Below are 230,686 nucleotides of genomic sequence, written 5' to 3' on the forward strand. Positions count from 1 at the left end.
AGTTAATTGTCGCTCCTTTTCCTGATCTTCAACGAGGGTCTGACCAGTTTTTTTTCAACAATTCTCTCAAAGCCTCTTGACAAAAGACTTACAGCTTTAACTTGTCACCAATGGGACAGTCACAACAAGTTTTCTTGTAACTACAAAGAACTAGGCTACTGGCTGACTCTGCTTGAAAGGTTAAAAGCTTTATCTAGTCTTTCTGCTCAAGAATTATTAGTGAATCGTAGCAGTAGCCTGAGATGTCATCCGATCAAATGGGAAGATACTAGCGAAAGTAGATTTGGTTTACCTAACGAAGAACAACTAGTTGATACACCTTATCAATTTTCTCTATCATCAAATGAACATGGTAGGGTACATGGTTTTTTTATTGACGAGGTTTTCTATGTTGTTTGGTTAGATCCAAATCATCTTCTTTACTCTGCAAAAAAGTAATTCTGCTCAAGTATTTTCTGGATTATTCACTGCTAAAAAAGCAACTTTAGCTGCGGCTTGTTCAGCAGCTTTGATGGAACGTCCTCTACCTTCACCGAGTTTTTTGCCATGTAGCCAAACTTCAGCAGCAAATCGCTCTTGATTGCGGTTAGGTTGATTAATTTCCTCGACGCGATATTCTGGTAAAACTTTAAATTGGGCTTGAGTCCATTCTTGCAAAGCCGCTTTATAGTTGAGTCGAGCCGGATCAAGCCGAATTTCTGTTGCTAGTTGTTCAAAATGAGGATCTAACCATGAACGGATGAGGTCTAAATTATTGGTGCTGAGGTAAAGCGCCCCTAACACAGCTTCAAAAGCATCCGCCAGCCGGGATTCTTGACCAACTTTATCACTGGTGGCACTGCCAGCAACTAATAAATATAGTTCTAAACCATATTCTCTGGCTAATTGGGCGAGAATGCGATCGCTCACTAACACCGAACGAATCGCCGCAAAATCTCCAACTTGGCAATCTGGATATTTTTCCCACAAAATCACAGCCGCCGCTAGTCGCACCACTGCGTCACCAACAAATTCTAGTTGTTCATAATTCGCTGAATCAGATACCGTTGGATGAGTTAAAGCCAAATCCAACAGTTGCCATTTAATGGGTGCTTCCAATGGCAAACCTAACTTTCTTACTAAGCTTTCAAGTTGTCTTTGACGGCGGGGATAAACAATTGTCATTAGTCAATAGTCAGTGGTCAATAGTCAATAGTCAATAGTCTTTCGTTTTTACTTTTGACTATGGACTCAAAGAGGAGAGAGTTGGTAGTAAGCCGGGTTCTGTTATCTATGTAAAAAATTTTACAAGATGGCAGTTATCTATCTGGGACGTTTGTTACCAAACGCCTCTAGCGGCTCTTATACGCGGAACTGGTAAAAGACCAACCGTAGTTCCTCTGGCCTTGCTCCCAACCGGGGTTTACCGAGCCAACACCTCTCGATGTTGCTGGTGCGCTCTTACCGCACCTTTGCACCCTTACCAAAAGTGGGGAGTAGTGAGTGGTGAGTGGTGAGTGGGGGTTTTTCCCTATTCCCTACTCCCTATTCCCTATTCCCTAATTATGGCGGTATCTTTCTGTGGCACTATCCTCACGATCGCTCGCACTGGACGTTATCCAGCAAGTTTGGTCTTTCGGGAGCCCGGACTTTCCTCAAAACTATGATTATGTATAGTTCTGCAACTGCCAGCGCCTACTCTCCCCCTACTTACAGTGTAATCCTGGATGGCATAATGTGTTCGATTTGGATTATTTCTTCTTCTTATTCCAAGGTAGAGCGTAAGTCCAAGGTAATTTTTTGATCGTGAACGGACAATTGATCAAATACATTGGCGGAATATTGATACCTGGTGCTATTCCTACGCGAACATCAGATATTCTTAACACTAGCTGTAAAGAAAATTCTAGCTCTTTACCTCGATTCATAAAGTCGTTATATAGTTTCTTCTGAGGCGGGCCACCATTTTTTAAGCCACTAATACTAACTAGTGGTTTTTTGGCAGAGTAAGTTCCGGCTGTAGTATCCAACTCTAGAACATCTTCGGCTGTAATTTTTTCTGAGAGGGTTTTTTTCGGAGTAATTAAGCTGGGGGTTTGTGGGATTGCTAAGTCACGGGTTACAGATGATGAAATCCGAATTACGCGGCGCGATTGTTTGGTGTGTTCAACTACTAAGGTGCTGTTTTCCCAGTCAACATACACTGCCAGATTATCTGACTTATTTTCAATGGTAAGTTGCAATTCTTTGACATCATCTAATCCATAAGCAGGATTGAGTTTAAAAGAAATTCCAATTTGGTCTTTGAGTTCTTGGGCTGTGAGTTGTTCGTTGACTGCATCAGCTTTATACGTATACTTGACTTTATCATCAATAGATTCAATCATCCGATTGAAGGTGTAAGACACACCAATAATATAAAGTGTCAATACAACTAAATTTTGATCGCCGCTACCTCTGATCATTTGGATTTTTATCTCCCTGGATGAATTTGAGTTATTTTACTTTTCGTGATGTTTAATACTGGAAAAATTAGCGAGCCATCCTCTGCGCCAAAATAGTATCAGTAAACTAACTGCGATCGCTACCATTAAAGCCAAGCAAGCCGGATAACCCCAATACCAATTTAGTTCAGGCATATTGTATGGTGATTTATCTGTATTGAAGTTCATCCCATAAATACCTGCAACAAAAGTTAAAGGAATAAAAATCGCCGAAACTACCGTCAGTAGCTTCATAATTTCATTCATCTTATTACTGACTGCTGATAAATATACATCCATTAATCCTGATGCTAATTCTCGATAGGTTTCTACCATATCCATAACTTGTACTGTGTGGTCATAGCAATCTCGCAGATAAATTCTGACATCTTCACTAATTAAATCGCTACTATCTCGAATCAAAGTATTAATAGCATCTCGTTGCGGCCAGATAGACCGACGCAATTGTAAAAGCTCTCGCCTAATTTGATAAATTTGCTGGAGTGTTTGTGGAGTAGGTTTCAGGATGACTTCTTCTTCTAATTCTTCGATGCGTTCACCGTAAAGTTCTAATACTGGAAAAAAACCATCAATAATAGCATCTAACAAAGCATAAGCTAAATAATCAGCACCTTGTTTACGAATAATACCTTTGCCTTTATCAATTCGCATTCTGACACTATCAAAACAATCATGTTCTGGTTCTTCCTGCACAGTCAGCAAGTAATATTTACCTAACACAAAACTTACCTGTTCGCTATAAAACCCACAGGTATTTTCTTTCGGCACGACCATCCGAGAAATTATCAGTAATTGGTCTTCATAATCTTCGATTTTAGGGCGTTCTCCCATATTGACCACATCTTCTAAAACCAGAGGATGTAACTCAAAGACTTTACCCAAACGTTGTAATATATCTTGACTACCTACACCTTGAACATCTACCCAAGAAACTGATTCCGTATCTAAGTAACTCAAACATTCTTCAGGAGTAGCAATTTGTTTACGGATAAAATTTGTTTGGTTGTAATCAAACAAAACAATGATTGGCGCTTCTGCATTTTCATCAATAATCAGAGTTCCTGGTATATTTCCTGGTTGATGATAAAAATCCTGGAAATTGGGCTTACGAACTTTTTTGCTCAGACGACGAACTTTGCTAATCATGTGTTAACTGTCAATTGTCATTGGTCATTGGTGAGGATTGTAATCTAAAATCCAAAATGCTATGACGAATGAGCCAGTGTATAAAAAAACAGCTTGTCTTGGCAAGACAAACTGTTGACAAAAATAAAGATATTTATCAGGGAAATCTGGGCAGGTAGGATTACATCATTCCCATACCGCCCATACCACCCATACCACCCATGCCGCCCATGCCACCCATACCGCCCATGTCAGGGACAGCAGGTTTTTTCTCTGGTTTTTCGACGACGATCGCTTCGGTAGTCAAAACCATCCCCGCAATCGAAGCAGCATTTTGCAAGGCAGAACGCACAACTTTCGCTGGGTCAATGATTCCCGCAGCAATCAAGTCTTCAAATTCTCCGGTAGCAGCGTTGTAACCAACGTTGAATTCGGTTTCTTTGACTTTGGAAACGATGACAGAACCTTCTGCACCAGCATTGTCAGCAATTTGACGTAGAGGTGCTTCTAAAGCGCGTTTGATAATGTCTGCGCCAATTTTTTCTTCATCATTGAGGCTGTTCTTAATCTCGTCAATTTTGGTAGACAAGTGAATTAAGGTTGTACCGCCACCAGGCACAATTCCTTCTTCAACGGCGGCTTTGGTGGCGTTGAGTGCGTCTTCAATGCGGAGTTTGCGGTCTTTGAGTTCGGTTTCTGTGGCTGCACCGACTTTAATCACAGCGACACCACCGGCTAATTTGGCAATGCGTTCTTGGAGTTTTTCTTTGTCGTATTCGGAATCAGTTTCTTCTAACTGCTTGCGAATTTGACCAATCCGTTTTTGAATTTCTGGCTTGGTGGTGCTACCTGCAACAATTGTGGTGTTTTCTTTATCAATTGTGATTTTGCGGGCAGTTCCCAAGTTTTCCAAAGAAGCAGTATCTAAGCTAAGACCAATTTCCTCAGAAATTAACTGACCATCGGTGAGGATGGCGATGTCTTGTAGCATAGCTTTGCGGCGCTCGCCAAAGCCAGGGGCTTTGATGGCAGCTACATTCAGCACACCCCGCGCTTTGTTGACTACTAAAGTTGCCAAAGCATCGCCTTCGACATCTTCGGCAATAATCAACAGTGCTTGACCCAAACGGGCAACTTTTTCTAGTACAGGGACTAATTCTTGAATACTGTTGATTTTTTTGTCAGTAATCAGAATGCGAGCATTTTCAAACTCAACAATCTGCCGTTCGTTGTTGGTGATGAAGTAAGGAGAAATATAACCTCTGTCGATTTGCATCCCTTCGACTACTTCTAATTCAGTGGTCAGGGATTTGGATTCTTCAACGGTAATAACACCATCTTTGGTGACTTTCTCCATTGCTTCTGCCAGCATCGCGCCGACTTCTTCATCGTTACCTGCGGAGACTGTGGCTACTTGAGCGATCGCAGAACCTTCCACTGGCTTGGCGATTCTGGCAATTTCTTCTACCAATGCCTCGATAGTTTTGTCAATGCCCCGCTTTAAGCTGATGGGATTAGTACCAGCCGCAACATTTTTCAAACCTTCTTTAATTAAAGCTTGTGCTAAAACGGTGGCGGTAGTAGTGCCATCCCCAGCAGTATCCTTGGTTCTTGATGCTACTTCTTGGATGAGTCTGGCACCAGTATTTTCTAAGGGGTCTTCTAATTCAATTTCTTTGGCAACGGTGATCCCATCGTTAACAATCTGGGGTGTGCCGAATTTCTTTTCTAACAGGACGTTACGACCTTTGGGGCCTAATGTAATTTTCACTGCATCGGCCAGGGCATTGACACCCCGTTCCAGCGCCCGCCGTGATTCTTCATCAAAGGAAATAATTTTAGCCATGTTTCACTTCTCTTGCGCTTCCTTTAGACAATTTAGCACTCACAGACTCAGAGTGCTAATAACCAAAACTGGTCAGATTATAAATGGAATTTATCAGGATTGGTACTGGTATGAAGTGTGAAGTTCCGCCCTGGGATCTTGAGACTTGAGTAAATACCAGTACCTTTTCTTAAAAAATTGATTAATATACATTTGATGCTCATGTAGGATACAGGCAGTAATGGTTGAATTGGGAGATGAATCTAGACAACTCCCTTAAGTCTCTGGGTATTGCCGACCCAAGCGGCATCGGCTGGTTGGCAGTAGTTTTCACGTTTCTCTTCGCTTGGCTAGTGACATGGCGCTTAATACCGACAGTACGCAAATTTGCCCTGCGAGTTGGTTGGGCTGATCAACCAAATGCGCGACGGCTAAATCGGGAACCTTTACCGAATGCTGGCGGGTTGGCTATCTATGCAGGAGTAATTGCCGCGTTAGTTCTTGCTAGTCTGTTACGACCAATTGAATTACAAAGTGTTTTGGCACAGGTTTTAACTGTGCTACTAGGAGGCTCAATCCTAGTATTAGTTGGCTTCATTGACGATCAGTTCGGTTTACCCCCTTCTGTGCGCTTGTGGACACAGATCATCACAGCCTTGTTGCTGGTTGCTAATGGCATCAGCATCAAAGTTGCCTTCGGCACACCCATAGACTCATTTTTATCAATATTTATTACCGTGTTGTGGGTGGTTGGAATTACCAACGCGATCAATTTGATGGATGGTATGGATGGTTTGGCGGGGGGGATCAGTTTTATTACGGCGATGAGTTTGTTAGCAGTTTCCGCCCAATTTCCCAATAAAGCGGCGGCGACTTTGGTTTTGGCAGCTTTGGGAGGCGGGGCGTTGGGTTTCTTGCGCCACAATTTCCACCCCTCACGCATAATTATGGGTGACGCTGGAGCATACTTTTTTGGTTATGTTTTAGCTGCTACCAGTATTTTGGGTGATTTGCAGATAACTACAGTCTTTTCCTTAGTACCGACGGTTTTATTTTTGCTATTACCAGTGTTAGACACTACCCAAGTGTTTTTACGGCGACTATTAGCAGGAAAAAACCCCCTCAGTACTCCAGGTAAGGATCACTTACACCACCGTTTATTAGCTTGGGGATTCTCCCAAAGTCACGCCGCTTACACCCTTTGGACAATGACCTTAATGGGTAACTTACTGGCGATGACGATTCGTGGGATGCCTTTACCTGTGATAGTCGCCACCTGCACTGGCATTATTATTTTGTTGAGCTTCACCGTTTGGCAAAGAATCTTAAATAATGCGTAATTACATCACCATGCCACCATCTACGTTAAAGACTTGGCCTGTGATGTAATTTGCTGCGGGATCAGCAGCCAGAAAGCGCACCATCCCGGCCACTTCCTCTGGTTGTCCATAGCGACCAAGGGGGATAAATTTCAAAATTTCTTCGGTGTTGCTGAGATTGCTGGTCATATCGGTGGTGATAAAACCAGGGGCGACGGCGTTCACGGTGATCCCACGGGTTGCTAGTTCTTTAGCAACGGTTTTTGTAAAACCAATGACTCCGGCTTTGGCGGCGCTGTAGTTGGCTTGGCCTGGGTTGCCCATTTGTCCCGCCACGGAGGTAATATTAATAATTCGCCCAGAACGCTGTTTCAGCATGAGTTTGCTAACGGCGCGGGTACATAAGAAAACGCCAGTTAAGTTGAGGTCAATTACGGCTTGCCATTCTTCTGGCTTCATCCGCAAAAGTAATGTGTCGCGGGTAATTCCGGCATTGTTAACTAAAATATCAACTCGACCAAATTTTTCTGTCGTGGCGTTGATGAGTGCTTCGACTTGTTCTGCTTGGGAAACATCGGCTTGCAATGCTAAAGCCTGTCCACCCACAGAAGTAATTTCTGCTACTACGTTATCTGCTGCTGTACTAGAACTAGCATAATTCACCACCACACTAGCGCCATATTTCGCCAATTCGAGTGCGATCGCTTTTCCAATTCCCCGCGAACCACCAGTGATAATGGCTACTTTTCCTTTGAGACTTTGCAAATTTTCTGGCAAAACTTCCATGAATTATTCCTTAAGCTTTTGAACTACCGCGCTAATTATCTTATGGTGAAAGGGCAATAAAATTTCACACTTTATACATGAATCCGGTTTGATTGGGGAATTTACTTCACGCGATGTCCGACTTATTTTTGCAACCCCTCTCCAAACCTCTCCTCGAAACGGAGAGAGGCTTTGATTCTTGCTCCCCTTCCCTTGTAGGGAAGGGGTTGGGGGTTAGGTTTGTGATTACTGAATCGATGCACTAGACAAATGACAAATGACTATTGACCCTTGACTATAAAAATAAAATAAGGTTACAGCCATTCCTGAAAGCACGCATTAAGATTAAAAGCAATCCATAAAAATTCGGTGTGTATCGTATGGCCACTAAAAAACATTTCAACAGTTTTGAAGAAATGCTTTCTGGTTCTGATGTACCTGTATTAGTAGATTTTTACGCTGAATGGTGTGGCCCTTGCAAAATGATGGGGCCAATTTTAGAACAAGTTAATGCTCAATTAAATGGCCGTATACGTGTTGTTAAAATTGACACAGAAAAATACACCGAATTGGCTAGTCAATATCGTATTGAAGCCTTGCCAACACTCATGTTATTTAAGCAAGGCCAGCCTGTGGATAAAATTGAAGGAGTATTGCAAGCACCCCAGTTGGTTAAACATCTCCAAAATTTAATTTAGTAATTTAGATATATAGCGGTTCTCGGTTGGATGAGGTACATTTCAACCCCACCCCCAACCCCTCCCCGCAAGCGGGGAGGGGAGCGTTTGCGTCAGCAAATGCGGGGTGGGGTTCCAACTGTATTACAAGCAAGTAAGAACAGCTATAGAAGAAGATATTTTCTTCCATGCGCGACTGACGATTTTCATAGCGTTAGCAACAATTGTCAGCAAAACACAACCCCGACTGTTTAGAACAATCGGGGTTGTAGTTTTAAGTTATGCAGTGAAAATCTGACGGATTAAAATACTCATCACTTCATCAGGGTTTTCTGCGGGTAGTAACGGACTCCAATCACCGACATTTGCATAACCAACAGCCTGCAAGTAATGTATCGTGCTGGTGACAGCTTTGGGAGAACCAATCAACAAATGTTTAATGCGTTCTCTTTTAGGAACAGCCTGGGGGACAGACTCTTGATTGTCGGGGTTTTCTCTTTCTTGTGCCATGATAATAAACGACTCCGTTAGGGGTTGAAAGAAAGGCGATCGCAAGCTCTTGCCGGAGGGGCGATCGCCTTTCTCATATTTACTATAGTAAAGTATAAAATTATACGTGTAAAGTACTAATTTCAAAATATTTACAACAAATTTTTCCCGTTAAAATGGACAATTAAAGAAATTTTCTTAATTTTTGATTTAGTATAATCTGTAACTTGTATTTAATTATTGAAATAGATGTAGGATGTGTTGGCGGCAAGAGTACGGCATCAAACACAAAGCTTTTGCTGCTGCTGGCTTCGAGTTATAAACGTAAAATTTCAGCCTTTTTGCTTGAATGTTCGAGTTCAAAGGGTGAATGTTGAGCCTTTTTGCTCGAATGTTCGAGTTCGGAGGGTGAAAGTTCGAGTTATGAAGGCGGAGTTTCAGGCTTTTTACTTGAACGTTGCTGTTCTGAGGGTGAAGCGTGAAGCTCAGATGCTCATGCTTGGTGCGATCGCCTTCAAAAGAAAGTAAAATACAGTCCGGTAGGGTGTGTTAGGCGACAGCCGTAACGCATCGAGATGTTTGGTAGTGAGTGACGCTGACTATATTGAACATTTGAGCTTGAAATATCAGGAAATTTTCTGCGTTGGGTGTTGCGGGGTGTTAGATTTTCTCACGCAAAGGCGCAAAGACGCAAAGAAGAAGACGGGTGTTTTTGAGTTTTTTCACAACAGCTTTGCGAAAATGGCTGAGTTCGGCATGATTTACTTAACAGTCATCAGTGAACAGTGAACAGTAATCAGCAATATATTTTGAAGTCCCTCACTTCTAAAAAGTGGTAGTCAACAAGAGTCAAATCCCCAACGAAAACCCTGATAACTGTTAACTGATAACTGATAACTGACCTATACAAGCTTGTGAGTTGACTGTGAAAAAGTTATTCAGTGCGATTAATACGGCGGGTATCTGTCTTGCACCTTGGATGGTGGTGGGTGCAATAACAACAGGGTTAGTTTTAAGTATGCCAGTTGAGGGGAGAGCGCAACAACAAACCCCCACATATTCAACCGAAGAACAAGTAGCTTTACAAGAAGCTCAAGAACTAAGTAAACAGGTAGCAAATTTATACCACGAAGGTAAATACAGTACAGCCATCCCCTTAGCAGAACGCGTATTGGTTATAAGAGAGAAGGTACTGGGCAAGGAACATCCCTTTGTTGCCACTAGCTTGAATAATTTGGCTACACTGTATCAAGCACAGGGAAAATATCAACAGGCAGAACCATTGTATCAACGCTCCCTAGCTATCTTTGAGAAAGTGCTGGGGAAAGAACATCCCGATGTTGCCGAAAGCTTGAATAATTTGGCTGGACTGTATCAAGCACAGGGAAAATATCAACAGGCAGAACCATTGTATCAACGCTCCCTGGCTATCTTTGAGAAAGTACTGGGCAAGGAACATCCCGATATCGCCAATGGCTTAAATAATTTGGCTGGACTGTATCAAGCACAGGGAAAATATCAACAGGCAGAACCATTGTATCAACGCTCCCTAGCTATCTTTGAGAAAGTGCTGGGGAAAGAACATCCCGATGTCGCCAGTAGCTTAAATAATTTGGCTCTGCTGTATAAAAAACAGGGAAAATATCAACAAGCAGAACCCTTGTATCAACGCTCCCTGGCTATCTTTGAGAAATTGCTGGGGAAAGAACATCCTCTTGTTGCTACTAGCTTGAATAATTTGGCTCTAGTATATAAAGCACAGGGAAAATATCAACAAGCAGAACCCTTGTATCAACGCTCCCTGACTATTCGAGAGAAATGGCTGGGGAAAGAACATCCCGATGTTGCCAATAGCTTAAATAATTTGGCTGCACTGTACTATGCACAGGGAAAATATCAACAAGCAGAACCCTTGTATTTACGCTCCCTGGCTATATTCGAGAAGGTGCTGGGGAAAGAACACCCTGATGTCGCCCAAAGCTTGAATAATTTGGCTGAACTGTATCGCGCACAGGGGAAATATCAACAGGCAGAACCATTGTATTTCCGCGCTCTGCTTATCCGAGAGAAGGTGCTAGGGAAAGAACACCCTAATATCGCCCAAAGCTTGAATAATTTGGCTGAACTGTATCGCGCACAGGGGAAATATCAACAGGCAGAACTATTGTTTATCCGCGCTCTGGCTATATTCGAGAAGTTGCTGGGTAAAGAACATCCTTATGTCGCCCAAAGCTTGAGTAATTTAGCAGCACTTTATCAAGCAAAGGGTGATATCACTCGTGCTACCGATTTCTTACGCCGTGGGTTAGAAGTTCAAGCACAAAATCTCAATCTAATTTTTGCTACTGGTTCAGAAAAAAGCAAACAAGATTACATTAGAACTTTTTCAGGGACAACCAATGGTATTGTTTCCCTATCCCTACAAGAAGCTCGCAATAATCCAGTCGCCGCATCTCTCGCCCTAACCACTGTACTCCGTCGCAAAGGTTTAGTGTTAGATGCGGTGGCTGACAGTATCCAAATCTTACGCGCTCAACTTGACAAAAATCCTGAAACGCAAAAATTATTTGCTCAATGGCTGCAAGTGCAACAGCAACTTTCAACATTAATCTATTCTCAGCCAGAAAAACAAACTGCGAATTTGAAAACTCAACTAGAACAACTCGAAGCCGAAAAAGAACAAATAGAAGCAGCCATCAGTATTCAAAGCGCCGAATTTCGTCAGCAAACTCAATCAGTCCAATTAGCCGCCATTCAAGCCAAAATACCTAAAGATGCAGCCTTGGTAGAAATTGTTCAATATGAACCATTCAATGCTAAGTCCAAGACGAATGCTCAAAAATGGAGTAAACCGCGTTATGCTGCGGCGGTGTTACGTTCTTCTGGCGAACCAAAGTGGATTGATTTGGGTGAAGCGGCAGAAATTGATAAATTAGCCATTGATTTTCGTGTAGCGTTAGTCAAAGGAATTAGATTCAAGAAACTCGGACGCACTTTAGACGAAAAATTAATTGCACCCATTCGTCCTTTATTGGGTGATGCGCGTCATATTTTAATCTCACCCGATGGGCAATTAACATTAATTCCTTTTGAAGCTCTAAAAGATGAGCAAGATAAATTTCTCATTCAGCGTTACGCTTTTTCTTACCTTACCAGTGGGCGAGATTTATTACGTTTAAACTCAGATGTTAACAATGCTTCCTCGCCTGTGGTGTTGGCAGATGTTGACTACAACAACCAAACATCCACTGTCGCTTCTGCAAAAGTATCTGGTTCGCGCGGTTCGCAAAATCGTCGCTCTGGTGATTTAGCTAATTTGATATTTGACCCATTAGCTGCTACTAAAGATGAAGCGGTTGCTATTAAAAAGGTTTTACCCAATGCGAAATTACTGTTAGGCAAAGACGCAACAGAAACGGCAATTAAACAATTACAAAGTCCGAGTATTTTACATCTAGCTACTCACGGTTTTTTCATCGCTGATGTGGCACAAAATCTCAACGCCTCACCCGATTTAGAATTAACACCACGTCCAAAAGAGATTATTCAAGTTGAAAATCCCTTGTTGCGTTCTGGGTTGGCGTTGGCTGGGTTTAATAAACGCAAACAAGCGACAAATAATAATGATGATGGTGTGTTAACGGCGTTGGAAGTTGCTGGTTTAGATTTACGTTCTAATCAATTAGTTGTACTCTCCGCCTGTGATACTGGTAAGGGTGATATTAAAGTTGGCGATGGTGTTTATGGTTTGCGTCGGGCTTTGGTAATTGCTGGTTCACAAAGTCAGGTTTTAAGTCTGTGGCAAGTTGATGATACAGCGACAAAAGAATTGATGGTGAAGTATTATAATAATTTGAAAGCAGGTAAAGGAAGACATGAAGCTTTACGTTCTGCACAGTTAGATTTGCTCAATAGTCAAGATTATAGCGAACCGCAATTTTGGGCGGCGTTTGTTCCTTCCGGTAATTGGAACCCGTTGAATAATTAACGCAATGTGCAACTATTCTTGAAACCCCGTGCTACGGTGTACACAAAAATTTGGGTTGAGTGCATCTGTCCCGCCTCGGAATAAATTCCGAGTCTCATAGCGCAAGTCCTCTAAAGAGGACTCAAAAGGAAATTCATTCCAGTCCACTTGAGTGGACTTTGGCTATGAGCCTGGAACTTTAGTTCAAGGCGGGATGCGGTTTCATACAGCAAATTTCCGACTTGTGTGTACACGGTAGCCTCTCTGGTAGGGAACTCTGCTGGGGGATTAGGTTTTTGATTACTGAATCGATGCTCTAGAGATATTTTGATCAAACAAAAATAGCTAATAGCTGTTCATGATCAATGATCAGCTATTAGCCATATACAGAAAGTAAAAGTAAGTTACAGCTTTTCTGGTTCTTCTAGAGGAACTGTACTTACTTTAGTAATTGTTGCTTGTAAGATTTGGGTGTGAGCAATGGAATTGTTTGCCAATGTGAACAGTGGGTTTGACAAAATCCCGGATATAGTAGTTGCAATTAAGCTGACCACCAGCCCTACTTGTAAAGGTCTGTATCCTGGTAAATTCCAACGCACTTCAGGGTAGTCTCTCACTACGTCGGACATTTCTTGGGGTTCTTTAACTACCATCATTTTGACTACGCGAATGTAGTAATAGATGGAAACCACACTAGTTACCAAACCTAGCAATACTAATCCATAAAGACCAGCTTGCCAACCAGCCCAGAACAAGTAGATTTTGCCAAAAAATCCAGCCAGTGGTGGAATACCGCCGAGAGACAGTAAGGAAATACTCAAACCCAATGTCAACAGTGGGTCTTTTTGATACAAGCCTGAGTATTCGGCGATTTGGTCGGTTCCTGTTCGGAGGGAGAAGAGAATAACGCAGGTAAAGCCGCACAGGTTCATGAACAAATAAACCAGTAGGTAAAAGACCATACTGGCGTATCCAGCTTCTGTACCAGCAATTAAGCCAATCATCACAAATCCAGCTTGAGCGATGGATGAGTAAGCCAGCATCCGTTTCATGCTAGTTTGTGCCAGAGCCACTACGTTACCCAAAATCATGCTGAGAATAGCGAGGGCGGTAAACACAAATCGCCACTCGTCAGCCACCATTGGGAAGACTGTAGTTAGTAGGCGAATGGCTAAAGCAAAACCGGCTGCTTTGGAACCAACGGATAAAAAGGCAATTACCGGGGTGGGTGCGCCTTCGTAAACGTCTGGTGTCCACTGGTGGAAGGGTGCAGCCGAAATTTTGAAGCCAATACCTGCAATGATGAAAACGAGTGAAATCACCAAACCGAGAGATTGGGTGACGTTGGCTGTGATGATACCATCTGCGATCGCACTTAATTCTGTTTGACCACCCGATAAACCGTACAGCAAGGAAACGCCGTATAAAAATACTGCTGTACTAGCAGCACCAATCAACAGGTATTTCAGCGCCGCTTCGTTAGAACGGGGATCACGCTTGGTATACCCTGTCAATAGGTAAGAGGAAATACTTAAAGATTCTAGTGAGATGAAAATCATCACTAACTCACTAGCACCAGATAAGAACATTCCTCCTAGAGTAGCAGTTAGCAAAATTGCGATGAATTCTGCTAAAGCGGTACCACTCTGCTCAATGTAGCGAATTGACATCAATATCGTCACAACGGCAGACAAAGCGATAATACCGCGAAACACAATACTGAGGTCATCACCAGTGAAGCCGCCAGTAAAGGAGATGGGATTGGCATTATCCCATTGAAAATATAGGGCGACAATTGCGGCTAGTAAACCCGCGATCGCTAGATATCCAATCCAGCGTGAGGATGTACGCCCCAAAATCAAATCAACAATCAAAACCCCTAAGAGGGTAACAATCACAATTCCCTCTGGCAGAATTGTTCCAGCATTCAACTGGGATGCAAGATTAGCAAAATCCATGAGATATATAGGTTTTGGCGATTAGACATTAAGGCTAACTTTGTTCATTTTATCTATTGTTCATTACCAAAGTTGCATTTATCTTTCTGTCTTAAGCATAGACTGACTCTTGCGTACAATTAGCTTAAAAGAAGCGGATCAGCTAACTCCCACCCAAGACTCTATCATTATGATTAGATTAAATTATAGTTGAAATTCAGATTGTGCGTCTTGTCAACACAGATACTGCTCTAGCTATCTGTTAGCAATGGTAACTAAATAAACAATCGGTATTGCTAAATATACTTGTTGGCTAATTATACGATTTCTGAAATTAAATCTTGCAGTTGTTGGGGTAAATCGAAGTAACCATCAACTCCTGATGCAAAATTTATAACTTGAGTTACCGCATCTATATTTAAACTTCCATAAATATGCGGAAATATTTCTCCGGTTTCAGCCGCCTCATAGCGAATTTCTGCTTTTACTTTTTGACTCTCAATTAATAGTATAACTAATTCTTGTTGGTTATAAAAAAATCTGTTAGCGACTGGGATAATCTGTGTTACTTTTGAGCAGTGAATAAAACCTTCTTTAGCGAGAGATTCTGCTATATAAATATCATGATCTTTCGCTTGTTCCCATTGTAGGCGCTGTGTAATATGCAGAAGGAAGGGAATGTTGGATTTTGGGACTTCTGCTGTATCGAGTAGTTTGGTAAAATCACAGTTATCGAAATTTTGCAGTACTGATTTAGCTCCAGCATCTAATAATTTTTCAGGTGCTTGGTGATTGGCTATCCCAATAAAACTAATATTTAAATTACGTGCAGCTTTAATATCCCAAATACCATCACCTACAAAGACTATTTTGGTGAAATCTTCAACTTTGTAGTTATTTTTAGCTTTGAGAATAGCCGCATTAATAATATCTTCTCTAGAAATGCCATCATCAGATGAAGCTAAGGGAATATTGTGTATTGCTAAGTCGGCTGCTTGCAGTTTTAATATAGCAGAATCATACCATCCGCCAGTTGCGATCGCTACACGCCATGTAACAGAGGTTTGTAATTCAGCCAATACCTTTTCTGCACCAGGGATACTACTAAATAGATGTCTCTGTGTGCTAATCTCCTGCTGGAGTTTGGCAACAAAAGCAAGTTTGAATCTTTTGATTTCTAATTCTGAAGGTGGACGTTGTAATTTTTCCTGAAAAATTTGCTGAGTAATGCCAGAGTCTGTAATATTTTTGTATTCCGACCAGTTTGAATTAATATTAACAAACCCAAATTCTGAAGTAAAAGTATTTACAAAGCAGGTTTCATCAATCTGGTTTGTATTGGTGAGTGTACCATCAATATCAAAAATTACTAAGTTCATATAGCAATCCTATCTGAGTTGTGAAAAAATATTCTTTTTAACGAACCGCAAAGGACGCAAAGGACACAAAGAATGAGAGGAAAGAGAAGAAAGGGAATTTCACAAATGATTTAGGACTGCTATAGCAGATTGTCTTGATTCTGAGGAATACATATATCTGGCGCACATAAACCAGAAAACTGCATTGTCGTAACTGCAAAATTATTTAAATCAACACAGCGAATAACGTGATTATTGGTATCACTAATATATAGATGTGACCCCATAACACTTAATCCAGAAGGTTCAAAAAAGCGGCTATTTTTACCTTGTCCATCTTGTAAACCAGCTAAACCATCGCCCAAAATGGTTTGACAATTACCTGTGCTGGGACTAACTAATTTAATTTTGTGGTTGTATGTATCTGCTACCCACAAAAAATTTCCCGCATATTCTACCGCCATACAGTGTTGTAATCGCACATCTGTACTTTGTCCATCCACATCACCAAAACCGAATAACTGTTGACTACCACAAACAGTTGTGACTTGGTATGGTTCAAAAATTTCTATACTCCTAATTGTACTAATTTCACTATCAGCAATATATAGTTGTTGTCCATCTGTATTTATACCACTAGGTTGAGCAAAAGCCGATTCTGTTAGTGAACCATCAACACAACCTTCTCCACCTGTACCAGCATAGGTTTTGATCATGTTAGTGGCTAAGTTCATTTGCCAAATTTGATGGGAACCCGCCATTGCAATAAATAAAATATTTCCAACTTTGACTAAATCCCAAGGAGAATTGAGTGCAGTTTCTAAACCAGCACCACCATGAGGATAAATGTTACGGCTTTGTTCTCCAGTTCCTGCAATTGTCTCAACTATTTGGCGTTTTAAATCCACTCGCCGCAAAGCGTGATTTTCGGTATCAGCGACAAACAGAATTTGATTTTCGCTATCAAATACCATTCCCTGTGGTGCAGAAAATTGTGCTTCGCTAAAACTACCGTCAATTAAACCAGGTTGTCCTGTACCAATAATGTGGAGAACTTCGCCATCAAAGTTACTCAAAACTAAGCGGTGATGTCCAGAGTCAGCGATGAATAAACCTGCTGGCGTGGCTAAGACTTTTCCAGGAAACGCTAAGGGTGAAATTATTGGTTGTTGCTGCTTTTCTAAAATATGGTTGATTTCTTGAAAGTTGATTGTACCTTTTTGCTGATGCTCGGCAATAATTTTGGCAATTAACTTATCTAAAACCTCATGCTTACCTTCGCCAGAAACATAGCCAACTACATAACCTTTAGGGTCGATAATCATGAATGTCGGCCAAGCACGCACAGTATATTCTTGCCATACACGAAAATTTTGATCTATTAAAACTGGGTGTTCAATGTCATAACGCAAAATAGCTTGGCGGATATTTTCTGTTTCTTGTTCGTTGTCAAACTTGGCGGAGTGGACACCAATTACTGTCAGACTATCTTTGTATTTGTTTTCCAAATATTTCAAGTCTGGTAGGATGTGCAGGCAATTAATACAGCAGTATGTCCAAAAGTCTAAGATGACAACTCTACCCCTAAGTTGTTTTAAGGACAAAGGTTTGTCAGTATTCAGCCAAGTGTAATTTTGTGGTAATTCTGGCGCTCTGACGCAGGGAGTCATGAGATATCCTTTAATTTTGGGTGTAGGGGTTTAAGGGTATGAGGGTGTAGGGGAGATAACTTAATTAATAATGAAGTGTGAGATACCTGCATAACCTAGACAAAAAGAAAGTTTTAAGCCTGTTGACTGTTTACTGCTATACCTAACTGAGAATAATTTTGAGGCTGTATCACTTTTGGTCAAACTTGATAAACTTACTACCACTGATTTAGCTACTTGGGTACAACAAGCTAAAATTCAGACTGTACAGGGTAAAGTGTGCGATCGCATCCCACAATTATCTGTTGCTCATCCTAACTGGTTTGCTGTTCACATCTGCTGTTTATCAGGAAAAACTTACAGTTCGGGAGATACAGGTTGTGTGTTTCCTTTAATGAGTGTAGTTAAAGTATTTTCATTTTTGTATCTGCTAGAAATGATGGGAACAGATACAGTTTTTCAATGGGTTGGCGTTGAACCGTCGGATGCGGCGTTTAATTCTTTAGAACAATTAATTACAGATGGCGGACATCCCCGCAACCCGATGATTAATAGTGGTGCAATTACTCTAGCTGATAAGTTACCAGGAAAGACGGCAAGCGATCGCACTTCACATCTTTGTCAATGGTTAAATCAGTTAGCAGGTTCCCGACTATATTTAGATGAAGTCATGCTGGCTTCGGTACGCGCTTCACGTTCCCCAGTCAACCAAGCACTCACCAACTATCTCGCAGAACAAAATCGTCTGGAAAATCCTGAAATAGCTCTTGACACTTATGAGCAAATATGCTGCATTTCAGGCGCAGTGGAAGATTTAGCCTTATTAGGAAAAGCCTTAGCTTGTGGAGATAATTTACAGCATCACCGAATAGTTAACGCTGTGATGTTGATGTGTGGGCTTTACCAAGACTCGGCTAAGTTCGCTCTCAAAATTGGTTTACCAATGAAATCAGGCATTAGCGGTGGCATGTTAGCCATAGTACCAAACGCCGGAGCGATCGCTTGCTACAGTCCCGCATTAAATATAGTCGGAAATTCCGTAGGTGCGATCGCTTTTATTGAAGCTTTAGCCCAAAAATTAGAATTGAGTATTTTCTAAAAAATCACCTCTTTTATCCCTCTCCTTGAGATGTTGGAATTGGACGACGCTGAAAATATTTACCAAATCTCGACTTTAAAGACTCGGTTGCTTGTGTTTCAGGAACTGCTGTGGGTGTTACCTCTGGTTCTGGTATTGGTGACGCAGTAACTTGTGGTGTCGGTATCACTTCCGGTTCTGGTATTGGTGACGCAGTAACTTGTGGTGTCGGTATCACTTCCGGTTCTGGTATTGGCGACGCAGTAGCTTGTGGTGTCGGTGTAACTTCCAGTTCTGGTATTGGTGACGCAGTAACTTGTGGTATCGGTGTAACTTCCGGTTCTGGTATTGGCGACGCAGTAGCTTGTGGTGTCGGTGTAACTTCCAGTTCTGGTATTGGTGACGCAGTAACTTGTGGTGTCGGTGTAACTTCCAGTTCTGGTATTGGTGACGCAGTAACTTGTGGTATCGGTGTAACTTCCGGTTCTGGTATTGGTGACGCAGTAACTTGTGGTGTCGGTATCACTTCCGGTTCTGGTATTGGTGACGCAGTAACTTGCGGTGTCGGTGTAACTTCTGGTTCTGGTATTGGTGACGCAGTAACTTGCGGTATCGGTGTAACTTCCGGTTCTGGCGTTGCTGACTCAGTTGGTTGCGGTTGAACTACCTCTGGAACTTCGGGTGTAGGAATTAGTGGCTGGGGAATGTAACTTTGATTGACTATGCTGCGTACTTCATCCGCCTTGAGTTCGCCTCTAACAATGCGAGACAGTGTATCTTTACCTTTGGGTTGGTAGTTGATTAATCTCACAGTCGTATTAAAGGCATTTTTCACAACGTTACCTTGATTGTCTAAAAATTCCAGCTTCACCCAATTATTTCCAGGTTGGAAGCCTTTGAGGTAAACTGCTTGCCAGCGATCGAACACAAAACTGTCACCATTAATAGTGCAACGGATACGCCAATCACTGAACAAATCATTGGGATTATCTGTAGCACCTAAGTGTAATGGAGCGTTTGTTAAGTAAAAATCTAGTAAAATTGGTTCAGCACCATAACTACCTTGAAGACTGCTGTAAGTCAGTAAGGGAACGCTAGGTTCAGGGTTGTTGTCATCTGTTTTTGTAAAAACATGAAACAATGTCTGAGTATAAGCGCCTTCATTTTTAAAACTTTCACCCCAAGGACGAGAAGCAAATACACGTAAACTATGTGTACCCGGAGATAAATCAGACAAAATCAACGGCTGGCTTAAGTCATACACCGAGATGTCAGGCTGATTATCCAAAATTACCTGGAGATGAGGCCCTAATTCAAATGCTGGATCTTTAAATATAGGTAAATCTTTTACCTGAATTTGAACTTTAACTTTAGTATCTTGAATAATCTCATCAAATGAAGGGGTGACGATAGTTACCTGGGGGCGGTATACTTCTAGCGTTGAGCGCAGTTCTTGAATGACCTCTGGTGGTGCAACTTCCGTAAATTGCTGCGAAGTTGGTTGATATTTTTCCCTAGGACTCACAGCTACATCTTGACTAACAGCTTTCTCTGCACAACTGTTTAAATTCAAGACCAATACTAGTATGACAAGCCACTTGAAAATAGCCAGACTCCTGGGGAGGATCTGTTTTAAAGACTTCATACACCGCAAATTCATACCTAACACCCAGTTATAGTCTGCAAAACTGCAAAATAATTTTGCCTTAAACTGTGCTTTGCACGCCATAGCCTAAAAGGTGAAATTTTGAGCAGTTACTATGTATTTTTTAAAAATCACCGGAAAACAGTATTCTTTTTTACTATTTCTCTAATATATGCTTTTCTCTCGTGCCAAAAATATCTCTAACTAATTTGAGAATACTGAGCCGGCGGACATTATACCCATTAATCATAAGTTTAACGAATTGTTATTCTTTGTAAATTAAATGGAGAAACTATTGACTTTTTGCTCAAAAGTTTACAGTTAAAAGGTAGATCAGACAATTAATTTGGGGATTTTGAATTATTGTTAAAATCTCTCCAACAATGTACAAGTAAAGACTTTATAATTCAACAGAAACAAACTTCCACATAGCGTCTTCATCGCTGCTCCAGCCACTAACCTGGAGAAGGCGACTAAGTATCACTTTGTGGTTTCATGATTCCTCATTCCTTATCACGAGAGGAGGTCGAATGACGATTAGTCCTCCGGAGCGAGAGGAAAAGAAAGCAAGAGTGATAGTCGATAACGACCCGGTACCTACCTCATTTGAAAGATGGGCGCAACCCGGACACTTCGACAGAACTCTAGCTAGAGGCCCCAAAACCACCACTTGGATTTGGAACCTCCACGCTCTCGCCCACGATTTTGATACACATACAAGCGATTTAGAAGATATCTCCCGCAAAATATTTGCGGCTCACTTCGGACACCTGGCCGTTGTGACCATCTGGTTAAGCGGGATGATATTCCACGGCGCGAAGTTCTCTAACTACGAAGCCTGGTTAAGCGACCCATTGAACGTGAAGCCCAGTGCTCAAGTCGTTTGGCCCATTGTGGGACAAGACATTTTGAATGGTGATGTTGGTGGTGGATTCCACGGTATTCAAATCACCTCTGGCTTGTTCCAAGTATGGCGTGGCTGGGGTATCACCAACTCCTTCCAGCTTTACTGCACAGCTATTGGCGGCTTGGTATTAGCAGGCTTGTTCTTATTTGCTGGCTGGTTCCACTATCACAAACGCGCTCCCAAACTGGAATGGTTCCAGAATGTGGAGTCGATGCTGAACCACCACTTGCAAGTACTGTTAGGCTGCGGTTCCTTGGGATGGGCTGGACACTTAATTCACGTTTCCGCTCCCATCAACAAGCTTTTGGATGCAGGGGTAGCTGTTAAAGATGTCCCCTTGCCCCATGAGTTCATCCTCAACAAGAGCTTGTTGATTGATGTATTCCCCGGCTTCGCTGCTGGTTTAACACCTTTCTTCACCTTGAACTGGGGTCAGTACGCTGACTTCTTAACCTTCAAGGGTGGTTTAAACCCTGTAACTGGTGGTCTGTGGTTGACTGATATTTCTCATCACCACTTAGCGATCGCTGTACTCTTCATCATCGCTGGTCATCAATACCGCACAAACTGGGGCATTGGTCACAGCATCAAAGAGATCCTCGAAAACCACAAAGGCCCCTTCACCGGGGAAGGTCACAAGGGTCTTTATGAAAACCTGACCACCTCTTGGCACGCTCAATTGGCAACTAACCTTGCCTTCTTGGGTTCGCTGACCATCATCATCGCGCATCACATGTACGCGATGCCTCCTTATCCATACTTGGCAACTGACTACGCAACTCAGTTGTGTATCTTCACTCACCACATTTGGATCGGTGGATTCTTAATTGTGGGTGGTGCGGCTCACGCTGCCATCTTCATGGTGCGGGATTATGATCCTGTTGTGAATCAAAACAACGTACTGGATCGGGTGATTCGTCACCGGGATGCAATTATTTCCCACCTCAACTGGGTTTGTATTTTCCTCGGCTTCCACAGCTTTGGTTTGTACATCCACAACGACACAATGCGTGCCTTGGGCCGTCCCCAAGACATGTTCTCCGACACAGCAATTCAGTTGCAACCAGTATTTGCTCAGTGGGTGCAGAATCTGCACACCTTGGCTCCTGGTGGCACTGCTCCCAACGCCTTAGAGCCAGTTAGCTATGCCTTTGGCGGCGGTATCTTGGCTATTGGTGGCAAAGTCGCAATGATGCCCATCGCATTGGGTACTGCTGACTTCCTAGTTCACCATATCCATGCTTTCACCATCCACGTAACAGTACTGATTCTGCTGAAGGGCGTACTATTCGCTCGCAGCTCACGCTTGATTCCCGATAAAGCCAACTTAGGTTTCCGCTTCCCTTGCGACGGCCCTGGCCGTGGCGGTACTTGCCAAGTTTCCGGTTGGGATCACGTGTTCCTCGGATTGTTCTGGATGTATAACTCCCTATCTATTGTGATTTTCCACTTCAGTTGGAAAATGCAATCTGATGTTTGGGGAACTGTAGACGCAGCTGGTAATGTGTCTCATATTACTGGTGGTAACTTTGCCCAAAGTGCCATCACAATCAACGGCTGGTTGCGTGATTTCTTGTGGGCGCAAGCTTCTCAAGTAATCAACTCCTACGGCAGTGCTTTGTCTGCTTACGGATTAATGTTCCTGGGCGCTCACTTTGTTTGGGCATTCAGCTTAATGTTCCTGTTCAGTGGTCGCGGCTACTGGCAAGAACTAATTGAGTCCATCGTTTGGGCGCATAATAAACTGAAGGTAGCACCTGCAATCCAACCCCGCGCTTTGAGCATCACTCAAGGCCGTGCAGTTGGTGTAGCACACTACCTCCTCGGAGGAATTGCAACAACCTGGGCATTCTTCCACGCACACATTCTTTCAGTAGGATAGCAATCAGTTATACGGAGTGCTGAGTAGTGAGTGCTGAGTGCTGAGTAATCAAAACTTAGAACTCAAAGCTCAGAACTCCCAAAGCTGAAACCTGATGGCTAAGGGTCAGAGGAAATATCAAAGCTATGGCAACAAAATTTCCAAAATTTAGCCAGGATCTCGCACAGGACCCAACCACGCGGCGCATTTGGTATGCGATCGCAATGGGCAATGACTTTGAGAGCCACGATGGCATGACCGAAGAAAATCTTTACCAAAAGATTTTCGCTACTCACTTCGGACATCTGGCAATCATCTTCCTTTGGGCTTCCAGCCTCCTGTTCCATGTAGCCTGGCAAGGTAACTTTGAACAGTGGATCAAAGATCCTCTACACGTCCGTCCCATCGCTCATGCGATTTGGGACCCCCACTTTGGTAAACCAGCAATTGAAGCTTTTACCCAAGCGGGTGCTAGTAATCCTGTAAATATTGCATACTCTGGTGTTTACCACTGGTGGTACACCATCGGTATGCGGACAAACCAAGAACTGTACATTGGCTCATTAGGTCTACTCCTATTTGCTGCCCTGTTATTGTTCGCTGGTTGGTTGCACTTGCAACCCAAGTTCCGCCCCAGCCTCGCTTGGTTCAAGAATGCTGAATCTCGCCTCAACCACCACCTAGCTGGTTTGTTCGGCGTTAGCTCCTTGGCTTGGGCTGGTCACTTGATTCACGTTGCTATCCCCGAAGCTCGTGGACAGCACGTAGGTTGGGATAACTTCTTAACCACCGCTCCCCACCCAGCAGGCTTACAGCCTTTCTTTACAGGGAACTGGAACGTTTACGCTCAAAATCCAGATACCGCAGGCCACCTCTTTGGTACATCCACTGGTGCTGGTACAGCGATTCTGACCTTCTTGGGTGGTTTCCATCCTCAAACAGAAGCTCTGTGGTTGACTGACATTGCTCACCACCACTTAGCGATCGCAGTATTATTCATCGTCGCTGGTCACATGTACCGTACCAACTTTGGTATTGGTCACAGCATCAAAGAGATGATGAATGCCAAAACTTTCTTTGGCCAAAAAGTTGAAGGCCCCTTCAACATGCCCCACCAAGGCATTTATGATACCTACAACAACTCTCTGCACTTCCAATTAGGTTGGCACTTGGCTTGTTTGGGTGTTGTTACCTCTTGGGTGGCGCAGCACATGTACTCCATGCCTTCCTATGCGTTCATCGCTAAGGATTACACCACACAGGCAGCTTTATACACCCACCACCAATACATTGCGATTTTCTTGATGGTCGGTGCGTTTGCCCACGGTGCAATTTTCTGGGTACGTGACTACGACCCCGAACAAAACAAAGACAACGTATTAGATCGCGTACTGAAGCACAAAGAAGCGATTATCTCTCACTTAAGCTGGGTATCTCTCTTCTTAGGCTTCCATACCCTAGGTTTGTACGTTCACAACGACGTAGTAGTTGCTTTCGGTACTCCTGAAAAGCAAATCCTAATTGAGCCAGTATTTGCTCAGTTTGTTCAAGCTGCTAACGGTAAAGTACTGTACGGATTGGATGTTCTGTTGTCCAACCCCGAAAGTGTTGCGTACACAGCTTACCCCAACTATGCAAACGTATGGTTGCCCGGTTGGTTAGATGCCATTAACGCTGGCACAAACTCCCTGTTCTTAACAATTGGCCCTGGCGATTTCTTGGTACACCATGCGATCGCACTAGGTCTGCACACCACCACCCTCATCCTAGTCAAAGGTGCTTTGGATGCTCGTGGTTCTAAATTAATGCCAGACAAAAAAGACTTCGGTTACGCATTCCCTTGCGATGGCCCTGGTCGTGGCGGTACTTGCGATATCTCCGCTTGGGACTCCTTCTACTTAGCTTTGTTCTGGGCATTGAACACAGTAGGTTGGTTAACCTTCTACTGGCACTGGAAACACCTGGGTATTTGGCAAGGTAACGTTGCTCAGTTCAACGAAAACTCTACCTACCTGATGGGCTGGTTCCGTGATTACCTGTGGGCTAACTCTGCACAGTTGATCAACGGTTACAACCCCTACGGTGTGAACAACCTGTCTGTTTGGGCTTGGATGTTCCTCTTCGGACACCTAGTTTGGGCAACTGGCTTCATGTTCCTCATCTCCTGGAGAGGTTACTGGCAAGAGTTGATCGAAACCTTGGTTTGGGCGCACGAGCGTACTCCTCTAGCTAACCTAGTTCGCTGGAAAGACAAGCCCGTTGCACTCTCCATCGTTCAAGCACGTTTGGTTGGTCTAGCTCACTTCACCGTTGGCTATGTCCTCACCTACGCAGCCTTCCTCATCGCCTCCACTGCTGGTAAGTTCGGTTGATCTGGCTACTAGTTTTATAGGTTAGTAATAAAAATCCCCCGCCTCGCGGCGGGGGATTTTTTGTTGGTATAAGTATTAAATTTTCTCTTTCCTAATGGGAAGGATAAAAGAAGAGGTAAACAAAATGTTGGAATTTCCAATATTCACCCAATAGGAGCAATTATGCAAAGAGGAAAGATTAACTACATAAAGTGGATTACAGAAACAATAAATAAGATGAATATCCACCAACAGGAAGATGCTGAATCTTGGCGTAAGTTTTGGAAAGAAAGCTATGAAGGTACAAGTGAATACGCACGCAAAAAAGGTTGCAGAATGTGTGCTGCATACAGTTTATGGTATTTAGGATACATTGTTGATGCTGAACGAGATTTTCAAGACTGGGAACTTGCAAAAATTAACCATGAGTTAGGAAAAAATGCGGTATACGCAGTTATAGCCATAGAGAAGTTAGATAAACAAGAAGATATAAGTAAAAAGGAATTATGGTCTTATGTTCAAGAACGATATCGGCAGGAAAAATTTCCGAAAAAGAGCAAAACAAAGCAAGCTAAAAGTGAAGCAGAATTTGAAGAGCCAGCTAACGATGATGCAGGAGCAGTTCAAATAGCAAGGGTGTTTTTTACAAAGAATTATATAATTCCATTATCAAAAAGAAAGTAGAAAAATTTTAAATCATAACTACTATGTAAAATAACAAAGGCAAGAGAAAAGCGATCGCGAACAAATAACCTTAACCAAAATCATTGAAACAAATGATCAATTGGCAAGAACAAATTACTATTCATCCTGAAGTATGTCATGGTAAACCACACATTACAGGTACACAGGTGATGGTTTCAGTTATCCTTGATAACCTAGCAGAAGGATTAACATTTGAGGAAATAGTTAAGAATTACCCACTCCTCACATTAGAAAATATCAAAGCGGCTGTTGCTTATGCTGCACAACTAACAAATAAAGAAGAACTGCAAATTTTTGATGAGAATAATTCTAGTTTCTCTCAAAATTATTCTAGTCAAGAGGACATAGAATCAACTTTTATGACACTAGCCCAACAATGGCGGGAAGAAAATCGTGGTGTATCATCAAATAATCAAATGTCGATGCACCCTGCCTATCAACAAATAATAGGAATGGGTGAAACTATCATACCTTTATTGTTAAGAGAACTGGAGAGAAAATCTGGACATTGGTTTTGGGCATTAAAATCTATTTCTAGAGAAGATCCTGTACCTTCGGAGTGTAGAGGCAATACAAAAGAAATGACTAAAGCTTGGCTCGAATGGGGTAAACGAAGAGGATATCAGTGGTAGGTAATAACAATTGGGCTAATTATGTAAAATCTTTTATTGAACGTGATTATCCCAACTTAATTATCCACGGATACAAGTTAACAAGTCCAGATACAACTGAATATAACTGTGTTGCATGGGCAGGAGAAGATGATCAAACTTGGTGGTGGCCAGATGCTCAAAATCAAGAATACTGGCCACCTGGTATTCCCAGAGAAGAAACTCTTGAGGCGTTTCAAGCAGCATTTCAACTAATATCTCTTGCAGGTAGGGCGACTGTGCGAATTGAGATCGCCTGTTTTTTGCCGTTACGATTGATGGTAATTTGCATAACATCACCAACTTTAGTAGTTTCTACCTGTTGCTGCACTTGTCTAATATCTTGAATTGTCACACCGTTAATACTGTCAATAATGTCGCCTGGACGTAAGCCAGCACGGGAAGCGGGAGAGTTTGGGGCGACTGCTAAAATAATCACACCTGTATCTTGATTAACTTTTAAACCTGTATCACTTTGATTAATTTTGGTGCGTAAATCAGGGGTTAACTCTCCCATTTGAATGCCAACATAAGGATGATCTACTTTTCCTTTAGCGATTAATTCATTGGCAATTCTTTGGGCTGTTTTGATGGGAATTGCAAAGCCTAATCCTTGCGCTCCTTGGATGATAGCAGTATTCATCCCAATTACTTCTCCTTGAGCGTTCAGCAAGGGGCCGCCAGAATTACCAGGGTTAATGGCAGCATCAGTTTGAATAAAATCGACTCGTTCTGTGGGTACTCCTAAATCAGCAACAGAACGTTGAGTTGCACTGATAATTCCTTGGGTGACTGTATTATCTAATCCTAATGGATTACCAATGGCGATCGCCCATTGTCCTGCTAACAAATTATCAGAGTTACCTAATTTAACTGTTGGTAATCCTATACCTTTAATTTTGACTACTGCTACATCGGTTACGCGGTCAACTCCTACTACCTTACCTTGAAGGCTGCGACCATCTTTTAACACAACGGCGACGTTATCTGCATCTGCTACCACATGGGCATTAGTCAAAATAATTCCATCACCACTAATAATAAATCCTGAACCAATGCCTCGCTGTACTTCTTCTCGACTCGGTAACTGTTCGCCAAAAAAACGCCCTAAATAAGAGTCTTGGGGAGATACGGCGACAGTGCGAGTGGAATTGATGCGTACTACTGCTGACCCGACTTTCTGCACCACTTGAGTGATGTAATTGGCATCTTGATTAGCATTGACTGGTGCTGTTGCTAGGGGATTTTTCACATCTCTATTAGCAACACATCCAGTCAATAATAAAGCTAGATAAACCCAGAGTTGCAGAGTCAGTCGTTTCATTATGGTTTGACCGGGCTATTGAGTTGTAATAATAACCAAGTGAGATAAGTACCGAAAGGCCCCCACAGTGCATAAGGCAGAAATAGCCATGAGGCTGTTTGCGAAATTGGTTTGACCACAAAAGCCAAAATGTATACCAAAACAGTTGCTAAACCGCCCACAATCATACCGCCAGTCAAACTGCGGAGTTCTACCACCACCGGACTATACAGCGATGTGAGTAAGGCAATAGCAGCATAAACTAATAGCAAACCCCAAGGGCGAGAACCTTTCTTATTGCTTTTTTCCCAGACAATAATTGCAGAAATCGTCAGGCAAACCCAAATGAATGTCCAGATAAGAGGAATGAGAAATTCAAAGGTTAGCCAGCTAGGACGTTGTAGATTTTGAAACCAAGGGTCGCGCAGCGATGTGAACAAACTACCGCCAAAAAACAAAGCTGCTGAAGCTGCTGTAATTATCCATCTAGCTTTCACAACGACTCCTGCCAGAGTAATACATTTGTATTTTAAATGGAATCTGCGATCGCTGCACCTATCCTGAGTCTGGATGTGACTTTACCATTAGCGCGATTGCAACTGTAAAGTAACACTCTTGAACCTTAGATTGAGGAAAAAAGAAAAGTTCTTAATTTAACATAGAGCGATAGCTACACCCCCGCAGGCATCGCCTGATTTTGCTTGATTTATATTTCCTTATATACAATCTTTCAGGAATGAGCTATTCACACAGAACGCCAATTTTCGATTTGCAAGTTAGGTACTCTTTGAAATTCCTGGACATTAGATGTCACCATAATGTGATGTACATCATAAGCACCAATAGGTGAACCTGCTAATTTCAGAAAGCTTCTGATGTGGGCTGCCTGTTCTGCTTCTTTGGAGTCAAAAGGTAAAATTGCAACTGAACTTAGTAAGATTTCAATCATTGGTTGGATTTTAACAGCGCGTTGTGGGTTGATGGCTAATCCATATTTCACCTCCATAACTGTTAGAGATGAAACAAAAATTTCAGTGGGCGAGATTAATTTTATTCGCTTGAGGGTGTTTTTTTCTCCTTTAACAAAATCACTAATTACGCAAGTATCTAGTAGATAACCCATACATAATTACAGTTCTATTGCGTTTGGTGGTATTAGTTCATCCCGGTATGATTCAAAGATAATACTTTCTTTTACACCTGTATGTTGCATAATTATTTCTGGCCATCGGCTGGGTTTAGTTTCTAAGAAAGTGACGAACACTAAACTTTCGATTATACCTTGTGGGGTTTCAGCTAATTCAATTTTGCCGTTTTTATAAATTCCTTGGATTGTTTTTAACATATAGCTTACCTCCTACATTCATTGATTTTAACCATACTGAATTCTGACTCCTGATTTCTGAATTCTTCCTTATAAACTAACGTCGCAAAAATAACTGCGTCATGTAGTATGTATTCCCAACTCGCCAAATTCCCACACCAGTCTCTTGAAACACTGGACGCAGAACATTAGCCCGATGTCCAGGACTATTCATCCAACCTTTAATGGCGGCTGGTACAGGTTGCGGTACATTCGTACAGGTAAATAAGTTTTCTCCTACCATCAAATAAGAGATTCTCCCTGCACTTATTCTGTCTTTTAAGGTGCTACCATCAGCACCAGTGTGACTGAAGAATTTTTGCTGCGCCATTTGGCGGCTGTAGTTGCGAGCTACCTGGGTGAGTTTTTCGTTATTTTGCAGGGGCTGAAGTCCATTTTCTTGCCTGACTTTGTTGATACCTTGGCGGACTGCGGCTTCCATGTCTGCAATTTTGGCAGAGGCTGGCGGAATTACAGGTTGGGGTGGTTGCTGAGATGGTAATTCAATGTCGGGTAATGGCGGCAAATATTTTAGCATTTCTTCGCAGCCACTTACCAAAAGTGCGATCGCGGCTGAAGCTAACCATAAGATATGAGGTAGTTTATTTTGCATCTACTTATCACAACCCAATTACCTCACCTGCATAATTCTTTCTCCAGACAAGAACTATCAATTTAGCTGTCATGATGAAGTTGCTGTGAGTTCTGTTCTTAAGGTAACAAAAATCGCCAAATTCAACTGACCTAGATTTGAGAGTTGCATTGCTGGAGAAAGAACAAGAATGAGTTTCAGAGTATGAGATTGTGAGATTCTCTCACTCCTCTGTTATCGGTGATTTATAGGCGACCAATATTAGTCAGTCCTAAAACAATACCAATGCCAACAATGTGACCAAAAGCCATAGCCGCGATAAAGGTGGTAACACTCACTGGCAATCCTGGTAATTTAGGCCCAACTTGGGGCTGCTCAATGCGGGTAGATAACAACAGAATAACCACGCTGGTAACGCTAATAATGATGCCAACGGTAGGAGTCCACGCAGGGGTAGCGGGGACATTAGCTGCTGCTGCCAGTAAATTTGATAACATCTAGATTTGGTCTCCTAAATGAAAAAATTCATAAAACCTCCCAAATTATAGAATTAGTGAGTCAGCAACCAAAGATTGTTAGCAAAAATTCGCTCTTTAGAACCATGCGGGTTAAAATCTGTGGCATCACTCAGCCAAAACAAGCAACTGCGATCGCATCTTTAGGCGCAACTGCCCTAGGATTTATTTGTGTACCTAGTTCACCTCGTTACGTAACTGCCACCCAAATCCGCGCAGTCGTTACCCAATTACCAGATAACATTGATAAAATCGGCGTTTTTGCTAACGCTGACATTTCGGAGATTAACCACATAGTTCAAGATGGCGGTTTAACTGGTGTACAGTTACACGGAGACGAATCACCAGAATTTTGTTACCAACTCAGGCAAAATCTCCCCCATGTCGAAATTCTCAAAGCAATGAGGATACGCAGCCTTGACCACCTGGAACCAGCCGCTATTTACGCTCAACATGTAGACACTTTATTACTTGATGCTTATCATCCCCAACAGTTAGGGGGTACAGGCAAAACTTTAGATTGGGCAATGCTAGAAAAATTCCACCCCGGCACGCCGTGGTTTTTAGCTGGTGGATTAACCCCAGCAAATATCTTAGAAGCTTTAAGTCTGGTTAACCCTGACGGTATCGATTTATCTAGCGGGGTCGAAATTCAACCAGGAAATAAAGATTTAAATAAAGTAGCTGAGTTATTTCAGAAGTTAGCGAGTAGGGAGTAGTGAATTTTCCCTACTCCCTACTCCCAATTCCCCATTCCCTACTTAAAAGAATGATGGTTGATGGCGAATCAAGTTGAAGAATTCTTCACGGGTTTTTTGTTCATCTTGGAATACGCCTAGCATGGCACTGGTAACAGTCCAAGAACCGGGTTTCTGCACACCGCGCATTACCATACACATGTGAGTGGCTTCCATGACTACTGCTACACCTTGAGGTTCCAAAATCGTTTGAATTGCTTCGGCGATTTGGCGGGTTAACCTTTCTTGGACTTGCAAACGGCGAGAATACATTTCCACAATCCGGGCTAACTTACTTAAGCCCACAACTTTTTGATTAGGAATATAAGCAAGATGCGCTCTGCCCATAAAAGGTAGCATGTGATGTTCACAGAGGCTAAAAAAGTTAATATCTCGCACGAGTACCATTTCGTTATGTCCTTCATCGAAAATGGCACCGTTCAATAGTTCGTCTAAAGATTGGTTATAGCCACTGGTGAGAAACCGCATTGCTTCGGCCACACGTTTGGGAGTTTTCAGCAATCCTTCACGTTCAGGGTCTTCCCCAACACCGACTATGATGTTTCTGACAGCATCCATCATTTGCTCCATCTGTTCCTCAGAAGGCGGGTGCAAATCCGGTTGTCTGCCGTCGTGGGTGTTGCGATCGGGTCTGGTATTGATGGCATCTGCCAAATCAGAAATCAGAGGAGATTGAAAACGATTGGAACCGTTAGAACTAGCAATAGTCATGATGTAATTTTTAGTTAGTTTGTTGGATGTTTGCGATACTCAGCACTCAGCACTTAGCACTCAGCACTCAAAATGTGCCTGCATTGGGCATCAGAACTAATTCATCAATCACTGCTTGTGGTGGCAATAAGACAGTGTGGAGAATTGACTGTGCCACAATTTCTGGAGTTAACATTTTTGAACGGTCAAAGTTGGCGTGAACGGTGTCTGTGTCCCAAATTTCTGTATTCACAGAACCAGGACAAATGACCGTGACACGGATACCGTGGGCGCGTTCTTCTTGAGCCAGGGTTTGAGAAAGGGCTAGAAGTCCGGCTTTGCTAACACAATAGGCTCCCCATCCAGCAAAGGTTTGCTTGGCAGCGATTGAGGCTACGTTGATAATTGTGCCTGTGCTGCGATCGCGCATTCCCGGTAAAATTCCTTTGATGCACTCAAATACACTGGTGAGATTGATGTTAATAACTTTTTGCCAGTCTTCTAAGCTTGTGTCGCTTAAATTCCCTGTATAGCCTATTCCGGCGTTATTGACCAAAATATCTATGTTGCCAAAATCTTGGGCGATCGCGGTAATTTTCGCTGCTACTTGGGGTAAATCGGCTAAATCTAGGGAGTATGCTTGAGCTTCTACTCCGCTTTCCTTGGCTGCTGTTGCTACCGCCTCTAATTTATCTAAAGAACGGCTGACTAAGGCAACATCTATGCCAGCTTTGGCAAATGCCAAGGCTGTTGCTTTGCCAATTCCGCTACTCGCCCCAGTAATCAGGGCGCGTTGTTTCTGCTTACTACCCATGCTTTCCCCCATTTTTTTGGCAGTGACCCCAGCCCTTTGCCACCAAATTATTTAAGTCTTTCGGATGGGCCACATTAAAGTAACCTTAAATTCCGATAATTTTTTTTGACAATTGCTATATTGAATTGTCAGTATGGGAAATTTTACCCAATAAAATACATCCCAAAGATGAAAATTAAGTCTTCATCTGGGAGTTTAGGCTGTCTACTCGCAAAACTAAACGAAATCTCTCGTTTAAGTGAGTCGATTAATCAAAAATACAAATGCCTGTGGTTAAAAAGATTGTTAAAAATCTTTAAGAACCACAGGCAATTATAGCATTGCTCTTGAATTAATGACCTAGCTTGGGTTTGCTAGTGGGGAATTTCTGTAAAGACACCGATTTTGCGGAATTTATCGTAACGCAGTTGCCGTCTTTCTTGGGATGTTAACTGTTTGAGTTCATCTAAGTTATCTAAAAGGGCTTGCTTAAGGGTGGTTGCGGCTTCTAAGGGGTCAGAGTGAGCGCCACCAATAGGTTCTGACAAAATTTGGTCAATAATCCCTAAATTTTTTAAATCATGGGAAGTAATTTTTAAAGCCATAGCAGCTTGGGGTGCTTTGCCGGCATCTTTCCAAAGAATTGCGGCACAACCTTCAGGGCTGATCACAGTGTAAACAGCATGTTCAAACATCAGTAGGCGATCGCAAATCCCAATCCCTAGCGCCCCACCAGAACTTGCTTCACCAATCACTGTGCAGATAATTGGTACATCCAAGCTAAACATTTCCCGGAGGTTATAGGCAATGGCTTCACCTGCGCCTTGATGTTCGGCGGCGACGGTGGCTAAAGCGCCTGGTGTATCCACAAAAGCTAAAATCGGCATTCCAAATTTATTGGCATGTTCCATCAGCCGCATTGCCTTGCGATAACCACCAGGAGCCGCCATCCCGAAGTTCCGCGCAATGTTATCCTTAGTGTCACGCCCTTTTTGTTGACCTAACATCACTACTGGTTGCCCACCTAAACGAGCGACACCAGCAATTAAAGCCGGATCATCAGTCCCACAGCGATCGCCATGCAACTCCATCCATTCATCGGTAATTGCCTGAATATAGTCCAGGGTGCTGGGGCGACGGGGATGACGGGCGACTTGTACCTTTTGAGCCGGAGATAATGTACTGAAAATCTCCTCACGCAGTTTTGTGGCGCGTGCTTCTAGCTTGCGAATTTCGCCAGATACATCAACACCATTTTCTTCTGCTAGTTGCCGAATCTGCTCAATGCGGTTTGAGAGTTCGGCTAACGGCTTTTCAAAATCCAACAGTAGTGGTTTACGCTCGGTAGTGGCCATAATTTAGGGATGAGGAACTAGGGATTGGGGATTAAAGAAGTAAAAAGTAAAAAGGCTAAAGTAAAAACATTCTTTTACCTTTTAACTTTTAACTTTTGACTTTGTTAAAGCAGCAAAGGTCTAAAGCCATGTTTCACCGATGCTTGACCAATCTGCTCCATTTTGTCTACGGTAATCTGATTACGCCCCCAAGAAAAGTTCGTATGTAACTTCTCAAATTCCAGTAGCATCGCTTCGGCGAAACAAGCAAATAGCTGACGTTCTGGCACTTCCATATTGACGATTTTCATGATTTTCCAGTCAATATCCAAAGAATGCTCAACAATGCCACCGTTGAGTACATGAACGTCAGGATGTTGAATTTTTGTCGCTAAATTTTTGGGATAGCCGCCATCAATCAGGACACAAGGTTGTTTTAACATCTTGGGGTCAATTTCTACCCCTTTGGGCATACTTGCCACCCAAACCACAATATCAGCTTCGGGTAAGGCTGCCTCTAAGGCCATAATTTTGCCCCGCCCTAGTTCGTCTTGTAAATTTTGCAGGCGTTCTTGGTTACGGGCGATGAGCAGAATTTCCTTGACATCTGTTTTGGCATCTAGCCAACGTGTGACTGCACTACCAATATCCCCAGTTGCACCACAGATAGCCACTGTTGCTTTCGACAGTTCAATTCCAACTTGTTTGGCAGCTGCCTCTACTTGCCGACAGATAATATAAGCAGTGTGTGTATTACCTGTAGTGAAGCGTTCAAACTCTAATGTGACGTTACGGACTTGGCTGAACTGCTCTAAATTAAAGTTTTCAAAAATAATTGATGAAAAACCGCCTAAAGCTGTGATGTCTATATCATGCTTTTGAGCATGAGCCATTGCATTTAAAATTTTGCGAGTTGCCGCTTTAATTCGTCTATTTGCCAGCATTTCTGGCAAAAAGCATGATTCTACGTACTTGCCTTCGATTGTTTCTCCAGTCAAACTGGTAACTTTAATGTGATCAACAATTTGCGGCGGGGCGCTGCACCAAAAATCTAGACCTTGATCGGCATATTCTGGGTATCCCAATTGTTGAGCTACCGCTTGAGCGTGTTCTAAACTAGTCAGATGTCCAATTAGACCAAACATGTAGTGTGTATTAGGCGTTTGCTGCGTCGAAAGCGTGGAATTGAGTGGGTAAGTGAGAATACCTAACCTTAAAAATACAACAAAGTGTGAAGTATGAAGTATGAAGTATGAAGTGTAAAGTCTGGAATTTTAGCAAAATGGTGAATTTAATTCTGACTTTTGAGTTCTTTTTTAACCTTCATTCCTCATGCTTCATCCTTCATACTTGTTTAAGCAGCTGAGAGTCCGTAGGCTGATAAGCGCATGATATCTCTGGTTGTGAAGCCAATGTTACTTAAAGCTTCACCGTATTGAATCATGAAGTCTTCGACTAAAGCTTCTTTTTCCATTGCTAACACTTCAGCATCGGTCGCTACTTGGTTGAGCATTTTCCAAACAATGGGTAGGTTTTGGCGGTTTGCTTCTTCTAGTTCAGCTTTGGAGGCTTCAAAGTTAGCTTTCAGCCAAACTTCACCAAAGTTTAAATGACTATACTCATCTTTGACTACACCCTCAGTAATTTTGCGGGCAAAAGCATCAGCAACAGGGATGTAGATGTTGTAGGCCGCGATCGCAAAACATTCAATAATCAAAGATTGAATCAGTAAGCAGGTGACAACCTTACCTTGGGCGGCGGCGACTTTAAAGTTATCGTGCAGAGGTGCAAAAAACTCCTTAGCAAATTGCAAATCTGGTGTCACGTTTAAATTGCGGCCGCAAGCTTCAAAGCCTTTTTTATGGCGGCTTTCCATTTTCGACAAGCGAATTAAATCATCACTATGATCAGGCAGCAGTTCAGCTAGTTTAATGTAATTCTCATAAGCTTCTTGTTCCCCTTCAATCACGATCGCATTAATGCGACTATAGGCATCTTTATATGTTTCACTTTGGAAATCTATTTCTAATCCATCTGCTAACTGCTGCATGGTATCGTCACTCCTGTAAAATGAATCATTTGATACTAACGCTTAATTTACCCTGTCATTTTAGGGCAATCTTCACTGTTGTTTAATTTAACTTAACAAGTCACTATGTAATAGATTAGCTTTTGCTGGGGGCGATACTCTAGTACTAAAGAAACAAATGCAGAGAGTCGATTTAATCGTCAAGAGTCAATAATTAAGTTTCTCGCTAGTCCCTAGCCTCTAGCCCCTAAGCTCTGCTATCTCACACTTATGATGAAATCAAGTTGGCATCTCAAATCTGGCGATATTTTTAGTTTAGCGGTACTGCTGTTAGGCGCATTCATTGTCTTGCTACCGCTATTTGTTGTGTTTTTCACTTCTTTTGCACCCCCTGGCGCGACTCCAGATATCACGATGCCGCGAAATTGGTCGTTAGATAATTATCATGATGCGTGGCAGCGCGGGAAGTTCCTTTTAGCTTTTGCTAATTCTACTGTAGTAGCGATCGCAGTCACCGCATTTCAGCTAATCACCTCTGCTTTGGCTGGTTACGCCTTGGCAAGATTGAAATTTCGTGGCAGACAAGCATTGCTGTTAGTTGTTTTAGCAACCCTAGTGATTCCTTTTCAGCTGTTAGTTATACCTATATTTTTGGTGTTGAAGTGGGGACACTTAATTAATACCTATGGGGCGCTGATTTTACCCACGGCTGTCAATGGCTTTGGCATATTTCTTTTACGCCAATATTTTCAGACAATTCCGGTAGAACTAGAAGAAGCAGCCATCATTGACGGCGCAAACAGGTTACAAATCTTATGGCGGGTGTTATTACCTTTAGCCCGTCCGGCTTTGGTGACGTTGTTTTTATTCACCTTTATTGCGGAATGGAATGATTTGTTTAAGCCTTTGGTATTTACCACACGCCCAGAATTAAGAACCGTACAGTTGGCATTAGCCGAGTTTCAAGAACAATTTACCAACAACTGGCCTTTGATGATGGCAGCCGTAACAATTGCAACCGTACCAGTGATGGCACTATTTTTAATTGGTCAGCGTCAATTTATTCGGGGAATTGCTACAACGGGAATCAAGAATTGATGTTGGGAAGTGAGGATGAGGGAAGGGGGACAAGGGAGACAAGGGGGACAAGGGGGACAAGGTAGTAGTAAGTCGGTAATTGCAGCGCACTAGATGAAGCAGCGTAAAATAGGCTGACAACTCGTGATAAATGACCAAATAAAAAACTTTTTTAGATATCAAATACCATCCATTTTCCCCTCCTCTTCCTTGTCTCCCTTGTCTCCCTTGTCCCTCTCCTCTCCCCATCAAATAGGACTGCTAAATCAGCAAAGGGTGTTAGTCTATGTCTTGCCAAAAATCTTTGCCAATACTTTTGGGTTTCAGCTTGGGTGCAATTTTGCTGTTACCAATTTCTCCTTCATTAGCAGAAATAGCTGCCGTTCCCTTACCTTCAGATGCGCCGTTGGAACTAGATTTATTAACTAAACCCAACAGCAATGTAATTACAGCTAACACCATTAACCCACAAGGATTAACAACTCCTAGTTTATGGTTAGCGCAAGCTAATTCTGAAAGTAAATTGTTGGATAATTGGATAGCGTATCCTGCTACTGCAACCACACCAGGAAGAGTAGATGTAATTGTCAATCAACAAGTTTGGAGCATACTAGATTATCTAGAACGCTACAGTTTTATAAATCGCCTCGGCAATGTTGCCAGAAAGGATGTTTATAATTTGCGGGTGTTTAATTATCAGCAGGAACTTTTAGGGAGTTATACCTGTAACTTTCAAACTAATCCAACATCATGCCGCATTCAAATTAATTCTTTAAATAGATTAGTATTACAGCAATCGTCTGAATGAAGGTTATAGGTGATAGGTGATAGGTTACAGGTGAAAATGTTATTAGTATTTTTAGGTTAATTAAACTAAAATTTTCTTGCCTCCCGCCTTCTGCCTGCTTGGTGAGCGAAGTCAAACCACTGCCTTCTGCCTTTTCCCAACTATTTAATTAACTTGTCTTGATTTTAGTAAACAGAGATTCGTACTGTTTTGTTGTTGATGCCGATAATGGCAGCAAAAATTCACTTTTTGGGAATATTTGCTGATTTGTTTGTAATAAACTCTGTATTGGTTCGGCAATATCAGTAATTTTAATATCAGAAATAATTGGTGAATTGGTTTTAGTTTTGGTGGTGATTTGTTTGGCGATTTCCTGTTGCCAACAAAAGTCAATCCACTTAGATGATATGTCGTTTTTGCTGGCTTTAGTGGGGCGTACCCATAAATCTGCCCAAATGGCTGTTCCTGATTTGGGGATGACTACATTAAGTTGGGGATAACGTGACAAAATTGGTAATACATCACTTGACCAACCAACGGCTAACCAAGTATCTCCTGTAATTAAAGCTTCGAGGTAGTTGTTAGAACTGTAGAATTTTACTTGTTGGTTTAAGGTTTGCAGTTCTTTTTCTAGGTTAGGTACGGTGTCGAGGTTTTCGGTGTTGTAAGATTGTCCGAGTTTCTTCAATGCTAGACCGATTACTTCTCTAGGATTATCGAGTAAAGAAATTTGCGATCGCAACCCATCCCGCCATAAATCACTCCAGTCTTGGGGTTGCCAGCCTAATTCCTGAAATTTCTGGCGATCGTATACAATCACTGTACTACCCCAACGATAAGGCGCAGCCCAGACTTTTCCTTGAGGATCTAAGTTTCCTTGTTCATTGCGCGTTACTAATTGTCGCCATCTTTCGTCCAAATTCGACCAAGATTTTAATTGTTGGACTTCTGCTGCTTCTAGCGGTTGAATTAATTTTTGTTCAATGGCACTTTTTAGCCAGTAATCTCCCAAACTTACCAAGTCTACTACATCGGTTGTTTGGGAATTAATAAATGGAATCCAGCGCGTCCAATTTTGTTTATCGTTGGTTTTTGCTTGTTCTTGCCAATGTTGCAATTGTTGATATAAATTTTGAATTTGCTCAACGGGAGAGAATTTTAACTTTGGCTTTGGCTGCAAAAATTGGCTAAATTGATCAACTACTTGAGCAGGAATAGAATTTTTTAATAACTGAACGCTGAGTTTAGTTTGGTTTTTATTCTCGCACCCTACCAGCAGTTGCGACAGTGCCAATCCACTTACACTGAGTAAAAATGAGCGTCGATCCATTGATTTTGGATATGTAAACTTAGATTCTAGACTATTGTCTTACATTGCAGTTAAAAGTGAGGGAATAGAGAGTGGCTCACAAGTGTAGGTTTTTAACAGAGTGATGAGTAGCGACTCTAAAAATCACGATTTAATCAGAGTTCCACCCCCCTCACACCCTTACACCCCTACACCCTAAATCAAGGTTTTTGGGGCATAACGTAAAAAACCTACACCTGTCAGATAGGGAGTGGGGAGTGGGGAGTAGGATGTATGCAGTGATAGGCAAAATTCAAGGTTTGATTGAGGTTTTAGGGATGTAAGGGTTTTGAAAACCTACCCCCTTACACCTTCATACTTCTAAACCCTTCTCTAAAAACCTCATTTTTCGTGTTCTGGTGTAAGTTCTATTCTTTTCCCCACTCCCTACTCCCTACTTTCAAGGCAGTATTATTCCCAAAATAAATGCCTCCCAGTCATGGAGGCAAAGCGTAAAGCATCCTAATATTTCTGGTGAAACAATAACATAGACGGTGTGAGATTGAATGAGGGCAGTCACCCTTCATTAAACCTGGATTTCTCTCTTGTTGAGAAATCCAGGGGTGTGAGAGGGGTGGGAGGAGTCGGAGGATGATGAAATCTTTCCCCCCTCCCCACACTTCCCACACTTCCCACACTTCCCACACTTCCCACACCCCTATGATCTCTAAGGAAATATTTTGGCTAAGAACGTGGTGATTTCTAACCAAGCGGAGGTAGCTGCAACAGCATCGTAGCGATAACCATCATCGCGCATAAATGTATGTTCGGCTTCGTATAAAAATACTTGATGAGGTATATTGGCATCTGTAATTGCTTTAATTAATGTATGGCGATCGCTTTCGGGAATGTGAGGGTCAAGAGTACCAAGTATCAGCAGTAATTCGCCTTTAATTTCACTCACTCTATGAATAGTATCTGCTATGCCTTGACCAAGTTTGCCACTGGGGATACCAGTCGGGTAACAGCAAACCGCAGCTTTGATTTCACTGTGGAAGGCGGCGCGAAAAGATAAATGTCCGCCGATGCAAAAGCCGAGAGTGCCAATTTTATCGGGGTTAACCGCCGCGTCGGTTTTGAGAAAATCAATCACAGCGCGACAATCTGCATCATACTCTGCGATCGCTGTTCTGCGTGCATCATCATTACCCCGCATTCTCCCCAAATCATCCGGTTCAATGACTGTACCAACGGTTTCCAAGCGGTGAAAAATTTCGGGTGTGGCGACAACATAACCAAACCCGGCTAGGTAGTTAACCAGGCGAATCATCGGACTACCTAATTGATAGATATCACTGTAAAACAAAATGGCTGGATAAGTTCCGGCTGGCTTGGGAGAGGCGACATACACCCGCATTAAGCTGTCATCTACCCTTAACTCAACATTGCGCTTAGTGATTTGCACTTGTTTGGCTCCCAGTCATAATTGCTTTCATTAGCTTTTACAGAATGAAGTGATGATATCGGGATAGTAGAGCGAACGGATCACAACAGCAATAAAGATACATTTAAAATTAGGTAAAAAACTCATCTTGTCAAAATATCTAAATACATTGCATAAGAATTCAGAAGTCAGAATTCAGGAGTCAGAACAAGAGCCAGGGGTATTAAAATTGCTTATTCATCCGCCGGCGATGCACTAAGTTTAGCGAAGTGTCGTACATAATTTCTTCTGAATTCTGACTCCTGACTCCTAAATTCTATTTAGGTAACTTTCAGACTTCTAACTGACTTGTGTTATAAGCAGGACTTACGCATCAAAATTTTCTGTGGGGATTGGGTATGAGGGTGAAAGGGTATGGGGTGTAAGGGTTGTGGATACTTACACCCTTACACCCTCATACCCCTGCACCCTGTTATAAAACCTTATTTTTTCGTTTTTTTGCGTAAGTCCTAATAAGTTCAAATTAAACAAACCAGAAAAATTAAAATGTCAGCCAAAACTTTATAATCTCATCAATCTCATGACAGCACTCATATCTAAGTAAAATATTTATTCAGCATCATCAAATAAAAGCAAAAATACTTCAAACTTTGATAAATAAATTAATCAAACGGTGTTAAGCTGACTATAGGAATCAAAAAGCAAGAACGCAAAAGACTTCAAGAAAAATATTGAGTTTACCTCAATAAAGTCCTTTTGCTCTGGTAAATCCACTTCAATATCGTGACGCTTTTTGCTAACGATAGAAATCAGCCAGATAAATAGGATTGTAACCTCAGTACAAACTTGAAGTCAGTGATAACTTGCTTAGATAATTACTAGTAATAATTGGCTATACAAGCTAGTATTATCAGCCAGAAAAAATTACTCTAGGAGCCTGGGAAGAAAGACTCTTAGTACAAGCTGGCAATCTAAAAGAAATTAGCACGGTTACTGAAAATAATGCAAGCCAAATTAACTCTCTCTTTGTCATAAAAGATTGATTTTACTGCATTAGTTACTAGCAAATTGAGTATTTTTCAGCAATATTTGTTAGCAATACCAAAACAGCAACTAACAGCAGAAGTTTTGAGAAATGTTGACACATCCAAAACAGGAAAGTTGTAAATAATAGCCATTCAGAGTGGAGTGCAATTTTGGTTGGTTGGGTTTATCAAAACCTAGGGAAATGTCTATTGCCACTGTCACCATTCTTAAGGCTTGAGCAACCGATGGGGATTTAATTACAGCAACCTGTAATGTGTATGTCTAGCTTTTCGCAACTTTGCTTTTCATGAGATGAAATTTCTGCACACACCCAATAGCAGCCAGACTACAAATACCAATTTCATCTCTTGAGATTTATCTGAATCTGCATTTGGTAATACTTGCAATATTCCTGAAAGACAAATTCTCAAGTATGTAGCCTTTAACCACTATTGACTTTTCAAATTGGCAATCAAAATCATCACAGGAAAACACCAACCATGAGTATTGACAAAAAAATCAGACAAATCGCTTTCTACGGTAAAGGCGGTATTGGTAAATCTACCACTTCTCAAAACACCTTGGCAGCGATGGCAGAAATGGGTCAACGCATCCTGATTGTAGGTTGCGACCCTAAAGCTGACTCCACCCGTTTGATGCTGCACTCTAAAGCACAAACTACAGTATTACACTTGGCTGCTGAACGTGGTGCAGTAGAAGACTTAGAACTCGAAGAAGTCATGCTCACCGGTTTCCGTGGTGTGAAGTGCGTAGAGTCTGGTGGCCCTGAACCCGGTGTAGGTTGCGCGGGTCGTGGTATTATTACCGCCATTAACTTCTTAGAAGAAAATGGTGCTTACCAAGACGTTGACTTCGTATCTTATGACGTATTAGGCGACGTTGTATGTGGTGGTTTCGCAATGCCTATCCGCGAAAACAAAGCACAAGAAATCTACATCGTGACATCAGGTGAAATGATGGCGATGTACGCTGCAAACAACATCGCTCGTGGTATTTTGAAATACGCTCACTCCGGTGGTGTGCGTTTGGGTGGTTTGATTTGTAACAGCCGTAAGACAGACCGGGAACACGAACTCATCGAAACCTTGGCAAAACGGTTGAACACCCAAATGATTCACTTTGTACCCCGTGACAATATTGTTCAACACGCTGAATTGCGCCGGATGACAGTGAACGAGTACGCACCCGACAGCAACCAAGCTAACGAATACCGCACCTTGGCTAACAAAATCATCAACAACGAAAATCTCAAAATTCCTACCCCAATTGAAATGGAAGAATTAGAAGAATTGTTGATTGAGTTCGGTATTCTCGAAAGTGAAGAAAATGCTGCCAAAATGATTGGTACAGCTGCTGAAAGCACCAAGTAATTTTGATGTAGTCATCAAGTCTTTCTAAGCAACCAGAACCTCGTTTTTATCAAAACCGGGGTTCTGGTTTTTTTCATGATTACTTTTTTGCAGCTACTATTGGGCAGCGTTTGTTCCTTCTGCTAATTGGACTCCGTTGAATAATTAGTAAGTCGTGAACTACCACACACTGACCTACGGTACAGTGTGGGCTTCCCAATTCATCGGGAATCGCCGCCAGAACTCCGTAGTTCCTTTGGTCTTACATTCCCTCCAAGGGCAGGAGTCCTGGTTCCCAAGACCCATAACTTTTTCTGGCAACCTGTACCTGTTAGCTTGGTTTTCGCTTGCGGCAGTGAGGCTCAAGATGGTTCAAGTTTACCACAAGAGTTTGCTCATTTCGTCCTTGCAGGTTGACCGATGCCGAATGCAATGCGGCATCGGTCAACCTGCACTCCTCACCTCGCTCGCATTCATCTCATCGCTCCCGCAAAGCTGTGAGCGAGAGGCTTCTGCTGTTTCAGCTAAAATATTGACTTCAACGCGAGAAATGCAGTAATCCACAAAATTAAACTTATGGGTGCGCCGACGAGGATTCCCGCGATCGCCCAACCGCGTTGATGTTCTTTAAAATGTTCAATACTGCGCCATTGTCTACTTCTCCAAGCCCATTCATTGCCTTTTGCCCCCATTGCGATCGCCATAAACCAACCAATCTGCGGTACAAAACAAAATAAGCCACACCATACCTGATTAGTCCATAACCATAACCAAGGTAATAAAAAAGCCCCCCAATTCCATCCCAAAATCTCTTCTGGTACTGGTTCTGTAGAATTAATCCCACAACCAGAATTATTAATTATCTTATTGCTTACAGGTTTGACAACCAAATTAGATTTTAAAGTCTCAATTGCTTGGCGGGCATTGCTAAAGCGGTTTTCCGGCGCAGGTTCAGTCATCTTTTGTAACCAGCGCATAAAACTAGGACTCACGTTAACTCGGTCAGCAAACTGCAACCGCAAATCTTGTTGGGGTAAATCACCAGGGGGAATACCCGTTAATAAATGAATTAACGATGCGCCCAAAGCATACAAATCAGATGCAGGAACAGCCCGACCACCAAATTGTTCCATCGGCGCATAACCATAAGTCCCAACCACCGTAAAAGTCACGCCTTCTTTCGCCGCTTTATCTTGGACTGCACCGAAATCTACCAAATATATCTGATTATCTTCACCCCAAATTAAATTACTGGGCTTGATATCCCGATGCAACACACCAGGATTCAACTCATGCAGATATACCAGAATTTTTAAAACCTCAGTCGCAATTTTTCGGGCGTGCTTTTCTGTGCAGCGTTTACCAACTGTCAGTTTTTCTTTGAGTGAGTCACCAGGAATATATTCTTGGACTAAGCCAAACCACAATGTGCGGTCATCAACACAAAAGTAATCAATGTATTGCGGAATGCGCGGATGTTTGAGTTGTTTGAGAATTTGGGCTTCTCGCTCAAACAACTTCAAATCATCCCACTGCACAGTTCCGCCGAACGCCAAAAGTTTGACCACCACTAATGATTCTTCTCCATCAGCAGCTTGTAAATCTTTGGCCAGCCAAGTTTGGCGAATGCCATTATTACCGAGTTGCCGTTGGATTTGATAACGGTGGTGTATTATCTGTTCTATTTGCAGCATCAAACACCTGCTGGCAATTTACGCTAAGGTGATTCCCCTACTATTCCAGGATAGACATTACACAGAGATTTTGGGGGCAGATATTTACCAAAAACCATGCAAAAGTCCCACTCATCTTGATTTCCGAACTTAAACTTGGCTTTGTGCTTCTGTCCTGCGTATATCATTCACGTTAGTTAAATTATTAATTAACTCAATTTCTCGGCTGCTTGTCTAAGCAGCAAATAGTCGTCAGACCTGTATGGCAACCCCAAAATGACTAACGAAGAACTGCTGCAAATTATTGCACAAGCCGCAAAGGACAGCGCAACAGAATTAGACCTTTCCTACAGTGATTTAACAAAACTGCCACCGGAAATAGGACAACTTGTCAACCTGCGATCGCTCAATCTCTTCAGTAATCAACTGAGCATTCTGCCGCCAGAAATAGGACAACTTGTCAACCTACAATCGCTCAATCTCTTCAGTAATCAACTGAGCATTCTGCCACCGGAAATAGGACAACTTGTCAACCTGCAATCTCTCGACCTCAGTTTTAATCAACTTAGTAGTTTTCCAACGGAAATAGGAGAACTTGTCAACCTGCAATCCCTCAACCTCGTTGGTAATCACATTCGTAGTTTGCCGCCGGAAATCGGAAAACTGATCAATCTGCGATCGCTCGACCTCGCTCATACTCGACTGAGGAATCTGCCACCAGAAATCGGACAACTGATCAATCTGCAATCCCTCGAACTCACTCATGCTCGACTGAGGAACCTGCCACCGGAAATCGGAAAACTGATCAATCTGCAATCTCTCAACCTAGCTCATGCTCGGCTGAGGAATCTACCACCGGAAATAGGAGAATTGGTCAACCTGCAATCCCTCAACCTCTTGAGTAATCGCCTGAGCAGTTTGCCACCGGAATTTGGACAATTAGTCAACCTGCAATCCCTCAACCTCGCTGATGCTCGACTGAGTAGCCTGCCACCGGAATTTGGACAACTAATCAACCTACAATCCCTCGACCTCTGTGATAATCAACTGAGTAGTCTGCCACCAGAATTTGGACAATTGGTCAATCTACAATCCCTCAACCTCTTCGGGAGTAAACTGAGTAGCTTACCGCCAGAATTTGGACAACTAATCAACCTAAAATCCCTCGACCTCTGTGAGAATCAACTGAGTAGCCTACCACCAAAATTTGGACAATTGGTCAATCTACAATCCCTCGACCTCTGTGAGAATCAATTAAGTAGTCTGCCATCGAAATTTGAACAACTGGTCAAACTGCGATCGCTCTCTCTTGGTGGTAATCCACTGAGTAGTCTACCATCGGAGATAATACAACTGGTCAAACTGCGATCGCTCTCTCTTGGTGATAATCAACTAAGTAGTCTGCCACCGGAAATAGGAAAACTGGTTAACCTGCGATCGCTCTTTCTTGGTGATAATCAACTGAGTAGTTTGCCATCGGAAATAGGACAACTGGTCAAACTGCGATCACTCTTTCTTGGTGGTAATCAACTGAGTAGTTTACCATCGGAAATAGGACAATTGGTCAACCTGCGATCTATCGACCTCCGAGAAAATCAACTCAGCAGTCTGCCACCAGAATTTGGACAACTCACAAAACTAGAAATTCTGAATCTTGAAAATAATGACTTGATCAATTTACCTTCAGAAATACAGCAACTAACTAACCTCAGAAAGCTAGATTTAAGAGGCGAAACCAATACTCAGTTGCAAATTCCGCCCGAAATCTTAGGCGAGGAATGGGTCAGTTTAGGCGAACCAGCCACAATTCTTAGCTATTATTTCTCTCTGCAAGCCGGACAAGAAAAATGATATTTGCCAATAGAGCATTTAGCAATGCTCAAGAATATTGGTTGTATTTACGTAGTGAGACGAGAAATCAACAGTTTGGGCGATAGCGAGAGGGTAGAACAAGTCAGAGAATTTTTGACTTGTGAATTTTGACTTCCCCGTAGGGCTGTAGATACTGCAAAACCCATTCTCATCAAACAACTGTTATCTTATATATTTATAATAATGATTATCATTTTAATTTAACTTTAACCTATGTCCGTCAAACCATTAAACCTCCTCCAGCGTCCCCGGCGGTTGCGTCGGACTGAAAAGTTGCGCCAGATGGTGAGGGAAACAACTCTGAGTGTGGATGACTTGATTTATCCGATGTTTGTCATGGAAGGAGAAGGGCAGAAAGTAGAAATTGCTTCTATGCCAGGATGTTATCGATATTCTTTGGATTTATTACTCAAAGAAATTGCTGAAGTATCTAGTTTGGGCATAAATGCGATCGCACTTTTCCCCGTCATCCCCGAACATAAAAAAGACGACACAGGTACAGAAAGCTACAACCCAGAAGGATTAGTACAACAAACAGTCAAAGCCATTAAACAAGTTGTTTCCGATATTGTTGTCATCACTGATGTTGCCCTTGACCCCTTCACTACACATGGTCACGATGGCTTAGTTGATGAACAAGGCACAATTTTAAATGACCCCACGGTAGAAGTGTTAGTGAAAATGGCACTTTCCCAAGCCGCCGCCGGAGCAGATTTTGTTGCTCCTTCTGACATGATGGATGGAAGAATTGGAGCAATTCGTCAGGCTTTAGATGCAGAAGGTTACATCAATGTCGGGATTTTGGCATACTCCGCTAAATACGCCTCAGCCTACTATGGCCCCTTTCGAGATGCGTTAGATTCTGCTCCGAAATTTGGTGATAAAAAGACCTATCAAATGGATGCAGCCAACGCTAGAGAAGCCATCAAAGAAGTAGAACTAGACATTGCCGAAGGTGCAGATATTGTCATGGTTAAACCTGCCCTCGCTTATCTAGATATTATTCAACAAATTCGCATAGCCACCCAATTACCAGTAGCAGCCTACAACGTCAGTGGCGAGTACGCCATGATTAAAGCCGCAGCTCAAATGGGTTGGATAGATGAAAAAAAAGTAATTTTAGAAAGTTTGACGAGTATGAAACGTGCTGGTGCAGATTTAATTTTGACCTACTTCGCCAAAGACGTAGCGTTGATCAAGAAGTATGAAGTGTGAAGTGTCCCATGACTAACAACATTGACTTGGCTATTGTTGGTGCAGGGCCTCATGCTCTCACCTTAACTACTCATCTGTTGCAAAAACGGCAGTCAATTAGGGGTAGATTTTCGGTATTTGACCCTAGTGGGATGTGGTTGAGTGGTTGGAAGCAGCAATTTGCCGCTTTAGAAATTCCCCATTTGCGTTCTCCCGCCGTTCACCATCCCGACCCCAACCCGTTTGCTTTACGCAAGTTTGCTGAATCTCGTCCTCAAGAATTATTTCCCCCCTACGATTTACCAGGGACAAAGTTATTTGAGGATTTTTGCCAAGATGTGATTCGAGTTTGGCAGTTGCAAGAGCAAGTAATTCCTCTGGCCGTCAAGGGTATTACACCTTTAGTTGATAATTTACGTCCCAAATTTCGCCTTGATTTGCAAGATGGACAAGAGGTAATTGCTCGGCGGGTTGTCTTGGCTACTGGTGGTTTTCAAATTCAATTACCAAATTGGGTTAAGGAAATCCCCACAACTTACCCACCAGACAAACTTTGCCACTCACAAAATATTGATTTACGCAAATCACACTTGACTGGTAAGAGAGTTTTGATTGTCGGTGGTGGGTTGACAAGTGGACATTTGGCTATCGGCGCAATTTCTCGCGGTGCAAAGGTGCATTTGCTGATTCGGCGAAATTTAGCAGAGAAGTTGTTTGATGCTGAACCCGGATGGTTGGGGCCGAAATATCTCAAAGATTTTTTTGCTCAATCAAACTGGGAAAAACGCTGGACAATGATTCAGCAAGCCAGAAATGGTGGTTCTATGACACCAGCGATCGCAACTCAACTACGGCGACAAGTGCGGGCTGGTAACATCAGAATTGACGAACAATGCCAAGTTATCAAAGCTGAATGGTTGGGTGAAAATTGGCGCGTCGAATGTAGTGATAGTAGCCGACATGAGTTTGATTACATTTGGCTTTCCACTGGGACTAAATTCGATGTCACAACTGAACCCCTATTAACAGATATCCTCGCAGCTTATCCCACTCCCATCATCAAAGGTTTGCCAGTATTAGATACTAGCCTGCGTTGGCCTGGCTGTGAGTTATTTATTATGGGTGGTCTTGCTGCTTTACAAGTCGGCCCAACAGCCAGAAATTTATCAGGTGCAAGAATGGCTTGCGAAAAAATTGTTCCAGCCATTGTCAAACCAAGTGTTTCCTTTTCTCCCAGCATTAGTACAGCCAAAGCCAGTTGAAGGATAGGGTATGGTATATTTCCACTGGGAACTTCCAAGAGGTTGAAACAACTTTTGCAAAAAACATTTTTGCTGAGTAATTTATTTCTTGGAAGTTCCTGACTGTGGTATTATCTACGCAATAACAACTCGGTTCTGGTGGGGAACAGCCATCAGAGGTAACGGGGAAAGCCCGGTGTGAATCCGGCACTGTCCCGCAGCTGTAATGAAGTTCATGCTTCAAAGTCAGAATGCCCGCCGAAATTACAACTAACTCCCATCTGCGAGGTACAGATGAATAACTTTGCTAATACTCTCTTCATCAAGAAGTGTAACTTTCTCATAGTTGCAGACCGAAGCCATGCAATCGCAATTTCTATGAGATTGTAGAATCTTCCCTACAAATATTAATACTGACACAAGGTTAGAGATACAAGCCTGAAAACCCATTTGTATCCTCACCTTGGCCTTTGCATATTTACATTATCTCTAGCCAGGTTTGCGCCCATACTCCCCGCAAACCTGAAAACTCTAGCGTGCATTTCTTGTCTTCATCAGCAATGTTTCAAAATTAATGAACAACAAACAACATACTTTATTCGTCTGCACAACCTGTGCGAGTGTGTGGCAAGATGGCAAGCGGGTTGGTGAAAGTGGCGGACAGCAGCTATTACAACAACTACAACAACTTGCACAAACTTGGGAATTGCAAAATAAATTTTCCATTCAAGGTGTTGAATGTATGAGTGCTTGCAGTCATGCTTGCGTTGTCGCCTTCCAAGCAGAAGCGAAACTCACCTATCTTTTTGGCAACTTAGCAGTTGATGACAATGCATCCGCCATCCTGCAATGTGCCACTCAATACTACAGTAAGCCAGATGGGTTACTACCTTGGTCAGAACGTCCAGAAGCTTTAAAAAGAGGCATCTTAGCCAAAATCCCACCCCTCAGTAAATGGGCAAAATTACATCACAATTGCTGTTAATTCAACACCAGTAGTTTATCAATTTCGTAGTAAGGACTTTAGTCCTTAAAACTCCTAGCACTAAAGTGCTTACTACAAACTGAGAAACTAGCTTGCAAATTGCACCATAAGCATGATAATAATAATCATTATCAAAATAGCCTCCTGGCTGAGAGTTTTTGCAAAAACCTCAAATCTTTAGTGACAACAAAATTTTTTAGTTATACAGGTGGCTGAAATTACCAATGCGTAATCAATTTATCGCCAGATGGGGAACTCAACTTATCGTCTCCAGCGTAACTATCACCGCAGGGATGCTGTGGGAAAATTCCAGCATCATCGCCACAGAAACTGCACAAGCAGAAGAAAAAGAACCAGATATTGAACTCACAGTTATTGACAAACTCCTCAATGAACCTGTATTTTCCCCTTTTCGCCGCGAGGGAACAGTAAAAGATTCCACCCGTCCGGTGTATGTGATTACTGGCGAAGAAATGGAAGCGCAAGGTGCAAGAACTGTCAAAGAAGCACTGCGATTTCTTCCTGGTATTTTAGGTGACGGTACTGTTGGGACAGAAGTAAACGCTTTAAGTGGTCAATTTATTCGCGGTTCTAATACTGGTCAAGTATTAATATTGCTTGATGGAAGACCAATTAATAATCTAGGTGGCGGTGGTTTTGACCTGTCAGAATTTACCACGAACAATATTGAAAGAGTCGAAGTCTTACCCGGAGGTGGTTCAACTCTTTATGGTTCAGATGCAATAGGTGGGGTAATTAATATTGTTACCCGTCGTCCTACAGAGCAAATTACCACAGAAACTAAAGTTAATCTTGGTTCCTATGGATTGAACCAACAAAGCATTCAAAATAGTGGAAAATCCGGTGATATTTCTTGGGTAGTTGGATATAGCCGGACTCAAGCACAAAATAATTATCGCTTTCGTATTCCTGAAGCTAACTTTGAGGGGACAAGAACGAATAATGACGCACTCTTTAATAACTTTAATGTCAAATTAGAAGCAAATTTAGGAAAACGTAACACCTTAACCCTCTCCACCTTATATTTAGGTAAAGAACAGGGAGTACCTGGAGGCGTACCCATTCCTGTACCTCAATTTGGACAGGGATTTTTTAACTCTCTCACTGATAATAATCGCAAATACACAGACCAAGTTCTCACCGATTTAACCTGGAACTCTAAATTAGGAAGCGGCGATGATTCACTCTTAACAGCGAGAGTTTACGCTGACTTTCTCAACACTCGTTTTGATAATCGTAGCGGTGCAATTACATCTCAAAATCGCTTTGATACCAAACAGGATTCCTATGGTATTCAAGTTACCCATAATTGGAATGTTGCCAATAATCAGACTTTAGTTTATGGCTTTGATTATCGTAATACCAATGTACGCAACACCACATCTAATTATGGGACAAACATCACCAGAGAAAATTATGATGATGCTATAGGTCAAGGGGCAATTTTTGGTAAGTATGAAATTAATTTTTCTCCTAATTTTAGTATGAATTTAGGAGTACGGCAAGATTTTAGTAGTTTGGTGAATGGTTCGTTTACTTCGCCATCTGTAGGAGCAAAGTTAGCGGTATCAGATTCAACTACAATCCGAGCCAACTATATCAGAAACTTCCGCGCTCCAACCATAGCGAATTTATTTAATAATAATCCGACTAATATTGGCAATCCTAACCTCAAGCCAGAAAAAGGGGATAGTTTTGATGTGGGAATTGACCAAAAGTTAGGGAATATTGGCTTGCTGAGGTTGACATTTTTTAGTAACCGTGTTTCTGATACAATTGCCTTTAAAAGACTCACACCGCCTGTCAATGGAAATACAGGAACTTGGGAAAATATCGGTTTGGTACAAACTACAGGAATTGAAGCTTCTTTAAATTTACAGTTGGCGAGGAATGTCTATGCTTTTGTGAATTATACGGCGAATGATCCGCGTATTTTAGAAAGTGCTAATCCGGCGGAGGTTGATAAGGAATTAAGATTTGCAGGTGCAGATAAATTAAATTTGGGTGTGTCTTATGAAAATCCTCAAGGTTGGTATTTGGGGGTGTTGATGAACTCTTTAAATGGGTATCCCACTAATAATATTAATACGGAATTTCTTTCGGGGTATACGACTTTTGATTTGAAGATGCGTGTGCCGATTAGTGATAGTTTGGTTTTAACTGGGAGTTTGGATAATCTGTTTGATCAGCGTTATCAGTTGTTTCCTGGGTTTCCTGATGGGGGGAGGATTTTTCAGATTGGGTTGAGTTCTCGGTTCTAAAGAGTTTTTCACGCAGAGGCGCAGAGGCGCAGAGGAGAGTTAGAAATGAGTGAGTTTAATTGTTGGGTGACACCAGTTAATGAGGTAGTTAAGGAAGATTTAGCTACGGGGGGGTTTGTTGAGTATGAATATTTTGATTGTGGGAGTGATGTTTTAGCATCGTTAGTTTATACTTTGTTTGAACAAAATTGGCAGCAGGTTGGGATTGCTCATATTGTTCAAGGTAGTGTTTTAGAATTGGAATTTAATGCACCACCAAAGCTTTGTATTCTCTATGATGGCTATTTGACGGTAGCGGCTGAGGGTTGGCATTTACATTTATGTATTGATACTAATTTTGGCGGGCCTTTGTGTAAAACTCCTGTGGAGGTGAGGAAGCAACGTTTAGTTTCCCGTGCGGCTTTTTATCGGCGGTTTAATTCAGAAGGAAATCCTAGAAGTTGGGGGATTCAGTTTTGGAATGGTGCGAATGAACAATTGATGACGATTTTATTACCTAATCCTTTGGTAGATGGGGAAAATTTATTACCGGAGGGTAAACCAAATCTAGATAAGTTAGCTCTTTATCAAGATTTAAGAGAGATTTATGTGTTAGGTAAAAAACCCATACCCTTTACTAAAAATCCTCTCAAACATTCCTATATTTCCGTTTGTACCTCTACACGCTGTCTACCTTCCCGCAAATGGCAACCTACATTTGATGCTTTAAAATCAGCAGTAGAAGAAGCAGGTTTAGATATCGAAGTTAGAACATCAGGCTGTTTAGAAGTGTGTCAACTCGGCCCAGTTGTTTTTTATTCCAATGATAGAACTTGGTACACTCGCGTTAACCCGAATGTTGCCGAAAATATAGTCAACGAACACCTCATTAAAGGTAACAAAATTACCGAAAACCTCTACCCACCCGAAACCCCCTAACCTTCCTCTAAATCTTTGCGTCTTTGCGCCTTTGCGTGAGATAAAAATGATAAAACTCCCCCACCAAAAACCAATCATTTTCCTCTGTCAATTATTCCTCATAGCCACCCTCATCATCGCCTGTCATCACACGACAATTCACACATCAACTAACACCTGCACCCCCAACTATAACCCCAGTCAAGATTACTTCCCCAATAAAATCAAAATCACCCACGCCAAAGGTTTGACGGTAGAATATCACAAACATTACAAAGTCGTCACCATCAAAAACCCTTGGCAAAATGCCAAAACTCAGTTTCAATATGTTTTAGTCCAATGTGGAACTCCCACACCCCAAGAATTTAAGCAGGCGCAAGTAATTACAGTTCCCATTAACTCTATAGTCTCTCTATCAACTACACATTTACCCCACTTAGCTAAATTAGGTGTAGTTGATAAATTAATTGGAGTGAGTAATATTAATCAAGTCAATACACCTGAAGTAGTTGAGAGAATTAAAGCCGGAAATATTACCCAAGTCGGCAATAATTCTAATGTAGACATAGAAAGGTTATTAGCATTGAATCCTGACTTAGTCACAACCTTCGGTACAGGAAATTCCCAAACTGATAGTTATAGCAAACTCACAGAAGCTGGTTTAAAGATGGGGATAAATGCTGAGTATATGGAAGATACACCTTTGGGGAGAAGTGAATGGTTAAAATTTACGGCTTTGTTTTTTAACCAAGAAGCCAAAGCAGAAAAGATATTTAATGAAATTGCGAATAGATATACACAAATAGCCGCAAAAGCTCAATCTGTGAAAAACCGTCCGAGTGTATTTGTTGGTTTTAACTTTAAAGGTACTTGGTTTATGCCAGGTGGTAATAGTTATGTTGCTAAATATCTGGCGGATGCTGGAGGAAATTATCTTTGGAGTGATGATAAATCTAATGGTAGTTTACCGCTTTCTTTTGAAGTAGTTTTAGAACGGGCAGCTAATGCTGATTATTGGTTGAATTTTAGCCAAGCTTGGCAAAGTATCAAGGATTTAATCGCAGAGGATAGCCGCTATGCTGATTTTGAAGCCGTCAAGACAGGCAATCTTTATAATAACAATGGGCGTGTGAATAGTAATGGTGGTAATGATTACTGGGAAGGGGGAATTAGTAATCCGGATATTGTACTTGCAGATTTAATTAAAATCCTGCATCCAGAAATATTACCGAATCATCAATTGTTTTACTATCGTAAATTTAGCAAATAATGTTACTTAAATATCTGCCGACTAATTTATTAATATTCTTTAAATCTACTTCTATCAGAACTTTAGCATTTTCAATGTTAATTGTCGGTTTTATTGTTGCATTTTTACTAGATTTGGCTTTAGGTTCTGTGTCTATTCCTATTCAAGAAGTTATTAATATCTTACTGGGACAAGAAGCAGAAAAAGCAACTTGGGCAAATATTATTCTGAAATTTAGACTTCCGAAAGCTGTGACTGCAACTTTAGCGGGTGCGGCTTTGGGTGTGAGTGGGTTGCAAATGCAAACTCTGTTTAAAAACCCCTTGGCGGGGCCTTTTGTGTTAGGAATTAGTTCTGGTGCAAGTTTGGGTGTAGCTTTGGTGGTGTTAACTGCAAGTGTGGCGACACCGACTTTATTAAATGATTTGGGAATTATTACTGATTTTGGGTTAGTGATAGCTGCTAGTCTTGGTGCGGCTTCTGTTCTGGGTTTAATGGTAGTGGTGGCGCGTCGAGTACAAGAGACGATGACGCTGCTAATTTTGGGTTTATTGTTTGGCTACGCTACGAGTGCAATTGTGAGTATTTTGTTGCAATTTAGCTCTAAAGAACGGATTCAAAGTTATATTATGTGGACTTTTGGTAGCTTCGCTGGGGTGACTTGGAAACAGTTAATTGTGTTAATTCCGGTGATAGTTTGCAGTTTATTGGTAGCGGTGTTGCAATCAAAATCTTTAAATGCACTGTTATTAGGGGAAGCTTACGCGCGGAGTGTGGGATTAACGGTGAAGAAAGCTAGGTTTTCGATTATTAGTAGTGCTTCTATTTTAGCGGGTGGAATTACGGCTTTTTGCGGGCCGATCGCATTTTTGGGTGTGGCTATTCCTCATTTGTGTCGCAGTCTATTTATGAGTTCCGATCATCGAATTTTAATCCCTGGGGTGATGATTATGGGGGGAATATTGGCTTTGGTGGCTGATTTATTTTCCCAAATGGCGGTAAGTCAGATGGTTTTACCTTTAAATGCAATTACGGCTTTAATTGGAACTCCTGTTGTCACTTGGGTAATTCTGCGGCGTAATTCCCAAAAATCCTTGCCATCATGAATCATGCGATTTTAACTACTCATAATCTGAATATCGGTTATCAAACATCCCGCAAAAATGTGCGGTGTGTGGCGAGGGATATTTCTGTTTGTCTGGAAGCTGGGGAATTGGTGTGTTTATTGGGGCCCAATGGTGCGGGTAAGTCTACCTTACTGCGATCGCTCGCCGGAATGCAACCACCTCTAGGGGGGGAGGTGCGGCTTTTGGGTGATGATATCTACAAGTTAGCACCGCAGGATTTAGCCAAGCGGTTGAGTTTGGTGTTGACGGAAAGGGTTGATGTGGGAATGTTATCAGCTTATACGCTGGTGAGTTTGGGACGACATCCTTATACGGACTGGTGGGGAAGGTTAACGCCTGAAGATGAAGCGATTATACATTGGGCGATCAAATCTGTGGGTGCGCTACATTTAGCTGCGCGTCAAGTTAGCGAACTCAGTGATGGTGAACGTCAAAAGATTATGATTGCGCGTGCTTTGGCGCAGTCGCCGATAGTGATGTTATTGGATGAACCTACGGCATTTTTAGATTTACCACGACGGGTGGAAATTATGCAATTGTTGCGTCAGTTAGCACGAGAAAATCAGCAAGCAATTTTACTTTCTACCCACGATTTAGATTTAGCTTTGCGTCTTGCTGATCAAGTTTGGTTATTAACATCTGAGGGAATTTTACAGGTTGGCGCACCAGAAGATTTGGTGTTAAGTGGTGCTTTTGCTGATACTTTCAAAAGTGAAGGTGTAGAGTTTGATGCTACTTCTGGTGAGTTTCATTTACATACCCCAGTCAAGGGAGAAGTTCATGTTATTGGTGATGATGTCGCCAGTGTGTGGACTATTCGTGCTTTACAAAGAGTAGGGTTTAGGGTTAAACAATATGAGAATTACTCCTGGAACAGAGATGTAAATCAAACACAAATTTTAGTAGAGGTTATATCAAACTCTCAACAACTGCTGTGGCGAATCACAAAAAATAGTCAAATTCTGTATTCATATTATTCATTATATGAATTAATGAAATTTTTAGATTATTTATAAAAGCATTTTTCAAAAGATACATCATTTATGAGTAAGCAATGATTTGATAGTTCCGTGTAGTAGCTATCTACCGCACGCAACTGCTCTCAATCCCACAAAAAAACTTTGGTTTTGAAGGTGGAAGTCCCTTGGCAATTTGGACAGCTTTTGCGCTAACATGATAACGATTATCATTATAGCTTAATTTGGTCAGTTCTTTAACTGCCCTTCAGTAAGGAAGAGGAAAGTTCCGATGACCTTGTATGAAAGGGCGTTACTCAGCACTTTCATGCTAGAAGCGGGTTTGAATACCCCTCTCATCAGCCTCCTGCCTTTTTTAACTCAGTAGCAACTCGTTTTTAACGCTGACGATTATGACCCAACTAACAGCACCAAATACCAATCCTAGTTTTGATATTCCCAAACAAGGAATGCCCGTAACAATTATTACAGGATTTTTGGGTAGTGGTAAAACTACACTCCTCAATCAAATTCTCAAAAATAAACATGATTTAAAAGTTGCCGTTTTAGTTAATGAATTTGGCGATATTAATATCGATAGCCAACTATTAGTTTCTTTAGACCAAGATATGGTCGAGTTAAGTAATGGTTGTATATGCTGCACTATCAATGATGGTTTAGTTGATGCTGTTTATCGTGTGTTAGAAAGAGAAGACCGCATTGATTATCTGGTAATTGAGACGACTGGTGTGGCTGACCCATTACCAATTATCTTAACTTTTTTGGGAACAGAACTCAGAGATTTAACTAACCTTGATTCCATTGTCACAGTCGTGGATGCCGAGGCTTTTAATCCGCAACACTTTGATAGTGAAGCAGCTTTAAAACAAATTACTTATGGTGATATGATTCTCCTGAATAAAACTGACCTAGCGACTACTGAAAAAATTCGAGAGGTAGAAGAATTTATTCATGATGTCAAAGATGGTGCGAGAATTATACACAGTAAATTTGGTGAAGTTCCACTACCGTTGATTTTAGGTGTTGGTTTAACACCTAAACATGAATATATTGATGATCATGAACATGAACACCATGAACACCACGAACATCATGATCACGACCATGATCATCACCATCATCATCACGGACATCACTCTCATCATCTAGAAAATGATGGATTCGTCTCTATTGCTTTTGAGAGCGATCGCCCTTTTGATGTAAATAAATTTGAAAACTTTCTCACAGAAGAAATGCCAGAAAACGTATTTCGTGCTAAAGGCATTTTGTGGTTTAGCGATAGCGAGTTACGCCATATTTTTCAACTGAGTGGGCCACGTTACAACTTACACGCTGATGAATGGAGAAACACACCCAAAAATCAGCTAGTGTTTATCGGTAGAAAGTTGGATAGCAAACAAATCTATACACAACTTCACAAATGTTTGCTATAGTTAATATTGTTAAGTTATTAAGTAGAAAGACTCAATTAAAATTAACTTGAAATTAACGAGTTTCGACTACACTCAACCCTCTGTTAGTAAGGCTACCGAGCATTGAGCGTTCGCGTAGCGTCTCCCTTGGGGAGAAGTCGAAATGCGTCTTCTAAATAATTGTGTCCACCTACTTATCAAAATTAGTTAATAGTGATATTTGGCTATGAAACTATTAACTAATTGATAAATTTATCCCAATTAAACCAATAACAATGACTCTATCGATTCGTCCCGATACTACTTGTACTACTCAAGTAGTGTCATCTTTACCTACTCAGCAATTGCCAACTGTTACAGAAGCAGAAATGGTGCAGGCTGTACGTACATTGCTAATTGGATTAGGAGAAAACCCCGACCGCGAAGGGTTAATAGATACTCCCAAGCGTGTTGTAAAAGCATTGAAATTTCTCACCAAAGGGTATAATGAATCTCTAGATGAACTGCTAAATGGAGCAGTTTTTACTGAAGATGCCAATGAAATGGTATTAATTCGGGATATTGATATTTTCAGTTCTTGCGAACATCACATTTTACCGATTATCGGTCGAGCGCACGTTGCCTACATTCCCAATGGTAAGGTGATTGGATTATCAAAAATTGCGCGTATTTGTGAAATGTATGCACGCCGTTTACAAGTCCAAGAACGTCTGACTTTACAAATTGCGGATGCGTTACAAGGTTTACTCAAACCGCAAGGGGTGGCGGTTGTAGTCGAAGCCACTCACATGTGTATGGTGATGCGTGGTGTACAAAAACCCGGTTCTTGGACTGTGACAAGTGCAATGCGCGGTGTGTTTGCGGATGATGCACGCACTCGTGAGGAGTTTATGAATTTAGTGCGACACAATGTGAATTTTCACTCCTAATACCAATTCGCAATGACGCTCGCTCCTCGCTAACGCAACTAAGAAATCTAGCTCCAGTAAGACTTTCCTGATTTCTATTGGTCGCATTCTTTTCTTAAATTGGTATAAGTTTCATTTGTAGTAGACGTTTTGTTGTGATGTAGAGACAGAAAATTTTTTGTCTCTACATTTTTTATCAAATCAGCACTCAGCAATTATGCAGGCTTTTTCCCGATAATTGTCCGGTGACGAGGGTCACTAGCAACTTCAATTGTGGGTGAAAAACCTGCTTCCTCTAAGGCTGCTGGAATGTCGAAACCGTAATAATCATCACTCCAAGGTTCCGTACTTTTCATTAAAGTATACAGAGCAGGAGGGAGATTTTGAATTACAGGCGATCGCGGGTTATTATCTACCAAGGCAATATAACCACCCGGTTTGAGTAGTCGTTTAGCCTCCGCAAAAATTTCTTTGCTGGCGTAGCTGGGCAATTCATGACACACAAACTGAAGTGTCACCAAATCAAAGGAATTATCTGGTAAGCCTGTATTCTCGGCCTTAGCATGAACCCATTGGGAAACCTCATTATTGACATCTCTCGCCTTAGCTACAGCCAGCATATAGGGCGACAAATCTAAACCCACAGTCCGAATTGGCTGCTCTTGTTTCTGTTGATAGTAACGGTGCAGCGCCATCGTAGATAAACCTATCGAGCAGCCAATGTCCAAAATTTCCCTCACCTCCAAAGGGCCGTAAGCTGCCAAAACATCATGAAAAGTTCCTCTGAGTCTGGCGTGAGCCGCTTCCCAAGTCAGGTTTTCTTGCGGCCAAACACGCAAAGACATAGCATAGGTAGCTGACTCCGCTTCAAAAGCCGCTTCCCAACAAAGATTACCCTCAGCGTAAGCATGAAATGGTACTTTGTAATATTCTGGATACACAATTCCTGGGTTAGTAACTGCCCCTAACAATTGTTTTGTCATCAGCCCTTGTAAAGCTTCAGAGTTTTTGCGCCAGGGAATCCCATTCTTTTCTGCTGTTGTGATTAATACTTGCCGAGCTTGGTATTTCATCACATTGTAAATAGGTTTGGTCTGGATTAGCAGATTAACGAACTTGGAGAGTATGCTTTCACCAGCCCAATCAGGTTTGACTTTATTTTTCATCACTTTGAGGAAATGAAGCGATAATTGCCTATACCTATTTTAAGTTTGATTGCTGCTTTCAAAAGCATTGTTTTTTCTATTCTTGCTTTTAACTTCCCCAATTTAAGGCGCTTGTGTCATTTAACCTCAGTCGGTAGGGTGCGTTACGGCTAACTATCACTTTCCTAAATTCCGAAATCCTTACATAGCCGTAACACACCCTACTTAATATTTACCTTGAGAATTAGCTAATAACCATTTTTATCTAGGAGCGTTTCAAATTCTGCTTGCAAAGCTCTAATATCTGCAAGTCTGGCTACAACTAAATTATTTTGTCCTGCATCACTTAAACGTGCTTTCCAATATTGAATACTTTCGGAATGATTTACCCAAAACTTAACTACTGTGTCTACTACTTGGTCTAAATCCCAGCCCCATTTTGCGGGTACAGGTTCGACAGTTGCTATAAACGCATCGAGTGTGCAGATGTGTGTGCCTAAGTATTCCACACCTGCATACTGTGGTTTTTCCATACTCTGTTGTTGATGGTTGAAAAACTGCAAAACGGGCGATACACCGACAATATCGAAAGTATATTTCATTGAGTTCATCCCAATAATTTACTACTTACAAGGAGATTTATCTGGTGAAAGTTATGCTTGAAAAGCGTCTAATATCATCTCTAAAAAAAGATAATTTTGAGCTTATGTCTGAGGAAATAAACTTCCTTATTTATTAGCACTCTCCAGCTTAGAGTGCTAATTTTGAGCCTATTTAATTGCTGTATTACTAAAGAGTTTCCGGCATATTTTTCTAAAAGTAATCTAGTTTTAATAATTTTTTAACTTTGGGATTTTAAGGCTGGTATTTTGGTAATCACTTGCTGGTAAGCTGCTGTATCTAGAGCATCAGAAGTAAATAAATGCAAAAACCACAGCTAGATAATTAATCGACTGCGGTATGGTAGTTATGCTGTAGGTATTATTTCTGGGGTTGTGCTTAAATCACCGCATCTTTGACTTGACGTTTTTTAAGAAGCTGGATATCAATGGCCGCTCAAAAAACAAGTAAAACCAATAAGCAATGATGAGTGAGTGCGATCGCTCCACATCCAGCAATAATTACAATACCCTAGATGAGTAAGTGCGATCGCTCCAAATCCAGCAATAATTACAATACCCTAGATGAGTAAGTGCGATCGCCCCAAATCCAGCGATAATTACAATGGCCTAGATAAGCAAGTGCGATCGCTCCAAATCCAGCAATAATTACAATGACCTAGATGAGTAAGTGCGATCGCCCCAAATCCAGCGATAATTACAATGCCTTAGATGAGTGAGTGCGATCGCTCCAAATCCAGCGATAATTACAATGACCTAGATAAGCGAGTGCGATCGCTCCAAATCCAGCGATAATTACAATGCACTCAAAGTAAGCAAATTCCACCCTGGAGTTCTTACTAACACTGGTCACACCCAGATAAATCAATGGTTGTGAGAGCCAGTGTTGTGCATCTCTACTGCGCGTTAATGGCTCAATCTTTTTTAGGAACACTAACTCCAGCCCCCCAGCACAAAATTCAGTATGGATGTTGAAGAGTTTTTGAGTCGTTTTCAACATTTCTGTATTTACAGCAGTTTTCATGCAATTGAACCACAGCAGCCCAGGTAGCGGCACAGCATCCACAAACTTCTGGTATATACAATAATCTTACTGATGCCTTACCCCTACAGCGTGGTCTATTTACCTGAAAATGGCTGTAATAATATTCAATAAATTACTAAATTTGCGATATTAAAATAAATTAATCACTTTTATAAACAATATGCTTGATAAGGAAACAGCAGCAAATATAGTAAAAGAGTATATTACAAGAGAAATACCGGTCTCAGGCGATGAGATGGTTATTATACATGAAAGAACTATTGAGAAACAATGGGGGTGGGTATTTTTTTATCAGGGTAAGCGTTGGGTAGAGACAAATGATAGACGCTATAAAATATTAGGTCTTTATCCTATAGTTATCGAAAAAGAAGATGGAACATTAAATTACTTAACCCTTTTAAAGACTATTGAAGAAAGTATACAGGCTTACGAAGAAAAAAGAAAATTGACTTCTTAGTTGACAGTAAATAACGTAATAATTTTGGAAAGCATATTAATTATTATAAGCAATTTGTTACGGTGAGTAATGAAGCTAATGGCAATAAAAAATTAAGTGAGTGACAGCAATTTTTACAAGCTAATCGGAAACTGATGCTATATCTTAACCGCTTTCCCTTGAATGTCGTCAAACCCATATTAAACGACATCAGGCTTATAAATAATATTTGGTAACTTGTTAAAAACTTTGATTTATACATATTTTGTTGGGAAAACTAAATTTAAGTATTAAAGATAGTTAGAAAGCCATGTCTCGTCAACTAGCAGTAATTCTTGAAGATGAGGGTGCTTGTAGCTTGCCCCCAGATATGGATTTAAAAAATGAAGGACTGATTTTTGGTAATAACTTGCCTGTAGCTGATGTTTTACTTGAAGACATTGCATTAAAACTGGGGATAACTCCTCTTAGTGCATTTATGAAAGATGAGGGGGATGATGAAGATGAGGCTGAAGAATTACAAGGTAATTCTCAGTGGCATAACCCAAAACAGGGGCTTGATACTGTTGAGAAACTCTTCTCATATCTTTTAGCCCATCCTCAAGTTGACAAAAGCCCTGAAGGTGCATGGTGGCTTTTGTGGGACTTGCGTGCTTTGGAGTTGATATTACGTAAAGCTGTGCAAAAACAAACTCGCTTTTATCTTGTTGCGTGGTAGCGATCGCAATTTTCTCCCCCTGCCTCCCCTGCTTCCCCAGCCCCCCAGCTTGCGAGGCTCGACTTCGCAAGGAAGTTAGGCAGCACTGGCTACTATAAAGGCTGGATGTAAAAGATTCACAGACTTTATAAAATCGCGTTCCTTGAATGATTTTCTTACTTAAAAAATTGTCAAAATAAATTAATTAACCACCTGATGTTCGGACATAAATTTCTTGTCCTTGAGAATTGTAGACGACGATTGGTAAATTAGAATTCTCACTAATGACTGTGAGTGCTTCTTGTAAAGCTTGCCAATGACTATTTTCATTGGTGGTTGTGGGATTTTCTGGATTAGCTGGTGACAATTGGCCTTGAATAACTTGTTCATATTCAGGGGTGAGTCTGACAATAATTCCGGTGTAATTTAAGGTAAAGTTACAAATCCGAATTTCTCTAGTACAAGTTTGAGCTAATTCAACGCGGGCTTCTTGCCAAGCATTTAGTTGTTGGACTTTGGTTTGGGCTTGCTTGAGTCCTTCAGAATAAGGTGCGATGAGACTTTGTGCTTGGTTGTAGTACAAGCTATCTTGAGCAATATTTTTAGCTGTTTGTAAAGCTTGTTCCCAGTATGCAGCCGCAGCTTGCCATTGATTGAGTTTTTCGTAGGCTTGGGCTTGTTTGGCAATGTTCAGTGCTTGGAGGTAGCTTTTCGCTGCTAGTTGTTCTAAGGTGGCACGATCGCGCGATCGCGCTAACTGTGGTTTATATTCTATTAGCAGCTTTTGGGCTTGGGGATAAGCCGGACTAGTTGGCGGAATTGCATTCAAAGCGTTAACAGCAACTTGCCAAGTCGACTGTACCTTTTGCCAGTCTTTTAAAGATTTGGCAGAAGTTTGCCACTTCATTGCTACACTTGCTACCCCCTTCGCGGCTGTTAATTTCTTCAACCATTGTTCTTGAGTAACTAACTGCTTATTAACAGTTTGTAAATTAATCCGATACTTCAGTAATTTTGGCTGGATGAAATTATAAAGTTCGCTATTGGGGTTAACTGTTTCTAAAGGAACGATCGCTTGTCGCCAAAGATGTTGTCTGGCTTGTAATTCTTCTAAACTATTGGTGGGGGTTTGGGTTTTTTGTTCAGCCGTCGCACCAGCTTGCAAAGCCGTAACCACCTGATTAATTTTGTCGGACTGTGTAGCCAAGGTAGTTTTGAGTTCCTGAGCTTGTTGATGACGGGGAGACCACTGTGGAATTACATTCAAAGCTTCGCTGGTTGTCTCTAATTGTTGTTTAACTCTGGTTAATTCATTTTCTGACTTTGCACGATTCATCAGTTGGCGAGATTCTGTTTTGAGTTGCATCGCCGCTTCTAACTCTTTGCACTCAGACATCACACAAGGCTGACTTAATAAATAACCACCAATTCCTAAACCCACAATCACCACCAAACCTACACCTAAAAATAGTGGTGAGAAAACTAACAAAGGTTTACGGCGATTAGAAGTTAAATCTGGTGCATCCGCTAAGGGATCATAAGGTGTTTCGAGTTCTGAATCTTCTAAAGTTTCGGCGATAAATGCTGAATCAGTATTTACCGCCTCTGAGAATGAAGCATTGGCGGGAAATCCAGCCGAATCTCCAAAGCCGTTAACATCCTCACTTTCCCAAATTCCTAAATTTTCTTCTCTTTGCTTGATGGTTATTACACGCTTGGCATAGGGAAGCTTTTCACTAGTGACTCTGATAAAACATTGTACCCGTTGCTCCTTGTAGGTTGGTAAGGATTGAAGTGCATCCTCAATAACCTCAAAAACTTGTTCTGTGTCAACCGTGAGACCAACGGGATGTTGAATCAGAATCATTAACTCATCTTTGTTGACTGCACACCTAATTTGGAAGACTTTACCCGATGGAACTTGCGCCAGAAGTTGTTCTTGCAAAGTTCTGGCTAATAGCTGTAAATCTTCCTGCTGGACTGCCACTGTCATAGAGCGTTCCCGCTTATTATCTATAATTGTTTTTTTATCGTTGAAGGAAGTAAATGAATTGCTTGGGTTCTTTGAATCCAGATGCACAATTTAACCAACCATAGCCAAAAATAAAATAGACCAACTTTCTAACATAAATTTTGACTGTTATGACCAAATCTAATATCAGTAATTATTCGTATTTTTAGGATTTTTAATTTTTTTCTGCGCGAATTTACTAACTATGCCGATAGTAAAAGTCCAACAGGCATAATTTAATGATCATAATTAATTAGTGATTGGTTTGCCTCTGTTACTGTTTTGAGTTCACCAAATCTTAATTTAATAATTTACTTTTATAGATATCTCTTCCTGATTATGCCCAAACTTGCTTTAAAGTTTTGCTATTAGACTTGAAGAATAATTTCGGAGTCAAAAGTCAAAATGATTAATATTCTGTATTCTCTATACTTATCCCAAAATTAAACAATATACTGCCCTTATTTATCACAACCTTAACTAATTTGTTAACAGTCTCAAGTATGAAAAAAATGACAGCAGCGATCGCACTAAGGTTACAGTCAGTTACTCAGTCAAGTCTAAATGTTGCATTCGTTACAAAAATATTTCTATTCCAGGAAACTTACTCAGCCACAATTTTTGACACAACAGCTAATTTTGTTATATGCTGTCAATCCCACTGAGAAGATTGATGACAGTATATAAATTTAGTTATCTAGCAGTCTTATTTGATATATCAACAAAGGAGACAAGGAGGACAAGGGAGAGAGATTGTAAATCATTGAGGGCAGATTCGATATTTATGAGTTACAGCAACTGATTGAAAAAAGTAATGAGTAATGACTTAGGAATTTACTTATTACTCACTACTTATTACTCATTACTTAATACTTATGGTGTACCTCACTTACTTCCAAAGTGCTGTATATGGGTTAATGTTAGAAAATCATTTGCGGCATTTGCTGAATCCGATAGAATTGAACCATAAAAAATTAATGTATAAAGATGAACTAGACTTGATTATGCAATTATGGTGCTGTAAAAAAGAAACAACAGCACCATAAAAATACTGTTGGTAGTGGCAAAACAAGGTGCATAACAATGGATTTATTAGAGTATCAAGTTAAAGAATGGTTTGGGAACATCGGTATTCCTGTCTTGCCTTCCCAAAGAATAGATCATCCCACTGACCTCAAACGCTTAAAAATTCGTTATCCAGTTGTCCTCAAATCCCAAGTGTATGCAGGCGAAAGGATTCATGCTGGAGGGGTGAGAATTGTTGAGACAACCATTGATGCGATCGCTGCCGCCCAAACTATTTTTAATTTGCCAATCTGGGGCGAGTTACCAGAGGTGTTATTGGCAGAAACTAAATATGATAGCAAACAAGAATTTTATTTAGCAGTAGTTTTAGACACTGCTGTTTGCCGACCTGTACTTTTAGGTTGCAAAGAAGCAAATATTGATTGGGAATCAGCCGGCGAAAAATTACAGTATGTCGTTGTAGAACAAGAATTTTCGCCTTTTTATGCGCGGCGACTCGCTTTAAAAATGGGGCTGCAAGGTGCGCTGATGCAGTCAGTCAGCAGCGTTGTGGAAAAGATGTATGAGTTATTTATCCAAAAAGATTTAGACTTAGTAGAAATTAATCCCCTAGCTGTTAATGCCGCTAATGAAGTGATGGCACTCAATGGTAAAGTCAGCATTAACGAACGGGCTATTGGTCGTCATCCAGAACTGGCGGAATTAGCAGCCAAAATTAGTCACCGTCACAGCAGTCAGAAAAATCACAGTAAATTAAAAGATTTAAATGGTGGCGACACCCAAGGTAAAATCGGCATTTTGGGAAATGGTGCGGGTTCAATTATGGCTACCTTTGATTTAGTCGCCAGTCTTGGCGGTAAACCAAGTCATCCCCTGAATTTGCGACATGGTTTGTTAACCGACACTTCCCCAACAAGTTTTGGCGATCGCTTAAATAAAGGTCTGAATCTCCTCGCGGCTGACAAAAGTATTCAAGTAATTCTGATTAACCTGCTTGGTAGTATCCCCCAAGCCGAAGCCGCCGCCCAAGTCATTGCCAAATTTATCCAAGATTATCAAAGTCAAAATCGCCGGGAGTCCCATATTCCCCACTTGGTTGTCCGCTTGGCTGGTTCAGAGTTGAATGTAGCGCAAGATTTATTAGCCGGTGTTGAAAATCAAGGTGAACTTGTATTAGTCGAAGATTTAGATGAAGCCGTCGCCCAAGCTGTTCGTCTCGCTAAACCTGTTACTTATCAACGTGTCAAGGTTAAGTAAGGAGATTAGGGAGACAGGGGAGACAAGGTAGATCAGATGTTAAGTATTCAAGTTGTATAGGGCTAATATTTGATTTGGGAAAAAAATCAGTGAACTTAAACAAGGTTTATTTCCTACTCCCCAATCCCTACCTACACAACTAAATTCGGAAATTCAACCGGATTTCTATATATTGCGCCAATTTATCTTTCATACTTCATACTTCTTATGAACTTAACGCCAGATAGTAAAGTTATCATCCAAGGTTTTAGTGAATTTATCTCAGAAACTAATATTGTGCAGATGCAAGCTTATGGTACAAATTTAGTTGCTGGTGTGAATCCTGGTTTTGGTGGACAAAAACAATATAATTTGCCAGTCTTTGATTTAGTTGAAGAAGTTGTGGCACAGTTCGGCACAATTGACACTACAATTATTTGTGTTCATCCTTATCAAGTATTAGATGCAGCTTTAGAAGCGATCGCTTCTAACATTCGTCAAATTATCATTATCTCGGCGGGAATGCCACCATTAGATATGGTGCAATTACTCCGCAAAGCCGAAGCTTGTGAAACTTTGATTGTTGGGCCGAACAGCCCCGGAATCATTGTCCCTGGTAAGATTCTGTTAGGCACACAACCAAGTGAATTTTATACCCCTGGCCCTGTGGGAATTGTCAGCCGCAGCAGTACTTTAACCTACGAAGTTGCTAGGGAATTAACCAAAGCAGGTTTAGGACAATCAATTAGTGTCAGCATTGGCAGTGATGCGATCGTGGGTTCATCATTTTTACAATGGTTGCAAATTCTCGATGAAGATGAAAATACAGAAGCGATCGTTTTAGTTGGTCAACCCGGTGGTGGTAGTGAAGAAGCCGCAGCCCGATATATTACAGAAGCAATTGATAAACCAGTCATTGCCTACATTGCAGGTAGACAAGTATCCCCTGTGAAAAATTGGCAACAAACTGGCACTTTAGCCGCAGTGATTGGCCGTGACCCTAATTTTGGTACAGCCCAAAGTAAATTAATAGCTTTAAAAGAAGCAGAAGTTCCTGTCGCGGATCGTCCTTCTCTGATTCCTGAATTGGTTAGAAATGAGTTGAAAAGTTAAATGTTACCGAATCAGTGAACAGTGAACAGTGACCAGTTACCAGAGAGACTTTTCACTGTTCACTCTTACGGTACAAGCCCCCAAATTCATTTGTGGAAAAAAGAAAAGTTATTCCTTGCTAAAATCCCCTGAATTTATTCATGGGGATTAACTGATCACTGGTAACTGATAACTGGTAACTGTTAACTGCTGCAAGTAATTTTTGCACTCAGTGTTTCTATATTGGTAACAAATGCACAGGCTGTTGTTAATACAAGAACTGAATTTTGCACGACTACTGATAACGCTGTGTGCAATTTGCTCTTAAACCTAACCCCCAACCCCTTCCCTACAGGGGACTACGGTGTACAAACAAATCCTCTGATCCCCCTAAATCCCCCTTAAAAAGGGGGACTTTGACTCTTGTTCCCCCCTTTTTCAAGGGGGGTTAGGGGGGATCAAAACCTTAAATAATTCTGGTAAAGAGTATTTTCTTGAAACTTCGCATTGTGCGAGTCGTAACATTATGCTGATGCCAAGCTTGATAGAAATCGGGGTAAGGCAGATTTTGGGCGCATTCCCAGGCTAAATCGTAGTATTCACCATCTAGTTGCCAATAATTACTTAAAGCTTTGACTGCTTGAAAACGATCTTCGTTATTTTGTAGATATTTTTTTAAGCTTTCTGCTGCCCGTCTAGGAGGGTATTTATTTAAACTAGTTTGCAGCAAATACACCAAAGCCAAGATTGCTTCTTTATTACCTGGATTGATTTTCCATAAGCTATCTGCTACTAACCAACGGGTAGGATCATTATCTCTAGAGTTATTGGCAGGGATGGATTTCAGCACTTTTTCTAAGGTAGAAATCGCTGTTTGATTACCTGTAGCAATTTTCTCTAAGCTATCTTTTGCCCACAAACGGATTTTTTTATCCAGCGTTGTTGATTGCATTAGTTGTACTAAGGCAGAGATCGCAAAATCATTGCCTGTACCAATGTGTTTTAAGCTATATAAAGCCGACCTACGGGTGTTGACATCCACAGTTGTGGATTGCAGCACATCCACCAAATAGGCGATCGCTATTTTATTACCTGGATCGATTTTTCCTAAATCTCGTGCTGTATAAATACGGTTTCTGTCATTTACAGATGTGGATTGTAACCATTGCTCTAAGGTGATGATCGCCACTTTATTCCCTGGATCGATTCCCTCTAAGCTTTCTGCTAACTGCCTACAGGTATTGTCATCCAATATTGTTGATTGTAGTAATTGCTCCAAGGTAGCAATCGCAAATTCATTGCCTGTACCGATTCTGTCTAAACTACATGCTACCTCCCAACGGGTATCCTCATTAAACGTTTTTGATGACATTAGTTGCACTAAGGTTGTGATCGCAAATTCATTACCTGGGTCGATTGTTCCTAAACTATCTGCTGCTCTCCAACGAGTTTCGTCATCCAATGTTGTGGATTGTAGTAGTTGTACTAAGGTAGCGATCGCAAATTCATTACCTGGGTCGATTCTCCCTAAACTATCTGCTGCTCCGTAACGAGTTTCGTCATCCAATGTTGTGGATTGTAGTAGTTGTACTAAGGCGGCGATCGCAAATTCATTACCTGGAGCAATTTCCCTTAAACTATTTGCTGCCGAGTAACGAGTGTGGTCATCAACAGTGGTTGATTGTAGAACTTGTAGTAAGGCGGTAATCACTATTGGATTACCTGGGTCGATACTCTCTAAACTACGTGCTGCCGAATAACGAGTGTGGTCATCAATAGTGGTTGATTGTAGAACTTGTAGTAAGGCGGTAATCACTATTGGATTACCTGGGTCGATACTCTCTAAGTTAATTGCTGCCAAGTAACGAGTGTCGTCATCAACAGTGGTTGATTGTAGAACTTGTAGTAAGGCGGTAATCACTATTGGATTACCTGGATCGATTTCCTTTAAGCTATTTGCTACCTGCCGACAAGCTTTATCATCCAAAGTCCTTGATTGCAGTGCTTCTACTAACAATGCGATCGCCGTCTTGTTCCCTAGACCAATTTTCCTCAAGCTTTCTGCTGCCCACCAACAGGTGTCTTCATCAACAGTTGTGGATTGCAGCAGTTGAACTAAAACGGGTATCAATGTTTCATTAACTGAGTTTAATCCCTCTAAACGATGTGCCAAATAATACTTTTTATTATTCACATCAGGTGATAGCGCCAGTTGTACTAAAGTGGCGATCACAACTTCATTACCTGGGTCGATGTTCGCCAAGCGTTCTGCCGCCCACCAACAGGTGTCTTCATCAACAGTTGTGGATTGCAGTAGTTGTAGTAAAGCAGTGATTACATTTTTATTGCCTGGATCGATTCGCTCTAAGCTATTTGCTGCCTCCAAACGGGTTTCATCATCCAGGATTGTGGATTGCAATAGTTGCACCAAAGCTGCGATCGCAGTTGCATCACCTGGAGCAATTTCCGCCAAGCTTTCTACTGTTTGCCTAAGTGTGGATTCGCTTACATCAGGCGATTGTAGTACTTGCACTAAAGCGGCGATCGCAACTTTATTACCCATACCGATTTTTTCTAAACAACGTCTTACGTTATAACGGGTGTTTTCATCCACTGTTGTGGATTGTAGTAATTGAGCCAAGGCTGCGATCGCAGTTTCATCACCTAGAGCAATTTCCCCCAAGCTTTGTACTGCCCGCCTAAGTATAGATTCGCTTACATCAGACGATTGTAGTACTTGCACCAAAGCTGCGATCGCTGTTGCATTGTCTATGCCAATTTCCCCTAAAATCTTTGCTGCTTCTGAACGAGTATCTTCATCCGCAGTTGTCGATTGTAGTACTTGCACCAAGGCAGCGATCACCGCTTCATTGTCTTTGCCAACTTCCACTAAGCTATGAGCGGCGGGAACACCATTGAGGATGTCGCCTCCTCTTTCTTTATCACGAGTGTGGCAATCCGCAGATGTGGCTTTTAGCATTTGTACTAAGGATGCGATCATTGTTTCATTGCTGGGGTCGATTTCCCCCAACCTATCTGCTGCGTCCAAACGAGTGTCATTATCCAGAATTGTTGATTGTAGCACTTGCTCCAAAGGCGCTATTGCTTTTGTGCGTTCTGTCTCTTGCAATACTGATCTAGCTTCGTACTGAATTGGTTTAAGAAATTTTACCCAATTCTGTTTTTTAGATGAATAACCAAAGTCCCATTTGATAATTTGCGCTACTATTTCATCTGCTTGAGAACAATCTTTAAACTCAACAATTCCCACAGCCGCTAAAAAGTAGGCGCGATATTCATAAAAACCCTTGTCTACATCTTTCCTATTCCACTGACCACATCCATCGTTAAAATTAATTAAAGCATTAATAAAATCTTGCTTTTGCTGTTTTAAATTTTCTTCTGGTCGTCCTAACCACAGCAATATTGTCTGCTTCCACTGCGGTTCAAAGATGCGATAAGTTCCCTTACTCGGATTTTTAGGAACGTGGTTGAGAAAGAAATGCCAGTTATTAATAGCTTTAGCAGCAAAATACTCTTGAAATGACGCATGAAAAAAAGCGTAAACTTTTTTATCATCTACTCCTATACAGTTCAACCAGCCACGATTTAGTGCCAATTTCAGCAGCACTTGATCTTCTTGTTCCTTAAAGACGGAATTAACAAAATCTTGCCGCAAGCGAAAACGGGTTGTTTCTTTGTCTATTGCTGTTTTAGCTAATTCTCCAAGTTTGAGATTGAGTTGTTGCTCTTGGTGAAATGTTGTAGGAAATTTGTCTTGTTTCCACTCATAAAATTTATCAACAAATCGCTGATAAAGTCCAGCTTGCGTATCTGGTAACTTGCCATCTCCAGATTGCCAATTAAAGCACAGCAGCGTCAACCGCAGAGGATTTTTTACTAAATCTTGAATCCGTTCTTTACCTGGTTCTTTCAACGCAGTACATAACTGCTTTCCAGTGTTGGGATTAGGCGCAAACCATTTATGAATAAATTGCTCTACTTGTTCTGGATAAGAAAAATTTAAAGTGCGATAAATATCAAAATCATCAAGTTCATTAATACCGCTATCCCACAAATTAACCCGACAAGTTAATACGATTCGCGCTTGAGGAATAAAACCCACTCCACCAAATTGTGGCGCAATTTTTTCTAGAGGATTAGACGCGGACATTTCATCTAATCCATCTAGCAGCAGCCACACGTTTTTTTGATAAAATAAAGCCATAAAATCTTCTTTTAATTGCTTGGTAGCTTCAGCTTTACCTAATTTCTCAGCAACCTGAGTCAACCAAGTTTCCAACAGATAAGCTTTTAGTTCTTTCCCTCGCAAATCTGCTAAAGATACCCAAATGACAATCGACTGTTGAATCTCACGATATACCCAATCTGCAATCTGCTGTAATAGTGTTGTCTTTCCTGCGCCTGGTTCACCAATAATCGCAATTCGCCTACCTTGACTTTTCGGCGTGTTCTTCTGTTTGAGAACTTCTTCTAAAAAAGCATCATGCTCATAAGTTTTGGTGATTTCTGTCTCCTTGTATTGTTCCGAACCCTGTTGTGGAGAAATATCACCTTGACGCTTCGACTGTTTTTCACGCTCAACTAATCCCAGTGGTACGTAAACATCATCAACTTTTAAGGCGACTCCTTCAGTTGATGTCAAAGGATTTGTTGTCAGCCTTCGCCGTTCTGCAATTATTTCACGACAGATTTCACGCCAGTCATCGGGAGTTAACTTTGTCCCATCCTCCCCTTGAGACGACTTTGGTCAGCCAAAGTTGACTTCCCCATGAAATACAGGGTTAACTAACAGATTTCTAATCTCTCCATTGTTAACAAGACTAACAACTGACGGCTCAGACTTGATTTCATCTGCTAACTTTTTAATTTCCTTAGCAGCCTCAGACTGATCATTTTTAACTGCTGCTTCCACATGCACGACAGCTTGAGCAATTTCGGGGTCTTGTGCGGCTTGTGTCAGTTCCAGCACTGCTTGACCATAATCTAATATTTGTGGTTCACCACTGGTAAGAGATGGTGCTTTATTCTTTTGGCGCAGTAATTCTAGCAACTTACCAGGAGCAGTCCATAAAACATCACCAATATTTTCGCCTGTTTTCTCCACAGCCTTGGTCAAAAGTGTGGTAACAACAGCAGAGATCGCAGTAGCTACAGCAGTCAAGCTCACAGTTATCATAAATCCACTATCAATAAGCCAAATAGCGGCAAAATTTTATGTGTCTATTCTACTCGTAAAACTACTGATGCGCTAAATCTGGAGGCGATCGCTCTTGGCGGCTGTTTAGTTAATTATTGGGTAAGATGAAGTGCGATCGCCATAACTCATCAAAAGTAATCTTACCTATATTTCTCCATAGATTCCACAGCAACATTAAATTGTTAAGCAATCTGTTCTATATTTTTTCTTCTGCTATTACCATCAAGCATTAAACAGTTTGTTCTGTGTTTTCTGTTTTGTCGGTTTCTGTAACTACCTGCTGTCCAATTTTGGGTTCAGTTCCAGCTAAAAGGCGCTCTATATTACTGATTCCTATGCAATTATAGATTTTGTGTACGCATTTGTTATTTCGGCGTACGCATTTGTTATTTTTGTGTACGCAATTGTTATTTCGGCGTACGCATTTGTTATTTTTGTGTATGCAATTGTTATTTCAGCGTACGCAATTGTTATTTTTGTGTATGCAATTATAGATTTTGTGTATGCAATTGTTATTTCGGCGTACGCATTTGTTATTTCTGCGATGATTTTTGCTGTTTATACTTATGCCAAAATTATAAATCGGCATCAAAAATGAGTAAAAACACAGGTTTTATAAACATTTCATGAAACCTTTAAATAAATAAATCCACAAACTTACTCATCTCAGGTAAAAGGTTACTCAATTATTTTGAAAACAGTTATCAGTTATCAGTTATCAGTTATCAATCACTGTTCACTGTTTACTGTTCACTGTTCACTGTTAAAAAAGGATGCCTCATGGCTTTAAAAACTCGTCGTTCTGCTGCTGTTGAAAAAGCCCAACTTCGTCTTGCTTTGCTGAAATCTATTGGTGAAAATTTAGATTTAGGACATGGATTAACAATAGAAGCTTACAATAATCTCATCAATAATACCCGTGCCATTCTAGAATCTCATAATACCCTGGTGTCCAATCTAGAAGAATCGCGCAAGACATTAACTCAAATGGACAAAGCCCTCTCAGAAATGTCTGAAAGAATGCTAAGTGGTGTTGCAACTGTCTACGGCAGAAATAGTATGGAGTATTCTAAAGCTGGTGGTTCTAATCGAAAACGCAGTAGACAATCTACTCCTAAAGTTACTCCAGTTGCGGCGGTTGTTGTTAATCAATCTACTCAAGCTGTGATGGAAAATGCGTCAACTAACGGTAACGGTACAACTCCTGTAAGAAAATGATTTAGATATAGTGATATATATCTTGCACGAGGCGACTGGAAGTCGCGGCTACACAGGCAAAACCCGCCTGCGCGGGTTAAAAAACTTGATTTTCTGTGAGTCCGCGCAGGCGGACTTTGTTTGTATAGCCACGAATTCTATTCGTTGGGGGTGGGTGACTGGAAGCGACTAGAAGTCGCGGCTACACAGGCAAAACCCGCCTGCGCGGGTTAAAAACGTTGATTTTTTTTAGTCCGCGCAGGCGGACTTTGTTTGTATAGCCACGAATTCTATTCGTTGGGGGTGGGTGCTTTCAATTCTCCAGTTGCCAACCAAGGGCTGTGGCGACTTGACTGGCTAATTCTAGGGGGTTGAATGGTTTAGCGATCGCTGTTACTATACCCATCTGAGCATAACGACGGCGATCGCTTGCTTGAATTTTAGCTGTTAATAAAATTACGGGAATTTCTTTTGTAGCAGCATTGGCTTGGAGTTGTTCAAAGGTAGTTATCCCATCCATATCCGGCATCATCACATCAAGTAAAATTGCATCTGGCTGATAAGTCTCGGCTTGGGTAATACCTTCTTTCCCAGAACTCGCTGTCACCACATCCCAACCAGCGACGGTTTCTAAACAAATTTTGGCAACTTCTTGAATATACTGTTCGTTATCTACAACAAGAATCCGTTTTACTGCCATAATTCATACCAATATATAAGTAGATGGGTGGGAAAATTTATCGTTAAGTTAAGGCAGGAGGGAAGAGGGTTTTAGGCTCATTAATTTTTCTTAATATATAGCGTTTCTTACTTGCTTGTAATACAGTCGGAACCCCACCCCGCATTTGCTAACGCAAACGCTCCCCTCCCCGCTTGCGGAGAGAAGTTGCGTGCGGGGGTTCCCCCCGTTGAGCAAACTTCGGGGGAGGGGTTGGGGGTGGGGTTGAAATGTACCTCATCCAACCGAGAACCGCTATAGTTTGGTTGTTTTCCACCGGCTTACTTAAGTCATCATCAAACTGTCTTTGATTCAGCTTGTACACTTCGACTTCGCTCAGTGTACAGCACTCATAACTCAGCACTCAGCACTCAGCGAGAAGTTGCGTGCGCGGGTTCCCCGCGTTGAGCAAACTTCGGTGACTCAAGACTCAGCACTCTCAACTGAATGATGAGTGATGCGCTGAAGTAAGTCCATTACTCTTTGTTCAAATTCTTGGGTGGTTACACGTCCTTTGGTTAAAAATTCGGTGTAGCCTAATTTCAGTCGTTGGCGTTCAGATTCATCTAAATCTTTGGCGGAGTAAACTACTACGGGCATGGTACATAAATGATTGTGTTGTCGTAACCAATCAATTACCATAAAGCCATCGCTTTCTGGCAAAATTAAGTCAAGAATTAATAAGTCAGGATTCAATTCTTGGCTGAGGTGAATGGCTTCTCTGCCTGTTTGCGCCAAGCAAGTTTCGATGTCATGGCGCTCAAATAAAGTAATTAGTAATTGTGCTAATTCGTTGTCATCTTCTACTATTAAAATTCGGGCGCGTTTCGATGGTTTGGCAACAACTTGTTTTAGGGATTGTAATAAATAACTTTCTTGTACTGGTTTACTGAGCCAGTCTGCAAAATCTGTGATTGGTTTGCCATTAGTATCTGATTGATACACACTACAAATGACGATGGGAATATGTTGCGTATCAGGACGTTCTTTTAAAATTGCCATTGTTTGCCAACCGTTCATTTCTGGCATGAGCAAATCGAGTAAAATCACGTCTGGTTGTTGCGATGATGCGGTGGCGATCGCTTCTTGCCCGGTAGCAACTGTTACAACTCGATAACCGCCTTTTTGTAATAAAGTTTGCAGTTCATTAGCAATATCTGGATCATCATCACAAACTAAAACCAAGGGAGAATAAGCAATTGGCAGTGGGCAGTGGTGGTTAGATTGGGTAGTTTCGGGAATTTGCGGAGCTTGGTAAATGGGGAGGGTAAAGTAAAATGTACTACCTTCACCTAAAGTACTTTCCACCCAGATGCGCCCGCCATGTTGCTGTACAATACTTTTACAAATTGCTAAACCCAACCCTGTGCCATCATGGTTACGCGAATCAGATGAATCTACTTGTTGAAATCGCTCAAAAATACTTTCTAATTTATCTTCTGGTATACCACGCCCGGTATCTTTAACTGAGAGCAAAACTTCATTTTGTTGCTGCTGAATTTCTAACCAGACTGTCGCCCCATTCACCGAGAATTTAATGGCATTGCTCAACAAATTTGTTAATGTTTGGACAATGCGATCGGGGTCAGCCCATAACATTACTGATAAGCTGGAAATGGCTAATTTTACTCCTTGTTTATTTGCCAATGTTTGAATAGTATTGACGGCTGATTGAATTAACTCATCAAGGTTGCAAATTTCCCGCGCCATCTTGACTTTGCCAGATTCAATGCGTTCGATGTCTAAAATATCATTAATTAATCGGACTAAGCGATCGCTACTATCTATGGCAATTTGTAACAGCCGTTTTCCCGGCTCGGAATCTGCTTTTAATAAACCACTGGTGAGCATTCCTAAAGAACCATGAATTGAGGTTAAAGGTGTGCGGAGTTCGTGACTGACAACAGATACAAATTCATCTTTCATTCGTTCAACTTGTTTGCGTTCTGTCACATCCCGCAAAATCACTGTATAGTAACTTTCCTCACCCATATTTAACTTAGAAATGGAAGCCTCAGCCGGAAATTCACTACCATCTCGGCGCTTACCAAATAACTCCCGTCTCTCTCCCATTCTTCGCGCTAAATTTGCCGATTTGCCAAAGTCAGATACGTGTTGACGATGAGCTTGGGTAAATCGCAGTGGTAAAAGTATATCTAACTTCTGTCCAATCACTTCTTGAGCCGTATAACCAAATATTTTTTCGGCTCCTTGGTTAAATAAAGTAATACTTTGGTTGCTATCTATAGAAATAATTGCATCATCAGCAATATCTAAAATTCTGGCTAATTTTACTTGAGAAACCCGCAATTCTTCTTCGATGCGTTGGCGTTTATCTAGTTCTGATTGTAATTGACGGTTGACAGTAATTAATTCGGCGGTGCGTTCGGCAACTCGTAATTCTAATTCATTATTGGCTTTTTGTAAGGCGGCTTGAGTTTGTTTTAATGCGGCTTCGGCTAAAGTGCGATCGCGCTGGTTGCGTAATGCGACAATACCATAAGTTAAATCTTCTGCCAGTTTTTTCAGCAACTGCACTTCATCATCATCAAAAGCGTTTGCTTCCGCCGCATAAATATTCAACGCGCCAAAAGTTTGATTCTCTGTTTTTAAAGGTAACGCGATCGCCGCCCCATAACCCCGTTCTTCTGCTTGACAGCGCCAAACTTCATATTTGGGGTCAGTTAAAATATTCTGAATAATGCAAGTTTTACCTGTACGAATGGCTGTACCCGTTGGCCCTTGACCACGCACAGTATTTGACCAAGTAAGCTGGAGAGTTTGTAAATAACCATCATCATAGCCAGCTTGTGCCACTGGTAGAATATTTTTTTCCCGATCATTTTCCGCAAACCCTACCCAAGCCAGCCGATAACCACCAACTTCCACAATAATTTGGCAAATTTTCTGAAGTAACTCTAGTTCGTTTGGCGTGCGGACAATAATTTGATTGCAACTACTTAATGTTTGGAGTGTCCGATTAATGCGGCGAATTTCGGTTTCGACTTGTTTATAGTGGGTAATATCGCGGGTAATTGCCAACTGAACAAATTTGCCATCAGTTTTATTTTGCAGAGGTACAGCATGAGTTTCCATCCAGCGACGCTGACCTTGATAGGTAATCATTTCAAACTGCAAAGCACCTTTATTACCTTGACAAACACTTTCATGCAGTTGGCGAAATGCAGCTTGATATTCTGGAGTAATCAAAGAGTAAACTGATTTACCAATTACCTTGGCTTTGCTTTTAGCTTCAATAACCGCCAGTCCCGCAGCATTAATTTCTAAAATTGTGCCATCAGCCCCTACTACTTTCACACATTCCGGTTCACCTTCAAAGATGGTACGCCAGTCAGCCGCAAAGTTAGATATGGGAGATGAAAGCGCCTCTGTTTCCTGAGATGGTTGTTGCTGAGTTTGTCCCATCCGCTTGAGTAATTGTATCCGTTCCAGGCGGTTGACAATGCGAGTTACCAGTTCTGGCCCGACAATGGGTTTGCTGACAAAATCATCAGCACCAACGCTATACACCTGATTTACAATGTCCGCCTCACTATGAACTGTGAGAAATAAAATCGGTAATTCACTCCAATGGGAGTCATTTCGCACCACTTGACACAACTCAATACCGTTGCTGTGGGGCATTTCTACATCCAGAATCAACATATCTGGTTTGACTGTTTCCAAAGTTTCCCAAAACCGACGCGGATCATCCAATCCAATTACTTGTAAACCCCAAGGTGTGAGTAAAGTTTGTAACAGCGCCAGAATTTTTGGGTCATCATCGACAGCCAGAATTTTGGCTTCACCGTGGGGTAATTGTTGTAGTAATTGAGCGATCTCATCTGCTACCTGTCCTGCCGTCATTGGCTTTTGTAAAAAGGTATGTCCCCCTTGCCTTGCCAACTGCAAGCGATTGGCTAAATCTGTTTGCTCAGTAAAAACTAACACTGGCACAGGTGGTTTTCTTTGTGCCAATTCTCCTAAAAAACTCAAACTATCTTCAGGATGATCAGAAAAATTAGGGTCAAGTAACACCGCGCTGGGATGGTCGCGGTAAAGTATAGTTCTGGCAGACTCTAGATTTGTAGCAACGCTGACTTGAAATTCTGCACCAGCCGTAGTTTGCCTCAGTTGTCCCCCAATAGTCTGGTCTTGATCAACCACCAAAACTAAAGGTAATTTACTATCAACTGCGGTTGAGTTTACCTCCTCACCTTGAGTTTGAATTTCCTGGCGCAAGGATTTCACCCAAGTTTGCAGCTGAGTCATTTCTTCCGGCGTTAACTTCTGACCAGACTTAAGTAACTGTTCAATTTGACGCGCCAGTTTTGAACCAGTCGGAAAACCAAATGTTCCTAACGAACCGGCTAAAGTATGGGCTTCTTTCGTTGCTTGGTTGAGCAATTCACTATTTAAACCTGACTCAGTAAAAACCGCTTGTTCGATAACTTTGATTTGCTCATCGACTCGCCCTTGAAATCTTTGCCAAACTCCGGCTATGGCTTGGAGTGTTTGTTGTTGTGATGATAATTCTGCTTTGGGTTTCTGGTTTTTAGACTTGGCTGATTTTGTAGCGGTTTTCTCTTCTTCCTGGGGTTTGAGCCGATAGCCAATTCCATACACAGTTTCAATTAAATCACCAGGCGCACCCACAGCTTTTAATCTCTGGCGTAACCCTTTAATATGAGTCCGCACAGCTTCTTCCCCTGGTGTATCTTCGTAAGACCACAAATGTTCTAAAATCATCCCGCAACTAAACACGCGGCGACTATTACGTAAAAATAATTCTAAAAGTGCATATTCTTTAGGAGTTAATGATAGTAAATCATTACTATAACTCACTTCACAACTACTAGGGTCAAGACGCAAATTTCCCCATTCTAAAACAGGTTGTGATGATGCACTCCCACGCCGCAATAAAGCCCGCACACGGGCGACTAATTCTTCCTCAGCAAATGGTTTCACGACATAATCATCCGCCCCTGCATCCAAGCCAATTGCTTTTTCATGACTACTATCACATCCCGTCAACAGTAGGATAGGCATTTGCAAATTATTGGCGCGAATTTGCCGACACAAACTAATTCCATCTAGTTTCGGCAAAATTACATCTAATAAAATTAAATCATAATTATAAGTTTGAATTAAATCCCAGGCAGATTCACCATCATTTGCTACTTCCACTGCATAGTTCTGGTTAGTCAGAACAGCCGTTAGTGCATAGGCATTTAACTCGTCATCCTCGACAACTAATATTTTCATATCTTAAGATTTCCTAAATGTTAGTATTAATAGATGATGAGTACAGCAGTCCTAAATCATTTGTAAATTTTCTATATCTTTTTCTTCTTTCTTACCTTTGCGTCCTTTGCGCCCTTTGCGGTTCGTTTCCATATATATGTTTTTCACGACTAATTTAGGATTGCTATAAAAAATTTATGACTTAATGCAAAAACTCTCTCATACTCTTATAACTTCGTCTCCTACCCTGCCGGAAGCCGCTTGCGCGTCTACGTTTTTTCATACTTTTGTGTAAGTACTAAAATTTAAAATTTAAATTGGCAATTTGCGCTTTAAAGCATAGTAAATTATTCATGCTCTAATGTTAAGTTTAATTCACAATTGTCAACATTTATCAATCTTTAGAAATAGTTGTCGAGAGCATTAAGCTCTAAAATTTACAACGTCTCTTCAAGCTTTTCTTGGCACATTGAAATTCTGAAATAACTATTAAGATAGTAGTCTCAACCTTGCCAAATTTGCATAGTACTTAAAAGCTGAAAATCCCCTCCCACAAACATCTTGAGTGCTGAGTCCGCGCGATCGCAACATCTAAACTCAGTCATCTCATGGGGAATCATCCTCACAAGTTCCTCAAATTCTTTCTTTATAAATTAAAGATAGATGTCACATACAGGGTTGCTCGATGATTACAGCTATTAAATAAATTATTTTTGCAATTTTTTGCCAAAAACAGATGCAGACTTCTCAATTATGGTGATTCTGCATTTACACACCAAAAACTTTCAAGTTATTCGCAATCACAGCCAGAGGTCTATATGCTGAAAAAGATTTTGGTTGCATTGGATCGTTCGGAAATGGGAACAGAGGTTTTTGAGCAAGCATTGACCTTAGCCAAAGCTATATCCGCCCAATTATTGCTGCTGCATGTTCTCTCCCCAGAGGAAGAAGGTAGCCCTTATATTCCCATGTTATCTAATGTGGACTACTATCCAGGTTTGAGCGCCCAAAGTTTAGATTTATACCAAAAACAATGGGATAAATTCAAAGATGAAGGCGTAGGGATGTTGCAATCTTTCTCGGCTCAAGCCAACACAGCCAATGTGACAGCAGAATTTAGCCAAATTTTAGGCAACCCTGGCAATACTATTTGTAAACTGGCTGCTCAATGGAATGCAGACTTAATTGTCATGGGACATCGGGGACGTTCGGGAATAACAGAATTTTTCTTGGGTAGTGTAAGTAACTACGTACTGCATCACGCCCAATGTTCAGTCTTTATCGTCAATCACCCCCCTGTCAAGAAAGAGGCTGACAAACCAGCCGTGACGGTGATTAGTCAGGCTTGACTTAGGGACAAGGGAGACAAGGGAGAGGGGGAAGGGTGGGAGGAGTGGGAGGATGGTGAAGAAATCTTTCCCCCCACACTCCCCTCTCTCCCCACACTCCCCACACTCCCCGCCCCTCCTATAACTCACGAATCTCTAGCAGTAACAATGACAACCGCATCAACCGTAGTTTTACCCCATCCTAGTGGTGATAAACGCCTGAAGATGCTAGACGCAACTATGAAGCGTCACCAGTATCAACAAGATGCCTTAATCGAAATTCTCCACAAAGCCCAAGAACTATACGGTTACTTAGAAAGCGACTTATTACTTTATATTGCTCATAAACTCAAACTGCCTCCCAGCCGAGTTTATGGTGTAGCGACTTTTTACCATTTATTTTCTTTAGCGCCCCAAGGAGTTCATAGTTGTGTGCTGTGTACAGGAACAGCTTGTTACGTCAAAGGCGCTCAAGCAATTTTGGCAAGTGTAGAAAAAATGGCTCATATTCGGGCTGGTGAAACTACAACCAACGGTCAATTATCACTACTGACAGCAAGATGTTTAGGGGCTTGCGGAATTGCGCCGGCTGTGGTGTTTGATGGCACAGTCTTAGGCAATCAAACCCCAGAATCAGTTTGCGATCGCATCCAAGGATGGCTGGAAAATGGAACTCAATGAATTATTAGCAATTGCCAAACAAGAACGCTCTCAAGCTAAACCAGTACAAATTCGTTGCTGTACGGCTGCTGGCTGTTTATCTGGTAACGCCGCCAGTGTTAAACATGAACTGGAAGCAGGAATCAAAGCCGAAGGTTTAGAAAAAGATGTACAAGTTTCTGGTGTGGGCTGTATGCGTTTATGTTGCCAAGGGCCACTAGTTCAAGTTGACACCCCAGCAGGCAGTAAACTTTACGAACAAGTCACCACTCAAGACGCATTTGCAATTATTGAAGCCTTGGATGGCGGCAAAACCCATATTTCCGAAATAGATTTATCCCAGCCATTCTTTAGTTATCAAAAACCCATCGTTTTAGAAAATAGCGGCAAAATTGACCCCGAAAAAATTCAAGCTTATATTGCCGCTAAAGGTTATCAAGCTCTTTACCATGTGTTGCGCGAAATGACACCAGGTGAAGTAGTCGAGACAATTAGCCGCAGTGGTTTGCGCGGACGGGGAGGCGCAGGTTATCCCACAGGAATTAAATGGGCGACTGTTGCTAAAGCCAAAAGCGGCCGCAAATTTGTCATCTGTAACGCCGATGAAGGTGATCCCGGTGCATTTATGGATCGGAGTGTCCTAGAGAGTGATCCCCATCGCGTTTTAGAAGGAATGGCGATCGCGGCTTATGCAGTTGGAGCAAATCAAGGTTATATTTATGTCCGGGCAGAATATCCCGTGGCAATTCATCGGCTGCAAACTGCCATCCATCAAGCCCAACGCCTTGGTTTATTGGGTAGCCAAATTTTTGAATCTCCCTTTGACTTCAAAATCGATATCCGCATTGGTGCTGGGGCTTATGTCTGCGGTGAAGAAACTGCCTTAATGGAGAGTATTGAAGGTAAACGTGGCCTACCTCATCCCCGCCCACCCTATCCGGCTGAATCGGGTTTGTGGGGTCATCCCACCTTAATTAACAACGTCGAAACCTTCGCTAACATCGCACCAATTATTCGTAACGGTGCTGACTGGTTTGCGAATATTGGGACGGAAAAAAGCAAAGGGACAAAAGTTTTCGCCCTCGCAGGCAAAATCCGCAACACAGGCTTAATCGAAGTCCCAATGGGAACCTCCTTACGACAAATTGTCGAAGAAATGGGAGGCGGTATTCCCGATGATGGTACAGCTAAAGCAGTACAAACAGGTGGCCCTTCTGGGGGATGTATCCCTGCTTCCGCCTTTGATACACCTGTAGATTATGAATCCCTGACAAACCTCGGCTCAATGATGGGTTCCGGCGGCATGATTGTCATGGACGATAGTACCAACATGGTAGACGTTGCCCGCTTCTTCATGGAATTTTGCATGGATGAATCCTGCGGTAAGTGTATTCCTTGCCGCGTCGGCACTGTGCAGATGCACAAATTATTAACCAAACTCATGCAAGGCAAAGCAACTCAAGCTGATATGACGCTCCTCGAAGAACTGTGCGATATGGTCAAACACACCAGCCTGTGCGGTTTAGGACAATCTGCACCCAACCCCGTCTTGAGTACATTACGTTACTTCCGCGAGGAATACGTTGAGTTGATTGAAGAGTACTTGGAGTTGATTAAGGAGGAGGAAGTAATGGTGTAAGGGTTTAGAGGTGTAAGGGTGTGAGGGTTAGAGATTAGTGACAAATATTACTAGTTTGCGCGATGTGCGACTTATTCTTGACACCCCTCTCCAAACCTCTCACGCCAGTCGCTACAACGGAGGGAACCTCCGCAACGCGCTGGCTCCCCGGAGCGGAGAGAGGCTTTGAATCTTGCTCCCCTTCCCTACGAGGGAAGGGGTTGGGGGTTAGGTTTTAGAGAAAGTTGCACACGGCGTTAGTTTCCTAAATGTTAAACCTGAATTTTTAAACCCTAACCCTCAACCTCTAACCCCTAATCCCTAGTCCCTCACCTGTAACCTATAACCTGTAACCTCTCACCTAATTATGACCGTAAAAACCTTAACAATTAATGGTCAACTGGTCAGCGCCAGCGAAGAAGAAACGTTGCTAGATGCAGCGCAAGCAGCCGGAATTCATATTCCCACACTGTGCCATGTAGAAGGTGTGGGAGATGTCGGTGCTTGTCGGCTGTGTTTAGTTGAGATTGCCGGCAGTAGTAAATTACAACCTGCTTGCGTGACAAAAGTTAACGAAGGAATGGAGGTTTACACCAATAGCGATCGCCTGCAAAAATACCGTCGCACAATTGTTGAAATGCTGTTTGCGGAAGGCAATCACATTTGTTCTGTGTGCGTAGCAAACGGTAATTGCGAATTACAAGACTTAGCGATTGAAATGGGTATGGATCATGTACGTTTAGATTATCACTTCCCCAATCGCAAAGTAGATGTTTCCCACGATCGCTTCGGTATTGACCATAACCGATGTGTGTTGTGTACTCGCTGTGTCCGTGTTTGTGACGAAATCGAAGGCGCTCACACTTGGGATATGGCAGGCAGGGGTACAAACTCCCACGTCATTACTGACTTGAGTCAGCCCTGGGGAACATCTCAAACTTGTACCTCTTGTGGTAAATGTGTCAACGCTTGCCCCACAGGTGCGATTTTCTACCAAGGTTCCAGTGTTGGGGAAATGAAACATCATCGGGACAAACTTGATTTCTTAGTTACCGCAAGAGAAAAACAGCAATGGAATTTTTAGCCGTTGATTTTGAGTCGAAGCCAGGAGATATATATGAAACTCCGTCGCATCCGAAACATATTTTGGTGGTTGCTAGTAGTCAGTATTTTGACAATATCTATATTCCTGGCTTTAGCAAGTCCCACATCACCAACGGCGATCGCATCTGTTACACATTTAGAAGCCGCCCCTGGCGAAATACTTTATCGCTCACAAACAAAATTAGATGATCAATCAGGACACGTCTGGCAAGTGGTTCTATTTAAGCAGATTTATCCTGGTCAAAATACCAGTGTAAATCTGCGGCTTGTGGGTTTTCCCAACTCCGCCGAATTAATTCATCCCCAACCCCTTAAAATCACCACCGCTTCCGGCAAAGTGTTCACAGCCTCTGACGTGTTCCTCGATGAAGCTCCAGCCCCAACTATCGGCCAGTACGACTTCCAAAATATCTTGCCCCAATTACCCAACGAACCCCTACAACTCGCCATTCCTTTACCTGGACAGAAGTCGATCAATATTTCAGTCCCTTACCCTGTCGTCCTGGAATGGCAGGAAGTTATGAGGGATGAGTAGGGAGTGTGGGAGTTTGGGAGGTGTGGGGAGTGTGGGAAGTGTGGGGGGAGTGGGGAGTGTGGGAAGTGTGGGGAGTGTGGGAAGAGAGGGGGGAAAGATTTCTTCACCATCCTTCCAAACCTCCCCCCTCGCCCTTGTCTCCCCCCTTGCCCTTGTCTCCCCCTTGCCCTTGTCTCCCCCTCGCCCTTGTCTCCCCCCTCGCCCTTGTCTCCCCCCTCACCCTTGTCTCCCCCCTCACCCTTGTCTCCCTCAACTCCCCACTCCCCACTCCCCACTCCCCACTCCCCACTCCCCACTCCCCAAAATCAACTATGACTCGCTTACGACTAGCAACAGTATGGTTAGGCGGCTGTTCTGGCTGTCACATGTCCTTTCTAGATTTAGATGAATGGCTGATAGATTTAGCCGGACTGGTGGATATTGTTTACAGCCCATTCGCTGATATTAAAGAATATCCCCAGGATGTAGATGTAGTTTTGGTGGAAGGTGCGATCGCTAATGAAGAACACTTAACCACAATCCGCACCGTTCGAGAACGTTCTAAACTCTTAATTTCCTTTGGTGATTGTGCTGTGACTGGCAATGTTACCGCCTTACGTAATCCATTAGGTAGCGCCGAACCAGTACTCCAGCGATGTTACGTCGAACTAGTGGATCTTCACCCCCAAATACCCCAAGAACCCGGCATAGTACCCCCGCTATTAGATCAAGTCACACCTGTACATTACGTAGTCCCCGTTGATATTTATTTACCCGGTTGTCCACCCTCAGCAACACGCATTCGCGCCGCATTAGAACCGCTTTTAAAAGGTGAAAAACCACAACTCGCAGGACGCGAATTAATCAAATTTGGTTAAAATTCCCCCTCATCCCCCTTGTCCACCTTGTCTCCCTTGTCCTCCTTGTCCCCTTATTCCCCACTCTATAGGAGATTAATTATGCTAAAAGCCGCAGACATTATGACAAAAGATGTAGCCACCATTCGCAGCTCTGCCACAGTTGCAGAAGCAGTACAGTTAATGCGGGCTAGAGATTGGCGGGCGTTAATTGTCGACCGTCGCCACGAACAAGATGCTTACGGCATTATTAGCGAGAGCGATATTGTCTATAAAGTTATTGCTTATGGTAAAGACCCTCATAAAACACGGGTATACGAGGTTATGACCAAGCCCTGCATCGCAATTAATCCCGACTTGGGTTTAGAATATGTCGCGCGGTTGTTTGCTCAACATCGTTTACACAGAGCGCCTGTTATCCAAGGTGAACTGGTAGGGATCATTTCGCTGACTGATATTTTGGCTTTAAGTGACTTTCTGGAACAACCCCGGTCGATTCTTTTAGAACAACAACTACAAGAAGAGATTAAAAAAGCTCGCGCCATCTGCATAGAAAAAGGTATCCACTCAGAAGAATGCGCCGCAGCTTGGGATGCAGTAGATGAAATGCAATCAGAAATCGCACATCAAACAGCCGTCAAAATCGACAGCACAGCTTTTGAAGATTACTCGGAAAGTGTGAAGTATGAAGTGTGAAGTGAGGGGACAAGGAAGACACGGGCGACACGGGAGACACGGGCGACAAGGGAGACAAGGAGGACAAGGGAGACACGGGCGACACACAAGCATCTTTCTACCTTGTCTTCCCCCTCTACCTTGTCTCCCCACACTCCCCACACTCCCCACTCAGCACTCTTAACCAGCAATGACTAAAAAAATCGTTATCGATCCCGTTACCCGCATTGAAGGACATGCCAAGATTAGTATTTTTTTGGATGATACTGGTCAAGTGAGTGATGCTCACTTTCATGTCACAGAATTTCGCGGGTTTGAGAAGTTTTGCGAAGGTCGGCCGTTGTGGGAAATGCCGGCAATTACCGCTAGGGTTTGTGGTATTTGTCCGGTGAGTCACTTGTTAGCTTCGGCTAAAGCAGGCGATCGCATTTTAGCTGTTACTATCCCACCCACAGCTGCTAAACTCAGAAAGTTGATGAATTTAGGGCAAATTCTCCAATCCCATGCACTGAGCTTCTTTCATCTCAGCGCCCCTGATTTTTTATTGGGAATGGATAGTAATCCCCAAACCCGCAATGTCTTTGGTTTAATTGCAGCAGAACCAGAATTTGCCCGTGGTGGAATTCGTTTACGTCAGTTTGGTCAAGAAATTATTGAGTTACTGGGAGGACAAAAGATTCACCCAGCTTGGGCGGTTCCTGGTGGTGTGCGCGAACCACTCACACAAGAAAATCGCAGCCATATCCAAAACCGCATTCCTGAAGCCCTCACCACGATTTTAAATGCGTTGGCGAGATTTAAAAACTTGCTCGACGATTATGCCGCCGAAGCCCAAACCTTTGGTAATTTCCCTAGTTTATTCATGGGGTTAGTCACTCCCAATGGTTTGTGGGAAACTTACGATGGACATCTCCGCTTTGTGGATAGTGCAGGTAACATCCTTGCCGACAAACTTGATCCCACGCGCTATCAAGAATTTATTGGGGAAGCAGTTCAACCAGACTCTTACTTAAAATCTCCCTACTATCGACCCTTGGGTTATCCTAACCAAAATGACCATTGTCGGATAGATAGTGGGATGTATCGGGTAGGGCCACTGGCAAGGTTGAATATTTGTAATCGAATTGGCACACCTTTAGCTGATCAAGAATTACAAGAATTCCGCGATCGCGGTCAAGGTACAGTCAAATCATCTTTCTTTTATCACTATGCCCGCTTAATCGAAATTATCGCTTGTATCGAACACATTGAAATTTTACTTAACGACCCAGACATTTTATCAACACGACTGCGTGCCGAAGCAGGCATTAACCAACTAGAAGGAGTTGGTGTCAGCGAAGCACCACGCGGCACATTATTTCATCATTATCGCGTTGATGAAAATGGGTTACTGCAAAAAGTCAACTTAATCATTGCCACAGGACAAAATAACCTAGCAATGAATCGTACAGTTGCTCAAATTGCCCGACATTTCATTCAAGGTAATGATATTCCTGAAGGAATGCTCAACCGTGTCGAAGCCGGGATTCGTGCCTTTGACCCCTGTTTAAGTTGTTCAACTCACGCCGCCGGACAAATGCCTTTACAAATTCAACTAATAGCAGCCGATGGCAAAATTATTAATCAAGTTTGGCGGCATTAAACTGTTCTAACAATGTCTCCACACTCGCATTATGATCTAAAAAAGAAAACAAATGGCGATAAAGTAATTTGCCATCTTTATCTAACACAAACTGCGCTGGTAAAGGCGCTCCCAAAGCTTGCCCAACTCGATATCTCCGAAATACTTGGCAACTGGGATCACTTAACAAAGGCATTTTTAAGCCCAAATCTTGGACAACTATTTGACTCTGCTTTTCATCAGTACTTGTAATCATTAATACTTCAATACCACGTTTTGTAAATTCCTCATAGTTTTCATTCAAAGCTTTAATATGGGGATAACAAAACGGGCAGTATTGCTTTTCGGTAAAGATACGAGTAAACGCCAGTAATACTGGTTGCTTACCACGATAATCTGATAATTTTACTAAATTACCGTTAGTAATATCCGGTAATTGAAAATCTGGTGTACCTATTTCCAAATTGAAGTAACTAATTGCAGGTATTGGCAAGAAGTTACGGAAAAATCGCTCATTAAATAAGCCTCTAAAATCAGTTGAAGTTAGCATAACAAGCCTCACAATAATAATTTCGTGTTTTTGTTTGAAATATTGATAATGGATATATCCATTTTATCTTCCTATCATTATCCTATCCTGCTTCCCGATGTAGCATACAGATGAGAAAAAATAGATAATAGACACCATTACCTACTCAACTTTTGGTGTTTCCTCAGAATTAGTTGTTTCTTGTTGATTGCTAGAATGTAAAGTATCACGAGTTGTTAAAAACTTTTTACCTAAATCTGTAACACAAAGATATTTAGTCAAATCGATTGGTTGTCTACCATAATCGCTTGCTTTCACCAAATCGCTAATATAACCAGAATTAGTCTGAATTAATTTCAAATCTCGCAAACGTCTTAATTCATCAGCGACCTTTTCTGACACATAAAAGTTATAGTTAGTATTTGCTTGTAAATGCTGATCAAGTTGAGCAATCTTTTCATAATCTTTATCTCCTAATAAAAAATTATACATAAACGCTTGCATTTCTTCTAAGTTTTTTTGTTGCTTTTCTAACTGTTCTAGTTGTTGTGCTTGCAGTTCATCGATTTCTTTTTTCTGTTTATTGACTTCTTGCTTTAGTTCCCTAAACTTAGCTGTAATCCCACCTTCTTTAGAAATACCAAAATCCTCTAATCTATTGAGCAAATTAGAGTTGAAAAATAAAATAATAGCAATAACTAAAATATCAGGAATTTCTATTTTTCTGGGCTGTTGTCCTTCTTTAAAAAAGATGGGACTAATTAAGCTAAATATCAGATATCCTAATGCTAATAGCGAGACAATTTCAATCCACCAATTTCTGCGAGCTTTATTCTGATCGTCCTGTGGTTTCTGCTTTGTTTGGTTTTGATTATTTTCTTGATTCATCAGTGACTACTTTTAATTTAATAAGACAGAAACACGGTATAAGGAAATTGCAACGTATTTTTTATACCAATTCCATGAGAGGCTACATATCAACGTAGGTTGTGCAATTCCCAAAAATTATAAATTAATAAGTCAGCAAATTTTTAGCATTGCCCACCTTACCTTAATAGGATTTACGCAACTCGCATATTTTTTCTGTAGGGTGTGTGACGCGACGAGAAGATTTGAACGGAGTCATCAGATTTATAGCGTCACGCACCAACCACCAATTATGACACTTACGTAAGTCTCGCTTAATCGCAATAAAGTAGCAGATGTAAGTTGATAAGATGTAACCGTATTTTTTTGTAATTTACAAACCCATGACAGTACGATAATGAGCTTCAATCTCCACGACAGTTGGCGAATAACGCTGAATATCCCACTGACTGCGTTGGAATAATTCTTGTCGCAACTCATCAACATTAATCTTAGTTACTTGATGATTATCTACTATTTGTTTGCCATTTACCCACACACTATCAACAGCGTTTGTCGGTCTACCTAAAACTAATAGACCGATGGGATCAGTCCGAGGTAATAATGATAAACTGGTCAAATCATAAAGGACTAAATCAGCTTGTTTACCAACATTTAAAGAACCAATTTTATCTGACATATTCAAACCTTTAGCACCACCCAAAGCTGCCATTTCTGTTGCTTGTCGGGGTGTAATCCAATATTGATAATCTCGTTCTGTGGTGTTGTGCAGAATTGAACCAATTTTAATCGCTTCTAATAAATCTTGGGAATCATTACTCGAAGCACCATCACAACCAAATGTGACATTTACTTGAGCTTGGCGATATTTTAAAATTGGCGCAATTCCACTGCCTAAACGCAAATTACTTAAGGGATTATGCACAACTGTAGATTGAGTTTCGGCGAGAATTTCAATATCCAATTCATTTAACCACACACAATGGGCGAGAGAAGTCCGATCGCCTAAATAACCCAGGCGTTTAAGATGTTCAACAGCACTACAACCGTATTTTTCCTGGGCGAGTTTTTCTTGGGCTTTGGTTTCCAACAAATGGGAGTGACGACATAAATTATAGCGATCGCTCAACTCAATACAACCAGTAAATAAAGCATCACTACACAACTGAATCCCCGTAGGCGCAACTAAAATACTCACCCCTTCATCCGGGCGATGAAATTGTCTAACGGCTTCCTCCACAAGTGCTAAAGTTTCCGCAGTCGAACGAAAATAAGGCTCGTGGTTACGTTCATTTTCCCCAGAAGGAATACCGGCGGTTAAAGATTCATCTTGAATTAACGGTGCAATAAAAGCCCGAATCCCAATTTCTCGGTAAGCGCGAACCGCCGCCGTGATGGTTTCTAACTCTTCCCCAGGAATCAATACCAAATGATCTACAACACTCGTACCCCCAGATAGTAAAGTTTCTACCGCCGTTCCCAAGGCGCTGAGATAGACTTTTTCTGTGTCGAGGGGGGGAAAATCATACAACTGCGCCAACCATAATTCTAAAGGCAAAGGCGGAATAATTCCCCGTTGCCACTTTTCCGAAGAATGGGTGTGGGCGTTAACAAAACCGGGTAGTAGTAGCTTATGTTCGCCGTTAACTGCCGTCCCCACAACATCAAGATGAGGTGCGATCGCTGCAATTTTACCATCTACAACCTGCACATCTGTGGTGGAGTACCCATCATCAGTAGAAATTAAGACATTTTTAATAGTAAAGTTCACGATTTAAACCTTGATTAAGTAATTGAACGCTCTACCTGTTTTCAAGTTACAAAATAGAAATAGGTGTTGGGTGTTGCAAATTTATGAATCAGCCTCTGCGGACTTTGGGAGTTGCGCCAAATGCTTGGATGGTAGATCATGCGATCGCAGATATTACCCGTTCTCCCAAAAACCCACAACCCGTTATCTTAACAACCGAAACTAAAACCCTGCGCCTTGACTTGGCAAAAGCCGCCATTCTTGTTATTGACATGCAAAACGACTTTTGTCATCCCGATGGCTGGTTAGCGCATATTGGCGTGGATGTGACTCCCGCACGTCAACCCATTGAACCGTTAAATAATTTACTGCCCAAACTGCGTCATGTTAACGTGCCGGTAATTTGGGTAAATTGGGGTAATCGTCCCGACTTACTCAATATCAGTGCGGCTTCCCGTCACGTCTATAACCCTAGCGGTGATGGTGTGGGCTTAGGCGACTGCTTACCCAAAAACGGTGCTAGGGTATTAATGGCAGGTAGTTGGGCAGCAGCCGTAGTTGATGAACTACCACAGTTACCCGAAGATATCCGCATCGACAAATACCGTATGAGTGGCTTTTGGGACACACCCTTAGATAGTATTCTGCGGAATTTGGGAATTACTACAATATTTTTTGCTGGTGTGAATGCTGATCAATGTGTATTAACTACACTCTGTGACGCTAATTTTTTAGGATATGACTGCATTTTAGTTAAAGATTGTACCGCGACAACTTCACCCGATTATTGTTGGTTAGCAACCTTATACAACGTTAAACAGTGCTTTGGTTTCGTCACCGATTCCCAAGCAATTTTCACCGCTTTAAGCCACCCCAAATTAACAGGAGAGGATGATTAAGATGCACTCTACTCGTTGCGTAATTCCTGTTATTAAATCTCCCAAAGATTATCAAGCATACCGCATCAGCCCTCATGATAGTAATCGATTAGCAATTATCTTTGATTCCACCAACGCCAATACTTCTTTAACTTGTTGTGTAGAAATATTTGATGTGGGTGGACAAACACCGCCAAATCGCCATCAATGGGCAGTAGAAATGTTTTTTATTCTCAAAGGTGAAGGAGTAGCTATTTGTGATGGTAAAAAAGTCGCTATTAAAGCCGGAGATAGTTTATTAGTACCGCCCACAGGCACACACTTAATTAAAAATACAGGCTCTAGCCGCCTGTATACCTTAACAATTATGGTTCCAAATGAAGACTTTGCTGAATTAATTCGCAGTGGCACACCTGTAGAATTAGATGCAGAAGATATGGCAGTATTTGGCAGGTTAGATACCTTTATGCCTTATTGAATAAAAATTCAGAGAATTTTAGAAAATTGTAGGGTGCGTTGAAGCAAAGCGTAACGCACCTTATTGGCATTACAAGTCTAACTATGTTGCTTTTTACGGGAATTTACGGCAATCTGGATGTAGTCACTGCCTATAGCGTCTATGTTTGATGCCTTCTTAGCTCACAATAGTCAGTTGTAGGTGGCTTTGGGTGGTCGCTTTCTCTTCTCTCGCGCAGAGACTTGTAAAGTGTATCACGCCCTAACGGGAAGTCAAAAATCAAAAGTCAAAAGATTATCTTTCCAGAAGTAGCGACTGTCTTAAAAATCAAGCTCATCATTTTATCTTTTTTCAATAAACCTCATCATGAGTGCCAATATCAACTAGCACGATCTCATCCTCATCAGATGTAAGGTTGGGTGTAGCGATAGCGATAGCGTAACCCAACCTTACTATTTTCTAAAGGAAAAAGACTCATCATCAAATCTGTTTCCTGTCACCTGTCACCTGTTTCCTATAATGTATCCATTGCCACCTGTGCCTGTGGATTTTATGCTTAGACTATATGGTTTGAAAAATTTTGTTACTACTATGTCCATAAAGTTATCAGGTCAGTTTAGTACATTGTCGATAATGCCTTTATTTTTGGGAAGTTCCTTGGCGATGATTTCCCAGATTTATCCAGCCCAAGCACAAATCAACAATCATCATCTTTTGTTGTCACAACAAACAGTCATTGAAACTTTACCACCACCGCCAGATACTTCCGTTACCCCAGATAATCAACAAACTTTGCCCCAAATACAACCAGGGCAAATTGAGCAATATGATTCTACTCCTTTTCCCTACCCATCTACAGATAATCAGTCTCAACAAAATCCTGTATTAATTCAACCGAGTCAGCCAAATCAATATAGCCAAAACTTTGAACGTTACTTTGTCTATGTTGACAGTGATAATTACCAAACACTGCAAAGAGTCCGGCAAATTGAACCAGAGGCTTACATCCGTCCATATCAAGGACGTTCGATTATTCAGTCAGGAGTGTTTAACAGGCGATCTAACGCTGAGGATCGGGTGAGACAACTAGAATTTTCTGGTATTCGTGGTGCAAGAATTGTCAGCTTTTCTAACGGGCAGGAAATACAAAATTTTAGCAGTAGTAATAGTAGCAGCAATTCTCAAAAGAGAAGTAATCGGTATTATGTTGTGATTCCTGGGAGAACTCAAGATTTACCTGTAATTGCTAATACAATCATCCGTAAAAGTGGCTATTCTAGCTTAGTGCAAGAAAGACAAAGACCCTTTGGCCCTCATGTAGCTGTAGGGCCATTTGTGGAACGGGGTGATGCAGATAGATGGAATAGATATGTCCGGGATTTAGGATTTGGCGATGCGAGGGTCTATTACGCTAGGTAAGTGCTGAGTGCCGAGTTCTGAGTTAAAAGTAAAGAGTAAACATCTGGAGATTTTTTGAATAATTCAGAATCTAGAAGCGATTCCCTGCGCTTGTCGAAGGGTCAGAATTGCTCAGAGTTTGTTAATCAGTAATAATCAATTTTTTAGCAGAAGATTGATGAATTAATAATTCTGGCTTCTGACTCCTGACTTCTGAATTCTCTTTCACTAACTTTTAACTCAACTCCTATCAGCAACTAAATCTGGAAATTTATAACAATGCCAAACCCGTCTCTTATTCAGATCAACCACGCGCAAAACAGACAAGAATATACTGCACAAGTTGTAGTCACGGCCGTGCAGATGCGGGACATTGAAGAACGGATTTTTGCCGCAGGGATGCCTGTAGCTGCTTTGATGGAAAAGGTCGCTGGACTGATTGCCCTGCGCGTGCAGCAGTTATTTCCTTTGTCTGATAATTTATGCCGTGTAGGTATTTTAGTTGGCCCTGGTCATAATGGTGGGGATGCTTTGGTTGTAGCCCGTGAATTACACTTTCGTGGGTATGAAGTTTGGATATATTCGCCTTTTTCTAAGTTAAAAGAATTAACTGCACAGCATTTACAATATGCTCAAAGTTTGGGTATTTCTTGTTATCAAAATATTGAACAATTACCGAATTGTGATTTTTTAATTGATGGTTTATTTGGATTTGGGTTAGAAAGACCGCTTACTGATGCGATCGCATCTACAATTAATCAATTCAATGAATGGCAAAAACCAATTATTAGTATTGATATCCCGTCTGGGTTGCATACCGATACTGGGGAAGTTTTAGGGACGGCAATTCGCGCTACTTACACATTATGCTTGGGTTTGTGGAAGTTGGGTTTATTGCAGGATCATGCTTTAGAGTATGTCGGCAAAGCAGAGTTAATTGATTTTGATATTTCCTTGGCAGATATAGAAGCGGTATTGGGAGATACACCAAGAATTAGACGAATTACTAGAAAAACAGCACTTTCTACTTTACCTCTGCCACGTCCAGCAGTAACCCACAAGTATAAAGAAGGACATTTATTATTAATTTGTGGTTCGCGGCGTTATGCTGGTGGGGCAATTTTAACAGCTTTGGGGGCGCGGGCTAGTGGTGTGGGAATGCTCTCTGTAGCGGTTCCTGAATCATTAAAATATCTTCTGGTGTCACATTTACCGGAAGCATTAATTATTGGTTGCCCAGAAACCGAGACGGGGGCAATTTTAGAATTAACATTACCAGAGAATACTAATTTAAATGCTTTTAGTGCGATCGCCTGTGGCCCTGGTTTAACCCGTGAAGCTACTCCCATTGTGCAGCAAGTTATTAAGAGCGATCGCACCTTGCTTCTGGATGCCGATGGTTTAAATATTCTGGCACAGCTAGATACCATCCCCACTTTACAAACACGACAAGCGACAACCGTCCTCACTCCCCACACAGGTGAATTTCACAGGTTATTTCCCAACGTATCAGATGCCAAACACGACAGAATCAAAGCCGTCAGAGAAGCCGCAGCCCAAAGTGGCGCAGTGGTATTGTTAAAAGGCGCGAGGACTGCCATTGCCAATTCTCAAGGTAACGTCTGGATTAATCCTGAAAGTACCCCAGCCTTAGCCCGTGGTGGTAGTGGTGACGTGTTAACTGGCTTACTGGGTGGTTTATTGGCACAAGCAACAAAAAAACAAATTCCTGTAGAAGATATCGTCGCTACTGCTGCTTGGTGGCATTCCCAAGCCGGAATTTTAGCAGCCCAAGAACGCACAGAACTAGGTGTAGATGCCCATACATTGACGCAATATTTAATGCCGAGTGTGAAGTATGAAGTATGAAGTATGAAGTATGAAGTATGAAGTATGAAGTATGAAATTTTACTTCGGGTATTTATGAGGAATTGTTGAGTAAAAAAACTAGCCTCTAGCCCCTCACCCCACATCATTCCTAAACTTTACACTTCAGTCGGGCATCGCTACTCCAGCATGATCGGGGTTCACTGCTTCAGTTTCGGGCGAAATGATAGTATTAATAGAGTTTCAATATCAAACGTAAAATAAAAGCAAATCTTTTAGTAGATTTATTTCATCTACGTTTTTGTGTTTTTGAGTGAATTTTCATTTCCTACCCATCTCCTACTAAAAAAGCTGGGTTAGGTTAAATTCTTATAATCAATACCAAAGCTATATTTCCCATCCCCCTTGATTTAGTTCCATAACCGCCATGTTAAAACTCCTGTTGGGCGATCCCAACGCTCGTAAACTGAAAAAATACCAACCTTACATCACGGAAATTAATCTCTTAGAGGAAGAAATTAAAGCTCTCTCTGATGAGGAATTAAAAGGTAAAACCGGAGAATTCAAACAGCGTCTTGCGAAAGGCGAAACTCTGGATGATATTTTGCCCGAAGCATTTGCCGTGGTTAGAGAAGCAGGACGGCGAGTCTTAGGGTTGCGACACTTTGATGTCCAGATGTTGGGCGGTATCATCCTGCACTCTGGGCAAATTGCGGAAATGAAAACTGGGGAAGGCAAAACCCTGGTAGCAACCTTACCTAGCTATTTAAATGCTCTCACGGGTAAGGGTGTCCACGTCGTGACTGTCAACGACTACCTAGCTCGTCGGGACGCGGAGTGGATGGGACAGGTGCATCGCTTCCTCGGCTTGAGTGTGGGACTCATTCAGGCGACCATGAACCCCAGCGAGCGCCAAAAGAACTACGAATGTGATATTACTTACGTTACCAATAGTGAAGTCGGCTTTGACTACCTGCGCGACAACATGGCCACTTCAATGGCTGATGTGGTGCAACGTCCGTTTAACTATTGTGTCATTGATGAAGTAGACTCAATTTTAATTGATGAAGCTCGCACACCATTGATTATTTCTGGTCAGGTAGAAAGACCGACAGAAAAATATTTACAAGCGGCGGAAATCGCCCTGACACTGAGAAAAGATGACCATTACGAGGTAGATGAAAAAGCTCGTAACGTGTTGCTGACTGATGAAGGCTTTGCGGAAGCAGAAGAGCTTTTAGGTGTCACAGATTTATTTGACCCGGAAGATCCTTGGGCGCACTTTGTATTTAACGCGATTAAAGCCAAAGAATTGTTCTTAAAGGATGTCAATTACATCGTTCGTAATGGTGAGGTCGTCATTGTAGACGAATTTACCGGACGGGTATTACCGGGACGGCGCTGGAGTGATGGTCTACACCAAGCCATTGAAGCCAAAGAACACGTAGAAATTCAGCCGGAAACTCAAACTCTAGCCACAATTACCTATCAAAACTTGTTCTTGCTGTATCCCAAATTAGGCGGGATGACCGGAACAGCCAAGACTGAAGAAGCTGAGTTTGAAAAAATTTACAAACTAGAAGTCAGTATCATTCCGACTAACCGCATCAGAAAACGGCAAGATTTGTCGGATTTGGTGTTTAAGACAGAGGCGGGTAAATGGACAGCGATCGCCAGAGAATGTGCCGAAATGCACGAACTTGGTCGCCCGGTACTCGTAGGAACCACTAGTGTCGAAAAATCAGAATATCTCAGCCAACTCCTCAAACAAGCAGGTATTCCCCACGAATTACTCAACGCCCGCCCCGAAAACGTGGAACGGGAAGCGGAAATTGTCGCCCAGGCAGGACGGAGAGGTGCTGTTACCATTGCGACCAACATGGCGGGTCGAGGTACAGACATCATCCTCGGTGGTAACTCCGAATACATGGCGCGGTTGAAATTGCGGGAATATTTTATGCCACGCATTGTCCAACCAGAAGACGAAGATGTCTTTGGTGTACAGAGGGCGAGTGGTAGTTTACCTGGTGGACATGGTGGCGGCCAAGGTTTTGCCCCAGGGAAAAAAGTCAAAACTTGGAAAGCTTCACCAGAAATCTTCCCCACCCAACTTTCTAAAGAAACCGAAAAACTACTGAAAGAAGCGGTAGATGTTGCAGTCAGGGAATATGGCGATCGCAGTTTACCAGAACTAGAAGCGGAAGATAAGGTGGCAGTGGCAGCCGAAAAAGCACCCACCACAGACCCAGTAATTCAGAAGTTACGCGAAGCATACAACCGCATTAAGCACGAGTACGAACAGTTCACAGACAGCGAACACAATAACGTCGTCGAAATCGGTGGTCTGCACGTAATAGGTACAGAACGCCACGAGTCACGCCGCATTGACAACCAGTTGCGGGGACGCGCCGGACGACAAGGAGACCCTGGTTCCACCAGATTTTTCCTCAGTTTAGAAGATAACTTATTGCGGATCTTTGGTGGCGATCGCGTTGCTGGTTTAATGAACGCCTTCCAAGTCGAAGAAGATATGCCTATTGAGTCGGGAATGCTGACTCGCAGCTTAGAAGGCGCACAGAAAAAAGTCGAAACCTACTACTACGACATCCGTAAACAAGTATTTGAATACGACGAGGTAATGAACAACCAACGTCGCGCCATCTACGCCGAACGCCGTCGGGTATTAGAAGGGCAAGACTTAAAAGAACAAGTCATCAAATACGCCGAAAAAACGATGGACGACATCGTTGACTACTACATCAACCCAGATTTGCCCTCAGAAGAATGGGAATTAGAAAAACTGGTTGAGAAAGTCAAAGAATTCGTCTACTTGCTATCAGATATGCAGGCAAATCAACTAGAGGATATGTCTGTCAGCGAGATTAAAGCATTCCTCCACGAACAGGTGCGAATTGCCTACGACATGAAAGAAGCGCAAATTGACCAAGTGCAACCAGGACTGATGCGTCAAGCCGAACGCTTCTTCATCTTGCAGCGTATTGATACCTTGTGGCGCGAACACCTGCAACAAATGGATGCTTTACGCGAGTCTGTAGGTTTGCGTGGTTACGGTCAAAAAGACCCGCTAATTGAATATAAGAGCGAAGGTTATGAACTATTCCTCGATATGATGGTCAACATCCGCCGAGATGTAGTTTACTCCTTGTTCATGTTCCAACCCCAGCCTCAGCCAGTGGTGCAAACATCATCGGAAATGGTGTAGCAGAGTTATTAAATATCTCACGCAAAGGCGGCAGCGCGTTACGGGGTTTTCTCCCGTTGTAGCGACTGCCGCACAAAGTTTTTTGAATGATAAAAATTAATAATCCTTAATAGCCTGCACTACTAAGGATTCCTTAAAAATAAAAATACTCACAATCCAAACCGTCTCTTAAAAATCATCCAGAAACTGACTGAGACGACTAATCACAGGGTCAACATCTTCAGAAGGTGCAGCAGCGTAGGTAGTGTTAACCATTTCCATTGCGGGGACTGTTGACACTACAGGCGCTGGCGCTGGTGAAGTTGGAGGCTGATGGTGAATAATCTGCGGTCGCTCTGTCACCAAAATTGCGAGATGCGCCATCTGTTGCGTGAGTTGCACAATATGGCGTTCCATCGCCTCCAAACGATTCGATTCTTTAGCGAAAAAACGTTCCTCTAGGTCAGCCACTTGGCGTTGCAGTTCATCGATTTTCTGTTCAACCGACTCTGCGGCTATTGGTTTGGAAGCAGGTTTAACAGCTTCCGGGACACATAAAAATTGCCATAGGGCTTCTTTACAGAGGTCGCTAAAAGTCTTGTCTGGTTGAGGCTCTAAATGGCTTTCTACCAGCGACAACAAGCTTTCATCTGCAACTTCTGGGTTGAACGTCACCGATTTAACTACTTTTTTTGACCATTGGAACATTGACTTTAAGACCTAGCAGCACGAACGGCGGATAATTGCGCCTCTCCATAAATATACTGCCCCAAGGCGTTAGCTTGGCGAGATGGTGCAGCTAGATGGGCGTTGATTTGAGCATCTTTTAACAGACGTTGCACATCTTCCCAGAAGAATTCGCCGCCGCCGCCTGTGATAATCACATCAGTCACACGCTCAGGTAGCCAAGCAAGGACACGGCTGCAAATATCACGGGAAAACATCTCAATCAAGTTGGGGAGAAAATCATCCAGGTTGGCAGGCTTGCTAGAGCCTTTGGGACGATAGAAACGTTCTCCTCTAGGTTTGTTCACCGCAGAAATGAGTGCTAGAGATTGGCTGTCTGCGCCTTCAATTTCTTTCGCTACCATTTCATAGAATTTGCTCATCCCAAAATCTTCACTCTTAGAAGCACCACGAGCGAAGCGGAAATTATCTACCATCAACAAATCGATGGTTTGATGTCCAATATCGACAATAGCGGCTGATACTTTGGTAAAGTCGGGGCTGCCTGCACCTTTTTTGGGTTGAGCTTCACACCAAAGAAGACTACCGTAACCTTCAGGCATTACCCAAACTTTATTGATGTTGAGAGAGACACTTTCGCCTCTAAAATTCATCACGTGAGGGCCAGTCAGCTGACTGATGATCTGGGCTTTTTCTTTTTCAAACTGCTCCAAAGAGAGGAAGGGTAGACCCAGGACGATGGAAATTTCGTCTTTTAGCTTGAAGTAGCCAGCACAAGCTAAAACTTTAGCCAATGCGTCTTCTACCTTAGATTTACCAACTCCAAGGTTTGCGCCAAAATCGGCGGCGAGTTGACCGACTGCATAGCCACTGCCTTGATACTCCAGCCACAAGTCCATTAAAGGATCTGTCGCACGGGCTTCAAAAATACCTCCCCGGACTTCTTCCATTGACATTTGTTTGACATTGGCGGGGATGAAAACCACATTACCGGGTTCGCGGCTGACAGAAGTCTTGGTTGATGTTCTGCCTAAGTCCACACTGAGAATAGCCTTGCCAGAACTGCCATTTGTTTTAACAGGAGTAGCAGTATTAATTGGGGTAGCGGCTGAAACCCGGTTGAGTGGGATAGCAGCAGCATTCATTGGGGTAGCGGCGGAAGGTTGGTCTGTCATGAAAGCTCCTAGTCCTTTCTTAACTGTCAAAATTTAACTTGCTCATCTTACATACAAACATGCGAGATACCAAAAATTCTAGGTTTCGTCAAGTGTAGCTAAAAATACGCCTAATGCTGATTTAGGCGATCGCAAATTCAGCATTATTTGGCATAGTGTAGGCGAATTTTTACCAGATGTAACCCCCCAACTTTAAATAAACTTTAAATCAGGGTGGTGTATTTTAGTGTCTAGTCCGTTTCTGCCTACGCTTGAGTATCCAGACCACAAATGCCAAAACCAAAGTCCCAAGCACAATTTTTGATACTGGGGCAAGGTACTTGTCCACAAGTTCATACTGGCTACCCAAAATATACCCTGAGTATGTTAACAAACCTACCCAGGCAGCACTACCCAAGGTTGTATAAAATAAAAATGGTAGCAGAGGCATATCGCTAATGCCTGCTGGCACGGAAATCAATGTACGGATTCCCGGTACAAGACGACCAATTAACACTGCTTTGCTACCTTGAGAATCAAACCAATGCTTTGCTTTGGTAATATCTTTGCTGGATATGGTTAACCACTTACCGTACTGATCCGCCCATCGTTTTAGGCGCTGTTCGCCCAAAAACTTACCAGGATAGTACCACACAAGTGCGCCAGCTACAGAACCTACAAGTCCAGCAAAAAATACTCCCAGAATATTTAATCGGTCTGGTGTTGCCCTAGCGGTAAATCCTGCCAGTGGCATAATCAATTCTGAAGGAATTGGGGGAAACAGGTTCTCTACAAACATTAACAGTGCAATTCCTACGTATCCCAAGGAATTGATCGTATTAGTAATCCATTCAAGCATTGAGTATATTCCTAAAACTGCGGCACAAGTTTGTTTGCCTAATCTAGCCTTAATCTTCTTAAAACTTTACTGATAATCCGTCATCTCTGGGGTAATGATTAGCCAAATTTTAGGGGCGCAATAATTACGCCCCTAAGTATTTTATGTATTCAATTGAACAAAACTATTAGATTGTGGAAGTTAAGGATTGAACTCTCGATTCTGACTGCCAGTCTAATGGGTTGAACACTCTATCTTCCAAAGCCATTTGCTCAATTAAACTAGCTAGTCTCAGAGCTTTTAGCGCCTGCTCACCACCAACGGAAGGTTGATTACCACCGTGAACACAGTTGACAAAATGTTCTAGTTCTGCACTCAAAGGCTGAATATTGGTGGTAGAGACTTTTTCGATCAAACCATCTTGTTTGTAAAGTAACTGACGATTGTCAGTTAAATTGGTGGTTGTTTGGCGATGAACCAGAATTTCGTTCTTGAGAAAATCTGCTTCCGTAAAGGAGTTTTTGCAATGAGCAACAATACGCCGAATCTTTTTGTGCGTGACTTTACTGGCTGTCAGCGTAGCAACAATACCATTGGCAAATCCCAAGGTGGCTGTGACGTAATCTAAATAACCAGAATCTAAAGCACGAGTACCACTGGCTGTCAGTTTGACAACTGGAGAGGCGGCTAGTTCTAGCATTAAGTCAATGTCGTGGATCATTAAATCCAGCACGACTGAAACATCATTGGCACGATGGGAGTAAGGACTCATCCGGTGAGCTTCCAGCGCCAGCAATTCTTCGGTTTTCAGGACTTTGCTGAGTTCTTGAAATGCAGGATTGAATCGCTCAATATGACCTACTTGTAAAATGCACCCTGATTCTGCGGCTGCATTGACGAGGGATTCTGCTTCCGAAATACTAGCAGCGATCGGCTTTTCAATTAAAACGTGAATTCCCGCTAATAGGCAATTAATCCCCACGGCATAATGCAGGCGAGTCGGTACGGCGATGCACACTGCTTCCACATGGGGTAGCAAGTCGCAATAATCTTCAAAAAAACGCACCTTGTATTTGCTGGCGGTTTCTAAGCCTCGTTCAACATTGATATCTGCCACACCGACTAGTTCAACATCTTTCATTGAACTCAAGACGCGGGTATGATGTTGTCCCATGTTACCCACCCCGACTACACCCACGCGAATCGGTCGTGGCTGATTGCGCTGTGTGTATGAATTTGATTCTGCCACTGACATGCTATTTTGCACTATTGTTCTCTCCTCAACCACCAAATTTAGAGACGCTGCGGCCGTTGGCAATTATACTGAACAGCCAGTTATGATCCGTCTAAAACCATCCAGATGGTAACATAGAGGCTCTGTTTATGAAGAATTTCAAAGTTTGCGATAGTTCCCGCAATCTGGCTGTCTTTTTTCTGTTCAGTTCTAAATCAATCAGGTTTTTGCTCTTAACACAATAGCTAATGTGTTTTTTTATTAACTTTAAACACAAAATCAATTTTTAGTGAAAGTTTCTCAATCTTAGTCAGAGTATTGGATACCAGGAAATTTACCATCTTAATAACGTTGTAAATAAATAATTTTCCTGTCAGTAAAATTACAAAAATAGCTACCATAACACTTCAAGAATAGTCCAGTTTATAAACTGGTACAGTATGGAAAAAAAATCGAGTGGTCAGGCTGGCTGACAGTTTTTTTAATTATGATGTTTTGGCAATGAGAAATCTAAAAATTGGCAGCCAAGATGAAAGCCGTAATTTTGTTGTCTGGGGGATTAGACTCTTCTACTGTACTTTATCAAGCCAAAGCAGATGGTTGTGAGTGCTACGCCATTTCTTTTGATTATCAGCAGCGACATCGCCGAGAGTTAAACTCAGCGATGCTGGTGGCGCAAACTGCTGGTGTAGAAGAACATCAGGTGGTGAATTTTGACTTACGCAAATGGGGTGGTTCAGCACTGACAGATGAAAAAATCGATGTTCCCCAAGCCCGTTCCTTGGAGGAGATGTCAGAAAATATTCCTATAACCTACGTACCTGCACGGAACACGATATTTTTAAGTTTTGCCTTGGGCTATGCGGAAGCGATCGCAGCTGAACGTGTGTACATTGGTGTGAATGCCTTGGATTATTCCGGCTATCCTGATTGTCGTCCTGACTACATCCAGGCAATGCAAGAAGTTTTTCGCCTGGGAACCAAACAAGGACGAGAAGGTGATGCAACTGCGATCGTTGCCCCTTTGATTCATCTCAAAAAAACCGAAATCATCCAACTTGGTAACAAATTAGGCGTTCCTTGGCACTTAACTTGGTCTTGCTATAGCGGTGGTGATATTGCCTGTGGAGTCTGTGATTCTTGCCGCTTGCGACTAGCAGCTTTTGAAGAACTGGGATTACAAGATCCACTGGCTTATGTGGAGGGAGTGGGGAGTGGGGAGTAGGGAGTAGGGAGTAGGGAGTGGGAAAGGGGGTGGACAAGGGTGAGGGGGTAGACAAGGTTGAGAGGTAAGGTATAAATCTTACTTCCTTGTCCCCCTTGTCCCCCTTGTCCTCCTTGTCTCCCTTGCCCCCCTTGTCCCCCTTGTCCCCCTTGTCCCCCTTGTCCTCCTTGTCTCCCTTGCCCCCTTCCCCCCTTCCCCCCTACAACAAGCGTTGCACTTGAATCTGATGCAGCCTTGGCCCGACAATTGAGACTATGGTGAACTGAAGATTTTCGTATAAAAAGATTTCACCTTTAGTCGGCATTTTCTGTAATTGATAAAGCACAAAACCGCCTAAAGTTTGATATTCCCTAGCTAGAGGCAAACTGAGATTTAAGACTTCGTTGAGGTCTTCGAGATTAATTTGTGCTTGTACTAAAAATGTGTCTTGATCGACAATTTCAATTAACAAGTCTTCGTTGTTTTCCCGTTCCCCTGTATTGCCAATAATTTCACCAATCACGTCTTGAATGGTCACTAGCCCTACAGTCCCACCAAACTCATCGACGACAATGACCATAGCTGGTTTTTCTTGCTGCATCATGGGCAAGAGTTCACTCAAGGGTGTGTTTTCTGGGACAAATCGGGCGGGACGCATCCACGGTTGGAGATGGGATGTTAAAGTGAGTTTCTCTATTGCCAAGGGTTGGGCTAAATCTCGAAAGTAAACAATCCCGCGAATGTCATCTAAAGATTCGCCAATAATGGGGTAGCGGGAGTGACCAGTAGTGGTCATTTCCTGGAGTAAATGCTGGAAGGTTGCATCTTTGGGTAAAGCAATAATGCCATTGCGAGGAATCATTACATCTTGGGCGGTAACATCACCAAATTCAAAGACATTATTCAGCAGTTGGCGTTCAGAATGTTCTAAACCTGTAGATTCTCGTTCTGTGGCAATGATCATCTGTAATTCTTCCGATGTTACAGGTGGTCTCCAACTTTGGCCTGTGTATTCAATGCCAAAAATGCGTAACAAACAAAAAGTTGATTGGTTGAGAATCCAGATAAAGGGACTGAAAAAACGAACGATCGCTTTAACTGAAGGGCCTAAAAATCGTGCTAATTGTTCAGAATAGAGTAGAGCTAGTGATTTTGGGCATAATTCCCCCAAGACAATTTGCAGATAAGCTACCAAAAAAAAGGCCAGGGGAATTGATAGCGAATGGGAAATGAACTTAGTGGTCGTTGCTGGTAACGGCCAAGATTGTAGCCATGTGTTTACCAGCACCACAATTGTACTTTCACCAATCCACCCCAGTGCCAAACTCGAAAGGGTAATGCCTAACTGTGTTGTTGATAGCAGCCTATCAATACTGCGTTGTAATGTTTCAACTGCGATCGCTTGTATGTCACCAGCCTTGACTAACTGATGAATCCGCGATCGCCGCACTGTCACCATCGAAAACTCTGCCGTCACAAAAAAGGCATTGATGGCAATCAGTAGTAGTACTGATAATAATCGCAACCCTACATCTGCCCAAGTTAAACCAGGAAAACCAATCACTGCCTAAACTCGTGTAAACTCTCTTAAAGTAAAAAGGTAAAAGGTAAAAGTAAAAAGATTCTTTTGCCTTTTTACTTTTGACTTTTTACTTTCCCGTCTTTACCTTGCTACAGGGATGTCAGCGACATCTAACTTGAGTTTTTGTGCAGGATAATCTGTCAAAGACAAAGAGACTTTGTTCACATCATCCAGTAAAGCTGTAGGAATAATCACTGTACCGGAAAATGTCGGCCCATTTGCGGGTAATTCTGCGGGTAAACCTTCTGTACTAGCACTCAAGGTTCTGCCTTTGTCGTCGGTCACATCTAAGAAACTATACAAAAAGCGCACAGAATCCTTACCTTTGTTCTGCATTTTCACTTTTAGAAGTAAATCGCCTCCAGAGTAACGCGCCGATTGCACCGCAAACGTCACACCTTCACTTTCCGCACTCACCGGAAATCCTGGTTGGGGTTTTTCTTCAACTGCTTCCTGTGGCTTTTCTTGAGGCTTCTGTTTTTTATTGATTTCTTCGTCTTCGTCGTCTAATTTTTCTGATTGGTTAGCTTTCGCCTTACCGTCAATCCGAGATTTAACAATTTTTAATATTTCTTCTTCTTTTAATAAAGTTACGCCTGGCTGTTGGGAGTTATTGGTCTTAGCACTGGCGAATTTGGTTGTCGGGCGACCATCTGGAGTTGATACTCCTTTGAGAGCTAGACTGCCCAAATTGAAACCTAAAAACGCGCTGACAGACCCTGCGCCCAACATCAGGATTAACAAAACCAAAGTCAGTATTACAGTAGAATTTATTTTCATCGCTGACAAGCTGTTGCTGAAGAATGCTGGTCTATATTAAGAGCATTGAAGTTATGTACCTCAATCCTTAAACGAACTTCATCAATCATAGTGTGCATAATTTCATAATTAAATTATGTAGTATAAAAATCTGATAAACTGTGGTAAAAAGGTAGACAATTGGCAAACTTGAGATAAAATTGATATTCGACCAGGGTTGGCCGAGCGGTTGAGGCAGCGAACTCATAATTCGCCCAAGGCAGGTTCAACTCCTGCACCCTGGATTTTTTTAAGTGCTGAGTGCTGAGTTGAAAGTGCTGAGTAATAAGTTCTTTTAAGTGATGACTCTAGCCGTTGTATGCCAAAGTTAATTTAACTCCATAACCCCCTTTAACTACTCAGCACTCAGCACTCAGCACTCAGCACTCAGCACTCAGCACTCTAAAAGCGGAATTCTGTACCGACTTTGAGTTTGTCACTATTTAAGCGAGGAGATGACAGTAAGGAACTATCATAAGGGTTGGGTAAATCTGGTGTGCGTAGATAAGGGTCATTACCGGCTTGCTGAGTCATAACATCTCGATAGAGGGTGTTCATTAACTCAGCATCACGGGCTATTTCATTTTCTGGGAAAGTATTGCGAAAACCGGAACCATTACCGAGAAAATTGTGTAACTGACGTTTGGCTGTGTTATTTTCATAAAAATTGCGATCGTGACGGAAATAAGCTCGCTCAAAAGCTTCATTAGCTGTTTCATAATTAGGTGTATCTGCTTCAGCAGAAGCCACAGCCGGAAAAATTAAACCAGTAGCTAAAAGTACCACAAGACCACCAAAGGATTTAAATTTTATACCCATTCCCTTAACTCCTCAATTTTGAGCGAATCTTAACTTATGCTTAATTGCAGAACTCTGATGAGTTCAACCTTTGGTGTAGCACAACTGATTATCATTTGTAATGACGCATTCTACTGAAACCCTTACTCCGGCTGATATTTGGGCCACCACTGCTGACTTAGCTACTTTGCGCCACAAGCTACTAGACTTGTTTTGCCAACTCGCCTATCAAGAAGGTGATTTTGTGCTGGCTTCAGGACTACGTAGCACCTATTACATTAATAAAACCCAGGTAACACTCCATCCCCAAGGCGCTTTAGCCGTTGGACGTTTACTATTTCCCTTACTACCTGCGGATACTGAAGCTGTGGCAGGTTTAACACTAGGGGCTGATCCTATTGTGACAGCAGTGAGTGTGGTTTCTGTTTATGAAAACCGACCCATACCAGCACTAATTATTCGCAAAGAAGCCAAAGGTTACGGAACGAAAGCTTATATTGAAGGGCCGACTTTGCCTGAAGGTGCAAAAATCGTCGTTTTGGAAGATGTGGTGACAACTGGTCAGTCTGCTTTAAAAGCGGTAAATCGGCTGAAAGATGCAGGATATACTGTTGAGCAAGTAATTGGACTGGTAGACCGCAAGCAAGGAGGCGCAGAACTTTACCAATCTGTTGGTCTAAAGTTTGAAGCGTTGTTTGGAATTGAAGAAGTTCAACAACGCTATCGGGAATTAGCTGGTTAAAGCGTAGGTTGGGTTGCGCGATCGCCGCAATGACATTGTGCAATTAATTTTGTCTACCTACTTATCAACTACGAAACCATCCTCCCTCACTGAGGATGGTTTGGTTTAAAGTATAGATTATTGCCGAAGGCTGGGTTAGCATTTCTTGAAATACAGAGACATGAGATAAAAACTTAGTTAATACTAATTCTCTTAACTATCATAATCAGCACAAATAGCTGCTATCCCTCCCTTGGCAATAACCACAGCCAGCCAACCAAAGAAAATAGGATTTAGAGGAATTACTAAAGTTCCCGCTAACACGGCTCCAACTAGGACGGGTGTAATTGCGTTAGCAATATTTGAAGCTTCATTTGTAATACTTTTTAAAACAGGACAAATTATTTTCTTGACATCTTTTTTCTTTAATGCTTCTTCAATTTCTTGTTTTGATTTTTCATCGCCATTTGTTGCAAATGCCACAGGAATGTCAGGAGGGAGATTTTCTGAATATAAAATCACATCAACTGCTTTTAAAACTTTGTCTTGAAATTCCTGGATATTAAATTCTTCTTGTTCGGACATTTCCCACTCTCCTATTGAATTATAATTCGAGCTTTGCTTTGCGTCCTTGATTGTATTCCTTACTATATTTTTTGAGTAAGGTTTTTACCTTTGTAAGAACTCTATATTTAACTCTTGGACAACTGTTTCAATTGGGTTAGCATAGGTAATACCATTTCCTGTACCAGCAACTAATAGAGCGCATGGATTGCCTTCTTGGTCTATTATAATTGAGCCACTGTCTCCTGTCTTACTAAATGGATTATTTTGATACCCTTGTATGGTAAATCCTTCTATTGCAATCAAATTGTTGAATTTCATGTTTAAAATATCATGATTATGATGATCTCTATATATTACTTCTATATTATCCATCTCAAAGGCATTCATTTTTCCAATGGTTAGATTAGTTGAACGCCCGATTTTTGCAAATAATGGGTTGCTGCTTTCATTCCTGAGCCTATAAAAATTTTGAAATAAATTATTATGATAGAAAGGGCATAAATTTTCTATTTCATTAATATTGTTCACTTTAGCTATAGCTGCATCAACTAAATTATAATTTAGTTGATGTTGATTATCATCATATTTTATTAAAGGAATGAATTCATATAGTTCAGCAATGCAGTCTGTCTCAGGCTTACCCTCATCTTCCACTGCTGGTTGTATTATAGAATCACCAATATTTGCATTATTTATATTTGCCAAAACATGATTACAACTTAAAATAAAAATTTCTTCTTTATGACGCTTTTTTACAAAGCACCCAAGAGTTCCTGTCCCTCTATCATTTGCTGCATCTCTTCGGGATATTGATAGACCAATAGATAAAGGACGCTGGAAATAAGGTCTTGCACCATGTGTTTGTGCGTAAACTTTACCTGTAACCGTAATATTTACTTCTCCCTTTGAAAGATACTTAATTTTTTCTTCAATGATTCCAAGTTGACGCTTATCATTCACATGAATTGCTAGTCTGTAATCATTATTTTTGCATGTTGAATGAATTCCTACACCTGGTAAATCAAACAAATCATGCTTCTTGAAGGATGAATATGAGATAGCTAATTCTCCCATAATTTCCTCAATTTGTTGTTTAACTTTTATCTTTAACTCTCTCACACTGTCTAAGTGCATAACCAAGATTTACCTTTTGCTTCTCTATTTTCTTCGTCAGAAGACCATCAGCACCTGTTTAGAAAAAATTAGATTTTGAATAAATCCTAAATAGCTAACTTAGTAGAAAACAGCAAAATTTTGATTGCTTTAGTTTTACCTAATCTGAATCTACAGTAGCAGGGCTGTGATTTTCTGTGAAACTAAAAAAACTGTAGATAGAAAGTTGTAATAGCTTTCTATCTACAGTTTTCAGTATAAAACAACGTGAGTGCCTTTTATATTTATCTGTTAAAGCGCGTAACCTTCTCCAACGATTTCTGTGTTTACAGGCACTTCTAGAGATTCTCCAACAACTTCTGTGTTTATAGACACAGTTTTAGGAAGGCTAAAATCTTTTGGCAGAGAGCTTGACAAGTGAATTTTGACAGCATAACCAGAAACAGTCGAAGCTAAACCTACTCCAGCATGTAGGTTTGGTTGGTTTTCTAAGATGCTGATTACTTTTTGTTTTGCTTGACGAGCTTGTTCTAGTGTGATGATTTTTTTAGCCATTAAATATATTTATCCTTTTCAAACTGGCCAATTTGCTGGTTGCAAAGGATTTTGTGCAGAATCACATTTAGATAATGTAACTTTGGGGTAGTACCTGGAAGCAAAAGCAGTTGTCTGTTGTCTGTAATGCTTGAATGTGTGGAAGTTTGAGTTTAGGGATGTTAAATTAAGTTTGAGGATTCCCCAAACTTTGTTGCAAATTTGGTCAAGAATAACCTATGGCGCGTGTTAGCTACGGTGATGAAGTCGAAGCGCGGGTAAGGAAACTTTTAGAAAAGTTTTTGGCTTATGCCAATGATGAGTTAGAAGACTGTGAACTTTATAAAATTGCTCTCAATTGGGAAACAAAGCAGCAAGTAATAGTCAGAACACAGCTAAGAGTTCTGGCGGAACTCGGCGGTTTAACTAAAGAAGAAGTCAGGGAAGCATTAAAACGACTTGAGGATTTTCTAGGTATTCTCGAAGACTTGCGCGAACACAAACGAGGCTCCGAGGATTGGTACTTTCGCCTGAACCTTTGGTATGACAAAAGCGACAAAGACGGGAATTTGCAGAAATTTGATGCAGAATGGCAACGCCGACGAGAAGAATTACCAGGCGTGCAGCGTGAGAAAGGTAAAAAAACTCAATCATCGCCTACCCGTTACGAAAATCTTCCCTTCAGTGGCGTGGTGGAATTTGTCGGGCGAGAAAGGGAATTGCAAAACCTCCATCGTTTTTTGCGGGATAATCAACAGGTAGCTATTGCGGCTATTTTGGGGATGGGTGGAGTCGGGAAAACAGAACTTGCTTTACAATATGCCAATTCGCACCGTGTCACTTATCAAGGCGGAATCTGCTGGTTGTCTGCATCGCAGGATGTGGGAGTGCAACTGGTGGATTTTGCTCGTAATAAGCTGCTATTGAACATCCCAGATGATTTAGATTTAGCTGCGCGAGTACAATTCTGTCTTTCAAAATGGCATGAGGGTGAGGTTTTATTGGTAATTGATAACGTCACTAACTATCGAGAAGAAGTTAGATGTTATTTAGATTCTGTTCCGGCGCGGTTTAAGCAGTTAATTACCACGCGGGAGAAATTACAACCGCCAATAGTGCGTTTAGATTTAGATTTGCTGACACCACTCGCGGCAATGCAGTTATTAAAATCCATAATTGGTAGGGAAAGGCTGCGGCGTGAACCGTTAGTTGCGCGAAGACTTTGTAAGTGGTTGGGATATTGGCCTTTGGGTTTAGAATTAGTCGGGCGTTATTTGTTAGGTGATGAGGAGTTATCCCTAGCAGAAATGCTGCAAGACTTGGAAAATGAGCGTTTGAAAAATCCGGCTTTAGATGAAGCTCAACCGGAAATGACTGCTAAGTTGGGTGTTACTGCTGCGTTTGAGTTGAGTTGGCGACGGTTGCGAGAAAATGCCCAACGTTTAGGCTGTGTTTTGAGTTTATTTGCTTTAGCTCCGATTCCTTGGGATTTAGTGGAGGGTGTAATAATAAATAATGAGGTTCAAGATTGGAAACAAGCTAGACGTGAGTTGTTACATTTACATTTACTTCAGTCTAAAGGTGAGGGAATTTATCAACTCCATCCCCTGCTGCGGGAGTTTTTTAAAGATAAGCTGGAAAATTTAGAGCAGAAAGAGGAATTTAAGCGATCATTTTGTGGGGTAATGGTAGCAGTTGCTAAGGATATTCCTGACACCGCCACACTTCAGCAAATTAAGAATATCGCCCCAGTAATACCTCATTTAGCTGAAGTAGCAAACAATCTCATTCAGTTTGTCAGTAATAATGATTTAATTCAGCCATTTATTGGCAATGCTTCGTTTTACAAATGCCAAGGACTATATGATAAAGCAGCACCTTGGTATGAGCAGTGTCTGGAAATAACTAAGAAACGCTTGGGAGAAGAACACCCTAATGTTGCACTTAGCCTCAATAACCTCGCGGAACTCTACCGTTACCAAGGCAGATACAGTGAAGCCGAACCTTTGCTCATCCAAGCTTTGGCAATGAGGCGTAAACTGCTAGGAAAAGAACATCCAGATGTCGCACAAACCCTAAACAACCTAGCAGAACTCTACAGTTCCCAAGGAAAATACAGCAAAGCCGAAGCCCTTCATATTCAAGCTTTGGCACTCAGGCACAAGCTGCTGGGAAATGAACATCCAGATGTCGCACAAACCCTAAATAACCTAGCGGTACTCTATCGTTTCCAAAGCAGATACAGCGAAGCCGAACCCCTTTACATCCAAGCTTTGGCACTCAGGCGCAAGCTGCTGGGAGATGAACATCCAGATGTCGCCACTAGCCTCAACAATCTGGCGTTACTCTACAACTACCAAGGCAGACATAGCGAAGCTGAACTCCTTTACATCCAAGCTTTGGAACTCAGGCGCAAGTTGCTGGGAGATGAACATCCAGATGTCGCCAATAGCCTCCACAACTTAGCGTATCTCTACCGTTTCCAAGGCAGATACAGCGAAGCCGAACCCCTTTGCATTCAAGCTTTGGCACTTACGCGCAAGCTGCTGGGAGATGAACATCCATTTGTTGCACAAATCCTCAACAACTTAGCAGCAGTCTACGACTCCCAAAACAGATACAGCGAAGCTGAACCCCTTTACATCCAAGCTTTAGCACTCACGCGCAAGCTGCTGGGAGATGAACATCGAGATGTCGCACAAAGCCTCAACAACCTAGCGTTACTCTACAATTACCAAGGCAGATACAGCGAAGCCGAACTCCTTTACATCGAAGCTTTGGCACTCACGCGCAAGCTGCTGGGAGATGAACATTCAGAAGTTGCTGCTTGTCTCAACAACCTAGCGTATCTCTACCGTGACCAAGGCAGATACAGCGAAGCTGAACGCCTTAACATTCAAGCTTTGGCACTCAGGCGCAAACTGCTGGGAGATGAACATCGAGATGTCGCACAAAGCCTCAACAACCTGGCGGGAATCTACTGTGACCAAGGCAGATACAGCGAGGCTGAAGCCTTGTACATACAAGCATTAGATATTTTTGAGCGTCGATTAGGCGCAAATCATCCTGATACTGTTGCTGTGCGTCAAAGTTTAGAAGATTTGCGCGACTCTTGAAAACCACAACAGTAATTTTGAGTCTCAGATCATGATTTTATCTCGCGCAAAGGCGCAAAGGAAGGCGCAAGGGCGTTGTTTTAAATGAGAATGTTCTTGTTCTGAACTCGGAGTTTTATGTTCGTAAGTAAAATGATGGTGTTGTGAAGGCGATCGCTCTACCTTTTTACTCAAAGTTTCGTGTTCGTAAGTAAAATGATGGTGTTGTGAAGGCGATCGCTCTACTTATTTACTTGAAGTTTCGTGTTCGCAAGTACAATGATGGTGTTGTAAAGGCGATCGCTCGACCTTTTTACTTGAAGTTTCGTGTTCGCAAGTACAATGATGGTGTTGTAAAGGCGATCGCTCGACCTTTTTACTTGAAGTTTCGTGTTCGCAAGTACAATGATGGTGTTGTAAAGGCGATCGCTCGACCTTTTTACTTGAAGTTTCGTGTTCGCAAGTACAATGATGGTGTTGTAAAGGCGATCGCTCGACCTTTTTACTTGAAGTTTCGTGTTCGCAAGTACAATGATGGTGTTGTAAAGGCGATCGCTCGACCTTTTTACTTGAAGTTTCGTGTTCGCAAGTACAATGATGGTGTTGTAAAGGCGATCGCTCCACTTATTTACTTGAAGTTTCGTGTTCGCAAGTACAATGATGGTGTTGTAAAGGTGATCGCTCCACTTATTTACTCGAAGTTTCGTGTTCGCAGGTGCAATGATGGTGTTATGAGGGCGATGTCTGACGACAAGCCGCCAGCGTCTACGCTCCTGTTCAAAGTATAAAACGAGAGGCGATCGCTTACAAGGGTCATGGTGGAGAGTAAAATTAGCTTACTTCAATGGTGCGATCGCTCTCACTTTTCATCTCATCAATGGCTTTCTTGAGTTCATCTTTGGTCAATCTGTAATTAAATGTCATACAGTAGATTCGATGTTTATAAGGTACAGCAACTGATTGAAAAAAGTAATGAGTAATGAATAATGAGTCAGAAATTTACTTATTACTCATGGTGTACCGCACTTACTTCAAAAGTGCGGTAAATTCTAATGCAATGCAATTATGCTTGAGCTTTACTGTATTGATCCTATGTAGTTAATTGAGGGTTGGACTCTACCAGAAGTTGAAATGAATTAACCTTTTTTCGTTAAGAATGTTCACAATTTTCATTTCAGCTTAATTCTTCTAGTAGAGGATAGAGCTAATGAGAAATGCTTATACTGCAATTACCAAGCAATGAATTAATCAGCCCATAGTTTCACAGCAGCTATGGGCTGTTTCTTCTGTTTTTACCTATCTTTATTTCGGCATACACCAAAAGAAATGGCAACGATGGAACTACCACTTCAGGCTATGAATAATTAATGCTGATGATAGATTGGTTGTACATATTGAACTTGTTAATCTGTAATTGTCAGAAAAAACATTAATACAAACAAAAAACATTATGAACATTCTTGCTTGGATTATCTTAGGCTTAATTGCTGGTGCTATTGCTAAAGCTATCTACCCTGGGCATCAAGGCGGCGGTATTTTGGGAACAATTTTGTTAGGTATTATCGGTGCGTTTATTGGTGGTAGCTTAGGAGTATTTTTCAGTACGGGAAATTTTGCCCTCGCGGCTCCAACTCTTAGTATACCTGGTATTTTAGTGGCAGTTTTGGGTGCAATTATCGCTGTCTTTTTGTGGAATTTGTTAACTCGTCGCAGTGCTGTTTAATTGATGTAATTGACTGTAATTTATATTAAATTTCAGGAAGTTGATTTTACTATTTTTCCTGAATTTATTTGAAAAATAATAGCGTTAGTTTATTTAAAACTAACGCTATTTTAGCTTGTATTATCTTTTTTTGTTACTCAGGATTTTCATCTGTATTTGAGCGATACAATTCCCTAAGAATTACGAGGACGTTCGGGAATTTTCAGACCATATAAAAATAAGTTAAGAATTTCTAAAGGTGACATTGGAGGACTAGGAACCATCAAGTCATCACTACTCGGATGCAAATGAAATCTTATTCCTCTTTCCTGGTTATCATGTCCAGGAAGATTCAGGTCAAAGCGCAGAAATTTAATTGGTTTATTTTCTACAAATCTTATTTCAAAGTCGAATGCAATAATTTCAGCAGGTTTGTAATTTTCGCTAACTGTAATTGCAAAATCAAACCAGGAACCGTCAGTTTTCTCAAAATGAGGGATTTCTTTAATTCTCTTAAAGTTTCGTTCTCCTCCAGTAATTTCAATAATACCTTGGGTTGATGGAGTTATTTTGAGTAGCTTCTAAATTTCATGAAGCTTGGTTTTTAATAGACCATTATTGTATGCTTTAGTTAAACACTGAAAAATCTCACTTCGCAAGACTTTAGCACTTTTTACAGTCATGGGAGCATTTTTCAAGAGTCGTTCTTGCACCTGATCACAAATTTGCTCCCAATCACTTTTACTGCTCAATTAAATCTCCTCTATCAAGAAGTACAAGCCATTCAGCATATTCAGGTTCAGGTGGTAGAGTTTGCGCTTCAGCCATATCAATTACTTGAGAGTCAGTTAAACCTGACCATTCTCGAAGTGCTTCTAGTCTTTCCTGACGTTCTTCTATACTGAGTAATTCTGTATCTTTTAAAAAGGAATATACTCTAGAACCCAACCAGCTAACAATATTCGGAGCATAAGAAAACATAGTTTTTGCTGATTCTGGAGATAAAATCAGAACTACCCCGTATTTTCTCATCAGTTTACTTCTCTGGCAATCTAATTGATACCAGTTATGATTATCCCATTGCTCAAAGTCCCAAAGAATTAAATAATCTTCATTTGTATGGGAAATTCTTTCTACTAGATTACTAGTATTAATATTTGCAGAAAGACAGCCAACTTCACATTCTGCAAAAATGCTAAGTGAGTCTTTTAAATCATCTACTAATTGTTGAGCATCTGAATTAGAAACAATCAGTGCTGACCAAGTATTTGCTTCTGGTTGTGAACCAACTCGCTGTAAAAACTCATCAATGGAAACTGATTTACTCATCTAAATATACATTAAGCGGCAATCTTATCAATTAGTACTTGAATAGCTGGGTGAACAACATGACGTATTTTGGGATATCTATACTCTAGAATTATTCGCCTTACCAACAAGCGTAAATCTTCATCTGTTCTAGGAATAAATTTTGCTGTATCAAGAGTTTGTTTAATAATTTTTACTTCATTGTCTGAAATTCCCAATAACTGATATCTGCCAAAAGAATCAACAGCATGAAAAACATGATTAAAATTTACCTTATCTTCTCCTGATAAATATGTTTCTTCAATAGATGATTGTATCAAACTAATAAAATCTCTTAAAACTCCACCAGAAAACTGAATAAGTAGTTTAATTGCTGATTGTTCTATAAAATCTTCAGATGAGCGAACTTGAATAATTTTAGAAAAGAAATTATATGCTTCTGTATCATTATCTACATCAAAAAACGGCTGGTAGTAGAAGTAATCTAAAGTTTTGTCAACTGTATCACGGGATTGACCGTAAATAGCAGTTAATGGGCCTACTAATACTAAACCAATACCCATAGATGATATGGCTTGTGCGTCTGAAGATACAATTTGCATAAAGGTTTTAGCATCATCTAGCCTATCTAGTCCATCAAATAGAAAAACAATATTTCCATATTTTGCAGATGTGGCTTTGGTTAATTCATAAACGGTTATTACTAGGTGAGAACTTATACCATATCCCTCTGTTTTCTTGGGAATAATACCTTTTATGTAGATCGTATTTGGCTCATAGTTATAGTCATAGTCATAGTTATCATCGTAATATCCATCATAACCATGTGCCAAGTTACGAATTATGCGAATATTAGATAGGATATTTGGATCATCACTATCCTGCATAAGTTTCGCAAGTTCTAATCCAGCGATCGCCGTCAGAACGCCACTAGAAATTTGAGAAATATCGGTGTATAGACTTACATCAACGTAAATTGCATAAATGTCTTCTATCTCATTAATTTTTTCGCAAGCAACCAACAATTGAGTGGTTTTGCCTGAACCAATACCGCCTATCAAAAGATGGGAAGAAGATGGACGTAGAGCTATTCGTCCTGAGATATGATCTACCAGTAACTTAACAGGTGCGTGGACATAATAACCACTTTCAATTGCTTTTGATGGATCTGCTGCGCCTTCAAAAGCAGCCATCCTTTCTCTAAAAAGCTTGAGTCGATTTGACATATAATTTTAGCTCTCGGTTTATCAAGTTTTGCCTAGTAGGAGAAGTGAAGAATTAGTATTTAATTACGATTGTAAATGTAGAACAACTCGTAACGTTTAAAACCTACCATTCCCTTGAATAATATGCTTGACGGTGGTCAAGGTTTCCAAGCTAATAAATCCGCGACGGTGGCCTTTTTGGTTAGACATCCCTAAGAATATTGAGTCACCCCGTGAAGGGTTGCGTGAAAATCTAGGGGAAGTGTTGATGTAGGTGGAGGCGCTATTCACGCCGAGGGCAAACTGTCGGCTTTCTTGATAAGATTCAGTCACAATACAATCAGCATGACCGCTACTGTATTGGTTAATCCAGGCGATCGCAGCTTCTAAGCTATCCACTAGTTTAAAGGCCACAGTCTTCGTTAAGTAGGGACTACCCCATTCGCTGTCTTTGGCTAGTTGCAGTTGGGGAAAGGCTTCGACTAACTCTGCATCACCTTTGATTTCAAAGCCTTTCTCTTTCAAACTATTCCACAGTACCGACAGCGATGATGGCATGGCTTGGCGGTGAATTAAGACTTTTTCGATCGCATTTACCGGGTCTGGTTCGCTTTGATGGCTATCGAGAATCATCCAGCGTACCATCTCTAAGCTGCCATTGAGCGACCAGTACAGGTAACAGTTACCCATTGCGGATTTTAGCACTGGACAAGTGGCTTGTCGCATGACCTGCTGCACTAAGCTGGAGCGTCCGTAGGGGATGACTAAATTGAGGTACTGGTCTTGGGTAACTAAATCCCGCACAGAAGCACCATGTTCTGTGGTGACTAGTTCGACGCAACCAGGTGGTAGCCCCACTTCTTCCACGGCATTTTGCAGTACTTCAGCGATCGCAGCGTTAGAATGACTGGCTTCTGTACTACCTTTAAGGATGATACTATTGCCAGTTTTAATGCACAAACCTGCGGCGATCGCACCTAAATCGGGAAATGCCTCATAAACAAAAGCAATTACTCCCAAAGCCATCAATTGCGAGTAACTTTGAGAGTCTTCTGGTTGATAGTCAGCATTCCTCACCCGCCGCAGAGGATCTGATAGTTCACCCAAGCGCCGCAGTATTTCGACGGTGGTTTCTAGACGTGTGGGGGTGAGTTTTAGCCAATCTAAAATCAACTCTGGGACAGCCATTTCTTTACTAGCTTCTAAATCCAGAGTATTGGCTTCTAAAATATCATCAAAAGACCTTTCTAGCGCCTGCGCCATTGCCAACACAGCCCGACTGCGGTCTACTCCCTTGGTCAAACCCAACTTCAGGGAAGCCTGAAAAGCGCGTTTGGCGCTTTTCATTGGTTCAGGGTAATCTTGTACAACTTCAACGGTCATTGGGTTAACGTCGGTAGGTAAGCCAGACCATGAGTGCTGGCAGAATAGCTAATATCACTGCCACTATTGCCCAAGCAACAATGCTGGAACCTTTGGCTAATTTCAATGCTAATGGTAGCCAAATAATCACTAGCACAAAAATAATGCCGAGGGCGATGGGCAGATAGCTTTCTCCCAAGCGGGGATGAACAACATGCCAAGCATTTCCCGTCCAGCGCCAAGACCGCTTGTAGGGATAAGTGGTCGAAAGTTGTTCGAGGATATGCCCATTATCTTGGACAACAAAGATTTGCTGACAGCGATCGCAGCCAAATGCTTCTGTAAGGGTAATCGGAACTAACCGTCCCCGACGGCGACAGGGACAGGGATATTCCTGGTTAAAGTCAATTTTTTCTGGTTTTTGATGATGCACAAGCGTTCTACTAACTTGAGCGTGTTTTTCATAAGTTGGAGATTTCCTTTCCCGGCTAAATGCCTTGGGAATTGGTTCATCTCACAAGCAACTGTTTATATAAATAGCGAAGTCAGGTAAATACTGCCATCATTAACAACAGCGTTGATTCCCAATTTTAAAAAAATAGGTATATGTATCTGTTGTCTGGTGCTGTAGCTGGCAATCTTGTTGCAAAATTTCCGGCTGTGCATCTGTGGCTTTCAAAGTAATATCGTCCAACTTGTGGGGCATTTATTGTGCTTACATATCTAATACAATTCTAAGCTTACGCCGCAACCACTAGGAAAACCAACTGTTGCCCAAGGCTACGTTGACAACCTAGTAATTTTTCTGGGAACACTTTTTAAATTCTACCGAGCATGAAACAGAAAGCAGGATATTTTTTTCCTGATTTTCGTTCACTTAATCAAAAACATCATCGGCTAAAGCTTATTACCTTCAACCAATTGATAACTTATAATTTAACTTTTTTTAGAGCGGGTAACGCGATTCGAACGCGCGACATCAACCTTGGCAAGGTTGCGCTCTACCACTGAGCTATACCCGCAAACTTCACATTTACTATACTGTCAGATATTTTTTGATTTGTCAACCCCTAAGTTTTAGTCAATGGTTATTTGTCATTTGTCATTTGTGCTTTATTATTAGACGATTGACTGTTGACCATTGACCATTGACCATTGACTACTGACTGTTAACGATGGACTCTTGACCTGGAGCAGCAGGTAAAGGCTGGGGATTTAAAGTGTACGTCTCTGTGAGGTTAGAGCGTAACTTCCGCATCAGGCTGGCCATTTCTAGAGCGTTCATGGCATAATCCCAGCCATGATTCGCTTTAATTCCTGCCCTTTCTAGGGCTTGCTGCATTGTATCTACTGTCAAAATGCCAAAAATTACCGGAACTCCGGTTTGAAAGCTGGCGGCGGCAATGCCTTTGGCTACTTCCGAAGACACATAATCAAAGTGGGGCGTTTGTCCGCGAATAACTGCACCCAAACAAATGATCGCATCATAACGCTGGGAAAGTGCTAGTTGACGGGCAACAATTGGCACTTCAAAACTTCCCGGAACCCAAACATAATCGACTTGATTACCGTGGGGGTTGGGGTCTACACCATGACGTTTTAAGCAATCTTGACATCCTTCCACCAGCTTTGCAGTAACCAGGTCATTAAATCGACCAATCACCACCGCAAAACGCAAGGGTTCAGTTTGAGTAAAAGTTCCCTCAAAAACTGCCATGACTGCCTCTTAATCAACTATACTCTTGTCAATATACATTTCTTCTCTGCCGATGGTTGAGATGAAGCGCACAATTATTAGGAAAGTGCTAAGTTTTGAGTGCTGAGTGCTGAGTTTATTTCTGCGATATCTACCAGAAATGAGAAAAAAGGTAAATAAAACCATTTACCTTTTTCTTTTGCTATTAGCTATATCTTAATTTTCTGAGACTGTTGTCAAGAGCCTAGACTACAAAAAAGTTTAATATACCAACCACCACTACTAGGGCAATCCAAACTCCAGAACCTAGCCACAATAATCTTTTCGATTCCACCCAACTTTGTGGGGTAGCATAGGCAACAGGAACACCAACAACCAGTACAAAAGACATCAAAACAAGAGCTACTAAAGCGAACTGGAATATTATGGTCATTTTTGCTTCTCCCAAGACAGCGTAATACTAAAGATAGAATATCGTGAAGTACCTACACTTCTGCAAGCAGTAAGTGTAGGCTTCCTGTCTCACTTGCCACTGCTCTGTTAGGAACATTGTTAAACAATGTGCGTTACCAAAAACGCTCTGAGTCTTATGTAGCATCTCTGGGGTTCTCCCCTTTATCTGGTCAAATCCAGAACCCAGGCAGCCGCCCGCCTCCCGCAGGCAGTTTAACCATTCGGCTACGTTCAGCTTTAACCCTGAGCGTAGCCGAAGCTTTAATTGTTTTACGTACAACATCACATGGAATTACAGCAATGGCTTACCAGTTGGCAATGTTCCTTCCCCCTTACTCACGCTAGTTACATCCGCAAGCGTCGTACCGCTACTTTGTGTTGTTTACAGCCGTGTGGGTGGGTCAACGACCATTTATATATTACTATAAGTATGTACATAATGCGAACATACTTATGAGTAAAAAAGATTTACATATTCGTATATCTTCTAGAAGGCACGACAAGCTCAAGACTTATGCACAGGACAGAGAAAAAACGGTCACGCAACTTATTGAAGATTGGATTGATAGGTTGCCTAGTCAAAAAACTGGTGACTCCTCCCCGACCCCTCTCTCTGATCAACCTAACGGTTGATAACAGTCGGGGGTCAACTCGTCGTCACCCTGCCATTCACGAGGACACTTGCGTGGGCGGGTTTCCCGACTTGAGCAAAGTGTCCGTGCCACGCTGCCCTATCGGTTCAGGCGTGGGGCTTCTGTCGGCTTCAGCTAAAGGGCGACACTGACAGTTTTTCCTTATTTTTTAACCTAGCAGAAATTGATACACTTTGGTTATTTGTCCTTTGTTCTTTGTTTAGGTACTAATGACTTATGACCAATGACTAAGGATTATGGATTTAATTCTTTGCCACACAACGGCTGATTTTGATGCTTTAGGGGCGGCGGTTGGGCTGACTTGCTTGCTACCGGGAAGTAAGATTGTGTTAACAGGCGGCGCACATCCACCTGTGAGAGATTTTTTGGCGTTACATCGAGATGAGTATCCGTTAATTGAGCGACGTTCAGTGAATCCGCAAAGCATTCGTTCGATTACTGTGGTGGATACACAACACCGCGATCGCCTGGGTAAAGCAGCTGAATGGTTAGATTTACCCAGTGTGAAAGAAATTGTAGTTTATGACCATCACTTAGGGCAAGAGGGCGATATTCCGGCGACGCAATTGCATATTGCCCCGGTGGGTGCTTGTACAACTCTTATGGTGGAGCAATTACAACAACAGCAAATTTCTCTCACCCCATCCCAAGCTACTGTGATGGCTTTGGGTATCCATGTAGATACGGGTTCATTAACTTATGACTTATCAACCGCCAGGGATGCTTTAGCTTTGGCTTGGTTGATGCAGCAAGGCGCAAGTTTACCTGTGATTTCAACTTACCGCGACCCTGGTTTATCACCGCAGTTGCAACAGCTATTAACCACAGCCTTACAGGAATTAGAATATCTTTGCTTACGGGGTTATACGATCGCTTGGGTTACTTTAAAAACTGCTGCTTTTGTGCCTGGGTTATCGAGTTTAGCATCGCAGTTAGTCGAGTTAACCGAAATTGATGCTTTATTGTTAGTCAATGAATATCCATTGGGGGAAGATGAATCAAGATTAACTGTAATTGGGCGATCGCAAATTCCTGGTGTCAATCTTAACTTGTTATTTCAACCCTTGGGCGGGGGTGGACACTCCCAAGCTGCATCACTCAACTTGCGGGGAGTCGATACACAAGCCACCTTAGAACAACTTTTAGAAGGTTTAAAAGCCTCCATTCCCCATCCCCTCACCGCCAGAGATTTGATGTCTTCCCCAGTCCGCACTATTCGCCCAGAAACTACTATTGCCGAAGCACAGCGAATTTTATTACGTTATGGGCATTCTGGTTTATCTGTAGTTGATGCCCAAGGACAGTTAGTCGGCATTATTTCCCGGCGAGATTTGGATATTGCCTTTCACCACGGCTTTAGTCATGCGCCAGTCAAAGGTTACATGACTATCAATCTCAAAACCATCACCCCAGATACCACCCTGCCACAAATCGAGTCGCTGATGGTGACTTATGATATTGGGCGTTTACCAGTGTTAGCAGATGGGCAATTAGTTGGTATCGTCACCCGTACCGATGTCCTACGGGAGTTACATCAAGCTGATGACGAGTTTCAAACTTTCAATCCTCTTCACTCCCCACTCCCCACTCCCCACTCCCTACTCACCACTAACTTACAATCACGTCTTGCACCCCAACTGTGGCAATTACTCACCAAAGCCTCCCAAGCAGCAGAAAAACGCGGTTGGCATCTTTACCTAGTTGGTGGTGCTGTGCGGGACTTGCTGTTAGCCGAAACAGCAGACCAATTAATGATTAAAGATATTGATTTGGTTGTTGATGGCTTTCATAAATCAGCAGATGTTGGTGCTGGAGTGGAATTAGCAAAGGCATTACAAGAACTCTACCCAGCCGCGCGGTTAGAAATTCATGGTGCGTTTCAAACTGCGGCTTTGTTGTGGCATAAAGATGCAGAATTAGATTCCTTGTGGGTGGATATTGCCACCGCTAGAACAGAATTTTATCCTTACCCAGCCGCAAACCCTGAAGTTGAGGCGAGTTCCATTCGTCAAGATTTGTACCGCCGGGATTTTACTATCAATGCACTGGCATTGCGGCTAACTTCTCCCCGTGCGGGTGAATTACTCGATTTTTTTGGTGGTTTATTAGATTTACAAGCCAAGGAAATTCGGGTTCTGCACGCCAATAGCTTTATTGAAGATCCTACCCGGATTTATCGCGGTGTGCGCTTTGCTGTGCGCTTTGGCTTTGATTTTGAACCGCGAACAGAAGAATATATTCGCTATGCAATTAACAGTGGTGTTTACGATCGCACTGCTCAACACAATAGCAGAACTCCCGCTTTGCAAACTCGGCTGAAAACTGAACTTAAACATATCTTGGAAGCGCCGTACTGGAAATCAGCTTTACAATTACTCGATAACTTACAAGCTTTACAGTGTATCCATTCCACCCTCACCTTAGATGCGGAACTTTTACGTCAACTGCGGTTATTAGAACGCTGTCTGCACAGATTTGATCCCCAACTCACCCTTGTTCACTGGCAAATGCGCCTAGAAGCTTTAATTGCCCACCTCAAACCAAAATATCGGGAAAAAGTCGCCAAAAATCTGCAATTACAAGACGATAGCATTCATCGCTTGCAAAATTTAGCCCAAGCCCAAGCAGAAGTTAGGGAGTTGTTACCGCAGTTGCAGCGTCCTAGTCAAATTGTGCAGCTATTGAAAAAGTATGACTTACCAATGCTGATTTTAATCGCCTTACAAAGCCCGCGATCGCTCAGAAAACAAATTTGGCATTACTTAACAGTATTGACTCACATCCAACCCATTCTAAATGGTAACGACCTGAAGCAATTAGGCTACAAGCCAGGCCCTCAATATCGTCAAATTCTTGATGATATTCTTGCCGCTACGTTAGATAGAGTAATTACAAATCAACCTGAAGCCGAACAATTTTTAGCCAATAATTATCCTCAATAAACTCTGTTCTCATCTCAGCGACTCTGCGACTCTGCGTGAAAAATTTATGCAAATTCCAACACCAAAAAAATCCTATACCCCCAAAGAGTATCTCCAACTAGAAGAGACATCGGAATTTAAACATGAATACTACGATGGGGAAATTGTAGCAAAGGCAAGTTGCACTACAAGCCACAATGAAATAGTGGGAAACTTCTGCACTAATTTCAAATTTAAGATGCGGGGTAAAAATTACAAGATTTATATGGTCGATGTAAGATTGTGGATATCTCGTTACCGTATCTATACTTATCCCGACGCTATGGTGATTGAAGGAGAACCAATATATGAAGGAAATAGCACTACTACAGTCACAAATCCTCAAGTCATTATAGAAGTATTATCTAAATCAACACAGAGCCATGATAAAACTGATAAATTTAGATTTTACCGTTCTATACCCACCTTCAAAGAATATATTATCGTTAATCAATATGAATATTTAGTTGAGCATTACGCTAAAAATGCTAATAATCAATGGGTATTAACAGAATATGAGTCACTAGATGCAGTTTTATCACTCCAAACAGTAGATTTTGAAATTCCCTTGAGGGATATTTATGAAGGTGTGAGTTTGCAACCAGCAGGAGAAGAGATTTAATTTTTGTGACACCAACTACATCTTTGTGAATATTCTTCGCTTTCCGTAATGCTTTTGTGCTACACTGTAGTGTATATCAAACCTCATCACATATCATCGAGATAGCTGAAATGAAGTAGTACCAGACAAAAATTGTCAAAACCGAATAAATACGCCAAGTTTGACAGGTTTACTTCAAATAATCATGAGCTAGAGTTTTTGTTTTTATCTTCAATATTGTGAATTTAACCGCATTTATCTGTGGTTGATTCTTGATGCAGATGTGATTGCATCTGAATATTTTATCTGTTCAATTCACCCGTAATCTTTGTGCATATATAAGTTAGAAATTACGCAGTGAGATGAACAACCAAGGGGTTAGATGTATAGGGGTGTACTTATTCAAAACCCTGACACCCCATATCCTTTCACTCTTACACTCATTTTCACAGACACTATTTATGCGTAAGTTATATGGGTGAAAATTGATAATTTGAGGTTTGGTAATAATGCAGAAAAAATCAATATTAATCGCTGAGAACTTAAGTTATGAACTCAGTGATATGCAGCCATTGTTTCAAGGGATTCAAGCTAGTATTACAATAGGCGATCGCATTGCTTTAGTTGGTCGCAATGGTGTTGGAAAATCAACGCTATTAAAGATAATTTCAGGACAGATTCAGGCTAAATCCGGTTCTGTTTTTCGGCATGGTAGCGTTTACTATTTACCCCAAATTAGTACTATTCAAGAATCAATTAATGCAGATACGGTATTGAATTATTTAATTTCCATTGCTGATGAATGGTGGAATATTGAAGAGATTTTACAAACCCAATTCAATACAACCATTGATTTATCATTACCAATGGCTAATTTAAGCGGTGGAGAATTGACAAAATTATTTTTAGCAATTGGTTCAGCACAACAGCCAAACTTATTGTTGCTAGATGAACCAACAAATCATATAGATTTACCTACATTAGAAAACTTGAGACAGTTTCTGATAAATTTTGCTGGTGCTTATGTCATTGTCTCCCACAAACCTTTTTTCTTAGATCAAGTAACTAATGTGACTTGGGAACTTACCCCCAATCAATTAAAAGTATATGGAGGCAATTTTTCTGATTATCGACGACAAAAGCAAATAGAATTAGAAGTGGCAATGCGATCGCACGAAGTAGCTAGAAAGGAACTGAAACGCACCCAAGCTACAGCAATGCAAGAACAGCAACGCGCCGCCCAAGCACAACGTCAAGGTCGAGCCAAGCTTCTGAATGGTAGTATTGATAGAATGGCGGCTGGATTAATTAAAACTAAAGCCGAAGTCGCAGCAGGAACAGCTAAAACAAAACATGAAGCGGCTGTAACCAAAGCAACCCAAAAAGTTGCAGAGACAAAAATTAAAACTACCAAAGTCACCAGCATTAATTTAGAGGAAACAAACTATAAACACAGAAATTTAATTGCTATTCAAGGTGCAAATCTTTGGGTGGCTAATCGGCTACTAATCCAAAATATTCAGTTACATATTTCTTCTGGTGAACGTATTGCTATTATTGGGGCAAATGGTTCAGGTAAATCGACTTTTGCTAAAGCTATTTTGGGAATGGAGAAGGAAACAGTGTTATTAGAATCAGGTGAGATTTTAATTACACCTGTCATGAAAGCTGTTTATCTCGACCAAACTTATCAACTCGTAAATCGTCAGCAGACAATTCTCGAAAATATGCAATCTGCTAATTCCAATTTGAGTTATCAGTTATTGCGTCAACAACTAGGACACTTTTTATTTAAATATGATGATGTGCATAAATCAGCATCTGTGTTAAGTGGTGGCGAGTTGGCTAGACTAGCGATCGCTATGATTAGCATATCCGAAATTGACTTGCTAATTCTCGATGAGCCAACTAATAATCTTGATATTGAAACTGTAGAACAAATGGTCATCGGCATCAATGAATATCAAGGCGCTTTATTAGTCATTTCTCATGATATTGATTTTTTAAGTCGCATCAATATTAACCACAGTTGGCAAGTGAAACAGCAAAGTTTACAAATGACAAACTACTTACCCAATCAGCTTGAGCAATATTATCAAGAAATTGGTCAGTGTTAAAGTTTTAATTCAGCGCGATTGCATGATGGCGAATGTGATCAGAAATAAAACTAGCAATAAAATAGTAACTATGGTCATAGCCGGGTTGGTAACGTAAGTTGAGGGGTTGATTTACAGAAGCACAGGCTTTTTCAAATATTTCTGATTTTAGTTGTTCAGTTAAAAATTTATCTGCCGTGCCTTGGTCAATTAAAATGAGACTATGATAGCCTAATTGTTTGATTAATTCACTGGCATCATAAGCACGCCAACTATCTTGATGATTGCCTAAATAACCATTAAAAGCCTTTTGTCCCCAAGGACAATTCATTGGTGTAGCGATGGGTGCAAAAGCAGATACTGATTTATATTGTTGGGGATTACGTATAGCACAAACTAACGCCCCGTGTCCCCCCATAGAGTGACCAAAAATACCTTGTTTGTCTGCTTGGATGGGGAAGTTAGCTGCAATGATAGCAGGTAATTCTTGGACAATGTAACTATACATTTGATAGTGCGATCGCCACGGTTCTGCGGTAGCATCAACATAAAATCCTGCACCTGTGCCGAAATCCCAAGCATCATTTTCACCTGGAATACCTGTATTGCGGGGGCTAGTATCAGGTGCTACCAACATTAAACCATGCTCGGCGGCGTAGCGTTGCGCCCCAGCTTTGACCATGAAATTTTCTTCTGTACAAGTCAAACCAGAGAGGAAGTAGAGGACTGGGACTGATTTTTGTGCTGCTTGGGGAGGCTGATAAACAGCAAAGCGCATTTCACTGTGACAAGTTGCAGAAGTATGAGAGTAAAAGCCGAGTTTCCCGTCAAAGCATTTATATTCGGAGAGAATTTGCAGATGCGTCATGATTTGTGTAGCGAATTTGTGGCGATCGCTATTATTCCATTAAATCATCGCTTGCAGGTTCACCAGGATAAAAGCTTGGGTTAAAAATGTCAGCGAAGATATAGGAACATTGGTGAGGAAATGTTGAAAGTGGAAGGTTTGTTTCTGCTGATGCTAAATCTCTAGCATTTTCATAAGCTTCCTGAATTGCGATTTCTAAATAAGAGTTTAAACTTGGATTTTCCTCTAGCAATTTGAGAATATTCCGCCGTTGAATGCGAATTGTCGCTAACCAACTGCGGCTGCGTTTTGTCGGTTGATATTCCCATTTTAATAAATGTGCAATTAAAATGCTGAGGCGATTTCGCAGTTCTTGGCGTTCCTTTCTCCCCAATGATTCAATTTCCTCGATTAAATTGGATAAGTCAAGTTGATGCCATTGTTGATGACGTAGTAAATTAGCTTGTTGCTGACTCCAAGCATAAAAATCAGTTTCATAGAGATTTGTTTGTTTACTTTGTGGTGTTTGCATGGCTTAATAAAAGTCAATTTCTATGACATCAAATCATCGCTTGATGGTTCGCCAGGATAAAAGCGATCGCTTAAAATATTTTCTAAGGAATAAGGGCAATTTTGGGGGAAAGTTTTCATCGGGAGGTTAGTTTCTCCAGCAGCTAAAGCAATCGCTTTTATATAAGCTTTATCCACAATTTCTAGTAAATAGGATTGTAAACTAGGATTTTCTGCGACTATTTCCGCAGTATCTAACCGTTGAATGCGAATTGTTGATAACCAACTGCGGCTGCGTTTTGTCGGTTGATATTCCCATTTTAATAAATGTGCAATTAAAATGCTGAGGCGATTTCGCAATTCTTGGCGTTCCTTTCTTTCCAATGATTCAATTTCCTCGATCAAATTGGATAAGTCAAGTTGATGCCATTGTTGATGACGCAGTAAATCAGCTTGTTGCTGACTCCAAGCATAAAAATCAGTTTCATAGAGATTTGTTTGTTTGCTTTGTGGGGTTTGCATAATTAAAACTTATTCAATTTTTATGTCATTAAATAATCACCAATAGCTAAACTATTGCTGAATCTGGTCTTGCAGCATTTTCCGAAAAGCGCGTTTAGTTTGAGTTTCGCCTTGGATTTTGCATTGGGCTAAAAAATCATAAACCATTGTTTTAGTTAATATCGCAAATGTATTACTAGTTTCTGATTCTCTGTATTCGCCTTGTTCTAAAAGGTAAATAGTTAATTTTGTCCCGTTGTAACGCCAAAATTCAGGAACTTTTATATCCTGATACATTTGTTTTTTATTGATATCTGTATGGGTGATATCTACTTCTAAGATTAAATCTGGAGGTGGATCTACGGATAAATTGACTGTTTTACCTCTCACAGCAGGCTCGTTTTGAATGTAGTAACATTTATCCGGTTCTGGACTAGACTTGAGAATTGGAATCTTGAGTGTAGTTGAACCCATACTTTTGAGATTAAAGTTGAGTTCTTCTGCTAGTAGCTCAATCAATTGACCAACTAAACAATTAGCATTTTCATGTTCTTCTAAAGGTGTCATAATTTCCAACATTCCCTGATAATATGTCAGTCGGGCTGCGCGATTATCACCCAAAGCATCAAGAATTTGCTCATAAGCAGACCAACTAATGTTATTCAGTGTGACGCGCTTTTCTGCAAGTTGTGTTTCTTGAGGATTGCTTATCACTTCACTGGTAGTAATCATTGGCATCTCCCAAGTTTGATAGTAGTTAAATTAATTAGTAGATATGGGGCGTGCTTTCCCCACCCTTAACCAAAATTCCTGAATCTAAAAAGTTACAACACATCACGGCTACCTAGGAATTTCTCAATACCAAGTCTTCGATATAGCCTTTCCATGTTTTCGTACCAGCTTACTAAATTCTCTTCACGTTTTCTCTGTTTATCTGGTGAAGGAACGGGTAGTCCTGTTGCTCGACTATATCGATTACAAAATGCAGGGAGTCCTTGGAAGTAACGTGTCCCGTCATTAGGGTAAATACGATTTTGTGTTCTCAGCAATTTTTCAGCATAATATTGCCATAGGTAAACATGATCATGAATCTTTCCTCCGAAACGAAGAAGACGGCGAATCTCTATGATAGACAACTCTCTAGATTCAAATAAAGTTTTTTCAAAATCGGGAGATTGATCTCGCTTAAACAGAAGCATTTCACTTCCAGGCCCCCGAAAGAACTCAACAATAAACAAATCCCCAAAGTCAAAGATACAAACTTCTGTCGGACTACTTTCGTCAATATCGATATCTCGCGTTAGTTCCTGACTTATCCATCTGGTTGATTCTGGTATTAAGATGCGGAGACGTTCAAAGCGATCGCTATAATTTGACCAAAAACCCTTGCGACTTTCAAGCTGACTTTTCTCACGTTCTGGGTAACGATATTGATCTTGTAAAAGCAGGTTAATCAGTTTTTCAAAATCTCCCCAAGTAGCCGCACCAATCCATTGACGGAGTGCTGACTGAGCTTTTTGCGATAATTCATACCATCTTGAATTAATGGTACGCGGCCCATAATTCTGACGCAACCATTCTACTACTGATACAAAACGACTTCCTTGTTCAGCACTTACTGTTATTAGTAAATTATTGACTTGCTGACATTGTTGTTCTTGGGACATTTGTTCAAAGCAACGCAGTAACCATTCTGACTGTTTATTTTTTACAAAGATTCTGACAACATGATTTAAAGCTTGATGAACTGTAGGAATTGTAGAGGGAAGATTGGCGTTATTCAGTAATTCTTGAGGTGTGAGGTTGTGTTTACCTGCAAGTAGAGCTAATTGTTGATAATTTCCTTTGGTGATAGCTTGTATAATTTGTATGATTTGAGAGTTATCTTGTTTGGCTTGACTAACAAAAATGGAAAAAGTTTCTACTAAAGATTTACTAATAATCTGCTGTGATTCGCTAGAATTTATCACTACAAGCCATAACAAAGTTTTTTGAAGCCATAAATTAGTCAGTGCTGCTTGCCAAATCAACGCTGAAGTTTCCCGGCTGATTTCCGGGTTTTCCAAGTCCCATTGAGCTTTATTGTATAGGCAATACACCCATTCTAGGCGTGTAATTTGGTTAGTATTTCCCAATTGGATGGAGTCGATAATTTCATCTAAAGAACGCCAAGCATCTATTTCTATTGTTGGGAGATTGTACAGTTGCGTAAATTGTTGAGTATTCCTGAGATTATTGGCTAATTTAAGTAAATTTGCTGGTTGTTTTGACTCTGGCTGTTCTAAAGATAAAATCCGAAAACTCATCATTTTTATTGCTCTCTTGCAAAAGTCACTTTTTTATATAAATTTGAGACAAATCATCGCCTTTGAACTGTAAACGAAAAGTTACCTTTCTATCCTTTGGCTCATCAATATCTTGACGAGACTCAATTTCTCCTCTCCCAGATGCAGTAGTTATTTGACGTATTTGAGATTGAGTTTTAAACTTCATCTCTGGAGAAAAGATATATTTAGCAACTGAAAAAGACCTCAACAAACTCAGTTGTAGATTTGCGTCATCGGTTCCTTTAGAACTGGTGTGTCCTTCAATCACTACTCCTGTTATTACTTCTTTAAATGAAGATTGTGAGAAGATAATATCACTATAAACAGGGATAAATGAACGAAGAAATTTTTTACCATTATCAGTTAATTCTGCACTATTTTCTGCAAATAGAATGCTTTCCCCTAAGTTAATCTCACCATTTTTAGGATTTACTTCTACATTAATATCATTCTTTTTTAATTCATAAATTACTGCCTCAATTAAACCTTGTCGAGAAGCTTGAGTTTTACTTAACTGTAATAAAACTGTAATGAACAGGATAGCGAATATCATTAACAATCCAGACATCATATCTCCAATGGAGAGTAAGACACTGGAATTATAGTCGTCTGTGTCCGCTTCATATTCCCAGTCGCTAAAATTATCCATAATTATTGACCATTAGATTGATGACGACGATTAGCTTCAGCCGCTACTAAATAATTAGCAGCTTGTAGTAATTGATTAGAAATTTTTGCAGTTGCAACGTCAGCTTGAGTGAAAAATTGCATCTCAGATTCAGATGCTTTTTGTAAATAACTAACTAAATGTTGATTGCTGCTTTCCAATGCTTGATTCAACTGTTGAATCATACCTGCGTATGTCTTTTCAATTCTAGTAGCTTCTTGACCTAGCACTCTGGTAATCTCTTGGATTTGTATTAGCCTTTCTCCTGACATCAACCCTATTTTCTCAGCAAAATTACTAACAATGCGAGTAGTTTCTTCAATTCTTGTGAGGTTTTGTTCCATCTCTGTAGCTAAACTTGAGCGTCTTTGGTATTCTTCTTGAAAGGCACTCTGTAAATCATTGACAACCTGAGCTAGTCCTTGACGTTGTTCACCTAAAGTTTCTTCTAGTAACTGATTTTGGCTAACGAAAAATTCTTGTAGAGCTTCTTGATAACTGAGACGAAATTGCTCTAATTGTTCTTGTACAGTGATGCGAGTATTTTGCAGCATCATATCAATATTTGAAAGCGTTGCTGTCAAGTTTTCTCTAGCTCCATCCATTAACCGAGATGCTTCATTTCCCACTGTAGTAATAGTTTCAGTTTGTGTAGTGATAATTGCTAAGGTTCTGTCTTGAAACTCCTGTAGCATTTGACGTTCTGTTTCTGCTTGCGTGTGTAATGCTGCTTGTAAATCTTCTCGAATTCCTCTAAAAGTATTGGCTGCTTGATTTGCACTACTTTCAAAAGCAGTTCTTTGAGAATCTATAGCGTGAATACTCGCAGCAACAGCTGACTGAATTTCAGTAGAAACACGTTCCATCACTCCTTGAGTATCAGTGCGAAACTCATTAAATATAGACTGTAAATTAACAGCAAATTCTCGAAGCTGAACCAAAGTCTCTTGTTGAAATTGTTGGATAGTAATAATAGATTGGCTGAGACTTTGGGAAATTCCCCCAAGTTGTTCTCTAAGTTCTCTAACGGCTTGAGAAGCTTCTTGAGTTAATTGTGCGCTTTGGCGTAATTCAGCTATGATTGGTTTTATTAATTCTTCTCTTTGTTGTTCAATAAGATTTTTTAGAATTTCCTGACCTTGGTCATTTTTAATCTCTCTCAACACTGATAATTCTTGTCGAATATCCTCAAAGATGGGAGACATGACTGCTCCAACTTCTCTACCAATAGCATCAGGTCTTAATTGACGCTGCACTTCAATTAATTCTGTAAAAGAAGTCCTCATACTGTTAGCAGCATTACTAAGATTTTCTGCTGCTCTTTCAGTAGCATCAGAGTTCAAACGAGATAAAAGTCTTCCAGGGCTTTCTAGAAAAGCAATTTCATCTAGCCGACTACGTAATTTTTGAGAAGGTTGGCGTTTTACTACTTCCATAACTGCCAGAATTATGGTGAATACACTGCTAGAACCTAATCCCATTAATGAGGTAGAAAAAGCAGTTTTCATCCCTTCAAGAAGCTGGACGCTGGCGTTGAGTAAATTGGAAGTGTCTTGATCAATATTGCTGATGTTTATTTTTGATAATCCTTCTTGAATTCCATAGAAAGTTCCTAAAACACCAATGGCAATGAGAATGGTAGGTACAAAACGCAAAGAGCTACTAGGAATAGAACGAGTTAAAATCGCCGGATATTGTACTAATACAAATCTTCCTCCTTCAATTCTTGCTTGAAAACCATCTTCTGTAGATGTTCCAACCATATACTTTTTGAACCAAGATAACCCGCGATTGGGAATTTGGTTTAATTCATATAGTCCTTGATTTTGACTTTCATGTTCTGCAATTCTCTGCTTTTGTCCCTCTAAGTAAGAAATAATTTTTTTATTTAGGTCAATCTGTCTAGCTATAGAATGCTTATATTTAAAGATAGATATAACTTCGAGGATTGCCGCTATAATTAACAAACTCACAGTAGCCCAATGAAAAATAGTATTCTGCCAAAAAATGTTCAGCAAAGCTTGAATCATATTTCTTTTAAACTTCTTACTCGATTGTGAATTGTTCAAGTTCTTGAGGAGACAATAATTCCAGAGCTACACGCACCGGAAGATGTGCTGCGTTCCAATAGTTTCCTATTGGTTCACGCAGAATTAGCCCATAGAGTTCTTCCATTTGTGTGCTGACAGTGCTATCGATTTGCAAATAAACTTTTTCGGGAGCATAGCTACGTAAAAGTTTTACTTGTAAACGGTTTTTTAAATCAGCTAGTGAATATGCTATGGCTGAGACATTGTTATCCATGTCTCCAGCTAATTTCCAGGCCTGATTAACGGCTATAATTTCTTCGACTAATTCTCGAAAAGATGGTGTCAATCTTTCAAGAATTTTTGATTGCTGAATCATGAAAGTTTCTGGACAAAACTTGGATACAGATATACCACGAAAAAAACATAAATTTCAATACTTTAAAGCACATTCACTTTGGTGACATGACTGTTTATGCTTTCTTGAAAAAATATTGATGTTACTGCTTTGGGTGTCCACCCTGCCTCAATACTGATTTAGCCTAAGACCTATAAGGTGTTGCGAACTGCAATCATTTAGCCGAGAAAAATGTTTTCACACTTCTATTAAATGAATTTGAGGAAATGCAAAATATATTAATTGCAAGTGACTTGAAAGTGCTGAGTAAAAATACTAGTCACACTTTCATGCTTGGCTATGAAATAAGTTTCATTGGGACTACCTTCTGCCTTACCCCAACCAAAATCACCAAAATTTGCCAAGCCAAGATCCGCGCTTTTCTGCAAGCGGTGTTTCTTGAGGATTGCTTATCACTTCACTGGTAGTAATCATTGGCATCTCCCAAGTTTGGTAGCAATTAAATTAATTAGGTTGAGGAACGGAACCCAACATTATCAAGACTTTGTTGGGTTACGCGATCGCTACACCCAAATTACTATTCTCTTAACTGAATCTAAAAAGTTACAACACTGCGAATAGATTCACCTTTGTGCATTAATTCTAAAGCATGATTAATTTCTTCGATTGGCATTACATGGGTAATTAAATCATCAATATTAATTTTGCCATCCATATACCAATCAACAATTTTCGGTACATCTGTGCGTCCTCTTGCACCACCGAAAGCTGAACCTTTCCAGACTCTACCTGTAACTAATTGAAACGGACGTGTGCTGATTTCTTGTCCTGCGCCAGCTACCCCAATAATGACACTCACACCCCAACCTTTATGGCAGCATTCTAAAGCTTGACGCATCACGTTAACATTGCCAATACATTCAAAGGTGTAGTCTGCACCGCCTTTAGTTAAATCAACTAAATAACTAACTAAATCACCTTCCACTTCTTTAGGGTTAACAAAGTGCGTCATCCCAAATTTTTCGGCTAAGGCGCGTTTGCTGGGATTAATATCTACTCCCACAATCATATCGGCTCCTACCATCCGCGCTCCTTGGATGACGTTTAAGCCAATACCACCCAAACCGAAGACTACAACTTTTGCACCCGGTTCTACCTTGGCGGTATAAATCACTGCACCTATACCTGTGGTGACACCACAGCCAATGTAACAAACCTTGTCAAAGGGTGCATCTTCTCGAATTTTGGCAACAGCGATTTCTGGCAATACTGTGTAATTAGCAAAGGTGGATGTACCCATATAATGGTGAATCATTTCCCCACCAATGCTAAAACGACTCGTACCGTTGGGCATTACACCGCGTCCTTGGGTAGAGCGAATTGCTTGACAGAGATTGGTTTTGAGGCTGAGACAATATTCACACTGGCGGCATTCTGGGGTGTAGAGTGGGATGACATGATCTCCTGGTTTGACGCTGGTGACACCAGCCCCCACCTCGACGACTACACCCGCGCCTTCATGACCTAAAATTGCCGGAAATAAACCTTCAGGATCAGCACCAGACAGCGTATAAGCATCGGTGTGACAAACTCCCGAAGCTTTAATTTCTACTAAAACTTCCCCTGCTTGTGGCCCTGATAATTGCACAGTTTCAATAGTTAGCGGCTTCCCCGCGCCATAAGCTACTGCGGCTTTTACTTCCACGAGTTAGCCCTCCTAGATATAAGTTGTATTAATAAAATCTTATGGGTTTATCTCGATTGATGTTGAGAAGAATCTTTTTTATCTAAAATTGCATTTTCTTGTGAGATTGGTACATTAGTTACAGGCGGCAAACTTGGAAGATGATATCTATCCGCCGCATGAATTTTATAATTTTGTCAACATCTCAGTTAATTCTAATTCTACAAAGCTTATGAACCCTGCCCTAACGAAAATTGGCGCTCAAATGTCCAACCTCACTGGTGTACGAGCGATTATGAAGGACATTGTAGAAACGTTGCAGGCGAGTCAGGGGCAGGAATTAATTAATTTAAGTGCGGGAAACCCGTTGATTTTGCCAGAGGTGGAACAGTTGTGGCGGGATGCAACGGCAGAACTGTTGGCGAGTTCGGAATATGGGGAAGTGGTTTGTCGCTATGGTGCAAGTCAAGGTTATGCGCCGTTAATTGAAGCGATCGCTAATGACTTCAACAAACGCTATGGTTTAAACTTAACTTCTCGCAATATCTTAATTACTCCCGGTAGCCAAAGCCTTTATTTCTACGCGGCAAATTCCTTTGGTGGTTCCGCCAGCAACGGTGAACTGCGCCAAATTGTTTTACCACTCAGTCCCGACTACACAGGCTATGGCGGCGTGTGTTTGCAACCAGAGGCGTTAATTGCTTACAAACCAACTCTAGATATAGACGCAGCTAACCACAAATTTAAATATCGCCCCGACTTTAGCCAATTGGCGGTGTCAGAACAAACTGGTTGTATTATCTTCTCTCGTCCTTGTAACCCCACAGGTAACGTCCTCACAGCCGATGAAGTGCATAAAATTACTGCCCTCGCTGCAACTCACAATGTACCTGTGTTGATTGATTCTGCTTACGCGCCTCCCTTCCCAGCGTTAAATTTCACAGAGATGGAGCCGATATTTGGGGAAAATATTATTCACTGCATGAGTTTATCTAAAGCCGGTTTACCAGGAGAACGCATTGGTGTAGCAATTGGTGATGAAAAGTTTATTCAAGTACTTGAGTCCTTCCAGACAAACTTGTGTATTCATGCTTCTCGTTATGGACAGGCGATCGCCTCTCGTGCGATCAACTCCGGTAAACTAGTAGACATTGCTGCAACAGTCATTCGGCCTTTTTACCAAAACAAATTTGCAGTTCTAGAAACTACTCTAGATGCTGCTATGCCTAAAGATTTACCTTGGTTCCTCCACCGTGGTGAAGGCGCAATCTTTGCATGGTTATGGTTGAAAGATTTACCCATCACTGATTGGGAATTTTACCAAGAACTCAAAAAAGTCGGGGTAATTGTGGTTCCTGGTAGTACCTTCTTCCCTGGTTTACAAGAAGAATGGTCACACAAACACCAATGTTTACGCATTAGCTTAACAGGCAGTGATGCTGAGATTGTAGCTGCTATGCAACGTCTCGCCAAAGTCGCCGAGCAAGTTTATCAGCAGGCGGCGGTGAGTGCGTGAAAATTAGGGAGTTGGGAGTCGGGAAGAGGGCTACAGTGTATACACAAGGAGCAATTTGTGTATTGAAACCATATCCCGCCTAGAACTAAAGTTCCAGGCTCATAGCAAAAGTCCACGCTTCGTGGACTGGATTTTTCCTTGAGTCCTCTTGAGAGGACTTGCGCTAAGAGACTCGGAATTTATTCCGAGGCGGGATAGGCTTACCACACGAAGATTTTTTTGTACACGGTAGACACTAGGAGAAGAATAATCACCAATGACCAAAAAACCGAAGAATCAAAAAACTGAAAAAAAATCCCAACTCCCAACTCCCAACTCCCCACTCCCCAATTTAGATGATTGGTTGGCAATTGGGAAAATTGTTGCGCCTCAAGGGTTGGCTGGGGAATTACGAGTTTATCCAGAAACGGATTTTCCTGAACGCTTTGAAGAACCGGGAACACGTTGGTTATTGCGTCCTGGCCAAACAGAACCGCAACCAATAGAATTATTGGATGGGCGTTATTTGGAAGGAAAAAACTTGTATGTGATTAGCATAGCTGGTGTAGACAATCGTAACCAAGCTGAGGAATTGCGTGATTGTCGGTTATTTGTGCCGGCAAGCGATCGCCCCGAATTAGGCGAAGATGAATATCATGTTGTGGATTTAATTGGTTTGGAAGTTTTCTTACAAACATCCGGTGAATTGTTGGGGAAAGTGGTAGATGTCATCCCTGCTGGTAATGATTTACTGGAAGTCGAATTACTCAATCATGAAAAAGCCAACAAAAAAGTTTTAATTCCCTTTGTCAAAGAAATCACACCAGTTGTAGATATCCCATCTCGGCGCGTGGAAATTTTACCACCACCGGGTTTACTGGAAATCAATTAAAGATTGGCTTTCTTCTAACTGCTGGGTTGCGCCGCCTGGTTGCGAAAAAACTAACGTTGTTAGTCCGACTGCTAACATTCCCAACCCAGCTAAGGCTAACATCGCTGTACGTTTTTTCAACTTGATTGCAGCCAGTAAAATTTCAATGACAGAAGCCTTACCTGTCACGGGAATTGATTTGAGTGCAGCTAAAGCTGTTGCTGCATTTGAATAACGGTTTTTCCAGTTAGGTTGTACCATCGTCCACAACCAAGACCGAAAACTAGGATGGAGATAATTTGCTAATTTGGGAAATTGTAAACCACCATAACCAATATTCACTGTTTGGGTATTGGTGAGTAAGCAAATCAATGTTGCGCCAACACTATATAAATCTGAAGCTGTTGTCAAAGCATCACCAAACTGTTCTTCTGGGGGAAGAAAACCAGGAGTACCAGCAGATAAGGTAGTGAAAGCGATTTTGGCATTTTGTTGGCGAGCCAAACCAAAATCAACTAAATAAGCATTGAGTTGTTCGTCAACTAAAACATTTTCTGGTTTAATATCCCGATGAATAATTGGGTCAATTTGTTGTTGCAAATAAACCAAAATTTCTAAAAGTGAGATGGCTATCTGCTTAACTTCCGTCGGAGAAAAGTTATATTTTGCCCCCAAAGGTACAGCATTTTTATACTCTAGAATTAGATAAAAATTCTTTGAGGTTGCAAAAGAATTTATGTAGCGGGGAATGCGGGGATGCTGGAGTTTTTGCAGGATAGCAATTTCACGTTCGTAAGCTTTTGAACCTGACCAATCAGTAGTTTCATGGGCAAGATTGAACTCTTTGATGACTACTGGTTGTTGAGATTTACAGTCAGTTGCAAGATAAGTAATACGTTTATCTGCGTGATTACGTCCCAATTCTCGAATCACTCGATAGCCTTGTACAGAAAAATAGGGATGGTGAATTACGGGAATTGTCCCTTTATTACGCACATCAAGCTCCATTACACACCACCTGAGTTTGATTTGGTCAAAGTGCAATCAAAATAAAAGGTACTCACCCGGCAAATAAAGTATGAAGTATGAAGGATGAAGTCTGAAATTAACACTTTAGACTTCACACTTCATACTTCACACTTCAGATTTGTGTTAACCAATTGATCATTTGGGTGTTGACAATATCTGGAACTTCATCGTGGGGACAATGACCGGCGTTAGGAATGGGAACAATTTTGATATCTTTGCCATTCTCACGCGCCTCTTCGTAAATCTTTGCCCCTGTAATGGGTGTCCAAGGGTCATCAGCGCCCCAAATCACTAATAAAGGACGTTCAACTTTGGGTAAAAGTTCCTCTGGGCTAGGGCCTGGCGGCGCTGTCAGGATGGAAGCAAACACTTGTTGCGCTCCTGGGTCGCAAGAAGGTGTATAAAGTAAATCAACTAATTCATCAGTAACAGCAGCCCGGTTGCGGTAAACCTGATATAAAGTGCGGCGAATTTGAGATTTTTGGCGGATGCGATTAAACACAAATTTACCAGTTAAAGGCGATCGCACCACACGATTAAAAGTCGCCATCACAATACGTAGTGGTGGGTTCAATTCGTGGGGACGATGACTCAAACCACCTGCTGAGTTAATTAACACCCCAGCCGCACTAATTTCAGGATGTTCTGTTAATACTATCAAGCTGATCAGTGCGCCAATGGAGTTCCCGATAAATACCGCAGGTTCTTGAATATGCGCCGTCCAAAAATCTTTGAGTAATTCTACCCAGATTTCTACACAGTAATTTAATGGTGGTTTATCAGAACCGCCAAAACCCAACAAATCTACAGCATATACCCGATAACCAGCCTCGGCTAACACCGGGATATTTTTCCGCCAATGTCCAATAGAAGCCCCAAAGCCATGCACTAATACTAAGGGCTTGCCTGTACCCATGACGGTATATTGAATTTTATGCCCCTGCCAAGTCCAAATAAATTTTTCTAAATCGACTGATGGTAGTTGCTGGGTGGTTAAGGTCATTATTAAGATTCCTAAACTATTACTTTATATAGTAAAGTCTAGAGAACTTTGGGCAATGCGATCGCTTGTGCGTTACTTCACTCACTAGGCGATCGCACTAATACGCGAGGAATTGATAGCTAAGGGGCAATGCCAAAAAAAATCAGAGAATTAAAAGCAATGGTGGCAAAAGCTGGGTATAAGTAGTTAAACATAATTAATTACACAAAGTCATTGCGAATGGAGCGAAGCGAAATGAAGCAATCGCAAGGGCTGGGATTGCTTCGCTTCGCTCGCAATGACTGTAATTAATTTTGCGTGTTTACTTATCCTTCAGCCAGGACGAGGCAAAGGAAGTCATACATTTTGGAAACATCCAATGCTACCGGAAGAACCTCTTACTATTCCTGGCAAAGATGGTGATGATGCTCCACTATATTTAGAAAGAGGTATTCAACGAGTACTGAAAAAGTTGGAAGAACTCGAAAAACTTGCAAACGAGGAAGATGAGGAATGATCTATCACTACAGCATGGTGATTCAATGGTCACAAGAAGATCAACTTTTCTTGGTTCACTTGCCTGAGTTTCCCTGGCAACAATTTCATACTCATGGTAGGACTTACGAGGAAGCTGCCAAAAATGGTCAGGAAGTAATTGAAGCTTTTGTAGAAATGCTGATGGAAGATAATATCCCACTGCCAGAACCCCGAATGCTGCCTACAAAACCGTTGCAAGTAGCTTAATTAAGCGATCGCTCGTGTATTACTTCTAGGACTTACGCAAAAACTCTCTCAAACTCTCATTCCTCCGTGTCCTCTGCGTCTCTGTGGTTCTATTTTAAAATCAAGGGTTTGGGAAAGGTGAAGCGGTAAACTGACAAGTTTAGGTTTTTAACAAAGTGATGAGTAATAACTATCAAAATCACTGTTTAATCAAAGTTCCATCACCCCTAAACCCTCACACCCTCACACCCATTCTGAACAGACAACCTTTATGGCTCAGTTCTGAAAGAGCAGGCGATCGCACTATTGTTAAGTAATCCAAATTATTTGTAGAAGTGTTAATTTCATCTGCACAACGGGATTAATAAGTCAAGGGAATTTACATTCTCTTCACTTACTCACCGATTGGTATGGTGTGAGATGAAACACAAAAAAAATCGTTCTTTTGCTCATTTGAGCCAAGTTATCGTTGCTGCTACTTCAGTGGCAATGTTTTCGCCCATCTTTTCAGCTTCTGCAACTCCTCGGTTCTCTACCACCATCGCGCAAACACCTGTTAACTCTACAATGCAACAACTGTTAGCAGATGAGTTAGGTAGTAAAGAGTCAGATTTACCAGAATCAGTCAAAGATGCTGTTTTAGAAGATATTTCCAGTCGCACAGGTTCACAAGCTTCAACTTTACGTGTAATTAAAGCCCAACAGCAAACTTGGTCGAATGGCTGTTTGGGTTTAAAAGCCGAAGATAACTGTTCTCAAGCAGTAGTCCCTGGTTGGCATGTAGTAGTTGCCAACGCCAAGCAAGTTTGGGTATATCGTACTGATGAGTCGGGAAGTGTTGCCAAACTTGATGAAGAGTCTACCCAGAGTTTGACAACTTTAATTGAGCGTCGAGAAACTAGCACTCGTCAAATTAGTCGTACTAGGATTCAACGAAATGTCATAGCTCAACGCAATACCCAAGTGAGTGCGGCGAGTACAGCAGTTAAAGCCAAAAAGACGGGTTTTAATTTGGCTATTTTGCAACCATCTGGGGAATTTTCGGAAATCATTGCCCGTGTTTCCTTGAAATCTAAACGCCACAACAATTTCTTAAAAGAAAGATTTCTCGGTGACTACAAATATAAACTCAAGCACAGAGCAAAATTTGTTAAAGGTATTAAAGCAGGCGATCGCATAGTTGTTCGATTATACGATACTCAAAACCGCTTTATTGGCTACAGCGAATTTGAATGTTTATCAGCATTCAGCACTGTGAACTTAATTTTGGCGGCTAATCCCAGCGAATATCAAGTTGTTCGCACTGTCTACGGAGTTGATGCCGATGAAGACGGCACAATTGATTCTGATAGCGCCACTTACGACTACTTTACCCAAGTTAGCGACCAACGGGTAACTTTTCTCAGCAGTTCCCAAACTGTGAAAGTCAACCAGTTTGAAGCAGAAAATGTCTCCTCCGTTGCAGCAAATAGCATTTATCCGACATCCTTGAGTAGTGGTAAATTTGCCTTAATACGCCAAACAATCAGCACTTTCAGTTACAGCTTGGCAGAAGCTTTAAAAGCTGAACCCGGCCGTTTAGTAGAACTTAACGAAGTTAGTGATGATGATAGTTCTACTTATGACATCGGTCAAATGATGATGAGTTACCGGGAAATTGGTGTAGCTCAAGGTATCCAGTTTAAGTTTAGCGATGTTTCGAGTAACTATTGGGCTAGTGATTTTATTGCCGAGTTAGCAGCTTTGCAAGTTATTCAAGGTTTTCCTGATGGAACTTTCCGCCCCGATGAACAGGTAACTCGCGCCCAATTTGCCGCGATGATTAGCCAAGCCTTTCAAAAAGCTAACATTCGTGAGACTGTGAGCATTAGAGATGTATCGGCCAATTATTGGGCTTACACTGCTATCCGTAAGGCATATTCTACAGGCTTTCTCGAAATTTCGGGGAATAAATTTAACCCTACACAAGCCTTATCTCGTTTAGAAGTCTTGCTATCGTTAGCCAGAGGCTTAAACTACACCTTTAGTGGTTCCACAGAATCAATTTTGGCGGCTTACTCCGACGCTGCAACTATTCGCAGTGATGTGCGAAATGCGATCGCTGCTCTCACAGAACGCGGTATTGTTATTAATTATCCCAATGTTCAAACTTTGAATGCTGACAAGGTAGCCACAAGAGCCGAAGTTGCAGCCTTGATATATAAAGCGTTAGTCAGCACTGGTGAAGCTGTCGAGATTAACTCTCAGTACGCTGTAGAACAAACAGAAATAAAATCATCTGTTGATAATGATGACGACGATGATGATGACGATGATAAAAAACGCCGCCGTCATTGTAACCAAGGAATTGGTAACGGTTCTGAAGGTTGTGACCCAGGAAATTCTCGCCCCCACGGTGGTAGCAATGATGAAGGTGGGAGAACTCCAGGTAGAAGATAATATTCAAGTTTTGTAGAAACGCTATTCATATAGTAGGAGGCAGTGGTTCGGCTTCGCTCACCAACCAGGCAGAAGGCAGGAGAAAACGTCTTGCTATTCCTGGCATTCAAGCTTTTCAATTGTCTTACCATATCTGACTACCGCTATAGTTTCTACCAATGCACAGTAGGATACAACTCAAAGGTAAAAGATGAAAATCATTTTTGATGGTCTATCTTTTACCTTCTTTTTTATCTCTATGACTCAATACGGTTCAGTTAAGAGAATAGTAGGTTGGGTGTAGCGATCGCGTAACCCAACAAAGTCTGCGGTTTTTATGATAAGTCTTTTATCGGACATGATATTACATATACTCTAGTACAGGTCGGCGGAAATAAACAGACCACACTTCGGCTACGCTCAGTGACCATAAGGAATTGCTAAAAGGCTTGTGTTATCGTTATTATTTCTTTTTCCTTTTGCCTTGTTGTACTAGCCCCTAGATTCAATTATTATTCTGAACATAAATCTCTCTAATGGGAAATGGAATTGAAATCCCTAATTCTTGATAACGTTTGTGTAATCTTTTGACAAACAAATGTTTACCCATACGCTGATCAAAATATTCACTGACTCGCATATACAAAGTAAAATCGATACTAAAATCGTTGAATGTATGAAATCTAATATAAGGTTCATTGGCAATTAATTCTGGGGCAATTTCTCGCATGACATCTTTAGCAACTTCAACAGTAACTTTTTCTACTTGTTCTAAATCGCTGTCATAACTAACTCCCACATTCATTGTTAAAGTAATTTCCTTGGCGGGGAGATGGTAATTGGTGAAAATTGCTGAGGCTAATTTTGAGTTAGGGACAATCACCACATTATTGGAAAGCTCTCTAATTGTAGTATTGCGCCAAGTAATATCTGTAACGTAACCTTCATGTCCAGCATCAAGTTTGACATAATCACCAGTTCTTACCTGTTTAGAAATAATTAAGTAAAAACCAGAAAATAAATTTGCTAATGTATCTTGCAGCGCCAAACCAACTGCTATACCACCAATTCCTAAAGTCGTGACTAGCGGTGTAACTGCTACTCCCAATGTTTGTAAGATAATTAATATCCCTAAGATAAAAACTGCCGTTTTCGCCAAATTAGAAATTAGTGAGGCTGAAACTCCTTCTGCTTTCCGTGTCCAGGAATTGACAAAACCAGCAGTCAGCCTTGCTAAAACTAAAGTAAGGGAACAAAGAAAAATAATTGTGATGATTTTTTGGCAGACAATTTTTAATTCTGGGCTGAGGTTGGGAGAAGCAGCGACTAAGGCTGATGAAAAACCAGCTAATAGAAACCAAATAAAAGTTACCCGATGTAAAGCATGAAAAATTATCCGACTGCCAGGAATATGTTTTTGGATAATGATTTTTTTGAACTTATGAAATAAGACTTTCTCGCAAACTATACCAATTAACAAGCTAAATAAAATTAGGGCGGCCGGTAAAATCCACTGGGTCATAATTAATGTGATTTCTCAAATTTAACGACAAAAATTAAAGCAACATTATAAAACAATTATTGCTAAAACTCATCTTGCAAAGACAGGATTATTTTAATCTTCAGGTATATTTAGTATCAGAATATGGTAAAAAATACATAATATGGACTTGCCAATAATTTATCATTCAGACTATGTTGCACCTTTGCCAGAAGGACATCGTTTCCCGATGGCTAAGTTTAGGAAATTGTATGAATTACTACTACATGATGGTGTGGCGCAAATAGAACAGTTTCACACTCCGCAGCGTCCATCACCAGAGTTGATTGAGTTGGTGCATACACCAAATTATGTGCAAGCATATTGTGATGGAACCCTAGATTATAAAGCCCAACGCCGCATCGGGTTGCCTTGGAGTCCGGCTTTAGTCAATCGTACCTGTGTGGCGGTTGGTGGTACGATACTCACGGCTCAGATGGCCTTAAGTCAGGGTTTAGCTTGCAATACGGCTGGGGGAACTCATCACGCCTTCCCCAGTTATGGATCTGGTTTTTGTATTTTCAACGATTTAGCGATCGCATCTCGCGTTTTACAAAAACTCGGACTGGTGCAGAAAATTCTGATAGTCGATTTGGATGTACATCAAGGCGACGGTACGGCTTTTATATTTGAGGATGATGCCAGTGTATTTACTTTTTCAATGCACTGTGAAATTAATTTTCCCGGTACAAAACAAAAAAGTGATTTAGATGTGCCTCTTCCTATAGGAATGGAAGATGATGCTTATTTGCAAACCTTGGCTGAATATTTGCCAGATTTGTTATCAGAGATTCGTCCTGATTTAGTATTTTACGATGCGGGGGTGGATACTCATATAGGCGATCGCTTGGGCAAATTAGCTTTAACTGACACAGGACTATTTCGCCGAGAAATGCAAGTTTTACATACCTGTGTCAGCGCAGGTTATCCCGTCGCCTGTGTAATTGGCGGTGGATACGCCGATGATATGCAATCTCTAGTGTGGCGACATTCTCTCATTCATCGCGCGGCGAGTGAGGTTTATCGTCAGTATGGGCTTTAGAGGTGACAGGTTAGAGGTTAGAGGTGACAGGTTAGAGGGAAGGGAGACAAGGGGGACAAGGGAGATAAGGGAGACAAGGGGGACAAGGGGGACAAGGGAGCAATCTTTCTACCTTGTCTACCCTCTCTACCTTGTCTACCCCCTCTCCCTTGTCTACCCCCTCTCAGCACTCCGCACAGTGGAATCCGATATAATCACCTCAATAACTGTGATACATCGAATATTGTGATTGCTATCTATCCCGGCAGTTTTGATCCCATTACTTTAGGACACCTTGATATTATTCAACGTGGTAGTCGGCTGTTTGACAAGGTAATTGTCGCTGTATTGCGGAATCCTCATAAAGTACCGTTGTTTACTGTGCAGCAACGATTAGAACAAATTCGGATAGCTACACAACACTTACCAAATGTTGAAGCAGATAGTTTTGATGGGTTGACTGTAAATTATGCCCAACAGCGCCAAGCACAAGTGTTGTTACGCGGTTTACGAGCAATTTCTGACTTTGAAGTAGAATTACAGATGGCGCACACGAATAAAACTCTCTCTACTCAAATTGAAACAGTTTTTCTCGCAACATCAAATGAGTATAGTTTTTTAAGTAGTAGTGTGATAAAAGAGATCGCAAGATTTGGTGGTTCTGTCGATCATCTTGTTCCCCCGCACATTGCTTTAGATATACACAAATGTTACAACCACAACTATCCAATAGCGAACCCAACCACAACGGCAGTTATCCCGCCCCTCCAGAGTATCCCAATGGAGTCGGCAACGGGGACAACTCCCGAACAGGAGTAGATATTCAGCAAGAACTCAACCGTTTAGAAGATTTGATTTTGTCGAGTTGGCGAGTTCCCCTAACGGGGCGCACATTAATAGACGAAGACAAACTTTTTGAACAGCTTGATTTTATTCGCGTTTCTTTACCTTCGGTGTTCCAAGAAGCAACGGAAATTTTGCAACACAAGCAAGATGTCATGTTAGAAGCCGAAGAATATGGACAGCAAATTGTCGAAGCTGCCCAAGCCAAAAGAGCGCAAATTTTGGCAGAAAGTGATATTCTCAGGCAGGCGGAACACGAAGCAGAACAGCTACGGCGCAAAACCCAGCAAGAATGCGAGGCGATGATGCAAGAAACCCTTGCGGAAATTGAACGCAGGCGGCAAGTTTGTATGGAAGAATTAGAACAAATGCGTCAAACTGCGATCGCACAAGCCCAAGAAATTGAAGATGGTGCTGATCAATATGCCGATACTGTCCTCGAAAATATCGAGCAAGACCTCAAAGATATGTTAAGAATTATCACCAATGGCAGACAACAATTACGCCAAGAAAATCAATCTCAGAATTATTCTTCAAAAAAGAAATGAGGTTAGAGGTTAGAGGTTAGAGGTTAGAGGTTAGAGGTTAGAGGTTAGAGGTTAGAGGTTAGTATATTTTCTTGACTCAGCACTCAGCACTCAGCACTCAGCACTTAATATTGTAAGATTTTCCTAAACCTATCTTGCTTATAGGTCGAAAATCGCAGGTTATTTCCAGTGCATTGCCATGCCTTACTATCAGGATCAGTTAAGCATTTCCACAGTTGATGAGGCTTTACAACAATTATCTGTTGATCAACTAAAAAAGCTGGCAGCGTTACTAAATACTAATAGCAAACCCACACGCAAAGCGGAAATCATTACAGTGATTCACCGTTATCTTGTGGGGGAAAATCTGCAACAATTGTGGCGAGAACTAGATCATCTGCAACAAAAGGCAGTAGCGGAAACAATTTACAACACAGATGGTTTGTTTAACGCTACAAGTTTCTATGCTAAATATCTGGAAGAACCCAATTGGGGAACTTCTGACGCATTCGGTTACAAGCGTCAACCATCGTTGTTGTGTTTATTTATCTACGGACAGATTATTCCTCAAGATTTACAAACACGCTTGAAAGCATTTGTTTTGCCACCAGCAGAATTTTCGATTACTAGTTTAGATAAATGTCCAGAGGTTTTTCGTTTGCAGTGGCGAGAATGGAACTGGAAAACCCGCGAACGAGAAACCCATGAAAAAGAAATTGTCGTCAAGCAGTGTGAAATGGAAACTGCTGCACAACAAGATTTACTCGCGGTACTGCGATTAATTAATGCCGGAAAACTCAGTGTTAGCGATAAAACCGGATATCCAAATAATAGTGGTATGAGTGCGATCGCCTCTGTACTAACTGGTGGCGATTATTACAACGACGACCCATCTACACCATCATACGAAAAAATCGGTTTTATTAAGCCCTTCGCCTGGGCAATGTTAGTCCAAGCCGCAGGTTTAGCCGAACTTTCTAGCAAACGTCTAGTCTTAACCAAAACTGGACAAAAAGCCCTGACAAACCCACCCGCAACCACCATCCGCAATATTTGGAAAAAATGGCTAAAAAATAAAGTATTAGACGAACTACGCCGCATAGATGCTATTAAAGGGCAAACAGGCAAAGGTAAGCAAGGTTTAACCGCCCCAGACAAACGCCGCGAAGCCATTACCAAAGCCTTAGCCGAGTGTCCTGTGGGGCGTTGGATGGGCGTTAATGAACTGTTTCGCTGCATTCTCGCCAAAGGCTACAATTTTGAAGTTACCCGCAATCCTGGGAATTTGTATATTAGTGACTCCCATTACGGTAGCTTAGGTAATGGTGGCGATGATTGGGAGATTTTGCAAGGCAGATATGCTTTATGTCTGTTATTTGAATATGTTGCCACTTTGGGAATGATTAATATCGGCTATGTTAACCCCGGCGGCGTTCGTCCTGATTATACAGACTTATGGGGAACCGATGACTTACCATTTCTCAGCCGTTACGATGGTTTGATGTGTATGCAGTTAACACCCTTGGGTGCATACTGCTTGGGTTTGCAAAACGACTATACACCGCCACCGTTAGAAGTACGGGCGGTATTTCGCGTATTACCAAACTTAGAAATAGCCGCGACTGGCGAACCACTTACCCCTGCTGATACTCTGGTACTGGATGTCTACGCCCAAAAAATTTCGGATGCGGTGTGGCGGTTAGAGACGGCTAAGTTATTGGGTGCGATAGAAGAAGGACAAAGCATCACCCAATTACGAGAATTTCTGCAAGCCCGGAGTGGTCATGAAATACCAGAGACAGTCAATCAATTTTTAGCAGATATTGAAGCGCGGGGCAATAGTTTGCGCGATCGCGGTCAAGCCCGGTTGATAGAATGCACTGATGCTGCTTTAGCTGTATTAATCGCCAACGATTCCCGCACCAAAAAGCTATGTTTCTTAGCTGGAGAAAAGCATTTAGTTGTGCCTAGCGAATCAGAAACTAAATTCCGTAACGCCGTGAAAAAGTTGGGTTATAGTATTGCGTTGAGTGGTTAAAATTCCTCATGAATGAATTAATTTTAATGCAAGTAAATTTCGGTTTCAATGTAGCCAGTTTGATTGGTTTTGTGCAGATTATTTTTGCTGTAGCTTATATACTGGCTATGATAATTCTGCTGATTCAACGTGCGAGAAGATTAGAAACTTTATCTTTAATTATTTATGTTTTCCAAACTATAATTATCCCTATTTTTCTGCTAACTTCTGGGATGATTCTGATTTTTCAAGGTTGGCGATTAGACCCTATTTTACAATTCATGCAGTTCTTACAAACTGTGTTGATTATTTATTTATGTATTAAAGATATTGTAATTAATGGTGGTTATAGAAATCGGTAATTTAAAGTGAGTCGCACTCAAGCAGATTTCATTACAAATGCAATGATCAAGCTTTAGCAATTTTAATTGCTGGTTGCAAGCAGTTTCATATTTGACTTTGTGAAACAAAATAAAGCAAATGCGAAAAAACCGGATTAAATGTTGTAACTTAATTGCATAGGTATATTTTAACAATTAGTAGTTAGTATATGCAGCGAAGGTTAGTGGCTCAATTATTACCAGGATTAGCAGCAACATCCGTGGCTTCGCTTGTAGTTTTGGGGATTTCTGTAACTGAACCGAGTTACGCTAGTAGGCAAGACAAGTTCTCCTGTAAACAAGAAGGAAATGTACCTGTCACTAAAGTACGCACTCCACGGGGGCCTCAAACGCTGATTCGTTGGGTTGCTAACGACTTTTTTAAAGTCTCCCCTTTACAACGTTGTCGGATAGTTTCTGCCAGATTTCAACGCTACTACGATAACGGCGCACTTTTCATTACCAGCCGAGATAACTTGAACGGCTATCCAGTGTTGTGTATTTCTAACCGCCGAGGCGCACCTTGCACAGCAGACAATGTATTAGTCACCCTCAAACCTGGAACTGACACCAGTAGAGTTTTACAGCAAATGCTGAGTTTGCGCCGGGATGTAGGGGAATCAGTGATTAATTTAAGTGGATGTCAAGCTTTTACTTATGACGATGGTGATGTGTATGTTGATGTTAAGGAATTTCTAGACGGTAAAGAGTGTAGTTCACCGACTCCTTAATATTGCATGAACTGGCGGCTCAAACACAAAATTATTTATCTGGTGTGCTTGCTGATTTGTCTTGGTGGTGTTTCCTTGGCACTCTCAAAACAGCAGGGCATTTCTAGCGAGTCTACCAGAGTAGAGCGACCTAATCGCCTTTCTGTCGAGCAATTGCAAAAGTTAGCTCAGACTATCACCGTCAAAATTACCGCACCAGAGTTACTGGGTTCAGGAACTCTATTACAACGCCAAGGTCAAACTTATACAGTCCTCACCAATGCTCACGTTTTGAGAGCCGCTAAACCACCCTATAAAATTCAAACACCAGATGGGCGTGTATATCAAGCTACTGTATTACAGATTGCCGATTTGCAGCAGGATGATTTAGCTGTGTTGCAATTTCGTAGTCCCGATATAGTTTATCCAGTCGCTAACCTCCCTAATGCGTCTGGTTTGCGAGTCGGGGATGAGGTGTTTGTGGGTGGATTTATCGCCAATTTAGCAACTCAAAAGCAGTCTACCCCAACTAAAACTCAGTTTGTCTTTACCTCTGGGAAAGTCACCCTATTGTTAGACAAAGCATTAGAGCAAGGCTACCAGATTGGCTACACCAATGATGTGCGTAAAGGGATGAGTGGCGCACCATTGCTGAATATACATGGTGAAGTGGTGGGGATTAATAGCTTACATAAAGATCCCCTGTGGGAGACACCGGCAGTTTATCAAGATGGTTCGCAACCCGAAACCCACTTGCAGGAACTAATTACCCGTTCTAGTATGGCTGTACCGATTAAATCAGTGAACAGTGAACAGTGAACAGTGAACAGTTATCAATGTTGATGTATCAGGGGAATCAATCATGAGGGTTACTGGTGGGCTTGCGGCATTATTATTAGGTACAGGAATTGTCATAGTGCAGCCAGTCGCTACAGCTTTGACACCCTCAGAAATTGCTGAAATTGCTCGAAAAATTACAGTCCGCATTGATGGCGCAAATACTGGCTCAGGGGTAATTATTGAGCAACAAGGTAATGTTTATACTGTGGTGACAAATTTCCACGTAGTCCAACCCGAAGGTAACTACACAGTACAGACACCAGATGGTCAAAGATATACATTCAATCACAGCCAAGTAAAACGATTTGACGGTGTTGATTTGGCGGTGTTTCAGTTTACTAGTAATACAAATTACCGTGTGGCGCAAAAGGGTAATTCTGACAAAATAAAATTAAATACAAATATCTCTGTAGCGGGGTATCCTGTGGGAATACCTGGTGTACCAGGACGTAACTTCACTGTTTTACCTACGTCACTTTCTAGTTATGTAGAACAGCCAAAAAATGGTTATGCTTTGGTTTATACAGTAGAGGCTTTTGATGGCATGAGTGGAGGAGCGATATTAGATGAACAAGGGAAATTAGTCGGTATTCACGGACGTGCGGGAACGGCAAGTAGCGGTGGAACTGCTACATTGGGCATTCCGTTGAAGACTTATATAAGTCTTGTACCATCTGTAAAGCCTGTTGCAACTGCGCCAGCACCAAAGCCAGCAAAATCCAGTACAACACCAACAATAGTAACTGTTTTAGCATCCAGAAATACTTCTTTCAGCAATTTTAATAGAGCTTTGCAAGCAGCTGGTTTAATAGCAATATTGGAACGTCCAAGTTCATTTACTATATTTGCGCCAACTGATGCAGCATTTGCCAAAATACCACCAGATGCTGTGAGAGACTTATTAAAGCCGGAGAATAAAGAAGTTTTAGTCAAGATAATGGCTTACCATATAGTGACCGGTAAGCTATTATCTAGGGATTTGAAATCTGGAAACCTCAAAAGTATTGAAGGTGGTTCCATCAGCGTCAAAGTTGATCCTGTCACTGGAGTGAAGATAAATGATGCTTCTATAACTCAGGCGGATATTACAGTATCTAATGGAGTGATTCATGGGATTGATAATATCATCTTACCACCTGACTTATAAGCAATTATTGAATTATCTATATGATCAAAACACCTAGTAAACCTTAAAATCGCTTTTCAAGTTAAGGTACAAGTTAATATTATTATATTTGCACACCTTAACTCTCAGGTAGAATGAGAATATTCCCAGATGAATCAATTAAGTTATGTCAGCAAAGGATAAATTTCACGATATTGTGAGATTAGCTTTGGAAAAAGATGGTTGGAATATTACCAACGACCCTCTGTATATTGATTTTGGTCAAGTTCAGATGCGGATTGATTTGGGAGCAGAGAAGTTACTCGCAGCAGAAAAGGAAGGAGAAAAAATCGCTGTTGAAATCAAAAGTTTTCTAAATCCATCAGCTATTACTGATTTTCATCTTGCTCTCGGACAATTCCTGAATTATCGTACTGCTCTGAAAGCAAAAGAACCAGATCGTCACCTATATTTAGCTGTTGATATAGAGACTTACAATGATTTTTTTGCGCTTCAATTTATACAACTTCAAATTCAAGAATTTCAATTAAAGCTAGTGATTTACGATACTGAAACTGAGGAGATCGTAAGATGGATAAGTTAGCAAAATATAGGGAATACATTCAAAAACTTTTGACAAAATATGGTAGTTATAAACCTTCTTATGGAGATGTAGAAGTAGAACAAATATTTGATACTGTACGTGACCATTATCAAATTGTTCATGTGGGTTGGGAAAATAAACATCGTGTATATGGTTGTTCAATACACATTGATATCAAAAATGAAAAAATTTGGATTCAATGGAATGGAACTGAGATAAATATTGCAGAAGAATTAGTTTCGATGGGTGTTCCCAAACAAGATATTGTCATAGGATTTCATTCACCTTATAAAAGAAAATTTACAGATTTTGCGGTGGGTTAAGAAGTAAATTAGACTGAGTTTTAATTTCAAATGAATTAATCATGGCTTCCACCAATGGTAAATATCGATTATATTCTTTTTGTTCTGCTGTATAAGTAATATAATAAGCATTACCTTCTCTAACTGTGCCAATTTCTAGAACTTGGGATTGACATTGATATTCTTTATGAGAATAAGTTAATTTGTAGGCATTGTATTGAGATAATGTAGTCGTTGGTTGGGTTGCATCGGTAATTTTTGCTTGGGGATAATTCTGCTTAATTTGTTCTAAAATTGTATTTTTATATTCATTAAGAGATAAAACTTGAGTTAATGCGGTTTTATTGACAGTAATTTCTGGAATGCAAGAATTTTCTTGTTGTATATTTTGAGGGAGAAATTGAATTGATTCACCACCAAAATCACCTGTTATTTTGGTTTTCCAGTTGTCTGGATATTTAATTTTGATATCAGATTGAGAATATTCCTTCGTTAAAGGCTGAGGCTGGGGGCGAATAGCTGAAAATCCTAGCCATAGAATAACGGGGGTGATAGTTGCAAATATTCCCACACCCAGCCATTGTTTCTGGGTAATTTTTCTGCTTGGTGGCGGAGACTGTATTATGTCGGGAGGTAAAATAAGTGCATTCACCGCTTGTAATGCTTCTGCTGCTGATGGATAACGCTGGTTGTAGTCACGACGCACCATTTTATCGATGATGTTAGCTAATTCTGGGCTAACTTGAGCGCGATCGCGCCAAATAATTTCCCCATTGTGTGGAGTAAAAATTGCTGAATTAGGGGGAAAAATCCCTGTCAAAGCTTGAATAGCAATTACACCAACTGCATATATATCACTGCTTAATGCTGGACGACCATAACACTGTTCAATAGGTGCATAACCAGCACTACCAATAATAGTGACAGAATTTAGCTGTCCTTGAGGATTAGCTATTTGAGTAGTAATTTCTTTAACTGCACCAAAATCAATCAAGAAAATTTTATTATCAGATGCACGTCTTAAGATATTTGAAGGTTTGATATCCCGATGAATCAAATAACGTTTGTGAACAAAACTTAATACTTCTAAAATATCGCGTAAAAGTTGAATTACATCAGTTTCACTCAGTTGTTTACCATATACTAATTCCTGAGAGAGATCATGACCTTGAATATATTCTTGTACCAAATAAAATTCTTGATTTTCTGTCAAGTAAGCAAGAATGCGAGGAATTTGTTGATGATTTATTAACTCTTGTAGCTTTTGTAACTGTTCTGCTTCCCGTTCAAATAATCGTTTGCCAATTTCCCAATTATTTGGATTTTGAGGTTTAAACTGCTTGACAACACATAAAGGATTACCAGGTAATTGTGTGTCAACGGCTTTGAAAGTAATTCCAAATCCTCCTTGACCAAGTTTTTCAACAATTTGGTAACGTCCACCAATCAGATTTTGCGATGTCATACCAGTTGCTTATTTATCCTGTGTTCTCTTTATACTATTGCTTAACAGCATTACTATTGAGATTATCAAAAATTACTAAATTATATTTCGTAGGATTTAGCTAGATAAAATTATGTCTTACATCCCAGAAAATGCGCTGATTGTGCAGAGCGATCGCACTATTCTTTTAGAAGTACATTCTCCCACAGCAGCTAAAGCTAGAGAAGCGATCGCACCTTTCGCTGAACTAATCAAAAGTCCCGAACATATCCACACTTATCAAATTACACCCCTAAGTATTTGGAATGCACGAGCGGCGGGGTTGCAGGTGGAGGCGATGGTAGCAGCGTTACGGGAATATGCCAAATATCCCATCCCGGAAGCAGTCGCCCAAGAAATCAGCACTTTGGGTAGTCGCTATGGCTTGACGGTAATTGAACGGGATGGGGATAATCTACTGCTGCGGATGAGTGACCAGCCATTAGCGGAGTTGCTGTCACGGGATAAGCAAGTTGCACCATTATTAGGTGCGCGTCTTTCTGAAGTTTGCTTTCAAGTCGCGGCGAGTTTACGCGGTGTACTTAAACAGGCTTTGTTAGCGGCTGGTTATCCGGCGGAAGATATTGCAGGTTATGTCACAGGCGATGCTTTAGCCATACAATTGCGCGAAGAGACACGTACAGGCAAAAAATTTCTGCTGCGGGACTACCAAAGTCAAGCAGCAGAAGCATTTTATCAGTCGGGAAGAGTACAAGGTGGCAGTGGCGTAATTGTGCTACCCTGCGGTGCAGGTAAGACAATTGTCGGTATGACTGCGATCGCTGCCGTGCAAGAGAGTACACTTGTACTAACAACTAGTTTAACATCTGTGCGACAGTGGCGGCGGGAATTGTTGGATAAAACAGATTTACCAGAAGATGCGATCGCAGAATATAGTGGTGAAGTCAAAAATACAGGGCCAATTACCCTATCAACTTATCAAATCCTGACCTATCGCCATCAACGCGACGGTGACTTTCCCCACTTTGATTTATTTAGCGCCCGTTCTTGGGGTTTAATCATTTACGACGAAGTTCATCTCCTCCCCGCGCCAGTTTTCCGCATCACTGCTGAACTGCAAGCCCGTCGCCGCTTGGGACTCACCGCCACCTTGATTCGGGAAGATGGTAGAGAAGGTGATGTTTTCGCCCTGATTGGGCCGAAACGGTATGATGTTCCGTGGCGCGAATTAGAAGGTGAAGGTTTTATCGCCACGGCGAGTTGTACAGAAATTCGTGTATCTCAAGATAAAGAACGCCAAATGGAATATGCTTTAGCACCCAGGCGCAATCAGTTTCGTGTCGCTGCCGAAAATCCGCGCAAGCTGCAAGTTATCAAAGACTTGTTAGCAAAAGAATCAGGACACCGCATTTTAATTATTGGCGAATTTCTGTCGCAATTGGAAGCGATCGCCCAAGTTACCCAACTACCTTTAATTACTGGTAAAACCCCGGAAAAAGAGCGAGAAAAACTATATCAAAGTTTTCGAGAAGGGGAATTAGGCGGACTCGTTTTATCCAGAGTTGGTAACTTTGCCATTGATTTACCAGATGCAGATATTCTCATTCAAGTATCTGGTAAATATGGTTCTCGCCAAGAAGAAGCCCAACGCTTGGGTAGAGTTTTACGCCCTAAATCTGATGGTCGTCCCGCGCAATTTTACACTTTAGTTTCGCTACGTACTTGTGAAGAAGATTTTGCCCGTCATCGTCAGTTATTTTTAACTGAGCAAGGTTATAGTTATCAAATTGAAATTATAGATTAAGTGGAAATTGCTATAGGACTCATATTTGATTTGGGAAAAAAATCAGTACACTCAGATCAGGCTTCTTTCCTACTCCCGACTCCCTATTCCCTATTCCCTACCTACACAAATAAATTCAGAAATCAAACCGGATTCCTATATATGATAGTATCAATTAATGAAAAAAATATTATTTATCTGTAGCCAAAATAGATTACGGAGTCCTACGGCTGAGGTAGTATTTGCAGAATATGAAGGACTAGAAACTGACTCAGCAGGATTAGACCATTACGCTGAAGTTCCAGTTTCAACAGAAGCAATTGAATGGGCTGATATTATTTTTGTGATGGAACAGTCCCATAAACGCAAGTTAACAAAAAACTTTCAACCTTTTCTTAAAAATAAGAAAATCATCTGTTTAGATATTCCAGATGATTTTGAATATATGGAACCAGCTTTAATTGAGATATTAAAGAAAAAGGTACTTCCCCTTTTAGGAACCTATTAAATCAAGAGGTGTAAAGGTGAATGACCGAACAAAGCAAAAGTTAAAAGTTAAAAAGCAAAAGAAGTTAAGGATAATTTTAGCTTAGGTAAGGCGATAGCTAAACCCAACCTACGCCAAATCCGGTTTTTGACGTTACTTCCCAGAACAGTAGCTATTAATTTCAGTTACTATTGCACTTTCATCACTACCACTCTTTTTTAAGGATGCTAGAGAAGTGTTTGCGGCTTTGAGATTTTTTTTATCAAAAGCAGCAGCAGTATCACGGAAACCTTTGCTGGTATCTTGATATAACTTGATAAATCGTCCTTGAAAGCCTTTTAATTTTTCATCTTTAATTTCTAATGCTTTCATTTCATTCGCCAAATTACCAAGTTTATCTGCAATTTCTGTGAATGTTTTAGAACCTGTATCGCGCTGCGAATTTTTGCTAAATTCTTGACTTAAGGTTACTGCTTGATTGGCAACTTTGATAATTTTATTGCATTGAGCTACTTTGCTTTCGCCGCAACCTGTAAATGTAACTGCGATCGCTGCTGTAGTGGAAAGTAAAATAGTTCTTTTCACAATACTTTGCATTTTTTGGGTTCTCCTACACATATCTTAATTTCAGACAAGCGACAAATAAAGCAAATTAGTCACAGCAAAAATATTTCTGAAAACCATGAGTTTTAAATAATAATTTAACTTTTGTGTCTAACTTACTACTCGCACTGCTACGTTATACTGCATGTTTTTGAAGATGCGTATTAAAAGTTATTAATTTAACAAAACTTAAAATTTATCTCTAGGTTGAGGAAAATTCTAGGCGATCGCTTGACTATACAAAGCTTCTAACTAGTCATTTCATCAACACTAATGATTAAATTTTCAGATAGTTTTGGATGTATTTTGACTTAGTTAATCAAAGTTGATGTAAATCTTAATTAATTGAGATGATCTGTTGTCTCAATAAATCTTTGTTATGAGAACACAAACAAGTGTATTAAAGATTATAAATTTTTCGTGTTATTTATATAGATTTTTTGTGAAGACTCAATCTTTTAATCAGGAGAAAAAACACTGAATTTTATAATCCTGGCATTTGCAAACTTCGCATTGCAATTCTTGACTGATATAACTTTTGGTAACTTTTACGCGAGACAACTACCAAAAGATAGATTTATGAACTTGTGATTACAAATTGATATTTCATGAGGAGTAAAGTATATGTTGAAAATCGACAGATTAACAACAAAAATCAAAAATCTAGCGATTGTGAGTGGTAGCGCCGTATTCATGACATTGGGGATTAATACCTCTGCAATGGCAGCAATTTTGTATGACTTAATAGATATTAATCCAGAAGATATTTCTGTTGGTTATCCAGTTTACAATGACATACCTACTGACATTAATGATGCTGGTCAGATAGTAGGGTATATATCTGTTCCTGAAACTAATCGTTATAATCCTGGCTGGCTGTGGAGTCGTGAAAATGGCAGAGTTTGGATTAACGATAGTTCTGGGCAAGTAGATACCATTGCAATTATCCCATCTGGTATCAATAATTTAGGACAGGTATCAGTACATAGAAGGAGTGCTGATTATGGTAGTTGGACTGGTATATGGAGCGAAAACGGTAGCGTTACTCCTTTAGAAAGAAGCTATTACTTTCAGAGTAATGCCGCCTATGGCATTAATAATCTTGGCCAAGTGGTAGGTTCTTCCAATTTTTCTTCTGAGCCTATATACAACGATATAGGAGAATTATTAGACTTTGAGGGCAAAGATCATGCTGTTTTATGGAATAGTAGCACTGAAAGAATTGATATTGGAACTCTTATTGGTAGAGAAAGGAGTTATGCAACTGCCATCAATGATTCGGGGCAAGTAGTAGGATATTCAAACAATAATTTTAGTGATAATCGTGCTTTTTTTTGGAATCCAGAAACGGGTGTACAAGACATTGGCACCTTGCCAGGAAGAGATTACAGTATTGCCTCTGCAATTAACAATCAAGGTCAGGTGTTGGGCTTTTCTGGTAGTAATAATGGAGGGAGTAGCTTCTTGTGGACTCAAGAGGCTGGTATAATCCCACTCCCCATAAGAGCATCGGATATTAATGACTTGGGTCAAGTAGTAGGTTATTGTCCCGGAGTATGGACAGAATTTTGTTTATGGAGTCCTGAAACTGGTGTAACCAAACTCGATATTTCTTTTGATCCCACTGTAGATTGGAAATTAGAAGTATTAGCAGGCATTAATAACAAAGGTGAAATTGTTGGTTATGGGCGCAAGCGCAATTCCATTGAACCTGATGTTATCCGTCCTTTCTTGCTAACTCCTAGAAACGCTGAACCTGTACCAGAACCAATCACAATGGGGGGTACATTGTTAGCAGGAGTTGGTTTAGCTTATTTGCGTCGTCAACGTCGGTTGCGTTCTTCTCAAGTTACAGAATCATAAAGCTAAGAATAGGTTTGGGGTATGAACGAAACTTTTACTCATACCCGAAAATTTTCTATATCTCCCACGCATATCTTCATTTCAGACAAGCAGTAGATAAAACAAACTAGTACAATAAGGCGTAAATAAACAGGCCATAAGAAATTGCTAAAAGGCTTGTGGTATCATTATTCTTTCTTTTTCCTTTTGCCTTTTTCCTTTTGCCTTGTTGTACTAGTCACAGCTTGAGTATTTCTTACTGATTTTTTCATCAAAAAAACATTTTAAGCTGAAAAAATCTCAGTTAAACTACTGTTAGTATATGTATCAGTAGTTATTTCAATGAAATTTAACTGGCTAAAAAAATTATTGAGTGTTTCAACTTTAGGTTTCTCAATTTGGGGAATGTTTTTGATATCAGCTTCATCAGTTCATTCCCAAAACAGCAATGAAGCGGTTTCTTTTAGATCATATAACTTGAGCGATCGCTATATTCGCCACAAAAATTTCGTAGGTTATATAGAGCAAATTGGTGATGAACTTGGAAGAAAAGATGCAACCTTTAAAATAGTTCCAGGATTAGCTAATAACAAATGTAGCTCATTTGAATCTGTTAACTTTCCAGGTCACTTCTTAAGACACGAAAATTTCCAGATCAAGTTGTCCAGGAGAATCAATCAGCAGTTATTTAGAGAAGATGCTACCTTTTGCATTAAGAATAGACTCTTTGGTGATAATCCTCATAGTAGTTCATTTGAATCTCTAAACTTTCCCGCACACTATATCCGTCACAAAAATTTTGAGTTGTGGTTAGAACCCTCAGATGGTAGTGATTTATTCAGACAGGATGCAACTTTTATCATCACCAATCCACTCTATCGGTAAGTTGTTCATAGTATTAAACATCTCCAACAATTAATGCTGATGTTTGACGCATAAAAAAACAAGGATTGGGGAGAAGGTGAAGGGATATAGGATTTACCTAAAACCCTTACACCCAGTCTCTACAGCAATGATATAGCGTAAATTATTTAAGCTGTTTTACTTAAGATTATGTCCAATCAATTAGCTGATTACTTAATAAAATTACCCCAAAATATAAAATTGCTTACCAAAAGCATATTCATTAATATTTTTACTGTTGCTGTTAGTTCGATATTATTAACCAACATTTCTATAAATCAAGGACAAGCATCATGTACAGCCCCTTATGGCAATCTAGACTTTGAGCAACAACCACATCCCTCATCTTATTGGGAAACTGAAGGACGTGCAGGTTTTGATGTTAATAAAGGATATAGTTTTAGTGGTAAAAATAATGCCTGGATGCGGAATGTTTCGGATTGGAATGGCATTCGTCAGCAAGTACGCCTCCAGCCCAATTCTAACTATATATTAGAAGCTTATGTGCGGACATCACCCAATGTCACAGATGGATATTTTGGAATGCGTGATACTGAACAGAAAGTTTGGTCTGAACTCAAGTTTGGCAGTTTACCACAATATACAAAGCTAACGTTACAGTTCCGTACTGGGAATGCTACCACTTATAACATTTTTACTGGTTTCTGGGCTTTAGGACAAGATAGCTGGGTGCAGGTTGATCACTATTCTTTAAAAGGCCCTAGTCCCAACTGTCCTATTGAATAAAAACTTATAGTATCTTGGTGCTTTTCTGTGGGTTTTAATCACTAATTATGTAAAATGCACAAAGTAAAAGATATGGAGAAATAAAAAATGGCATTAACTGGGGTCAGGATTGTGTTGGTAGAACCAGCTGGCCCAATTAATGTGGGTGCGATCGCTCGTGTGATGAAAAATTTTGGTTTGTACAACCTCATATTAGTTAACCCCCAATGTGACCCGCGATCGCCAGAAGCAATGAAAATGGCTGTCCATGCCAAGGATATTTTAGAATCTGCCCTAGAAGTAGCAACTTTACCAGAGGCTTTGCAAGGATGCGTCAGAGCGATCGCCACTACTGCGCGTGTGCGTGATTGGGGAACACCATTAGAAACACCCCGTACCGCCTTACCTTGGTTACTCGCAGAACCAGACAAACCCTCGGCGTTGATTTTTGGCAGAGAAGACCGGGGATTAAGTAATGAAGAATTAAATTATGCCCAGCGATTTATCCGCATTCCCACCAGTGAGGTATATCCCTCATTAAATTTAGCCACGGCTGTCGGAATTTGTTGTTATGAACTGGCGCAACAGGTAGAAATCGCCCAACCGCAGATCAGTCAACCAACAGAATTAGCACCTTTTGAACTGGTAGAAGCCTACTACCAACAATTAGAATCGCTACTGTTAGATATTGGTTATCTCTATCCCCATACAGCCGCGAGTCGGATGGAGAAATTTCGCCAACTATATAATCGCGCCCGACTGACAACTAATGAAGTGGCAATGCTGCGGGGGATTTTTCGGCAAGTAGAGTGGGTGCTAAACAATCGTAATGATGATGAAAACTTATGATGTATCGATTAATATATACGGAATCTCCCTCAAAATAGATAATATGGCTTAAACTAAACACACTACTGAGTAGTCAACGTTGATTTCAGCATCAAGCTGTATGAACAGTCAGTTTTAGGCCGGAAGTCTGCAAGAAAAAATTCGAGTGAGTCACAAGGAGTACCAGTGACAGAATCAAGTGACAAACTAAGAGCTTTCTCGCGGCGACAACCCGTAAATGGCCGCCCGCGATCGCGCAAAGCTCCAAAAGCACAACCAAAAAAAGTGAAAGTTCCCCAGCCACAGCAACGACCTGTGGGTAGAGAACAGATACTGGCATCAGGCGCGATCGCAATGGGCGGAGTTCCCCGGCCAAGACCAGGGCTAGTCATGCCAACGGCTGTCAAACCCATACCCAGAAAACCCGCTTATGTTCCACCCCCGTACCCCAACACTGTTAAGGTAAAAACAGTGCGGGTACAAAAGCCGCCACAGCCCAAAGGAACTAAAAGAGTGTCAAAAAAGACACGGCTCAAGCCAATGGCGAGAACGATGTTATATATCCTGCGATTGTTAATTGTGGGAGTCGGTATGGGTGCGATCGTTGGTACAGTATTATCAGCTCTCGACCCGGCTACTCGCATCAATTCCAACTCGCCCGTGTCATCAAATACTAATAATTCTGGCCAAGTTCAGTCACAAAGCACCCCTAATCCTGTAGCGCCAACTTCCGGTTTATACCTGTCCCAAGAAATTACTCCACTCAAAAATGCTGTGCAGAATTTGGCAGCTACCACCCCAGACCTCACACCGGGTATTTTCTTAGTTGATTTAGATAATGGTGGCTATGTAGATATTAATGCTGCCGTTGGTTTTCCTGCCGCCAGCACCATTAAAGTCCCGATTTTGGTAGCATTTTTCCAAGATGTTGATGCAGGCAAAATCCGCCTAGATGAAATGCTGACCATGCAGCAAGATATGATAGCTGGTGGTTCGGGGAATTTCCAATTTAAGCCTGTTGGCACACAGTATAGTGCCTTGGAAGTTGCCACCAAAATGATTACCATCAGCGACAACACAGCCACAAATATGCTGATTGCGCGACTGGGAGGCATAGACGCATTAAATCAACGTTTTCGTAGTTGGGGATTAACCACAACAGTAATTAAAAATAAATTGCCAGATTTACAAGGCACAAACATCACCAGTCCCAGAGAATTGGGTAACTTGATGGCAATGCTGAATCAAGGTAACTTTGTGAGTCTGCGATCGCGCGATATCATGTTGGATATTATGCGTCGTACCGAAAGAGATAATCTCCTACCTTCTGGTTTAGGTGCAGGTGCCAGAATCTACCACAAAACAGGTGATATTGGCACAATGTTGGCAGATACGGGTTTAGTGGATATTCCCAATGGTAAGCGTTACATCATTTCCTTGATGGTCAAACGCCCAAATAACGACCCCCGTGCCGAAAAACTCATTAGTTCCATTTCTCGGATTACTTACGAAAACCTCAGTCAAAGTAGCCCAGCAAATACAATCAATAACAATATCCCCACAAATACTTATCCATCCCCGTCCATTAGTTCTCCCGTACCGAATACTACTGGGATGATGCCCATAAGTGGTTATCAATCACCTATAATGAATCCTACTGTCCCTAATAACATCCCAATGACTGGCTATCAATCACCAGCCATTAACCCTCAGTATTATCCCCCAAGATAAATTTGTAACTTGGCATTTTTCATGACATCTACCCCACCCACAATTCAGTTTTTTGCAGGCATTTTTGAAGAACTCAGCAATGTGAGTTTGCGACGTGGCAAAGTTTCGGGAAACCGCATTGTCGCTATGACTTTTAATCAACTACAAGCTTTAGAAGGCTTTAATAGTTTTACAAAACCATCTTTAAATTCCTTACTGTTAACTGATGAAGAAGGTGAAATTAGCGTAACTCCTTCTTCAACTAAGTTTATTTTTGGTGGTGATGAGGGTGATGAATTACAACGGGTAGAATGCCAATTTGAAATTGAACAAGATGATCATTGGGAACGCTTTATGCGTTTTATGCACCGTTACGCTGAGGCTAATGGGATGGAGTATGGCAGTTCTAATTGAGGGAAATAAAGTAGATAGGAGGGAGAGATAGATTTTTAAATCATTTAGGATTGATAAATAGAACTTATGCAAGAACTATCTCCCGTTCTTGTCGCTTTTTTGTTATGACAGGGAGAGAAAAATACTAACCCACTGATGAATGCTAAACAAATTAATGAATTGAGCGATCGCCAGCCCACTTTATCATTTAAACACCCTTTTTGAGAAGAAACTTAAAACTAGGAGTTTCGGATTATTCTCTGCCGAAGGTAACAAAAGAGGGATAAATACCTGTATTCTGCTGTATTTTGGGATGACTTAAACTATGCAGGATATCTTTTTTAGATATATCTGCTATCCTCTATATACAATTACGTCAACACCTTGTTAAAAGGCTACATTTATCGATAAACTATCAGCTAGATTTGGTAAGTTTACTGCTATACATCTCCTGCTAACTGATGGAAAACTCACACATAAATTTAGAGTTAACTAATTATCATCACAATGCAAATTTCAGTTTTACATTAAATCCCAATTTTACAGAGATAATTAATTTTAATCAACCTTCTAAAACAGTAAATGAACCTTTTTTTAAAGATATCACTGCTGGTAAAAATTCTTATGTTTATGACGCTCATACATATCATACTAAAGTTCCACCACAAGGAATTAAACCTTTAATTGAACATTATACAAATCCTGGAGATGTCGTCTTAGATCCTTTTTGTGGTTCAGGTATGACTGGAGTAGCAGCAACAGAACTCGGACGCAAAGTTTTATTGTCTGACTTATCTCCAGCAGCAGCTTTTATTGCTTATAACATTAATACTCCTATTGATTCTGGTCGTTATCTCAATGCAGTTAACACTCTTTTAAATCGTGCAGCACAACTCCAAAAACAATTATATACCACTCGCTGTCGAGAATGTGGTTCAGAAACAAATGTTTTATATACTGTTTGGAGTTACGGATTAATTTGTAATCATTGTCAGCGAGAGTTTATTTTTTGGGATGTTGGACGTGATGAAAAACCTTCTGTTAAAGAAAGTAAAATCAAAAAAGAAGTAAACTGTCCTCACTGTAATGCTTTACTTAAAAAACGTAATCTTAAACGAACTCAACGTTACCCTGTAGCTATTGGGTACAAATGTTGCGGACATCGCCTAAAAGAAAGTTGCGTTCCTTTGGACACTTTTGATTATCATCTGATCGATTCAATAGAAAGTTCATTAATTCCCGAAAATCTTTGGTTCCCACAAAATAAGATTCCAGTCGGGGTAAATACCCGCCAGCCTATCTCTGCTGGTATAACTACAATCGACCAATGCTATACCCGTAGAGCTTTATATGCAATGGCATTTCTCTGGAAAGAAGCATCTAATTGGCCAGATAAAGAAATTCGAGAAAAGCTTTTGTTTACATTAACATCTTTATACCAACGTGTAACAGTTTTTAGTGAGTTTAGATTTTGGGGTGGTAGTGGAAATACCGCAAATTTCAATGTACCAACTATCATGAATGAGCAGAATGTATTTCAAACTTTTCAAAGAAAAGCTGCAACAATTAGTTGGTATTTTCGAGAATCTGCTCATATTCCCCGTACTGTTCAAGTCAGTACTCAGTCTGCTTGTAGCCTTAGCCAATTACCGAATAAATCCATTGATTATGTGTTCACAGATCCTCCCTTTGGAGCGAACATTAATTATTCGGAAATGAATCTGATTTGGGAAAGTTGGCTGCAACAATGGACAGATAATACAGAAGAAGCGATCGTCAATTCTGTTCAAGGTAAAAGTTATGCAGATTATCAGAATCTTCTCACTAAAGCTTTTATGGAGATTAAACGAGTCTTAAAAGATAAGAGTTGGTTAACTGTTGCATTTCATAACTCATCGGAAAAAGTATGGATGGTAATTCAAAAAGCTTTAGCAGATGCAGGTTTTGAAATTAAAGGAACTCAAATCTTCGATAAAAAGCATGGCACATTTAAGATGTTTGTGTCAGATAATGCTGTGGGCTACGATTTAATATTGCATTGTCAAAAAATCGACAATGTTCAATTCTATCCACAAAACAATATACAGATAAAGCAAAATAATGACCAGATAGTACAGCAAAATATCATCAAATTTATCAAAAAATATTTGGCTCAAGAAAAAAGTTTTACTAAAAGCTTTCTCCATGTTGCACGTCAACCTGAGTTTGACTATCGACGTTTATATTCTAAGTGGTTAGCTACAGCTATCAAAGACAGTTTAATTTCGATTAGTTTTGAATCTTTTCGAGAACTCGTCGATAAAATTAAGTTAGAGAATACACAGATGCACAGACCTCGAACATTACCAGCCTTTACCCAAAAAGAATATGAAGATGCTCAGACCTATCTTGCTATTAAAGTAGCTTATATGATGGGTCGAAAGTTTGAGGAAGGAGATTGGGCAGATGTTTACTGTCGTGCAAAAGGAATCCCCAAAGCTGGGTGGTCTAATTTAAATATTGATGTGATGTATGATCTTCTAGGCGTAGAGCATAAGATGCTTTGCTATCGATCAAAACCTGATTTAAGAGATGCCTGTGGTACAACTTTAATGCACCCAGCAGCTACCCGCTCAATCCGCATTCCAGTCGATGATCAAGATCCAAATCAAGTTATGCGTAATGTCCTAACACAATATGGTGAACTGATTAATCAAAGGAAAAATAAGGTGAGTCAGCAAGCCCAATCTTCTGGTATTCCTGACATGAGAACTGGATGGTTGCTTTGGCAAGAAAGCTTACGACAATTTTTATATTTTGAAGAAGAAATGCTCATTCCTAATCCAGATGATTACTATGCGGAATGGAGACCTTCAGGTGGTGGTTCCAGGAAACAAAGTCAAAATTTATGGATTTATGAAAGAGAAACTGGCAAGAAAAGATACTCTGTCACAACATCAGCAGGTGCTAAAATTCAACCATACTTTGATATTCCATCTCCAATTGATCCAAATCTTTACATCTTCACTGTAATTGGAGAGGTTTTGAATACAGGCTTAATCAGAGTTTGGCTAACGGAATCAACCAAGAGAGAATTACAGCGACTTGTGGGTTCACTAGATACAACAATTGTTAGCGAAACAATCTTGAGAGTTATAGATCAATTAGGTGAAATCACATCATCGAACACTGATGACTTTGAGATAGGATACCCCATACTTTTGACTCAAGATGCTTATGCTGCATTACAAGACAAGCTACCAGGGGTTAACGATGACCACTGCTTTAGGTTGCTGACTCAATACCTAAGACACAAAAATGACTGAAGCACTGGCGTTAGTGTTTTTTGAAAGATTCTAGTGATTACCTTGTTCTCGTAATTGGACAATTTCACATGGCAATATAAAAGGCTGTTCTGCATAGTAATTTTGAATTTGTTCAAGAGTTAATCCTGGGTCTAAATTAACTTTGTGCCATTCCTCAGAGTTGTATTGCTGCACCCATTTAATAATTTGATTCAAAAGCTCATGTACTCTAGACATAATTGAAAAAGTTTAAGCGCAATTTCTTATGGACTATCTCATACTTCTGCTCTACATATTTTAAAATTGTAGAGTAAATAACTCCAATCACATTTCCTATGAGTATCTTAATCCCTGATGATATTCTCAGAGCCGCAAGAATGACGGAGGATGAGTTAAAGTTAGAAATCGCTATTATGCTTTATAAGCAAGAAAAAATTAGTAGCGGTAAAGCTCGTACTTGGACGGGATTGACAGTAATTGAATTCCAACATGAACTTGCCAAGCGTGGACTTTGTATTAATTATGATGTAAAAGATTTTGAAGCGGATATAAAAACTTTGCAGTCGATGAAGCTATTGTGATTATTGTTAGTGATACATCACCTATTACAAATTTGGCAGCGATCGCGCAGTTAGATTTGCTGCAAAAACTTTACAATCAAATTATTATTCCAGCAGCAGTTTACAACGAAATGGTATTTGTTGATAAACTTGTTCCTGGTGCTATGGAAGTGCAAACCTTTGCCTGGATTCAAACTCAGACAGTTAAAGATTTACAACAAGTAATTATAATTCAGGAAAGTCAAGAAAATATTGACTTGGGTGAAGCTGAAGCGATCGCCTTAGCCTTAGAACTTAAAGCTGATTTACTGTTAATGGATGAACGTCGAGGGCGTATAGTAGCAAAAAGTTATGGTTTGCAAGTGACTGGATTATTGGGAGTGCTTGTACAAGCTAAACGGAATAATTTAATTCCAATTGTTAAACCGCTTATTGACCAATTAATGGAACAAGCGGATTTTCGTGTCAGCGAACAGTTGTATACAACTATTCTGCAAATTGCAGGTGAGTAATTTATGTTATGTCAAATAAACAGGTTTTTATGATCTAGATATTACGTTGTGCTAAATATTGATACATTTGCCAACGTGCATCAACTTCGGCTTGTGCTTGTTCTAACAACTGCTTGGCAATTTCTGGTTTACTCTTGGTGAGCATTTTAAAGCGATTTTCTTGATACATGGATGCTTCTACAGATGTTGTAGGAGGGCGCATATCTAATTGCAAGGGGTTCTTACCTTGTTCTTTTAATAGGGGATTGTGGCGATATAACAACCACCGCCCTGATTCTATCAAGGCTTTTTGGTGATTCATGCCGGTGGTCATGTTGATGCCGTGGGCGATGCAATGGCTGTAGGCAATAATTAGTGAAGGGCCTTCATAAGCTTCGGCTTCTAAGAATGCTTTGAGGGTGTGGTCATCTTTTGCACCTAAAGCTACACTCGCTACGTAGACATTACCGTAGTTCATGGCCATTAAGCCTAAGTCTTTTTTCGGTGCAGGCTTACCACTGGCAGCAAATTTCGCTACGGCTGCTTTGGGGGTGGCTTTGGAAGATTGACCGCCAGTATTAGAATATACTTCTGTATCCATCACCAAAATATTGACGTTGCGACCACTGGCTAACACATGGTCAATACCGCCAAAGTCAATATCATAGGCCCAACCATCACCGCCGATAATCCAGACGCTTTTTTTGACGAGGTAATCTGCAATAGATTTTAAATTGATAATTTTAGATTTTAAATTCGCGTCGATCGCAGCAGTTAAAATGTGATCTAACTTGTCTTTTAATAATGCAACTCTTTCTCGTTGTTCCCAAATATCGGCTTCGTTTTTTTGTTCGGCACTGAGGATAGAATTAACGAGATTATTGTCTAATTTACTGCTGATTTGTTGTAATAATTCGGCGGCAAATTCGGCTTGTTTATCTATGGATAAGCGATAACCAAAACCAAATTCGGCGTTATCTTCAAATAAACTATTTGACCAAGCCGGGCCACGTCCATCGGCGTTGATTGTCCAAGGGGTGGTGGGGAGGTTGCCGCCGTAGATGGAGGAACAGCCGGTGGCGTTGGCAATAACTGAGCGATCGCCAAACAATTGTGTTAATAATTTTAAATAAGGTGTCTCACCACAACCAGCGCAAGCACCAGAAAATTCAAATAAGGGTTCTTGTAATTGTTGTTGACGAATTTGGTTTAATTTTAAATTTCTGCGGTCAGGATTTGGTAAGTTTAAAAAGAAATTCCAATTTTCTCTTTCTTGTTCTCTTAAAGGTAGTTGCTGTGCCATGTTAATGGCTTTTTTGGTAGGTTCAGATTTATTTTTAGCTGGACAAATATCTACACAAATAGCGCAACCTGTACAATCTTCGGGAGCAACTTGAATAGTAAATTTTTGATGATTAAAATCTTTATCTTTGGCATTCACCGACTTAAAGGCGGATGGTGCATTAGCTAATTCACTTTCTTGATATACTTTGCCACGGATGGCGCTGTGCGGACAAACCATCACACATTTACTGCATTGTACGCAGACATCCGGTTCCCAAACGGGGATTTCTTGGGCGACGTTGCGTTTTTCCCATTTGGCTGTGCCTGTGGGGAAGGTTCCGTCTGCTGGTAAGGCACTGACAGGTAAATCATCACCTTGCCAAACCATGATTTTACCGAGGACTTCTTGGATAAATTCAGGCGCACTCACAGGTAAGGAATTGGTCGAGAATAATTCCTCATCTAGCCATTTACCTTGTTCGGCGGTGGGGATATTGACTTGATGCAGATTATCTAAGGTCATATCGACCGCTTGCAAGTTCATGCGGACGATATCTGCACCTTTTTTACCATAAGTCTTTTCGATCGCCTTTTTAATTTTGGCGATCGCATCTGCTTGTGGCAATACCCCCGCTAAGGCAAAAAAGCACACCTGCATAATTGTATTGATGCGTCCTCCCATGCCACTTTCACGGGCGACTTGGTTGGCATTGATGACATACAATTTCAGCTGCTTATCTAAAATTTGCTGTCGGACTTTCACGGGGAGATTTTGCCAAACTGTCTCTTTATCAAAGGGACTGTTTAACAAAATTGTCGCCCCAGTTGCCGCCCCTTGCAGGACATCGACCTTTTCTAGAAATACCCAGTGGTGACAGCCAATAAAGTTGGCTTTGTCTATCAGGTAGGTAGACCGTATCGGTTGCGGCCCGAACCGCAGGTGAGATACGGTCATGGAACCGGATTTTTTCGAGTCGTAGACAAAGTAACCTTGGGCGTAGTTATCGGTTCCCTCACCGATAATTTTGATGGAGTTTTTATTCGCCCCCACCGTCCCATCGGAACCCAAGCCGTAGAACATTGCCCGGACAACGCTATCGGGTTCGATGGAAAAGTTGGGGTCGAAGGAAAGGGAAGTGTGGGTAACATCATCGTGAATACCCACAGTGAAATGATTTTTTGGTCTTGGTTGAGACAAGTTATCGAAAACGGCCTTGACCATTGCAGGAGTAAATTCCTTGGAGGAAAGTCCGTAACGCCCACAGATAATCATCGGTGGGACTTGATCTCGACCACTACCACGGGCAGCGACAATTTCTGAGGGAACCTCATCTCTGCCACTACCACGGGCAGCGACAATTTCCGAGGGAACCTTGTCTCTACCACTACCGCGTTCAGCATAGATTTCGTGGATAGCTGCGACCACATCGAGATATAGTGGTTCGCCGGTGCTACCTGCTTCTTTTGTGCGGTCTAAAACCGCGATCGCTTGTACAGTTTCTGGTAACATTTGCACAAACCTTTGGATATCAAAGGGACGGTAGAGGCGTACTTTCACCACGCCGACTTTTTCCCCACGGGCGTTGAGATAATCAACTGTTTCATGGACGGTTTCACAACCAGAACCCATGATGACAATTACCCGTTCCGCATCTTCAGCACCGTGATATTCAAAAATGCGGTAATATCTACCTGTGCGATCGCCAAATTGATCCATGATGTTCTGGACAATCTCTGGACAGGCGTTGTAGTAAGGGTTTGCGCCTTCCCGCGATTGAAAGTAAACATCAGGGTTTTGGGCAGTACCCCGCAACACAGGGCGGTCTGGGGTTAAAGCACGGGCGCGGTGTTCTAAAATTAATTCGTCAGGAATGAGCGATTTAATATCGTCATCCGCCAATAATTTCACCTTCTGCACTTCATGAGAGGTGCGGAACCCATCAAAAAAGTGCATAAACGAAACTCTTGATTTGAGAGTAGCTGCATGGGCGATGAGGGCTAAGTCGTGACTTTCTTGCACTGAAGCGGAACACAACAAGGCAAAGCCAGTCGCCCGCGCCGCCATCACATCACTATGATCGCCGAAAATGGATAAAGCATGAGTAGCCAATGAGCGTGCAGCCACATGAACAACTGTGCTAGTGAGTTCCCCCGCAATTTTGTAGAGGTTAGGAATCATTAACAATAGCCCTTGAGATGCCGTAAATGTGGTACTCAAAGAACCTGTTTGTAATGCCCCATGAACTGCACCAGCCGCACCACCTTCACTTTGCATCTGCACAACGCTGGGAACCGTACCCCAAAGATTGGGACGACCTTCTGCTGACCAAGCATCCGCCCATTCACCCATCGCGGAAGAGGGAGTAATAGGATAAATAGCAATTACTTCATTTAATTTGTAAGCAACACGGGCAACAGCTTCATTCCCGTCGATGGTTGCAAAGGTTTGACTCATAATTGTAGTCCTAGCCTTTAAACGGCACTATCAGACAGCGTTGTGGTACTAATTAGAAATAGTTAAAGCCTGGAAGTTGGTGGTTGGTGTTAGCTGCATCCAACTGGAAAATCCAATATGTGTAGGTAGGATTATCCCTGGTTAGGATAATATTTGATTGACCACTTGCGGGCTTTGGAGTTGACTCTAAATAGTGATTGTATGCTCTTAGTATCTCATCCGAAATACTTTATTTAATAATATCTATTAACGATGTACTCAAGGGCAGAAACAATCTCTATTCAAGACTTTTGAATAGATGCTTTTGATTTGTGGGGGTAGAGGTGCGGGAACTGATTTGAGTTTTCAAAACAGCTTTATATGCCTGATTAATCTATTCTAAAATTTTAGCGGCTGATATTTAAAAGCACAAAATTAATTTGAAAAATATGCCAATAGTCATAATTTAAATATGTCTATGGTCATAAATAAATCATGAATTATTTTGGGTTAATATTTTTAGTTTGGGGCTGGGGTGATATTGAAGATGGGCGTGGTGTCAGATGATTGCGTAAAAACAATAAAGGAATACTCAGTAAACCTAAAATCATCACCACTGCGGTGAGTATCCACACAGGTAAACGATTGGGTTGATAATCTCCCCGTTCAATTTGCCAGAAAACCTGATTATATCGCCACGCGGCTAGAGCGATCGCACTTACTCCCACAATTACTAAAGCAACTCCTAAATTCTCCGAGTTAAATAACGGATGTACTGTTGGTTCTTGTTGCGTAATTGCCGTATTTAATTGGCGTAAAAATAGACCAAATCGCGCAATGGCAAAACCAAAACCAATTAAACCGATGGAAGTTCTCAACCAAGCGAGAAAAGTTCGTTCATTGGCTTGATGTTCCCGTTGACGGTCTATTTTATTCATGAGTAAACTAATCTACAACTCCTGATACTCTCCGCGCCTCTGCGACTCTGCGTGAGACAATATCATAAAATGATATGACGTAACTGCGATCGCCCCGACCAACGCCACCAGATTGCCAAAGTTGGTTTTGCAGTAAAATCACGATGGATGGCGTAACGCAACCAACAAAATTTTAAACAAACTCCTGGTTCATAAGTTAACAGCCAAATTTTTTCATACCTGACTAAATCACCTATCCAAGCAGGTTCTAAGTTTTCATTTTGCGCCACCTTAATCATAAAGTTAGCAAAAGCGATCGCATCATCCCGATGTTTTTTTATTCCCGTGGGTAAATAAGTTTCCGCATATCGCCAAAACAAGGTATTAAAATTTTTGCCCAACACCTTAGCAGTTCTGGGTAACAGTTCCCGTATTTCCCCTAACCGCTTCCACTTGAGAGAATTGGCAAATATATTGACTTCCTGTGATGAAACTTCGGCTAACTTTTGTACTTCATCATCACTCAAACCCAACTCCACACCCACCGCTTGCGGGTTGGCAAAAAAACGCCCTCGAAATTCAGTATTGGTGTAAAGCTGGGCTAAAACTTGCTGGGTTTGTGCTAACCCCATCTTTGATAACTCCTAAGCTGTTAAGTATTTAATTTGTATCTACGATTTCTTGGCGTTCTACCCTGCGGGAAGCCGCTTGCGCGTCTAATGCGACTTGGCGGTTCGATAAATTAGACTTTTTGACGATTTTTGTGTAAGTCCTGTATGTATGGGAATTACGCAACAACTCTCTCAAACTCTCTTAAGTAACCACGCAAAATTAATTACAGTCATTGCGAGCGAAGCGAAGCAATCCCAGCCCTTGCGATTGCTTCATTTCGCTTCGCTCCATTCGCAATGACTTTGTGTAATTAATTATGTTTAACTACTTACCTTCGTGTCCTTTGCGTCCTTTGCGGTACCCTGCGGGAAGCCGCTTGCGCGTCTACGTTTTTTCTATTCCCCACACCCACCCAAGCAACTTGGTATGAGAATCTTTCGTGCTGTCTGCAATTCTTGGACTATTTCTGTAAACGGAGGTAAATTTTCATCCCGTTCTAACACTATCCCTTTCATCGGAATACGGGCGACAACTTCCGCCATTATTTGCCAAACTTCCGCAGGGGTTGACTGGGAATGACTATCAATTAATACACCATCGTGCCAATGTCCGCCGACGAAATGCAACTGCACAACACGTTCCCACGGTAAATCATTGAGAAAATCTTGGACATCATAACCATAATTCACCGCATTAGTATGTAAATTCGTCACATCCAACAGCAACCCACAGTCAGCACGTTCTACTACTTCTGCCAAAAACTGCGCTTCCGTCATCTCTGCACCAGGAAGTTTTACCATATAGGTAATATTTTCCAGAATTAACGGCACATCAACAAAGCGTCGCACTTCGGCAATATTGCGACAGAGTATATCTACCGCCTCTTTGGTATAAGGTAAAGGTGACAAATGCCCAACATCCACACCGCCAGCTTTGGTAAAACAAATATGTTCACTCCACCAAGGCGGGTTAAGTTGTTTAATTAAGGTTGCAAGTTTGCCTAAATAATCTGTGTCTAAACCTTCCGCACTACCCAGCGACAAATTAATGGCGTGGGGAACTATCGGGAAATGTGCAGCCAGTATTTCTAACTCTTGTTGTTTTTGTACTGGTGCATCAAGATAATGTTCTGCCACAATTTCCAGAAAGTCCACTTGTGGACGGTTGAGAAACAAATCACTTTTGAATGGTTCTCGAAAACCCAACCCGACACCCAAACTAGGAAGTTGAGATAACATCATTTTTTAGTCTCCACCACAACCGCCACAACCACAGAAACGCAGAAAATCAACGTTATTCATGTCTGTGATGATTTTTGCGATCGCCACTACTAAACCTATCGCCACTGAAATAATCAGTAACTTGAGTATTACCGATTTTGTAATTGTGCTTGGTACAGGTTTATCTAACATTCTTTCAGTCTCAATTCTTCAGACAGCCTGTTGTATGACATTCTCTCTAACCGCCACAACCGCCACCACAACCGCCGCAACCACCACCACCACAAGAACTCCCGCTACTGCATGAACTACTACTACAAGAACTACCGCCAGAACCACTACTACAGGAACTACTAGAAGACGAACTACTGCGGCTACTTGTTGTAGAATAAGCTGGCGGCAAGAACGCTTTATAGTAAGCATCGTAGGCAGTTCCAGCCAAAGACTCAACACCAAATAGTGCTAATACCAGTAAGTTGTTGTTGACGATAGAAGTTTCGCGCAGTTGGTTGAAGGTGGTTTGGAGTTGTTGCAGATACCTGTTTCCGAGATGACTTAGGGGCGGATGGGGCTGACTCACAAACCACAGCAGATAGATAATCGATAATACCCCCATGAGTATCAAAAAACCCACGTTATAGCGTCCCTTACCCAAGGCTATCAGCAGCTTATAACAACCGAAGCTGAAAATCAGCATTGCCCCCACTAAGCCAAATTGAACGTTACGTATTTGCCATTTACTTGCATACAGTAATTTCTCATCATCCAACTGTTCTTGATAAGCAATGCAGAATGGTTGTACACACTCGGTAGCTAACCACAAAGATGTTTTAGCCGTAGCAGGTTCAGAAATTTTCTCAAAAACTTGCCGTTCGACTGGTTGTAAATTTGATATGTCAGGATGATCTGATGTTTTACTGATAGTCTGTCCACTAACTTGCAAATAACCCTGCTGAATCAAGTTGAATAAGACTAAATGAGCAATTCCGGTTGCTTGAGAACGCAAGTAAGCGATTTTGTAAGGATCTGGTTCAGCCGGAATTAGCGGTAAAGGCTGATTTTTTGTCGGATCTTGGACTAATCGTCCACACAATAACAAAGTTGCGGCAATAACAATACCATACAATAGCAGAAAGTTCGGCCCATACATATCTGCAACGAAATTGTGCAGTAATGTATCCATTACTTTTACTCCTTGTTAGGAACAATTAATTGTCAAAATTTTGGTAGCGGTTGTTTAATTCATCTCGCTTTTTCAACTCTACTCAGTAGTATATCACACTCAGTTTTAGCCACCACCACAACCACCACAACCACCGCATCCACCACCACCACCACCGCCACCACCGCCACCACAACCACCACCACCGTCACTTCCTCCCTTATCATGGCTAGTGAATAATGGCGCGAAAATTTTTGCAAAATCCGTGTAGGAAGTTCCATGTAAGATTCCTACACCAAAAATGGCTACAGGCAACAACATATTCAAATCTGTGTCATTTCTGTCATCGGATATGGTGCGAATGATTTTGTTTTTAAGTTGTATAAAACTTTGCTGAAGTTGTTTTATATACCTTTCTCCCAGTTGAGTTCGTCTGGATGGACAAGAGAGCAGTATAAAAATAATCCAATAAATTAGACCGATAATAATGAGAAAGAAAACATTGTTATATCCTTTAAGCAATGCTATTGAAAGCTTATAACCACCCAATCCCAAAATAATACAACTTCCCAAAACACTGATTTTCTTTGCTAAGTCTCTGGCGGTTTTGGGTAGTAAGAGTTGCTCATTTAGTAGCGATTCTTCGTAAGTTTCACACCAGTATTTGTGGATAATTGTGTTTGAAATTGTGTAACTGAGTGTTTGACTAGCTAATTTTGGAAACACAAAATAGTCAAATACTTGGCGCTCTATGAGCGATAAATTATCTGGATAAGAATATGTAGTTGATTGCTCTATGGTATCTTGATTAATTTGCAAATAACCATCCTGAAGCAGATTCAATATTACCAAACTTATCACCTCACTTTCTCCACCACGTAAATATGCAATTTTATAAGGATCAGGATTGGTAGGAATCGATGGTAAAGGTAATTGTGCCGTTGCGTCAAACTTTAAATTATAGTAACTTGCCAATAAAGTTACACTAATAATGCCAGCATAAAACACCAAAAAGTGCGGCCCATACATATTTGCAATTGGGTTATTCAAGGGGCTACGAATAGTCACTATCAGCAACATACTTATAATTGTAAGTAATAATTTATCCATAAGTTAAGATTCAACTCTTTTTGCTGTAAGGATTGATTGAGAAAATTATACAATTCCATATACTATTGCTACGGAAAATTAGAGAAATTTAATTTCTACTCCCCACTTTTAATTCTCAATTTTGTCCCACATCTTTTACAAAAAGCTGCATCTAAATCATGAAAAGCTAACCCACAGCCGGAACACACCGTTTCTACCTGATTAGCATTTTTTACCAACCGCTTAATTAAATCTCCGACTTGCCAAGGAATTAAGGTGACACCTGTTAAAATCATCAAGACCGTCAACAATCTTCCTGCTTCGGAAATTGGTGTGACATCCCCAAACCCGACAGTCGTCATCGTGACAACAGAAAAATAAAACGCATCCAAAAATGTAGTGTAAACTTGCGGGTTGACTGGATGTTCAACTTGATAAATTAACCCCGAATAAATAAAAATAATCGCAAATAATGTAAACAATATCCGCACGAAGATTAAACTATCTTCGCTGCTGACACTAGCAAACAAAAATTTCTGATCAATAAACCTAATTAATCTTAAAATCCGAAACCATCTCAACAGGCGAATAAAGCTGATATCTACTGCGCCTAAGAAAAATGGCAATATCGCCATTAAATCTAAAATTGCATAAAAACTAAAAATATACTTTAGCTTGTTTTCAGCACTCCAGAGGCGAATAATATACTCTACTGCAAAAATTACTAGAATAGCAGTATCAATAAAATCAAGCTGTGATCTAACATTATAAGGAATATTATAAGTTTGGGCAACAAAAATTCCTGACGAAATTAGCACTAAAGCTGCAATTGTCAGATTAATCAATTTTCCAGTAGGTGTTTCCAAGTCTGTTAAGTAAAATTCTGTTTTTTCTCTACTTATTAACATATTTTTTCGACCTTTAAAACTTTCACTGAAATTTAATCTCTGTGGAATATGATTGAGCTTGATTTTTAACTAGTAATAACAATAATGAACCAAGAATATTTTATGCGTTTCGCACTGGAAGCTGCCAAAAAAGGTGATTGGCCTTATGGTGCTGTGATTGTCAAGGATGACGAAGTGGTTGAGGTAGCATATAATACTGTGCAACGAAATAATGATCCATCTGCCCATGCAGAAATGAATGTTATTCGCAGTTTAACAAATAAACTAAAAAACCCTTCTTTAGAGGGTTACAGCATATATACGACTTGTGAACCTTGTCCTATGTGTGCAACAGTTTGCATTTGGGCTGGTATATCAGAAATTATTTATGGGGGTTCTATCCAAGATTTAATCTCTATGAATCAGTCACAAATTCATGTTTTTTGTGATGAGATCATCGCCAAGTCTTTTAGAAATATCAAAGTGACAAAAGGTGTGTTAAAAGATGAATGTTTGGCTTTATTTAGGGAAAGTTAGATATTTGAAGACTGTTGGGTATTAAATTTAAACAATAATTGGTTTGGCTGGCTTAACTGGATTAATCAGACTCATTTAAATAAGCTAAAAATGTATTTGCAATAATAGCAGCCTGAGTGCGATCGCGCAAACTCAACCGATTCAAAATATTGGTGACGTGATTTTTCACCGTCCCTTCGGAAATATATAATTCCTGGGCAATTTCGCGGTTACTCGCACCTGTGGCAATTAACTTTAAAACTTCTTTTTCTCTGGGTGTGAGTTCAGTTAAACTTGGCGGTACAGGTTCTGACTGTGTTGGGATACCATGCGGAAACTGATTTAAGAGTTTCTGCACAATTCCTGGCCCCAATTGAGTATAACCTTTGTGAACAGCGCGAATTGCCACAGCTAATTCTTCTGAGGGTGTATCTTTGAGTAAATAACCCATCGCTCCATATTGTAATGCCGCCGCAACATATTCATCATTGTCAAAAGTGGTCAGCACTAAAATTTTGATATTCTCATAATGTTGATGAATTTCTTTGGTAGCTGCTACACCATCCATAATGGGCATTCTAATATCCATCAATACCACATCTGGTTGTAATTTTGCTGCTAATTCTACAGCTATTTTACCATTTTCAGCTTCGCCAACAATTTCTAAATCTGCTTCCAATTTTAATAATTCTTTTAGCCCTTGGCGGATTAAGTTTTGGTCATCTACTAATAAGACTTTAATCATGGCATTAAACTCAATAAAGGAATATCAACGGTAATTTGACAGCCAAAATTAGGACTAGTATGAATATTAAATTCTCCTCCCAATGCTAAAGTGCGATCGCGCATACTTTGTAAGCCAAAACCAGTGGTATTTTGTTCAATATCAAACCCTCTGCCATTATCTTGCACCATCAACCGTAAACTATTTTTATTACTAGTGAGGGCGATGATGACTTCTGTTGCTTGTGCATGTTTAGAAATATTGGTCAATGATTCTTGAATAATCCGATACAAGGCAATATTAATATCTGTTGGTGGAGGATAATCTAAATTAATAAAACAACGTGGACTAATATTATTAGCTCGATAAAAATCTTCTAAAAGTACAGATATTGCCTGTTCTAAAGTTTTTTCTTGCAAGGGATTAGCCCGCATCGTCGAAACGGACTGACGCACATCTTTTAAAGCTTTAGAACCTAATTCTTTAGCTCTAGCTAAAAATGTTTGGGCTTTTTCTGGGTTAGCATTCCATAATTTTAAAGCCGTTTCTAATTGTAAATTTAAAGCAGTTAAAGAATGCCCTAAAGAATCATGAATTTCCCGCGCGATGCGGGTACGTTCTTCTAGGGTGGCTTGATTTTCAATTCGTAAAGCATATTGCCGCAGTTTGTCATTAGCGATCGCTAGTTTTTCTCGACTCTGCCGTTCGGCTAAAACTGTATTCATTAATAATAAAACGAAAACCAAACTTAACCCAAATAATAATGCTGTATTGAAGGTAATAAACCGAAACCGCTCTTGGGCTTGTGGCGGTATAGCCTTGGGTAAGCGAGAATTTAAAGTAATTAAAAATAAGCTAAAAGATAAACCAGTAACAACTAAACGCCCTGGTAATTGAAAAATTAAACAACTACGGGTGACTAAAATTAAATATATAAATGGAAACAACCGCGCCACTCGCCCACCAAACATCCCCGTAATAAATAGTAATAAAATCTCAATCGCCGTATAAATTATCTTATTGATTGGTTTACCTGTAGGGATTCTTAAACCCATCACCCCAAAGATAATTAAACAACCAATCGTCAGTTCAGGAAATTGATTCGCAAATCGCGGTGAATGGTCAGGAAAAGTAGATGATGAAATAGCAAGAGTCAGCAATATCCATTCTAAATATAGTAAAAACCGAAAGGGATGATTGTGAATTTGAATAGGTTCGTTCATAGCAATATGAGCGTTAGAGCTTTAGTAGAAAAGGGCGAGATTATACCTAATCCCGCCTTTTGTTGTCACTTGAAATTACTAGTTATTGTTACTCAAATAGCAGAAAAATAAAGCATGACTAAAGTCATGGGTGTAACCATGACTTTCGCCTCATGTAATGAATAAGAGTAAATTCCTATGATGATGACATCCTCAAACGGAACAGAAAACAAGGTACAAAATGAAACTTAAGTCATTATCATTCATTGCTGGTGCGATCGCTCTAACTCTGACAACAACCTCCTTAGCTGTCAAAGCTCAAGCCTTCTCCCATTCTCCTCTGTTAGTAGCCCAAGCAGAAGGACAAGGGCGCTGGCAAGGTAAAAAAGGCCCTTGGGCAGAATTAGGTTTAAATGACGCGCAAAAGAGCCAAATTGAGCAAATTCAACGCAACACCCGCACTCAAATTGAAAACGTTTTCACCCCAGAACAAAAGGCAAAAATCAAAGCCGCAATGGAAGCACGCCGCGCCGAAAGACAAGCAAACCAAGGTCAACCAGGACAGCGTGTCGGCCGTCGAGGTGGTAAGGATTTTGCTGATTTGAATTTAACCGAAGCGCAAAAAACCCAAATCCGGCAAATACGTGAATCTTCCAAACAACAAATTGAAGCAGTTTTAACTCCCGAACAAAGAACAAAACTTCAGCAATTACGCCAAGAAGGTAAAGAACGCCGTCAACAACGCCGTCAACCCAATAGCTAATTCTGGCAAATCAGCCTTGAAATTGAGAGCCACAACAATAACTACTTACAAGGTTATTTTATGAACCGCTTTACCTATGCTGCTATATGTGCTGTTGCTGTTTTCTTACCTACAGTAGCATCTGCTGGCGAAATCTATGCACGGGAAGTTAATCAGCAGCAGCGCATCTATCACGGTGTTAAAAATGGCTCAATCAATAGAGCAGAATTACGGCAATTAGAACGGCGAGAAGCATCCCTAGAAGCTGCCAGAAGACGGGATATTCGTAGTGACGGACACCTAACTCCTCAAGAAAGAAGACAACTCAACCGCCGTCAAAATCGTCTCTCTCGTACCATCTACCGCGATAAGCACGACTAGTACAAAAAGGCAAAAGGAAAAAGTTAAAAGGAAAAAGAAAGAATATTCATATCACAAGCCTTTTAGCAATTCCTAAGTATGTTTACCTCCACCGCACTGTACTAGTTATTTAGCCAGGGTGGGCATTATTTCCCCACCCCCATTAATACTTTCATCTCAGAATTATGCAAACTGATCTTGCTTCCTCCAAATCAACTCCTCCCATCCAACAATTTTTAGACAAACTCGATCGCATTACCGAAGCACGCGGTAAAAATGTGCCACAAATTGTTTATGTAGAAAAATTGCGATCGCTACCTGTTGGTAGTTTTGCTCAAGCTTGGGTTGATTTTCTTGATGCACACAACCTCAAACCTTTCACTACAGGTATGCGCCGCAAACAACTTCATGATGGCGTTCACGTCCTCACTGGTTACGGTGCAGACCCCATAGGTGAAGCAGAAGTACAAGCATTTTTATTAGGCGCAAAATTCGGCTTATTTAATGTTCTATTAGGCTTAGGGCTATTAAGAGTTATTTATAAAAATCTCGATTCTCGTCAAGCATTTGCTTGGCAAAGATTATGGCAAGCATATCAGCGTGGTCGTCACTCCAACTTTGACCCCGATACTTGGCAACCGGAATTAGTTTGGCACTTACCCCTAACTGAAGTACAAGCAATATTTTCTGTTAGCAAATAAACTTTTAAATTTTGACTTTTGACTTTTTACTTACTCAGGCTTCCTTGCAGAAGATGGCGAGAGGGGAGAAGTTCCATCTCCTTTCGCATTCCCTAATTTCCTTCCCAACTAATAACAAAATTGGCAACCCCTTTAGGATAAAGTTAGGAGTTAATTCAAACTTCTAGCTTTTTTTATATGACCAAAGAATTCGCTGTTGGTAGCAAAGTCAAAGTCGTGGCGCTACCACCCTACGTCAAAACCGCCGACCCGATGCCAATGTTACGTCCCCCAGACGTGATAACTCTTGGTGAAGAAGGTATAGTCCTTGACCGCCGTCCTGGAGGTTATTGGGGTATCCGCTTTAATAGAGGTGCTTTTCTTCTTGATAGCCAATACATCGAAAGCACCGATACCCCTGGTGAATCCGAATCAAGTGATAATAGTGACCAAGAATTGTAAACTTATGTAAAGTTGTAATTCTGGTCTACACCATGATTTCGCGGCGCAATTTTTTGAGTATATTATTTGTCAGCTGCTTTGCCTTCATTAGTTGGTTCAACTTTTCACCTGCGGCTAACGCCCTGGGTGGTAAACTACCAGCAGTAAATCAACCTGCGCCAGAGTTTGCATTGCCAACAAATACAGGCGACGGCAAAATCTCTCTAGCTGACTTGCGTGGTCAGTGGGTAGTACTGTACTTTTATCCCAAAGACTTTACCTCTGGTTGCACTATCGAAGCACGACGCTTTCAGCAAGACTTACCCAAATATTTAGCCAAAAATACGCAAATAATTGGCGTGAGTGCTGATGATGTCGATTCTCATGCTGAATTTTGCGATTCTGAGGGATTAAAATTTCCCTTATTAGCTGATACCACTGGTGCAGTGAGCAAAGCTTATGGTTCTTGGATTGGCTTTGTCTCGATGCGCCACAGTTTTATTATTGACCCAGAAGGAATCTTGCGCGAAACTTTTGTCAAAGTTAACCCATCCGTTCACAGTCAAGAAGTGCTGGCGAGATTAGAACAATTACAATCTTCAGCATCGTAGATTTTGTATATCTGTCTTGATGGCGAAATTGAACCATCAAGACACAAATACGAAACCTGGATTTCTCTCTTGTGAGAAATCCAGAGGTGTGGGAGGGGTGGGAAGTGTGGGAGGATGGTGAAGAAATCTTTCCCCCCACACTCCCCACACTCCCCACACCCGCTACCCATACGTGAGAAATTCAAAGATATTTGCGTGACTCCAACTGATTCGCTAGGCTATTTGTATCCTCTTACTTCTATAGCCTGCTATGGATTTTGAAGGCAAAGCTACCACCACAACTGCTCCAAGCAACACAGAATTTGCTCAATCAGTAACGGCACGTAAACCGCTAGAATTGTTACGAGATACCGAGGCTTTACTACGTCGCCCTGCTGTAGCAAAGTTAGTGCCGATTCTACCCCCAAAGTTGAGTAACAGAATGCAAGAAGTCTCAACTGTTGCGGAAACATCTTTGCAAGAATTGGCAGAAATTGACCTAGAAAAAATTACTGACTGGGAATTACAACCCGTGCGGCTACGTGTGGGTTTATGCTTTGTGGGTTTTGGCGCATTGATGATTTTAGTGTTGCTGCTATACTTAAATACCCTACATCCTGAACTCAGTACAGTAGGACAGATTCACAAATACTGGTATCAATATGTTTGGTTTGTCTGCTTCGGGATAGCGGGAATGTTTATGATTGGTCGAGAAACAATGCGACCAACCATCAAGCTAAAAAAGCCAAGAAATTTTAAATAGGTTGGTATAAATTAAAGCTAAAAATGAAGATGCAATTTATCGGTTGTTGTAGAGATGTTGTGTACAACTTCTCTACATAATTTATAGAATGCAACTTCTATATAGGCGATCGCACCTTCAGACTTTACACTTCATACTTTATTTAACATGAATCATGATGCTTTTATTGTGCCGCCAGGTACTAAGGTTTCTCTGCAAAAAGATTATGACCCTGGGTATACTGCTAATTACCATGACCGCAATGATGCAACACTTAAATTACGCTCAGATATTGAACGATTAGCTAAGTTTCAAGATACTCTGTATGCCCAAAACAGCTATGCCTTGCTAATTATCTTTCAGGCGATGGATGCTGCTGGTAAAGACAGCACAATTAAACACGTCATGTCTGGGATTAATCCCCAAGGTTGTCAGGTTTTTAGTTTTAAATCTCCCAGCAGTGAAGAACTAGACCATGATTACCTATGGCGCTCAATGAAAGCTTTGCCAGAAAGAGGTAGAATAGGCATTTTTAATCGTTCTTATTATGAAGAAGTATTAGTAGTGCGCGTTCATCCAGAAATCTTGCAAAAGCAGCAACTTCCTCACTTGCCAAAAGGTAATAAAATCTGGCAACAGCGTTTTTCCGAAATCAATAATTTTGAAAAATATTTAGTAGATAATGGAATTGTGATTCTCAAATTTTTTCTGAATGTCTCGAAAGCAGAACAGAAAAAAAGATTTTTAGCAAGAATTGATGCTCCTGAAAAAAATTGGAAATTCTCAGTTAATGATGTCCGAGAAAGGGCATTTTGGTCAGATTATATGGCCGCTTATGAAGAGGTTTTCCATCACACCAGTACTACACACGCGCCTTGGTATATTATTCCTGCCGATCGCAAATGGTTTATGCGAATGGTAGTTGCTGATATTATCTGTTCTAAATTAGAGTCACTCAAGTTAAAATACCCTACCGTCAGTGAAGAAGCTCAACAACATCTTCTACAAGCAAAGTTCGCCTTAGAGCAAGAAGAATAGCTCATCATTGTATCAATTTAATCAATCTACGTAAAATTTTCTGAATCTGCTCTACCTAGAGGCTGATCACAAGCTTATGTAAATATGTCATTCTGGGCAAAGTGTGGATATTCAGAATATATTTACCTGTGACTTGATGAAAATCAAAATTAATTATATATGTTTACGAATTTCAACTAATCTCATCAATTACATAGTTTTAGTTAGCTTGATTGATGTATTTCCTCACGATTCTCTCAACTTTTTTTGATACCTTTAAGATAAAGACCAAGTATTGTTTGTCTTGGCATTTAATTCATTGATTATAAACAAAGGAACTAATTATGGATACTGCTGTTAAATACGACATTGAACTGATTAAAGAAGAAGCACGTCAATTAGTTCAAAAGGGACTGATTAGCCGTCAGCGACCAATTTACGCATTATGTAAGTATATCCCTGAACGTGAATGGTGTATGTTTGAACTTGAGCTAGAAAAAAACGAATTTCTGCTCAGAGATAGAATTATTGACTTGTTAGGTAGCGAAAATTGGGAAGAGGATGGTAGTTGATTATTCCCATTATGGATCTTGGGAATGATTTGGTGGAAATAAATAGGCGATCGCAGCCCATCCAGAAACAGTTAGCAAACTCACTAAACAAGAAGCCAGAACAAGAGTAGTCATATCAAAAATGAATTAAAACTTTATTTTGCATACCTTCAAGCTATCAATTGAGTATGACAGTCATGCGACTACCTTGTGTCAATTCTTTGTACAAATAAAGTACTGAGTGCTGTACACTGAGCGGACTTGTACTGAGCGCAGCCGAAGTGTGAGTGCTGAGTATAAAGCGAGTTATTTGAAAGCTTTGTAACAGCCATTAAGCCAAAGGTAGACAAAAACGAAATGTACTGCCAATTCCTAATTCGCTTTCTACCTGAATTTGTCCGCCTTGTAATTCAACTAAATGCCGAGAAATAGTTAAACCAATCCCAGTTCCTCCCGAATGGCGATCGCGTGATTGATCAGCCCGCCAAAAGCGTTCAAACACATGGGGTAAATCTTCAGGGGAAATGCCAATACCTGTATCAATCACAGCAATCCAAAGTTTCGAGGCTTCTGGCCAAGCTTGCAGAGTAATTTTACCTTTGGTAGTGTAGCGGATGGCATTACCGAGTAAGTTGACTAACACCTGTTCAGTGCGATCGACATCCGCCAATACCATTGGGAATTGTGCGGGAAAATCCAAATGCAGCACAGGCCCATCTTCTAACAATTGTTCGCTAAATCTTTCTACTAAAGACTCCAACAATGGGCGCAGATTTATTGCCTGTATTTTAATTGGTAAATAACCGGCTTCTGCTTTAGAAAGTTCTTGCAAATCATTGACTAATCTTTCTAAGCGTCTAGTTTCTTTCGCTAAACGTCGATAAATTTCCGGCGATGGTTCTATTTCTCCATCTGCTAATTCTTCTAAATAACCACGCACAACTGTTAGTGGTGTCCGCAATTCATGAGTCATATCACCAATCAGTTCTCGCCGTCGTGCTTCTACACCCTCTAAACTTGCAGCCATACGGTTAAAACTAGTACCCAAGCGATTTAGTTCAGGAATATCAGACAGGGGTAATCGAGCATCTAACTCACCAACGGCAAATTTTTGGGTAATTTGCTCCATTTCACTTAAACGCTGCATGATTCTTTTGGAAACCCAATAACTCAATCCTCCCGCCGCCGTAGTCCCAACAATCACCGACCAAATTGTGCTGCGTCGCCAAGCTGTTTCAAAGCCTTCTACTAGTTCAGTCCGAACATTAATTAAATCTAATCCCTGGCTTTGTAGTCTCTCTAAGTGCAGCACAAAAAAACGGGGTGACGAAACTTTGCTGATAATCACAAAGCTGACTACCCCCACAATCATCACTACCAAGTGGGAAACAAATAAACGTGATGCCAAAGGCAAGGATTTTGTCCAACGCCAACTCATTTTAAAAAGTAAAAATAGCTTTATCTCAATTTGTAATTATGAATGACTATAGCAATCCTAAATCATTTGTGAAATTTTCTTTCTTCTCTTTATTCTCCTTCTTTGTGTACTTTGCGTGCTACCCTTCGGGAAGCCGCTAACGCGTCTACGTTAAAAAGAATATTTTTCACAACTCAGATAGGATTGCTATATAAAGTGAAAGCGTAAGCTGCAACAAAGTACGCAAAACACCAAAACCATCCCTTCGACGCTCCCTGAGCGAAGTCGAAGGGAGCATCCTTATATAAGAGCATTAATCATATCAAATCGTCAAAACCAGCCAACCTGCTGTAATGAGTTTCATTTTGACATTCAGCTAACTTATGCAGCAAATTTGTATCCCCTAAAATCAGAGCTTGCTTCTTCTTCCGACTCCAACCTTGCACTTGTTTTTCACGCTCAAAAGCATCCACCACAGACTGATAATACTCACAGAAAACCAACTTTACAGGCAAGTGTTTTGCCGTGTAATTTGCACCTTCACCTTGCTGATGTTGCCACAACCGCCGCTCAAGATTCTTTGTACTACCCGTATAATAACTACCATCAACACACTCAAGAATGTACATGTAAGCCATAATAATTGACTTGCGCTGCTCTGTTGTTATCCAGATTGTTCCCTTCGACTTCGCTCAGGGAACAGTTTTGGCGCAAAGTTCAAGGAATGCTCTCTCAACCAAACAACGCAAACGCTCAGGGCGTGTCACCCATGATGTTGACTTGCGCTGCTCTGTTGTTACCCAGATTGTTCCCTTCGACTTCGCTCAGGGAACAGTTTCGGCGCAAAGTTCAAGGAATCTTCTCTCTACCAAACAACGCAAACGCTCAGGGCGTGTCAGCCATGATGTTGACTTACGCTGCTCTGTCGTTACCCAGATTGTTCCCTTCGACTTCGCTCAGGGAACAGTTTTGGCGCAAAGTTCAAGGAATCTTCTCTCTACCAAACAATGCAAACGCTCCCTTCAACGCTCCCTGAGCGAAGTCGAAGGGAGCGTTGAAGGGAGCAGTCGAAGTTTTTTCATCACGCTCACATTACAGGAGAGTCTTCAAATTTATAACCTACCCCAACAACAGTTTTAATAAACGAGGGGTTAGCAGGATCAGGCTCAATTTTTTTCCGCAACCTTGCTACATGGGTGTCAACAACTCGCTCGTCACCAAAAAAATCATCACCCCAAAGTTTATCAATTAGTTGGGTGCGGTTCCAAACTCGCCCAGGGTTGCTGACAAAGGTGCTTAATAAATTAAATTCTAGGTTGGTTAAGTCTAAAGTTTCTGCTTCTTGAGAATTTAACTGGCGAGAAGCGGTGCGTTGTTCAATATCTACAATAAAGTTTTGTGTTCGTGTAACTTGATGTTGTCCGCCTTGACGCAGACTCCGCCGCAATAACGCCCGGACTCTGGCGACTAATTCTCTGGGACTGAAGGGTTTAACCATGTAGTCATCAGCACCAGTAGATAAGCCGATGACGCGATCGATTTCTTCGCCTTTGGCGGTCAACATCAAAATATAAGGGTCTTTGCTTCCAGGTTTTTGGCGAATTCTGGCGCAAACTTCCAAGCCATCCAACCCAGGAATCATTAAGTCGAGAATAATTAAATCCGGTGGTTGTTCCTGAAACATCCGCAAGGCGTTTACACCATCGCGGCTAACACGACAAGAAAATCCTTCTTTTTCTAAAGCCAGTTGGATTAACTGAGCAATTTCAGCTTCATCCTCAACAATTAAAATATCCATCGCTGTTCAAAATTCAACGGAATACGCAGAGTTATTTCCTGGCTTGCATTGTACTCTAAAAAGTTGCGATGGGTGATGAGTAATGGATTTTACAGGTGAGAATTAGAAAGCGATCGATAGTTGTAACCTAAATGGGAGTCTTTTTGAATTTCCTGTTTAATGCTATCCAGGTCAAGGAAGTAGTCAGCCACATCAATCAAGCTATCACTAGTCATGGGGCGCAAACTCACAACTTCTACTCGACCACCTTTGCTAGTCACTGCTTCCACTGCATAAGCTAACGCGCCATCGCCACTGACTAATATGGCTGTATCGTAATAGGGTGCTAAAGTGATCATATCGACAGCAATTTCTACATTCAAATTAGGTTTTTTAGAATTGTCTGTCGGTTGTGCTTCTTTAGTAACTACTCGATAACCATTTCGCCGCATCCAAAATAAAAAGCCTTGTTGTTTGTCATTCGCTCGTGGACGTGCGGGAGTAGGGCGATTAACATCCACTATTGTGTAAAAGAAAGCCCGCAATAGCCGCGAACCAGAGGTTAAGCGACAAAGTAATTTGAGATAGTCGATTTCAATTCCTAGTTGCAAAGCTGCATGAAATAAATTAACACCATCGATAAAAATAGCAACTCGCCCACGGTTTAATCCGTTAATTGTTGAGGCGCTGGTTCTCGGTTCTCGATTGTGATAATGTTCACTTTTGGCAGGATTTTTCAAGACCATCTTTGGTGATGAGGGCGATTCCGGTTCCAGGTGTTTATATACGTTGTTGGCTTTGGTAAAATTAGTGAAAGTCATTGACTCCTCGGAAATTTTAAATTTGTGAAGATTGTTGAGAAATTAGCAAGATAGGATTTGTGCTAGTTAATTTACCTAGCAACAAAGGATGTGGCATTATTTGTGCTGAAGCTGTTATCTATCTAAGTCGCACATTGGCTTGCAGAGTTTGTGTGATGTCATTAGTCATGAATATTGATGAGTTTAAGCAGCAAAATGACTAATGAATTAATACTTAGTTGGATGAGCTTGATACACAGAAATTGTGTTAATTTTGCAGATTCCAAAGGTAAACTCTCTAGAGTTGTTAACTCTTGTTAGAGCGAGTTTTACGAGATATTCCCTTTGTCTATAAATATAAGGCTCTTTATCTATTCCCTCTGCATCTCAACTTACCACAGGATGCTAACAATTGCTCAAAGGCAGTTTGTTATAAGGTGAATAGTGAAGAGCGATCGCATCTATAAATTATTGTACAACTGAATGGCTAAATCCCACAATCACCCCCAGCTTTGTATATTGATATCCACATATATCAAAAATGCCAAACCTCTGATTTATCAGGGAAATCTGCCCAAAGGTTTTGGCAAATATATATTTAGAATGATTGGGTTTATAATTATTTATAACCAATCGTAAAAACAACTACAGCCATATTTACGAATATTTGATATTTATCTTGTACTTCCTGACAAAAACAGTCAAATAAGCAGTTAATCAAATTGTTATCAAAATCACTGATCAACTTAACCTTTAATTGTTCTTAAGATGGAGTGCATTGATTAATTAATGGAGCTAAATTTATATCTAGACTAGTCCACAAAATGTCTTTGCTCATCTCCTCCAGTGGTTAATTGACCCCGGAGGTTATTTTTTTAGGAGGCAGGAGGAAAGCCCTATAAATTTATCTTATTTGAGATGTGAACTAAAAGTGCTAGAGGGACAAGGTAGACAAGGTGGACAAGGGAGAGAGATGTTTGTCAAACAATTGGTGTTGCTATATAAATCTATTTAGTAAATTAAATTACTATCTAGACAATACATTAAGAAATACTAAGAGAGATTTTCATTCTTTCTGATGCTTATGCTATCCTAGCAATAATTTGTACCTAAAGGAAAATGTTAGAAAAACCGTAGTTTTTCTAAGGTAATTTGTTTTAGGTAAACTGATAACGGAAAGCAAGTCATTTCTTAAGAAATCAAGCTTTGTTTTCTGTTTAATTCACTTTGTTTATAACACGCTAACAAACCGATAACACGATCGCGCCAGTTTGATTCCGCTTTAACTGGCGCTTTTTATATTTGGTGGAGACGGTTGTAAGGTTGTAGGGGTGTAAGGGTTTTGAACACCTACACCCTTGATTTTTTGTCTCACTGTGTAAGTCCTAATTGACTTGCTTGTCCCAAAACTTCTAAAAGCGATCGCTCAATCACTCCACTCACAAATTGATTACCCTGTAAGTTCATGTGAATGGTGTCATGATATAAAGCTTGTGGGTTGTCTGTTTGATTAAATAGTGGCAGAAAATCTATATAGGGAATTTGCTGGGTTTGGGTAAACTCACTCAATCTTTTACGTGCAGTGATTTCGTAATCCAAGGGGCCGGGTTTACCAAGTTCTCGCCGTAAGGGAGTCATGGCTAAGAGAAATTTGCTGTGGTGTTGACTAGTAATAAGTTGAATTTGTTTGATTGCTTCTAAATTTACACCGACGCGATCGCCTGGTTCGGCTTGGAGTGCTTGCAATTCAGGAATGGGCTGTTGTTTAGTTGCATAACGTTGCCATACTTCTACTAATCCTAACGGCGGTTTCGTCGCTGGATAGTTGCGATCTCGTCCTACTGGTAAAGCCGTGGGAGAATGGGCGAACAAATCATCAGTATTAATTAATAAAATTATTACCTGGGCTGAAAAATTGCCAAATCGCTGCAAATAAGCTAATTCGTTTCTTGGCCCCCAAGAGTTAGCCGAAGCATTCAAAACTTCCACCTGTTGATATTTGTCAGCAATCTCTGATTTGAGGGAATTCATGATTAAGCTGGAGATGGTGTTTTTTTGATCAGTCCACCAGCCACCATTAGCGATGGAATCTCCTAACAACAGGACGCGCAAAGTTTGCGGTGCAGGGATTTTGGCGATGGGGCTGCTACGCATCGAAAATTCATTAATTTCAATACGATTCCCAAAGCGGCGCGTGCTTTGATTTGGTGCTAACAAGTAACCTATTTGGGGGTCGCCAATGTAAATTAAGGGATTACCAAAACCAAAAAGCGATCGCAACCCAATCTCAATAATTACCAGTAGCACTATCACTACCAAAATCATGAATATGACTACTTTCACTGCTAAATCCTCACCTATAAATTATTTATATTCGTCCAGCTAAAGTAATTAACTATACGCTATTTTTTCAGTGTTTCTTTAAAAAAAGATAAATATATCAACTCGTAGATTTACTTGAAAGTGCTGAGTAAGAAAAAGAGTACTCAGCACTCACACTTCGGCTACTTCGGCTGCGCTCAGTACAAGTCCGCTCAGTTTACAGTACTAAGGGATCTGCGGGCTAATAAGGTTGCAACCAGACGGGTTTCGACACTTCGACAAGCTCAGTGCATCGCTTCGCTCAACCCTCAAGGGTCGAGAGTTGAGCGAAGTCGAAACTCGGTTGACTGGTACTTTATTTTCATGCAAGTCCCTAAGTACGGTGAATCTCGACACTTCTCCTACCGGAGACGCTACGCGAACGATAAGCTCAGTGCATCGCTTCGCTCGATTACCTCGTAGCCGAACCACTACTCCTACCTGATTTGTATAAACTGAACTACTACCACTAGCGACGTAAGTAAAATTAGGGATGTATTCGTTGCAAAGCTTAAACAAAATAAAAGCAGAACCTTAACTAGTTTTGCTAATAGAAGGACTACAATCAAAACGGACAAATTAGGACTCTAACGAAGGAGGATTAAAAGCGATGTCCGACTTAAATAGAGGAATTATGAAATTTGAGGGTGCAGACTCCCCCAAAGTAGTGACTATTTCTACAGTTTTGCTCTTGGGTTCAATTGCTGGCCTAATTATTTGGGCGTTGCAAGCTGCTTATGCCTTAAATTAAGTAACCAGTGCTGAAAAATTAGTATTCATTTGGATATGGGCAGAAGAATTTTAGCAAAACCTAGGTTGCTGCCTCTGCCCAGTGTCCATTTGAGACATATTAATAAAGTGTCTGGAAAATCGGGAAAAAACTTCCAAAAAATTTTAGATTTTGCGATTTGAGATTTTAGATGCAATATAAATCTAAAATCAAACATCAACAATGCTTGAACTTTGGGGTGCCTTAGTTATTTTAATTGCCTGCCCCCTATTAGGCGGCATACCGCTAATCGCCTGGATCACCAACGGGTTGACGGGTAGGCAATTATCACAGATAGGCACAAAAAACATCAGCGTCTCAGCCGCTTTTTATCATGGCGGCACATGGGTAGGGCTTTTGGCGGTAGTCTCAGAAGCCTTAAAGGGAATCGCCGCCGTTTTTCTGACTCGGATTTTTTTCCCAGATGGTTCACCTTGGGAAATTATCGCCATAATTGCTTTAGTTTTAGGGAGATTTTGGTTAGGTAAAGGGGCGGGAACAACAAATGCTGCTTGGGGATTTTTAATTCATGATCCATTGGTGACAGTATTTGTTAGTTTTTTAGCAATCACTACATTTTTAGTATTTCGTGCCAAAAAACCAGTAAAGTACGGAGTATTAATGCTGTTTCCTTTACTGGTAATCGTTTTGCATTCTGATGATTTGTTCAGAATTCTGGCTGCGATCGCTTTAGCTGTGTTGCTAGGGTGGATTTATCGGCAAATGCCGGATGACTTAGATTTACCAGTAGAATCAGCCCAGACCAATACTCAAGCAACCTTAGCAACCTTGCAAAGCGATCGCCCAATTTTGACTTTAGATAATGAACTCGATGGGGCAATAGTCGGACAAAAAGCCGCTACCCTCTCTCAGATTAAGCGTTGGGGTTATCCTGTCCCCAAGGGTTGGGTAATTGTCCCCGGTGCAGATCCCGAAAAATTAATCGCCATCCTCAAACCTTCCGATTTATCACCGTTAATTGTCCGTTCCTCAGCCGTTGGCGAAGATTCCGAACAAGCTTCCGCCGCCGGACAGTATGAAACGGTGGTAAGTGTCACCAGTAAAGAACAATTGCAAACTGCGATCGCCCAAGTGCGAGATTCTTACAATCATCCCAGTGCGGTACAATACCGGATTGATCGCGGTTTACCAGAAACAGCAATGACTGTGTTGGTGCAGCAGCAAGTCCAAAGCGTCTATTCGGGAGTGGCCTTTACCCGTGATCCCATCACCCAGCAAGGTGATGCGATTTTAATTGAAGCCTTACCCGGTAGTCCGATTCAAGTCGTCTCTGGACAAGTCACACCCGAACAATATCGCGCCTTTGTTGTCGAGACAGATAATATTTCTTCAATTCACATCGAAGGGACAGGACAAGTCCCCCAAGCCATCCTCAAACAAGTGGCTTACCTCGCCCACCGCATCGAAAAACGTTACCACGGCATACCCCAAGATATTGAGTGGTGTTATGACGGTCAAACTTTGTGGGTGTTACAAGCCAGACCAATTACTACATTATTACCAATCTGGACAAGGAAAATCGCCGCCGAAGTGATTCCGGGAGTGATTCATCCTTTAACTTGGTCAATTAATCGCCCGTTAACTTGTGGCGTGTGGGGAGATATTTTCACAATTGTGTTAGGCGATCGCGCTTCTGGGTTAGATTTTACGGAAACTGCCACCCTGCACTACTCTAGGGCTTATTTTAATGCCTCCCTCTTAGGAGATATTTTTCTGCGGATGGGTTTACCGCCGGAAAGTTTGGAATTTCTCACCAGAGGCGCAAAAATGAGTAAGCCGCCTTTGCAGTCCACAATGCAGAATCTCCCAGGATTAATGCAGTTGTTGAAACAGGAATTGAATTTAGACAAAGACTTTAAGCACGACTACCGCCAGTTATTTATTCCTGGGTTATCGCAATTAGCCCATGAATCAATTGAAGAGATGGAACCAGTGCAAATCTTAGAGAGAATTGATTTTAACTTAGAATTGCTGCGGCGTGGCACTTATTACAGCATTTTAGCGCCTTTGAGTGCCGCTATTAGACAAGGCATCTTTCGCGTAAAAGATGGACAGATTGATAATAGTGTGACACCAGAAGTTGCTGCTTTGCGATCGCTCAGTGCTTTAGCCGCCGATGCGAGAAGAATATTAACAGAATTTGAACCAGACCAAGTATTTGAACAGTTAGAACAAACACCAGAAGGTCAAAAAGTTCTTTACGAATTTAACGAACTACTGGAAGATTACGGTTATTTAAGTGATATCGGGACTAACATTGCTGTTCCCACCTGGAAAGAAGACCCCCGCCCAGTGCAGCAGTTATTTGTGCAACTAATTCAAGGTAATCAACCAGAAACAGGCGATATTGACCCAATTAACCGGGCTTTATCGGGTAAACGTAAGCGTGGCTTTGTCCAAGAACGGGTGGATATTAAAGGCAGGGTGACAGAGATTTATTCCCGCCTGTTGGCAGAATTGCGCTGGCGATTTGTCGCCATTGAAAAAACTTGGTTAAAATCTGGGTTACTCAAAGAGGTGGGCGATATCTTTTTCCTAGAAATGGCAGAAATTAGACAGCTAATTGCCGAAGCTGATACCTCATTGCGAGAACGCTTACCAGAAATTATCGAATATCGGCGATCGCAATTTCTCGAAGATAGCAAAATTCCCCAAGTCCCGATTTTGATTTACGGACATACACCACCCCATCCCCTAGCACCTTCTCCTATCTACTCTGACCAAATATTACAAGGTATTCCCGCCAGCCACGGACAAGCCGAAGGTCGAGTCAAAGTAGTGCGAAACTTACAAGATTTGCCTCAAATTGACCGCGATACCATTTTAGTTGTCCCTTACACCGATTCTGGTTGGGCTCCTTTGTTAGTCCGGGCTGGTGGACTGATTGCGGAAGTTGGCGGTAGATTATCTCATGGCGCAATTGTCGCCCGTGAATATGGTATCCCGGCGGTGATGGATGTTAAAGGCGCAACTTGGTTGTTGCAAGATGGTCAACGGGTCAGAATTGATGGCTCTAGGGGTATCGTAGAACTATCTAACGACTTAAGACCACAATGATTTGGAGTGGGAGTAGGGAGTAGGGAGTAGGGAGTAGGGAGTAGGTAGGGAGTAGGTAGGGAGTAGGTAGGGAGTAGGGAGTAGGGATACTGTTTCTGAAAGCAACTTATACCAATTTGAAAGAAGAATGCGACAGATATAAATCAGGAAAGTCTTACTGGAGCTAGAGTTTTTAATTGCGTTAGCGAGGAACGAGCATCGCGTCATTGCGAATTGCAAATTGGTATTAGTATCACCAACTTTTCTCAAGCCCCGCTTAATCATCTATATAAAGTGTATAGCCGCGAATTCCATCTCTATCACTGCGTAAGTGCTGTGACTTTGATTTTACTCTGACGGAATAATTTATTGTATAAATCGTAACTAAAGATAATAATTTTTTGCAAAAACTTTCGGGAAAAACCACGTATTATCACTGAGGGTTCACCGTTTTTTTACGGTTAAGGTGTATTTAAGTGTGTAGGCATAACTAAGTATATGTGATGACGAATTTAAAAATTCGATGAGTATTGCAATGCTACCTATGCGGTGCATCTACCACTTATGAAGCTGTATCAATGGTGAGCGATCGCTCGCTAAATCTCTTGGTGCAGTATATCAAAATTACACCCACACTAAAATTGTTCCATGCCACTTGAAACTGTAAACATTACTAATGTTAACTTATCGTTAGACTACTATCTCATTGCTTTTGATGCTAACGGCCATGAACGTTTAGAAGACACTGGTTTCATGAGTCAAAAGTTAGTAGATATACTATCTTCTGAACCCATAACAGACGTATTTTTGATTAGCCACGGATGGAGGGGTGACATTCCAGCCGCTAAAGAACAGTACACCAAATGGATAACAGCTATGGGGCGTAACTCTACTGATATCCAAAAAATCAAAGAATTACGCCAGTCACAAAACCAAGAATTTCGCCCCTTATTAATTGGGTTACATTGGCCGAGTCAACCTTGGGGGAATGAAGACTTATACGCTCAACCCACATCCTACGACACATCAGGATCAGAGTTAAATAATTTAATTGAAGAATATGCCCAAGATGTAGCTGATACAGAAGCAGCCCGTGATGCACTCAGAACAATTTTTGCAGCTTCCATAGAATATGCCAACCCGCCAGAAAGCTTACCACCGGAAGTGAACCAAGCTTATGAGGTGTTAATCAAGGAAGCTGCTTTAAACGGTGAAGAAGAAGATAACGCATCTTTCAACTTAAACCCAGCAAATATTTATCAATCTCTGATAGCAGATGAACCAGAAACCCAAGAAATCAGTTTTGGAATTGGTGATTTTTTCCAAGCTAAAACTAATCCATTTTTGGACGTTTTAGGTTATCTCTCCTATTGGAAGATGAAAGAACGGGCGCGGGAAATTGGTAGTAACAGTGGCTTTAAGTTATTAACTCAACTGCAAAAAGCTGCCGCTAAAACAGTCCGATTTCATTTGGTAGGACATAGTTTTGGATGTATTATGGTTTCTTCAATTGTGGCTGGAAAAGACAATAGTCAGTTAGTCCGCCCAGTTGATTCTTTAGTATTGATTCAAGGTGCTTTATCACTTTGGTCTTACTGTCCTGATATTCCCCGCCGCAAAAATTTACCGGGTTGTTTTTCTTCTATTATCAATAAACGCAAAGTTACAGGCCCAATTGTTACTACTCGGTCTATTCACGACAGTTCTGTTACTAAACTGTATCCTGCGGCCAGTGTACTTGGTAGGCTCCAAGGTCAAGATATTAACTTTGCCGGTACTGAGTCGGAATTTCCTGAATATGGCAGTATTGGCACATTTGGTATTCAGGGGATTAACGAAAGTATCAGCCTCAAAATGTACCCCTGTGACAAGCCCTACAATTTCCAAGCGGGTAAAGTTTACAACTTAGAAAGTAGCGAATTTATCCGTAATTTAAATGGCAAAAAAGATGACGATGCTCACAACAGCATTGATAAGCCGGAAGTAGCTCATGCTGTTTGGGCTGCGGCTTTTGGTAGTTAATTCAACAATTAAAATTAAAATACAGGGTGTACTGAATATGGTCGTAGAACCACTAACCGAAGAACTATATTTCAACGGTATTGATGCTGCTTCTGGTAGCTATTTATTGCCACCATTAACACCAGAACAGTTGGCAAAAATTGCTCAGGGTGAAAGTTTTGACCCTGAAGAACTCATTGAACTTCAGCAAAAAGACCAGAAAGTAAAAGGTCTAGACCCGCATTTTGCGCCGATGGAAGGGATAGACCCGAAAAACTTGGCGGAAACAGGTTGGGGTGTGATTTTTGCTTTTAATGCTGACCCAGCGATTAAAGAAGCTCTACAAGAATTATTAGAGCATCGCCAAAGACAAGCAACAGCAAAAAATGAGCATTTTTATAAAGAATACATAGGCCCGAAAGGTTATCGTCCTGGGGAATCGAAGAATCAATTTTTATCGCGTCATGGTGTTGGGCCAGGCCCAGCCGACCCAGATAAAATGCCATACTACCTGTTGATTGTGGGTGATCCCGAAACGATTCCCTATCGTTTTCAATATCAATTAGATGTGCAGTATGCAGTGGGTCGGATTTACTTCGATACCCCAGAGGAATATGCTCAGTATGCGCGGAGTGTGGTGCAAGCCGAAACCACTAATTTAGCACTACCCCGCCGCGCCAGCTTTTTTGGGGTACGTAACGCCGCAGATCAAGCCACTCAACTCAGCGCCGAGAACTTGATTCGGCCTTTAGCTGACTGGATGCTGAATGAGCAGAAAGATAACGAGTGGACAGTTAACAGTATTCTGGCGGAAGAAGCAACTAAAGCCCGCTTAGGCAAATTATTGGGTGGGGAAGAAACACCAGCATTGTTGTTTACTGCTAGTCATGGTATGGGTTTTCCCAATGGTCATGAAAAGCAACTCCGCCACCAAGGAGCGTTATTGTGTCAAGACTGGCCAGGCCCGTTGACATGGCGCGAAGCAATTCCCGAAGATTTTTACTTTTCGGCTGATGATATTGGTAGTGATGCTAAGTTGTTAGGGTTAATTGCTTTTCACTTTGCTTGTTACGGTGCGGGGACTCCGAAATTAGATGAATTTGCTCATCAAAAAGGCTCGAATGAAAGATTAGCGATCGCACCTAAGTCTTTCATTGCGCCTTTACCACGACGATTGCTGAGTCACCCCAATGGCGGGGCTTTGGCGGTGATTGGTCACGTCGAACGGGCTTGGGGTTGTTCTTTTGTGTGGGAAAAAACTGGTAAGCAATTGGCAGTTTTTCAAAGTACCTTAAAACGGTTACTAGAAGGACATCCAGTCGGATCAGCCGTAGAATATTTCAACGAACGCTATGCAGAATTATCTTCTGATTTAAGTACAGAATTAGAAGAAATTAAATATGGGGCGATGGCTAATCCCATCACTTTGTCAGGAATGTGGACAGCGAATAATGATGCTCGCAGTTACGCAATTATTGGCGACCCCGCAGTTAGGCTAGTTGTCGGTAACAATTCCACAGGCGATCGCCCTGTGATTGAATCGATCAAGTTACCCACAGCACCCGCAACACCGCAGACATCATCGGATACACCTGCAATTCAACAAGCCCAAGCAAACTTATCCCAAGCCTTGGAGCAGTTTATCAAAGCTGTTGATCAAACGGCAGGCGATCGCTCTCAAAAACTTCAAGTCACAGTTTCTACTGTGGTGAGTTTACTGGAAACTCTCAAGAAATTAGGTTAATTCGGTAATGAAAACTTAGGGGCTAAAGGCTAGAGGCTAGGGACTAGTGAAACATCCCGTGTCTCTAGCTTTTCCTGATTAACGCCGTGTGCAACTTTCTCTCAAACCTAACCCCCAACCCCTTCCCTTGTAGGGAAGGGGAGCAAGATTCAAAGCCTCTCTCCGCTTCGGGGAGAGGTTTGGAGAGGGGTTTCAAGAATAAGTTGCACATCGCGTTAATTAAACTATCTCCACTCCCTACTCCCTACTCCCTACTCCCCAACCCATGAATACCTTCGAGATTATCATCCAACGCAAATCAGGAGATAGCTGGCCGATTGTGGTCGAATATAGTCGGCCGGGAACACTTTTACCATTGCGTGCAGAAGGTAATCTCCAGCTAAAGGAAACAGATTTACAACAACAAATTAGTTTACTAGGACAACCACAAAAATACGGCATACTCTTAGGTAAAGCTTTATTCCAAGATGAAATCCGTGATGCTTTTACCGCCGCAATTCGGGAGAGTGAAGATTGTTTGCGGGTTTTGCTGTTCATCGAGGCTGTTGATAAAGAACTCAGAACTCTGCGTTGGGAAAGGTTGTGCGCCCCTTTAGATGAAGGTTGGCAAATGTTAGCACTTGATCAGCGAGTGCCTTTTTCTTTGTATATTCCCGCCACCACAGACCGACGTTTCCCCCCCATTGGACGGCGAGATTTACGCGCCTTAATCTTAGTTGCTAGTCCCTCGGATTCACAGAAGTATCAATTAGATTTGTTTGATGTGGAAGGTACTGTTAAAAGTGTGCGTTCTGCTTTGGGTGATATTCCCAGTGATGTGTTAGCAACTGTTGATGGGGCAATGGGTTTGCCAACTTTAGATGAACTCTGCACTCATTTAACAGATAGAACAAAGCAGTATACATTATTACATTTTGTCAGCCACGGTAAATTACTCGACAATGGCGAGACAGTGCTTTATTGGTCAAAGGCTGATAATACAGTTGAGCCAGTCACAGCAACACGTTTGTTAGATAGACTGCGGTTATTACGTGGCGCAAAGGGATTACCCCATTTTACCTTTCTCTGCACTTGTGAAAGCGCCCATCCAGATGCAGAGGCAGGATTAGGTGGTTTGGGACAGCGTTTGGTGCGAGATTTGGGAATGCCGGCGGTTGTCGCTATGACAGAAAAAGTTTCGGTGAAAACCGCCCAAGCTTTAGCAGAACATTTTTATAAGCAACTACACGAGTCTGGGGAAGTTGACAAGGCGCTACAAGAGGCGGCGGCTTCCTTGGCTGAAAGGTATGATGTGACAGTGCCGGCTTTGTTTAGTCGCTTGGGTGGTAGACCGCTATTTAGTGACCAACTAGATAGAGATTTGACAGCCGCAGAAATCGAGTTTGGTCTGAAACAATTAGAGAAATTATTGTTAGAGCGATCGCCTACACTATACCCCAAACTCCACAACCCATCCCAAAAATTAACCGATACTTTCGGCACAGATATCACCACTTTAAGTCCCCAAACGAAACAAGAACGAGAACAAGCGTTAATCGAAGTCAATAACTTGGCGCTGGAAGTCTTGGACTTGAGTTTTAATGCGGTGGCGTTGAATAAGCAATTACCAGCCTACGATAGCCGTTGTCCGTTTTTGGGTTTGTATCCTTTCCGCCAACAAAACCGCGAGTTCTTTTTTGGGCGAGAACAATTAATTACCCAACTACAACAAAAACTAAGTGAACATAACTTTTTGGCGGTGTTGGGTGCATCGGGGAGTGGTAAATCATCCGTTGTCTTGGCGGGGTTAATTCCCACTTTGCAAGAAAAACAGCCCGATTTAGTCTTGGCTTATCTCACTCCCAACAATAACCCCAGCGAACAACTGCAAGCTAGTTTATCGGCGGTGCAGAATCAACCGTCAATTATTGTAGTTGACCAATTTGAAGAACTATTTACCCTGTGTAGTGACGAAACTCAGCGCCAAGATTTTATTCAAAAATTATTGAGTTTGACTCAGCAACAGCCTGTAATTGTTACCATGCGGGCAGATTTTTGGGGTGAATGTGCAACTTATCGTCCACTCAAAGAGTTGATGGAGTCTCACCAAAAATTAATCGGGCCGATGGACTCGGCGGAATTGCGAAAAGCAATGGAATTACAAGCCGCACAAGTAGGGTTACGTTTTGAAGCTGGGTTGAGCAATAACATTTTAGATGATGTGCAAGGCGAACCAGGGGCAATGCCCTTATTGCAACACGCCTTGTTAGAGTTATGGAAACGGCGACACGGACGGTGGCTGCGCGTTGAGGAATATGAAGCCATTGGGGGTGTACAGAAAGCGATCGCCCAAACTGCCGATGAAGTTTACAATAGTTTGTCAGCCGACGAACAAGAACAAGTTAAAAATATCTTTATTCGGTTAACTCGCTTAGACGAAAACGCCGTCCAAGGTGAAAGGCGCAGAGATACACGCCGCCGCGTTGGGTTAGAAGAATTAATTCCCGCCGGAGACAAGCAAATATTAACCAAAAATCTCCTCAAGCGGTTAGCTGGTGAAGGTGCGCGACTGATAGTAGTTAGTGTTAATTCAGCCACATTTCAAGAAGAAGTCGAAGTCGCCCACGAAGCCTTAATTCGCCATTGGCCAAGGTTAATTACTTGGTTAGATGAAAATCGTGTGAGTTTGCAACTGCGCGAAACAATTCGCCAAGCAGCCTTTGAGTGGGAAAAACAACAAAAAGACGAAAATTATCTCATTCATCGCGGCGGTAGATTAAAAGAATCCCAAGAACTTTTAAAACAATCAGGCTTTTTAAATCAACTCGAATCAGAATATATCTCTACTTGTGCAGCATTTCACTTACGCCAAGAACAAGAAAAAATTAATCGTCGCCGTCGTGATATTACCACCATCCTTTTCATGAGTGGCGGGACAATAATTACTTTAATTATTACAAGTTTGTTATTCAAATCATTAGACCTGTGGCGCAAAGGAGAATTTAATGAAATCAATGCCAGTAGTTTAAATTCTTTGGCGCTGTTTAATTCTCATCAAGAGTTACAATCAGTCATCTTAGCAATTAAGGCAGGCAAAAAACGACAGACACAAAACAACATTAAACTGTTCTTTTCCGAACCATTATCACTGGTTCATCCTCCTGAACCATTCAGAGAAATCCTAGAAAAAATCAATGTCGGCAAGAGCAACCAAAAACTCGATCAATCACAACCCAGAGTCATAGAAGCTTTACAAAAAGCTGTATATCAAATTAAAGAACGCAATCGTTTAATTAAACATGAGGCTACTGTTCAAACAATTGCCTTCAGCCCGAATGGCCAAATTATCGCCTCCGGTAGTGCTGATAAAACTATTAGGCTTTGGGATCTACACGGTAAAGAGTTAACAGTTCTCAAAGAACATCAAACTAGTATTACAAGTCTTGCCTTTAGCCCCGATGGTAAAACTCTTGCTTCTGCTAGTGAAGATGGTGAGGTAAAAATCTGGAATTTGGCAGATTTTGATGAGAAAAATAAAAATTTAATTTCAAAACGAGATTGGAAAGCGAAAGAGGTAATTACAAACATTAGCTTTACTCCTGACAGTCATAATTTAATTATTGCTGGTTTATTTGATGTCAAAATATGGGATTTAACAGAACAAGAATCTGAACCGACATTCCTGACAGAAGATAGCGGAGATTTTATTATTACAAGTATATCTTTACGCTCAGATGGTAAAATATTGGCAATTGCTAAAGTAAGTGATAAAAATTTTGATTCCAAGGATAATTGGCAAGATAGTACTATAGAACTTTGGAATTTAGAAAATGAACCCAAAAAATATACTCAATTTATTGCAGCCCAGAAAAATACAATTTCAAGCATGGTTTTCAGTCCAGATAATAAAACTTTAGCTGCTGCAAGTGTTGATAGTATAGTGAAAATTTGGGATTTAAAGCAGTTAAATAGTCAGCCAATAAAAACCTTAAAGCCGCCTAGTGATACTCAGGATAAAAGTGAAGATATTAATATAGCTCTAGACTTATTAGCCTTCAGCCCAGATGGTCAAACTCTGGCTTATGGTAATAACAAAACTGTTCAACTATGGGATTTAAATACTCAGAAATTACAAACTAGTTTAAATGGTCATCAAGCTGATATCTCTAGTGTTGCTTTTAGCCCTAATGGCGGAACCCTAGCCTCAGCAGGTGGAGACAATACTATTATTCTATGGAATTTAGATGGCAAACTTTTAAATACTCTTACAGGACATGAAGCCGCCGTTAATCGTCTGACACTCAGTCCTAATAGTCAAATCTTAGCTTCTGCCAGTGATGATAATACAGTCAAACTCTGGGATTTGAATGGCAAACTTTTACATACATTAACAGGACACAAATATGCAGTCACCAATATTGCATTCAGCCCCGATAATCAAACTTTAGCTTCTACCAGTAATGATAATACAATCATTATCTGGAATTTAGATGGCACATTATTACATAAACTGACAAACAATAACTATTCGCTAACCAATATTGCCTATAGTCCTGGTGGTTATATCTTAGCTTCTGCTGGTAGTGATAATACTATTAATCTTTGGGATGTAAACGGTAATTTATTGCATACCCTCAAAGGTCATAAATATGCAATTACTAGTATTGTCTTTAGCCACAAAAATAAAATTATCGCTACAGCCAGCAAAGACAAAACCATTAAACTCTGGAATTTTCAAGGCGAGCTACTACAAACGCTAAACGGTCATCAAGCAGCCGTTACAAATATTGCTTTTAGCCACAATGATAAAATTTTGGCTTCTGGTAGTGAAGATGGCACGCTTAAACTTTGGAATTTGCAGGGTAAACTATCATCATCAACTTTTAAAGATAAAAATCATTCAGCGCCTATTACAAGTGTAGTCTTTAGTCGTGATGATAATCAGGTTATCTTTGGTAGTGCAGATGGTACTATTAGACTTTGGGTGAAGAATAAAAGTTTACGTACCTTAACAGCGCATCAAGCATCTGTGACTAACATTGTTTTGGATGCCAAAACTAACACTTTTGCATCTACCAGCGAAGATAACACAGTTAAATATTGGAACTTAAATGGCACACTGTTGCAAACCTTCCGAGGACATAAAGCCACAGTCACTAGTGCTATTTTTCATCCTTATAAAAGGATACTGATTAGTTCTAGTAAAGATAAAACGATTAAAGTTTGGAAGCTGAACAAAATTGGGCAAACTCTCAAGCACTCAGACACAGTTACAAGTGTAGCTTTTAGCCCTGATGGTAAAACTTTAGTTTCTGCTGATTATGATAAAAATATTAAAATTTGGCAGTTAGATGGTGATCAACCAAGATTTCTATATCCTCTCGAAAGAGATTTTAAGGATACTCAAATTATTACGAAAATAGCATTCTCTCCTGATGGGAAATATTTAATTACCGCTACTAATGAAAAAGATATTTTACTCTGGAATTTACAGAATAAACAATCAAATAACGTCAAATTTAATTCAGATGAAAAGTATAAGCATAAAGGTATAGTTACTAGTATTATTATTAGCCCTGATGGTAGAAAAATTGCATCTAGTAGTAGCGATACAACTATCAAAATTTGGGATTTAAATGGTAAGCTGTTGAAAACATTTTCAGATAAAAGTGAAGTTACACAAGTAACCTTTAGTCCTGATGGTAAAACCTTGGCTTCTGGTAGTAAAGATAAAACTATCAAACTCTGGGATTTAAATGGTAAGCTGTTGAAAACGTTTTCCGATAAAAGTGAAATTACACAACTAGCCTTTAGTCCTGATGGTAAAACCATCGCCTCTATTAGTAAGGATAAAAATATCAACCTCTGGGATTTAAATGGCAATCTCTTGCATACCCTAAAAGGACATGAATCTCAGGTAACAAGTGTAGTTTTCAGTCCTGATGGTAAAAATCTGGCTTCTAGTAGTAAGGATAAAACTATCAAACTTTGGGATTTAGATGGTCGTCTGTTAAACACATATTTTGGACATGAGTCTGTCGTCACAACTGTAGCCTTTAGTCCCGATGGCAAAACTTTGGCTTCTGGTAGTTGGGATAATACTGTGCGATTGTGGAATGTGGAAGAAACTGATTTAAATAGGTTGCTTGCTAGTGCTTGTGAATGGGTAAAAGATTACTTGGCTAATAGCGATGATGTAGAAGGTAGGGACAAAAAAGTTTGTGATGACGTTTCCCTATCTCAATAACTCTTGGAAAGCAACTGGGAATTTAAGGCTTTGCTAATGCGATCGCCTGCAAATTCTAAATGAGCTATTGTGTAAATATCTAATGTTTCGCCAAATTCTTTCAGCTTGCTATCAATGGCTGTTTGCAGTTGTCGCAATTCATACCAAGCTAGTGTGCGGCTATCTTCTAATTCATCATGAGTCTTCAACAGCATCTCTAACAAGATGTTCAGGTGTTCTTGTTGTAGGGAACGGCGAATGCTAGATATTGATTTTGGTGGTTCTGGGGTGAAAATTTCTGTCCAAATACCTGTTTGCAGGGTATCAAATAATTCTGGTAAAGACAGTGCTTGTCCAGGTTGAGCTTTTAATTCTACATCCCGCAGACGATTGATGCGATCGCTATCTAACAGCGATCTTAATATGGCACTCTGAAAACTGAGAATGCGATCGTGAATCGGATAATCAAGACGAGTATGATGTATTGGACTACCCCAATGTTGCCAGCGCGACGGTGCAAGTTGATTTAACAACTGCGGTGAGAAACTAAAAGCATCTTCCGCAAACACATATTCTTGCAGCTTGGCTAATGCTTGACGTTGTTGGGTTAGGGAAACGGGTACAAAAGCCCAAGAAATCTCATCACCAGCATGAAGCCGCCGAAATGACTGCCCACCAATATATTGAGAAAGTAAGCTGGCATTACGGAAATAATATCTCAGCACTCTATTAAACAACACCCGCAAGCTACTATAACTTTCTCCCTTGGGTAAATAACCTTCATCCAGACGTTGCCACATCACACGGGCGTTGTCCATTTGCCATTGAGAATACACCAACACATCACTACTTATATCCCAAACATTCGCTAACGGGTTGATGTCGCGGATATCTTCGTCAGTGGCGTAAGACAATTCTGGTTGCGGTGATGCTAAGGCAATTGCTTCTAAAAAGCTTTTTTCAGTTTCCGGCGTAACTATTTCACCCTCGACATCAGGTAGTTTTTTGTAACCATAGGCAATTGCCCATTCATCATAAGGGCCGACCACACTCGGAAAATACTCACCTTGCGGCACTCCTTGAGGGGCAATATTCACAGGCAAATAGTCCATCACCGAACCTGTTAAACCTTTGCTTTGGGTGATTTCTGGGTTATTTAATTCTTGCGGCGCTAACATTGTGCTGCCATGAAAATTGTGCCGCAAACCCAGAGTGTGTCCCACTTCATGGGCAATAACAGAACGCAAGTATTGATGAACATACTCCTTCATCATTTCACTATTGGGCTTGGTATTTTGCAGCAGCGATAATGCTAACGCCCCCATAGCGACTTGTTCAGTAGACTCTGTGCCGTAACAAGTCTCTGTGTCTTGGGAGTGGGGAGTGGGGAGTGGGGAGTGGGGGAAGACAAGGTAGAAAGACCTCTCCCTTATCTTCCTTGTCTCCCTTGTCTCCATTGTCCCCATTGTCTCCCCTGCACCCCTGCGCCCTGCCGCCTGCGTCTCTTCTGTCTGACACATTGATGAAGCCTCGATCAGTGCATGATATTCTTGTTGAACTGAGCGCACCATGTTGGCATCAACAATAATATCTGCGTCTAAGATTTCGCCTGTGAGGGGGTTTACACGCATTGGCCCCCTAGCAAAGCCAGCATCTAAAGAGTTGAACCAGCGAATAGTGTTGTAACGCACGTCTGCAGGATGCCATTCAGCATCATCTGGCATTTGTCGCACTTCAACAGCATTTTGAAATCCTGCTTTTTCAAAGGCTTTATTCCACATTAAAACGCCTTCTCGAATGGCATCTCGGTATATTGGTGGAACAGCATTTTCAATCCAAAATACAATCGGTTTTTTCGGTGGAGATAAAGGTGCGTTAGGGTCAGACGGTTCTAAATGCCAACGATTAATGTATCGGACAAATGGTTCTTGTAGATGATCTGGCGAAAAATCTTGGAAGGCAGTAATAAAATAACCTACTCGGTCATCAGCAATTCTGGGAATATAGCCGTTATTTTCTGGCAGTTGGGAAAAACTATAATGTACTTTTAAACTCAAGGCGCGACTGTCTGGCAATGTTGTTAAATTTGCCCCTTCTGGTGAGGAAAAACCATAAATAGAATCAATTTCAACATTATCCAAAAAACTCTGCACATCACCAAAATAAGATTTAGTTTTATCAAAGTGATATTCAGCTTGTAAATAGTATTTTAATAAAGGTGCTAAACCGGAAAAATCCTGCATTAACAGTTCTTCTAGGTCAATAACTAGACTGTTTGTGCTTGGTTCAATACTATCAATTGCCACAGAATAAAGTACTGAATCACTGAAGGAACGAGTTAGCGATCGCTGTTCAGCTTCACCTGATTTTATCCGAAATTTGACATTCTGAACTACGAAATGCAAATTATCCTTGACACGCCGCCAATAAAACAAAAAATCAGCTAAAGGTAATCCACTATAAATCCCACTTTCCCCAATCCCAGATTCTAAAGTAATTGTAGCGAGATAACTTTTATTTAGCTGTTCTGGCTTAATTGCTAAATAAACTTTGCCAGATTCTGTGTCTTGATAAGTTGTGAATAGTCCCGCTTGTTTAATTATCCCTTTCTCTATAGGCTGATATGGCTGTGTTTCTGCTGGTTTTTTTTCGCCAAAATCACTGGTATCTACTAAATTTTCTACTCCTGGAATTGAATTTATTTCTTGAGGATTTGGTTCTGAAAGTTGATTGGCAATTGCCCAACTATTATTGCAGAAAAAGTTATATAGAAATATTATGCAGATTGCTAATTTGGCGATCCAGTGTTTCATTCTTTAGCTTTTGTTTGTGCAGTAGTGATTGTGTCGAGGCAAAACTGTATTTTTCAAGACTTATTCAATACTTAAGACTGACTTGTAGTGTCAATTCACTGTAGTCAGACACAGAATTATTTAACGTCAAAGATTAGAAGTCTGGCGATTTAAAGTTGCGTCTTGCAAAGAATTTTTCTGGCTCCATTGAAATTAATTGTATCTTAAGGTAGATGTTGTATACGGCTATAGATATATGTTTTTTTGAACTATATATTGTAAAGCTGTTGCAATAATGTATGTCTTGCTACACTTTTTTCCATAACAAAATCCCCGCCTTTGATTCAAAAGGCGGGGAGTTAAAGCTGTGAATTATTTCTAGTGAATTTAGTAGATTTTATTGAATAAAATTAACCATAGATGTAGATATTAGCTTGATAAAAGTTGGTTATTAACTAATACCAAATTGAAGAATGATTGCGCCAAATGGATTTTCCAAAAGCTTACCAGTAAACCTTTTTTCAATCTAGAACCCAATATGGTATATTCCCCTGGCTGATTCAACCAGGAGTAGTTCAGGCAATTAAATATACATTTACAATCGCTGGAGTAAATTTAAACCATGAGTATCAGTACCACAGGTATTAAATAAGCCATATTCAATAGCTAACTGTTGCACTTGTTCTGATTCTTTGTGACTTGGTTTCCAAGGGTTGGGGTTATTATAAGCGTAGAAACTTTCTACACCATCAATTCCTTGTTCCGCCGCCGCCGCAATTAAATCAAAATGCGATCGCCGATAACGTGCGGGGTGTGCTAAAACCGCTAATCCACCAGCTTCATGAATCGCTGCAATCACGTTAATTGCTTCATATTCTCTACCAGTGACAGCGTGTCTTTGCAAGTAAGGTTTAATACTAGAGTGATTTGGTTCAAAAGCGTAAGCCAAAATGTGAACCTCATTATCTAAGAGGTTGGCATTAATTTCTGTACCACTCCACAAATCAGGAATATTACTATCAGGATTGTTCCACTTCCAGTCTTCTAACCAAGCTTTTGCAGCTAAATAGCCACCAATATTGTGATGATCAGTAATCGCTAATCCTTTTAAGCCAATTGCGATCGCTTGTTCCATCAATGCACTTGGCTCTAACTTCCCGTCAGAATAGACAGTGTGCATGTGAAAATTAAAGAATCTCGGACAACTTTGGGCATCTATCTTCTGGAATACTTGTTTTAAAAGTTCGCAAGAAGTCGATGTCCGCGTACAATTCATCACCATAAATATCCTCTGCACAAATATACGCAGTTATTCACAAACTCAAACACCACACTTAATAGATAAGAAATCACCAGCACGGATAATCAGTACTAGCAAGTATTCAGTTAGCTTACTCAGCTTAATTTTGCAATATGTTAAGACTACGTTAGCAAATCTAAATGATAATGAGCATGAGTATTTTCGATTGCTTTAATAAGTGTCAGTTAAAAATATTTCTCAAAAATTCAGGTAAATACTGACACTGGTTTTTAAAATGAATACCAGATGAGGGAAGGGAAGGGGGGGCTAGGGGGCAGGGGTGCAGGGGGCTAGGGTGCAGGGGAGAAGAGGGGGATAAGGGAGACAAGGGAGACAAGGGGGACAAGGGGGCAATATTTCTATTTCTACCTTGTCTCCCCCACTCCCCACTCCCCACTCCCCACTCCCAACTAAACCAATCCCTCCAGCGTACCTATGCCGGAAATTACTTCGCCAATTGCGAAGGCGGAAAGATTTTGTGATGTAAAAAAGGTAATTGTTTGCTCTACTTGCTGGGGTGGAACTAAGAGTACAAATCCAATCCCCATATTGAAAGTATTAAACATGGCTTCGTTGCTGACTGCACCGACTTCAGCTAACCATTGAAATGGGGCGGGAATTTGCCAACTGTTGGGGTTAATTTTAATTGCTTGATTTTTACCTAAACATCTGGGTAAGTTTTCTGGTAAACCACCGCCTGTAATATGCGCCATTCCATGAATTTCTAAACCAGCTTGACGGGCGGCGAGGACTGGTTTGACATAAATGCGAGTTGGTTTGAGAAAAGTTTCACCGATGGTTTCGCCACCTAATAATTCTGGGGTGTCGCTCCAAGCAAAACCACCATCATTAATAATTTTACGGACTAAACTGACACCATTACTATGTATACCAGTACTAGCAAGTGCGATCGCTACATCCCCCACTTGCACTTGGGAACCATCCAACATCTGACTTTTTTCGACAATTCCCACACAAAACCCAGCCAAGTCATATTCTCCGACTTGATAAAAACCGGGCATTTCTGCTGTTTCTCCGCCTAATAAAGCACAACCAGCCAATTTACAGCCAGTAGCTATACCTGCTACTACCTGTGTCAACTGTTCTTTATCTAATTTACCTGTTGCTACATAATCTAAAAAAAACAGGGGTTCTGCACCAGATGTCAGCACGTCATTGACGCACATAGCCACTAAATCAATTCCCACGGTGTCATGACAGTTGAGAGTTTGGGCAATTTTCAGCTTTGTACCAACACCATCAGTTCCCGAAACCAACACTGGTTCCTTGTAACCTGTGGGGAGTTGAAAGCATCCGCCAAAACCACCTAGTCCACCGAGTACTTCTGGCCGAAAAGTACTTTGAACTAAATTGCGAATTTGATCAACAAAGGCTCTACCAGCCTCAACATCAACCCCTGCATCCCGATAATCCATAAAAGTTAGTTAATCGTCAATGGTCATTAGTCATTAGTCATTAGTCAATGGTCATTAGTCAATGTACTATCAACTATTGACTCTGGACTTTTGACTATGGACTATTGATATTACCGCATTAGAAGACCTCATCTTCTATACCGCGCCACCATTCACCCAAATTCATTAAATCTTGGTGAATATCGGCTAACTCATTCGCGTAGGTATCTTCAGAAATTGTGTCGCGGCGTTCTTGTAATTTCTTCAGGCGTAGTTGTACTAGCATCCAAGGTTTAGTGATGCTATCCGTGGCTTCGAGATATTGAGCTAGTTCTGTGCTATCCATAATATTTTGCTTTTTTTTATGTTTTTTTTGGCAAAAAGAATTAAGAAGTTGATTACCGACGCGGCTTTCAAATTCCGACTCTCTATCTTTCAAGATAATTCAGAGGAGCGATCGCTTCTACCGTGTTCGCAGAATATTTAACTGAAGCAAAAACAGCCACGAATATAAGTCGTGACTGTTGCTGATATTTTCGATATCAATTGAATATCTGTACTTTAGATATCTAGCAGAAGTTTACAATCACCTTCTGCCAGATAGATATTATGCTTTAGCCAAATTTTCCGCAACGAAGTCCCAGTTAACCAATTGGTCTAAGAAATTCTTAATGAATGCGGGACGCGCATTGCGGAAGTCGATGTAATAAGCATGTTCCCAAACGTCAAGGGTGAGTAATGCTTTTTTGCCGTGGGCTAAGGGGTTCTCGGCGTTAGGTGTTTTAATGACCTTGAGAGTACCACCATCATCAATTAACCAAGCCCAACCGCTACCAAATTGAGTAGCAGCAGCATTGGAGAACTCTTCTTTGAATTTGTCGAAGCTACCAAAGTCTTTGTCAATTCTGGCTGCAACTTCACCAGTGGGTGCGCCGCCACCTGATGGTTTTAAGCTGTTCCAAAAGAAGGTGTGGTTCCAAACTTGCGCCGCGTTGTTGAAGATACCTGCTTTAGAGGAATCTTGAAAGGAGATTTGGATTACTTCTTCTAAGGATTTATCAGCTAGTTCGGTACCTTCAGTGAGCTTGTTGAGGTTATCGACATAAGCTTTGTGATGCTTGCCATAGTGATACTCGAAAGTTTCAGCTTTCATACCATAAGGCTCTAAAGCATTAAAGTCAAAGGGTAAGGGGGGCTGTGTAAATGCCATTTTATGAAATCCTCTCTTTACAGTTTCCCGGCCTAAAGCTATTACTGGAAGCTTAGAAAATTACAGGTTTTGTGTTTATGAGTTTTGATGTCCTTGAACTCAAGAATCATAAAACTTAACATCGTCATTCTACTACCAAAGTGATAATGAAAACAAAAGACTTTTGCTATAAGTCAAATGCCGATGCTATCAGAGCTTTAAATAAAAACAACTAATATTTAAATGCTGAGGTATTTTAAACATAGAAAGATATTCCCCCCAGAGCCGGGGGGAATGAAAAGAGGTAATGCTTTGGCAATTAACTTTGGTTTTTACAGTCAGAGTTTATAATATTAGGGAAGCAATTTGCCCACACATATATTTAGTTAATTCTTAACCTAAGATACTTCTACCTTAAGGTGTAGTTATGAGAAACTTGGCAACTCAGCCTTAAGTGGGATGAATTAATTTTTAAAGTTCTTAAAATATAATCTACAACGCTAAAGTCAAACTATATATAGTTAATTACAATCAGATATACAAGTGGTGGGTAGGTCATGAGTTACTCACCACTCGGCTGTCAGGAAAACTAGATACTCATCTCTATGATTACCATTGAGATAATTTTTGATGGTAGTAGTTAATGATTTGGGCTGCAACTTCAGAGATGTTCATCCCATCGGTTTGAAGTTCGACTGCATCCGCCGCCTTTTGTAAGGGGGAAACTTTGCGAGTGCTATCTTTCCAGTCGCGTTCTGCTATGTCCCGTTCTAGTTGTTCTAAACTAACTTCGGGTTGACCTTGTTTTTTAAAGTCTTGCTGGCGACGACGAGCGCGTTCACTCACTGAGGCGGTTAAAAAGATTTTCACTTCTGCATCGGGGAAGACATGGCTACCAATGTCTCGTCCTTCGGCGACTAAACCACCTTTTTTACCCCAGTTTTGCTGTTGGTTAACTAAAGCTTGACGTACAGCAGTTTGGGCTGCGATCGCAGATACTTTAGATGTGACCTCAACAGTACGAATTTGCTGTGTCACATCAACATTATCAATCCAAACCCGCACGGGGGATTTTAAATCTTGACTGGGAGTGAGTTCAATTTTACAAGTATGAGCTAATTCGGCGATCGCGCATTCATCATCCAAGGCAATTCCTTTTTGAATCACTAACCAAGTCATCGCTCGATACATCGCCCCCGTATCTAAGTATACTAACCCTAGCTCCGCAGCGACTTGGCGTGCTACAGTAGATTTCCCGGCTCCGGCTGGCCCATCAATAGCGATGATGGGTTGGCGATCGCGCAAAATGGTATTATCAATCAAACGTGTAGAACCAAGACGAGCTGCGATCGCCAGCATTCCTTCCTCCTCAATTGTTTCTAATGACATTAACGTAGTCGGTTCAACCAATTCAATATATTCCAATAAAACAGTATTTACCCTAGCCACTTCTTGTTTTACCACTGCTATTAGCTGGCTGCTATGACGCACACCAGATTTAAAAGCAGCCTCAGCTTTTTTTAAGCCTCGATATAAAACCGCCGCTTGCTCTTTTTCAGCTGCACTCAAATACTGATTGCGCGAACTAAAAGCTAAACCAGAAGCTTCTCGGACTGTCGGACAAGCAACAATTTCTACAGGCAAATTTAAATCAGCCACTAGTCGTTTAATAATCGCTAGTTGCTGACCATCTTTTTGACCAAAGTAGGCGCGGTCAGGCTGTACCAAATTCAAAAGCTTTGTCACAATCGTTGCTACACCCTGAAAGTGACCCAGCCGAGAACGGCCACACAAACCTAATATCATAGCAGATGGGGGAATGACTTGGGTAATTAAAGAATCTTGTATATTTTTCGCTCTTACTCCCATCACGTCCGGAGTAGGTGCAAAAATTGCATCAACTCCCGCATTTTCACATAGTTTTTGGTCTTGCTCTAATGTGCGCGGATAGCGTGCATAATCTTCGTTAGGGCCAAATTGCAAGGGATTGACAAAAATACTGACAATCACCGTTGAGTTTTCTTGTCTGGCGCGTTTAATTAAGTTTAAATGGCCTTGATGTAAGCCGCCCATTGTCGGTACCAAACCGACTGCTGTCCGATCCCAACTGCTCATTTCATCTGCCACCAGATCCTCTGAAACTGTTAGTTGGCTGTCTGAGCGAAGTTTATTTAAATAGCAGCGTAAAGCTGCGACTGTTGTCAACAGGCGCACAAAATTCCCCTAGTTCTTCTAACCCTCCCCCGTTAGTTTATATCTGAAATTGGGGAAAAGATGTGAGAACTAGGGGAATATCAAAAATAGGTAAATTTGCAGGATGCAGGATGAGATTTTAAATTGAGCCTTTGTCATTAATTTGCGCCAAGCGCGTTGAGGGAAAACACTACGCCGAACAGCCAATAAATTTTGGATTTGATATTTGAGATTTTGGATTGGGAACTGAGAAATCCAAAATTATGTCAAACTGTCCTGGCATCCTGACAAATTACCTCAGACCTATCGTCCCAACACTTCGATATGCACTGGAGCAAGACCGCTACCCATCATACCAATAACTCGTGCTGCACCAGAGGATAAGTCAATAACTCGACCCCGGATATACGGGCCACGGTCATTGATACGTACTATGACAGAACGACCATTACGGGTGTTGGTAACACGAACTCGTGTACCAAAGGGTAAGGTGCGATGTGCTGCGGTCATAGCTTCGGGATTAAATCTTTGTCCACTAGCTGTCTTATTGCCAGCCCAGTCATAGCCATAATAGGAAGCTATACCTCTAAAGGTAAGTCTGACGTTACCAACGGCAATTTGTTGTGGTAACGGTGGGATAGACAATGGTGAACGCGATGGTAAATTAGCGATTTTATCGATGGGAGATGCGTTACCAATCAGTCTGCGTAGGCGGTTAGTTGCTTGTAATGCGTCTTGTGCAAGATTTTTGGTGGTGTCTGCTAGGCGGGTATTTTCGTTGATTTCCACCAATTCTTGGTCTTTGATTTTGATTGTATAGCGATCGCTAGACTGTTGCTGTGCAGTAGAGCTTTTATCTTGGGCGAGATTAGCAGTCTTGCTATCTTTCCAACTGACTGTGATTTCCTTGGCATCAACGTTGTCTTGAATCAGTTGGTTGATTTTGGCTGCGATCGCACTAGCTCTTTGAACTGGGTCATTTTCTAGTGCGCCGACTTGGTTCCCGGAACTTACTACATTGCCAGTACTTGCCACTTGAGTTGAGTTTCCAGCAATAAGGGCGTACGACTGCACGCCCCGTCCTTCTCCTACAACACCTTGTTTCGTTTCACTACTCGCAACTGGCTTGGAACCCACGAAAGTGAGTACTGGTATGTTCCGGATGTACAGGGTTGCCGCCTGAAGACCCCTAATGCTGTGAGTATGAATGCTTGTAATCACAGCATCCGAGTTTTGTTGCTCTGTAGGGGATTGGTACTCACCTACCTTAACCACATCACCTGCTGGTGATTTTCGGGAAACTGGTTGAATTTCCTTGGTGGTTTGAGTTGTAGTTTGAGTGCGACCCATTGAGGGTATCCCGGTAAGAGTCACAAACAAGGCGACAATAGTCCACAAATGTCTTTGGTTCATGCGTCCAATTTTCAAGCGACTGTAGAACAGTAGTTTTTTTGATTAACGGAATTTATTGCCATAAACAGCAAAAGTTTTCCTTAAAATCGAACTCGTTCCGCTTTCACTTTGTTTTTCATAACTGCAACAGACTAACACGAACTTTTGGACTTGGGGATCAGGGTTTTAGCGTAATCAAACTTCAATTTCTCAAATTTAAATGCTCATCAAAACAGTGAAACCTTGTTCAAATGCGGATTTTGGGTGTGTAGCGTTTTTTTCGGCTACGAACATTTTTCTTATTAAAACTTTACAATCCTCTCAGATTCGATTTTGGCGAAATTTGTGCGATTTACCTGTTAGTTTCCTCCAAAAATTTGTATGTTATAGAACATATATTTTTTTTAAATATAAACTATAAGCTTTAAATATATTGAAGTGAAAAAACCAGTGTCAATACTGATTTAGACTAGATTCATACAATCTTTAGAATTGCTTACAAACTTCTTAAATCAAGGTTTTTGGGCAGAATGTATCCTTCGATTGACAAAAAACATGAATGTTTTAAAAAAACTCATGTAGTGAATAATTACAAGGAAATATACTGTTTTTACGAGAAACAAAAGTAATATATAAAACCCGTATTTTTAGCAGTCAGGAGCAAAAAAATTCGGTGCTTTTACAACTAATATTTTTTACAATTAAAAGAAAAATAAGAATGAGAAAATTAAAAAAAGCGGATGGACGTATATTAACGAGTTTTACAATGTAGCAAAAGTTACCTCAAAATTAAACTAATTGATCATTTATGATTTTCTTATATAAACTATTAGCTTCATGGCAAAACAAGCAAATTCAGGAGATTTAGAAATAAATTCATCATCATTGTTGTCCGTTCTCCAAGACTTGCATTCTAAGTACAAGTCTTTGCAAGAAGGTGCAGTCGCCAACTATATTCCAGAATTAGCCAAAGTAAACCCGGATTTATTTAGCATTTGCATCGTGACTGTAGATGGCCAAGTGTATGAAGTTGGAGATTATCAACAACTATTTACTATCCAGTCCATGTCGAAAGTTTTTGCGTATGGACTAGCACTAGAAGATCATGGGCGAGATTATGTGTTGACAAGAGTGGGAGTAGAACCGACTGGAGAAGCATTCAACTCAATTATTTTAGATGAGCGATCGAAGCGACCATATAACCCAATGGTAAATGCCGGTGCGATCGCCACCACCAGCTTAATTAAAGGAGATGGTGCAACCGAACGCCTCAACCGCGTCTTAAAAATGTTTCGCTGCTACACTGGTCATGATGTATTTGTAGATATGTCTGTATTTACTTCCGAACGCAGCACCGGACATCGCAACCGCGCAATGGCTCACCTGATGCTGAACTTTGGTATGATTGACCAAAATCTTGAAGAAGCATTAGACCTTTATTTCAAGCAATGTGCTGTGATAGTGAATTGTCACGACTTAGCCGTGATGGCCGCGACATTGGCAAACAAAGGAATAAACCCCATCACAGGCGAACGAGCTGTAGATCATCAATATATAAAGGATATTCTCAGCGTCATGTACACCTGTGGAATGTACAACTTTGCTGGCGAATGGGCGTATACAGTCGGTATTCCCGCTAAAAGTGGCGTTTGTGGCGGAATTTTTGCAGTTGTCCCCAATCAAATGGGTATTGGAGTATTTTCGCCACCCTTAGATGCGCGAGGTAACAGCGTGCGGGGAGTTGAAGTTTGTAAAGAACTTTCCCAGCAGTTATGTCTACACATGTTTGCTTGCGGGGGTGGAAGCTCAAAAATAGAGAGTGAGGAGTGAGTAGATTTTTTAGTACGTAGGATGTGTTAGCGACAGCGTAACGCATCTAACGCCAAGCTTTCGGTGTGTTAGGCGTAAGCCGTAACGCACCCTACACATATTACACGTACTGAATTTTTTCCAAAAATCAAATAGGATTCCTATATGTCATTTCGCAAAACCTTGAAAGGCTGATTCTGACTTTCCCAGGTGCGAATATTGCAATAGAGTTGCGTCTTGCAAAAATAGACTGCTTCGTAAGCCAGTCTTAAACTACGCTCAAGAGCGTTTGGTTCAACATCAGCAGCTTTGTTCGTACCAAGCGCCTTACGTAAACCAAGGGACAGAATTTCTACTAAATCATGGCCACAGCAGACTTGCCAAGGATCATGGTTGTTGCTTTTCTGGCTAATCAACTGTTTTTGCAACTCTTCGTCTTTTAACGAATAGGCTTGAGATTTATTCTTAACTTCTCGAATTAATTGCAGTTCATTAATTTGTAGAGTTTGCTCATCAATGAATTTGCTAAATGTAATACCCTCAAAAGTCAGGTTTAATCCTTCAGACTGAGATATCCACAGCAAATAACCTACTGAGATGCCAATTTCACACAATGTTAATCTCACATCTCGCTTAAACTGGGCAATTTTTTCTTCAGAACCAAACTCAGCCAGTACCTTGTCTAACGCTGGTGATTGAATCAGCATAGTTTCCAAGTCATGGGTGTCAGTGTAAAGTAAATTGGGACTACTTGGAACTAAGCTTTTAAGCCGATCAAAATCTGCATCGACAATTACTAAAACTCCCTGAAAATTTGATTTTTCTAAAATTTCTAGAGTATCAATAGCATTCTGTCTACTAGAGGGTTTTCCTGAAGTGTCCACTAATTCACAAGCTAATTCGTCAACAAATCGTTGATAGAAAACTTTATCAGAACTTCCCTCTACTAATAAAAAGGTTCCTGTAAATGTACTTCGTCGTAATCGTATGTAGTTAGCAAAACGTTCACCCTTTAAAAACTCTCTCACTTTTCTGGCCTTTTCAGTTCAACCGTTAAATCCCATCTGTCTTGAATAATATCTGGTGAATGTGTAGCCATTAATATATCTAAGTCTGCAAGTTGGGTAATTTCTTGCAAGTCTTTTAAAAATTGAACTTGCCAACCTACATGAAGTGATAATTCTGGCTCATCAATTAATACTAAAGATTTAGGTTGAACTTTAAATAGAAGTTCGTATAACAGAACTAACTCATGTTGCTCACCTGATGATAAATCCGTTGGCGAAAGAGTTTTGGAGTTAGTTAATGAAGAATTATAAAGTGTGGTGAAGATAAAACCTTTCTCTTTACTAAAATTTATTTCTTTGTAAGAATAAGCAAATTTATTATTGATAATTTTCTTTAACAATTCAATTTTGCTGGCGATTTCTGCAAAAACACTCAGCTTTTTCTCCATATCTTCAACATATACAGACAAAGCATTTTTAGTACTTTCATCTATATCTTGAGGCTGGATTTGAACTTCTGAATCTTCCTCTTTATCTAAAAGACCAACTTCTATTAACCGAGAACGAGTTGCTTCAAGCTCACTTAATTTATGACGTAATTGTTCATCTGTTAAATCTGCGGATGGCTGGTGTTTGACTACTCTGATTGGAAAAGTTCTGTCAAGAGATTGAGATATTGTGCCGTATTCTTTAAATTTCTGTTGCATCAATTGAGCAAGTTCATCAGAATAGTCAGATACGGTTGATATCATTGAAGGTTTTTCAGCAGACTGTTTAGAAGAACGTTTAGACACAAAATTAAGCAACCGTTGTGATTCTATAAGACGAATATGAATTTTCTCCCTCAATTCTTCTAGCCATTTAGGTATTTCTCTTAGTCTTAAGTTTGAGGGTAATAAATTATCAAAACGTTCTACAACTTCCTCTAATAAAAAAGTTTCTCCTGTGGGTTCATACAGCCATTTTTGAGGAGCCACTTGTGCTAATCCTGGTATTATTTTATCTAAAAATTTAAGTGAAAAGCTTATGCCAACAGACTCAATATTTATTTGCTTTGGAGAAAAAGAAAGTTTTTTTGAATTATTTGTATATAAATTATAATTAATCTTATTTTTCTGTTCTTCATTATCAAAATTTTTTATTATTTCAATAATGTTACCATTATCAAATTCAACTACACAATTTTTAAATGGAATAGTTATTAATTCTGAGTATCGAGAGTTGAAAAAGCAATTTAAAATTCTCAATATAGCTGTTTTACCAAAACCGTTGGGGCCATGAATGATAGTGAGTCGTTCATCCATATTCAATGGAATTACATGGTCAAAAATACCAAATAAGCCATTGACGGAAATTTGCTTAATTCTCATAGTCATTGAGTCCTATAGCCATTGGCTTTATGACTTTGATTGTATCCTTTATATTCTTCTAGAATGTACAGAAGACACAGAATTACATTTTTGTAGTAAAAAATAAATGAATACATTATTGAGAAAAACCCAGTCTTTGTTTAACCTGCTCTCAACTTGAAGCCCGGTTTGGGTTCTGTTTATGTAGTCTTGATGATGTTGGGTTCCTTTCCTCCACCCAACCTTGTATATTGAGGGAAGTCGCAGCGAACTTAGTTATTTTGTCAGCGCCCACTTGATTGCAGCATCTATAATTAATCTTGCCCTATTTTAGTTCGTTACCATGTCGGAAGAAGATATCCGTGCCGCAAGGCTGGAAAAAGTAGACCAGATTAAGCAGTTAGGGGCTAATCCCTACGCCTATCGTTGGGAATCCACCCATAACGCTGCCCAATTGCAGGAAAAATTTGCTGATTTAGCTAGTGGTGAAGAAGTTGACTTAGAAGTTGCGATCGCAGGACGCATTATGGCGCGGCGTGTTTTCGGTAAACTAGCATTCTTCACCTTGCAAGACGAAACCGGCACCATACAGCTTTATCTGGAGAAAAATCGTATCCAAGAAAGCATGGCAGAAATTGATGCTGAAGCTTTCAACCACCTGAAGCAACTCACAGATGCAGGCGATATTCTAGGAGTTAAAGGCACAATTAAACGGACTGAAAAGGGCGAATTATCAGTCTACGTCAAACAATACACCATCCTCACCAAATCCCTTCTGCCCCTACCCGACAAGTGGCATGGATTAACAGATGTTGCTAAACGCTACCGTCAGCGATACGTTGACTTGATTGTTAACCCCGAAGTCCGCCAAACTTTTCGCCGTCGCGCCCAAATCACCGCCGGTATTCGCCGCTATTTGGAACAGCGAGATTTCCTCGAAATTGAAACGCCTGTTTTGCAAAGTGAAGCTGGTGGTGCAGATGCACGTCCTTTCATCACCTATCACAACACCCTAGAAATGGAACTGTATCTGCGAATTGCCACAGAACTCCATCTCAAGCGGTTGATTGTCGGTGGTTTTGAAAAAGTATTTGAAATGGGAAGGATTTTCCGCAATGAAGGAATTTCCACCAGACACAACCCCGAATTTACCTCAATTGAAATTTACCAAGCCTACGCCGACTACAACGATATGATGGCGCTGACGGAAGGCATTATTACCAGCGTCGCCCAAGAAGTTCTCGGCACATTGCAAATTACCTACCAAGGTGAAACTGTAGATTTAACACCACCTTGGCGGAGGGTGACAATGCACGACTTAGTGAAAGAAGTCACAGGCTTAGACTTTAATTCTTTCCAAAGTTTGTCAGACGCAAAAGCCGCAGCCAAAAATGCGGGTATTCCTGGTACAGATGAAGCCGAATCAATTGGCAAGTTACTCAATTTAGCTTTTGAAGAAAAGGTAGAAACAAATTTAATTCAACCTACCTTCGTCATTGACTATCCTGTAGAAATTTCGCCACTCGCAAAACCCCATCGTTCTCAACCGGGTTTGGTAGAACGATTTGAGTTATTTATTGTGGGACGCGAAACTGCTAACAGCTTCTCAGAGTTAACAGATCCTATCGATCAAAGGGAACGTTTAGAAGCCCAAGCCGCCCGTAAAGCTGCTGGTGACTTAGAAGCCCAAAGTGTAGATGAAGACTTCCTCACCGCCCTGGAATATGGAATGCCACCTACAGGCGGTTTAGGTATTGGCATTGATCGGTTAGTCATGTTATTAACTGACTCCGCAAGCATTCGGGATGTCATCGCTTTCCCCTTACTCAAACCAGAAGGTAGCTTTATTAAGGAATTTAGCTATGATTCAAAAACTCAAACGCTGACTCTTGAATTTGATAGTGGAAGTGTTTATCAGTATTTTAAAGTACCTCCTAATATCAAGGACGACTTAGATAATGCACCATCTAAAGGTCAATATTTTAATAAGTTTATTAAGGGGAAATTTAAGTATGAACAACTAAGTTGAGATATGTGATTAATGAAAGTCCGCGTAGGCGGACTTTGTTTTTATAGCCGCGAATTCCATTCGTCGGGGCTTGGTGCAAGATATGTGATGATTTTGGGTTCCGTTCCTCCACCCAACCTACGCTATTAAAAGTTGATACCGAGATTAAATTTGCACCACAATTCTCATTTCCTCCAGTTGTTGCTGTAACCAACTAGCAAACAAATCTCGGAGAATTTTGCAGCGTAATTTTTCATCTAAATGAGGCTGAATAATTTCTTCAACCCAAATTAGATGCACTCCTTTATGTGTGAGAATGGGCTTAAGAATCTGTGGCGGATGGGCAGTAAAAACATAATTAGCAATTTCTGGTATCACATCACTACGATATCTGATTCCACAATATCCACCTAGACGACGTAATTCTGGTTCCTGGATGTATTGTTGAGCAATATTTTGGAAAGATATGTTATTTTCTTGCAGTTCATAGAATAGCTGCCAAGCTAACTCTTCGTCATCTAAAACAACTTCATAGGTGATAGATTGAGTGTAATCAAGCTGATGTGCCGCAAAGAAAGATTTGACTTGTTCAGCAAAGAGATATTCAGCTAACTTGGCAGACAGTAAAGAAGTTTGAACTAATTCTTTGAATTCATTGAGAGACAGATAATGTTTTTCTAGCCATGTTTCAGTATCTTTGGCTGTGATCAGTTTTTTTACTAAACGCAATTTATCTGCTGTTTGCTGAAGCTCTCCTGCTTTAATTTCTATATCTGCTTTAGTAGCAGCATCAGTAATAATCTTGCGAGTTGCGATCGCAGCAATTATATCTGGCAGTTGGCAAGAAAGCTTGAGTTGATACAATATATCTTCCGAAGCAATAATGAAAACATCATTCATCAATTTATCCCTGTTTGAAAAATACTCTCTATTCATAAGTATTCACAAAATCAAATAATTCTGATAAATTATTATTTTCACCATTTAAATACAAATCATATATTATAATTTCTGAATCTTTCATATCCTTAGTTTCTTGTTGGTTAGAATTATTTTTTTGTTTTGTGGAAAGTCCCATTTGTTTAAGTAACCGACTGATGTGACGTTCGGTAATCTTAATGCTCATTTCATTAGCTAAATGTTTACTTAACCATTGTGCAGTCCAGTTTTGAAACGGATAGCCATATTCTTGAGGATTATGAGTGACTAATTGTTTTAGGCGGTCGAGATATTGCTCATTAATAAGTTTTGGACGACCTATTTTTTGTTCCTGCCATTGGTGAGCTAATCCAGCTTTAGCAATACTAGTCCAATATCTTGCCATGTGGTAAGAACAGCCTAATATTTGACAAATTTTACTTGGAGATTGACCTTGATCTGCCAGCAACATAACTTCGATACGGCGACGATATTCAGGTTGTAAATTTGTTTGTAAATTTTTGAGCAAAATTTTTTTCTGAAAAGGTGTTAAAAGCTTGCTGGGATTGATTTTATAGCTTTCTAAATCTGGAAATTGATTGATTTTATGTGACATATATCCTCAAAACCTTATCCAAAGAGAAAAATCAATCTAAATGGGGATTTGATTATGGCTAACTTAAATTTATGCAATAGATAATTTGTTCCTGATTTGAATAGATTTAATATTAGTAAAACATTTATGCCAATCACAGCCATAAATAGTAGTAAATTAGATGGGTGATATGTACTTTAATTTCTATCTTTAGCAGGATTGAAATTATTATTTTCCTAATAAGTGAAAATTAAATGTATAAAATATTTATGGAATTTAAATTATAAAAAATCCTTAGTCTAAGATAAATACTTAAAACTAAGGAAAGTAATTAATGGCTAACAATCATCAATGAATTTACTAGTAATCATCCGATTTTAGTAGGATTCAGCTATTAATAAATGAATCCTATAGACTAACAAATGACAATCTATCAAACAGCGCCAGCACCACCGTTACCACCGGCACCACCACCAGCACCACCAAGACCAGCAGCACTGAATGACTTGGCGACTGATGCAATATTAGCGATCGCAAATCCGTTCACGCTATACTCTAGAAACTTCTGACCATAGGCAATGTATGGGAGAAACAAAGCTCCTTCTCCTCCTTGTACAGCCATTGCGTCTGTATCAGTTAAGTCTTCGAGAAAGTTTTCGGAATCTGTAAATAATTCAGAACCAGTAGGATTGATAGCAGATACATTCATCTTGACCATTGTTTTTTCTCCGATTTAATAGCGTGAATTGTTCGTTGTTTTGTTGTTGATTTTGAGATTTTTAGTTGTTAGAAAACTACAACTTATAGGTAATAGTGCCACTGAGGCCTGGCGCAGAACTAACACCCCCAGCACTGCCACCATTACCAACACCGCCATTACCGGCACCACCAACACCACTATTACCAGCACCGCCAGTATCGTCTCCATTACCAACCCCAGCAGCACCGACACCAGCACCACTAAATGACTTGGCGATGGATGCAATATTATTGATTGCAAATCCGTTCACGCCGTACTCTAGAAACTTCTGACCGTAGGCAATATATGGAAGGAAAAAAGCACCTTCTCCTCCTTGTACAGCCATCGCTGCTGTATCACCTAAGTCTTCTAAAAAGCTTTCGGCATCTGTGAAAAGTTTAGCACCCACAGGATTTGCTTCAGATTTATTCATTTTTTCCATTCTTTTTCCTCCAATCAAAATTGGCAGAAAACATTTGTTTATGTATGGATCAAGCTTGCATCGCCTAATTCATACTGAACATTTTTATGAAAAAAAATCTGTTATTCAATAGCGTCAAGAAGATAATTACGTCCTAAAATGACTAATTATGTCCGCAGGTAAAATATTAATTTTACTATGCAATGGATGAATTATTATGCAGATATTTGATAAATTAAAAACAAAGATAAAATCACAATTTTAATTGTAATTTCGATTATCAATATTAGTCACAAGCAATGTGCGATCGCTCGGAAATCTCCATTAGTCAGATTCAATAATTCAACGACATAATTAGACATCTTTTGTCTTTTTTAAAGACAAAAGATGTTGCTATAAATAGAAGAGCAGATAATTGACAATCGCGGCTATACAAACTCAAATCCCTTGCACTGGATAATATAAAGTCTTTGTAGCACCTAACCAAATCTGATCCGAAATATCAAGATATTTGGCAATTTGAGGTGATAAAAAATGATTTATAAATTAAAGCGTAAATTACAGTGACGTGATTCACTGATTAAGCACTAGTTACTTCTGGCAATTCAAATTTATAACCGTAGCCCCGGACTGTCTTAATAAACTCAGGTACATTTTGATCAACTTCTAATTTCTTGCGTAATTGACCAATGTGTACATCAACAACACGTCCATCGCCCACATAGTCGCAACCCCAAATTTTTTGGATGAGTTGTGGACGACTCCAAGCTTGGCCAGGATGACTCGCTAAAAAATGTAAAATATTAAACTCTAATGCTGTTAAATTTAGCGGCTTATCATTGAGTGTGACTTCTCTACCTTCTGGGTTAATGGCTAATTGCTTAAATATCAAGCGTTGTACAGGAGATGGGTTGATAGAACGTATACGTCTTAACAGTGCTTGTACTCTGACTTCTACCTCCGCGAGACTAAATGGTTTAGTCAAAAAGTCATCAGCACCCGCCGAAAGAATCTTAATTTTATCTTCTTCCGCATTTCTACTGGTTAGGATCATGACTAAGACATTCGTTCGACTCTGCATTTCTTCGCACAAATTGTAGCCACTGATATCAGGTAAATTCCAATCTAAAATTACTAAAGCTGGATCAAATTGCTCAAATAACGATAACGCCGTTTTGCCATCTGCCGCAGACTCTATTTGATATTTTCGACCGAGAAAACGATAGATTAGATTACGGACACCAAAGTCATCATCTACAACCAGAATTTTGGGATTTGTAACAGGAAGCATAACCATAAAGTTCTAGCCTATGATTCATTGGGCAACTCGTAGTTGAGATAGTTTTTTGGGCATACGAGAAGCCACTGTGGAAAAGTCTATCAATTACAAAGATTTTTTAGATTTTCTTGACATTTACCCAAGTTGATTACTTAGACATAAACGAGTTTTTGCCAGACATGGACACTACTCTACTGAGATACACTTAATTTTCTATTAAATTTCGGAAAACTTCAGCCATCATATTGCATACCAAATGTATAAGTTTTGTATGATTTTTGTATGTTTTTGAACATAACCGTATAATTAAGTACTCTTATCTTTAAAAGAAATTCAATTTATTGAAGATTTTTAAAGAACAAATACCCTTCAGACAGAAAGTCAATGGCATATCCAGCTAGACTCAACTGAAATTTGCTAAAATGTTTGACTCTCAATTTTCCAAAGTCAACTGTTTTGGAAAAGTCAAGCCATCTGTCCAGGGTGGGTCTACGTGCAGCTACATTCCTACTTGTAAGAAAATACACTTAAAAAGCTGATTGTATGACCAGCCAAGGACTCCGAGCTTCCTCAGAAGGTATTAGAGCTGCAAAAACAGCTTTAACTGACAAAACTTTAAGCCAACACAAATTAGCCATAGCTTTAGGTATTACACGTCAACCCGTATCCAAGTTTTTTGCAGGTGAACCAGTTTCGCGCAGTTGCTTTGTACAAATTTGTCAACATTTAGGGTTATCTTGGCAAAAAATTGCTGCCCTACCGGAAGATATAACTTCAGATGCTAGTGCTAAATCACAAACTAATAATAGAGATTTAAATATATTGGTGCAGGAAATACGTCAAAAGCGCCAAGACAAAATTCAAGACCAGTGCGGTACTTTACAAATGATGGATATTGCTCAGACAATTCCATTGCGTGATATATATACTCCTATATATATATTAGAAACAATCACAAGTCAAAGATGGTTAGAAATTGATGATTTACTACAAGAATTTAACCAAAAAAAATTACTAGGTTTAGAAGTAGCATCACTTTACTCAAAGTTGATGATATTGGGTAAACCAGGTACAGGTAAAACAATATTCTTAAAATATTTGGCGCTTGAGTGTAATCAAGGTCAATTTCAACCGAGTTATGTAGCTATTTTTATTAACCTGAAAGACTTTGCTGAAGACCTGAAAGACAATAGTGATTTGAGTTTATTGAAGTATATTAGCCAAGAATTTGTTAGTTGTGGCATTGAAGCAGAATCAACGCAAAATGTTTTAACTGAAGGCAAAGGATTAATTTTTTTAGATGGATTAGATGAAGTACCGACGATAGATATCAATCAAGTTAATCAAGAAATTCGGCGATTTTCTCAGACTTATTACAAAAATCGCTTTGTAATTAGTTGTCGCATCGGGGCGCAAAAATATAAATTCCCAGGATTTACTGAGGTTGAAATTGCTGATTTTGATATGCAGCAAGCCGATATTTTTGTAAAACAATGGTTTGTAGTAGTTGCTAAGGAATCTAAGGAAGATGGCGAATCTATAGGAAATTTATTTCTTCATCAATTGAATTTGCCAGAAAACAAGCAATTACGCGAATTAGCGATCGCACCAATATTATTACATTTAATTTGTTTATTTTTTCACACCAAATCTGAATTTACATTTAACGTAGCTAAGTTATATGAACAAGCTTTAAATATTTTGCTGGGTAGATGGGATGATGTGAGAGGTATTTACAGACAGTCAATTACAGAGAACTTCAAGTTATTTAATCCTAAAAAGCTCCTCGCACAAATAGCGGCTATTACTTTTGAGCAAGAAGATTATTTTTTTGAGCAAGAACACATACAATCGTTAATATATCAATATTTAAGTCAATTTAATTACTATGCTACTGACTTAGAATTAGTAAATCAGCAGTTGCACGATAGTGAAAAATGGTTGAAAATAATCGAGGTTGAATATGGTTTATTGGTGCAGCGATCGCACGGTATTTACTCTTTCTCTCATCTGGCTTTACAAGAATATTTAACGGCGAAAAATTTTGTCATCAATTACCATGAACAGTCTGTAAATCAGCTAATTACTCATATCACCGAAAAACGCTGGCAAAATATTTTCTTATTGACTGTGAGTATGTTGCCCAATGCAGAAATAATGCTGCAATTAATGAAACAAAAAATAGATAATTTAGTAGCTAATGACCAGAAAATTCAAGATTTTTTCTTATGGCTCAATCAAAAATCAAATTCTGTAGCTACTCAATATAAAGCAGGTGCAATTCGGGCTTTTTATTTAGTTTGTGTCGGTCGTGTTTTAGAAGTGTGTTCGCAAGCAAGTAATTGTCCTCAACAGCAAGTATTTGGCAATTCATCTAGTTATGGTCTGGAACGTGCTATTTTAGGTAATTTAGCATTCAATCCAGAATTGGCGATTGATGAGTTTTTGACTAGTACTTTTGCTTGTGCGGCTGAACTGGAATTTGCCTGTCATTATATTTTGAATGATGCTATTGTCTTTGACTATGCCCATGCGTTAAATATTGCCTTTGATAAAGCCCTAAATTTAGTTATTGAGTCTCAATTTAAGCAATTTCTCCACAACCTCAAGAAACAATTGCCAAATGCTCAAAATCATCCACATAAATTTCGTAAGTGGTGGATAGAACACGGTAAATTCTGGAGTGGAAAATTTAGGGAACTCCTAATTCAATATCGCAATATTTGTCATGATTGGCAGTTTAGTAAACAGCAAATTGAATTAATTCAACAATATTATAGTGCGAATAAATTACTGATAAATTGCCTGAATGTGTCCCGGAAGATTACGCCTGCAATTAGAGAAGAAATTGAAGGAACTTTGTTGTTAGTAATCTCAGAAATCAAAAGCTGAATTATAGAGGTTTTAATTTTCCAAAACTACCGAATATACCGGAAGAAAGACTTTTATAGTATTCATACCTGAGAAAGAGCAATCTAATAGCTTCATCTCGTTAAATTGCTCTTAGCAAAGTCAGTTAAGGATATTTTATGAATAACTTAATAGGTGGTATTATTCCTCAACAGCCACCAGTTGAGCCGGTATCTGATGCTCATGTTCTTAAGTCGCGTTTGGAATGGGGCGAACCAGCTTTGACAATTTTAGATGTGCGCGATCGCCAGACCTACAACGAAGGTCACATCATGGGAGCCATGCCTATGCCCATTGATGAACTAGCAGAGCGAGCTGTACCATCTTTAGACAAAAGCCGTGATATCTATATTTACGGTGGTAATGATCAAGAATC

Annotated in this window: 195 protein-coding genes, 2 tRNA genes, 1 other RNA gene, 1 pseudogene and 1 riboswitch (1 of these 200 cut by a window edge); of the genes and pseudogenes, 100 read left to right on the top strand and 99 right to left on the bottom strand. The window is 40.9% G+C overall.

Translation table 11 applies throughout. From position 1 onward, the window contains the following. Positions 1-444 precede the first annotated feature (444 nt). The 5 genes from rnc to groL form a co-directional block, all read right to left on the bottom strand. Positions 445-1,164, bottom strand: coding sequence for a ribonuclease III (gene rnc, locus H6G28_RS07905; protein WP_190591625.1), 720 nt, complete (start codon positions 1,162-1,164; stop codon positions 445-447). 72 nt (positions 1,165-1,236) lie between these two features. Further along, positions 1,237-1,682: RNase P RNA component class A (rnpB, locus tag H6G28_RS07910), an RNA gene on the bottom strand. Between the two features lie 48 nt (positions 1,683-1,730). Beyond that, positions 1,731-2,444, bottom strand: coding sequence for a hypothetical protein (locus H6G28_RS07915; protein WP_190591624.1), 714 nt, complete (start codon positions 2,442-2,444; stop codon positions 1,731-1,733). Between the two features lie 36 nt (positions 2,445-2,480). Next, positions 2,481-3,629 (bottom strand): magnesium/cobalt transporter CorA, encoded by a 1,149-nt coding sequence (gene corA / locus H6G28_RS07920; protein WP_190591623.1) that lies wholly within the window; start codon positions 3,627-3,629, stop codon positions 2,481-2,483. Between the two features lie 160 nt (positions 3,630-3,789). Then, positions 3,790-5,454: a chaperonin GroEL gene (gene groL, locus H6G28_RS07925; RefSeq protein WP_190591622.1), complete on the bottom strand. Its 1,665-nt coding sequence runs from the start codon at positions 5,452-5,454 to the stop codon at positions 3,790-3,792. A 236-nt stretch (positions 5,455-5,690) separates the two neighbouring features. On the opposite strand from groL, the gene H6G28_RS07930 reads away from it, so the two are divergent. Continuing rightward, the gene (locus H6G28_RS07930; RefSeq protein ID WP_190591621.1) at positions 5,691-6,773 is read left to right on the top strand and encodes an MraY family glycosyltransferase; all 1,083 of its coding nucleotides are present in this window, start codon (positions 5,691-5,693) and stop codon (positions 6,771-6,773) included. Here the strand turns inward: H6G28_RS07930 and fabG are convergent, their stop codons facing one another. Continuing rightward, positions 6,774-7,538, bottom strand: a complete 765-nt coding sequence (fabG, locus tag H6G28_RS07935; protein WP_190670125.1) for a 3-oxoacyl-[acyl-carrier-protein] reductase — start codon at positions 7,536-7,538, stop codon at positions 6,774-6,776. It abuts the gene before it with no gap. A 359-nt stretch (positions 7,539-7,897) separates the two neighbouring features. Between fabG and trxA the strand changes: the two genes are divergently transcribed. Then, positions 7,898-8,215 carry a thioredoxin gene (gene trxA / locus H6G28_RS07940; protein ID WP_190591619.1) on the top strand — a complete coding sequence of 106 codons (318 nt, stop codon included), beginning with the start codon at positions 7,898-7,900 and terminating at the stop codon, positions 8,213-8,215. Positions 8,216-8,473: 258 nt separating this feature from the next. Here trxA and H6G28_RS07945 read toward each other — a convergent pair whose 3' ends face one another. After that, positions 8,474-8,704 carry a hypothetical protein gene (locus H6G28_RS07945; RefSeq protein WP_190670408.1) on the bottom strand — a complete coding sequence of 77 codons (231 nt, stop codon included), beginning with the start codon at positions 8,702-8,704 and terminating at the stop codon, positions 8,474-8,476. A gap of 904 nt (positions 8,705-9,608) precedes the next feature. Here H6G28_RS07945 and H6G28_RS07950 point away from each other — a divergent pair. Further along, on the top strand, positions 9,609-12,671 hold the full coding sequence (locus tag H6G28_RS07950) for a CHAT domain-containing tetratricopeptide repeat protein (protein WP_313949896.1): 3,063 nt from the start codon (positions 9,609-9,611) through the stop codon (positions 12,669-12,671). A gap of 383 nt (positions 12,672-13,054) precedes the next feature. On the opposite strand, the gene H6G28_RS07955 is transcribed toward H6G28_RS07950, so the two are convergent. From H6G28_RS07955 to H6G28_RS07965, 3 genes are all read right to left on the bottom strand, one after another. Further along, positions 13,055-14,608, bottom strand: coding sequence for an NAD(P)H-quinone oxidoreductase subunit N (locus H6G28_RS07955; protein ID WP_190670127.1), 1,554 nt, complete (start codon positions 14,606-14,608; stop codon positions 13,055-13,057). A 296-nt stretch (positions 14,609-14,904) separates the two neighbouring features. Continuing rightward, a complete protein-coding gene (locus H6G28_RS37610) occupies positions 14,905-15,966 on the bottom strand; it encodes a DUF952 domain-containing protein (protein WP_190670129.1) in 1,062 nt (353 codons plus the stop codon). Between the two features lie 119 nt (positions 15,967-16,085). After that, positions 16,086-17,615 carry a thioredoxin-like domain-containing protein gene (locus H6G28_RS07965; RefSeq protein ID WP_190670131.1) on the bottom strand — a complete coding sequence of 510 codons (1,530 nt, stop codon included), beginning with the start codon at positions 17,613-17,615 and terminating at the stop codon, positions 16,086-16,088. 175 nt (positions 17,616-17,790) lie between these two features. On the opposite strand from H6G28_RS07965, the gene glsA (H6G28_RS07970) reads away from it, so the two are divergent. Beyond that, entirely contained in the window at positions 17,791-18,693 is a 903-nt protein-coding gene (gene glsA / locus H6G28_RS07970) for a glutaminase A (RefSeq protein WP_190670133.1), read from the top strand. Positions 18,694-18,706: 13 nt separating this feature from the next. On the opposite strand, the gene H6G28_RS07975 is transcribed toward glsA (H6G28_RS07970), so the two are convergent. Further along, positions 18,707-20,332, bottom strand: coding sequence for a hypothetical protein (locus tag H6G28_RS07975; protein WP_242054486.1), 1,626 nt, complete (start codon positions 20,330-20,332; stop codon positions 18,707-18,709). 515 nt (positions 20,333-20,847) lie between these two features. Here H6G28_RS07975 and psaA point away from each other — a divergent pair. The 5 genes and pseudogenes from psaA to H6G28_RS37935 form a co-directional block, all read left to right on the top strand. Next, positions 20,848-23,106, top strand: a complete 2,259-nt coding sequence (gene psaA, locus H6G28_RS07980; protein ID WP_190670135.1) for a photosystem I core protein PsaA — start codon at positions 20,848-20,850, stop codon at positions 23,104-23,106. 125 nt (positions 23,107-23,231) lie between these two features. Further along, the gene (gene psaB / locus H6G28_RS07985; RefSeq protein ID WP_190591612.1) at positions 23,232-25,457 is read left to right on the top strand and encodes a photosystem I core protein PsaB; all 2,226 of its coding nucleotides are present in this window, start codon (positions 23,232-23,234) and stop codon (positions 25,455-25,457) included. 162 nt (positions 25,458-25,619) lie between these two features. After that, complete coding sequence (locus H6G28_RS07990; protein ID WP_190670137.1) at positions 25,620-26,120, top strand: DUF6979 family protein; 501 nt, start codon at positions 25,620-25,622, stop codon at positions 26,118-26,120. A 92-nt stretch (positions 26,121-26,212) separates the two neighbouring features. Continuing rightward, entirely contained in the window at positions 26,213-26,773 is a 561-nt protein-coding gene (locus H6G28_RS36765; protein ID WP_242054489.1) for a DUF433 domain-containing protein, read from the top strand. After that, positions 26,767-26,949 (top strand): annotated as a pseudogene (locus tag H6G28_RS37935) (DUF7689 domain-containing protein); the annotation flags it as partial. The gene H6G28_RS36765 and the pseudogene H6G28_RS37935, both read left to right, overlap by 7 nt. A gap of 50 nt (positions 26,950-26,999) precedes the next feature. On the opposite strand, the gene H6G28_RS08005 reads toward H6G28_RS37935, so the two are convergent. From H6G28_RS08005 to psaK, 6 genes are all read right to left on the bottom strand, one after another. Continuing rightward, positions 27,000-28,115 (bottom strand): HhoA/HhoB/HtrA family serine endopeptidase, encoded by a 1,116-nt coding sequence (locus tag H6G28_RS08005; protein WP_190670138.1) that lies wholly within the window; start codon positions 28,113-28,115, stop codon positions 27,000-27,002. Then, positions 28,115-28,591, bottom strand: a complete 477-nt coding sequence (locus H6G28_RS08010; RefSeq protein ID WP_190670140.1) for a TspO/MBR family protein — start codon at positions 28,589-28,591, stop codon at positions 28,115-28,117. Before H6G28_RS08010 ends, H6G28_RS08005 begins: the two co-directional genes overlap by 1 nt. A gap of 248 nt (positions 28,592-28,839) precedes the next feature. Further along, positions 28,840-29,217 carry a type II toxin-antitoxin system VapC family toxin gene (locus tag H6G28_RS08015; protein WP_190591607.1) on the bottom strand — a complete coding sequence of 126 codons (378 nt, stop codon included), beginning with the start codon at positions 29,215-29,217 and terminating at the stop codon, positions 28,840-28,842. A gap of 6 nt (positions 29,218-29,223) precedes the next feature. Next, positions 29,224-29,439, bottom strand: coding sequence for a hypothetical protein (locus H6G28_RS08020; protein ID WP_190591606.1), 216 nt, complete (start codon positions 29,437-29,439; stop codon positions 29,224-29,226). Positions 29,440-29,515: 76 nt separating this feature from the next. Further along, positions 29,516-30,070: a CAP domain-containing protein gene (locus H6G28_RS08025; RefSeq protein ID WP_190670141.1), complete on the bottom strand. Its 555-nt coding sequence runs from the start codon at positions 30,068-30,070 to the stop codon at positions 29,516-29,518. 224 nt (positions 30,071-30,294) lie between these two features. Then, entirely contained in the window at positions 30,295-30,546 is a 252-nt protein-coding gene (gene psaK / locus H6G28_RS08030) for a photosystem I reaction center subunit PsaK (RefSeq protein ID WP_190591604.1), read from the bottom strand. A gap of 104 nt (positions 30,547-30,650) precedes the next feature. Between psaK and H6G28_RS08035 the strand changes: the two genes are divergently transcribed. Then, positions 30,651-31,283, top strand: coding sequence for a phosphoribosylanthranilate isomerase (locus H6G28_RS08035; protein ID WP_190670143.1), 633 nt, complete (start codon positions 30,651-30,653; stop codon positions 31,281-31,283). A gap of 42 nt (positions 31,284-31,325) precedes the next feature. Here the strand turns inward: H6G28_RS08035 and folE (H6G28_RS08040) are convergent, their stop codons facing one another. The 5 genes from folE (H6G28_RS08040) to H6G28_RS08060 all read right to left on the bottom strand — a co-directional run bounded on the left by folE (H6G28_RS08040) (position 31,326) and on the right by H6G28_RS08060 (position 36,189). Then, complete coding sequence (gene folE, locus H6G28_RS08040) at positions 31,326-32,033, bottom strand: GTP cyclohydrolase I FolE (protein WP_190591602.1); 708 nt, start codon at positions 32,031-32,033, stop codon at positions 31,326-31,328. Between the two features lie 67 nt (positions 32,034-32,100). Continuing rightward, positions 32,101-32,826, bottom strand: coding sequence for an SDR family oxidoreductase (locus tag H6G28_RS08045; RefSeq protein WP_190591601.1), 726 nt, complete (start codon positions 32,824-32,826; stop codon positions 32,101-32,103). 353 nt (positions 32,827-33,179) lie between these two features. Next, positions 33,180-34,160 (bottom strand): acetyl-CoA carboxylase carboxyltransferase subunit alpha, encoded by a 981-nt coding sequence (locus H6G28_RS08050; protein WP_190591600.1) that lies wholly within the window; start codon positions 34,158-34,160, stop codon positions 33,180-33,182. 104 nt (positions 34,161-34,264) lie between these two features. Then, positions 34,265-35,284, bottom strand: a complete 1,020-nt coding sequence (locus H6G28_RS08055; RefSeq protein WP_190591599.1) for a long-chain acyl-[acyl-carrier-protein] reductase — start codon at positions 35,282-35,284, stop codon at positions 34,265-34,267. A 209-nt stretch (positions 35,285-35,493) separates the two neighbouring features. Continuing rightward, a complete protein-coding gene (locus H6G28_RS08060) occupies positions 35,494-36,189 on the bottom strand; it encodes an aldehyde oxygenase (deformylating) (protein ID WP_190591598.1) in 696 nt (231 codons plus the stop codon). A 249-nt stretch (positions 36,190-36,438) separates the two neighbouring features. Between H6G28_RS08060 and H6G28_RS08065 the strand changes: the two genes are divergently transcribed. Together H6G28_RS08065 and H6G28_RS08070 are read left to right on the top strand one after the other, a co-directional pair. After that, the gene (locus H6G28_RS08065) at positions 36,439-37,266 is read left to right on the top strand and encodes a carbohydrate ABC transporter permease (RefSeq protein WP_190591597.1); all 828 of its coding nucleotides are present in this window, start codon (positions 36,439-36,441) and stop codon (positions 37,264-37,266) included. A gap of 265 nt (positions 37,267-37,531) precedes the next feature. Beyond that, the gene (locus tag H6G28_RS08070) at positions 37,532-38,053 is read left to right on the top strand and encodes a hypothetical protein (protein WP_190591596.1); all 522 of its coding nucleotides are present in this window, start codon (positions 37,532-37,534) and stop codon (positions 38,051-38,053) included. A 148-nt stretch (positions 38,054-38,201) separates the two neighbouring features. Here the strand turns inward: H6G28_RS08070 and H6G28_RS08075 are convergent, their stop codons facing one another. Continuing rightward, positions 38,202-39,362, bottom strand: coding sequence for an extracellular solute-binding protein (locus H6G28_RS08075; RefSeq protein ID WP_190670145.1), 1,161 nt, complete (start codon positions 39,360-39,362; stop codon positions 38,202-38,204). Positions 39,363-40,047: 685 nt separating this feature from the next. Continuing rightward, positions 40,048-40,785 carry a dienelactone hydrolase family protein gene (locus H6G28_RS08080; protein ID WP_190670147.1) on the bottom strand — a complete coding sequence of 246 codons (738 nt, stop codon included), beginning with the start codon at positions 40,783-40,785 and terminating at the stop codon, positions 40,048-40,050. A 1,505-nt stretch (positions 40,786-42,290) separates the two neighbouring features. On the opposite strand from H6G28_RS08080, the gene nifH reads away from it, so the two are divergent. Continuing rightward, positions 42,291-43,181 (top strand): nitrogenase iron protein, encoded by an 891-nt coding sequence (gene nifH, locus H6G28_RS08085; RefSeq protein WP_190591593.1) that lies wholly within the window; start codon positions 42,291-42,293, stop codon positions 43,179-43,181. Positions 43,182-43,684: 503 nt separating this feature from the next. Here the strand turns inward: nifH and H6G28_RS08090 are convergent. Then, positions 43,685-44,854 (bottom strand): serine/threonine protein kinase, encoded by a 1,170-nt coding sequence (locus H6G28_RS08090; RefSeq protein WP_190670148.1) that lies wholly within the window; start codon positions 44,852-44,854, stop codon positions 43,685-43,687. 255 nt (positions 44,855-45,109) lie between these two features. Between H6G28_RS08090 and H6G28_RS08095 the strand changes: the two genes are divergently transcribed. The 11 genes from H6G28_RS08095 (at position 45,110) to folE (H6G28_RS08145) (ending at position 58,998) form a co-directional block, all read left to right on the top strand. After that, positions 45,110-46,684 (top strand): leucine-rich repeat domain-containing protein, encoded by a 1,575-nt coding sequence (locus H6G28_RS08095; RefSeq protein WP_190670150.1) that lies wholly within the window; start codon positions 45,110-45,112, stop codon positions 46,682-46,684. Positions 46,685-46,918: 234 nt separating this feature from the next. Beyond that, a complete protein-coding gene (hemB, locus tag H6G28_RS08100; protein WP_190670153.1) occupies positions 46,919-47,920 on the top strand; it encodes a porphobilinogen synthase in 1,002 nt (333 codons plus the stop codon). Positions 47,921-47,928: 8 nt separating this feature from the next. After that, positions 47,929-49,161, top strand: a complete 1,233-nt coding sequence (locus H6G28_RS08105; protein ID WP_190670155.1) for an FAD/NAD(P)-binding protein — start codon at positions 47,929-47,931, stop codon at positions 49,159-49,161. Between the two features lie 113 nt (positions 49,162-49,274). Continuing rightward, a riboswitch (cobalamin riboswitch) is annotated at positions 49,275-49,417 on the top strand. Positions 49,418-49,714: 297 nt separating this feature from the next. Further along, positions 49,715-50,125 carry a DUF1636 family protein gene (locus tag H6G28_RS08110; RefSeq protein WP_190670157.1) on the top strand — a complete coding sequence of 137 codons (411 nt, stop codon included), beginning with the start codon at positions 49,715-49,717 and terminating at the stop codon, positions 50,123-50,125. 224 nt (positions 50,126-50,349) lie between these two features. Then, entirely contained in the window at positions 50,350-52,407 is a 2,058-nt protein-coding gene (locus H6G28_RS08115) for a TonB-dependent receptor plug domain-containing protein (protein WP_190670159.1), read from the top strand. A 45-nt stretch (positions 52,408-52,452) separates the two neighbouring features. Next, on the top strand, positions 52,453-53,325 hold the full coding sequence (locus H6G28_RS08120) for a (2Fe-2S) ferredoxin domain-containing protein (protein WP_190670161.1): 873 nt from the start codon (positions 52,453-52,455) through the stop codon (positions 53,323-53,325). 46 nt (positions 53,326-53,371) lie between these two features. Then, the gene (locus tag H6G28_RS08125) at positions 53,372-54,574 is read left to right on the top strand and encodes an ABC transporter substrate-binding protein (RefSeq protein ID WP_190670163.1); all 1,203 of its coding nucleotides are present in this window, start codon (positions 53,372-53,374) and stop codon (positions 54,572-54,574) included. Then, entirely contained in the window at positions 54,574-55,659 is a 1,086-nt protein-coding gene (locus H6G28_RS08130; RefSeq protein WP_190670165.1) for an iron chelate uptake ABC transporter family permease subunit, read from the top strand. Before H6G28_RS08125 ends, H6G28_RS08130 begins: the two co-directional genes overlap by 1 nt. Next, positions 55,656-56,696, top strand: a complete 1,041-nt coding sequence (locus H6G28_RS08135) for an ABC transporter ATP-binding protein (protein ID WP_190670167.1) — start codon at positions 55,656-55,658, stop codon at positions 56,694-56,696. The genes H6G28_RS08130 and H6G28_RS08135 overlap by 4 nt, the downstream gene beginning before the upstream one ends. A 353-nt stretch (positions 56,697-57,049) precedes the next feature. After that, complete coding sequence (locus tag H6G28_RS08140; protein ID WP_190670169.1) at positions 57,050-58,090, top strand: CobW family GTP-binding protein; 1,041 nt, start codon at positions 57,050-57,052, stop codon at positions 58,088-58,090. A 254-nt stretch (positions 58,091-58,344) separates the two neighbouring features. Beyond that, positions 58,345-58,998, top strand: a complete 654-nt coding sequence (gene folE, locus H6G28_RS08145) for a GTP cyclohydrolase I FolE (RefSeq protein ID WP_190591586.1) — start codon at positions 58,345-58,347, stop codon at positions 58,996-58,998. A gap of 194 nt (positions 58,999-59,192) precedes the next feature. Here the strand turns inward: folE (H6G28_RS08145) and H6G28_RS08150 are convergent, their stop codons facing one another. From H6G28_RS08150 to H6G28_RS08160, 3 genes are all read right to left on the bottom strand, one after another. Beyond that, on the bottom strand, positions 59,193-60,143 hold the full coding sequence (locus H6G28_RS08150; RefSeq protein ID WP_190670171.1) for a class I SAM-dependent methyltransferase: 951 nt from the start codon (positions 60,141-60,143) through the stop codon (positions 59,193-59,195). Positions 60,144-60,370: 227 nt separating this feature from the next. Beyond that, positions 60,371-60,724, bottom strand: coding sequence for a hypothetical protein (locus tag H6G28_RS08155; protein ID WP_190670173.1), 354 nt, complete (start codon positions 60,722-60,724; stop codon positions 60,371-60,373). Between the two features lie 715 nt (positions 60,725-61,439). After that, the gene (locus tag H6G28_RS08160; protein ID WP_190670175.1) at positions 61,440-61,766 is read right to left on the bottom strand and encodes a hypothetical protein; all 327 of its coding nucleotides are present in this window, start codon (positions 61,764-61,766) and stop codon (positions 61,440-61,442) included. A 181-nt stretch (positions 61,767-61,947) separates the two neighbouring features. On the opposite strand from H6G28_RS08160, the gene H6G28_RS08165 reads away from it, so the two are divergent. Together H6G28_RS08165 and H6G28_RS08170 are read left to right on the top strand one after the other, a co-directional pair. Further along, positions 61,948-62,244 carry a YrhB domain-containing protein gene (locus H6G28_RS08165; RefSeq protein ID WP_190591582.1) on the top strand — a complete coding sequence of 99 codons (297 nt, stop codon included), beginning with the start codon at positions 61,948-61,950 and terminating at the stop codon, positions 62,242-62,244. Positions 62,245-62,533: 289 nt separating this feature from the next. Beyond that, positions 62,534-62,941 (top strand): hypothetical protein, encoded by a 408-nt coding sequence (locus H6G28_RS08170; protein WP_190591581.1) that lies wholly within the window; start codon positions 62,534-62,536, stop codon positions 62,939-62,941. Positions 62,942-63,125: 184 nt separating this feature from the next. Here H6G28_RS08170 and H6G28_RS08175 read toward each other — a convergent pair whose 3' ends face one another. Next, positions 63,126-64,913 (bottom strand): hypothetical protein, encoded by a 1,788-nt coding sequence (locus H6G28_RS08175; protein ID WP_190670177.1) that lies wholly within the window; start codon positions 64,911-64,913, stop codon positions 63,126-63,128. An 893-nt stretch (positions 64,914-65,806) separates the two neighbouring features. Here H6G28_RS08175 and H6G28_RS08180 point away from each other — a divergent pair. The 3 genes from H6G28_RS08180 to H6G28_RS08190 all read left to right on the top strand — a co-directional run bounded on the left by H6G28_RS08180 (position 65,807) and on the right by H6G28_RS08190 (position 68,306). Next, on the top strand, positions 65,807-65,977 hold the full coding sequence (locus tag H6G28_RS08180) for a hypothetical protein (protein ID WP_190591579.1): 171 nt from the start codon (positions 65,807-65,809) through the stop codon (positions 65,975-65,977). Positions 65,978-66,014: 37 nt separating this feature from the next. Further along, a complete protein-coding gene (locus H6G28_RS08185; protein ID WP_190591578.1) occupies positions 66,015-67,214 on the top strand; it encodes a succinate--CoA ligase subunit beta in 1,200 nt (399 codons plus the stop codon). 207 nt (positions 67,215-67,421) lie between these two features. Further along, a complete protein-coding gene (locus H6G28_RS08190; RefSeq protein WP_190670179.1) occupies positions 67,422-68,306 on the top strand; it encodes a succinate--CoA ligase subunit alpha in 885 nt (294 codons plus the stop codon). A 445-nt stretch (positions 68,307-68,751) separates the two neighbouring features. On the opposite strand, the gene H6G28_RS08195 is transcribed toward H6G28_RS08190, so the two are convergent. Beyond that, the gene (locus tag H6G28_RS08195; RefSeq protein ID WP_190670181.1) at positions 68,752-72,951 is read right to left on the bottom strand and encodes a HEAT repeat domain-containing protein; all 4,200 of its coding nucleotides are present in this window, start codon (positions 72,949-72,951) and stop codon (positions 68,752-68,754) included. 105 nt (positions 72,952-73,056) lie between these two features. Continuing rightward, complete coding sequence (locus H6G28_RS08200) at positions 73,057-73,485, bottom strand: hypothetical protein (RefSeq protein ID WP_190670183.1); 429 nt, start codon at positions 73,483-73,485, stop codon at positions 73,057-73,059. Positions 73,486-74,286: 801 nt separating this feature from the next. On the opposite strand from H6G28_RS08200, the gene H6G28_RS08205 reads away from it, so the two are divergent. Beyond that, entirely contained in the window at positions 74,287-74,724 is a 438-nt protein-coding gene (locus H6G28_RS08205) for a hypothetical protein (protein ID WP_190670185.1), read from the top strand. A 292-nt stretch (positions 74,725-75,016) separates the two neighbouring features. Here the strand turns inward: H6G28_RS08205 and H6G28_RS08210 are convergent, their stop codons facing one another. After that, positions 75,017-75,403, bottom strand: coding sequence for a response regulator (locus H6G28_RS08210; protein WP_190670188.1), 387 nt, complete (start codon positions 75,401-75,403; stop codon positions 75,017-75,019). A 441-nt stretch (positions 75,404-75,844) separates the two neighbouring features. Further along, on the bottom strand, positions 75,845-80,686 hold the full coding sequence (locus H6G28_RS08215) for a response regulator (RefSeq protein ID WP_190670190.1): 4,842 nt from the start codon (positions 80,684-80,686) through the stop codon (positions 75,845-75,847). Positions 80,687-81,483: 797 nt separating this feature from the next. Here H6G28_RS08215 and H6G28_RS08220 point away from each other — a divergent pair. The 8 genes from H6G28_RS08220 to H6G28_RS08255 all read left to right on the top strand — a co-directional run bounded on the left by H6G28_RS08220 (position 81,484) and on the right by H6G28_RS08255 (position 89,063). After that, on the top strand, positions 81,484-82,014 hold the full coding sequence (locus tag H6G28_RS08220; RefSeq protein WP_190670192.1) for a universal stress protein: 531 nt from the start codon (positions 81,484-81,486) through the stop codon (positions 82,012-82,014). A gap of 147 nt (positions 82,015-82,161) precedes the next feature. Continuing rightward, positions 82,162-82,674: a bidirectional hydrogenase complex protein HoxE gene (gene hoxE / locus H6G28_RS08225; protein ID WP_190670194.1), complete on the top strand. Its 513-nt coding sequence runs from the start codon at positions 82,162-82,164 to the stop codon at positions 82,672-82,674. Next, a complete protein-coding gene (nuoF, locus tag H6G28_RS08230) occupies positions 82,661-84,292 on the top strand; it encodes an NADH-quinone oxidoreductase subunit NuoF (protein WP_190591568.1) in 1,632 nt (543 codons plus the stop codon). Before hoxE ends, nuoF begins: the two co-directional genes overlap by 14 nt. A 346-nt stretch (positions 84,293-84,638) precedes the next feature. Next, positions 84,639-85,355 carry a bidirectional hydrogenase complex protein HoxU gene (gene hoxU, locus H6G28_RS08235; protein ID WP_190670196.1) on the top strand — a complete coding sequence of 239 codons (717 nt, stop codon included), beginning with the start codon at positions 84,639-84,641 and terminating at the stop codon, positions 85,353-85,355. Between the two features lie 33 nt (positions 85,356-85,388). Next, the gene (locus tag H6G28_RS08240) at positions 85,389-85,910 is read left to right on the top strand and encodes a DUF3122 domain-containing protein (RefSeq protein WP_190670197.1); all 522 of its coding nucleotides are present in this window, start codon (positions 85,389-85,391) and stop codon (positions 85,908-85,910) included. 311 nt (positions 85,911-86,221) lie between these two features. Next, positions 86,222-86,767, top strand: a complete 546-nt coding sequence (locus tag H6G28_RS08245; RefSeq protein ID WP_190589892.1) for an NADH-quinone oxidoreductase subunit B family protein — start codon at positions 86,222-86,224, stop codon at positions 86,765-86,767. 81 nt (positions 86,768-86,848) lie between these two features. Further along, positions 86,849-87,442 (top strand): CBS domain-containing protein, encoded by a 594-nt coding sequence (locus tag H6G28_RS08250; RefSeq protein ID WP_190589893.1) that lies wholly within the window; start codon positions 86,849-86,851, stop codon positions 87,440-87,442. A gap of 169 nt (positions 87,443-87,611) precedes the next feature. Further along, positions 87,612-89,063, top strand: a complete 1,452-nt coding sequence (locus H6G28_RS08255) for a Ni/Fe hydrogenase subunit alpha (protein ID WP_190670199.1) — start codon at positions 87,612-87,614, stop codon at positions 89,061-89,063. Here the strand turns inward: H6G28_RS08255 and H6G28_RS08260 are convergent. From H6G28_RS08260 to H6G28_RS08270, 3 genes are all read right to left on the bottom strand, one after another. Further along, positions 89,041-89,592, bottom strand: coding sequence for a peroxiredoxin family protein (locus H6G28_RS08260; protein WP_190670201.1), 552 nt, complete (start codon positions 89,590-89,592; stop codon positions 89,041-89,043). The genes H6G28_RS08255 and H6G28_RS08260 overlap by 23 nt on opposite strands. A gap of 141 nt (positions 89,593-89,733) precedes the next feature. Further along, the gene (locus tag H6G28_RS08265) at positions 89,734-90,459 is read right to left on the bottom strand and encodes a hypothetical protein (RefSeq protein ID WP_190670203.1); all 726 of its coding nucleotides are present in this window, start codon (positions 90,457-90,459) and stop codon (positions 89,734-89,736) included. A 352-nt stretch (positions 90,460-90,811) separates the two neighbouring features. Beyond that, complete coding sequence (locus tag H6G28_RS08270; protein WP_190670205.1) at positions 90,812-92,209, bottom strand: amidohydrolase; 1,398 nt, start codon at positions 92,207-92,209, stop codon at positions 90,812-90,814. Between the two features lie 83 nt (positions 92,210-92,292). Between H6G28_RS08270 and H6G28_RS08275 the strand changes: the two genes are divergently transcribed. From H6G28_RS08275 to secA, 5 genes are all read left to right on the top strand, one after another. Then, positions 92,293-93,087 (top strand): cysteine hydrolase family protein, encoded by a 795-nt coding sequence (locus H6G28_RS08275; protein ID WP_190589898.1) that lies wholly within the window; start codon positions 92,293-92,295, stop codon positions 93,085-93,087. A 1-nt stretch (position 93,088) separates the two neighbouring features. Then, a complete protein-coding gene (locus tag H6G28_RS08280; RefSeq protein ID WP_190589899.1) occupies positions 93,089-93,544 on the top strand; it encodes a cupin domain-containing protein in 456 nt (151 codons plus the stop codon). Between the two features lie 570 nt (positions 93,545-94,114). Continuing rightward, a complete protein-coding gene (locus H6G28_RS08285) occupies positions 94,115-94,942 on the top strand; it encodes a hypothetical protein (protein WP_190589900.1) in 828 nt (275 codons plus the stop codon). 258 nt (positions 94,943-95,200) lie between these two features. Beyond that, on the top strand, positions 95,201-96,790 hold the full coding sequence (locus H6G28_RS08290; RefSeq protein ID WP_190670207.1) for an NAD(P)H-hydrate dehydratase: 1,590 nt from the start codon (positions 95,201-95,203) through the stop codon (positions 96,788-96,790). A gap of 385 nt (positions 96,791-97,175) precedes the next feature. Beyond that, positions 97,176-99,971, top strand: coding sequence for a preprotein translocase subunit SecA (gene secA / locus H6G28_RS08295; RefSeq protein WP_190670209.1), 2,796 nt, complete (start codon positions 97,176-97,178; stop codon positions 99,969-99,971). A 168-nt stretch (positions 99,972-100,139) separates the two neighbouring features. Here the strand turns inward: secA and fcmC are convergent, their stop codons facing one another. The 4 genes from fcmC to H6G28_RS08315 form a co-directional block, all read right to left on the bottom strand. Then, positions 100,140-100,658 (bottom strand): filament morphology membrane protein FcmC, encoded by a 519-nt coding sequence (gene fcmC / locus H6G28_RS08300; RefSeq protein WP_190589903.1) that lies wholly within the window; start codon positions 100,656-100,658, stop codon positions 100,140-100,142. A 5-nt stretch (positions 100,659-100,663) separates the two neighbouring features. Then, the gene (gene fcmB / locus H6G28_RS08305; protein WP_190589904.1) at positions 100,664-101,812 is read right to left on the bottom strand and encodes a filament morphology actin-like protein FcmB; all 1,149 of its coding nucleotides are present in this window, start codon (positions 101,810-101,812) and stop codon (positions 100,664-100,666) included. A 223-nt stretch (positions 101,813-102,035) separates the two neighbouring features. Further along, positions 102,036-102,650, bottom strand: a complete 615-nt coding sequence (locus tag H6G28_RS08310; protein ID WP_190589905.1) for a DedA family protein — start codon at positions 102,648-102,650, stop codon at positions 102,036-102,038. A 166-nt stretch (positions 102,651-102,816) separates the two neighbouring features. Further along, complete coding sequence (locus tag H6G28_RS08315) at positions 102,817-103,896, bottom strand: Gfo/Idh/MocA family oxidoreductase (protein WP_190670211.1); 1,080 nt, start codon at positions 103,894-103,896, stop codon at positions 102,817-102,819. Between the two features lie 496 nt (positions 103,897-104,392). On the opposite strand from H6G28_RS08315, the gene queC reads away from it, so the two are divergent. Next, entirely contained in the window at positions 104,393-105,088 is a 696-nt protein-coding gene (gene queC, locus H6G28_RS08320) for a 7-cyano-7-deazaguanine synthase QueC (protein ID WP_190670213.1), read from the top strand. A 199-nt stretch (positions 105,089-105,287) separates the two neighbouring features. Here queC and H6G28_RS08325 read toward each other — a convergent pair whose 3' ends face one another. Both H6G28_RS08325 and H6G28_RS08330 read right to left on the bottom strand, forming a co-directional pair. Then, a complete protein-coding gene (locus H6G28_RS08325) occupies positions 105,288-106,631 on the bottom strand; it encodes a hemolysin family protein (RefSeq protein ID WP_190670215.1) in 1,344 nt (447 codons plus the stop codon). Between the two features lie 99 nt (positions 106,632-106,730). Further along, positions 106,731-107,429 (bottom strand): hypothetical protein, encoded by a 699-nt coding sequence (locus H6G28_RS08330; protein WP_190589909.1) that lies wholly within the window; start codon positions 107,427-107,429, stop codon positions 106,731-106,733. A gap of 190 nt (positions 107,430-107,619) precedes the next feature. Here H6G28_RS08330 and H6G28_RS08335 point away from each other — a divergent pair. Next, positions 107,620-107,692: transfer RNA gene (locus tag H6G28_RS08335), tRNA-Ile, on the top strand. 157 nt (positions 107,693-107,849) lie between these two features. Here H6G28_RS08335 and H6G28_RS08340 read toward each other — a convergent pair. Further along, positions 107,850-108,266, bottom strand: a complete 417-nt coding sequence (locus tag H6G28_RS08340; RefSeq protein ID WP_190589910.1) for a hypothetical protein — start codon at positions 108,264-108,266, stop codon at positions 107,850-107,852. A gap of 100 nt (positions 108,267-108,366) precedes the next feature. Here H6G28_RS08340 and pyrE point away from each other — a divergent pair, with 100 nt between their 5' ends. Beyond that, positions 108,367-108,987, top strand: coding sequence for an orotate phosphoribosyltransferase (gene pyrE / locus H6G28_RS08345; protein ID WP_190589911.1), 621 nt, complete (start codon positions 108,367-108,369; stop codon positions 108,985-108,987). A 192-nt stretch (positions 108,988-109,179) separates the two neighbouring features. Here pyrE and H6G28_RS08350 read toward each other — a convergent pair whose 3' ends face one another. From H6G28_RS08350 to H6G28_RS08360, 3 genes are all read right to left on the bottom strand, one after another. Continuing rightward, positions 109,180-109,551 carry a hypothetical protein gene (locus tag H6G28_RS08350; protein ID WP_190670217.1) on the bottom strand — a complete coding sequence of 124 codons (372 nt, stop codon included), beginning with the start codon at positions 109,549-109,551 and terminating at the stop codon, positions 109,180-109,182. Between the two features lie 84 nt (positions 109,552-109,635). Further along, positions 109,636-110,667, bottom strand: a complete 1,032-nt coding sequence (locus tag H6G28_RS08355) for a hypothetical protein (protein WP_190670219.1) — start codon at positions 110,665-110,667, stop codon at positions 109,636-109,638. 270 nt (positions 110,668-110,937) lie between these two features. Then, positions 110,938-111,201 carry a hypothetical protein gene (locus H6G28_RS08360; protein WP_190670221.1) on the bottom strand — a complete coding sequence of 88 codons (264 nt, stop codon included), beginning with the start codon at positions 111,199-111,201 and terminating at the stop codon, positions 110,938-110,940. A 218-nt stretch (positions 111,202-111,419) separates the two neighbouring features. On the opposite strand from H6G28_RS08360, the gene H6G28_RS08365 reads away from it, so the two are divergent. Then, positions 111,420-114,296, top strand: a complete 2,877-nt coding sequence (locus H6G28_RS08365; protein WP_199332801.1) for a tetratricopeptide repeat protein — start codon at positions 111,420-111,422, stop codon at positions 114,294-114,296. Between the two features lie 24 nt (positions 114,297-114,320). Here the strand turns inward: H6G28_RS08365 and H6G28_RS08370 are convergent, their stop codons facing one another. Next, positions 114,321-114,470, bottom strand: coding sequence for a hypothetical protein (locus H6G28_RS08370; protein WP_190670223.1), 150 nt, complete (start codon positions 114,468-114,470; stop codon positions 114,321-114,323). A 59-nt stretch (positions 114,471-114,529) separates the two neighbouring features. Between H6G28_RS08370 and H6G28_RS08375 the strand changes: the two genes are divergently transcribed. Then, positions 114,530-115,063 (top strand): hypothetical protein, encoded by a 534-nt coding sequence (locus H6G28_RS08375; RefSeq protein ID WP_206758256.1) that lies wholly within the window; start codon positions 114,530-114,532, stop codon positions 115,061-115,063. A gap of 662 nt (positions 115,064-115,725) precedes the next feature. After that, complete coding sequence (locus tag H6G28_RS08380; protein ID WP_190589914.1) at positions 115,726-115,998, top strand: GlsB/YeaQ/YmgE family stress response membrane protein; 273 nt, start codon at positions 115,726-115,728, stop codon at positions 115,996-115,998. Between the two features lie 720 nt (positions 115,999-116,718). On the opposite strand, the gene H6G28_RS08385 is transcribed toward H6G28_RS08380, so the two are convergent. The 8 genes from H6G28_RS08385 to psbZ all read right to left on the bottom strand — a co-directional run bounded on the left by H6G28_RS08385 (position 116,719) and on the right by psbZ (position 121,981). After that, positions 116,719-117,306: an ABC transporter permease gene (locus tag H6G28_RS08385; RefSeq protein WP_190589916.1), complete on the bottom strand. Its 588-nt coding sequence runs from the start codon at positions 117,304-117,306 to the stop codon at positions 116,719-116,721. A gap of 11 nt (positions 117,307-117,317) precedes the next feature. Further along, positions 117,318-118,478: a hypothetical protein gene (locus H6G28_RS08390; protein ID WP_206758257.1), complete on the bottom strand. Its 1,161-nt coding sequence runs from the start codon at positions 118,476-118,478 to the stop codon at positions 117,318-117,320. Positions 118,479-118,607: 129 nt separating this feature from the next. Then, positions 118,608-119,873, bottom strand: a complete 1,266-nt coding sequence (locus H6G28_RS08395; protein ID WP_190589918.1) for a glutamate-5-semialdehyde dehydrogenase — start codon at positions 119,871-119,873, stop codon at positions 118,608-118,610. 4 nt (positions 119,874-119,877) lie between these two features. Further along, positions 119,878-120,285, bottom strand: a complete 408-nt coding sequence (locus H6G28_RS08400) for a hypothetical protein (protein WP_190589919.1) — start codon at positions 120,283-120,285, stop codon at positions 119,878-119,880. A 132-nt stretch (positions 120,286-120,417) separates the two neighbouring features. Continuing rightward, on the bottom strand, positions 120,418-120,558 hold the full coding sequence (locus tag H6G28_RS08405; RefSeq protein ID WP_190589920.1) for a hypothetical protein: 141 nt from the start codon (positions 120,556-120,558) through the stop codon (positions 120,418-120,420). A gap of 244 nt (positions 120,559-120,802) precedes the next feature. Beyond that, a tRNA-Gly gene (locus H6G28_RS08410) sits at positions 120,803-120,874 on the bottom strand. A 137-nt stretch (positions 120,875-121,011) separates the two neighbouring features. Beyond that, a complete protein-coding gene (ribH, locus tag H6G28_RS08415) occupies positions 121,012-121,569 on the bottom strand; it encodes a 6,7-dimethyl-8-ribityllumazine synthase (RefSeq protein ID WP_190589921.1) in 558 nt (185 codons plus the stop codon). A 223-nt stretch (positions 121,570-121,792) separates the two neighbouring features. After that, positions 121,793-121,981, bottom strand: coding sequence for a photosystem II reaction center protein PsbZ (psbZ, locus tag H6G28_RS08420; RefSeq protein ID WP_190589922.1), 189 nt, complete (start codon positions 121,979-121,981; stop codon positions 121,793-121,795). 128 nt (positions 121,982-122,109) lie between these two features. On the opposite strand from psbZ, the gene H6G28_RS08425 reads away from it, so the two are divergent. The 4 genes from H6G28_RS08425 to abc-f all read left to right on the top strand — a co-directional run bounded on the left by H6G28_RS08425 (position 122,110) and on the right by abc-f (position 128,332). Continuing rightward, positions 122,110-122,346 carry a hypothetical protein gene (locus H6G28_RS08425; RefSeq protein WP_190589923.1) on the top strand — a complete coding sequence of 79 codons (237 nt, stop codon included), beginning with the start codon at positions 122,110-122,112 and terminating at the stop codon, positions 122,344-122,346. Positions 122,347-122,890: 544 nt separating this feature from the next. Continuing rightward, a complete protein-coding gene (locus tag H6G28_RS08430; protein ID WP_190670229.1) occupies positions 122,891-125,596 on the top strand; it encodes a CBS domain-containing protein in 2,706 nt (901 codons plus the stop codon). A gap of 46 nt (positions 125,597-125,642) precedes the next feature. Beyond that, complete coding sequence (locus H6G28_RS08435; protein WP_190670231.1) at positions 125,643-126,236, top strand: Uma2 family endonuclease; 594 nt, start codon at positions 125,643-125,645, stop codon at positions 126,234-126,236. Between the two features lie 488 nt (positions 126,237-126,724). Then, entirely contained in the window at positions 126,725-128,332 is a 1,608-nt protein-coding gene (gene abc-f / locus H6G28_RS08440) for a ribosomal protection-like ABC-F family protein (protein WP_190670233.1), read from the top strand. A gap of 4 nt (positions 128,333-128,336) precedes the next feature. On the opposite strand, the gene fghA is transcribed toward abc-f, so the two are convergent. The 8 genes from fghA to H6G28_RS08480 all read right to left on the bottom strand — a co-directional run bounded on the left by fghA (position 128,337) and on the right by H6G28_RS08480 (position 135,569). After that, positions 128,337-129,179 carry an S-formylglutathione hydrolase gene (fghA, locus tag H6G28_RS08445; RefSeq protein WP_190670234.1) on the bottom strand — a complete coding sequence of 281 codons (843 nt, stop codon included), beginning with the start codon at positions 129,177-129,179 and terminating at the stop codon, positions 128,337-128,339. 31 nt (positions 129,180-129,210) lie between these two features. After that, a complete protein-coding gene (locus H6G28_RS08450; protein ID WP_190670237.1) occupies positions 129,211-129,690 on the bottom strand; it encodes a DUF29 domain-containing protein in 480 nt (159 codons plus the stop codon). Positions 129,691-129,710: 20 nt separating this feature from the next. Then, on the bottom strand, positions 129,711-130,190 hold the full coding sequence (locus H6G28_RS08455) for a DUF29 domain-containing protein (RefSeq protein ID WP_190670239.1): 480 nt from the start codon (positions 130,188-130,190) through the stop codon (positions 129,711-129,713). Between the two features lie 51 nt (positions 130,191-130,241). Beyond that, positions 130,242-130,901, bottom strand: a complete 660-nt coding sequence (locus H6G28_RS08460; protein ID WP_190670241.1) for a Uma2 family endonuclease — start codon at positions 130,899-130,901, stop codon at positions 130,242-130,244. A gap of 92 nt (positions 130,902-130,993) precedes the next feature. After that, positions 130,994-132,478: an EH signature domain-containing protein gene (locus H6G28_RS08465; protein ID WP_190670243.1), complete on the bottom strand. Its 1,485-nt coding sequence runs from the start codon at positions 132,476-132,478 to the stop codon at positions 130,994-130,996. A gap of 22 nt (positions 132,479-132,500) precedes the next feature. Next, positions 132,501-133,145 carry an OmpA family protein gene (locus tag H6G28_RS08470; protein ID WP_190670246.1) on the bottom strand — a complete coding sequence of 215 codons (645 nt, stop codon included), beginning with the start codon at positions 133,143-133,145 and terminating at the stop codon, positions 132,501-132,503. A 2-nt stretch (positions 133,146-133,147) separates the two neighbouring features. Next, positions 133,148-135,193, bottom strand: coding sequence for a hypothetical protein (locus tag H6G28_RS08475; RefSeq protein ID WP_190670248.1), 2,046 nt, complete (start codon positions 135,191-135,193; stop codon positions 133,148-133,150). Positions 135,194-135,209: 16 nt separating this feature from the next. Further along, positions 135,210-135,569, bottom strand: coding sequence for a hypothetical protein (locus H6G28_RS08480; protein ID WP_190670250.1), 360 nt, complete (start codon positions 135,567-135,569; stop codon positions 135,210-135,212). 333 nt (positions 135,570-135,902) lie between these two features. Between H6G28_RS08480 and H6G28_RS08485 the strand changes: the two genes are divergently transcribed. Next, complete coding sequence (locus tag H6G28_RS08485; protein WP_190670252.1) at positions 135,903-136,169, top strand: hypothetical protein; 267 nt, start codon at positions 135,903-135,905, stop codon at positions 136,167-136,169. On the opposite strand, the gene H6G28_RS08490 is transcribed toward H6G28_RS08485, so the two are convergent. After that, entirely contained in the window at positions 136,144-137,253 is a 1,110-nt protein-coding gene (locus H6G28_RS08490) for an S-(hydroxymethyl)glutathione dehydrogenase/class III alcohol dehydrogenase (RefSeq protein WP_190589931.1), read from the bottom strand. The genes H6G28_RS08485 and H6G28_RS08490 overlap by 26 nt on opposite strands. Before the next feature lie 211 nt (positions 137,254-137,464). On the opposite strand from H6G28_RS08490, the gene H6G28_RS08495 reads away from it, so the two are divergent. After that, complete coding sequence (locus H6G28_RS08495; RefSeq protein WP_190670254.1) at positions 137,465-138,748, top strand: valine--pyruvate transaminase; 1,284 nt, start codon at positions 137,465-137,467, stop codon at positions 138,746-138,748. 256 nt (positions 138,749-139,004) lie between these two features. Continuing rightward, positions 139,005-139,619 (top strand): ribosome maturation factor RimM, encoded by a 615-nt coding sequence (gene rimM, locus H6G28_RS08500; protein ID WP_190589933.1) that lies wholly within the window; start codon positions 139,005-139,007, stop codon positions 139,617-139,619. Here the strand turns inward: rimM and H6G28_RS08505 are convergent. After that, the gene (locus H6G28_RS08505) at positions 139,602-140,606 is read right to left on the bottom strand and encodes a serine/threonine protein kinase (RefSeq protein ID WP_190670256.1); all 1,005 of its coding nucleotides are present in this window, start codon (positions 140,604-140,606) and stop codon (positions 139,602-139,604) included. The two genes, rimM and H6G28_RS08505, sit on opposite strands and share 18 nt — an antisense overlap. A gap of 133 nt (positions 140,607-140,739) precedes the next feature. After that, positions 140,740-141,630, bottom strand: coding sequence for an alpha/beta fold hydrolase (locus tag H6G28_RS08510; protein ID WP_190670257.1), 891 nt, complete (start codon positions 141,628-141,630; stop codon positions 140,740-140,742). A gap of 277 nt (positions 141,631-141,907) precedes the next feature. Here H6G28_RS08510 and H6G28_RS37755 point away from each other — a divergent pair, with 277 nt between their 5' ends. The 4 genes from H6G28_RS37755 (at position 141,908) to H6G28_RS08530 (ending at position 144,771) form a co-directional block, all read left to right on the top strand. Further along, positions 141,908-142,126, top strand: a complete 219-nt coding sequence (locus H6G28_RS37755; RefSeq protein WP_190589936.1) for a type II toxin-antitoxin system HicA family toxin — start codon at positions 141,908-141,910, stop codon at positions 142,124-142,126. Then, positions 142,123-142,353, top strand: a complete 231-nt coding sequence (locus H6G28_RS08520) for a type II toxin-antitoxin system HicB family antitoxin (RefSeq protein WP_190589937.1) — start codon at positions 142,123-142,125, stop codon at positions 142,351-142,353. Before H6G28_RS37755 ends, H6G28_RS08520 begins: the two co-directional genes overlap by 4 nt. A gap of 158 nt (positions 142,354-142,511) precedes the next feature. Beyond that, positions 142,512-142,649, top strand: a complete 138-nt coding sequence (locus tag H6G28_RS08525; protein ID WP_190670259.1) for a hypothetical protein — start codon at positions 142,512-142,514, stop codon at positions 142,647-142,649. A 103-nt stretch (positions 142,650-142,752) separates the two neighbouring features. Next, positions 142,753-144,771, top strand: coding sequence for an S-layer homology domain-containing protein (locus tag H6G28_RS08530; RefSeq protein WP_190670261.1), 2,019 nt, complete (start codon positions 142,753-142,755; stop codon positions 144,769-144,771). A gap of 484 nt (positions 144,772-145,255) precedes the next feature. On the opposite strand, the gene H6G28_RS08535 is transcribed toward H6G28_RS08530, so the two are convergent. Beyond that, positions 145,256-146,272, bottom strand: coding sequence for a mechanosensitive ion channel family protein (locus H6G28_RS08535; protein ID WP_190670263.1), 1,017 nt, complete (start codon positions 146,270-146,272; stop codon positions 145,256-145,258). Between the two features lie 142 nt (positions 146,273-146,414). On the opposite strand from H6G28_RS08535, the gene H6G28_RS08540 reads away from it, so the two are divergent. The 10 genes from H6G28_RS08540 to H6G28_RS08585 all read left to right on the top strand — a co-directional run bounded on the left by H6G28_RS08540 (position 146,415) and on the right by H6G28_RS08585 (position 154,660). Then, positions 146,415-147,332 carry a histone deacetylase family protein gene (locus H6G28_RS08540; protein WP_190670266.1) on the top strand — a complete coding sequence of 306 codons (918 nt, stop codon included), beginning with the start codon at positions 146,415-146,417 and terminating at the stop codon, positions 147,330-147,332. Positions 147,333-147,557: 225 nt separating this feature from the next. Next, positions 147,558-148,130 carry a pantetheine-phosphate adenylyltransferase gene (gene coaD, locus H6G28_RS08545; RefSeq protein WP_190589943.1) on the top strand — a complete coding sequence of 191 codons (573 nt, stop codon included), beginning with the start codon at positions 147,558-147,560 and terminating at the stop codon, positions 148,128-148,130. Beyond that, positions 148,019-148,702 carry an ATP synthase subunit B family protein gene (locus H6G28_RS08550; RefSeq protein WP_190589944.1) on the top strand — a complete coding sequence of 228 codons (684 nt, stop codon included), beginning with the start codon at positions 148,019-148,021 and terminating at the stop codon, positions 148,700-148,702. Before coaD ends, H6G28_RS08550 begins: the two co-directional genes overlap by 112 nt. Positions 148,703-148,880: 178 nt before the next feature. After that, a complete protein-coding gene (locus H6G28_RS08555) occupies positions 148,881-150,719 on the top strand; it encodes a helicase-associated domain-containing protein (RefSeq protein WP_190670268.1) in 1,839 nt (612 codons plus the stop codon). An 8-nt stretch (positions 150,720-150,727) separates the two neighbouring features. Next, the gene (locus tag H6G28_RS08560; RefSeq protein WP_190670269.1) at positions 150,728-151,060 is read left to right on the top strand and encodes a Ycf66 family protein; all 333 of its coding nucleotides are present in this window, start codon (positions 150,728-150,730) and stop codon (positions 151,058-151,060) included. Positions 151,061-151,248: 188 nt separating this feature from the next. Next, the gene (locus H6G28_RS08565; protein ID WP_190670271.1) at positions 151,249-151,809 is read left to right on the top strand and encodes a COP23 domain-containing protein; all 561 of its coding nucleotides are present in this window, start codon (positions 151,249-151,251) and stop codon (positions 151,807-151,809) included. 6 nt (positions 151,810-151,815) lie between these two features. Then, positions 151,816-152,607, top strand: a complete 792-nt coding sequence (locus tag H6G28_RS08570; RefSeq protein WP_190670272.1) for a S1 family peptidase — start codon at positions 151,816-151,818, stop codon at positions 152,605-152,607. A gap of 43 nt (positions 152,608-152,650) precedes the next feature. Next, a complete protein-coding gene (locus H6G28_RS36770; protein WP_242054491.1) occupies positions 152,651-153,775 on the top strand; it encodes a fasciclin domain-containing protein in 1,125 nt (374 codons plus the stop codon). Between the two features lie 145 nt (positions 153,776-153,920). Further along, a complete protein-coding gene (locus H6G28_RS08580; RefSeq protein ID WP_190670273.1) occupies positions 153,921-154,337 on the top strand; it encodes a XisH family protein in 417 nt (138 codons plus the stop codon). After that, positions 154,325-154,660: a XisI protein gene (locus tag H6G28_RS08585; RefSeq protein WP_190670275.1), complete on the top strand. Its 336-nt coding sequence runs from the start codon at positions 154,325-154,327 to the stop codon at positions 154,658-154,660. The genes H6G28_RS08580 and H6G28_RS08585 overlap by 13 nt, the downstream gene beginning before the upstream one ends. Here H6G28_RS08585 and H6G28_RS08590 read toward each other — a convergent pair. Next, positions 154,638-156,104 carry a serine/threonine-protein kinase gene (locus tag H6G28_RS08590; protein ID WP_190670277.1) on the bottom strand — a complete coding sequence of 489 codons (1,467 nt, stop codon included), beginning with the start codon at positions 156,102-156,104 and terminating at the stop codon, positions 154,638-154,640. The two genes, H6G28_RS08585 and H6G28_RS08590, sit on opposite strands and share 23 nt — an antisense overlap. Before the next feature lie 112 nt (positions 156,105-156,216). Here H6G28_RS08590 and H6G28_RS08595 point away from each other — a divergent pair, with 112 nt between their 5' ends. Both H6G28_RS08595 and H6G28_RS08600 read left to right on the top strand, forming a co-directional pair. Continuing rightward, complete coding sequence (locus tag H6G28_RS08595) at positions 156,217-157,887, top strand: DNA repair helicase XPB (protein WP_190589948.1); 1,671 nt, start codon at positions 156,217-156,219, stop codon at positions 157,885-157,887. 157 nt (positions 157,888-158,044) lie between these two features. Then, positions 158,045-158,374 (top strand): low molecular weight protein tyrosine phosphatase family protein, encoded by a 330-nt coding sequence (locus tag H6G28_RS08600; protein ID WP_190589949.1) that lies wholly within the window; start codon positions 158,045-158,047, stop codon positions 158,372-158,374. 132 nt (positions 158,375-158,506) lie between these two features. Here H6G28_RS08600 and H6G28_RS08605 read toward each other — a convergent pair whose 3' ends face one another. Continuing rightward, positions 158,507-158,950, bottom strand: a complete 444-nt coding sequence (locus tag H6G28_RS08605) for a hypothetical protein (protein WP_190589950.1) — start codon at positions 158,948-158,950, stop codon at positions 158,507-158,509. Positions 158,951-159,580: 630 nt separating this feature from the next. Between H6G28_RS08605 and H6G28_RS08610 the strand changes: the two genes are divergently transcribed. The 7 genes from H6G28_RS08610 to H6G28_RS08640 all read left to right on the top strand — a co-directional run bounded on the left by H6G28_RS08610 (position 159,581) and on the right by H6G28_RS08640 (position 168,663). Continuing rightward, positions 159,581-160,819: a PEP-CTERM sorting domain-containing protein gene (locus H6G28_RS08610; RefSeq protein ID WP_190590071.1), complete on the top strand. Its 1,239-nt coding sequence runs from the start codon at positions 159,581-159,583 to the stop codon at positions 160,817-160,819. A gap of 321 nt (positions 160,820-161,140) precedes the next feature. Beyond that, complete coding sequence (locus H6G28_RS08615) at positions 161,141-161,683, top strand: AbfB domain-containing protein (protein WP_190670278.1); 543 nt, start codon at positions 161,141-161,143, stop codon at positions 161,681-161,683. Positions 161,684-161,851: 168 nt separating this feature from the next. Continuing rightward, positions 161,852-162,448 carry a hypothetical protein gene (locus tag H6G28_RS08620; protein WP_190589952.1) on the top strand — a complete coding sequence of 199 codons (597 nt, stop codon included), beginning with the start codon at positions 161,852-161,854 and terminating at the stop codon, positions 162,446-162,448. A gap of 87 nt (positions 162,449-162,535) precedes the next feature. Next, positions 162,536-163,276 (top strand): RNA methyltransferase, encoded by a 741-nt coding sequence (locus H6G28_RS08625; RefSeq protein WP_190589953.1) that lies wholly within the window; start codon positions 162,536-162,538, stop codon positions 163,274-163,276. Positions 163,277-163,441: 165 nt separating this feature from the next. Then, entirely contained in the window at positions 163,442-164,986 is a 1,545-nt protein-coding gene (locus tag H6G28_RS08630; protein WP_190670280.1) for a serine hydrolase, read from the top strand. Positions 164,987-165,007: 21 nt separating this feature from the next. After that, positions 165,008-165,379 (top strand): photosystem II reaction center protein Psb28, encoded by a 372-nt coding sequence (gene psb28 / locus H6G28_RS08635; RefSeq protein WP_190589955.1) that lies wholly within the window; start codon positions 165,008-165,010, stop codon positions 165,377-165,379. Between the two features lie 440 nt (positions 165,380-165,819). Next, positions 165,820-168,663 (top strand): DNA methyltransferase, encoded by a 2,844-nt coding sequence (locus H6G28_RS08640; RefSeq protein WP_190670281.1) that lies wholly within the window; start codon positions 165,820-165,822, stop codon positions 168,661-168,663. A gap of 30 nt (positions 168,664-168,693) precedes the next feature. On the opposite strand, the gene H6G28_RS08645 is transcribed toward H6G28_RS08640, so the two are convergent. Beyond that, a complete protein-coding gene (locus tag H6G28_RS08645) occupies positions 168,694-168,879 on the bottom strand; it encodes a hypothetical protein (protein WP_190670283.1) in 186 nt (61 codons plus the stop codon). Positions 168,880-168,977: 98 nt separating this feature from the next. Here H6G28_RS08645 and H6G28_RS08650 point away from each other — a divergent pair, with 98 nt between their 5' ends. After that, positions 168,978-169,223, top strand: a complete 246-nt coding sequence (locus H6G28_RS08650) for a UPF0175 family protein (protein WP_190670285.1) — start codon at positions 168,978-168,980, stop codon at positions 169,221-169,223. After that, positions 169,220-169,714, top strand: a complete 495-nt coding sequence (locus tag H6G28_RS08655) for a PIN domain-containing protein (protein ID WP_190589961.1) — start codon at positions 169,220-169,222, stop codon at positions 169,712-169,714. Before H6G28_RS08650 ends, H6G28_RS08655 begins: the two co-directional genes overlap by 4 nt. A 34-nt stretch (positions 169,715-169,748) precedes the next feature. Here the strand turns inward: H6G28_RS08655 and nifJ are convergent, their stop codons facing one another. The 8 genes from nifJ to H6G28_RS08695 form a co-directional block, all read right to left on the bottom strand. Then, on the bottom strand, positions 169,749-173,432 hold the full coding sequence (gene nifJ / locus H6G28_RS08660; protein ID WP_190670286.1) for a pyruvate:ferredoxin (flavodoxin) oxidoreductase: 3,684 nt from the start codon (positions 173,430-173,432) through the stop codon (positions 169,749-169,751). Between the two features lie 479 nt (positions 173,433-173,911). Next, positions 173,912-174,349, bottom strand: a complete 438-nt coding sequence (locus H6G28_RS08665; RefSeq protein ID WP_190589963.1) for a YidH family protein — start codon at positions 174,347-174,349, stop codon at positions 173,912-173,914. 62 nt (positions 174,350-174,411) lie between these two features. Further along, complete coding sequence (locus H6G28_RS08670) at positions 174,412-174,960, bottom strand: SCO6045 C-terminal-like domain-containing protein (RefSeq protein WP_190670288.1); 549 nt, start codon at positions 174,958-174,960, stop codon at positions 174,412-174,414. Between the two features lie 375 nt (positions 174,961-175,335). After that, entirely contained in the window at positions 175,336-176,181 is an 846-nt protein-coding gene (locus H6G28_RS08675; protein ID WP_242054493.1) for an MbnB/TglH/ChrH family RiPP precursor modification enzyme, read from the bottom strand. Positions 176,182-176,184: 3 nt separating this feature from the next. Then, positions 176,185-176,352, bottom strand: coding sequence for a hypothetical protein (locus H6G28_RS08680; protein ID WP_190670290.1), 168 nt, complete (start codon positions 176,350-176,352; stop codon positions 176,185-176,187). Between the two features lie 46 nt (positions 176,353-176,398). Further along, positions 176,399-177,343, bottom strand: a complete 945-nt coding sequence (locus H6G28_RS08685; protein WP_190670291.1) for a TIGR04222 domain-containing membrane protein — start codon at positions 177,341-177,343, stop codon at positions 176,399-176,401. Positions 177,344-177,448: 105 nt separating this feature from the next. Continuing rightward, the gene (locus H6G28_RS08690; RefSeq protein ID WP_190670292.1) at positions 177,449-178,432 is read right to left on the bottom strand and encodes a TIGR04222 domain-containing membrane protein; all 984 of its coding nucleotides are present in this window, start codon (positions 178,430-178,432) and stop codon (positions 177,449-177,451) included. 95 nt (positions 178,433-178,527) lie between these two features. Beyond that, positions 178,528-179,319 (bottom strand): ion transporter, encoded by a 792-nt coding sequence (locus tag H6G28_RS08695; RefSeq protein WP_190670294.1) that lies wholly within the window; start codon positions 179,317-179,319, stop codon positions 178,528-178,530. Between the two features lie 84 nt (positions 179,320-179,403). Here H6G28_RS08695 and H6G28_RS08700 point away from each other — a divergent pair, with 84 nt between their 5' ends. Further along, complete coding sequence (locus H6G28_RS08700; RefSeq protein WP_190589969.1) at positions 179,404-179,835, top strand: nucleoside deaminase; 432 nt, start codon at positions 179,404-179,406, stop codon at positions 179,833-179,835. Positions 179,836-179,896: 61 nt separating this feature from the next. On the opposite strand, the gene H6G28_RS08705 is transcribed toward H6G28_RS08700, so the two are convergent. Together H6G28_RS08705 and H6G28_RS08710 are read right to left on the bottom strand one after the other, a co-directional pair. Continuing rightward, complete coding sequence (locus H6G28_RS08705) at positions 179,897-180,559, bottom strand: response regulator (RefSeq protein WP_190589970.1); 663 nt, start codon at positions 180,557-180,559, stop codon at positions 179,897-179,899. Next, positions 180,556-181,761: a sensor histidine kinase gene (locus H6G28_RS08710; RefSeq protein WP_190670296.1), complete on the bottom strand. Its 1,206-nt coding sequence runs from the start codon at positions 181,759-181,761 to the stop codon at positions 180,556-180,558. Before H6G28_RS08710 ends, H6G28_RS08705 begins: the two co-directional genes overlap by 4 nt. A gap of 220 nt (positions 181,762-181,981) precedes the next feature. On the opposite strand from H6G28_RS08710, the gene H6G28_RS08715 reads away from it, so the two are divergent. The 8 genes from H6G28_RS08715 to H6G28_RS08750 all read left to right on the top strand — a co-directional run bounded on the left by H6G28_RS08715 (position 181,982) and on the right by H6G28_RS08750 (position 186,884). Next, a complete protein-coding gene (locus H6G28_RS08715) occupies positions 181,982-182,503 on the top strand; it encodes a Spy/CpxP family protein refolding chaperone (RefSeq protein WP_190670297.1) in 522 nt (173 codons plus the stop codon). Positions 182,504-182,563: 60 nt separating this feature from the next. Continuing rightward, positions 182,564-182,863 carry a hypothetical protein gene (locus H6G28_RS08720; protein ID WP_190589973.1) on the top strand — a complete coding sequence of 100 codons (300 nt, stop codon included), beginning with the start codon at positions 182,564-182,566 and terminating at the stop codon, positions 182,861-182,863. Positions 182,864-183,027: 164 nt separating this feature from the next. Continuing rightward, entirely contained in the window at positions 183,028-183,543 is a 516-nt protein-coding gene (locus tag H6G28_RS08725; RefSeq protein WP_190670298.1) for a hypothetical protein, read from the top strand. A 177-nt stretch (positions 183,544-183,720) separates the two neighbouring features. Next, entirely contained in the window at positions 183,721-183,984 is a 264-nt protein-coding gene (gene sipA / locus H6G28_RS08730; RefSeq protein WP_190589975.1) for a regulatory protein SipA, read from the top strand. A 32-nt stretch (positions 183,985-184,016) separates the two neighbouring features. Beyond that, positions 184,017-184,574, top strand: coding sequence for a peroxiredoxin (locus tag H6G28_RS08735; protein WP_190589976.1), 558 nt, complete (start codon positions 184,017-184,019; stop codon positions 184,572-184,574). Positions 184,575-184,824: 250 nt separating this feature from the next. After that, positions 184,825-185,316, top strand: a complete 492-nt coding sequence (locus H6G28_RS08740; RefSeq protein ID WP_190589977.1) for a hypothetical protein — start codon at positions 184,825-184,827, stop codon at positions 185,314-185,316. Between the two features lie 147 nt (positions 185,317-185,463). Further along, entirely contained in the window at positions 185,464-186,333 is an 870-nt protein-coding gene (locus H6G28_RS08745; protein ID WP_190589978.1) for a polyphosphate kinase 2 family protein, read from the top strand. Between the two features lie 323 nt (positions 186,334-186,656). After that, positions 186,657-186,884: a DUF4327 family protein gene (locus H6G28_RS08750; RefSeq protein WP_190589979.1), complete on the top strand. Its 228-nt coding sequence runs from the start codon at positions 186,657-186,659 to the stop codon at positions 186,882-186,884. A 310-nt stretch (positions 186,885-187,194) separates the two neighbouring features. Here the strand turns inward: H6G28_RS08750 and H6G28_RS08755 are convergent, their stop codons facing one another. The 4 genes from H6G28_RS08755 to H6G28_RS08770 all read right to left on the bottom strand — a co-directional run bounded on the left by H6G28_RS08755 (position 187,195) and on the right by H6G28_RS08770 (position 190,878). Next, positions 187,195-188,301, bottom strand: a complete 1,107-nt coding sequence (locus H6G28_RS08755; protein ID WP_190670300.1) for a sensor histidine kinase — start codon at positions 188,299-188,301, stop codon at positions 187,195-187,197. 296 nt (positions 188,302-188,597) lie between these two features. Continuing rightward, positions 188,598-188,918, bottom strand: coding sequence for a GIY-YIG nuclease family protein (locus H6G28_RS08760; RefSeq protein ID WP_190670301.1), 321 nt, complete (start codon positions 188,916-188,918; stop codon positions 188,598-188,600). A gap of 449 nt (positions 188,919-189,367) precedes the next feature. Then, positions 189,368-190,078 carry a response regulator transcription factor gene (locus H6G28_RS08765; protein WP_190670303.1) on the bottom strand — a complete coding sequence of 237 codons (711 nt, stop codon included), beginning with the start codon at positions 190,076-190,078 and terminating at the stop codon, positions 189,368-189,370. An 89-nt stretch (positions 190,079-190,167) separates the two neighbouring features. Next, a complete protein-coding gene (locus H6G28_RS08770; RefSeq protein ID WP_190589983.1) occupies positions 190,168-190,878 on the bottom strand; it encodes a LabA-like NYN domain-containing protein in 711 nt (236 codons plus the stop codon). Positions 190,879-190,937: 59 nt separating this feature from the next. Here H6G28_RS08770 and H6G28_RS08775 point away from each other — a divergent pair, with 59 nt between their 5' ends. Continuing rightward, a complete protein-coding gene (locus H6G28_RS08775) occupies positions 190,938-191,081 on the top strand; it encodes a hypothetical protein (RefSeq protein WP_190670304.1) in 144 nt (47 codons plus the stop codon). A gap of 1,147 nt (positions 191,082-192,228) precedes the next feature. Here the strand turns inward: H6G28_RS08775 and H6G28_RS08780 are convergent. After that, positions 192,229-193,200 carry an SGNH/GDSL hydrolase family protein gene (locus H6G28_RS08780; protein WP_190589984.1) on the bottom strand — a complete coding sequence of 324 codons (972 nt, stop codon included), beginning with the start codon at positions 193,198-193,200 and terminating at the stop codon, positions 192,229-192,231. Between the two features lie 628 nt (positions 193,201-193,828). Between H6G28_RS08780 and H6G28_RS08785 the strand changes: the two genes are divergently transcribed. From H6G28_RS08785 to H6G28_RS08805, 5 genes are all read left to right on the top strand, one after another. Then, a complete protein-coding gene (locus tag H6G28_RS08785) occupies positions 193,829-193,969 on the top strand; it encodes a hypothetical protein (RefSeq protein ID WP_062289360.1) in 141 nt (46 codons plus the stop codon). Positions 193,970-194,170: 201 nt separating this feature from the next. After that, complete coding sequence (locus tag H6G28_RS08790; RefSeq protein ID WP_190670305.1) at positions 194,171-197,065, top strand: glycerol-3-phosphate acyltransferase; 2,895 nt, start codon at positions 194,171-194,173, stop codon at positions 197,063-197,065. A gap of 627 nt (positions 197,066-197,692) precedes the next feature. After that, on the top strand, positions 197,693-199,066 hold the full coding sequence (locus H6G28_RS08795) for a hypothetical protein (RefSeq protein ID WP_190670307.1): 1,374 nt from the start codon (positions 197,693-197,695) through the stop codon (positions 199,064-199,066). A gap of 37 nt (positions 199,067-199,103) precedes the next feature. Beyond that, a complete protein-coding gene (locus H6G28_RS08800) occupies positions 199,104-200,789 on the top strand; it encodes a C25 family cysteine peptidase (protein ID WP_190670308.1) in 1,686 nt (561 codons plus the stop codon). A gap of 265 nt (positions 200,790-201,054) precedes the next feature. Continuing rightward, the gene (locus H6G28_RS08805) at positions 201,055-207,015 is read left to right on the top strand and encodes an nSTAND1 domain-containing NTPase (protein ID WP_190670310.1); all 5,961 of its coding nucleotides are present in this window, start codon (positions 201,055-201,057) and stop codon (positions 207,013-207,015) included. On the opposite strand, the gene H6G28_RS08810 is transcribed toward H6G28_RS08805, so the two are convergent. The 7 genes from H6G28_RS08810 to H6G28_RS08840 all read right to left on the bottom strand — a co-directional run bounded on the left by H6G28_RS08810 (position 207,009) and on the right by H6G28_RS08840 (position 217,296). Continuing rightward, positions 207,009-209,807, bottom strand: coding sequence for a zinc-dependent metalloprotease (locus H6G28_RS08810; protein WP_190670311.1), 2,799 nt, complete (start codon positions 209,805-209,807; stop codon positions 207,009-207,011). The two genes, H6G28_RS08805 and H6G28_RS08810, sit on opposite strands and share 7 nt — an antisense overlap. Positions 209,808-210,381: 574 nt before the next feature. Beyond that, positions 210,382-211,068 carry a PHP domain-containing protein gene (locus H6G28_RS08815; RefSeq protein WP_190589990.1) on the bottom strand — a complete coding sequence of 229 codons (687 nt, stop codon included), beginning with the start codon at positions 211,066-211,068 and terminating at the stop codon, positions 210,382-210,384. 428 nt (positions 211,069-211,496) lie between these two features. Then, a complete protein-coding gene (purM, locus tag H6G28_RS08820; RefSeq protein ID WP_190670312.1) occupies positions 211,497-212,522 on the bottom strand; it encodes a phosphoribosylformylglycinamidine cyclo-ligase in 1,026 nt (341 codons plus the stop codon). Positions 212,523-212,640: 118 nt separating this feature from the next. Then, on the bottom strand, positions 212,641-212,847 hold the full coding sequence (locus H6G28_RS08825; RefSeq protein ID WP_190589992.1) for a hypothetical protein: 207 nt from the start codon (positions 212,845-212,847) through the stop codon (positions 212,641-212,643). Between the two features lie 261 nt (positions 212,848-213,108). Beyond that, positions 213,109-213,711: a superoxide dismutase [Fe] gene (sodB, locus tag H6G28_RS08830; protein ID WP_190670314.1), complete on the bottom strand. Its 603-nt coding sequence runs from the start codon at positions 213,709-213,711 to the stop codon at positions 213,109-213,111. A gap of 588 nt (positions 213,712-214,299) precedes the next feature. Then, positions 214,300-215,904 (bottom strand): bifunctional pantoate--beta-alanine ligase/(d)CMP kinase, encoded by a 1,605-nt coding sequence (locus H6G28_RS08835; RefSeq protein WP_190589994.1) that lies wholly within the window; start codon positions 215,902-215,904, stop codon positions 214,300-214,302. Positions 215,905-216,186: 282 nt separating this feature from the next. Next, a complete protein-coding gene (locus H6G28_RS08840; protein ID WP_190670315.1) occupies positions 216,187-217,296 on the bottom strand; it encodes a septal ring lytic transglycosylase RlpA family protein in 1,110 nt (369 codons plus the stop codon). Between the two features lie 816 nt (positions 217,297-218,112). On the opposite strand from H6G28_RS08840, the gene glsA (H6G28_RS08845) reads away from it, so the two are divergent. Next, on the top strand, positions 218,113-219,105 hold the full coding sequence (gene glsA, locus H6G28_RS08845) for a glutaminase A (protein WP_190670316.1): 993 nt from the start codon (positions 218,113-218,115) through the stop codon (positions 219,103-219,105). 140 nt (positions 219,106-219,245) lie between these two features. Here glsA (H6G28_RS08845) and H6G28_RS08850 read toward each other — a convergent pair whose 3' ends face one another. Beyond that, on the bottom strand, positions 219,246-220,112 hold the full coding sequence (locus tag H6G28_RS08850; RefSeq protein ID WP_190670318.1) for a DUF4435 domain-containing protein: 867 nt from the start codon (positions 220,110-220,112) through the stop codon (positions 219,246-219,248). Further along, complete coding sequence (locus H6G28_RS08855) at positions 220,109-221,461, bottom strand: AAA family ATPase (RefSeq protein ID WP_190670319.1); 1,353 nt, start codon at positions 221,459-221,461, stop codon at positions 220,109-220,111. Before H6G28_RS08855 ends, H6G28_RS08850 begins: the two co-directional genes overlap by 4 nt. A 322-nt stretch (positions 221,462-221,783) precedes the next feature. Between H6G28_RS08855 and lysS the strand changes: the two genes are divergently transcribed. Beyond that, positions 221,784-223,469, top strand: coding sequence for a lysine--tRNA ligase (gene lysS, locus H6G28_RS08860; protein ID WP_190670321.1), 1,686 nt, complete (start codon positions 221,784-221,786; stop codon positions 223,467-223,469). Positions 223,470-223,613: 144 nt separating this feature from the next. Here the strand turns inward: lysS and H6G28_RS08865 are convergent, their stop codons facing one another. The 5 genes from H6G28_RS08865 to H6G28_RS08885 all read right to left on the bottom strand — a co-directional run bounded on the left by H6G28_RS08865 (position 223,614) and on the right by H6G28_RS08885 (position 227,418). Then, on the bottom strand, positions 223,614-224,348 hold the full coding sequence (locus H6G28_RS08865) for a peptidylprolyl isomerase (protein ID WP_190589998.1): 735 nt from the start codon (positions 224,346-224,348) through the stop codon (positions 223,614-223,616). A gap of 28 nt (positions 224,349-224,376) precedes the next feature. Then, the gene (locus H6G28_RS08870; protein WP_190589999.1) at positions 224,377-224,982 is read right to left on the bottom strand and encodes a helix-turn-helix domain-containing protein; all 606 of its coding nucleotides are present in this window, start codon (positions 224,980-224,982) and stop codon (positions 224,377-224,379) included. 412 nt (positions 224,983-225,394) lie between these two features. Next, the gene (locus H6G28_RS08875) at positions 225,395-225,679 is read right to left on the bottom strand and encodes a hypothetical protein (protein WP_190590000.1); all 285 of its coding nucleotides are present in this window, start codon (positions 225,677-225,679) and stop codon (positions 225,395-225,397) included. Positions 225,680-225,755: 76 nt separating this feature from the next. Next, on the bottom strand, positions 225,756-226,142 hold the full coding sequence (locus H6G28_RS08880) for a hypothetical protein (RefSeq protein ID WP_190670323.1): 387 nt from the start codon (positions 226,140-226,142) through the stop codon (positions 225,756-225,758). Between the two features lie 559 nt (positions 226,143-226,701). Next, a complete protein-coding gene (locus H6G28_RS08885; RefSeq protein ID WP_190590002.1) occupies positions 226,702-227,418 on the bottom strand; it encodes a response regulator transcription factor in 717 nt (238 codons plus the stop codon). Positions 227,419-227,943: 525 nt separating this feature from the next. Between H6G28_RS08885 and H6G28_RS08890 the strand changes: the two genes are divergently transcribed. Together H6G28_RS08890 and H6G28_RS08895 are read left to right on the top strand one after the other, a co-directional pair. Then, positions 227,944-230,292 carry an NACHT domain-containing protein gene (locus tag H6G28_RS08890; protein WP_190670324.1) on the top strand — a complete coding sequence of 783 codons (2,349 nt, stop codon included), beginning with the start codon at positions 227,944-227,946 and terminating at the stop codon, positions 230,290-230,292. A 137-nt stretch (positions 230,293-230,429) separates the two neighbouring features. Further along, positions 230,430-230,686, top strand: partial view of a rhodanese-like domain-containing protein gene (locus tag H6G28_RS08895; protein ID WP_190670326.1) — the 5' portion only. The gene runs 196 nt beyond the window's last position; only the first 257 of its 453 coding nucleotides appear in the window; its start codon is at positions 230,430-230,432; its stop codon lies off the right edge, out of view.

Origin of the sequence: Nostoc sp. FACHB-190 (assembly GCF_014696905.1) — a bacterium.
In the GTDB taxonomy this organism is placed as follows: Bacteria; Cyanobacteriota; Cyanobacteriia; order Cyanobacteriales; family Nostocaceae; genus Nostoc_B.

What these genes read in the sequence shown, in the direction of transcription:
- rnc (WP_190591625.1), bottom strand. Translation starts at nt 1,164, where the DNA reads ATGACAATTGTTTATCCCCGCCGTCAAAGACAACTTGAAAGCTTAGTA.
- H6G28_RS07915 (WP_190591624.1), bottom strand. Translation starts at nt 2,444, where the DNA reads ATGATCAGAGGTAGCGGCGATCAAAATTTAGTTGTATTGACACTTTAT.
- corA (WP_190591623.1), bottom strand. Translation starts at nt 3,629, where the DNA reads ATGATTAGCAAAGTTCGTCGTCTGAGCAAAAAAGTTCGTAAGCCCAAT.
- groL (WP_190591622.1), bottom strand. Translation starts at nt 5,454, where the DNA reads ATGGCTAAAATTATTTCCTTTGATGAAGAATCACGGCGGGCGCTGGAA.
- H6G28_RS07930 (WP_190591621.1), top strand. Translation starts at nt 5,691, where the DNA reads ATGAATCTAGACAACTCCCTTAAGTCTCTGGGTATTGCCGACCCAAGC.
- fabG (WP_190670125.1), bottom strand. Translation starts at nt 7,538, where the DNA reads ATGGAAGTTTTGCCAGAAAATTTGCAAAGTCTCAAAGGAAAAGTAGCC.
- trxA (WP_190591619.1), top strand. Translation starts at nt 7,898, where the DNA reads ATGGCCACTAAAAAACATTTCAACAGTTTTGAAGAAATGCTTTCTGGT.
- H6G28_RS07945 (WP_190670408.1), bottom strand. Translation starts at nt 8,704, where the DNA reads ATGGCACAAGAAAGAGAAAACCCCGACAATCAAGAGTCTGTCCCCCAG.
- H6G28_RS07955 (WP_190670127.1), bottom strand. Translation starts at nt 14,608, where the DNA reads ATGGATTTTGCTAATCTTGCATCCCAGTTGAATGCTGGAACAATTCTG.
- H6G28_RS37610 (WP_190670129.1), bottom strand. Translation starts at nt 15,966, where the DNA reads ATGAACTTAGTAATTTTTGATATTGATGGTACACTCACCAATACAAAC.
- H6G28_RS07965 (WP_190670131.1), bottom strand. Translation starts at nt 17,615, where the DNA reads ATGACTCCCTGCGTCAGAGCGCCAGAATTACCACAAAATTACACTTGG.
- H6G28_RS07975 (WP_242054486.1), bottom strand. Translation starts at nt 20,332, where the DNA reads ATGAATTTGCGGTGTATGAAGTCTTTAAAACAGATCCTCCCCAGGAGT.
- psaA (WP_190670135.1), top strand. Translation starts at nt 20,848, where the DNA reads ATGACGATTAGTCCTCCGGAGCGAGAGGAAAAGAAAGCAAGAGTGATA.
- psaB (WP_190591612.1), top strand. Translation starts at nt 23,232, where the DNA reads ATGGCAACAAAATTTCCAAAATTTAGCCAGGATCTCGCACAGGACCCA.
- H6G28_RS07990 (WP_190670137.1), top strand. Translation starts at nt 25,620, where the DNA reads ATGCAAAGAGGAAAGATTAACTACATAAAGTGGATTACAGAAACAATA.
- H6G28_RS36765 (WP_242054489.1), top strand. Translation starts at nt 26,213, where the DNA reads ATGATCAATTGGCAAGAACAAATTACTATTCATCCTGAAGTATGTCAT.
- H6G28_RS08005 (WP_190670138.1), bottom strand. Translation starts at nt 28,115, where the DNA reads ATGAAACGACTGACTCTGCAACTCTGGGTTTATCTAGCTTTATTATTG.
- H6G28_RS08015 (WP_190591607.1), bottom strand. Translation starts at nt 29,217, where the DNA reads ATGGGTTATCTACTAGATACTTGCGTAATTAGTGATTTTGTTAAAGGA.
- H6G28_RS08020 (WP_190591606.1), bottom strand. Translation starts at nt 29,439, where the DNA reads ATGTTAAAAACAATCCAAGGAATTTATAAAAACGGCAAAATTGAATTA.
- H6G28_RS08025 (WP_190670141.1), bottom strand. Translation starts at nt 30,070, where the DNA reads ATGCAAAATAAACTACCTCATATCTTATGGTTAGCTTCAGCCGCGATC.
- psaK (WP_190591604.1), bottom strand. Translation starts at nt 30,546, where the DNA reads ATGTTATCAAATTTACTGGCAGCAGCAGCTAATGTCCCCGCTACCCCT.
- H6G28_RS08035 (WP_190670143.1), top strand. Translation starts at nt 30,651, where the DNA reads ATGCGGGTTAAAATCTGTGGCATCACTCAGCCAAAACAAGCAACTGCG.
- folE (WP_190591602.1), bottom strand. Translation starts at nt 32,033, where the DNA reads ATGACTATTGCTAGTTCTAACGGTTCCAATCGTTTTCAATCTCCTCTG.
- H6G28_RS08045 (WP_190591601.1), bottom strand. Translation starts at nt 32,826, where the DNA reads ATGGGTAGTAAGCAGAAACAACGCGCCCTGATTACTGGGGCGAGTAGC.
- H6G28_RS08050 (WP_190591600.1), bottom strand. Translation starts at nt 34,160, where the DNA reads ATGGCCACTACCGAGCGTAAACCACTACTGTTGGATTTTGAAAAGCCG.
- H6G28_RS08055 (WP_190591599.1), bottom strand. Translation starts at nt 35,284, where the DNA reads ATGTTTGGTCTAATTGGACATCTGACTAGTTTAGAACACGCTCAAGCG.
- H6G28_RS08060 (WP_190591598.1), bottom strand. Translation starts at nt 36,189, where the DNA reads ATGCAGCAGTTAGCAGATGGATTAGAAATAGATTTCCAAAGTGAAACA.
- H6G28_RS08065 (WP_190591597.1), top strand. Translation starts at nt 36,439, where the DNA reads ATGATGAAATCAAGTTGGCATCTCAAATCTGGCGATATTTTTAGTTTA.
- H6G28_RS08070 (WP_190591596.1), top strand. Translation starts at nt 37,532, where the DNA reads ATGTCTTGCCAAAAATCTTTGCCAATACTTTTGGGTTTCAGCTTGGGT.
- H6G28_RS08075 (WP_190670145.1), bottom strand. Translation starts at nt 39,362, where the DNA reads ATGGATCGACGCTCATTTTTACTCAGTGTAAGTGGATTGGCACTGTCG.
- nifH (WP_190591593.1), top strand. Translation starts at nt 42,291, where the DNA reads ATGAGTATTGACAAAAAAATCAGACAAATCGCTTTCTACGGTAAAGGC.
- H6G28_RS08090 (WP_190670148.1), bottom strand. Translation starts at nt 44,854, where the DNA reads ATGCTGCAAATAGAACAGATAATACACCACCGTTATCAAATCCAACGG.
- H6G28_RS08095 (WP_190670150.1), top strand. Translation starts at nt 45,110, where the DNA reads ATGACTAACGAAGAACTGCTGCAAATTATTGCACAAGCCGCAAAGGAC.
- hemB (WP_190670153.1), top strand. Translation starts at nt 46,919, where the DNA reads ATGTCCGTCAAACCATTAAACCTCCTCCAGCGTCCCCGGCGGTTGCGT.
- H6G28_RS08105 (WP_190670155.1), top strand. Translation starts at nt 47,929, where the DNA reads ATGACTAACAACATTGACTTGGCTATTGTTGGTGCAGGGCCTCATGCT.
- H6G28_RS08110 (WP_190670157.1), top strand. Translation starts at nt 49,715, where the DNA reads ATGAACAACAAACAACATACTTTATTCGTCTGCACAACCTGTGCGAGT.
- H6G28_RS08115 (WP_190670159.1), top strand. Translation starts at nt 50,350, where the DNA reads ATGCGTAATCAATTTATCGCCAGATGGGGAACTCAACTTATCGTCTCC.
- H6G28_RS08120 (WP_190670161.1), top strand. Translation starts at nt 52,453, where the DNA reads ATGAGTGAGTTTAATTGTTGGGTGACACCAGTTAATGAGGTAGTTAAG.
- H6G28_RS08125 (WP_190670163.1), top strand. Translation starts at nt 53,372, where the DNA reads ATGATAAAACTCCCCCACCAAAAACCAATCATTTTCCTCTGTCAATTA.
- H6G28_RS08130 (WP_190670165.1), top strand. Translation starts at nt 54,574, where the DNA reads ATGTTACTTAAATATCTGCCGACTAATTTATTAATATTCTTTAAATCT.
- H6G28_RS08135 (WP_190670167.1), top strand. Translation starts at nt 55,656, where the DNA reads ATGAATCATGCGATTTTAACTACTCATAATCTGAATATCGGTTATCAA.
- H6G28_RS08140 (WP_190670169.1), top strand. Translation starts at nt 57,050, where the DNA reads ATGACCCAACTAACAGCACCAAATACCAATCCTAGTTTTGATATTCCC.
- folE (WP_190591586.1), top strand. Translation starts at nt 58,345, where the DNA reads ATGACTCTATCGATTCGTCCCGATACTACTTGTACTACTCAAGTAGTG.
- H6G28_RS08150 (WP_190670171.1), bottom strand. Translation starts at nt 60,143, where the DNA reads ATGAAAAATAAAGTCAAACCTGATTGGGCTGGTGAAAGCATACTCTCC.
- H6G28_RS08155 (WP_190670173.1), bottom strand. Translation starts at nt 60,724, where the DNA reads ATGAAATATACTTTCGATATTGTCGGTGTATCGCCCGTTTTGCAGTTT.
- H6G28_RS08160 (WP_190670175.1), bottom strand. Translation starts at nt 61,766, where the DNA reads ATGAAAACTGCTGTAAATACAGAAATGTTGAAAACGACTCAAAAACTC.
- H6G28_RS08165 (WP_190591582.1), top strand. Translation starts at nt 61,948, where the DNA reads ATGCTTGATAAGGAAACAGCAGCAAATATAGTAAAAGAGTATATTACA.
- H6G28_RS08170 (WP_190591581.1), top strand. Translation starts at nt 62,534, where the DNA reads ATGTCTCGTCAACTAGCAGTAATTCTTGAAGATGAGGGTGCTTGTAGC.
- H6G28_RS08175 (WP_190670177.1), bottom strand. Translation starts at nt 64,913, where the DNA reads ATGACAGTGGCAGTCCAGCAGGAAGATTTACAGCTATTAGCCAGAACT.
- H6G28_RS08180 (WP_190591579.1), top strand. Translation starts at nt 65,807, where the DNA reads ATGGTGTACCTCACTTACTTCCAAAGTGCTGTATATGGGTTAATGTTA.
- H6G28_RS08185 (WP_190591578.1), top strand. Translation starts at nt 66,015, where the DNA reads ATGGATTTATTAGAGTATCAAGTTAAAGAATGGTTTGGGAACATCGGT.
- H6G28_RS08190 (WP_190670179.1), top strand. Translation starts at nt 67,422, where the DNA reads ATGAACTTAACGCCAGATAGTAAAGTTATCATCCAAGGTTTTAGTGAA.
- H6G28_RS08200 (WP_190670183.1), bottom strand. Translation starts at nt 73,485, where the DNA reads ATGATAACTGTGAGCTTGACTGCTGTAGCTACTGCGATCTCTGCTGTT.
- H6G28_RS08205 (WP_190670185.1), top strand. Translation starts at nt 74,287, where the DNA reads ATGGCTTTAAAAACTCGTCGTTCTGCTGCTGTTGAAAAAGCCCAACTT.
- H6G28_RS08210 (WP_190670188.1), bottom strand. Translation starts at nt 75,403, where the DNA reads ATGGCAGTAAAACGGATTCTTGTTGTAGATAACGAACAGTATATTCAA.
- H6G28_RS08215 (WP_190670190.1), bottom strand. Translation starts at nt 80,686, where the DNA reads ATGAAAATATTAGTTGTCGAGGATGACGAGTTAAATGCCTATGCACTA.
- H6G28_RS08220 (WP_190670192.1), top strand. Translation starts at nt 81,484, where the DNA reads ATGCTGAAAAAGATTTTGGTTGCATTGGATCGTTCGGAAATGGGAACA.
- hoxE (WP_190670194.1), top strand. Translation starts at nt 82,162, where the DNA reads ATGACAACCGCATCAACCGTAGTTTTACCCCATCCTAGTGGTGATAAA.
- nuoF (WP_190591568.1), top strand. Translation starts at nt 82,661, where the DNA reads ATGGAACTCAATGAATTATTAGCAATTGCCAAACAAGAACGCTCTCAA.
- hoxU (WP_190670196.1), top strand. Translation starts at nt 84,639, where the DNA reads ATGACCGTAAAAACCTTAACAATTAATGGTCAACTGGTCAGCGCCAGC.
- H6G28_RS08240 (WP_190670197.1), top strand. Translation starts at nt 85,389, where the DNA reads ATGAAACTCCGTCGCATCCGAAACATATTTTGGTGGTTGCTAGTAGTC.
- H6G28_RS08245 (WP_190589892.1), top strand. Translation starts at nt 86,222, where the DNA reads ATGACTCGCTTACGACTAGCAACAGTATGGTTAGGCGGCTGTTCTGGC.
- H6G28_RS08250 (WP_190589893.1), top strand. Translation starts at nt 86,849, where the DNA reads ATGCTAAAAGCCGCAGACATTATGACAAAAGATGTAGCCACCATTCGC.
- H6G28_RS08255 (WP_190670199.1), top strand. Translation starts at nt 87,612, where the DNA reads ATGACTAAAAAAATCGTTATCGATCCCGTTACCCGCATTGAAGGACAT.
- H6G28_RS08260 (WP_190670201.1), bottom strand. Translation starts at nt 89,592, where the DNA reads ATGCTAACTTCAACTGATTTTAGAGGCTTATTTAATGAGCGATTTTTC.
- H6G28_RS08265 (WP_190670203.1), bottom strand. Translation starts at nt 90,459, where the DNA reads ATGAATCAAGAAAATAATCAAAACCAAACAAAGCAGAAACCACAGGAC.
- H6G28_RS08275 (WP_190589898.1), top strand. Translation starts at nt 92,293, where the DNA reads ATGAATCAGCCTCTGCGGACTTTGGGAGTTGCGCCAAATGCTTGGATG.
- H6G28_RS08280 (WP_190589899.1), top strand. Translation starts at nt 93,089, where the DNA reads ATGCACTCTACTCGTTGCGTAATTCCTGTTATTAAATCTCCCAAAGAT.
- H6G28_RS08285 (WP_190589900.1), top strand. Translation starts at nt 94,115, where the DNA reads ATGTCCATAAAGTTATCAGGTCAGTTTAGTACATTGTCGATAATGCCT.
- H6G28_RS08290 (WP_190670207.1), top strand. Translation starts at nt 95,201, where the DNA reads ATGCCAAACCCGTCTCTTATTCAGATCAACCACGCGCAAAACAGACAA.
- secA (WP_190670209.1), top strand. Translation starts at nt 97,176, where the DNA reads ATGTTAAAACTCCTGTTGGGCGATCCCAACGCTCGTAAACTGAAAAAA.
- fcmC (WP_190589903.1), bottom strand. Translation starts at nt 100,658, where the DNA reads ATGTTCCAATGGTCAAAAAAAGTAGTTAAATCGGTGACGTTCAACCCA.
- fcmB (WP_190589904.1), bottom strand. Translation starts at nt 101,812, where the DNA reads ATGACAGACCAACCTTCCGCCGCTACCCCAATGAATGCTGCTGCTATC.
- H6G28_RS08310 (WP_190589905.1), bottom strand. Translation starts at nt 102,650, where the DNA reads ATGCTTGAATGGATTACTAATACGATCAATTCCTTGGGATACGTAGGA.
- queC (WP_190670213.1), top strand. Translation starts at nt 104,393, where the DNA reads ATGAAAGCCGTAATTTTGTTGTCTGGGGGATTAGACTCTTCTACTGTA.
- H6G28_RS08330 (WP_190589909.1), bottom strand. Translation starts at nt 107,429, where the DNA reads ATGAAAATAAATTCTACTGTAATACTGACTTTGGTTTTGTTAATCCTG.
- H6G28_RS08340 (WP_190589910.1), bottom strand. Translation starts at nt 108,266, where the DNA reads ATGGGTATAAAATTTAAATCCTTTGGTGGTCTTGTGGTACTTTTAGCT.
- pyrE (WP_190589911.1), top strand. Translation starts at nt 108,367, where the DNA reads ATGACGCATTCTACTGAAACCCTTACTCCGGCTGATATTTGGGCCACC.
- H6G28_RS08350 (WP_190670217.1), bottom strand. Translation starts at nt 109,551, where the DNA reads ATGTCCGAACAAGAAGAATTTAATATCCAGGAATTTCAAGACAAAGTT.
- H6G28_RS08355 (WP_190670219.1), bottom strand. Translation starts at nt 110,667, where the DNA reads ATGCACTTAGACAGTGTGAGAGAGTTAAAGATAAAAGTTAAACAACAA.
- H6G28_RS08360 (WP_190670221.1), bottom strand. Translation starts at nt 111,201, where the DNA reads ATGGCTAAAAAAATCATCACACTAGAACAAGCTCGTCAAGCAAAACAA.
- H6G28_RS08365 (WP_199332801.1), top strand. Translation starts at nt 111,420, where the DNA reads ATGGCGCGTGTTAGCTACGGTGATGAAGTCGAAGCGCGGGTAAGGAAA.
- H6G28_RS08380 (WP_190589914.1), top strand. Translation starts at nt 115,726, where the DNA reads ATGAACATTCTTGCTTGGATTATCTTAGGCTTAATTGCTGGTGCTATT.
- H6G28_RS08385 (WP_190589916.1), bottom strand. Translation starts at nt 117,306, where the DNA reads ATGAGTAAATCAGTTTCCATTGATGAGTTTTTACAGCGAGTTGGTTCA.
- H6G28_RS08390 (WP_206758257.1), bottom strand. Translation starts at nt 118,478, where the DNA reads ATGGCTGCTTTTGAAGGCGCAGCAGATCCATCAAAAGCAATTGAAAGT.
- H6G28_RS08395 (WP_190589918.1), bottom strand. Translation starts at nt 119,873, where the DNA reads ATGACCGTTGAAGTTGTACAAGATTACCCTGAACCAATGAAAAGCGCC.
- H6G28_RS08405 (WP_190589920.1), bottom strand. Translation starts at nt 120,558, where the DNA reads ATGCCCCACAAGTTGGACGATATTACTTTGAAAGCCACAGATGCACAG.
- ribH (WP_190589921.1), bottom strand. Translation starts at nt 121,569, where the DNA reads ATGGCAGTTTTTGAGGGAACTTTTACTCAAACTGAACCCTTGCGTTTT.
- psbZ (WP_190589922.1), bottom strand. Translation starts at nt 121,981, where the DNA reads ATGACCATAATATTCCAGTTCGCTTTAGTAGCTCTTGTTTTGATGTCT.
- H6G28_RS08430 (WP_190670229.1), top strand. Translation starts at nt 122,891, where the DNA reads ATGGATTTAATTCTTTGCCACACAACGGCTGATTTTGATGCTTTAGGG.
- H6G28_RS08435 (WP_190670231.1), top strand. Translation starts at nt 125,643, where the DNA reads ATGCAAATTCCAACACCAAAAAAATCCTATACCCCCAAAGAGTATCTC.
- abc-f (WP_190670233.1), top strand. Translation starts at nt 126,725, where the DNA reads ATGCAGAAAAAATCAATATTAATCGCTGAGAACTTAAGTTATGAACTC.
- fghA (WP_190670234.1), bottom strand. Translation starts at nt 129,179, where the DNA reads ATGACGCATCTGCAAATTCTCTCCGAATATAAATGCTTTGACGGGAAA.
- H6G28_RS08450 (WP_190670237.1), bottom strand. Translation starts at nt 129,690, where the DNA reads ATGCAAACACCACAAAGTAAACAAACAAATCTCTATGAAACTGATTTT.
- H6G28_RS08455 (WP_190670239.1), bottom strand. Translation starts at nt 130,190, where the DNA reads ATGCAAACCCCACAAAGCAAACAAACAAATCTCTATGAAACTGATTTT.
- H6G28_RS08460 (WP_190670241.1), bottom strand. Translation starts at nt 130,901, where the DNA reads ATGATTACTACCAGTGAAGTGATAAGCAATCCTCAAGAAACACAACTT.
- H6G28_RS08465 (WP_190670243.1), bottom strand. Translation starts at nt 132,478, where the DNA reads ATGATGAGTTTTCGGATTTTATCTTTAGAACAGCCAGAGTCAAAACAA.
- H6G28_RS08470 (WP_190670246.1), bottom strand. Translation starts at nt 133,145, where the DNA reads ATGGATAATTTTAGCGACTGGGAATATGAAGCGGACACAGACGACTAT.
- H6G28_RS08475 (WP_190670248.1), bottom strand. Translation starts at nt 135,193, where the DNA reads ATGATTCAAGCTTTGCTGAACATTTTTTGGCAGAATACTATTTTTCAT.
- H6G28_RS08480 (WP_190670250.1), bottom strand. Translation starts at nt 135,569, where the DNA reads ATGATTCAGCAATCAAAAATTCTTGAAAGATTGACACCATCTTTTCGA.
- H6G28_RS08495 (WP_190670254.1), top strand. Translation starts at nt 137,465, where the DNA reads ATGAACCCTGCCCTAACGAAAATTGGCGCTCAAATGTCCAACCTCACT.
- rimM (WP_190589933.1), top strand. Translation starts at nt 139,005, where the DNA reads ATGACCAAAAAACCGAAGAATCAAAAAACTGAAAAAAAATCCCAACTC.
- H6G28_RS08505 (WP_190670256.1), bottom strand. Translation starts at nt 140,606, where the DNA reads ATGGAGCTTGATGTGCGTAATAAAGGGACAATTCCCGTAATTCACCAT.
- H6G28_RS08510 (WP_190670257.1), bottom strand. Translation starts at nt 141,630, where the DNA reads ATGACCTTAACCACCCAGCAACTACCATCAGTCGATTTAGAAAAATTT.
- H6G28_RS37755 (WP_190589936.1), top strand. Translation starts at nt 141,908, where the DNA reads ATGACTGTAATTAATTTTGCGTGTTTACTTATCCTTCAGCCAGGACGA.
- H6G28_RS08520 (WP_190589937.1), top strand. Translation starts at nt 142,123, where the DNA reads ATGATCTATCACTACAGCATGGTGATTCAATGGTCACAAGAAGATCAA.
- H6G28_RS08525 (WP_190670259.1), top strand. Translation starts at nt 142,512, where the DNA reads ATGAGTAATAACTATCAAAATCACTGTTTAATCAAAGTTCCATCACCC.
- H6G28_RS08530 (WP_190670261.1), top strand. Translation starts at nt 142,753, where the DNA reads ATGAAACACAAAAAAAATCGTTCTTTTGCTCATTTGAGCCAAGTTATC.
- H6G28_RS08535 (WP_190670263.1), bottom strand. Translation starts at nt 146,272, where the DNA reads ATGACCCAGTGGATTTTACCGGCCGCCCTAATTTTATTTAGCTTGTTA.
- H6G28_RS08540 (WP_190670266.1), top strand. Translation starts at nt 146,415, where the DNA reads ATGGACTTGCCAATAATTTATCATTCAGACTATGTTGCACCTTTGCCA.
- H6G28_RS08550 (WP_190589944.1), top strand. Translation starts at nt 148,019, where the DNA reads ATGTTACAACCACAACTATCCAATAGCGAACCCAACCACAACGGCAGT.
- H6G28_RS08555 (WP_190670268.1), top strand. Translation starts at nt 148,881, where the DNA reads ATGCCTTACTATCAGGATCAGTTAAGCATTTCCACAGTTGATGAGGCT.
- H6G28_RS08560 (WP_190670269.1), top strand. Translation starts at nt 150,728, where the DNA reads ATGAATGAATTAATTTTAATGCAAGTAAATTTCGGTTTCAATGTAGCC.
- H6G28_RS08565 (WP_190670271.1), top strand. Translation starts at nt 151,249, where the DNA reads ATGCAGCGAAGGTTAGTGGCTCAATTATTACCAGGATTAGCAGCAACA.
- H6G28_RS08570 (WP_190670272.1), top strand. Translation starts at nt 151,816, where the DNA reads ATGAACTGGCGGCTCAAACACAAAATTATTTATCTGGTGTGCTTGCTG.
- H6G28_RS36770 (WP_242054491.1), top strand. Translation starts at nt 152,651, where the DNA reads ATGAGGGTTACTGGTGGGCTTGCGGCATTATTATTAGGTACAGGAATT.
- H6G28_RS08580 (WP_190670273.1), top strand. Translation starts at nt 153,921, where the DNA reads ATGTCAGCAAAGGATAAATTTCACGATATTGTGAGATTAGCTTTGGAA.
- H6G28_RS08585 (WP_190670275.1), top strand. Translation starts at nt 154,325, where the DNA reads ATGGATAAGTTAGCAAAATATAGGGAATACATTCAAAAACTTTTGACA.
- H6G28_RS08590 (WP_190670277.1), bottom strand. Translation starts at nt 156,104, where the DNA reads ATGACATCGCAAAATCTGATTGGTGGACGTTACCAAATTGTTGAAAAA.
- H6G28_RS08595 (WP_190589948.1), top strand. Translation starts at nt 156,217, where the DNA reads ATGTCTTACATCCCAGAAAATGCGCTGATTGTGCAGAGCGATCGCACT.
- H6G28_RS08600 (WP_190589949.1), top strand. Translation starts at nt 158,045, where the DNA reads ATGAAAAAAATATTATTTATCTGTAGCCAAAATAGATTACGGAGTCCT.
- H6G28_RS08605 (WP_190589950.1), bottom strand. Translation starts at nt 158,950, where the DNA reads ATGCAAAGTATTGTGAAAAGAACTATTTTACTTTCCACTACAGCAGCG.
- H6G28_RS08610 (WP_190590071.1), top strand. Translation starts at nt 159,581, where the DNA reads ATGTTGAAAATCGACAGATTAACAACAAAAATCAAAAATCTAGCGATT.
- H6G28_RS08615 (WP_190670278.1), top strand. Translation starts at nt 161,141, where the DNA reads ATGAAATTTAACTGGCTAAAAAAATTATTGAGTGTTTCAACTTTAGGT.
- H6G28_RS08620 (WP_190589952.1), top strand. Translation starts at nt 161,852, where the DNA reads ATGTCCAATCAATTAGCTGATTACTTAATAAAATTACCCCAAAATATA.
- H6G28_RS08625 (WP_190589953.1), top strand. Translation starts at nt 162,536, where the DNA reads ATGGCATTAACTGGGGTCAGGATTGTGTTGGTAGAACCAGCTGGCCCA.
- psb28 (WP_190589955.1), top strand. Translation starts at nt 165,008, where the DNA reads ATGACATCTACCCCACCCACAATTCAGTTTTTTGCAGGCATTTTTGAA.
- H6G28_RS08640 (WP_190670281.1), top strand. Translation starts at nt 165,820, where the DNA reads ATGGAAAACTCACACATAAATTTAGAGTTAACTAATTATCATCACAAT.
- H6G28_RS08645 (WP_190670283.1), bottom strand. Translation starts at nt 168,879, where the DNA reads ATGTCTAGAGTACATGAGCTTTTGAATCAAATTATTAAATGGGTGCAG.
- H6G28_RS08650 (WP_190670285.1), top strand. Translation starts at nt 168,978, where the DNA reads ATGAGTATCTTAATCCCTGATGATATTCTCAGAGCCGCAAGAATGACG.
- nifJ (WP_190670286.1), bottom strand. Translation starts at nt 173,432, where the DNA reads ATGAGTCAAACCTTTGCAACCATCGACGGGAATGAAGCTGTTGCCCGT.
- H6G28_RS08665 (WP_190589963.1), bottom strand. Translation starts at nt 174,349, where the DNA reads ATGAATAAAATAGACCGTCAACGGGAACATCAAGCCAATGAACGAACT.
- H6G28_RS08670 (WP_190670288.1), bottom strand. Translation starts at nt 174,960, where the DNA reads ATGGGGTTAGCACAAACCCAGCAAGTTTTAGCCCAGCTTTACACCAAT.
- H6G28_RS08675 (WP_242054493.1), bottom strand. Translation starts at nt 176,181, where the DNA reads ATGATGTTATCTCAACTTCCTAGTTTGGGTGTCGGGTTGGGTTTTCGA.
- H6G28_RS08680 (WP_190670290.1), bottom strand. Translation starts at nt 176,352, where the DNA reads ATGTTAGATAAACCTGTACCAAGCACAATTACAAAATCGGTAATACTC.
- H6G28_RS08685 (WP_190670291.1), bottom strand. Translation starts at nt 177,343, where the DNA reads ATGGATACATTACTGCACAATTTCGTTGCAGATATGTATGGGCCGAAC.
- H6G28_RS08690 (WP_190670292.1), bottom strand. Translation starts at nt 178,432, where the DNA reads ATGGATAAATTATTACTTACAATTATAAGTATGTTGCTGATAGTGACT.
- H6G28_RS08695 (WP_190670294.1), bottom strand. Translation starts at nt 179,319, where the DNA reads ATGTTAATAAGTAGAGAAAAAACAGAATTTTACTTAACAGACTTGGAA.
- H6G28_RS08700 (WP_190589969.1), top strand. Translation starts at nt 179,404, where the DNA reads ATGAACCAAGAATATTTTATGCGTTTCGCACTGGAAGCTGCCAAAAAA.
- H6G28_RS08705 (WP_190589970.1), bottom strand. Translation starts at nt 180,559, where the DNA reads ATGATTAAAGTCTTATTAGTAGATGACCAAAACTTAATCCGCCAAGGG.
- H6G28_RS08710 (WP_190670296.1), bottom strand. Translation starts at nt 181,761, where the DNA reads ATGAACGAACCTATTCAAATTCACAATCATCCCTTTCGGTTTTTACTA.
- H6G28_RS08715 (WP_190670297.1), top strand. Translation starts at nt 181,982, where the DNA reads ATGAAACTTAAGTCATTATCATTCATTGCTGGTGCGATCGCTCTAACT.
- H6G28_RS08720 (WP_190589973.1), top strand. Translation starts at nt 182,564, where the DNA reads ATGAACCGCTTTACCTATGCTGCTATATGTGCTGTTGCTGTTTTCTTA.
- H6G28_RS08725 (WP_190670298.1), top strand. Translation starts at nt 183,028, where the DNA reads ATGCAAACTGATCTTGCTTCCTCCAAATCAACTCCTCCCATCCAACAA.
- sipA (WP_190589975.1), top strand. Translation starts at nt 183,721, where the DNA reads ATGACCAAAGAATTCGCTGTTGGTAGCAAAGTCAAAGTCGTGGCGCTA.
- H6G28_RS08735 (WP_190589976.1), top strand. Translation starts at nt 184,017, where the DNA reads ATGATTTCGCGGCGCAATTTTTTGAGTATATTATTTGTCAGCTGCTTT.
- H6G28_RS08740 (WP_190589977.1), top strand. Translation starts at nt 184,825, where the DNA reads ATGGATTTTGAAGGCAAAGCTACCACCACAACTGCTCCAAGCAACACA.
- H6G28_RS08745 (WP_190589978.1), top strand. Translation starts at nt 185,464, where the DNA reads ATGAATCATGATGCTTTTATTGTGCCGCCAGGTACTAAGGTTTCTCTG.
- H6G28_RS08750 (WP_190589979.1), top strand. Translation starts at nt 186,657, where the DNA reads ATGGATACTGCTGTTAAATACGACATTGAACTGATTAAAGAAGAAGCA.
- H6G28_RS08755 (WP_190670300.1), bottom strand. Translation starts at nt 188,301, where the DNA reads ATGAGTTGGCGTTGGACAAAATCCTTGCCTTTGGCATCACGTTTATTT.
- H6G28_RS08760 (WP_190670301.1), bottom strand. Translation starts at nt 188,918, where the DNA reads ATGGCTTACATGTACATTCTTGAGTGTGTTGATGGTAGTTATTATACG.
- H6G28_RS08765 (WP_190670303.1), bottom strand. Translation starts at nt 190,078, where the DNA reads ATGGATATTTTAATTGTTGAGGATGAAGCTGAAATTGCTCAGTTAATC.
- H6G28_RS08770 (WP_190589983.1), bottom strand. Translation starts at nt 190,878, where the DNA reads ATGACTTTCACTAATTTTACCAAAGCCAACAACGTATATAAACACCTG.
- H6G28_RS08785 (WP_062289360.1), top strand. Translation starts at nt 193,829, where the DNA reads ATGTCCGACTTAAATAGAGGAATTATGAAATTTGAGGGTGCAGACTCC.
- H6G28_RS08790 (WP_190670305.1), top strand. Translation starts at nt 194,171, where the DNA reads ATGCTTGAACTTTGGGGTGCCTTAGTTATTTTAATTGCCTGCCCCCTA.
- H6G28_RS08795 (WP_190670307.1), top strand. Translation starts at nt 197,693, where the DNA reads ATGCCACTTGAAACTGTAAACATTACTAATGTTAACTTATCGTTAGAC.
- H6G28_RS08800 (WP_190670308.1), top strand. Translation starts at nt 199,104, where the DNA reads ATGGTCGTAGAACCACTAACCGAAGAACTATATTTCAACGGTATTGAT.
- H6G28_RS08805 (WP_190670310.1), top strand. Translation starts at nt 201,055, where the DNA reads ATGAATACCTTCGAGATTATCATCCAACGCAAATCAGGAGATAGCTGG.
- H6G28_RS08810 (WP_190670311.1), bottom strand. Translation starts at nt 209,807, where the DNA reads ATGAAACACTGGATCGCCAAATTAGCAATCTGCATAATATTTCTATAT.
- H6G28_RS08815 (WP_190589990.1), bottom strand. Translation starts at nt 211,068, where the DNA reads ATGGTGATGAATTGTACGCGGACATCGACTTCTTGCGAACTTTTAAAA.
- purM (WP_190670312.1), bottom strand. Translation starts at nt 212,522, where the DNA reads ATGGATTATCGGGATGCAGGGGTTGATGTTGAGGCTGGTAGAGCCTTT.
- H6G28_RS08825 (WP_190589992.1), bottom strand. Translation starts at nt 212,847, where the DNA reads ATGGATAGCACAGAACTAGCTCAATATCTCGAAGCCACGGATAGCATC.
- sodB (WP_190670314.1), bottom strand. Translation starts at nt 213,711, where the DNA reads ATGGCATTTACACAGCCCCCCTTACCCTTTGACTTTAATGCTTTAGAG.
- H6G28_RS08840 (WP_190670315.1), bottom strand. Translation starts at nt 217,296, where the DNA reads ATGAACCAAAGACATTTGTGGACTATTGTCGCCTTGTTTGTGACTCTT.
- glsA (WP_190670316.1), top strand. Translation starts at nt 218,113, where the DNA reads ATGGCAAAACAAGCAAATTCAGGAGATTTAGAAATAAATTCATCATCA.
- H6G28_RS08855 (WP_190670319.1), bottom strand. Translation starts at nt 221,461, where the DNA reads ATGAGAATTAAGCAAATTTCCGTCAATGGCTTATTTGGTATTTTTGAC.
- lysS (WP_190670321.1), top strand. Translation starts at nt 221,784, where the DNA reads ATGTCGGAAGAAGATATCCGTGCCGCAAGGCTGGAAAAAGTAGACCAG.
- H6G28_RS08865 (WP_190589998.1), bottom strand. Translation starts at nt 224,348, where the DNA reads ATGAATGATGTTTTCATTATTGCTTCGGAAGATATATTGTATCAACTC.
- H6G28_RS08870 (WP_190589999.1), bottom strand. Translation starts at nt 224,982, where the DNA reads ATGTCACATAAAATCAATCAATTTCCAGATTTAGAAAGCTATAAAATC.
- H6G28_RS08875 (WP_190590000.1), bottom strand. Translation starts at nt 225,679, where the DNA reads ATGGTCAAGATGAATGTATCTGCTATCAATCCTACTGGTTCTGAATTA.
- H6G28_RS08880 (WP_190670323.1), bottom strand. Translation starts at nt 226,142, where the DNA reads ATGGAAAAAATGAATAAATCTGAAGCAAATCCTGTGGGTGCTAAACTT.
- H6G28_RS08885 (WP_190590002.1), bottom strand. Translation starts at nt 227,418, where the DNA reads ATGGTTATGCTTCCTGTTACAAATCCCAAAATTCTGGTTGTAGATGAT.
- H6G28_RS08890 (WP_190670324.1), top strand. Translation starts at nt 227,944, where the DNA reads ATGACCAGCCAAGGACTCCGAGCTTCCTCAGAAGGTATTAGAGCTGCA.